This window comes from Streptomyces puniciscabiei, from assembly GCF_006715785.1.
GTDB lineage: Bacteria > Actinomycetota > Actinomycetes > Streptomycetales > Streptomycetaceae > Streptomyces > Streptomyces puniciscabiei.
Map to the genome: position 1 here is coordinate 1,595,870 of NZ_VFNX01000001.1, position 225,440 is coordinate 1,821,309.

Here is a 225,440-nt window from a genome sequence, read left to right on the forward strand (position 1 = left end):
GCACCCCGTAGGCGACCGTCGTCTCCGGATTGCGGTCGACGTCGAGCTGTACGACCTTCAGCCGGTCGCCCTCCTCGAAGGCGATGTCCTTCAGCACCGGCGCGAGCTGCCGGCACGGGCCGCACCAGTCCGCCGTGAACTGCACCAGGACCGGAAGGCCGGCGCCTATCACCTCCGCCTGGAAATCCGCGTCCGTCACCTCGTCCAGTCCGCTCACCAAGCTCATCGCGAAAGCCCTCCCAGCTCGCACACGGGCTCCGGACCTCCCGGAACCAGCGCCTCGGCGGCCAGCGCGTCCCGGGCCAGCTCGGCCCGCCGCAGCTGCCCGGCGACCGTCTCCCGCACGGACTGCAGCTGCCCGATGAGCGCGTCCAGCTCGCCCAGCTTGCGCCGGTAGACCTGGAGCGAGGCCGGGCAGGAGTCGCCCTCCGGGTGCCCGGCGCGCAGGCACTCCACGAAGGGCCGCGTCTCCTCCAGCTCGAAGCCGAAGTCCTGCAAGGTCCGGATCTGCTCCAGCAGCCGCAGATCGCCCTCGTCGTAATGGCGGTGCCCGTTGCCGTCGCGCCGCGCCGGCAGCAGCCCGCGTGCCTCGTAGTACCGCAGGGTGCGGGTGGTGGTCCCGGCCCGTGCGGCCAGCTCGCCGATTCGCATGCCCACGACCGTAGGGGTTGACGTCGGCGTCAAGGCAAGCGGTCGTCCGGCGGGTGACCGGGGGACTCCTCAGCGGCAGAGCCGGTCGAGTTCCCCGGCGAAGGAAGGGAACTCCGCCGCGGCCGCGGCGACGATCTCCGGGGCCGGGCGGCGCGGGGTGGTGGCGTGCCGGGTGGCGAGGTCCGCCAGTACGGCGTCGGGGCGGGCCGTCCACTCCTCCTCGGGCCACAGGGCCTCCCGTGGGCCGTAGCCGTCGGCCAGCACCCACAGGAAGTCGGAGAGGTTCCCGGCCACCACTCCGGCCTCCCCCTCGGAGCCCAGGAACACCACCGGCTGCTCGGGCAGGGTCCGCCCCGGCCGGACACACCACACCGCGGCGAGGCCACCGGTGCCGTGCTTGCCGAAGACCCGGTAGGCGCCGCCGTCGGCCTCCGGGTTGCCGGTCCACCGCCGGAGCCAGTCGGTGGTGTCCTCGGCGGAGTCGAAGGCGTCGTACGGCTCGAAGTCGACGCCGTCGCCGTGGTCGTACGCGAACTCCACGCGGGCCACCTCGGCCAGGGCCGGCGGGAGGCGGCGGCCGTCCTCGGTCCCGGCGGACGTCACACGGTCACCCCCGCCGACTCCTCCACCTCCATCAGGGAGGCGCTGTGGCGCTCCTCCTCGAACTTGCGGCGGCCGCCGCGCAGGCCGAACAGGCGCTTGGCCAGGGCGATGTAGAGGACGGCGAGGATGTTGAGGACCAGCGTGGCGATCTTCAGGTAGCTGACCTTCTCGGTGAGCTCGTAGATCTCCAGGGGGAGGAAGGCGGCGGTGGCGACCACCGTCAGGTACTCCGCCCAGCGCTTGGCGTACCAGAGGCCGACCGCCTCGACCAGCTCGATCAGCGCGTAGGCGAGCAGCAGGGCGGCGACCAGCAGGAGGGTGTTGTGCTTGTAGCCGAACGCCTTCTGGATGGAGCCGACGACCGGGGAGTGGTCGAGGTCGTAGTGGAAGTGGCGGAACACCGGGCGGAAGACGTCCAGGTTCTCGTTGAAGAGCTTGCGCACGGCGTCCTGGCTGTTGCTGAACTTCCACACCGCCACCGCGACCAGCACGATGAACACCCCGCGCACGGCCCGCTCGATCGCGAGGAAGCGCAGGATGAACAGGTCGCGGAGCACCTTGCCGCGCGGTACGAGCGGCGCGTCGGCGGCCGGGCCGGAGCCGTGCGGCTCACCCAGCACGAAGTCACCGCAGCGCAGGCAGCGCCACACCTCCCCGAGCGCGGTCTCGGCGTGCAGCCGGACCCGCAGCCGGGGGTCGTCCGGCGCGTACGTGATGTGGCCCTTGCGCGCGCAGGTCCGCCGGTCCCAGTCGATCTTCATCCCCCGTGCCTCCATCGCACTTACTGATTCACCTGTACGGACGCCGGGCACGAACGTGCCGTTCCGGTCGGTCCGGAGCGGCACGTTAGCGGATGGAGGCGGGAAACGGTCAGCCGACCGAGCTGTCCACCAGTTCCTTCTCCTCGGTCTTCACCTCCGGCGCGGCGGCTTCACGGCGCGGCAGCAGGACGCCCACGAGGACCGTGCCGATGCCGAGGACCACCGCGCCGACCAGGCTGGTGTGGGCGACGGCGGAGGAGAAGGAGGAGCCGACCGCGTCGGCCATCTGCCCGGCGCCCGTGGCGAGTTCGGCGGCCTGCTGCTTGAGCTGTGCGGCCTGCTGGGGGTCCTTGGCGTGGGCCGCCTGCGCGGCCAGCGCGTGCGCCTTGTCGCCGATGCCCTGGGCGACGGCGTACCCGGCGCCGACGGAGTCCCGGGCGGTGTCCAGGGCGCTCGCCGGGAGCCTGCTGCCGGCGGTGGCGTCGCTCAGGTGGTTGCCGTACGACGTGGCGAGCAGCGAGCCGAGGATCGCGATGCCCAGGGAGCCGCCGAGCTCCAGCGAGGTGTCGTTGACCGCGCCGCCGACGCCCAGCTCGGACTCCGGGAAGGCGCCCATGATGGCGTCGGTGCAGGGCGAGAGCGCGAGGCCGATGGCGAGACCGAGGATGATCAGCGGGGCCAGGAAGTCGGTGTAGGTCGAGGCCCCGTCGACCCGGGTCAGCAGCGCCAGGGCCGTCGTACCGCCGATCATGCCCGCCGTGACGGTCCACTTCATGCCCACGCGCGGGGTGAGCCAGCCGGTCAGCGCCGAGCCGACGAAGACCGCGCCGGCCAGCGGGAGCATGCGTACGCCGGTCTCCAGGGCGTCGTAGCCGAGGACGAACTGCAGGTGCTGCGTGAGGTAGTAGAAGGCGCCGAAGACGGCCAGGAAGAACAGGGCGACGGCGAGGTTGGAGCCGGCGAAGCGGCGGGTGGTGAAGCGGCGCACGTCGAGGATGGGTCGGGGGTGGCGCAGCTCCCAGGCCACGAAGGCGACCAGGCCGATGCCCGCGACCACCGCCGCCGTGACGGCCTTGACGCCCCAGCCGAAGTGCGGGCCCTCGATGATCATGTAGACCAGCGAGCCGGTCCAGATCACCGACAGCAGTCCGCCGACGTAGTCGATGCGGTCGTGGTGACCGGCCTTGGAGGGCGGGACCAGGACGAAGGCGGCGACGCTCGCGACGGCCGCGATGGGCACGTTGATCAGGAAGGTCGAGGACCAGCCGTGGTCGCGCAGCAGAGCGCCGGCGACCACCGGGCCGGCGGCGATGGCGAGGCCGGCGGTGGCGGTCCACAGCGTGATCGCCTTGGCCCGCTCGGCGCGCGGGAAGGTCGCGGCGAGCAGGGAGAGCGTGGCGGGCATGATCAGCGCCGCGCCGACGCCCATCACGGCGCGGGCCGCGATGACGGTCGCCGCGCTGTCGGCGAGGTAGCCGAAGACGGCACCGCCGCCGAAGACGAGGAGGCCGAGGACGAGGGCGCCGCGCCGGCTGTACTTGTCGCCGATGGCGCCGAGCAGCAGCATCAGGGCGGCGTAGGGGACGGTGTAACCGTCGATCACCCACTGCAGGTCGGCACTGGAGAGCCCGAGGTCCTTCGTCATGTCGGGCGCGGCGACCGTGAGAGCGGTGTTCGCCATCACGATGATCAGCAGGCTCAGGCAGAGCACGAGCAGTGCCCACCAGCGCCGGGCGTAGGGGCGCTCCATCTTCTCGACCGGTTCGGTCATGACGAGTCGCATGGCAGGGGTCGCCTTCCTCGGTGCGCGACGGGACGGACGGAGTGGATTTGCATAGCACCGTGCAATTGCACAACACTGTGCAATGTACGTCATTGCACAGTGCTGTGCAAGTCGACCGGGGAGGGCACAATGTCGGCCATGACCACGGGTAACACCAGCCGCGCCGACGCCAACCGGCGCCGCATCCTCGACGTCGCCCTCGCCGAACTGCTGCGCGACCCCGACGCCTCCATGGACCAGATCGCGCGCGCCGCGGGGGTCGTACGGCGGACGGTGTACGGCCATTTCCCCAGCCGCGAGGCGCTGATCAGCACCCTCGTCGACGAGGCGGTGCAGGCGCTGACGGACGCGGACGCGGAGGTACGCGCCGGGGTGGCGGACCCGGTGGAGGCGGTGGCCCGCTCGGTGCTCGCGATCTGGGCGACCGCCGACCGCTACCGCCTGCTGATCGCGCTCGCCCAGCGCACGGTCACCGTCCAGGGCATCCGCGAACGCCTCGCCCCGCTGCGCGCCGCCAAGGTCCGGCTGCTCCAACAGGGCCTGGACGAGGGTGTGTTCAGCTCCCCGCTGCCGGCGCCGGCGCTGGCGTACGTGCACGAGCAGCTGCTGTTCGCGGTGATGGAGGCGGTGAACGACGGCCTCGTGACAGCACAGGAGGCGGGCCGCTCGGCCACGGTCACGGTCCTGACCGCGGCGGGCGTACCCGCCTCGACGGCCACCGCGCTGGTGGCCAGGGTGAGCGAGGAGAAACGCGAGAAGCCGGGCGGCTGAGGTACGGGGGAACCTCAACCGCCCGGCGGCGGTTCCGGATGCCCGGCCCGGGTTCAGGCGGGGCCGGACATCCGGAGTATTGGGTGCGCTTTTTCAGCGAGGCGGAGGGACTGCGCCCCGTAAGGGGCGCGGGGAACTGCGCGACAAGCCACATCAGACCCGCGCCCGCGCACCGGCAGATCCCCGCAGACGCCTAGGCCTTGGCCAGCTCTCCCTCCCGCGGCTCAGGAACATCGGCAACCGAGCCCCGGCCCTCGTCCATCAGCGTGGTCTCGTCGAACGGCAGCTCACCGGCCAGCACCTGCCGCACCCGGACCTTGTCGATCTCCTTGGTCCACGTACCGATCAGCACCGTGGCGACCGCGTTCCCCGCGAAGTTCGTCAGCGCCCGCGCCTCGCTCATGAACCGGTCGATGCCGACGATCAGCCCGACCCCGTCGACCAGCGCGGGCTTGTGCGACTGCAGACCGCCGGCCAGGGTGGCGAGCCCCGCGCCGCTGACACCCGCCGCGCCCTTGGACGCCAGCAGCAGGAAGAGCAGCAGCGGGATCTGCTCGCCGATGGACATCGGCGTACCCAGCGCGTCCGCGATGTACAGCGACGCCATGGTCATGTAGATCATCGTGCCGTCGAGGTTGAAGGAGTACCCGGTCGGCACGGTGATGCCGACGACCGGCCTGCTGACGCCCAGGTGCTCCATCTTCGCGATCAGCCGCGGCAGCGCGGACTCGGAGGAGGAGGTCGACAGGATCAGCAGGAACTCCCGCCCCAGGTACTTGAAGAGGGAGAAGACGTTCAGGCCCGCGACGACCCGGAGGATCAGGCCGAGCACCACGAAGACGAACAGCACACAGGTGATGTAGAACCCGAGCATCAGCACGGCGAGGCTCTTCAGCGCGTCGATGCCGGCCGAGCCGACCACCGCCGCGATGGCGCCGAACGCGCCGATCGGCGCGGCCCACATGACCATCGACAGGATGCTGAAGACGAGCCGCTGGATGTGCTCGATGCCGCGCAGCACCGGCTGCCCGGCCGAGCCCATGGCCTGCAGCGCGAACCCGGCGAGCAGGGCGACCAGCAGCGTCTGGAGGACCTGGCCCTCGGTGAAGGCGGAGACGAACGTGGTCGGGATGATCGACAGCACGAAGTCGACCGGCGGCAGGGCGTCGCTGGACACCTGGGCGTGGCCGGTCTGCTTGATCGCGTTGGTCAGGTGCAGCCCGTCACCGGGGTGCAGCACGTTGCCGACCACCAGCCCGATGGCCAGGGCGACCAGCGACATGACCAGGAAGTAGCCGAGGGCGATACCGCCGACGGCGCCGACCTTGGCGGCCTTGCGTACGGATCCGATCCCGAGCACGATCGTGCAGAAGATGATCGGCGAGATCATCATCTTGATCAGGTTCACGAATCCGGTGCCGAGCGGCTTCAGCTGGACCGCGGCGTCGGGCCAGATGAGGCCCACGGCGATGCCGAGCGCGACCGCCACGATGACGGCGATGTACAGGTAATGGGTCCGGTCCCGCTTCACGCGGGGTGCGGCAGGTGCCGTATCGGGGGTAGTGGCGGCCACGACTGCCCTCCTTGACGTCTTCGTCGGCGAACAACCGGCGTGCGGCTCACGTCCGGGCGTTGTTTGGGGAATGCCGTGACTATCTCCCGACCTGTGAGGGCGGTCACCCTTCCGTTCATTTAGTTCACGCTTAACCGGAGAGGCACACTGCTGACATGCGCCTCCCGTCCCTCCCCCGGCCCCGCAGCCTCGCCGGCCAGCTGTTCGCCATGCAGGCGGTGCTGATAGCGGTGGTCGTGGCCGGGTACGCGCTGTTCACCTACGTCAGCGACCGGCACCAGGCCGAGGACGCGGCGGTCCGCCAGGTCACCGCGGTGGCCCGCTCGATCGCGGACGCCCCCTCGGTGCGCTCGGCGATCCACACCTCCCGCCCCACGACGGCCCTGGAGCCGTACGCCCTGCAGGTCATGCGGGACGCGGACGTCGACTTCGTGACGATCATGAATCCGGAGGGCATCCGCTGGACCCACCCGGACCGCAACCAGATCGGCAAGCGCTTCCTCGGCCGTATCGGCCCCGCCGTGCACGGCCACACCTTCACCGAGACCTACACCGGCACCCTCGGCCCCTCCGTCCGCGCGGTGACCCCGGTCGAGGAGAACGGCCGCGTCATCGGCCTCGTCAGCGCCGGGATCAAGGTCGAGGCGATCAGCGCCCGGGTGCAGGACCAGGTCACCGCCCTGCTCGGCGTCGCCGGCGCCACCCTGCTGCTCGGCGCGGTCGGCACCTACGTGATCAACGCGCGCCTGCGCCGCCACACCCACGGCATGAACGCCACCGAGCTCAGCCGGATGCACGACTACCACCAGGCGGCGCTGCACGCGGTCCGCGAGGGCCTGCTGATGCTGGACGGGCAGTACAGGGTGGCCCTCATCAACGACGGCGGGCGGGAGCTGCTGGGCCTGGGTGCTCCGGACACGGAGCTGATCGGCCGCTCGGTGGCGGACCTGGGCCTGCCCGCCCCCCTGACCGGCGCGCTGCTGTCCTCGGAACCCCGGGTGGACGAGGTGCACCTGACGGCCGCCCGGGTGCTGGTGGTGAACACCTCCCCGGTGTCGGGCGGAGAGCGCCGGGGCACGGTGGTCACGCTGCGCGACGTGACGGAACTGCAGTCCCTGATGGGCGAGTTGGACTCCGAGCGCGGCTTCACCCAGGCGCTGCGCTCGCAGGCGCACGAGGCCGCCAACCGGCTGCACACGGTGGTGTCGCTGATCGAGCTGGGCCGGGCCGAGGAGGCGGTGGAGTTCGCCACGGCGGAACTGGAGCTGGCCCAGGCGCTGACCGACCAGGTGGTCGCGGCGGTCGGCGAACCCGTGCTCGCCGCCCTGCTGCTCGGCAAGACGGCCCAGGCCAACGAGCGGGGCGTGGAGCTGGTGGTCTCCCCGGACAGCCGGCTGGACGACGGCCTGCTGCCGGACGACCTGCCCGCGCGGGACCTCGTCACCATCCTCGGCAACCTGATCGACAACGCGGTGGACGCGGCGCAGGGCAGCGTACGGGCGAGGGTGACGGTGACCGCGTACGCCTCGGACACCGAGGTGGTCCTGCGAGTGTCGGACACGGGTCCGGGGGTCGACCCGGCCCATGCCGACCTGGTATTCCAGCGGGGGTTCTCGACGAAGCCGGCCGGTCCGGGCGGTCGGGGTCTCGGGCTGGCCCTGGTCCGGCAGGCGGTGAGCCGCCACGAGGGCACGTTGACGGTGGCGGAGTCCGACGAGGATGGCGAGGGCGGAGCGGTGTTCGAGGTGCGGTTGCCGCTGCGTACACCCACGGGTGGCGGCAGATGACGAACGAGCAGCAGCCCATCCGCGTCCTGGTGGTGGAGGACGACCCGGTGGCCGCCGACGCGCATGTCATGTACGTCGGCCGGGTGCCGGGGTTCGTCGCGGTCGGCAAGGCGCACACGGGCGCGGAGGCCCGGCGCTTCCTGGACCGTACCCCCGTCGACCTCCTGCTCCTCGACCTGCACCTGCCGGATGTGCACGGGCTGCAGCTGGCCCGTTCCCTGCGCGCGGCCGGGCACCACGCGGACGTCATAGCGGTGACGTCGGCCCGGGACCTGGCGGTGGTCCGCGAGGGCGTCTCCCTGGGCGTCGTCCAGTACGTGCTGAAGCCCTTCACCTTCGCCACGCTGAGGGACCGGCTGGTCCGGTACGCCGAGTTCCGTGCGGCCGTGGGCGAGGCGAGCGGCCAGGACGAGGTCGACCGGGCACTGGCGGCCCTGCGCGCGCCGTCGCCCGCAGCGCTGCCCAAGGGGCTGAGCGGGCCGACGCTGGAGCGGGTGACGGGGGCCCTGCGGGAGGCTTCCGAGGGGCTCACCGCGGCCGCGCTGGCCGAGACGGTGGGGATCTCCCGGATCACGGCCCGACGGTATCTGGAGCACCTGGTGGCGGCGGGCCGGGCGGGCCGGAGTCCGCTGTACGGGCAGGTGGGCAGGCCGGAGCTGGTGTACCGGTGGGTGGTGCAGGGGCGGTGACGCACCAATCCCGCGCACACTCATTGACCTGACTAGACCACTCCTCTTACCTTCACACGGCAACCACCCAAGGCCACCCCCACGTGCGCCCAGGAGGTCATGCCCGTGCGCCCCACCGCCGCCCTCTCCGCGCTCCTCACCGCCGTCCTCGCCGCCACGGCTCTCACCGGCTGCGGCAGCGGTTCCGGAAGCAGTCCGAACACGGTCAAGGTGTCCTACAAGCAGTCGATGGACAACTCGGTCAAGGTGATGGACACCTATCTGGCCGGGATCAAGAAGGAGTTCGAGAAGAAGTACCCGGGGAAGAAGGTCGAGTTCGTCCCCATCAAGGCCCCGGACTCCGAGTACTACACCAAGCTGCAGCAGATGCTGCGGTCGCCGAGGACCGCCCCTGACCTCGTCTACGAGGACACCTTCCTCATCAACTCCGACATCACCAGCGGGTACTTGAGGCCTCTCGATCCCTACCTCGCCAAGTGGCCGGACTGGGGGCAGTTCATCGACACCGCCAAGGCCGCTGCCCAGGGGCAGGACGGGAAGACGTACGGCGTTCCGGACGGGACCGACACCCGGGGGTTGTGGTTCGACAAGCGGATCTTCAGGCAGGCCGGGCTGCCGCTCGACTGGCAGCCGAAGACCTGGGACGACGTCCTCGCCGCCGCGCGCACCATCAAGCAGAAGGTCCCCGGCGTCACCCCGCTCAACGTCTACACCGGCAAACCGGCGGGTGAGCGCTCCACCATGCAGACCATGGAGATGCTGCTCTACGGGACCGGGGACGGAAAGTCCGATCCCCTGTACGACGGCGGCAGCAAGAAGTGGATCACCGGGAGCCAGGGGTTCACGGACTCGCTGAAGTTCGTCGAGACCGTCTACAAGGACAGACTCGGGCCCGACGTCTCCGACGCCCTCGATCCCAACTACACCACCACCGTCATGGGCGAACTGCTCCCCCAGGGCAAGCTCGGCATCGACCTCGACGGCTCCTGGCTGCCGCAGACCTGGCTGCCGGGCAGCGGGCGTGAATGGCCGGACTGGTCCAGGCAGCTCGGCCTCGCCCCCATGCCCACGCAGCACGGTCAGGCGCCCGGCAAGGTGAGCATGTCCGGCGGCTGGACCTGGGCGATCCCGGCCAAGGCCGGCCACCCCGGCCTCGCCTTCGACTTCATCAGGACGATGCAGACCGAGGCGAACGCCAAGAAGTGGTACATCGCCAACTCGGGGATCTCCGTGCGCAAGGACGTCGCCGCGGATCCCTCGTACGCCACCGCCCAGCCCGGCATCAGGTTCTTCACCGATCTCGTGTCCGCCACGCACTACCGGCCCGCCTATCCGGCGTATCCGAAGGTGTCGACGGCGATCCAGGAGGCGATGGAGAGTGTGACCACCGGTGACGCGTCCGCGCAGCAGGCGGCGCGTACGTACGACGCGACGCTCAAGGACGTCACCGGCGGCCAAGTGGTCCAGAGGTGAGGCGGTACCGCCGGGTCACCCGGGCGCTCCCCCTCGCCCCCGCCGTCGTCCTCATCCTGCTCTTCCTGGCCGGGCCCATCGCCTACTGCGTCTACCTCGCCTTCACCGACCTGCAGTTGACGGGGCAGGCGCACGCCTCCTTCGTCGGGTTCGACAACTTTCGCCGGGCTTTCCAGGACGGCGAGTTCCTGAACGCCGTATGGCTGACCCTCGTCTTCACCGTGCTGTCCTCGCTCGTCGGGCAGAACACCCTGGGGCTGGCCCTCGCGGCGCTGATGAAGCGGGCCTCGAAGCCGGTGCGGACCCTCACCGGCGGGGTGGTCGTGACCGCCTGGGTGCTGCCGGAAGTCGTCGCCGGGTTCCTGCTGTACGCCTTCTTCCGGCGGGAGGGCACCTTGAACGCCATCCTGGACTGGCTGCATCTGCCGCGCCAGAACTGGCTGTTCACGCTGCCGATCCTCGCCGTGTCCTTCGCCAACGTCTGGCGCGGTACGGCGTTCTCGATGCTCGTCTACTCCGCCGCGCTGGACGAGATACCCGCCGAGATCACGGAGGCCGCCGAGGTCGACGGGGCCGGCGGATGGCGGCGGATCTGGCACATCACGCTGCCGATGATCCGGCGGTCCATCGCCACCAACCTCATGCTCAACACCCTCCAGACGCTGTCCGTCTTCGGGCTGATCTGGGTGATGACCCGGGGCGGGCCGGGAAACAGGAGCCAGACCCTGCCCCTGTTCATGTACGAACAGGCCTTCCAGAACAGCATGATCGGGTACGGCACCGCGGTGGCCCTGCTCCTGCTGCTGGTCGGATCCCTGTTCTCGGTCGTCTATCTGCGGCTGTTGCGGACGGAGGTGTGACACACAGGATGCCTCGCAAGCGTGTCTCCCGGCGGCTCGCCGCCGACGTCGCCCTGTTGCTGGTGGCCGTCGCCTTCGCGCTGCCCCTCGCCTGGGTCGTGCTGTCCTCCGTGGATCCGCACGCGAGTCTGCGGGTCCGGGTCCCGGACGGGCTGACGACGGCCAACTTCCGTGCCGTGCTCACCCCGGACATCACCTACACCCCGCTGCTCAACAGCCTGGTCCTGTGCGGCGGCGGTACCGCGCTGACCGTCGTCTGCGCCGCCCTCGCCGCGTATCCGCTCTCCCGGTTCCGCTCCCGGCTGGGCCGGCCGTTCCTGCTGTCGGTCCTGTTCGCGACGAGCCTGCCGATCACCGCGATCATGGTGCCGGTGTACGCGCTGTTCGTGCGGGTGAACCTGATCGACACCCTGCAGGGCACGATCCTGTTCTTCGCCGCCTCCCAACTCCCCTTCGCCGTCTGGCTCATGAAGAACTTCATGGACGGGGTGCCGAAGGAGCTGGAGGAGGCGGCGTGGACCGACGGGGCGTCCTCGCTGCAGTCCCTGGTCCGGATCGTGCTGCCGCTGATGGGACCGGGGCTCGCCGTCGTCACGGTGTTCTCGTTCGTGATGATGTGGGGGAACTTCTTCGTCCCGTTCATGCTGCTGCTCACCCCGGACCAGATGCCGGCCTCGGTCAGCATCAACGACTTCTTCGGCAACCGGGGCATGGTGGCGTACGGCCAGCTCGCCGCGTTCTCCGTCATCTACTCGACGCCGGTGATCCTCCTGTATGTCCTGGTCGCACGGCGACTGGGCGGCGGTTTCGCACTCGGCGGGGCGGTCAAGGGATGAGCCGTAAGGGTGGTCCGTCCGTTACATACCGAACGGCCGGAACTGTGCGTTCCGACAATCCGTGATCCTGTCCGAACGGACCGTAGCCATCCCGTCACCGCGCCCCTAGGTTGTGCGAGGTGCGCCAACCCTCAGCTCCCCCCTTCAACGCCCCGGCGGCCCGCCGGCTGCGTGCCGCGCTCGGCATGGGCCCCGAGCACGTCGCGTACGGCATGCGGGCCTCGTACGGGCTGCCGTACGTCACACCCGATCTGGTGATCGCCTGGGAACGCGGCTCCGCCGCCCCCAGCCACCCCGAGCTCACCGCGCTGGCCGGCGTGCTGTGGTGTTCCCCGGGCGAACTCCTCGGCCGGCCGCAGACCCTGCGCGAGCACCGCATCGCCCGTGCCGTCGCACCCGAGGACGTCGCCCGCGCCGTCGACATGGACCTGCGCACGTATCTGCGCATGGAGGACACCGGGCAGTGGCGGGGCAACGAGCGCCAGTCGGCCGCGCTCGCCCGGGTACTGGACCTCGCCCTGCCCGACTTCGTCGCCGTCACCGGCCGCGAGGCGAAGCTCGCCGACCTGCTGCACAGCGCGGTGACCACCCGCTGGCAGGCCTATGTGCGACCGGTGCGCAAGCTGGTGCCCCTGGACGCGGGCGTCCTCGAGGGCGTGCTGGAGCAGCTCTACGAGGACTACCAGGGCCACATGGCCGCCACCCTCAGCTGGGGTGGCGGCAGCAGGAGCGCCAGCGAGTCCGGGCGGGAGTTCCTCGACCGGATCGTGCAGAACTTCTGGAACGGCGTGGAGGACAGGACGGTCTAGAAGACCGACTCGGCCTCGTCCATGCGGTCCTTCGGCACCGTCTTCAGCTCGGTGACCGCCTCGGCGAGCGGGACCATCACGATGTCGGTGCCGCGCAGCGCGGTCATCCTGCCGAACTCGCCGCGGTGCGCGGCCTCGACGGCATGCCAGCCGAAGCGGGTGGCGAGGACCCGGTCGTAGGCCGTGGGCACGCCGCCGCGCTGCACATGGCCGAGGATGACCGGCTTGGCCTCCTTGCCGAGGCGCCGCTCCAGTTCGTACGCCAGCGCCGTGCCGATGCCCTGGAAGCGCTCGTGGCCGTACTGGTCGATCTCGCCCTTGCCGTAGTCCATGGTGCCCTCGGCCGGGTGGGCGCCTTCGGCGACGCAGATGACCGCGAACTTCTTGCCGCGGGAGAAGCGCTCCTCGACCATCTTGACCAGGTGGGCGGGGTCGAAGGGCCGCTCGGGCAGGCAGATGCCGTGGGCGCCGGCGGCCATGCCGGACTCCAGGGCGATCCAGCCGGCGTGCCGGCCCATGACCTCGACGACCATCACCCGCTGGTGGGACTCGGCCGTGGTCTTCAGGCGGTCCATCGCCTCGGTGGCGACGCCGACGGCGGTGTCGAAGCCGAAGGTGCGGTCGGTGGAGGAGATGTCGTTGTCGATGGTCTTGGGCACGCCGACGACCGGGAGCCCTGCGTCGGAGAGCATGCGGGCCGCGGTCAGGGTGCCCTCGCCGCCGATCGGGATCAGCGCGTCGATGCCGAACTCCTCGACCATGTCGGCGGCGCCCTCGCAGGCCTCGCGCAGCCGGTCGCGCTCGAGGCGGGAGGAGCCGAGGATGGTGCCGCCGCGGGCCAGGATGCCGCTGACCGCGTCCAGGTCGAGGGTGCGGTAGTGCCGGTCGAGCAGACCCCGGTAGCCGTCCTCGAAGCCGATGACCTCGTCGCCGTACTGCGCCACCGCCCGGTGCACGACCGACCGGATCACGGCGTTCAGGCCGGGGCAGTCGCCGCCTGCGGTGAGAACTCCGATGCGCATCGTGCTGTGTCTCCTGCTCGCTGTCGTTACCGGTGAGCCAGTCTCGATTGTTCCACGTTCGCCGGGGCACTGAGCCACTTGACGGGCGCCTTATCCGGAGCCAGGGGTATTGTCAAGAGGGTTCCGCTCACCTCGGTGGGCGATTTTTGCGACCGTAGACATGACCATCGGATGATCGAGACGAATCGGAGTGCACACGTGACGCGCAGCGTGTACGTGACCGGGATCGACCGCGGTGACGGCCGCCAGGTCGTGGAGCTCGGAGTCATGGAGCTCCTGACCAGGCAGGTCGACCGGGTGGGCGTGTTCCGTCCGCTCGTGCACGACGGCCCGGACCGGCTGTTCGAGCTGCTGCGCGCCCGGTACCGCCTCTCGCAGGATCCGGCGACGGTCTACGGCATGGACTACCACGAGGCGTCCGCGCTCCAGGCCGAGCAGGGTACCGACGAGCTGGTCTCCGCGCTGGTCGACCGCTTCCACCTGGTGGCGCGAGACTACGACGTGGTCCTCGTCCTCGGCACCGACTTCGCCGACACCCAGCTGCCCGACGAGCTGTCCCTGAACGCACGCCTCGCCAACGAGTTCGGCGCCTCCGTGATCCCGGTGGTCGGCGGCCGCAGGCAGACCACCGAGTCCGTGCTCGCCGAGACCCGCAACGCCTACCGGGCGTACGACGGCCTCGGCTGCGACGTGCTGGCCATGGTCACCAACCGGGTGGCCGCCGAGGACCGCGACGAGATCGCCGGGCGGCTCGCGGACCGGCTGCCCGTGCCCTGTTACGTCGTGCCCGACGAGCCGGCGCTGTCCGCGCCGACCGTCTCCCAGATCGCCCAGGCCCTCGACGCCAGGGTGCTGCTCGGCGACGACTCCGGACTGGCCCGGGACGCCCTCGGCTTCGTCTTCGGCGGCGCGATGCTGCCCAACCTGCTCGGCGCCCTGACCCCCGGCTGCCTGGTCGTGACCCCGGGCGACCGGGCCGACCTGGTCGTCGGCTCGCTGGCCGCGCACAGCGCCGGCACCCCGCCGATAGCCGGCGTGCTGCTCACCCTGAACGAGGTGCCGAGCGAGGAGATCCTCACCCTCGCCGCCCGCCTCGCCCCCGGCACCCCGGTGCTCTCCGTGACCGGCAACAGCTTCCCCACCGCCGAGCAGCTGTTCTCCCTGGAGGGCAAGCTGAACGCGGCCACCCCGCGCAAGGCGGAGCGGGCGCTCGGCCTGTTCGAGCGGTACGCCGACACCGCCGACCTGGCCCGCCGGGTCTCCGCGCCGAGCAGCGACCGGGTCACCCCGATGATGTTCGAGCACAAGCTGCTGGAGCAGGCCCGCTCGGACAAGCGCCGGGTCGTGCTGCCGGAGGGCACCGAGGAGCGGGTGCTGCACGCGGCCGAGGTGCTGCTGCGCCGCGGAGTGTGTGACCTGACCCTGCTCGGGCCGGAGGACCAGATCCGCAAGAAGGTCGCCGACCTCGGTATCGACCTCGGCGACACGCAGCTGATCGACCCGGCCACCTCGGAACTGCGCGACGCGTTCGCCGAGAAGTACGCCGCACTGCGCGCCCACAAGGGCGTCACGGCCGAGCTGGCCTACGACGTCGTCTCGGACGTCAACTACTTCGGCACCCTGATGGTCCAGGAGGGCCTGGCCGACGGCATGGTGTCCGGGTCCGTGCACTCCACGGCGGCCACCATCCGGCCCGCCTTCGAGATCATCAAGACCAAGCCCGAGTCGTCGATCGTCTCGTCCGTCTTCTTCATGTGCCTGGCCGACAAGGTGCTGGTCTACGGCGACTGCGCGGTCAACCCGGACCCGAACGCGCAGGCGCTCGCGGACATCGCCATCCAGTCGGCGACCACGGCCGCGCAGTTCGGCGTGGAGCCGAGGATCGCGATGCTGTCGTACTCCACCGGCACCTCCGGATCGGGCGCCGACGTGGACAAGGTGCGCGAGGCCACCGAGCTGGCCCGCTCGCGCCGGCCCGACCTGAAGATCGAGGGCCCGATCCAGTACGACGCGGCGGTGGAGCCGTCCGTCGCCGCGACCAAGCTGCCGGACTCCGATGTGGCCGGGCAGGCGACGGTTCTGATCTTCCCGGACCTCAATACGGGCAACAACACCTACAAGGCCGTACAGCGCTCGGCCGGCGCGATCGCCGTCGGACCGGTCCTGCAGGGACTGCGCAAGCCGGTCAACGACCTGTCCCGGGGCGCGCTCGTCCAGGACATCGTGAACACCGTCGCCATCACGGCGATCCAGGCCCAGACGCCCGCCAACTGACCACAGAGAGCATGACCATCACCGTGACCGCGACCCGTGTCCTCGTCCTCAACTCCGGCTCCTCGTCGGTGAAGTACCAGCTGCTCGACATGCGCGACGAAAGCCGGCTGGCCGTCGGCCTGGTGGAGCGCATCGGCGAGCAGACCTCCCGGCTCAAGCACACCTGCCTCACCTCCGGCGACACCCGGGAGTACACCGGTCCGATGGCCGACCACGACGCCGCGCTGAAGGCGGTCGCCGAGGAGCTGAGCCGGGACGGCCTGGGCCTGGACTCGCCGGAACTGGCCGCGATCGGGCACCGGGTGGTGCACGGCGGGATGTTCTTCACCGAGCCCACCGTCATCGACGACGCGGTGCTCACCGAGATCGAGCGGCTGATCCCGGTCGCCCCGCTGCACAACCCGGCCAACCTGACCGGCATCCGCACGGCCCAGGCGCTGCGCCCCGACCTGCCCCAGGTCGCCGTCTTCGACACCGCCTTCCACACGACGATGCCGGAGCCGGCGGCGCGCTACGCGATCGACCCGAAGATCGCCGACCGGCACCGCATCCGCCGCTACGGCTTCCACGGCACCTCGCACGCGTACGTCTCGCGGGAGACCGCGCGGCTGCTGGGCAGGGACCCGTCCGAGGTCAACGTGATCGTGCTGCACCTGGGCAACGGCGCGTCGGCGTCCGCGGTGGAGAAGGGCCGCTGCGTGGACACCTCCATGGGGCTCACGCCTTTGGAGGGGCTGGTGATGGGTACGCGCTCCGGTGATGTGGATCCGGCCGTCATCTTCCATTTGGCCCGGGTTGGGGATATGTCCATGGACGAGATCGACACTCTTCTCAACAAGAGGAGCGGTCTGTTCGGTCTGTGCGGGGACAACGACATGCGGGAGATCCGCCGCCGGATCGACGAGGGTGACGAAGAGGCCGCTCTCGCGTTCGACATTTACATTCACCGGCTCAAGAAGTACATCGGCGCCTATTACGCCGTGCTCGGGAAGGTCGACGCGGTCGCGTTCACGGCCGGGGTCGGCGAGAACGCGGCGCCCGTGCGGGAGGCGGCGATCGTGGGCCTGGAGAGCCTTGGCCTGGCGGTCGACCCGGAGCTGAACGCGGTGCGAGCGGACGGGGCCAGGCTGATCTCGCCGAAGGATGCGCGTGTCGCCGTCGCCGTGGTGCCGACGGATGAAGAACTGGAGATCGCGACGCAGACCTACGCACTGGTCGGAAAGAACAACTGAATAGCAGCACCTGAGCGGTGCGGCACTCATTTGTATCTTCCGCCAGACGGAATATTCCGTAGCGAAACAAACCGATAGGATCGCCCCATGCGCCGTTCGAAAATCGTCTGTACTCTCGGCCCCGCGGTCGACTCCCACGAGATGCTCGTCGCCATGATCGAGGCGGGCATGAATGTGGCCCGGTTCAACTTCAGCCACGGCTCCCACGCCGAGCACCAGGCGCGGTACGACCGCGTCCGGGCCGCGTCCAAGGAGACCGGCCGGCCCATCGGCGTCCTCGCCGACCTGCAGGGCCCGAAGATCCGCCTGGAGACCTTCGCCGAGGGCCCGGTCGAGCTCGAGCGGGGTGACGAGTTCGTCATCACCACCGAGGACGTGCCCGGCGACAAGAGCATCTGCGGTACGACGTACAAGGGGCTGCCGGGCGACGTCTCGCGCGGCGACCAGGTCCTGATCAACGACGGCAACGTCGAGCTGAAGGTCCTGGACGTCGAGGGCCCCCGCGTGAAGACGATCGTCATCGAGGGCGGTGTCGTCTCCGACCACAAGGGCATCAACCTGCCCGGCGCGGCCGTCAACGTGCCCGCGCTGAGCGAGAAGGACATCGAGGACCTCCGCTTCGCCCTCCGCATGGGCTGCGACCTGGTCGCGCTGTCCTTCGTCCGGGACGCCAAGGACATCCAGGACGTGCACCGCGTCATGGACGAGGAGGGCCGCCGGGTCCCCGTCATCGCCAAGGTGGAGAAGCCGCAGGCGGTGGAGAACATGGAGGACGTCGTGATGGCGTTCGACGGCGTCATGGTCGCCCGCGGTGACCTCGCCGTCGAGTACCCGCTCGAGAAGGTCCCCATGGTGCAGAAGCGCCTGATCGAGCTGTGCCGGCGCAACGCCAAGCCGGTGATCGTGGCGACCCAGATGATGGAGTCGATGATCACCAACTCCCGCCCGACCCGCGCCGAGGCCTCCGACGTGGCCAACGCGATCCTGGACGGCGCGGACGCGGTCATGCTGTCGGCCGAGTCCAGCGTGGGCGCGTACCCGGTCGAGACGGTCAAGACCATGTCGAAGATCGTCCAGGCGGCCGAGCAGGAGCTGCTCTCCAAGGGCCTGCAGCCGCTGGTGCCGGGCAAGAAGCCGCGCACTCAGGGCGGTTCGGTGGCCCGCGCGGCCTGCGAGATCGCCGACTTCCTCGGCGGCCGGGGCCTGATCGCCTTCACCCAGTCCGGTGACACCGCGCGCCGTCTGTCCCGCTACCGCGCGGTCCAGCCGATCATCGCCTTCACCACGGACGAGAACACCCGCAACCAGCTCACCCTCAGCTGGGGCGTGGAGCCGCACGTCGTGCCGTTCGTGAACACCACGGACGAGATGGTCGACCTGGTGGACCAGGAGGTCGCCCGGCTCGGCCGCTTCGACGCCGGCGACACGGTCATCATCACCGCCGGCTCGCCCCCCGGCGTCGCCGGCACCACCAACATGCTCCGCGTGCACCACCTGAGCACGCAGAACAACTGACAGGCCCCACAAGGGCGTTGTACGGCGCTGAGGGCGCACCCTGGAGCAGGGGGCGCCCTCAGCTGTGTGCGGCTCCCGAACGGGCTCTGCAGGACCGGTCAGTCGGTCGTGTACACGTGCATGCCGGGCACGTGCAGGTTGCCGCCGAACTGTGCCGCCTGGACCACCTTGACGTTGGTGAAGTAGATCAGCGGCAGGTTCAGCGGGGGCGGGCTGTCGGGGGTGAACGTCATTGGGATCAGGCCGAAGAGGTTGCCCGAGATGCTCTCGGTGTACATCGTGGTGGCGCCGCCCCGGATGGTGGACGTCGACCCGCCCGCCGCCTGCACGTGGTAGGTCTTGCCGGAGAGCTTGTCCTTCACCGTCTGGTGCAGGTCTCCGATGTCCGTGCCGTCGGAGATGACGTACTTCAGCACCTTCTTGGTGGTGCCGGAGGCCGTCTTCACCTCCACGATGCCCTGGTAGTCGGCGCCCTTGAGCAGCAGCGAGCTGGCGCTGAGGTACCAGGGGTCGTCCGCCACCGGCACCTTGTTGTCGACACCGCCCTGGTCGGTCGTGGCCGCCGGGCAGTTCTCCGCCGAGGTGGAGGAGCTCGCCGACGGGCTCGGCGTGGCGGACGCGGCCGCGTCCTTGACGGTCTTGGTGGCGTCCCCGGCCGTCTTGGAGACCGTGTCGGTGGTCTTCTTCACCGTGTCCCCGACCGTCTTGGTGGCCTTGGAGACGGTGTCGCCCAGGGTGTCGGTGGCCTTGGAACCGGACGACGAGGTACCCGACGGGGACGCGGAGTCCGAGGACGCGCTCGCCGACGGGGTCGCGGACGGCGTCGGGCTCGCGGACGAGCTGCCGGAGTCCGAGCTGCCGCCGCCGAGGATGCCGCCGAGCGTGTCGCCGATGGTGCCCAGCAGGCCGCCGCTGCTCTTGGACGCGGACGGGGTGGGCGTGGCCGTGTCGCCGCTGGAGGACGACGAACCCGCGGAGCCGGAGCCCGAGTCCGAGCCGGACGAGCCGGAGGTCGCGGTCGGCGTGGGCGTGGCCTTGTCGCCGGAACCTGAATCCGGCGAAGAGGTCTTGCCCGCGTCCCCGGACTGGGAGCCCTTGGAGGCGCCGGCGCTCGCCGAGGGCGACGGCGTGGCCGTGTCGGCGCTCTTCGAGGCGGACGGCGAGGGCGAGGACGAGGCGTCCTTGGAGCTGTCCAGCGCCTTGACACAGTCCTTGTACTCGTCCGCCGTCAGGCTCTTGGCCGTGGTCGACGGGGACGGGCTGCCGCCGTTGCCGGCCGCGAGGGCCAGCGAGGACGTGAAGCCCATGCCCATCAGCACCGCCGTCGGCATCGCCACGGAGGCGATCGCCTTGCCGGCCGGCATGTGGAACCTGGTGAACAGCGGCTTCCTGGGGGCCGCGTGTCGGGGCCCGGTTCTCGCGCGGGACCCGTCCACATCGGTCCCGCGGGTCACCTCGTCAGCCGGCACTGTGCCTCCCGTTCGCCCCGTTTGCCGGGCTCGTTCCTGACAGGTCGTTCTTCTCCAGCGCGTCCGGGTACTGCGCCGGCAGCTCCGCGGTCTGCGGGGCACCGCCCTCGCCCGGGGCCACCCCGGCCGGCGGCTGCGGCTGCGGCGGCGCGCCCGGCGCCCAGGCCACGGCCATGGCTCCGCCGATCAGCGAGAACAGGAAGCCGACGATGAAGCCGCCGATGTTGGACAGCGGAATGGACACCAGCGCCAGCAGAATCGCCGCGACACCCGCGAAGACCCGGATGTGCAGCTGGAACCAGAGGGTGATGCCGAGGACCATGAGCAGCGCACCGATGATCAGGGAACTGGAGCCGCCGGGCGTCCCCATCGTCATCGTGAGGTGGCCCAGCTGCAGGTGTGCGTACGGAAAGTACAGGATGAGAAATCCGCCGAGCATGGTGAACAGTCCGGCCCAGAACGGACGGGTGCCCCGCCAGGCGCGGAACTGCAGCCTCCGGCGGGTGAACTGGCCGGGCGCGGCGGCAGAGGTCTCGGCGCTCATGGAAAACAGCTCCCTGGTGCGGCGTTGCTGTGGTGGTGATGTGTGCCGCGTGTGAAAACGCGGCCGGAGTGACACGGGCGGGGGCGCCACCGGCTCCCCCGCCCGTCACCGAGTGCTCAGTAGCACTCGTGCGTACCCGTCTGCAGCGACATGTGCAGGCCGCTGAGCTTGAAGGTTCCGGCCGTGGTCGCCCAGGCCGTCTGCTTCACGTCGGTCAGCGTGGCCGAGTCGGCCTGCTGGGCGAACCCGTACGGGTTGGCCTGCTCGCCGCCGCCCTTCATGCCGGGACCCTTGCTGGCGTCCTTGCCGGCCACACCGATGTCGATGTTGTTGAAGGTGGCGTCGGCGTTGAGGTCGGCGACGTCGATGTAGAGGTTGTCAGCCTCGACCGGCTTGTCGGCGCCCGCCTTCAGGACCAGGCTCACCGAGCCGAACAGCGGGATGTTCGGCGTGACGACGGACTGGCACATGTTGCTGATCGTGGCCGACTTGAAGCCCGAGACCGCAACCGGGTGCGCCGTCTTCTGTCCGTCGAGGGTGTACCCGCTGTCGATCGCGCCGTACTGCTCGAAGCCCTGACCGACGAGCTTGTCCGCCGTCACCTTGAACGACTGGCCCGACACGCTGAACGACGCCGCGAGAGCGCCCTGCGCGAGGGCGACACCTATGCACGCCGTGGCGGCCACGCTGGGCACCATGACCACAGCGAACCGCTTCCATCTGGTCCCGCCACGCACCTGGGACTCCATATTTCCTCCTTCTCGGACGTACATCTCCTGGCCCGGACCTCGCCCCGGAACGGTGGCTCAGCCAGGCAGGGATGGGAGAAGTGCTACGTCCTCGGGAAGGAGAGCGCCCGCGCTCGGTGGCGCGAACCGCGCCCGAATCACCGGCGATCACCCCCGAGCGACAACCACTGGTCGCGCCTGACACGCATCACGCACAACCTTGCTGGACAGGCTTCGCCGGATGGACGAAGACCCCCCTGCCCTAGAGCCGGCGCCACTGCCGCCGGCTCTGCTCGGTGGGGACCCAGAGTCTCCCGTTACCCGACCGGCTGCCGGGGTACGGGAATGGACCGAGCGTCGCCGATCGTGGTGCATTCTCGGCCCGGACACAAGGGGGTTCGTTACTGGCTAGTAACGGCCGGATAACCGGAGTACGACCGGCCGGTCTCGGAGTGCGACGCTCGGTGGCAACCAAGGGCAGAGCAAAGCCGTTGATCCCTGGACGAAACCAGACAGACCAACGGCTTCGGTTTACTCCGAGTAACAGTTTGCGCGATTACCAAGATTTGGTAAAGGCGAGTCACCGTGACGACTCGTCGGCAAACCTTTCACCCCGGCATCACAAGCCGTGGCGTTTAGCAACTGGTCAGAACAGGGCGCGCGCGAGGGCCCTTCGCGCGCCCACCACGCGCGGATCCTCGGGCCCGACGACCTCGAACAGTTCGAGCAGCCTGCGCCGCACGGTGTCCCGGTCGTCACCCAGCGTGCGCTGCACGGTCTCGATCAGCCGCCCGAAGGCGTCCTCGACGTGCCCGCCGACCAGATCCAGGTCCGCGGCGGCGATCTGCGCGTCGACGTCCTTGGGCCGCTCCGCGGCCTCCTGACGGACCTTCTGCGGGTCGAAGCCCTGCACCCGCTGCAACAGCTCCGCCTGCGCCAGGCCCAGCTTGGCCTCCGGGTGGGCCGGATCCTCGGCCAGCACGTTCTTGTAGGCCTGGATGGCGCCGCCCAGGTCGCCCGCGTCCAGCGCGTCGGCGGCGGCGTTCAGCGCCGCGTCGTACGGCCCCGCCTGCTCCTGCACGGGGGCCTGGCCGGGCCGGGCGTCCGGGTCGACGGTCAGGCCGGTGATGCCGAACCGCTGCTCGGCGACCTGCACCAGCTGGTCCAGGGTCTGCCGGATCTGCTGCTCGCCGGCCGCCCCCTGGAACAGCGGCAACGCCTGTCCGGCCACAACGGCGAACACGGCCGGGATGCCCTGCACCCCGAACTGCTGCATCAGCATCTGGTTGGCGTCGACGTCGATCTTGGCGAGGAGGAAGCGCCCGTCGTACTCGACGGCCAGCCGCTCCAGGACCGGGCTCAGCTGCTTGCAGGGCTGACACCACTCGGCCCAGAAGTCGATGACGACGGGCACTTCGGCGGAGCGCTGGAGGACGTCCCTCTCGAAGCCCGCCTCATCGACGTCGATGACGAGATCGGCCGGTGCGACGGCACCCGTGCCACCCTGCCGGGCGGCCTCGGCGCGCGTCTGCTCGGCCTTGGCCTTGGCCTCCTGGGCCGCCTTCACCGCGGCGAGGTCGACGACGCCGCTCATGGACATGTTCCGTGGCTGCATGCGTCTATCCTCCCCCGTTACCGCGTCGGAATGAAAAAGTGTCGTGCGCGGGCGCCGGGTCCCCACCCCACGCCCCCGTGATCACCGCTCGCGTACGCCTCGTGTACGTCCATCACGAGCCTCGGCGAGCTTTCGCTACGAGTCGTAGCGTAATGCCATGCGGACCCCCCGCGACACCACGCGCCGGTGATCTCCCTCACGACCGCACAGATCCCGCCGGTTATGGTCAAGGGATGCAGAGCCGCACTCCCGCCAGCCGTACCGGACGCCCGCGCAGCGCCGCCGCGGACACCGCGATCCTGGCCGCGACCCGGGAGGCGCTGGTGGAACTGGGCTGGTCGAAGCTCACCCTGGGAGACGTGGCGACCCGGGCCGGAGTGGCGAAGACGACGCTGTACCGCCGCTGGGCCGGCAAGCCCGAGCTGGTGTGCGACGCGGTGGCGGAACTCTTCGACGAGCTTCGGCTCCCCGACCGCGGCAGCCTGGCCGCCGACATCGAGGGCGTGGTCCTGCAGTTCGCGGCCATCCTGGCCCGGCCGGAGGCGAAGAGTGGCCTGATGGCGGTGGTCGCCGAGTCCACCCGCGACGACGCCCTGCGCGAGCGCATCCGCGCCTCCATCGTGGAACGCCAGATGCGCCTGGTCCTCGAGGGCCGCGCCCGCGCCCAGAGCCGCGGCGAACTCCCCCCGGAACCCGACCCCGAGGAGTCAGCCCGCACGGTGGACCTGATCTTCGACATGGTCGCGGGCGCGGTGGTCCACCGGACCCTGGTCAGCGGCAAGCCGGCGGACGAGGAGTGGGTACGAAGCTTCACCCGGGTACTGCTGCTGGGGCTGACCTCGTCCGCCTGAGCCCGCTCAGAAGCCCGCGGGCTCCGTGTACACCCCCCACTCCTCCCGCAGCACCCCGCAGATCTCGCCCAGCGTCGCCTCGGCCCGCACCGCGTCCAGCATCGGCTCGATCATGTTGGAGCCGTCCCGAGCCGCACCCAGCATCGCCTCCAGCGCGGAGCGCACCGCGGTCTCGTCCCGCCCCGCCTTCCGCTCGCCGAGGACACGGACCTGCTCCCGCTCCACCTCGTGGCTGACCCGCAGGATCTCCAGATCCCCGGTGACCGACCCGGTGTGCACATTGACGCCGACGACCTTCTTGTCGCCCTTCTCCAGCGCCTGCTGGTACCGGAACGCGGACTCGGCGATCTCGCCCGTGAACCAGCCGTCCTCGATCCCGCGCAGGATCCCGGAGGTGATCGGCCCGATCGGGTGACGCCCGTCCGGGTGCGCCCGCAGCCCCCGCTCCTTGATCTGCTCGAAGATCTTCTCCGCGTCGGCCTCGATCCGGTCCGTCAGCTGCTCGACGTACCAGGAACCGCCCAGCGGATCGGCCACGTTGGCGACCCCGGTCTCCTCCATCAGCACCTGCTGGGTGCGCAGCGCGATCTCCGCGGCCTGCTCGCTGGGCAGCGCGAGGGTCTCGTCGAGCGCGTTGGTGTGCAGCGAGTTGGTTCCGCCGAGGACCGCCGCCAGCGCTTCCACGGCCGTACGGACGACGTTGTTGTACGGCTGCTGGGCCGTCAGCGACACACCGGCGGTCTGCGTGTGGAACCGCAGCCACTGCGCCTTGTCGCTCCTCGCTCCGTACACGTCCCGCATCCAGCGCGCCCAGATCCGGCGTGCCGCACGGAACTTGGCGATCTCCTCGAAGAAATCGACGTGCGCGTCGAAGAAGAAGGACAGACCGGGCGCGAACACGTCCACGTCCAGGCCGCGGCTGAGCCCCAGCTCGACGTACCCGAAGCCGTCCGCCAGCGTGTACGCCAGCTCCTGCGCGGCCGTCGCACCCGCTTCACGGATGTGGTAGCCGGACACGGAAAGCGGCTTGTAGGCGGGGATGCCGGCGGCGCAGTACTCCATGAGGTCGCCGATCAGGCGCAGATGCGGCTCGGGCTGGAAGAGCCACTCCTTCTGCGCGATGTACTCCTTGAAGATGTCGGTCTGCAGCGTGCCGTTGAGCACCGACGGGTCCACGCCCTGCCGCTCCGCGGCGACCAGGTACATGCAGAAGACGGGCACGGCCGGACCGCTGATGGTCATCGACGTCGTCACATCGCCCAGCGGGATGTCCTTGAACAGGACCTCCATGTCGGCGGCCGAGTCGATGGCGACCCCGCAGTGCCCGACCTCGCCGAGCGAGCGCGGGTCGTCGGAGTCGCGGCCCATCAGCGTCGGCATGTCGAAGGCCACGGACAGACCGCCACCGCCGGCGGCGAGGATCATCTTGTACCGCTCGTTGGTCTGCTCGGCGTTGCCGAACCCGGCGAACTGCCGGATCGTCCAGGTACGCCCGCGGTAGCCGGTCGGATGGAGCCCGCGCGTGAAGGGGTACTCCCCGGGCCAGCCGATCCGCTCGAATCCCTCGTACGTGTCGCCCGGTCGGGGCCCGTACACCGGCTCCACGGGGTCGCCGGAGAGCGTGGTGAAGTCTGCGTCGCGCTTGCGCGCGGCGTCGTAGCGGGCCTGCCAGCGGCGGCGGCCCTCCTCGATGGCGTGAGCGTCCATACCATCGAATTTACTTGGACGTCCTAGTAAATGTCGATGGCTGACCGCCGTACGGAAGTCGTACGGCGGTGAGACCTACGCCTCGGCGACGGCCGGCGCCTGGTCGGCGACCCGGGCGTCCAGCTCGCGGGTGACCTTGCGCTCCACGAAGAAGGCGGCGGTGGGAATCGTTCCGGCGAGCAGCACCCACAGCTGCTTGCCGACCGGCCACTTCGCCTTGGAGCCCAGGTCGAAGGCGAAGACCAGGTAGATGACGTACAGCCATCCGTGCGCGATACCGACGGCCGTCACGAAGCCCTCGGCCCCGTCCATCTCCAGGCCGTACTTGGCGATGCAACCGAGAGTCAGCAGCACCAGCAGCACACCGGTGACGTAGGCCATGACGCGGTAGCGGGTCAGCACGCTCTTCTTCATGCCGTCGAGCGTAACCGCCTGTTCCGGTAGATCTTGGACCGGGTCACTCCTCGTCGAAGTCGTGGGCCGCGACCCGCAGCGGACGCAGCATCGCGAAGATCTCCGCGCACTCCTCCGCGTCGTACACGCCGAGCCCGAAGTCCATCGCCATCAGGTCCCGGGTGGCCGCGTCGACCACCTCGCGGCCCTTGTCGGTGATGACCGCGAGGGTGCCGCGGCCGTCGTTGGGATTGGGCCGCTTGGCGACCAGCCCGGACTTCACCAGCCGGTCGACGGTGTTCGTCACCGAGGTGGGATGCACCATCAGCCGCTCGCCGATCTTGGACATGGGCAGCTCGCCGGCCTTGGAGAAGGTGAGCAGCACCAGCGCCTCGTACCGGGCGAACGTCAGTCCGTACGGCTTGACCACCGCGTCCACCTCGGCGAGCAGGATCTGCTGGGCCCGCATGATCGAGGTGATCGCGGCCATGGACGGCACGTTTCCCCAGCGCTGCTTCCAGAGCTCGTCCGCACGGGCGATGGGGTCGAAGGGGAGGCTGAGTGGCTTCGGCACGTCACCAGACCCTACCGGCCAGTCATATTCCGGGCAGCCCCGTCTCGGCTTTCGGTCGCCTCCCCGCCTTCCGCGCCCTCTTTCGTGGCCCGGACCGCCGCGGCCAGCCCGCAGCAGCACAGCACACCGGCCGCACCGGCCCCGACGACCGCCGTGCGCACACCCGCGGTCTGCGCCACCACTCCGGCCAGCGCCATGCCCACGCCCTGGACGGTCATCAGCCCCGCGCTCAGCACGGTCATGGCCCGTCCGCGCAGCTCCTCCGGCACGGCCCGCACGAACCACTGGTCCAGGCCCAGGGTGTACGCCGACGCGGCCCCGGACAGCAGCAGGAGCACCAGGGAGGCGGTCAGGCCGGGACGCAGGGCGTAGCCGAGGTACGGCAGCAGGGTCAGGCAGAGCAGCGGCAGGGCGACGCGCTCGCGGGCCCTCGGCCCCAGCCCGGCCCCGGCGAACAGCTCGCCGGCCACCGTGCCGACGGGCAGCGCGCACATCAGCAGGCCGAGGCCCGCGGAACCGCTGCCCAGCTCGTCGGCGTACGGCGCCGCCAGCGCCTCGGGTACGACCGAGAAGGCCGCCGGGAGCCAGGACGCGAGCAGCAGGACGCGCACCCGGCGATCGGCCACCAGCCCGCGCAGTCCCGGCGGGGTGTCCGTGTCCCGGCACGTGCGGGCGGGGCGGTGCCGGGTGCCGCAGCGCAGCAGAGCGGCGGAGGCGAGGAAGGTGCCGACGGTGATCAGCAGGGCGTGGCGCGGGCTGACGGCGGTCAGCAGCAGGCCGCCGAGGCCGTAGCCGACGAGCAGGGCGCTCTGGGCGACGATCCGCAGCAGGGAGCGGCCGAGGACGAACAGGTCGCCGTCGCCGAGGACGTCGGCCAGCGTGGCCATGCGCGTCCCGGAGAACACCGGCGAGACGACGGCGAGCGCGCAGCGCAGCGCGAGCAGCAGGCCGATGCCGGTGCCCGGGAGCGTCATCAGGGCCACACAGCCCGCGCACACCAGGTCGCAGACGACCAGCACGCGCCGGGCCGGGAAGCGGTCGGCGACGGGTGCGAGGAGGGTGCCGCCGACGGCGTACGGCAGGAAGCCCAGCGCGAAGGTGAGCGCGCTCAGCAGGGGCGAGCGGGTGAGGTCGTAGACGAGGACGGAGAGCGCGATCTCGCTGACGATCACGCCAAGCATGGACAGCACGTGCGCGGCGAAGACGGCGCGGAACTCGGGCACGGCGAGGACACGGCCGTAGCCGGCGCGCGCCGGGCCGGCCTGGGTGGGTGCGGACATGCCGGGCAGCGTGCCCGGGGAGGGGCGAGGAGCCGTAGAGTTTCGGCTCCAGCCGAATCTTTCCCGGGGGTGTGCATGGCGTCGAGGCTTCACTTCGGCGACGACGACTTCCTGCGCTGCCGGTTCGCGATCTCCCCGCTGTGGGAGACGCAGGAGGCGGTGCGCACCCTGAAGCGGCCCGACCGGCACGCCTACCAGGCGCCCTGGCTGCGGCGGATCAGGGACGCGGCGGCGGGGCTCGACCTGGCTCCGCTGTGGCTGCTGATGCCCCGCCGGGGGCACTCGCCGGACTGGCTGGGGGCGCCGCCGATCGGGCCGGCCGCCACGTTCGAGGAGGAGATCGCGGCCGTACGAGCGTCCGACCCGGAAGCGGCCCGCGAGGACACCGCCCTCTCCCTGGCCTGCACACCCGGCGCGCTGGACTCGCCGCGGGGCCGCGCCTGGCTCGCGGATCCGGCCCGGATGATCGAGGAACTGGCGGACGCCGTCGAGGAGGCCTGGAGGGTGCTGATCGCCCCGGACTGGCCCCGGCTGCGGGCCCTGCTGGAGGCGGACGTGGCCTTCCACTCCCGCCGCCTGGCCGAGGTGGGCCTCGGCACGCTGCTGCCGGAGCTGGACACCCGCCTGTCCTGGAACGGCCGCACGCTGACCCTCGCCCTGCACACCGAGCACGCCCGCGACCTGGCCGGCCAGGGCCTCGTCCTGATGCCGAGCGTGTTCTCCTGGCCGGACGTGATCACCGGCTTCGAGCCCCCGTGGCAGCCGACGGTGGTGTACCCGGCCCGGGGGATCGCGGGCTTGTGGACCGAGCCGGCCGAACGGACACCGGAGGCGCTGGTACGGCTGCTGGGGCGCAACCGGGCCGAGGTGCTGACCGCGCTGGACGAACCGGCGACCACTACGGCCCTGGCCCACCGGCTGGGCCTCGCGGCATCCTCGGTCTCGTCCCACCTGACGGTTCTGCGCGACGCCGGTCTGCTGACCTCGCGGCGGTACGGGCATCAGGTGCTGTACGAGAGGACGCCACTGGGGGTGGCGCTCACGGGCTCAGGGAAGAGCGGCCGGCCTTGAGGGGGCGCGGGGCTGTCACCCGTACGCCTCGAGCCTGCGCAGCACCCGAGGCGTGCGCGCCTGAGTGACCGGCGCCCGCAGGCACCGCCGAGCCGCCGGTGTCCCCGCGGACGGGGCCTTGAACACGGCGAGCGACCCGGCGACCACCAGCACCAGCGGGCACAGATACGCCACGGTGTCCGCGAAGGAGCCGAAGAGCCGCAGCAGGGACTCCAGCCCCAGACCGGTCAGACACACCGTGAGGACAAAGGCGCGGACCGCCAGTTCGACGAGCCAGTTGACCAGGGCCCGCTCGGGGGTGATCCCCCGCTCGATCCACAACCGGAGCCGGTCGAAGGACCACCCCGTCGCCCAGCCGGTCAGCGGCCGGAGCACCAGGCGGTCGGCGACCGCCCCGAACGCGCCCCCGCGTGCGCGGTACTCGTACCCGGTGAGCAGGCGCACGCCCTGAGCGTCGGGCACGTAACGCCAGTAGGCGCTCGCCTCGGCGATCGGGGAGAGCGGGTGCGAGGAGGAGAAACGCAGGGCGCACACGCGCGTGCCGTCGGGGCGGTCCCTCTCACCGGCGGCGACGCCGGCGCCGGGCACGGTGAAGAGCGGCAGCACGCGCCAGGCGCAGGTGAAGCGCCGCGGCTCGCCCGCCACGGGCGGCAGCGGGTCGATCGAGGCGAAGCGGAGGTCCCAGCGCAGGCGCGTGGCGGGGTCCTGGGTGCGCGCCCACAGCTCGTCGAGGTCGGCGCGTATGTGTGTCTCTCGGTAGAGACCCATGGTGTTCCCCCAGGCCAGAACGTGAAGTTGAGCGATCGCTCGGATGATTCGGATGATCCGGAGGGGAACGTACACCTCCGCCTGCGACCGCTCAAAAGGGGGCCGACTACCCCGCCAGGTGCCGTTCGACGGTCTCGACCTTGGAGGTGAGTCCGTCGGTCACGCCGGGGCGGATGTCGGCCTTGAGGACGAGCGACACGCGCGGGGCGCGCGCCTCCACGGCGGCGACGGCGCGCTTGACGACGTCCATGACCTGGTCCCACTCGCCCTCGATGGAGGTGAACATGGCGTCGGTGCGGTTGGGCAGCCCCGACTCACGGACCACGCGGACGGCGTCGGCGACGTACTCCCCCACGTCCTCGCCGACGCCGAGGGGCGTCACGGAGAAGGCGACGATCACGCGTTCACGATTCCTTCCTTGCGGGCGCGGGCCGCGATCACGGCGTCCTCGGCCTCGCGGCGCAGGGCGCGCTCGATGATGAAGCCGCCGAACGGGATGACCGAGTAGGCGAAGTAGAGGGTCGCCTTGCCCTTGTTCCACTTGGTGCGGTTCCAGGCGTCGGCCCAGAAGATCACGTAGAGGATGAACAGCACGCCGTGGATCGGGCCCAGCACCGGGGCGACGTTGACTCCGGAGTCGACCGTGTACTTGATGACCGTGCAGGTCGCGAGAACGATCCAGGAGATGCCCTCCGGCACGGAGATGAGGCGGAGGCGGCGGATGGCGGAGGCTGTCTTGAGGTCCACTGGTCACCTTCGGTGGGAGAGACGTCCACAATTTGTGAACGGAAGCACAAGCGTCCCCCATTGTGGCAAACGGCGGCCCTAGGGGTCCGTTCAGGGTCCGTGTCCACCCACGGGCTCTGTTCCGTCCACCCGCGGCGCCGCTACTTTCGCTGCGTGGCGATGTTCCGACTGCAAGGCAGCAAGGTGCTCGCCGTCGACATGACCGGGGACGCCGTGAAGGCGAAGAACGGCTCGATGGTCGCGTACGACGGGCAGATGAGCTTCAGGAAACTCACCGGCGGGGGCGAGGGGCTGCGCGGGATGGTGACCCGGCGGCTCACCGGCGAGCAGATGACGGTGATGGAGGTGAAGGGGCACGGCACGTGCTGGTTCGCGGACCGGGCCTCGGAGATCAACCTGGTCGCCCTCCAGGGCGACAAGCTGTACGTGGAGTCGAGCAACCTGCTGGCGACCGACGCGGGGCTGCGCACGGGCACGACGTTCACGGGACTGCGCGGCGCCTCACAGGGCAACGGGCTGTTCACGACGACCGTCGAGGGGCACGGCCAGGCGGCACTCCTGTCCGACGGGCCGGCGGTCGTGCTCCGGGTCAGTCCGCAGTACCCGCTGATCGTCGACCCGGGTGCCTATATCGCCCACCAGGGCAGCGTCCGGCAGTCCTTCCAGTCCGGCGTGACGTTCCGCACCTTTCTCGGGGAGGGCGGCGGCGAGGCCTTCCAGATCCGCTTCGAGGGCGACGGACTGGTGTACGTGCAGCCGAGCGAGCGGAACACGATCGCGGGGGATCTGTAGCCATGGCGTTCCGGGAGATCAACTCCAAGATGGTCGAGGCGGCGGTGCTGCCCGGGCAGCGGCTGTTCAGTCAGCGCGGGGCGATGCTCGCGTACAAGGGGGACGTGTCCTTCACCCCGAACATCCAGGGTGGCCAGGGCGGGCTCATGTCCATGATCGGGCGCCGGGTGACGGGCGAGGCGACCCCGCTGATGACGGTGGAGGGCAGCGGCACCGTCTTCTTCGGGCACGGCGGCCACCACGTCCACGTCATCCACCTCTCCGGCGACACCCTCTGCGTGGAGGCCGACCGCCTGCTCGCCTTCGAGGGCACGCTCCGGCAGGGCACGATGTTCATGGGCTCGCAAGGAGGGGTGATGGGCCTGGTCCGGGGCCAGGTCACCGGCCAGGGGCTGTTCACCACGACCCTCCAGGGTCAGGGCTCCGTCGCGGTGATGGCGCACGGCGGCGTCTTCGAGATCCCGATCACCCCCCAGCGCCCGGTCCACGTGGACCCGCAGGCCTACGTCGCCCACCACGGCGAGGTCCGCAACAAGCTGTCCGCCGCGCTCGGCTGGCGCGAGATGGTGGGCCGCGGCTCCGGCGAGGCCTTCCAGCTGGAGCTGAGCGGCAGCGGCACGGTGTACGTCCAGGCCTCGGAGGAGAAGCTGTGAGCGCGTACGGAACCCCGGGCGCCGGGCCGGTGGTGCACGACCCGATGACACTGCCCGCCGACGACAACGTGAACCCGTACACGTTCTGCGTCGAGCTCAAGAGCGGGCAGTGGTTCCTGCAGAAGGGGAAGATGATCGCCTACTACGGGGCGATCGAGTTCAACGGCATCGGGCACGGCCGACTCGACCGGCTCGTCCGTACCTCGTTCCATTCGCCACTGCACGCGAGCGACTGGGTCGTGGCAGCCGGGTCGGGCAAGATGCTGCTCGCCGACCGGGCGTTCGACGTCAACTCCTACGACCTGGACGACGGGAACTTGACCATTCGCGCGGGCAACCTGCTCGCTTTTCAGCCAAGTCTCGCGCTCAAGCAATCGATCGTGCCGGGCTTTCTGACCCTGATCGGAACCGGAAAGTTCGTGGCCGCATCTAACGGTCCGGTGGTGTTCATGGAACCTCCGATCCGGGTCGACCCGCAGGCGCTCGTCGGGTGGGCCGACTGCCCGTCGCCGTGCCATCACTACGACCACGGATATCTGACGGGTGTACTGGGCGGTCTACGTGCAATGACGGGCCTGGGCGGGGTATCCGGGGAGGAGCACCAGTTCGAGTTCGTGGGCGCCGGCACGGTCCTGCTGCAGTCGACGGAGACGCTCATGGAGGAGGCGGCGACGGGTGTGGTTCCGTCCGAACCGGGGGTGCCCGGAGGTGGCGGAGCGGCACCGGACGGACACGGTCGGCAACCGTCGGGCGCACCGCGCCTTCCCGGACAGCTGGGGGACCTCCAGCGCCGCTTCGGGCTGTGAGCGGTAGTCTGCGGAGGGTGACATCGAACGCGTGCGCACTGTCACACCACCCAAAGTAGTTCGGCATTCAACTTCCTTAGGTAGACTTCATTCATGGAGACCGAGACGGCCACGCGCTGGCTGACCGATGCGGAGCAGTGCGCCTGGCGCACCCACCTGGAGGTCAACAGGCTGTTGACGTACCAGCTCGAGAAGGACCTGCAGCCGTTCGGCCTGACTATGAACGACTACGAGATCCTTGTGAACCTTTCCGAGTCGGACGACCTGCGCATGCGGATGAGCGACCTGGCCTCCGCGACGCTGCAGTCCAAGAGCCGGCTGTCGCACCAGATCACGCGCATGGAGAACGCGAACCTGGTGCGCCGCGAGAACTGCGAGTCCGATCGGCGGGGACTGTACGCCGTGCTGACCGAACATGGCATGGACACGATGAAGAAGGTGGCGCCACATCATGTCGCCTCCGTGCGACGGCACTTCATTGATCTGCTGTCGCCGGAGGCGCTGTACGAACTGGACAAGGCGCTGAAGCCCATCGCCGAGCATCTGCGGGGGCAGCGGGGGCGTCCCTGAGCCCGGCTCAACGGCTCAGGGTGCGGTGGCCGGGCGGGGGGTGGGTGTGCTGTGCCGGCGACGGCGCCACGCCCCCACGGCGGGCAGCACGGCCGCCCCGCCCGCCAGCAGGAAGCACACCCCGAGCGGCACCCGTCCGATCAGCAGCCCCGTCACCATCGCGCCCACCGAACTCCCCGCGTTCACGCCGGTGTTGACCCAGGCGCCCGCCTGGGTACGCGCACCCTCGGGTGCCGTTTCGTCGGCCACGAGGTAGGCCGTGGTGAGCGTGGGGGCGATGAACGCTCCGGCGATCGCCATGACCCCGGCGAGGGTCCACAGGCCGGGTGCCAGCCCCGCCGCCGCGATCACCAGGCCGAGGGCCACCGCGAACCCGCACAGGCGGACCCGGGCCGGTGCCCGCCACCGGACCGCTCCGTTGAGCAGGCCGCCCACCGCGCTGCCCGCCGAGAGCGCGCCCAGGACCCAGGGCACCACGGCGGAGTCGTACGACCGCTGTGCGGCGAAGGCCATCACCAGCAGATCCACGCCGCTGAGCGCCAGCCCCGCGCCCGTGGCCACGGCGACCGGCACCGGCAGTCCCGAGGGGACGCCCCGCCTCTTCCCGGGGGCGGCGCCACGGGGACCGGGGATCACCGGGGAGGTGACGAAGACCCCGGTGCCGCCCACGATCAGCAGCGCGCTCAGCAGGATCCCGGCAGCCGGCGGGACCCAGCCGGTGAGCACGCCGACCAGGACGGGACCGGAGACGTACAGCAGTTCCTCGGCGACGCCGTCCAGGCTGTAGGCGCGGCTCAGCATCTGCGGATCCACGGCCAGTGCGGCCCACACCGCACGCATCGTCGGTCCCAGCGGCGGCGCGCACGCGCCCGCGAGGGCCGCCGCCGCGGCGATGGGCGCCGGCGCCGCCCCGGGGCGCCAGGTCAGCGCGGCCAGCACACAGAGCAGGGCGCCGTAGAGCATCGCCATGGGCGGCAGCGCGCGGTGCGCGCCGTGCCGGTCGATCAAGGCCGCCCTGAGCGGCATCAGGAAGACCGTCGTGGCGCCGAACAGGGACAGCACGGCGCCGGAGACGGCGTAGGAGCCGGTGGCCCGGGTGACGGACAGCATCACCGCCAGCGAGACCGTGCCGTAGGACAGGCGGGCGGTGAGGGCGGAGGTGAAGGTGCGGCGCGCGTGCGGGAGGCGCAGCACGGCGGCGTACGAGGGCCGCGAAGGGGCATGCGTCGACATGCGGGTTCCTCTGGTGGAGGCGGAAGAGGGGACACCGAAGGACGCGAGGGCCGGTCGTTCAGGGCCTCGCGGTCCGGGGTGCGCTCTACGCCAAGGTGAGGAACATGTCCGTCAACGTACCAGCGGCATCGTCGAGTTGGCGAGCGGGTTCAGCTCTGTGTCAGGCCGGCCACCAGCTCGTCCGCCGCGCGGTACGGGTCCAGCTCGCCCGCGACGATCCGCTCCGCGAGCGCGCTGAGGCGGCGGTCGCCGTGCAGGTCGCCGATGCGTTCGCGCAGGGCCGTCACCGCGATGGTCTCCACCTCGCGGGCCGCCCGGGCCCTGCGGCGCTCCGCGAGGACACCGCGCTCCTCCATCCACGCGCGGTGCTTCTCCAGGGCCTCCACGACCTCGTCGACGCCCTCTGCGCGGGCCGCGACCGTCTTCACGATCGGCGGGCGCCAGTCGCCGGGGCCGCGGGACTCGCCGAGGCCCAGCATGTGGTTCAGTTCGCGGGCGGTGGCGTCGGCGCCGTCCCGGTCCGCCTTGTTGACGACGTAGACGTCGCCGATCTCCAGGATGCCCGCCTTCGCCGCCTGGATGCCGTCGCCCATGCCGGGGGCCAGGAGGACGACCGAGGTGTCGGCCTGGGAGGCGATCTCCACCTCCGACTGGCCCACGCCGACCGTCTCGACCAGGATCACGTCGCAGCCGGCGGCGTCGAGGACCCGGATCGCCTGGGGGGCGGCCCAGGCCAGGCCGCCCAGGTGGCCTCGGGTGGCCATCGAGCGGATGTAGACCCCGGGGTCCGACGCGTGGTCCGACATCCGCACCCGGTCGCCGAGCAGGGCGCCGCCGGAGAACGGCGAGGACGGGTCGACGGCCAGGACGCCGACCCGCCTGCCCTGCTTGCGGTACGCCGTGACGAGCGCGGAGGTCGAGGTCGACTTGCCGACCCCCGGGGAGCCGGTCAGGCCGACCACGTACGCGTTGCCGGTCAGCGGGGCCAGCGCCGCCATGACCTCCCTGAGCTGCGGGGACGCCCCCTCCACCAGGGAGATCAGCCGGGCCACGGCCCGCGGCCGGCCTTCCCTGGCCTGGGCCACCAGAGAGGAGACGTCCTGCATCAAACAGCTCCGTTCAGTTCACAGACGTACAAACACGTACGCAGACGTACAGACGCGCACGCAGACGTACAGGTGCGCACACCGAGCTGGTGCGCACACCGAGGGTGCTCACGCCTTCGGTACCCGCACGATCAGCGCGTCACCCTGGCCGCCGCCACCGCACAGCGCGGCCGCGCCGATCCCGCCGCCGCGCCGCTTGAGCTCCAGCGCCAGGTGCAGCACGAGCCGGGCGCCGGACATGCCGATCGGGTGGCCCAGGGCGATCGCACCACCGTTCACGTTCACCTTTTCGGTGGACACGCCGAGGTCCTTCATCGACTGCACGGCGACCGCGGCGAAGGCCTCGTTGATCTCGATGAGGTCGAGGTCGGAGACCTCCAGGCCCTCCTTCTTCAGGGCGTGCAGGATGGCGTTCGACGGCTGGGACTGCAGGCTGTTGTCCGGTCCGGCCACGTTGCCGTGGGCGCCGATCTCCGCGAGCCAGTGCAGACCCAGCTCCTCGGCCTTGGCCTTGCTCATCACGACCACGGCCGCCGCACCGTCCGAGATCTGGGAGCTCGACCCCGCGGTGATCGTGCCCTCCTTGCTGAAGGCCGGGCGCAGCTTGCCCAGGGACTCGGCGGTGGTGTCGCCGCGGATGCCCTCGTCCTTGCTGAACAGGACCGGGTCGCCCTTGCGCTGCGGGATCTCCACCGGGGTGATCTCGGCCTCGAACAGGCCGTTCTTCTGCGCGGCCGCGGCCCGCTGGTGGGACAGGGCGGCGATCTCGTCCTGCTCGGCGCGGTTGATGCCGAGGCGGGTGTTGTGCTTCTCCGTGGACTCGCCCATGGCGATGCCCTCGAAGGCGTCGGTCAGGCCGTCGTACGCCATGGCGTCGAGCATCTGGACCGCGCCGTACTTGAAGCCCTCGCGGGACTTCGGCAGCAGGTGCGGGGCGTTGGTCATGGACTCCTGGCCGCCGGCCACGACGATGTCGAACTCGCCGGCGCGGATCAGCTGGTCGGCCAGCGCGATGGCGTCGAGGCCGGAGAGGCACACCTTGTTGATGGTGAGCGCCGGGACGTTCATCGGGATGCCGGCCTTGACGGCGGCCTGGCGGGCCGGGATCTGCCCGGCGCCGGCCTGGAGCACCTGGCCCATGATGACGTACTGCACCTGGTCGCCGCCGATCCCCGCACGGTCGAGGGCGGCCTTGATCGCGAAGCCGCCCAGGTCGGCGCCGGAGAAGGACTTGAGGGAGCCCAGCAGTCGTCCCATGGGCGTACGCGCGCCCGCGACGATGACCGAGCTGGTCGTTCCAGAAGGCATGAGCTGCGATCCCCTTACCGGCCTGCACAGCCGAGGAGTGAACGAGGGTTTACTTCGAATGTACTGATGGCACTCCGTGCCGTCATCGGGCTGTCAGTGTGATCGCTCGCACGTTGCGTAACCACCGCCGTAGCGCTGCACTGAATCCATGCTGACGCGAATCGACCACATCGGGATCGCCTGCCACGACCTCGACGCCACCGTCGAGTTCTACAGGGCCACCTACGGCTTCGAGGTGTTCCACACCGAAGTCAACGAGGAGCAGGGCGTGCGCGAGGCCATGCTCAAGATCAACGAGACCTCGGACGGCGGCGCCTCCTACCTCCAGCTGCTGGAGCCGACCCGCGAGGACTCCGCGGTCGGCAAGTGGCTGGCGAAGAACGGCGAGGGCGTGCACCACATCGCCTTCGGCACCGCCGACGTGGACGGGGACGCCGCGGACATCCGGGACAAGGGCGTACGCGTGCTGTACGACGAGCCACGACGCGGCTCCATGGGGTCGCGGATCACCTTCCTGCACCCCAAGGATTGCCATGGCGTGCTCACAGAACTGGTCACTTCGGCCCCGGTTGAGTCCCCTGAGCACTGACCCCCGTACATAAGGGCCGGTAGGGTTGGGGGCGGTCGTCCCTCAAACCGGGACGACCGCATGCCGGGGTCCGGGTTTCGGGGGACGAGCGTCGGGGCAGCAGCCCGTGCTCCGCCGTCTGTCTGACACCATTCCCCGGGGGCCCCGTTCGGCGGATGGACGGAGCTCGTTGGAGAAGCTGACCAGGGGACGGATGGGACCGCGCAGTGCGGGGCTACGAGAGCCAGGAGCGAGAGCCGGCGGCTGACGTCGACCACCTCTCTCGGTTCGAGGCCGAGATGAAGCGGCTGAAGACCGAGCGGGAAAAGGCGATCCAGCACGCCGAGGACCTCGGCTACCAGGTCGAGGTGCTGCGCGCCAAGCTGCACGAGGCGCGCCGCACCCTGATGACCCGGCCCGCCTTCGACGGCGGTGACATCGGCTATCAGGCCGAGCAGTTGCTCCGCAATGCCCAGATGCAGGCCGACCAGCTGCGTCAGGACGCCGAGCGGGAGCTGAGCCAGGCCCGCGCGCAGACCCAGCGCATCCTGCAGGAACACGCCGAGCAGGCCGCCCGGCTCCAGGCCGAACTGCACCAGGAGGCGATCACCCGGCGCCAGCAGCTCGACCAGGAGCTGGCCGAGCGCCGCGCCACCGTCGAGTCGCACGTCAACGAGAACGTGGCCTGGGCGGAGCAGCTGCGCGCCCGCACCGAACAGCAGGCCCGCCGGCTGCTGGAGGAGTCCCGCGCCGAGGCCGAGCAGGCGCTGGCCACCGCCCGCGCCGAGGCCGAGCGGCTGACCCGGGAGGCCCGCGAGCGGCTCCAGAGCGACGCCGAGACGGCCCGCTCGGAGGCCGAGCAGATCCTGCGCCGCGCCCGCACGGACGCAGAACGCCTGCTGAACGCCGCCTCCCAGCAGGCCCAGGAGGCCACCGACCACGCCGAGCGGCTGCGCACCGACGCGGCCGGCGAGTCGGACAGCGCCCGCCGGCAGGCCGCCGAGCTGAGCCGGGCCGCCGAGGAGCGGATGGCGGCGGCCGAGGAGGCACTGCGCAAGGCGCAGACCGAGGCCGAGAAGCTGGTCACGGAGGCGGAGCAGGCCGCCGCCAAGACCCTCTCCAGCGCCGAGGCCGCGGGCGAGGCCCGCACGCGCACCGCGAAGGAGCAGGTCGCCCGGCTGGTCGAGGAGGCCACCAAGGAGGCCGAGACCACCCGGTCCGAGGCCGAGCAGCTGGTCGCCGACGCCCGTGCCGAGGCCGAGAAGATCGTCGCCGAGGCCGCCGAGAAGGCCCGCACGATCACCGCCGAGGAGAGCGCGACCCAGCTGTCCAAGGCGGCCAAGACCGCCGAGGACGTGCTCAACAAGGCGTCCGAGGAGGCCAAGCGGACCACCAGGGCCGCCGCCGAGGAGGCCGAGCGGATCCGCACCGAGGCCGAGGCCGAGGCGGACCGGCTGCGGGCCGAGGCGCACGACATCGCCGAGCAGCTCAAGGGCGCGGCGAAGGACGACACCAAGGAGTACCGCGCCAAGACGGTCGAGCTGCAGGAGGAGGCCCGCCGGCTGCGCGGCGAGGCCGAGCAGCTGCGCGCCGACGCGGTCGCCGAGGGCGAGTCGATCCGTGCCGAGGCCCGCCGCGAGGCGGTCGCACAGATCGAGGAGGCGGCCAGGTCCGCCGAGGAGCTGCTGGCCAAGGCCAAGGCGGACGCCGACGAGCTGCGGCAGAAGGCGACCACCGACAGCGAGAAGGTCCGCACCGAGGCCATCGAGCGGGCCACCAGCCTGCGCCGGCAGGCCGAGGAGACGCTGGACCGGACCCGCAAGGAGGCCGAGCGGCTGCGCGCCGAGGCCGACGAGCAGGCCGAGTCGGTCAAGGCGGACGCCGAGCGGGCCGCGCGTGAGCTGCGCGAGGAGACCGAGCGCGCCGTCGAGGCCCGCCGTGCCGAGGCCGCCGAGGAGCTGGCGCGGCTGCAGGCCGAGGCGCAGGACCGGCTGGAGTCGGCCGAGCAGGCGCTCACGGACGCCCGCGAGGAGGCCGCCCGGATCCGCCGCGAGGCCGCCGAGGAGGCCGAGCGGCTGCGCACCGAGGCCGCGGACCGGATCCGCACGCTCCAGCAGCAGGCCGAGGCCGAGGCGGACCGGCTGCGCACCGAGGCCGCGTCCGACGCGTCCGCCTCCCGCGCCGAGGGCGAGGCCATCGCCGTACGGCTGCGCAGCGAGGCCGCCGCCGAGGCCGAGCGGCTGAAGGCGGAGGCCCAGGACACCGCCGACCGGGTGCGCGCGGAGGCGCAGGCCGCCGCCGAGCGGCTCGGCGCCGAGGCGTCCGAGACGCTGGCCGCCGCCCAGGAGGAGGCCGCCCGGCGCCGCCGCGAGGCCGAGGAGACCCTCGGTTCGGCCCGCGAGGAGGCCGACCAGGAGCGGCTGCGGGCCCGCGAGCAGAGCGAGGAGCTGCTGGCCGTAGCGCGTGCGCGCGTGGAGGAGGCGCAGGCCGAGGCGACCCGGCTGGTCGAGGAGGCCGACCGGCGCGCCACCGAGATGGTGTCCGCCGCCGAGCAGCACGCCCAGCAGGTGCGGGACTCCGTCGCCGGGCTGCACGAGCAGGCGCAGGAGGAGATCGCCGGGCTGCGGTCGGCCGCCGAGCACGCGGCGGACCGTACCCGGCGGGAGGCCGAGGAGGAGGCGGACCGGGTCCGCGCCGACGCCTACGCCGAGCGGGAGCGGGCGAGCGAGGACGCGAGCCGCGTCCGGCGCGAGGCGAACGAGGCGTCGGAGGCCGCCAAGGCGCTGGCCGAGCGTACGGTCGCGGAGGCGATGGCGGAGTCCGAGCGGCTGCGCGCGGACGCCGGCGACTACGCCCAGCGGGTGCGCACCGAGGCCTCGGACGCCCTCGCCGAGGCCGACCAGGCCGCCGCCCGGACCCGGGCGGACGCCCGCGAGGACGCCAACCGGATCCGCTCCGACGCGGCGACCCAGGCGGACACCCTCATCACCGAGGCCCGCAGCGAGGCCGAGCGGCTGCAGACCGAGACGATCGCCGAGGCGGAGCGGCTGCAGACGGAGACCGCCGCCGAGGCCGAGCGGGTGCGCACGGAGGCCCTCGCCGAGGCGGACCGGGTGCGCGCGGAGGCCCTGGCGGCCGCCGAGCAGCTCATCGGGGACGCCACCGGCGAGGCCGAGCGGCTGCGCGCGGAGGCCGCCGAGACGGTCGGCTCGGCGCAGGCGCACGCCGAGCGGCTGCGGGCGGAGGCCGAGCAGCTCAAGGCGGACGCGGAGGACACGGCCGAGCGGCTGGTCGGCTCCGCACGCGAGGAGGCCGAGCGGACCCTGGACGAGGCCCGCAAGGAGGCCAACAAGCGGCGTTCGGAGGCGGCCGAGCAGGTCGACACGCTCATCACCGAGACCACGGCCGAGGTCGACAAGCTGCTCAGCGAGGCGCAGGAGCAGGCGCTGAAGACCACCGCGGACGCCGAGTCGCAGGCCGACACGATGGTCGGCGCGGCCCGCAGCGAGGCCGAGCGGATCGTCTCCGAGGCGACGATCGACGGCAACTCGCTGGTGGAGAAGGCCCGTACGGACGCCGACGAGCTGCTGGTCGGGGCCCGCCGGGACGCGACCGCGATCCGGGAGCGCGCGGAGGAGCTTCGCGACCGCATCACCGCCGAGATCGAGGAGCTGCACGAGCGGGCCCGCCGCGAGGCCGCCGAGACGATGAAGTCCACCGGCGACCGCTGCGACGCGCTCATCAAGGCCGCCGAGGAGCAGCTGGCCAAGGCGGAGGCGAAGGCCAAGGAGCTGCTCTCGGAGGCCAACTCCGAGGCGGGCAAGGTGCGCATCGCCGCCGTCAAGAAGGCGGAGGGGCTGCTCAAGGAGGCCGAGCAGAAGAAGGCCAGCCTCGTCAAGGAGGCCGAGGAGCTCAAGGCCGAGGCGATCCGCGAGGCCCGGCGCACGGTCGAGGAGGGCAAGCGCGAGCTGGAGATCCTGGTGCGCCGGCGCGAGGACATCAACGCCGAGATCTCCCGGGTCCAGGACGTCCTGGAGGCGCTGGAGTCCTTCGAGGCGCCGCCCGGCAAGGACGGCTCGGTCAAGGCCGGCGCGACGGTGGGCGCCCCCCGATCGGGTGGCAAGTCGTCAGACGGCTAACCTGAGCGGTGCGTTCCGGTAACGTCTGGGGGCTTTGCCCGACTCGTTGGCAAGCCGTCCGGCGGTCAGCCACTCAAAAGAGGTGCCATTCTCCAGATCAAAACCGTATCCGCTCGATGACACACCGCTTCGGCCCCTAGGATTCCCCTTATCACCTCACCGGTCTCATTGACAGGAACCCCATGAGCGACACTTCCCCCTACGGCTTCGAGCTTGTGCGGCGTGGGTACGACCGCGCTCAGGTGGACGAACGTATCTCCAAGCTCGTCTCCGACCGTGACAGCGCCCTCGCCCGCATCACCGCCCTGGAGAAGCGCATCGAGGAGCTCCACCTCGAGACGCAGAACGCCCAGGCCCAGGTCACCGACGCCGAGCCGTCGTACGCGGGTCTCGGCGCGCGGGTCGAGAAGATCCTGCGGCTGGCCGAGGAAGAGGCCAAGGAGCTGCGTGAGGAGGCCCGGCGGGCGGCCGAACAGCACCGCGACCTCGCCGAGTCCGCGGCCCAGCAGGTCCGCAACGACGCCGAGTCCTACGCCGCCGAGCGCAAGGCCAAGGCCGAGGACGAGGGCGTCCGGATCGTCGAGAAGGCGAAGGGCGACGCCGCCCAGCTGCGCGCCGAGGCGCAGAAGGACGCGCAGTCCAAGCGCGAGGAGGCGGACGCCCTCTTCGAGGAGACCCGCGCCAAGGCCGCGCAGGCCGCCGCCGACTTCGAGACGAACCTGGCCAAGCGCCGCGAGCAGTCCGAGCGCGACCTGGCCTCGCGTCAGCAGAAGGCCGAGAAGCGCCTCGCCGAGATCGAGCACCGCGCCGAGCAGCTGCGGCTGGAGGCCGAGAAGCTGCGCACCGACGCCGAGCGCCGCGCCCGCCAGACGGTGGAGACCGCCCAGCGCCAGGCCGAGGACATCGTGGCCGACGCCAACGCCAAGGCCGACCGGATCCGTTCGGAATCCGAGCGCGAGCTCGCCGCGCTGACCAACCGCCGCGACTCGATCAACGCCCAGCTGACGAACGTCCGGGAGATGCTGGCGACGCTGACCGGTGCGGCGGTGGCTGCCGCCGGTACGCCGGGTGACGACGAGCCCATCTCTCGTGGGGTGCCGGCGCAGCAGTCCCGGTAACTTCGGGTTGCGGGGCATCTGCGGGTCCGTTGTGGCTGGTCGCGCCCACGCGGCGGAGCCGCATATCGACTCGGCCCCGCGCCCCTTCGGGGCGCGCCTTCGAAGCCCCCTGCCTTCAAGTGGCGGGGGGCTTTCTCCCGTTTTAGCGTGGCCGCATGATCGAGCTGGAGGGGCTGACCAAGCGGTACGGGGAGAAGGTGGCGGTCGACCATCTCACCTTCGCGGTCAGGCCCGGGGTGGTGACCGGGTTCCTCGGGCCCAACGGGGCCGGGAAGTCCACCACCATGCGGATGATCCTCGGGCTCGATCACCCCACCGCCGGTGACGTCCGGATCGACGGCAAGCACTACGAGCAGCTCAAGGACCCGCTGACGTACATCGGCGCGCTGCTGGACGCCAAGGCCGTGCACGGTGGGCGCAGCGCCTACAACCATCTTCTCTGTCTCGCGCAGAGCAACGGCATCCCGAGGCACCGCGTGGGTGAGGTGCTGGACACCGTGGGGCTCGGCGCGGTGGCGCGGAAGAAGGCCAAGGGGTTCTCGTACGGCATGGGGCAGCGGCTGGGGATCGCGGCGGCGCTGCTCGGGGAGCCGCGGATCCTGATGTTCGACGAGCCGGTCAACGGGCTGGACCCGGAGGGCATCCACTGGATCCGGAACCTGATGAAATCGCTGGCCGCACAGGGGCGAACGGTGTTCGTGTCCAGTCACCTGATGAGCGAGATGGCGCTGACCGCCGATCATCTCGTGGTCATCGGGCAGGGACGGCTGCTGGCGGACACGTCCATGGCCGACTTCGTCCGGGAGAACTCGCGCGGTTACGTCCGGATCCGCTCCCCGCAGCGCGAGCGGCTGCTCGATGTGCTGCACGAGGACGGGATCACCGTCGTGGAGGCCGGCGGGGGCGTGCTGGAGGTGGCGGGCGGCAAGGCCGAGCGGATCGGTGAGCTGGCGGCGCGGCACGGGATCGTGCTGCACGAGCTGAGCCCGCAGCAGGCCTCGCTGGAGGAGGCGTTCATGCGGCTGACGGCGCAGGCGGTGGAGTACCACGCGCAGGGCGGGCCGGGGCTCACCGGGCAGGACTGGGGCGCCGGCTGGAAGGGGGTCTGACGGCCATGGCGGCGATGCAGGTCGTGCGGTCCGAGTGGACCAAGATCCGGTCGGTGGCGTCCACGGTGTGGACGCTGTCGCTGGCCGTGCTGGTCACCATCGCCCTCGGGATGCTCATCTCCGCGCTCTCGCGCGGCGACTTCGCCTCGATGCCGGTGCAGGACCAGCTGTCGTTCGATCCGACCTACGTCAGCTTCGCGGGCATGAGCCTGGGCCAGCTCGCCCTGATCGTGTTCGGGGTGCTGGTGGTCTCGAACGAGTACAGCACCGGCATGATCCGGGTCTCGCTGGCCGCCGTACCGCAGCGTGCGGCCTTCCTGTTCGGCAAGATCGCGGTGGCCGGCGCGCTCGCGCTGGCGGTCGGCATGGCCACGAGCTTCGCCGCGTTCTTCCTCGGCCAGGCGGTGCTCGGCCCGTACCGGGCCCGGCTCGGCGATCCGGGCGTCCTGCGCGCGGTGGTCGGCGGCGGGCTCTACATGGTGCTGATCGCGACGTTCTCCATGGGCGTCGCGGCGATGCTGCGCTCGCCGATGCTCTCTCTCGGCATCCTGATGCCGTTCTTCTTCCTGATCTCGAACATTCTCGGCAACGTCGACGCCACCAAGAAGATCGGCCGGTTCCTGCCCGACCAGGCGGGCAGCCGGATCATGCAGGTCGTCCCGAGAGCCGACGACACGCCGTACGGGCCCTGGGGCGGGCTCGGGATCATGGTGCTGTGGGTGATCGCCGCGCTCGTCGGCGGTTACGCAGTGCTCAAGAACCGGGACGCATAGCTTTACTTTCTCTTGGGCGGAACCGTCAGCGCCCCGATATCCTCCTAACCCTTACGGGGGCGGGTCCCCGCTGTCCTGAACCTTTCGATGGGTGCGGAGCATGATCGAGGCTGTCGGCCTGACCAAGCGCTACGGCGACAAGACCGCCGTGTACAACCTTTCCTTCCAGGTGCGGCCGGGTGCCGTCACCGGCTTCCTCGGGCCGAACGGCTCGGGAAAGTCGACGACGATGCGGATGATCCTCGGGCTGGACAATCCCACGTCCGGGTCGGTGACGATCGGCGGCTATCCGTACCGCAAGCTGCCCAACGCCCCCCGCCAGGTCGGCGCGCTGCTCGACGCCAAGGCCGTGCACGGCGGCCGGAGTGCCCGCAACCATCTGCTGAGCCTCGCCCAGCTGTCGGGCATCCCGGCCCGGCGGGTGGACGAGGTGCTCGGCGTGGTCGGGCTGCAGGACGTGGCGCGCAAGCGGTCCAAGGGCTTCTCGCTCGGCATGGGACAGCGCCTCGGCATCGCCGCCGCGCTGCTCGGCGACCCGCAGGTGCTGCTGTTCGACGAGCCGGTCAACGGCCTCGACCCGGAGGGCATCCTCTGGGTCCGCAACCTGATGAAGGCCCTGGCCGCCGAGGGCCGCACCGTCTTCGTCTCCTCGCACCTGATGAGCGAGATGGCGCTCACCGCCGACCACCTCATCGTCATCGGACGCGGCCAGCTGCTCGCCGACATGAGCGTGAAGGACTTCATCTCGGCGAACTCCGCCGACTTCGCCCGGGTGCGCACCCCGGACACCGAGCCGCAGCTGCGCGAGAAGCTCGGCACCACGCTCGCCGAGGCGGGCGGCCATGTGCTGCCGGAGCCGGACGGCGCGCTGCGCGTGACCGGGCTGCCGCTGCCCCGGATCAGCGACCTCGCGCACGAGGCGGGCGTGCGGCTGTGGGAGCTGTCGCCGCACCAGGCCTCGCTGGAGGAGGCGTACATGCGCATGACGCAGGGCGCCGTGGACTACCGCTCGACCATCGACCAGAAGGCGGGCCTGCAGCAGCCGCTGCCGCCGGGCGCCCAGCCGCCCCTGCCGGTCCCCGGCCAGGGCCAGCCCGGCTGGTACGCCCCGCCGCCGCCCCAGCAGGGCGGCCAGCCGTTCGCGATGCCGCAGGCGCCCGCCGGGCCGTACGGCGGCCCCCAGGCGGGCGGCTACGGCGCCCCGCAGGCGGCCGGTCACGGCGCCCCCTCCGGCCCGGCCGCCGACGCCCCCAACCCGTACGCCCAGCAGGCGCAGGCACCTGCCCCGCAGACCATGGCGCTGGGCGCGGTCTCGGCCCCGCAGCCGTCGGCCGGGACTCCGGCGCAGGACGGCTCGCAGGCGCAGGGCGGGCCCTCGGCCCCCACCGCGCCGCAGGCGCAACCGGCCGCACCGGCGCCGCAGGCCCAGGCCCCGCAGACCATGGCGCTGGGCGCGGTCTCGGGGGCCACAGCCACCCCGCAGGCCCCGCAGCCGTCGGCCGGGACTCCGGCGCAGGACGGCTCGCAGGCGCAGGGCGGGCCCTCGGCCCCCACCGCGCCGCAGGCGCAACCGGCCGCACCGGCGCCGCAGGCCCAGGCCCCGCAGACCATGGCGCTGGGCGCGGTCTCGGGGGCCACAGCCACCCCGCAGGCCCCGGAGCAGGCCCCGGCGCCACAGCAGCCGCAGACGCCGGCCGCGGCCCCGCAGGCCCAGCCGGGCGCTTCGGCCCCGGCTCCGCCGCAGCAGGCGCCCGCCGCCGCTCCCCCGGCCCCGGCCGCCGCCCCCGCCCCCGCCCCCGCCGACCTGACCAAGCCCGAGGACGCCCGATGAGCACCCACCAGCCCCCGATGCCGCAGGCCCCGGCCGTCGCGCCCGACTGGCAGGCGGCGCCCGGCGGGTCGTACCCCGGTTACACCTCGCCGATCCCGGTCGTGCGCACCCACCTCGGGCACGCGCTGGCCTCCGAGTGGACCAAGATCAAGTCGGTGCGGTCGACGATCTGGACGCTCGGCGTGTTCGTGGTGCTCGTCCTCGGCATCGGCCTGATGGCCGCCTCCGTGGTCAAGTCCAACTCCGGCTCGGAGAGCCTGACGGACCAGGACCCCCTGCAGTTCGGCTTCTTCGGCCTGCTCCTCGGCAGCATGTGCATCATCACGCTCGGCGTACTGACCACGGCATCGGAGTACGGCACCGGCATGATCCGTACGACGATGACCGCGTGCCCGAGCCGGATCCGGGTGCTCGCCGCCAAGTCGATCGTGTTCTTCCTCGTCGCCTTCGTCGTCACACTGGCCACCTCCGGCTTCGTGGCCATGGTCCAGGCGTCCATGCTGGAAGGAGTCGGCGGCGCCGGCACCCCCTCCACCGGCGAATGGCTCAAGGGGACCGTCGGCATCAGCCTCTACATCGCGCTGCTCGGACTGTTCTCGCTGCTCATCGGGTCGATCATCAGGCACTCCGCGGGCGCCATCACCATCATGATCGGCGCGGTGCTGGCCCCGCTGGTGATCGCGCTGTTCATGGCCTCGCAGTCCCTGGACAAGGTGCGGCAGTGGCTGCTGGAGTACTCCATCCCGAGCCAGATGAGCTGCTTCTACGACAACACCCTGAGCCGCTCCGGCCCCAACGGCTGGGACCCGCTGTGGATCATGCTGGGCCTGTCGGCGGCCGCGTTCGCCGGCGCCGTCGCGCTGCTGCAGAAGCGGGACGTGTGAGGCCGGCCGGCTCCTAGAACCTCGGCGCGTTACGGGACCGCTGCACCCGGGTGGTGCGGCGGTCCTTCGCGTTCCAGCACGCCTTGTGCCAGTGGCGGCGGTCGTCCACGCCCGCGTACTGAGGCCAGGCCACCACGTGCGGGACCCCGGAGGGGATCAGCTGGTCACAGCCCGGGCAGCGGTAGGTCTTGCCCTCCGCGCTCGCCCCGGCGACATGGCGCACGCTCCACTCCTCGCCCTGCCAGCTCTCGGTCGACTGCCAGCCGCCGTACCGGCCGGCGTGGTCGTCCTCGGCGCTCCGGCCCGACGATCCGGCTGCCTTCGGTCGGTTGCGACGCGGGGACACGGGACACCTCTCGGGGCTATACAGGAAGCACGGCTGTCTCCAGCCTACGCGCCGCCAAGTGGGGTACGGGTACGGAACCAACCCGTACAAGTCCCCCTCCAGGGCGACCCATTCTGCAGACAATCCGCAAATCTCTCCGCCGGGCCGTGTCCTGGGCACGTGTCAGACGGTTATGCCGGGTGGGGGAGCTCCGAGCCGGAGCCAAGGAAGCAGGAAATGCGATGTACGTAGGAAGTTTTGTGCTGGGCGCCCAGTTCCCGGGCCAGGGCCCCGGGGAGGCCCTGCACCGGGCGGTCCGCTCGGCGGAGGTCACCGAGGAGGCCGGCCTGGACGCCGTGTGGCTGGCGGAGCACCACTTCGTGCCGTACGGCACGTGCCCGTCCGCCGTCACCCTGGCCGCCCTGCTGCTCGGCCGCACCCGCCGCATCCGGGTCGGCACGGCGGTCAGCGTACTGCCCACCGCCCACCCGGTCGCCCTCGGCGAGCAGGCCGCGCTGCTGCACCTGACGAGCGGCGGACGGTTCACGCTGGGCGTGGGCCGCGGCGGACCCTGGGTGGACCTGGAGGTCTTCGGCGCGGGCCTGGAGGCGTACGAACACGGATTCCCGGAGTCACTCGATCTGCTGCTGCGCTGGCTGAGCGAGCCGCGGGTCGCGGCGTCCGGCGAGCGGTTCAGCTTCCGCGAGGTGCCGGTCGTGCCCCGCCCGTCGGAGGCGCTGACGGAGATCCCGGGCCCCGAGGTCGTCGTCGCGTGCACCTCCCCGGCGAGCGTGCGGCTGGCCGCCGAGCGCGGGCTGCCGATGCTGCTCGGCATGCACGTCGGGGACGAGGAAAAGGCCGAGATGGTCGCCCTGTGGCGGCGCTGCGCCCGGGCGGCGGGCCGGGCGGCCGAGGAAATCGCGGGCGCCGGGCATGTCTCGGCCGGGGTGTGCCAGCTCGCCGACCGGCGCACGGACGCGGCGGAGACGCTCCTGAAGGCCATGCCGGGCTGGCTGAAGCAGGGCCTGGAGGCGCATGTGACGGTCGACGGCCGGGAGCGCGCGATGCGCGACCCCTACGCCTACACCGAACTGCTCTGCGGGCTGCACCCGGTGGGCACCCCGCGGCTGGCCGCCGACCGGCTCGCGGCCACCTCGGAGCGCACCGGCATCTCCCGCTTCGCCCTCCTGGTGGAGGGCTCGGGCGATCTCGCCGCGACGGAGGAGAACCTGCGGCGGCTGGGCGCCGAGGTGCTGCCCCAGCTGCGCTGAGCCGCCGGCCGACTCCCGGGCCGCCTCGGGGGCTTGCCGCCCCAGCACTGAATGCACCTCCCGCGGGTGGAGCGGCAAGCAAGCGGCTCACAGCGTCTGCCGTACCCGGGCTGCCCCGTCAGCAGTCCCGGAGTTCCGGCGACTGGTTCAGCAACTGGCTGCGTACCGAGGTGAAGCGGGCCAACGTCTCGTCCACCGAGGCGTCCAGCGGGAACACCGCCACCCGGTGGCAGTTCTGGAAGGCCAGCCGCACACCGAAGTGCCGCTGCAGGGCGCCGCGGATGGCGTCACTCGCGAGCGCACGCAGCAGCTGACCGCGTGCCTGCTCGTCCGGCGGGGGCGTCTGGTTGTCGGCGAACGGTCCGCCGTCGACCTTCAGCTGGGCCACCAGGGAGCTGATCATCTCCCACGCGTAGGGCAGGGAGGTCCGGACGCAGTCGACGAATTCTGCTTCGTCGACCTCGCCTCGCTCGGCCTGTTCGAGTAGGGCCGGTGAGACGTCGAGCGACATGGGTACTCCTCTCGCACCCCCGAAGAGCAGGGGTTGCCGGACAGAAAGGGGAGGTTCGCTATTTCGAACACGCTCAGTACACGGGTCGCGACCTCCCGTTTACTACGGTAGGCAACCGTAGGTGACCACACCAGCAGAATGCGTATATGGAACGGTCCCTTTACGGGCACAATCGGCCAGGGATGAACAAGAGTTTCCAGGGACAATTGGGGCGATCGATCGGGAGCGGGGCGGGCGAATCGCGCGCACCGAGGGGCGTCGAGTAGCGTTGCCGACCATGCGTCTCGTCATTGCCCGATGCTCGGTCGACTACGCCGGCCGGCTCACCGCCCACCTGCCCTCGGCGCCCCGCCTGATCCTGGTCAAGGCGGACGGCAGCGTCTCCATCCACGCCGACGACCGGGCCTACAAGCCCCTCAACTGGATGTCGCCGCCCTGCACGCTGAAGGAGGGCGCGGGCGAGGACGAGGGCGTGTGGACGGTCGTCAACAAAGCGGGCGAGAAACTGATCATCACGATGGAGGAGATCCTCCACGACTCCTCGCACGAACTCGGCGTGGATCCCGGTCTGATCAAGGACGGCGTGGAAGCGCACCTGCAGGAGCTGCTCGCCGACCGCATCGAGACGCTCGGCGAGGGATACACGTTGATCCGCCGCGAGTACATGACGGCCATCGGGCCGGTGGACATCCTGTGCCGGGACGCGGACGGCCGGACGGTGGCGGTGGAGATCAAGCGCCGGGGCGAGATCGACGGTGTGGAGCAACTCACCCGCTACCTCGACCTGTTGAACCGCGACCCCCATCTGGCGCCGGTCCGCGGCATCTTCGCCGCGCAGGAGATCAAGCCCCAGGCCCGCGTCCTCGCCACCGACCGCGGCATCGACTGCCAGATCCTCGACTACGACGCCCTGCGCGGCATCGAGGACGACAAGCTCCGCTTGTTCTGAGCGAGCGGTGTCGCGCCGCTGGGCTCGTCTCCCCCAGCGCCGCGGATGTCTTCCCCGCCGCTGATCTCTTCCCCGCCGCGACGGCGTTCAGCCACGACGGCGGTGACCGGCGGTGCCGAACCGGCCTGAGGCCCGTGGGGCACCGCCGAACACCGCCGTACGGGCTGGGCGCCGTCGGGGCGGAAACAGGGAAGCGGCGTGGATGGGGCGGGCAGCGGATCGCGGTCGACGACGGCCCAGGAGGCGAGGGCCACCACGCGCCCAGGATGGGTGCGCGGTGGCCGTTTCACATCACCGTGCCCGAGCCGCTCGGTGTTCCCGTGCCCGCGCTCTGGGACGCGCTCGCGGGGCTGCTGGACGCCGGGCCGCTTGCCGTGTCCGTCGTGGACGGGGTCGTACCGCCCGTCGGGGTCGGGGGTGGCGTGGTCGATGAGGAGGACGTCGGCGGGGTCGAGGGCGGTGTGCTGCCCCCGGAGGGTGTCGTCGGTGGCGGTGAACCCGGCTTGGTCGTGTGGGACTTGGACGGTGTCGGGGTCGTACCCCCGCCGCCCGTGCCCTTGGTGTGGCTCGGGTCGGCCGAGGGGGATGTGACCGGCTGGGTCGGGGTCGGGTCGTCCGTCGTGCCGTACGTGCCGTCGGGGCCCGGGTTCGTGGCGCGGGTGGCGGGCCGGGCCGAACCGGCGCCTGCCGGCGGGGTCTGGTTCGGGTCGGCGCCCAGGGTGCCGTCGGACGGGTCCTGGCTCGCCGAGGGGTTGACGTCGACCTTGCCGGCCGGGTTCTTGTCGGCGTTCTCGTTGGACGTCATGCCCAGAGTGACGACCGTACCCAGCACGGCGGCGAGCAGCGCCCCGGAGCCGACCGCGACGAGGTTGCGGCGGGCCAGCTGCCGGAAGCCCCCGCCCCGCTGCGTGCCGGCGGCCGGGAGCCGGTGGGTGACCAGGGGGTCGCCGACGGGCACGTACGGCGGCGGCGCCGACTCCTCCTGCCGTACCTCCGGCAGCTCCTCCCCCGCCGACACCGGGACACCCGGTACGTCACCCGAGCGGTCGGCGACCAGCGCGAGCGCCCGGCGCCCGGCGACCGTGCCCCGCTTGTCGGCGAGCGCCCCGCGCAGCCCGATGGACGCCTCCAACTCGGCGCGGGCCCGGTCGAGCTGGCCGGCGCAGAGCGCGAGGACACCCAACTCGTGGTGGAAATAGGCTTGATCGGATACCTCACCGGCCACCCGGGACGCCTCCGCGCCGGAGCGCAGTGCCCGTTCCCAGGCGCTGAAGTGCAGCCCGGCGGCGAACGCGGGCGCGGCCGTGCGGGCGAGCCGTACCGCGCAGCTCTCCTCGCCCTCGGCGGACGGAGCCGGGAGCGGGACGATCGCGGCGAGTGCGGCCAGGATCGCGTCCGCCTCCGCGCACACCCGCTCGGGAGTGACCGAGGGATGCCCGGCCCACCAGGCGTAGTGCTCGGCGGCGGCCAGCGCCTGGGCCGGGGCGTCGTCGGCGTACCCGGCGGCCTCCAGCTGGGTCTGCACACCGGCCGCGAGCCGGTAGCGGCCGCCGACCGGCGAGACCAGTCCGCAGGCGGCCAGCTCGCCGAGGGCGGCGTCGGCGTGGGTGTCCCCGATCAGCGCCGGCAGGTGCGCCTGGTGCGGCACCTCGCCGCCGAGGGCGACGGCGAAACGCAGTGCGGCGCGCGCGGAGGCGCTGAGCCGGGAGGCGAGCAGCGGGGCGGGCGCGGCGGCCTCGCCGAGGGAGGGCAGCGGGACCTCGTCCGCCGGCTCCAGGGACGGCTCGCCCGGCGGGCGCACGTCCTCGAAGACGCCGTACTCGTCCACGGCTCCGGTGCTGGCCCGCAGTTCCTCGCGCTGCCGGAGCAGGGCGCCGGCCTGGACGAACCTGAGCGGCAGCCCTTCGGACTCGAACCACAGGTCGCCGGCCCAGTTGGCCTCCTCCTCGGTGAGGACCCGGCCGACGGTCCGCTCCAGGATCTCCACCCCGCCGGCGCGGTCGAGGCCGGCGAGGAAGACCTCCTCGACCTCGGATCCCTCGGAGGGCGCGGGCACGTCGGGGGTGGCGCCGATCAGGAAGGCGCACTCGGGCGTGGCGTCGAGGAGTTCGTCGAGGGCGGCGCCGCCGAAGTCGATGTCGTCCAGGACGACGACCGCGCCGATCTCGCGGACGTAGGCGCGCAGTTCGTCCGGGTCGGGGCGGTGACGCGGGGCGTCGTACACGGCGTGGAAGAGGTCGTACAGGAGGTCGCCCACGGTGCGGTGGAAGCCGTTCAGGCGCACCACGCCGTCGGGGGCGAGGTCCAGGCAGTCCTCGGCGACCAGGTCCAGCAGGGCACTGCGGCCGGAGCCGCCGGGCCCGGTGAGCCGTACCGAACGGCCGCGGGCCAGCAGCCGGACCAGGCGCTCGCGCTCGTCCTGGCGCTCCAGGAGGGAGAGCGACGGCTGGGCGGGGCCCGGCGGCACGGGGGGCCGGGCGGCACGCTCGGCCTCGGCGCGCTCGGTGGCGGTGCGCTTGCGGGGCCGCTCCGGTCGCTCGATGGGCGGGCAGGGTTCTATCTCGCTGCCGTCGACGGGATTCACGGTCAGCAGCAGGTCGCCCGTCACGAGGTGCGCCGTACGGGCGAGCGCGGGCGTGCTCTGACCGAAGTCGGAGGTCAGGGATTCCCGGGGCGGCCGGCGGCTCGCGGCCTGGCCGTGCTCCTCGGATCCCCGGTGGATCGGGTCCATGGGTTCCATGGGTTCAAACCCCCCAAAAGCGTCGTGTGCCCGTGATGTCGGCCCCTCCCGGCCTTGTCGCACACCGCGCTGTCGCTTCTGGTCCGGGCCCGCTCGGTCGAGGGTTGCGAGGCGGCGGGCGACCGAACCCTAAACCTTCGCTCAGTATCTCCGACAGGGTGGGGTGCCGTGCGGTCCGAGACATCACAGTCCGGTGAGGATTGCCCGCGTCGCGCGCTTCGACGGCTGCGCCCGGGTCTCCCGCGTCGCCCGTTTCCCACCTGCTCGTGGCGTTACACCCGGGGCAGCGACTCCACCCCGATGCCGCCCTCGATGGCGAGGATGCGGTGCAGCCGGGTGGCGACCAGCAGGCGCTGCATCTGCGGCGGGACACCGCGCAGCACCAGACGGCGCCCGCAGCGGCCGGCCCGCCGATGGGCACCCATGATCACCCCGAGTCCGGTGGCGTCCCAGGAGTCCAGTTCGGACAGGTCGAGCACCAGGTCGCCGACTCCGGTGTCGACGGCCGTGTGCAGGGCCGTACGGGCGTCCGCCGCGCTGCGGACGTCGAGGCGGCCCCCGACGACCAGCTCGGCGTGGTCGCCCCTGATATGCATATGCGCTCCCCGTTGAGTGCGGTTGGCGTACTCCGTGACGTTGCAACGTCTGACTGTGTGAGTGGTGGTGCGGTTGCTGTTTGTAAGCGAACCGATACCGAATTCACCCCGGGGAGTGATACCCCCGGGGGTGAGATCCGACGAAAGTCCGTGCAGATGGTGCTCAGTACTTGTAGAAGCCCTGCCCGCTCTTGCGGCCGATGTCACCGGCATCCACCATCCGGCGCATCAGCTCCGGCGGGGCGAACTTCTCGTCCTGGGACTCGGTGTAGATGTTGCTGGTGGCGTGCAGCAGGATGTCCACGCCGGTGAGGTCGGCGGTGGCCAGCGGGCCCATGGCATGGCCGAAGCCCAGCTTGCAGGCGAGGTCGATGTCCTCGGCCGTCGCGACGCCGGACTCGTAGAGCTTGGTCGCCTCCACCACGAGGGCGGAGATGAGGCGGGTGGTCACGAAGCCGGCCACGTCCCGGTTGACGACGATGCAGGTCTTGCCGACGGACTCGGCGAACTCCCGCGCGGTCGCGAGGGCTTCGTCACTCGTCTTGTAGCCGCGGACCAGCTCGACGAGCTGCATCATCGGCACCGGTGAGAAGAAGTGGACGCCGACGACCCGCTCGGGGTGCTCGGTGGCCGCCGCGATCTTGGTGATCGGGATGGCGGAGGTATTGGAGGCGAGCACGGCGTCCTCGCGCACGAGCTTGTCGAGCGCGCGGAAGATCTCGTGCTTGACCTCCAGTTTCTCGAATACGGCCTCGACCACGATGTCGGCGTCGGCGGCGGCGTCCAGCTCGGTGGTCGGGGTGATACGGGCCAGGGCGGCCTCGGCGTCACCCGCCGCCAGTTTCCCCTTGCTCACGAACTTGTCGTACGAGGCCTTGATGCCGTCGGTGCCACGCTTCAGTGCCTCGTCGGTGACGTCCCGCAGGACGACGTCCCAGCCCGCCTGCGCGGCGACCTGAGCGATCCCGGACCCCATGAGACCGGCCCCGATGACGGCGAGCTTCCGTGCCACTCCGACTCCCTTGAACGCGCTCCAAGTCTGCTTCTCCGGCGGACCATAGCGCTCCGGAGCGACTGTGTGACCGTTAAGTAACGCGCGTCACGTCTCACTTGACGGACATCACACCGGCCGGAGTGCGACCGCCTCTGCCGGGCCCCGATCGGGTCGCGCCCGCGCGGCCCCCTCTTGGGTGTCGCTTCAGCACAGGGGGCCGCACGGTTTCCCAGTGCGGTGTCGAGTGGCGCCTTGGGGCTCCCCATGATGGCGGTGTACGCCGTGGTTCGCGGGAAGACGCGGCTTTTCCCCTCAATAGGCTGAATCACTGTCATTTACCCGGTGTGCCGAGGGTGGCGCGGGGTAGCGCGACCTGGCCCTCGGGCTCATTGTTCCGTAACTCCATGATCACGTGGCGTGGCGGACGGAAGCGGGGCCATGCTGGCTCTCCCTTCCCGATGGCGCTTCAGCACCGCCTGGCGGAGGGGCAGTTGGAGTGAGACCTGCTCACAGAAACGAAGTGTGTGATGTCGAGTAAGAAGGTGTGGACCGTCGCCGTGCTGGTGACGGTCCTCACGTGGAGCACGGTGATGACCGTGCTGGGACAGGTCGCCGCCATGGCCACTCTGCTCCCGTCCCTGGGCCTGCTCGTGCAGCAGATGGTCCAGGCCCTGACCGGACCCGAGGGACCCCGGGCGTCCGCCGACCCCACCACCGGCCCCGCGCCCGCCTCCACCGCCGCTGGGGAGGAACCGACCCGATGAGCTCACCCCTCGGCGACGACCAACCGGCTGCCGCGGAGGCCGGCGGCAGGCGCGGCCGGAAACCGGCCCCCATCTCCCCCGCGGCGGGAATGGCGCACCGGGCCTGGCTGGAGCCGGTGCGCCACCGCGTCTTCTCCAGCGGCCTGACCCTGGACGACCTCGTCCACCGCTCCGGCTACTCCAAGACACGCATCAGCGAACTGCTGCGCGGCAACGGTTACTACCCGGTCTGGGAGATGACCTTCAGCGTGATCCACGCGCTCGGTCTGCCCGTGCGGCCGATGCGCCGGCTGTGGATCGCCGCGGCCCGCGAAGCCCGCAAGGGACAGTGGTGGATCGACCAGTGCATCGACCAGGTGGCCTGCGAAGCGGAGCCGCCGCCCCTGGCCCACCAGGCCTTCACCGAGGCGATGCACGCGCCCTACACCGCCTACGCACGCGCCTTCCTGCTGGCGGAGGACCGTGTCCGCTGGGCGGTGGGCGAGACCTTCGACCTGCTGTGGCTGTCCTGGAACGCGGTCGCGAGCAGCGAGAACGTCCGCCGCCACGCCTGGCTCCTGCTGCGCTCCCGGGTACTCGCCCGTGCCGCCCACCGCGACGGCCGCCCCGACCTGCGCGCCGCGGTCTTCTCCACCGAGGAGGTCAGCGACAGCGTGCCTGGCCGTCTCGTCATGATGACCGACCTGGTGGACCTCTTCGACGCCATAGCCCGCCTTCCCCAGGACCAGATGGACGTGGTCGTGCTGGGTCATCTGTGCGGCCTGGACCTGGAGGAAACGATCCCCTACGTCACCGGCCTGAGCCCGGCCATCGCCCACGCCGTCGACCACCACGCCCGCGCGGCCCTCGAAGACCTGCTGCGCCGCGCCGGCACCCGGGAGTGACCCCTACCGCCATGACCGAGATAGACGCCCTTCTCGCCCGCGCCCGCCTGCGCCGGCACCCCGACGTCCCCGCCGACACGGTCCCCTACGAGGACAGCGACCACCCCGGATACGGGGAGGGCATCACCCGCGTCGCCGACGCCCACCCTGCCGACCCGGCCGCGATGCGCGACCTGCGCACGCTCTGCGACTCCCTGCTCGGCGCACTCGCCCCCGGCACCCTGCGCTTCCTCACCGACCAGCTCCCCGAGCCCGAGTGCGCCTGGCTGCTCGGCTGCGCGCTGCACGTGGCCGGAACCGACGAAGGAGCCCGCTTCTGGTGGCAGTACGCGGCCGGGGCCGGCCACACCCCGTCCGCGTACTGCCTCTCCCTGCACCATCGCGCGCGCGGCGAGGCCCACGCGGCCGCGTTCTGGTACGACCAGACCGGCCTGGACGCCATGACCGACCACGACACCATCCCCGTGGCCGGCACCTGTCCGCCGGTGAGCTGCACCTTCGACGCGTCCGTGCCCACGGTGCTCAGGGTGCTCAGCCGTCTCACGTCCCCGGGAGCACGCCGGCGACCCCCGCGCGCCGACGCCGTCACGACCTACGTGGCGCACGCCGTCCGGCGCGGCTACGCCGAGCACCCCGGCGTCGAGATACCCGTACCGGGGCCGCGTTTCGCGGACCGGGTGAGCTCCCTTCTCACAGAAACGGCACGGTGACCGGCGCCAGGTCGATACGCTGCGTGTTCGTGCGACTACAACAGCGGGGAGGGTGCGCATGCCCGCGCGAAAGGTGATCACGGGACGCAGCCAGGAACCCCGTAAGCGGTACGCGGAGGAGCTCCGGCGTCTGCGCACCGCCAGGGGCTTGACCCTGCGCGCACTGGCCGACGCGGTCGGCTGGGACCCCTCGCTCTTCAAGAAGCTGGAGAGCGGGGAGACGCTGGGCAGCCCCGAGGTCGCCGAGGCGCTGGACGAGTTCTACGGCACACCCGGACTGCTGCTGGCGATGTGGGAGATGGCGGTGGGGGATCCGACGCAGTTCAAGGAGCAGTACCGGCGGTACATGGTTCTGGAGTCGGAGGCGGTGAGCCTGTGGCACTACGCGGTGAGCGCACCGCCAGGCCTGCTCCAGACGGCCGGGTATGCACGCGAAGCGCTCGCGGCGGGGTGGATCAAGGAACACGAGCTGGACCAGCAGGTCGAGGCACGCCTGGGGCGGCGCCAGCTGCTGGAGCGCGACGACCCGCCGCTGTTCCGAGTCATCCTCTCCGAGGCGGTGCTGCGCACTTCGCTGCGCGACACGGGAGCCTGGCGGGAGCAGTTGGAGCACTTGGCGGAAGCCGCTGAGCGTCCGAACATCACCCTCCAGGTGCTGCCGTTCAGCGCGGGTCCCCATGGCCTGATGAACACCGCCGTGAAGTTCCTGCGACTGCCGGACGGTCGCACAGTTGCCTACACCGAGAACGACCTGCGGGGCGAACTGGTCGAAGACAACGGCTCAGTTGAGGAACTACAGCGTAGGTACGATGCGATGCGTGACCTCGGGCTGTCCCCGGCCGAGTCGCACAAGTTCATCCTGCGGATGTTGGAGGAAGTGCCGTGCGAGCCATCGACCTGAGCGGCGTGACCTGGCGCAAGAGCAGCTACAGCAACACGAGCGGCGGCGATTGCCTCGAAGTCTGCGACACCCTCCCCTCCGCCGTCCCCGTCCGCGACAGCAAGACCCCCGACGCCCCGGCCCTCCTCTTCACCACCCGCTCATGGTCGTCGTTCGTCGGGGCCCTCAAGGGTGGCCTGTTCCAGTAGCCTCCGCTTGTCCGGCTTGCCCGCGGCCGTGAGCGGGATGTCGGGCACGAGGTGCAGGGCGTCGGGGGCGTAGAGGCGTCCCTTGCGGACGGTGACGAAGTCGCGGATCTCCTCCAGTGAGGGCCACTGCCCGGCAACCGGCACCACGGCGACGTGGACGTGCTCCGCCGAGTCCTCGTCCCGGCTGCCGAAGACCACGCAGCGGGCGACGGCGGGATGGCTCAGCAGGAGTTCCTCCAGCTCGGCCGGATAGACGTGGCCACCGACGACCACGATCATCTCCTTGATCCGGTCCACGATGTAGAGACGGCCGTCCTCGTCGAGGTAGCCGACGTCACCGGTGCGCAGCCAGCCGTCGCGCAGCACCTCGGCGGTCAGCTCCGGCTGCTTCCAGTAGCCGTGCATCACATAGGGCGAGCGCACGTGGACCTCGCCCGGTTCGCCCGGCGGCAGGGTGGTGCCGTCGGCGTCCCGGACGGCGATCCGGACGTCGGGCAGGGGCCGGCCTGCCGTCAGTTGGCCGCCACGGCCGGTCAGCGCCAGCTCCTGCGGACCCGCTTCGGTGATGAGCTGGGCCTCCGCCTGCCCGTACAGGCCGTAGAGCACGGGCCCCAGCGCCTTGGCCGCCTCCCGCAGTCTGGCCGGTGAGGCCGCGGTCCCGCCGTAGCTGATCCGGGAGAGGCTGGACAGATCGGTGCCGGGCAGGTCGGGATGGTCCAGGAGCTGGTAGAGGAGCGGCGGCAGCAGCCAGGTGTGGGTGATGTGCTCGCGCTCCATCGTGGCCAGCACGTCCCCGGGCTCGAAACCGTGCCGCAGGACCACCGAGCCGCCCCGGAGCAATGCCATGTCGGCGAAGATTCCGGCGAGGTGGGCGAGCGAGGTGCAGGCCAGGTGGCGGGGCGGATCGCCGGCGGCGGTGAGAGGGCGGTCCAGGCTGCGCCGGTAGGAGCCGTGGGTCATGCGGATGCCCTTGGGGATGCCGGTGGTTCCGCCGGTGTGCCGGACGCACCAGTCGTCGTCCGGGCCCACCAGACCGCCCATCGGCTGCGCGGGGCGCCGGGCGGCCGCGGCCAGCACGTCCTCGGCGAAGCCGCTCGGTCCGAGGGAGAGCGCCGGGGGTACGCCGGGAAGGGTGAGCAACTCGACGGCGGAGGCTTCCTGTTGCCGGTCCACCAGCAACAGGAGGCAGTCCACGCTCGCCATCACACGGGCCATGACCGGCGGGCTCATGCCCTCGTAGAGCGCGACGACCCGGGCACCGGCCAGGTTGGCGGCATAGCGGGCGACGAGGGCCTCGGCGGTGTTACCGGTGAGCAGGGTGACCGTGGTGCCGAGGGCGACCCCGCGCTCGGCCAGCTCTCCGGCGAGCCGGTAGACCTGGTCCCGGAACCCGGCGGCGCTGATCACCAGCCCTTCGGCGGTGGTGACGGCCACCCTCGACGGCTCGGCGGACAGGACGTCGAGTACCGCCTCCACATAGCCTGTGAAGACGGGTTCCGCGGCGGCTCGTCGTGGGCTCATCGCCGTTCTCCCTCTGCCGGATCCGGTGGACACCCGCGACGCTAAGGCCCCGTCCCTCATGCCTTCCACGACCGCTTTCGGCATGTACTCATGACGCGTCGGGCATGAAGGACTCCACGGCCACGCGGCGGAAGTCCAGGGCGGCCGGGGAAAGATGGGCATGGGCGCGCCAGACCAAGGTCAGGGTCCGGTGGCAGTCCTCGACGTCCAGCCGCAGCAGGGCCACCCTGCCGTACTCGCCGAGGGCCCGGCGCGCCATGGCCGGCATCAGGCCGACACCCAGTCCGGCGCCGATCAGCTCGGGCGTGGCGGCGGCCTCGTCGCCCTCGCAGACCACCCGGGGCGTCAGCCCCTCACGGGCGAAGATCCGCTCCAGCAGGGCGCGTTGCCAGTGGCCCGTGCGCGTGGTGACGAAGTCCTCGTCGGCCAGCTCGGCCACCGCGACGCGCTCGCGGCCGGAGAGCGGATGCCCCAGCGGCACGGCCAGCAGCACCTCTTCCCGGACCAGTTCCACCAAGCACAGGTCGGGCCCGGCGAGTGGCTGGGAGGCGAGCGCCAGATCCACTTCGCCGGAGACCAGATGCCGTCGCATCGAGTCCACCGGGGCCTGGAACAGGCGCACGCTCGCCCCGGGACGCAGCGCACGGAAGGCGGAGAGCACCCCGGCGAGCTGCAGCAGGGTCTCCGCGGCGACGGCGACACGGCCCGGACCGGCCCCGGAGGCGTCGGCCATCTCCCGCCGGGCGTCGTCGAGTTCGGCCAGCGCCCGCTCGACCCGGTGCAGGAAGGCGGCGCCGTGCTCATTGAGCCGTATGCGGCGGCCCTGGCGGTCGAAGAGCTGGACGCCGAGTTCCGATTCGAGCCGGATGATGGTGCGGCTCACCGACGGCTGGGCCACCCGGAGTTGCTCGGCGGCCCGGCTGATGTGCTGGTGACGGGCGACGGCCTGGAAGTATCGCAGCGACAGCAGGTCCATGACGGTAGTCTGGCCGTGCCCGGGCCGACCGGATGTGACGGGGTGTCAGCCGAGGTCTCCCCGTACCGCATATCCGAGGACCCGCTCGCTCAACAGGTCCTCGATGTCGTCCAGCAGCGTCAGTACCTCTCGGGACAGCTCGCGCGGATCGCGGCCCTTGACCATCTCGCGGCCGATGACCGCGATGACCGTGCCGTGGATCCAGCTGATCTGCCCCGCCATCAGGTGGGGCAGTTCGTCGTCGGCCGGTGCGCCGGTCTCCTCACGCAGGACCTGCTCCAGGTTGACCTGGACCTCCTGGGCGAGGGCCCAGAGGCGGGAGCGCAGGGCGGGGGCCTCCTCGATGACCTTCATGAAGGCGGCGTAGCCGGGGAGCAGGCCGACCCGGGGGGAGACGGACTCGACCTCCTCGCGCAGCTCGCGCAGGACGGCGGCGGCGGCCGACTCGCCCTCGGGGCGGCCGCGGACCCAGCGGGCCAGGCGGTCGATCATGCCGGCGGAGCGGTCGAAGAAGAGGTCTTCCTTGGCGGGGAAGTAGTTGTACACGGTGTTGACGGAGACGTTCGCGGCCTCCGCGATCTCCGCGACCGTGACCGCGTCGAAGCCGCGCTCGACGAACAGACCCGTGGCGACGTCCGAGATGTACTGCCGGGTCTGCCGCTTCTTCCGCTCCCTGAGCCCCTCTGCCATGTCCGCATCCTAACTTCGCTGGAGCCCATGAAAACTTGGCTTAGATGAAAACTTGGGGTCGTTGCAAAATTTCAGGGACTCTGTTTTTCTTGTCGGCATGGCAGTAGTCATCAGCGCGGCGGGACTCGCCCGCACCTTCCAGACCAAGGCCGGCCCCGTGGAGGCCGTACGCGGCATCGATCTCGCCGTACAGGAGGGCGAGATCCTCGGCTTTCTCGGGCCCAACGGCGCAGGCAAGACGACCACCTTGCGGATGCTCACCACCCTCCTGAAGCCGACCGGCGGGGCCGCCACCGTCGCCGGGCACGACCTGGCGACCGACCCGGTGGGGGTCCGCGCGGTGAGCGGGTACGTCGCCCAGTCCGGCGGGGTCGATCCGCAGATCACCGTGCGGGAGGAGCTGGTCACCCAGGGACGGATGTACCGCCTGGCGAAGGGCGAGGCAGTCGCGCGGGCGGAGGAGTTGGCGCGGGAACTGGATCTCACGGGGTTCCTCGACCGGAAGGCCGGCGCGCTCTCCGGCGGCCAGCGGCGCCGGCTGGACATCGCGATGGCACTCACGCACCAGCCGAAGGTGCTGTTCCTGGACGAGCCGACGACCGGACTGGATCCGGGCAGCCGCGCCGACCTGTGGGACCTGGTCCGGCGGCTGCGCGACGAGCACGGTACGACCGTCTTCCTGACCACCCATTACCTGGACGAGGCCGACGCCCTCGCCGACCGCCTCGTCATCGTCGACCGGGGCACGGTCGCCGCCGAGGGCACGCCGGGCGCGCTGAAGCTGCGGTACGGCGGCTCGATCGACGCGACCCTCCAGGACACCTTCCTGGCCATCACCGGCCGCGGGCCCGCCCCGGCCGACACCACCCCTGTCGCCGTATAAGCCGTAGAGGACCCACACCGAGATGCTTCTTCACGACACGGCCCTCGTCTACGGCCGCTATCTGCGCCAGTCCCTGCGCTCCCGCTTCGCGCTGCTCTTCGGGGTGCTCACGCCCCTGCTGTATCTGCTCTTCTTCGGCCCGCTGCTCACCCGTCTCCCGCTCGGCGGCACCGGGAGCTCCTGGCAGGTGCTGGTCCCCGGGCTGCTGCTCCAACTCGGCTTGTTCGGCGCGTTGTTCGCCGGGTTCACGGTCATCGTGGAGAAGGGGCAGGGGGTGGTGGAGCGGATGCGGGTGACCCCCGTCAGCCGCCTCGCCCTCCTCCTCGGCCGGGTGCTGCGCGACGCCACGGTCTTCGTCTTCCAGGCGGTGCTGCTGGTGCTGGCCGCGCTGGGGATGGGCCTGCGCGCGCCACTCGCCGGCGTCCTGATCGGCTTCGCGTTCGTCGCCCTGCTCACGCTGTCGCTGGCCTCACTGTCGTACGCGCTCGGCATGAAGGTCCGCACCCCGCAGGAGTTCGGCCCGCTGATCAACATGGTGTCGATGCCGTCGATGCTGCTGTCCGGCCTGATGCTCCCGATGACCCTCGCGCCGGCCTGGCTGAACGTCCTGTCCCATTTCGTCCCGTTCCGCTACCTGGTGGACGCGGTGCGTGACGCGTACGTCGGGCACTACGCGAGCGCGCACATGCTCTACGGCGCCCTCGTCGCCGTCGCTTTCGCGGCGCTGGCGGTGACGGTGGGCACACGAGTGTTCCGGACGGCCGGGGCGTAACTACGCTGGCCCCATGGTCAATCTGACGCGCATCTACACCAGGACCGGCGACAAGGGCACCACCGCGCTCGGGGACATGAGCCGGGTCGCCAAGACCGACCTCCGGATCTCGGCCTACGCCGACGCCAACGAGGCCAACGCGGTGATCGGCACCGCGATCGCACTGGGCGGCCTGGACGCGGAGGTGGTCAAGGTGCTCACGCGCGTCCAGAACGACCTGTTCGACGTCGGTGCGGACCTGTCGACGCCGGTGGTCGAGAACCCCGAATTCCCGCCGCTTCGGGTCGAGCAGTTCTACATCGACAAGCTGGAGGCGGACTGCGACCGCTTCAACGAGCAGCTGGAGAAGCTCCGCTCCTTCATCCTGCCCGGCGGCACCCCGGGCGCGGCCCTGCTGCACCAGGCCTGCACGGTCGTACGCCGCGCCGAGCGCTCCACCTGGGCCGCTCTGGAGGTGCACGGCGAGACGATGAACCCGCTCACGGCGACCTACCTCAACCGGCTGTCCGACCTGCTGTTCATTCTGGCTCGCATTGCCAACAAGGAGCTCGGTGACGTGCTGTGGGTCCCCGGCGGGGAGCGCTGAGCGCCCCGCCGGGGACCCGCCGGGTCAGCGGTCGGTGCCGCTCGCCGCGTCCCGGTCGGCCGCGGCGGCCGCCGACTCGGCCGCATCCACCTTCTTCTGCATCTCCGCGTATCCGGAGGGCGTGCCGGACCCCGCCGGCGTCTTCGGGGACGCCCCGTCGTGGTGGGCGCAGCCCGCGGTGAGCGCCACGAGCAGCGCCACCGCCGGCAGCGCCGCCCGGCGTGCCCGCATCAGCTCGCCGCCTTCCCGACGCCGCCGTGGGCCTGGCACCACGTCTTCACGTCGTTCAGGTCCGTCTGGCGCTGCTTCAGGCTGGTGACCAGCGACTTGCGGAAGTCCAGCCGGTCCTGGAGGAAGGTGGCGATCTGGGTGTGGCCCGCCTTCTTCGCGTTGTCCACCCGCTGCTGCAGGCGGGCGATCGAGCCACGGGTGCCGGGCCCGGCGTCCAGCCGCTTCAGGGCCCGCTCGATCCGGCGGTCGATCCTCGGCACCCGCTTGCACAGGGCGTGCGCCCCGTCACCGGTGGGCCCGGGCGCGGGGGTGCTGGTGTCGGCCGAGGCCACCCCGGCGGTGCCCGCCAGTACGGCCGCCACGGCACACCCCGCGAGCAGGGTGCGCGTACGTCGACGTGCGTTCATCGGTGTCTCCGTTCCCTTCCCGGACGAGTTGGTCATCCGTCCGACGGAACGGAGGCTAGGAAGCGTCTTTGGGGAAACTCTGTGACCGGTTTGCCCCGGCTGTACCGATCAGCCAGTCCCGTCGGCCGGGCAGGACCGCGCCACCCGACGGCAGCCGCACCTCGAAGCGCGCCCCGGTGCCGTCCGGCCCCTCGCCCACGGTGACGCTGCCCCGGTGCAGTGCTGCCTGCTGGGCGACCAGGGTGAGGCCGAGCCCGGAGCCCGCGCTGTCCGGTCCGCGCCGGAACCGCTCGAAGATCCGGGTGCGGGCGCCCGGCGGCACGCCGGGCCCGCGGTCGTCCACGGTGACGCGGACGTGGTCGGCGCCGGCCTGCACCCCGACCCGCACCCGTGCCCGGCCCGCCGTGTCCCGGCCGTGGGCGAGGGCGTTGCCGAGCAGGTTGTCGAGCAGCAGGCGCAGGCCCGGTTCCCAGCCGTGCACAGTGAGCCCGGGTGCCGCGTCCAGGGTGATGTCGGCGTCCGGGGCACGGCGGCGGGCTTCGGCGACGGCCGCGTCGGCGACCTCGGACAGGTCGACGTCCCCGAACGCCTCCGCCTCCACCAGGTCCCCGCGCCCCAGTTCGCGCAGCGTCACCAGCAGGCCCAGCAGCCGGGCGTGCTCGTGCCGCAGATCGGCGACCACCTCGGTGCGGTCGGCCTCCGGCAGGCCGGGGTGGTCGGCGAGGATGTCCAGGTTGGTGCCCATGCTCATCAGCGGGGTGCGCAGTTCGTGCGCGGCGGCGGAGGAGAAGGAGCGGGCGGTGTCGAGGGCCTCGGCGGTGCGGGCGGCCTGCTCGTCGTAGCGGGCGAGCACGGTCCGCAGCGTGGCGGCCAGCTCGTCCACCTCCCGCACCCCGGTCCGCTCCTCGGGGAGCCGGGCCGTGCTGGTGCGCGGGTCGAGCCCGGCGGTACGGCGGGTGAGGCGGGTGAGCGGCGCGCTCGCCCCGGTGGCCAGACCCCAGGCGAGCAGCCCGGACAGGGGCGCGGCGAGCACAGCGGTGAGGACCACCCGGCGCCGGACGAGGCGGAGTTGGGTGCGGTCGGCGGTGTCGGGCGAGAGGACCCACAACGTGCCGGAGACGTCGGGGCCCTGCAGGGGCCGGGCCAGGGCCCGCCAACTGCGGGCGCCGTCGCGGACGGTGACGAAACCGGAGGAGACGTCGGGCAGGGCCACGGACGTGCCGGGCTGGGGTCCGCCGCTGAAGTCCGCGCCCGGCCCGACGACGCGTACGCCGACGTCGAGCGCGGCGCTGAACAGCTTGCGCTCCCGGGTGTCCGCCGCCTTGGGCCGGCCGTTCGCCGTGGCCCGCAGCAGTGCCCGGGCCTCGGGGGCGACGGCCAGCGCGCGCTGCCGCAGATGCTGGTCCTCGGTGCGGTGCAGATCGCGGGCGACCAGGTTCAGCAGCAGCCAGCCGCAGGCCAGCACCAGCAGCGGGACGGTGCAGCCGACGGCGAGGGCGATACGGGTGGACAGCCTCACGGCCGTTCCCTCAGGACGAAACCCACTCCGCGCACGGTGTGGATCAGCCGGGGCCGCCCCTCCGCCTCCAGTTTGCGCCGCAGATAGCTGACGAAGGTGTCGACGGCGTCGGTGCGCACGTCGAAGTCGTAGCCCCACACCCGCTCCAGGAGCTGGTCGCGGGTGAGGACCAGTCCGGCGTTGCGGGCGAGCACCTCCAGCAGCTCGAACTCGCGCCGGGTGAGGTCCAGGGGCGTGCCGTCCCGCTCGGCGGTGCGCGCGTCCGGGTCGATCACCAGGCCCGCGACCCGCACCCCGGCCTGGCCGGTGGGCGGGCGGCGGCGCAGCAGGGCGCGCAGCCGCAGCACCAGTTCCTGCAGGGCGAACGGCTTGACCAGGTAGTCGTCGCCGCCCGCCTGGAGCCCGGCTATCCGGTCCGCGGTCTCGTCCAGCGCGGACAGCATCAGGACGGGCAGGTCCCGGCCCTCGGCGCGCAGCCGGGTGCACACCTCGATGCCGCTCATGCCGGGCATCGACACGTCGAGCACCAGCACATCGGGCGGCGCGTCCGCGATCGCCGCCAGCGCCTGAGCCCCGTCACCGGCGGTCCGCACCGCGAACCCGCTCAGCCTGAGCCCACGCTCCAGCGCCCGCCGGATCGCCGCGTCGTCATCAACGACCAGCACCGCACCGGACCCCGCCGTGTCTGCCATGCGCCGCCCTCCTCGTCGCCGGTCAGCGTACGACCCGGCACCGGGCGCGCGGCAGTCCGGGCGGGGGCTGTCGCGGCCACCTCGGCGGCGCCGGCCGTCCAGGCCGGCAGCGTACGGACGCCGGCACCGGCCCGGAGGGCTCAGCGCTGGTCGGTCGGCTCGCGCTTGGGGAACACGGTGTAGCTCCCGGCGATCACCAGGTTGATGCCGATCACCCAGAGCATGCTCCGCTGCCAGGCCCGCAGGGAGCTGGTGTCGCCGTCGCCGACGTACCAGGCGGCGGCCTGGAGCAGCGCGAGGGCGACGCACGCGGCCAGGATCCAGCGGGCGGCGACCTTCCACTCGTGGACGGTGCGGGCCGTGCCGTACTTGGGGGGCCTCGGCGGGCGCGGGCCGGCGGCGAAGCGGTGGGCGACCCAGGCGTCCGCCCATCTGATCGTGGAGTGGCCGAGACCGACCGTGAAGCCGATGTAGACGGCGGCCAGGCCATGGCGCCAGTCCGGCTGCGCGCCGTTCCTCAGGTCGATCGCGGTCACGACGAACAGCACCAGCTCCAGCAGGGGCTCGCACAACAGCAACGCCACGCTCGTACGGCGCCACTTCAGCAGGTAGCGCGCGGCCAGTGCGGCCGCGAGCAGCACCCAGAACGCCACCTCGCAGGCGATGACCAACCCGACGATCACGGTTCGCTCCCCTCGCTCACCCTTCCAGGCTCCCGGCACCCGGGGCGCGGATCGTCGTCGGTGCGGGCGAGACCCGGTGTAAACGAAAGTTGCAGCCCAGGCCGTTCAGGACCCTGCCGGGGGTGCAGGCCGGGACGACCCCGGGGCGTGTTGGATGGGGGCATGGCCCTCGCACTCCCCCGCCCCCACCGAGACGATGTGCGGATCGCCGTGGGCGGGCTGCTCGGCGGGGTGTTGCTGTGGGCGCTCGGGCTCCACCCCCGCGTGCCCTCGGCCCCGGTCGTGCTGTGGGCGGCGCCCTGGGCCCCGCTGGTGCCGCTGGCGGTCACGGCCGCGTGCGAGCCGCTGCGCCGCACCCGGCCCCGGCTCGGTCTGCTCGCCGGCACCCTCGCGCTGGCCGTGGACACGGTGACGGTCGGCAACGTCGTCACCGTCGTGCTGTACACCGACCTGGTCTACGCGTCCGTCGTGTACGGCACCCCGTCCTCGGCCCGCCGCATCCCCTGGATCACCGGACTGCTGACGGTGCTCGGCGGAGTCGTACCCGCGGCACTCTGGCGGGACCCGGCCGCGCTGCTGATCGGTGTGGGCGTCGGCGTGGTGGCGCTGGCGCCCGCCGCGACCGGCTGGGTGGTGCGCGACCACCGTGACGCCGCCGAGGCCGCCCGGCTGCGCGCCGAACAGACCGCGCTGCTCGCCGAGATGGACCGTACCCAGGCGGTCGCGGCCGAACGAGCGCGTATGGCACGGGAGTTGCACGACGTGGTGGCGGGTCATCTGTCCGCGATCGCCATCCACTCCACGGCCGCGCTGTCCCTGGACGATCCGGGTACCTCCCGGGACGCCCTGACGGTGATCCGGGAGAACAGCGTGGCGGGGCTGGCCGAGATGCGCCGGCTGATCAGCATCCTGCGGGACAGCGGCGGCGATCTGGAGCCGGCCGCCACGCCGACCCTCGACGGTCTCGCCGCCCTGGTCGACGGCGCCCGCGCGGGCGGTCTGGACGTACGGCTGGACGCCGGGCACGGCCGGGTGCCGGCGCCGGTGGAGCTGGCCGCCTACCGGATCGTGCAGGAGTCGCTGACCAACGCGCTCAAGCACGCGGCCCCGGGACCCGTCCGGGTCGCCCTGCGGCAGGCCGACGACAGCCTGCACATCGAGGTCACGAGCCCCTACCGGCCCGGTGACACACCGCGCGCCCCCGGCTCGGGCTCCGGGCTCACCGGGATGCGGGAGCGGGCGGCGCTGCTCGGCGGTGGCTTCACGGCCGGCCCCGAGGCCGGACTGTGGACCGTACGCGCCCGTCTTCCGCTCACCGAAGGAGCCCCCGCATGAACCGGCCCGACCGGCCCGTCCGTGTTCTCGTCGCCGAGGACCAGTCCGCCGTACGCTCCGGACTCGTCCTGATCCTGCGCAGCGCACCGGACATCGAAGTGGCCGGGGAGGCCGCGGACGGTGAGCGGGCGGTGGAGCTGGCCCGGGAACTGCGGCCGGACATCGTGTTGATGGACGTGCAGATGCCGCGCCTGGACGGGGTGTCGGCGACCGGGCGGATCGTCACCGAAGGGCTCGCGGACGTCCTCGTGCTGACCACCTTCGACCTGGACGAGTACGTCTTCGGGGCGCTGCGAGCCGGGGCGGCGGGGTTCTTGCTGAAGAACGCCGAGGCGCGGGATCTGCTGGAGGCGGTGCGCACGGTGGCGCGCGGCGAGGGGATCGTCGCGCCGGCCGTGACCCGGCGGCTGATCGCGGAGTTCGCGGCCGGTCCGGCGCGGAAGGCGAAGGCCGATCCGGCGGTGCTGGACGGTCTGACCCGGCGCGAGCGCGAGGTGCTGTCCTGCGTGGGTCAGGGGCTGTCGAACGCGGAGATCGGCGGGCGGCTGGGGATGGCCGAGGGCACGGTGAAGACGCACGTCAGCAGGCTGCTGGCCAAGCTGGAGCTGCGCAGCCGCGTCCAAGCGGCAGTGCTGGCCCAGGAGTTGGGGATCTGAGGCGGGTCTCCCGGATCGCCGCGAAATTGGTCCAGACCTATTGACCCATGGTCCAGACCTTTCTACTCTCGCAGCACCGTGGGCGTGAAGGCTCAGTCACGCCCCTGACATCCCCACATACCCAAGGAGGCGCAGCATGCGCTTCAGACACAGAGCCGCGGCAGGCTTCGCGACCCTGCTGCTCCCCCTGGCCGGCCTCGTCGGTCTCGCGAGCCCCGCCCAGGCCGCGACCAACGCAACGGCGAGCTTCACCAAGACCAGCGACTGGGGAACCGGCTTCGGCGGTCAGTGGACCATCAAGAACACCGGCTCCACCGGCATCAGTTCCTGGACCGTCGAGTGGGACTTCCCCTCCGGCACGTCCGTCACCTCGGCCTGGGACGCGGACGTCACGTCCTCCGGCACCCACTGGACCGCCAAGAACAAGTCCTACGACGGCACCATCGCCCCCGGCGCCTCGGTCTCCTTCGGCTTCAACGGCTCGGGACCGGGATCACCGAGCAACTGCAAACTCAACGGCGACAGCTGCGACGGTACGACCGTCCCGGGCGACGCGGCCCCGAGCGCCCCCGGCACGCCGACCGCCTCGAACATCACCGACACCTCGGTCAAGCTCTCCTGGGGCGCGGCCACCGACGACAAGGGCGTGAAGAACTACGACGTCCTGCGCGACGGCAAGGTCGTCGGCACGGTGACGACGACCTCGTACACCGACAGCGGCCTGACCGCCGGCACCGACTACTCCTACACCGTGCAGGCCCGCGACACCGCCGACCAGACCGGCCCGGTCAGCGGCGCGGTCAAGGTGCACACCACCGGCGGCACCACCACTCCCCCGACCACCGGCGACAAGGTCAAGCTCGGCTACTTCACCGAGTGGGGCATCTACGGCCGCAACTACAACGTCAAGAACCTGGTGACGTCCGGCTCGGCAGCGAGGATCACGCACATCAACTACGCGTTCGGCAACGTGACGAACGGCCAGTGCGCGATCGGTGACTCCTACGCCGACTACGACAAGGCCTTCACCGCCGACCAGTCGGTCAGCGGCGTCGCCGACACCTGGGACCAGCCGCTGCGCGGCAACTTCAACCAGCTGCGCGAGCTGAAGGCCAAGTACCCGAACCTGAAGGTGCTGTGGTCCTTCGGCGGCTGGACCTGGTCCGGCGGCTTCGCCCAGGCCGCCGCCAACCCGGCCGCCTTCGCGGACTCCTGCTACAACCTGGTCAAGGACCCGCGCTGGGCGGACGTGTTCGACGGCATCGACATCGACTGGGAGTACCCGAACGCCTGCGGGCTGAGCTGTGACACCAGCGGGGCCGCGGCCTTCAAGAACGTGATGGCCGCACTGCGCGCCAAGTTCGGCTCCTCCGCCCTGGTCACGGCCGCCGTCACCGCCGACGGCTCCTCCGGCGGCAAGATCGAGGCCGCGGACTACGCCGGCGCCGCGAGTTACGTCAACTGGTACAACGTGATGTCGTACGACTTCTTCGGCGCCTGGGACGCGCAGGGCCCGACCGCCCCGCACTCCCCGCTCACCTCGTACAGCGGCATCCCGAAGGCCGGGTTCGACACGGCCGACGCCATCGCCAAGTACAAGTCCGTCGGCGTCCCCGCGTCCAAGCTGCTCATCGGCATCGGCCTCTACGGCCGCGGCTGGACCGGCGTCACCCAGGACGCCCCCGGCGGCACGGCCACGGGACCCGCGGCCGGCACCTACGAGCAGGGCATCGAGGACTACAAGGTGCTCAAGACGTCCTGCCCGGTCACCGGCACCGTCGCCGGTACCGCGTACGCCCACTGCGGCAGCAACTGGTGGTCGTACGACACCCCGTCGACCATCGCCGGGAAGATGAGCTGGGCCAAGTCCCAGGGGCTCGGCGGCGCGTTCTTCTGGGAGTTCAGCGGCGACACCAGCAACGGTGAGCTGGTGAACGCCATCAGCAGCAACCTGTAGAACCCGTAAGAGAGCTCCTAAGCGACGTTGACGCGCTGACCGGGCGGGGCTGCCTCCAGCCACGCGAGGAATCCGGTCAGCGCGTCTTCGCTCATGGCGAGTTCGAGGCGCGTGCCCCGATGGGTACAGGCGAGGACCACCGCGTCGGAGAGCAGCGCCAGCTCCTCCTCGCCCTCGGGCAGCCGGCGGCCGGCCACCTCGATGGCGGCGCGCTCCAGGGTGCGGCGCGGGCGGACGGCGTAGGAGAAGACGCGGTACCACTCGATGCGGTCGCCGTTGTAGCGGGCGACGCCGTAGGACCAGCCCTTGCCGCTGGCGTCCGGTTTCTCGGCCACGTCCCAGCGCAGGGAACAGTCGAAGGTGCCGCCGGAGCGCTGGATCAGCCTGCGCCGCAGGCCGAACAGGAACAGCCCCACCACCACGAGCGCGACCACGATCCCGCACACAGTCAGAGCGAGGACCATCGGCACCGACCTCCTCGTCTCCTAGGAACTGCTTCTGTTACTGAGTAATGAAACGGAAAAAACACCCACATCTGCCTCAGCCGCGACCGGCACCGGATTGCTCCGGGCCGGCCGCGGCTGAGTGATGTCAACGTACCGCGCGGCTGGGTCAGCGCGCCGCCGCCGCACGCAGGCGGACATCCGCGCGGCGCTCGGCGGCGGCGTCGCCCTCCGCCTTCGCGCGCTCCAGCTCCCGCTCCGTGCGCTGGACATCGATCTCGTCCGACAGCTCGGCGATCTCGGCCAGCAGGGACAGCTTGTTGTCCGCGAACGAGATGAAACCGCCGTGCACCGCGGCGACGACCGTTCCACCATCACTCGTACGGATGGTCACCGGGCCCGACTCCAGCACACCGAGCAGCGGCTGGTGACCGGGCATGACGCCGATGTCGCCGGACGTGGTGCGCGCGACGACCAGGGTGGCCTCGCCGGACCAGACCTGGCGGTCGGCGGCGACCAGCTCGACGTGCAGCTCAGCAGCCAAGGGTGGCTCCTCGGGTCACCACCCGGCGGTTCTGCCGGGTGTTGGGGTCAATTCTAGTGGGCGTGGAGAGAGGGGCTGGACACACCCCGACGGGTGCGCCCGCGCCCCTCTCACATGAACTCAGGGAGTTCAGGAGACGCCCAGCTCCTTCGCGTTCTTCTTCAGGTCCTCGAGACCACCGCACATGAAGAACGCCTGCTCCGGGAAGTGGTCGTACTCACCGTCGATGATCGCGTTGAACGCGGCGATCGACTCGTCCAGCGGCACGTCCGACCCGTCGACGCCGGTGAACTGCTTGGCGACGTGGGTGTTCTGGGACAGGAAGCGCTCCACGCGACGGGCACGGTGGACGACGAGCTTGTCCTCCTCGCCGAGCTCGTCGATACCGAGGATCGCGATGATGTCCTGGAGGTCCTTGTACTTCTGCAGGACCGTCTTCACGCGCATGGCGGCGTTGTAGTGGTCCGCGGAGATGTAACGCGGGTCCAGGATCCGGGACGTGGAGTCCAGCGGGTCCACGGCCGGGTAGATGCCCTTCTCGGAGATCGGACGGGACAGAACCGTCGTCGCGTCGAGGTGGGCGAAGGTGGTGGCCGGGGCCGGGTCGGTCAGGTCGTCCGCGGGGACGTAGATCGCCTGCATCGAGGTGATCGAGTGACCGCGCGTCGAGGTGATGCGCTCCTGCAGGAGGCCCATCTCGTCGGCCAGGTTCGGCTGGTAACCCACCGCGGACGGCATACGGCCGAGCAGCGTGGAGACCTCGGAACCGGCCTGCGTGAAGCGGAAGATGTTGTCGATGAAGAACAGCACGTCCTGCTTCTGGACGTCACGGAAGTACTCGGCCATGGTCAGGCCGGCCAGCGCGACGCGCAGACGGGTGCCCGGGGGCTCGTCCATCTGACCGAAGACCAGCGCGGTCTTGTCGATGACGCCGGAGTCCGACATCTCCTCGATCAGGTCGTTGCCCTCACGGGTGCGCTCGCCGACACCGGCGAACACGGAGACACCGTCGTGGTTGTTGGCGACACGGTAGATCATCTCCTGGATGAGCACCGTCTTGCCGACGCCGGCGCCGCCGAACAGGCCGATCTTGCCGCCCTTGACGTACGGGGTGAGCAGGTCGATGACCTTGACGCCCGTCTCGAACATCTCGGTCTTGGACTCGAGCTCGTCGAAGTTCGGGGCCTTGCGGTGGATCGGCCAGCGCTCGCCGTCGTAGGACTCGTCGACGTTCAGCACCTCACCGAGGGTGTTGAACACCTTGCCCTTGGTGAAGTCGCCGACGGGGACGGAGATGGACGCGCCCGTGTCGGTCACCGGGGCCTGGCGGACCAGACCGTCGGTGGGCTGCATGGAGATGGTGCGGACCAGGCCGTCACCCAGGTGCTGGGCGACCTCCAGGGTCAGCGTCTTCTTCTCGCCCGCGTTCGCCGGGTCGGAGACCTCGACGTGAAGGGCGTTGTAGATGTCCGGCATCGCGTCGACGGGGAACTCCACGTCGACGACCGGGCCGATGACCCGGGCGACGCGGCCCGTAGCCGTCGCGGTCTCAACAGTGGTGGTCATTTATCGGTCACTCCCCGCGGTCGCGTCGGCCAGGGCGCTCGCGCCACCGACGATCTCGCTGATTTCCTGGGTGATGTCGGCCTGACGGGCCGCGTTGGCAAGCCGGGTGAGCGTCTCGATGAGCTCACCGGCGTTGTCGGTGGCCGACTTCATCGCGCGCCGCGTGGCGGCGTGCTTCGAAGCGGCCGACTGGAGCAGCGCGTTGTAGATCCGGCTCTCCACGTAGCGCGGCAGCAGGGCGTCGAGGACGTCCTCCGCCGAGGGCTCGAAGTCGTACAGCGGGAGGATCTCCCCCTTGGGGTGAGCCTCCTCGGCGACCTCTTCGAGACGCAGCGGAAGCAGCCGGGCGTCGAGCGCCGTCTGCGTCATCATCGAGACGAACTCGGTGAAGACGATGTGGAGTTCGTCCACACCACCCTCGGCCGTCTCCTTCTCGATGGCCTCGATCAGGGGCGCCGCGACCTTCTTGGCGTCCGCGTACGTCGGCTCGTCCGTGAAGCCCGTCCACGACTCCGCGATCTTGCGCTCACGGAAGTTGTAGTGGGCGACACCGCGCCGGCCGACGATGTACGTGTCGACCTGCTTGCCCTCGCGCTCCAGGCGCTCGGTCAGCTGCTCCGCCGTCTTGATGGCGTTGGAGTTGAAGGCGCCGGCCAGACCGCGGTCGCTCGTGAGGAGCAGGACCGCGGCACGGGTCGGGGTCTCCGCCTCCGTGGTGAGCGGGTGCTTGGTGTTCGAGCCGGTGCCGACCGCCGTGACCGCACGCGTCAGCTCGTTCGCGTACGGCGTGGAGGCCGCCACCTTGCGCTGCGCCTTGACGACGCGCGAGGCGGCGATCATCTCCATCGCCTTGGTGATCTTCTTGGTCGCGCTGACGGATCGGATGCGACGCTTGTAGACCCGGAGCTGGGCTCCCATGAGTCAGGTCCCTTCCTTACGTCACTTGGCGGCAGTGGCAGGGGTGTCCTCGCCGAGCAGCTTGCCGTCGCTCGTCTCGAACTGCTTCTTGAACTCGGCCACCGCGTCGTCGATCGCCTGGATCGTGTCGTCCGACATCTTGGCGCCCTCCTTGATGGAGGTCATCAGGCCCTGGTGCTTCCGGTGCAGGAAGTCGATCAGTTCCTTCTCGAAGCGGCGGATGTCGGCGACCGGGACGTCGTCCATACGGCCGTTGGTGCCGGCCCAGACGGAGACGACCTGGTCCTCGGTGGCCATCGGCTGGTACTGGTCCTGCTTCAGCAGCTCGACCATGCGCGAACCGCGCTCCAGCTGCGCCTTGGAGGCCGCGTCCAGGTCGGAACCGAAGGCGGCGAACGCCTCCAGCTCACGGAACTGGGCGAGGTCCACCCGGAGGCGGCCGGAGACCTGACGCATCGCCTTGTGCTGGGCGGAACCACCGACTCGGGAGACGGAGATACCGACGTTCAGCGCGGGGCGCTGACCGGCGTTGAACAGGTCCGACTCCAGGAAGCACTGGCCGTCGGTGATGGAGATGACGTTGGTCGGGATGAACGCCGAGACGTCGTTGGCCTTGGTCTCGACGATCGGCAGACCGGTCATCGAACCGGCACCCATGTCGTCGGAGAGCTTGGCGCAGCGCTCCAGCAGCCGGGAGTGCAGGTAGAAGACGTCACCCGGGTAGGCCTCACGGCCCGGCGGGCGGCGCAGCAGCAGCGACACGGCGCGGTAGGCGTCGGCCTGCTTCGACAGGTCGTCGAAGATGATCAGGACGTGCTTGCCCTCGTACATCCACTGCTGACCGATGGCCGAACCGGTGTACGGCGCCAGGTACTTGAAGCCGGCCGGGTCGGACGCCGGGGCGGCGACGATGGTCGTGTACTCCAGGGCGCCGTTCTCCTCCAGCGCGCGGCGCACGCCGGCGATGGTGGAGCCCTTCTGGCCGATGGCGACGTAGATGCAGCGGACCTGCTTCTTCGGGTCGCCGGTGCGCCAGTTGTCGCGCTGGTTGATGATCGTGTCGACGGCCAGGGCGGTCTTGCCGGTCTGGCGGTCACCGATGATCAGCTGACGCTGACCACGGCCGATCGGGGTCATCGCGTCGACGGCCTTGTAGCCGGTCTCCATCGGCTCGTGCACCGACTTGCGCTGCATGACCGTGGGGGCCTGCAGCTCCAGCGCACGGCGGCCGGACGTCTCGATCTCGCCGAGGCCGTCGATCGGGTTGCCGAGCGGGTCGACGACACGGCCGAGGTAGCCCTCGCCGACCGCCACGGAGAGGACCTCACCGGTGCGGGTGACCGGCTGACCCTCCTCGATGCCGCTGAACTCACCGAGGACGATGGCACCGATCTCGCGCTCCTCGAGGTTGAGGGCGAGGCCGAGGGTGCCGTCCTCGAACTTCAGCAGTTCGTTGGCCATGGCCGAGGGAAGACCCTCGATCTTCGCGATGCCGTCGCCGGCAAGGGTGACCGTACCGACCTCCTCGCGCGAGGCCGCGTCCGGCTTGTACGACTGGACGAAGTTCTCCAGCGCGTCCCGGATCTCCTCCGGCCGGATCGTGAGCTCCGCCATCTGGGTTCCCTGCTCTCCTTGTTGGGCCCGAAGTTTCAACTTGGGGGTCTGGGGGCGACCCCCAGGAATCCTCTGCACGGCCCAACCGGGCCGTAAGTACGTACTGCTTTTCTCGAAATATCGAGTTGCTGCTAGCTCGCCATGCGGCGGGCGGCGTCGTCCAGCCGGTCCGCGAGGGAGCCGTTGATGACCTCGTCACCGACCTGCACCCGGATGCCGCCGATCACCTCGGGGTCCACGTCCAGGTTGAGGTGCATCCGGCGGCCGTAGAGCTTGGCGAGGGCGGCGCCGAGGCGCTGCTTCTGGCCGTCGCTCAGCGGCACCGCCGAGGTGACGACGGCGACCATGCGGTCCCGCCGCTCGGCGGCGAGCTTGGACAGGGACTCCAGTCCCGCTTCCAGGCTACGTCCACGCGGCGCGGTCACAAGGCGCGTCACCAGACGCTCGGTGGCCGGCTTGGCCCGTCCGCCGAGCAGCCGGTGCAGCAGCTCGGTCTTCGCCGTCGTACCGGCGGCGCGGTCGGTCAGCGCGGCGCGCAGCTCGGTGCTGGAGGAGACGATCCGGCCGAACCGGAACAGCTCGTCCTCGACGTCGTCGAGGGTGCCCGCCCGCTCCGCGGCCGTGAGGTCGGCGATGCTCGCCAGCTCCTCCAGCGCGTCCACCAGGTCGCGGGGCTGCGACCAGCGGGAGCGCGCCATCCCGGCCACCAGGTCGGCGGCGGACCCGCTGACCTGGGCACCGATCAGACGCTGGACCAGCGACGCCTTGGCCTCTGCGGGCTTCGCCGGGTCGGTGAGGACCCGGCGCAGTCCGGCCTCGCGGTCGAGCAGCGCGGTGACGGCCGCCAGCTCGTCGGCGAGCGACGCGGCGTCCACGGACGTGGAGTCCGTCAGCGCGTCGAGACGCTCGCGTGCGGCCGCCAGGGCCTCGCGGCTCGCTCCGTTCATCGCGTGGCCTCGGCCTTCTCCTCGAGCTCGTCGAGGAAGCGGTCGATCACACGGCTCTGCCGGGCGTGGTCCTCGAGGGACTCGCCGACGAGCTTGCCGGCCAGTTCGGTGGCGAGCTTGCCGACGTCCTGACGCAGCGTCTGCGCGGCGGCCTTGCGGTCGGCCTCGATCTGGGCGTGACCGGCGGCGACGATCTCCTCGCGCTGCCGCTGGCCCTCGGCCCGCATCTCGGCGATGAGCGCGGCACCCTGCTCCTGCGCCTCCTGGCGCAGGCGCGCGGCCTCGTGCCGGGCCTCGGCGAGCTGGGCCTTGTACTGCTCAAGGACGCTCTGGGCCTCGACCTTCATGGCGTCGGCCTCTTCGATGCCGCCTTCGATCGCCGCGCGACGCTCCTCCAGAACCTTGTTGATGTTCGGAAGCAGCTTCTTCCAGAAGAAGAAGAACACGATGGCGAAGGCGATGGTGCCGACGAGCAGCTCGGGCCACTCGGGAAGGAGCGGGTTCCCACCCTTCTCCGGGGCCGCCAGCTGAACCAGGTTGGCGATCACATCAGTGCCTTTCGTCGATACGTGTCGGGTACGGAGGTCTTACTTCGTACCGAACACGAACGGCATGACGATGCCGATCAGGGCGAGCGCCTCACAGAAGGCGAAACCGAGGATCTGGTTGGCGCGGATCAGACCCGCGGCCTCGGGCTGACGGGCGAGGGCCTGGGTGCCGTTACCGAAGATGATGCCGACGCCGATGCCGGGGCCGATGGCGGAGAGGCCGTAACCGACAGAACCGATGGAACCGGAGACAGCGGCGAGGGTCTCAGTGGCAGCCATGCTGAATCTTCCTTCTCTTTACGGACCGGTGGGGGTTGGCCACCGGACGACCGGGGGTGTGGTGGGGCTCAGTGGTGCTCGGCGAGAGCGCCCTGAATGTAGGAGCAGGCCAGCAGTACGAAGACGTACGCCTGGACGGCCTGGACGAAAAGCTCGAAGCAGATCATGGCCATCGTCATCACGAAGGAGACGCCGGCGGCCGGGATCATCCAGCTGTTCAGCAGGTACCAGGAGGCGACGGTGAACATCACCAGCATCAGGTGACCGGCGAACATGTTGGCGAAGAGTCGCACCGCGTGCGTGAACGGGCGGACCAGCAGGTTCGAGAAGAACTCGATGACCATGACGAGCGGGAGCACCGGACCGAGCGACTTGTCGTAGCCCGTCACGTTCTTGAAGAAGCCGACGAAGCCGTGCCGCTTGAAGGTCAGGCCGACCCAGAGGACCCAGACGATCACGGCCAGGACCATCGGGTAGGCGATGATCGAGCCCACCGGGAACTGCGCCAGCGGGACCACGGACCAGACGTTCATGATCCAGATGAAGAAGAAGAGGGAGACGATGAACGGCACCCACTTCTCGCCCTCGCGCTTGCCGAGCGTCTCGTACACGATGCCGCGGCGCACGAAGTCGTAGCCGGCCTCGCCGACCATCTGCAGCTTGCCCGGGATGACCTTGGCGTTGCCGAAGGCGGCCCAGAAGAAGCCGACGACGAGCGCGGTGGTGATGAGCGCGAGCAGCATCACCTTGTTGAAGTCGAAGCCGCCGACCGTGAAGAGCGGCTTGAACAGGAAGGAGTGCAGGCCCGGAGCCGGGAAGCCACACCCGTTGTCGGACATGATCCGACAACTCCAGTCAAAGGCGAGCTGGGTCTGGTCAGCACTCACCGCGGGCTCCTTCGGCGTGACGCATGGGTACGGCAACCTCGTTGTGTCGGCGCGGCGCAAGGCCGCGGATCGGCACCGGACTGGTGTTACGGATGTGGGGGCGGCTGGGGGGCATCGAGCCTCGCGATCGAGCAGGCGTCAGCTCAGATGCCCGCGCCCGCGATGCCGCAGTTGGCACCGGACGATAGCAGGAGATCTCACAAGCCTTTATCCCGCCCCTACCCCTCACGACGACGGCCCTGTCTTCTCGGGCTTGTCGCTCTTCGCGGAGTCGGGATCGATATAGAAGATCTTGGCCTTCATGTGCGCGCGGGCCTGCGCGGCCATCCACGCGACGGTCGTGACCACGATCCCCACGGCGAACGCCTTGCCGTTGAAGAGGGAGGTGCCTTTGAAGACGGCGACGAAGATGAAGAGGAGCAGCAGCTGGGCCATGTAGAGCATGAGGCCCATGGCCTGGAACAGCTGCGGGAGCGTTTTTGCCGTCCACTGCAGCACGTAGAGGCCGATTCCCATGAACAGGATGGCCAGCGCCGTGCCGACGGCCGCACCGAGCGCGCCCTTGCCCCCGGCGACCGCGGCGCTCACGGCGACGGCGATCGCACCCGCAGCCGCTGCGGGCACAGCGATCTGCAGTAGGTTCCGGGCGTCATTGGACGGCATGGCGGCAACTCCGCTTTCACAGGGGGCAGGGTGTCGTCATGGACGAGCGTAGTCCCGGGCTGAGTGATCGAGACCTCACACCAAGGGACCGTCGCACTGCGGTCCTTCGGCTCTATCCGGGTTCTCGTGAACCGTATCACAAACTATTTGATGAGGTCTTTACCTGGTCGGTGTGCTTGCTGTCACACATGAGAGTGACAGTGCGCGTCTGTGCATTAACCCAGCCCACTTGTCAGGTATTGGGGGCTTTTACTCCCCCACGAGTTGGCAATGCTCTAGTCAGATTCTTACCTGGCCGGGGTCAGCGCCGGTCAAGGAAACGCGAACGAGCGCCGATCGCGGTCGCTCCGTTGACGCCCGAGACCCCGGCGGTGACGGGAGCCCGCCCCGCGGCCTCCTGCGCCTCCTGCGGCTCCCTTGCCCCGTCGGCCTCCATCGCCACAGTCGCCTCGGCCGCACGCCGGCGCGGCCGGTAGCGCGGCGGCACGAAGGCCTGGGCCCACACCGGCACCCGCGGCCTGAAGCGCGGGAGCAGCAGCAGGACCAGACCGACCGCGCTGAGGAACACCACGCCGAGCACGATCCACATCGAGGCGGAGTTGACGGAGTACGCCAGCGCGCCAAAAGCGATCAGCGCCGACCAGAAGTACATGATCAGCACCGCCCGGCTGTGCGAATGGCCGATCTCCAGCAGCCGGTGGTGCAGGTGCCCGCGGTCCGCGGCGAACGGCGACTGGCCGCGCCAGGTGCGCCGGACGATCGCGAGGACCAGGTCCGCCGCCGGCACCGCGATGATCGTCAGCGGCAGCAGCAGCGGGATGTAGACCGGCACCGTCTGGTGCACCGCCGCCTTCTCGGAGCCCGCGTACAGGTTCAGCGCGTCCGGGTCGAGCTGGCCCGTGATCGAGATCGCGCCCGCCGCCAGCACCAGGCCGATCAGCATCGAGCCGGAGTCGCCCATGAAGATCCGCGCGGGATGCATGTTGTGCGGCAGGAAGCCCAGGCACATCCCCATCAGGATGGCGGCGAACAGCGTGGCGGGGGCGGCGGCCTCGATGCCGTACGACACCCAGACGCGGTAGGCGTACAGGAAGAACGCCCCGGCCGCGATGCACACCATGCCGGCCGCGAGGCCGTCCAGGCCGTCCACGAAGTTCACCGCGTTGATGGTGATGACGACGAGCGCCACGGTCAGCAGCGTGCCCTGCCACTGGGTCAGCGCCACGTTGCCGACGCCGGGGATGGGCAGCCACAGGATCGTCAGACCCTGTACGACCATGACACCCGCGGCGATCATCTGGCCGCCCAGCTTGATCAGCGCGTCGATCTCGAACTTGTCGTCCAGGACGCCGATCAGCCAGATCAGGGCCGCGCCGGAGAGCAGGGCGCGCGGCTCGTTCGACTTCGCGAAGACCTCGTTGAGGTTCGTCAGGTGGTCCGCGACCAGCAGGCCCGCGCACAGGCCGAAGAACATGGCGATACCGCCGAGGCGCGGAGTGGGTTCCCGGTGCACGTCACGTGCCCGGATCTCCGGCATCGCCCCGGCCACGATCGCGAACTTCCGTACCGGCCCTGTCAGCAGATACGTCACCGCGGCCGTGATGCAGAGCGTCAGCAGGTATTCACGCACAGGCTTCCCCACGGGTCTCGCTGGCCATCACAGCCCCACACCCTAGCGATGGACGTATATGGATGGGGACTTCCGGGTAGCCACGATGGTTGCACGCCCGGCTGTGGGCCATGACGCACATCGGGGTGTACGGGACAACGCCTACCCCCGTTCAGCCCGTATACGGCGGAAAGGCGCCGGTGAGAATCCGCACCTCGTCCCGCGTCGCCGCCGGTTCCGTCTCGCCGCGCAGCACCGCCGCCATCAGGGCGGCGATCCGCACCATCTCCGGCTCCCCCATGCCCTGCGTGGTCACCGCGGCGGTGCCCAGGCGCAGGCCCCGGCCGTCGCCGTGCGGCAGTGCGCAGCAGTCCAGGACGATCCCGGCGGCGGCGAGCCGGCCGCGTGCGGTGCGGCCGTCCACCCCGAGCGGGGCAGGGTCTGCGGTGATCAGATGGGTGTCCGTGCCGCCGGTGGTCACGGTGAGGCCCTCGGCGGCCAGGTGACCGGCGAGCACCCGTGCGTTCGCGACCACCTGATGGGCGTACACGGCGAAGGCCGGTGTTGCCGCCTCGCCGAACGCGACGGCCTTCGCGGCGATCGTGTGCATCTGCGCACCGCCCTGCGTGAAGGGGAACACCGCCCGGTCGACGCGCTCGGCCAGTTCGCTCCCGCACAGGATCATCCCGCCGCGCGGACCGCGCAGCACCTTGTGGGTGGTCGCGCACACGATGTCGGCGTACGGCACCGGGTTCGGCGCCGCGCCGCCCGCGACCAGCCCGATCGGGTGCGCGGCGTCGGCGATCAGATAGGCCCCGATCTCGTCGGCGACCTCACGGAAGAAGGCGTAGTCGATGTGCCGGGGGTAGGCGATCGAGCCGCACACGACCGCCTTCGGCCGGTGGTTCCGCGCCAGGTGACGCACCTGGTCGTGGTCGATGAGCCCGGTCTCCGCGTCCACCCCGTAGCCGACGAAGTCGAACCAGCGGCCGGAGAAGTTCGCGGGCGAGCCGTGGGTGAGATGGCCGCCGTAGTGCAGTCCGAGGGCGAGGACGGTGTCGCCGGGGCGCAGCAGGGCGGCGTAGGCGGCCAGGACGGCCGAGGAGCCGGAGTGGGACTGGACGTTGGCGTGTTCGGCGCCGAAGAGTTCCCGGGCCCGGTCGATGGCGGCGCGTTCGGCCACGTCGACGATCTCGCAGCCGCCGTGGTGGCGGGCGCCGGGATAGCCCTCGGCGTACTTGTTGGCGATAGGCGACCCGAGGGCGGCGAGCACGGCCGGCGAGCAGAAGTTCTCGGCGGCGATCAGCTGCAGGGTCGTGGACTGCCGGTCCAGCTCCGCGAGCAGGATCTCGGCCATCGCCGGGTCCTGCCGCAGCAGGGCGTCGGTCTCGAGGGTATGGGTGACCGACATGGCGGGCTCCCGGGCGGTCGACGGTGACGTATGACCAATGTAGGGCCCAGATGTCCCGGACGCCCGGTATTGCAATGCTTTATGCGGCGCTCACGTCCGCGCCGGTACCCCGGTCAGCGCCGTCACCACCGGATCCAGGGCCTGGTGTATCTCGTCCCCGATCGACCTGAAGAACGGAAGGGGCGCCCCGTACGGGTCGTGGACCTCGTCCGCCTCGGCCGTCGGCGCGAGGAGCCACCCGCGTAGCGCCGCCGCGGCGCGGACCAGGGCGCGGGCGCGTGCGACCACGCCGTCGTCCAGGGGCGGCAGGGTGGCCGGATCTATCGCCCGGACCAGCCGGGTGAACTCCTTCAGGGTGAAGGTGCGCAGACCCGCGGAATGGCCCATGGAGATGACCTGGGCGCGGTGGTCGCGGGTGGCGGTGAGCACGAGGTCGGCCCCGATGACGTGCTCGTCCAGCAGCTCCCGGCCGAAGAAGCCGGAGGCGTCCGCGCCGAAGTCGGCCAGCACGGTCTCCGCGTTGGCCTCCATCGGCGCGCCCTCGTGGCCCCAGGTGCCCGCGCTCTCCACGATCAGACCGCCGCCGAGCACACCGAGCCGCTCTGCGACGAAATGGCGGGTCAGCCGCTCGGTGATGGGCGAACGGCACACATTGCCGGTGCTGACGTGGAGGATGCGGAAGGTGTCGCGCGGAAAGCCGAAGGTGGTCGTCTCCTCCGCGACACGCTGCCCGATGCCTATGCCACGCCCCGCTTCAGGGGCCGTCAATTCGCCACCTCGAGGTCGGGTACGACCTTGCGCAGCTCCTCCGGCGAGATCGCGCCCTCGCGCAGCAGCACCGGCACCGGGCCGGTGACGTCCACGATGGAGGACGGCACGTTGGCCGGGGTGGGGCCGCCGTCGAGGTAGACGGAGACGGAGTCGCCGAGCATGTCCTGGGCGGCGTCGCAGTTCTCCGGCGCCGGGTGGCCGGTGAGGTTGGCGGAGGACACGGCCATGGGGCCGACCTCGGTGAGCAGCTCGATGGCGACCGGGTGCAGGGGCATGCGGATGGCCACCGTGCCACGGGTGTCGCCGAGGTCCCACTGCAGGGACGGCTGGTGCTTGGCGACGAGCGTCAGGGCACCCGGCCAGAACGCGTCGACCAGCTCCCAGGCCAGCTCGGAGAAGTCCGTGACGAGGCCGTGCAAGGTGTTCGGGGAGCCGATGAGGACGGGAGTGGGCATGGTGCGGCCCCGGCCCTTGGCGGCGAGCAGGTCGGCGACGGCCTCCGAGGAGAACGCGTCGGCGCCGATGCCGTACACCGTGTCGGTCGGCAGCACCACCAGCTCGCCCCGGCGGACGGCGGACGCGGCCTCGCGCAGACCCGTCGCGCGGTCGGTCGCGTCGTTGGTGTCGTATCGCCGTGCCATCGTTAGCGGGCCTCCTCGTACACGTACTTCGGGAAATGAGTCTGCGGGGTCACGGAAGCGCCTTGCGGGCGGTCGCGAACCGGGGGCGGTTGTTGAGGTCGGGGTGGTCGGCCGCGTCGGCCCAGCCCCGCTCCTCGGTGAAGATCCACGGCACCTGGCCGCCCTGGGTGTCGGCGTGCTCGATCACGACGACCCCGCCGGGGCGCAGCAGCCGGTGCGCGGTGCGCTCGATGCCCCGGATCAGGTCGAGGCCGTCCTCGCCGGAGAACAGGGCCATCTCGGGGTCGTAGTCACGGGCCTCGGGAGCCACGTACTCCCACTCCGTGAGCGGGATGTACGGCGGGTTGGAGATGACCAGGTCGACCTGGCCGTCGAGGTCGGGGAAGGCCGTCAGGGCGTCGCCCTGGCGCAGGTCGACCCTGGATCCCGCCACGTTCTTCCGCGTCCACACCAGGGCGTCCTCGGACAGCTCCACGGCGTGCACGCGCGAGCGCGGGACCTCCTGGGCGAGGGCGAGGGCGATGGCGCCGGAGCCGGTGCACAGGTCGACGATGCACGGCTCGACGACGTCCATGGCGCGCACGGCGTCTATGGCCCAGCCGACCACGGACTCGGTCTCCGGCCGGGGCACGAAGACACCCGGCCCGACCTGCAGCTCCAGATACCGGAAGTAGGCCCGCCCGGTGATGTGCTGCAGCGGCTCGCGCTGTTCGCGCCGGGCGATGACCTCCCAGTACCGGGCGTCGAAGTCGGAATCCTTCACGGAGTGCAGTTGGCTGCGCTTCACGCCGTGCACGAACGCGGCGAGCTCCTCCGCGTCGGTGCGCGGCGAGGGCACGCCGGCGTCGGCCAGCCGCTGGGTGGCCTGGGCCACCTCCGCGAGCAGCAGGTTCACGCGAGTCCTCCGTGTCGTACTCGTACTAGCGCTCGTACGTGCGTACGCGTCTTACGCGGCCGCCAGCTTCGCCGCCGAGTCGGCGTCGACGCAGGCCTGGATGACCGCGTCGAGGTCGCCGTCCAGGACCTGGTCCAGGTTGTACGCCTTGAAGCCGACGCGGTGGTCCGAGATGCGGTTCTCCGGGAAGTTGTAGGTGCGGATCTTCTCGGAGCGGTCCACGGTGCGGACCTGGCTGCGGCGGGCGTCGGCGGCCTCCCGCTCGGCCTCCTCCTGCGCCATGGCGAGCAGCCTGGAGCGCAGGATACGCAGCGCCTGCTCCTTGTTCTGCAGCTGGCTCTTCTCGTTCTGGCAGGAGGCGACGACCCCGGTCGGGATGTGCGTGATGCGCACCGCGGAGTCGGTGGTGTTGACCGACTGGCCGCCCGGGCCGGAGGACCGGTAGACGTCGATGCGGAGGTCGTTCGGGTTGATCTCCACGTCCACCTCCTCGGCCTCCGGGGTGACGAGGACACCGGCGGCGGAGGTGTGGATACGGCCCTGCGACTCGGTCGCCGGCACGCGCTGCACGCGGTGCACGCCACCCTCGTACTTCAGCCGCGCCCACACGCCCTGCCCGGGCTCGAGCTGGCCGCGGGCCTTCACCGCGACCTGGACGTCCTTGTAGCCGCCCAGCTCGGACTCGGTGGCGTCGATGATCTCGGTCTTCCAGCCGACGCGCTCGGCGTAGCGCAGGTACATGCGCAGCAGGTCGCCCGCGAACAGCGCCGACTCGTCGCCGCCCGCGCCTGCCTTGATCTCCAGAATGACGTCCTTGTCGTCACTCGGGTCGCGCGGGATCAGCAGGAAGCGGAGCTTCTCGGTGAGCTCCTCGCGCTGCTTCTCCAGGTCCTTGACCTCGGCGGCGAAGTCGGGGTCGTCGGCCGCGAGCTCGCGCGCGGTCTCGATGTCGTCGCCGGTCTGCTTCCAGGAGCGGTACGTGGCGACGATCGGGGTCAGCTCGGCATAGCGCTTGTTCAGCTTGCGCGCGTTCGCCTGGTCGGCGTGGACCGACGGGTCGGCGAGCTTCTTCTCCAGATCGGCGTGCTCGGCGACGAGTTCCTCGACGGCCTCGAACATCTTGGGCTCCTGTACTGCGGTGAAAGGGAAGGGCGGGCGACCAAAAACGCCGGTCCCGGGCACACCCCCACAAGGGCGTGACCGTGGACCGGCGAAATGGGGCTCGCTACTTCTTGGAGCCTGCGGCAGCCTTGCCGAAGCGGGCCTCGAAGCGGGCCACACGGCCACCGGTGTCGAGGATCTTCTGCTTGCCCGTGTAGAACGGGTGGCACTCGGAGCAGACCTCGGCCCGGATGGTGCCGGACTCGATGGTGCTACGGGTGGTGAACGACGCGCCACAGGTGCAGCTGACCTGCGTCTCGACGTACGCGGGGTGGATGTCGCGCTTCAAGGTGTCTCCTAGGTTTCGGGAGGGCGCCGGGTCGCCGCCGCGGGATGCGGGAGCGTGAACCGGAGCCGACGTACCAGTCTGCCAGGACTGGGGCCATCCCCCAAAACCGGGGGCCACTGTTCTTTATTCCGTGGGGGGTGCCGGGCCCCGCGCCCCCAGGGGGTTGCCCCTAGCCGGTCACCACGCCTCTGGCTTCTCCTGTGGCCGTGCCCGCCGTCGCGCTCCTCGGGATGGGCCGGTCGTTCTTCAGGGCGTCCCAGACCAGCTGGGCCTTCTGCTTCTCCATGAGGACCCGGTTGGGGTTGGACGGGTCGTACCGGACCGGCATGGTGATCATGGACATGTTCTTGGCGCCGATGCCCTTGAGGCCGTCCGCGAAGTCGATGAGGGAGTTGACCGAGCCCAGGTCGGAGTCGGTGGTGACGGTCTTGGTGGCGGTGTCGGCGAGGTCGTAGAGCTTCTTCGGGTTGCTGAAGACGCCGACGTGCTCGACCTGGCCGATGAGTGCCTTGACGAAGGCCTGCTGGAGCTGGATGCGGCCGAGGTCGGAGCCGTCGCCGACGCCGTGCCGGGTGCGGACCAGGCCGAGGGCCTGGCGGCCGTTCAGTGTGTGGGTGCCGGCCTGGAGGCTCAGGTGGCTCTGCGGGTCGTCGATGTTCTTCGTCGTGGTGACGGGGACGCCGCCGAGGTCGTCGATGAGCTTCTGGAAGCCGGCGAAGTCGACCTCCAGGTAGTGGTCCATGCGGATGCCGGTGAGGGACTCGACGGTCTTCACCGCACAGGCCGCGCCACCGGTGCCGTACGCCTCGTTGAACATCACGCCGGACGCGGCCGGGTGCGTGGTTCCCTTGGTGTCGGTGCAGGCCGGGCGGTCGATCAGGGTGTCGCGGGGGACGGAGACCACGGCGGCCCTCTTGTGGCCCTCGTAGACGTGGACGATCATGGCCGTGTCGGAGCGGGCGCTGCCGTCGTCGGTGCCGCCGCCGAGCTCCTTGTTGGCGCCGGAGCGGGTGTCCGAGCCGAGGACCAGGATGTTCTCCGAGCCGTTGTCGATCTTCGAGGGCCGGTCGTTGCCGAGAGCCTGGTCGATGTCGACGCTTCGGATGTTGCCGTTGAGCTTGAAGTAGAGGTATCCCGCGCCCGCACCGCCCAGCACGACCACACCGGCGGCCGCCCAGGCCCCGACGCGCAGGGCCTTACGGCTGCCGCTGCGGGCCTTGCGGCGGCGGCCCCTGCCACCACGACGGGGGCCGGTCTCACCCGGCGTGGTTATGCCGGGCTCCGGCGTGCTCTCGGCGGTCACATCGCTCCTAGCTCTCGTCGGTCGGTTACCCCCTGCTTTCAGGGTCAGGCGCGGTCGGTACCGCTCCATCGTCGCCCCGTAAGGGCAGACGGAGAAACTCGGGCAAGGGTTGCACAACGCACCGCACCCATCGCGTACGGCGATGGACACGGTGCGTCATCGGGTTACCGTCGGTGAGCCTCGCTCACCTCGGGTTTCAGCCCCGGATGCCGTACGCCTCGAAACCGGTGCCGACGGAGATCCTTGTGGCGAAGATCTCGCGCTCCGGCGGGCGATCAGACCGGTCCTGCCGTCGCCGGGGGCCGGTGCCGCCGATGCGCGGGAGGCGGCGCCCAGGTACGTCCGCACCTTGCTGAACACGCTGTAGGCGCCCTTGGCGACGTAGTTCTGCACGCAGGCGGCGGTGGTGCCGGTGTCGCTGCCGCAGGCGCCGGAGCAGGGGCTGTCGGACTGGATCGGCAGGGTCGCCGTCCGCAGCGTCTGCGGGATGTCGTCGCTGGTGGAGCGGGTGCGGCCCCAGCCGTAGACCTTGGCGCTCGTGCCGGCCGCGCAGGACGCCGTGCCGGTCGACGCCGTTGTCGATGGTCGTCGCGTTGTGCGACGGCGCCGTCTGCGTGCCCGTTCGAGAAGGGAGGGGCACCTGGTGCGCTGCCGTGCCTGTCAGCGCCAAAGGGCCGCCCCCCGTCACTTTCTGACGGGGGGCGGCCCTCTTGCTCACCCGGTGTCTGCCGACTAGTCGCCGTTCCCGGGCGTCGGCGTCGTCTTCTGAATCTGCATCAGGAACTCGACGTTCGACTTGGTCTGCTTCATCTTGTCGAGCAGCAGCTCGATGGCCTGCTGCTGGTCGAGCGCGTGCAGCACACGCCGCAGCTTCCAGACGATGCCCAGCTCCTCGGCCCCGAGCAGGATCTCTTCCTTACGGGTACCGGAGGCGTCCACGTCCACGGCCGGGAAGATCCGCTTGTCCGCGAGCTTGCGGTCGAGCTTCAGCTCCATGTTGCCCGTGCCCTTGAACTCCTCGAAGATCACCTCGTCCATGCGGGACCCGGTGTCCACCAGGGCGGTGGCGAGGATGGTCAGCGAACCGCCGTCCTCGATGTTGCGCGCCGCACCGAAGAACCGCTTCGGCGGGTACAGCGCGGTCGAGTCCACACCACCGGACAGGATGCGGCCGGAGGCGGGCGCGGCCAGGTTGTACGCACGGCCCAGACGCGTGATGGAGTCCAGCAGGACGACGACGTCGTGGCCCAGCTCCACCAGCCGCTTGGCGCGCTCGATGGCGAGCTCGGCGACCGTGGTGTGGTCCTCGGCGGGGCGGTCGAAGGTCGAGGAGATGACCTCGCCCTTGACCGACCGCTGCATGTCGGTGACCTCTTCCGGACGCTCGTCGACGAGGACGACCATCAGGTGGCACTCGGGGTTGTTGTGCGTGATCGCGTTGGCGATCGCCTGCATGATCATGGTCTTACCGGTCTTCGGCGGGGCCACGATCAGACCACGCTGGCCCTTACCGATCGGCGAGACCAGGTCGATGATGCGGGTGGTGAGCACGCCCGGGTCCGTCTCCAGGCGAAGGCGGTCCTGCGGGTAGAGCGGCGTCAGCTTGTTGAACTCCGGGCGGCCACGGCCGTGTTCGGGCGCCATGCCGTTGACGGAGTCGAGGCGGACCAGCGCGTTGAACTTCTCGCGGCGCTCGCCCTCCTTCGGCTGGCGGACGGCACCGGTGACGTGGTCACCCTTGCGCAGGCCGTTCTTGCGGACCTGGGCGAGGGAGACGTACACGTCGTTCGGACCCGGAAGGTAGCCGGAGGTCCGGATGAAGGCGTAGTTGTCGAGGATGTCCAGGATGCCCGCGACGGGGATCAGGACGTCGTCCTCGGCGAGCTGCGGCTCGGCGATCTCGTCGCGGCCACGACGGCCACGGCGGTCGCGGTAACGGCCGCGACGGCCCCGGCGGCCGCCCTCGAAGTCGTCGTCGTCCTGCTGACGGTCCTGGCGGCCGCCCTGCTGCTGGCCCTGCGGCTGACGCTGCTGGCCGCCCTGCTGGTCGTCGCCCTTGCCGCGGCGGTCGCCGCGGTCACGGTCGCGGTCGCGGTCACGGCCGCGCTCACGGCGGTCGCGGCGGCCACGGCCCTCGCCGTCACCGGCGTCGCCCCTGGCGGCCTCGCCCTGCGGCTGCTGGGCGGGCGTCTCGGCCTTGGGCTCCGCCTTGGCCTCGGCGGCGACGGTCTCGGCGCTGCTCTGGGCGGGGGTGCCGGCCTCGGCGGTGGCGCGGCGGCGACGGCGCTCGGTCGGCGCCTCGTCGGCGGCCGGCTGGCCGGGGATCTCGATCTGCTGCTGGGCCACGGCCTTCTCGGCGGGGGCCTCGGTCCGGGCCTCCGCCTTCTTCGCCGTGCTCTCGCCGCTCTCGGCGGACTCGCCGGTGCGGGCCTTGGAGGTGGCACGGCGCTTCGGCTTGGTCTCGGCGGTCTCGGCCTTGGGGGCGGCGCCCCCTGCGGCCTGCGCCTCCTTGATGACCTCGATCAGCTGGCTCTTGCGCATCCGCGCGGTGCCCCTGATGCCGAGGCCCGAGGCGACCTGCTGCAGCTCGGCCAGCACCATGCCCTCGAGGCCGGTACCGCGGCGCCGCCGGGAGCCGGCACCGGTGGCAGGCGCGGAGGCGTCCGTGGCGGGCGCGGCAGCGGTCTCCTCGACACGTGCGCCCATCAGATCGGTGGTGTCGCTCACGAAGGGTCCTTCCCTGGAGCGGACGTCGGCCTGTCTGGCTCGGCGACCGGTTGTGCTGTCCGGCTACGGTTCTGGCTTTTCCGTGAACCGTGCCGGGGCGGTGGTCCGCCAAAGCGGCGGAGGAAATGTGCGGTGACGGCGCTTCCGCGAGTCGTGGCACCCAGTGTCACGCGGCGTGGTAGCACCTGTTCCGGAGCGTGCCCAGTGGCCTGCTCAATGCCCGCATACGACGTACTGCCCAGGTACGGCGTACGGAACACGGAGTGGCGTGGGAGGCTCCCGGAAGAATGTCTGTCCCGGACTGGGACACGAGGCACCTCGCCATGGTGGGGTCGGGTGCAGACTTGAGGTTAACACTACCGGATCCAACAAACATTCCCCCTCTCCAAATCCGGCAACCGTGTGTCAGGTCGCAAGCGGCAGCACGCTCGCTCCCTGGACATCGAGGTCCAGCCGGTTCGCGGCCCAGCCCGCACCCGCGAGGTGGGCCACCTTGTCGGCGCTCTCGGCGTCGGCCAGGGCCATGACGGTGGGTCCGGCGCCCGAGATGACGGCCGGGATGCCGTCGGCGCGCAGCCGCTCCACCAGCGCGGCGCTCTCCGGCATCGCCGGGGCGCGGTACTCCTGGTGGAGGCGGTCCTCGGTGGCGGGCAGCAGCAGCTCGGGGCGCCGGGTGAGGGCCTCGACGAGCAGGGCGGCACGGCCCGCGTTGGCGGCGGCGTCGACGTGCGGCACGGAGCGCGGGAGCAGGCCGCGCGCGGTCTCCGTGAGGACCGGCTTTCCGGGCACGAAAACCACCGGAACGATGGAATCGCTGGGCTCCAGCCTGATCGCCCGGGCGGCGCCGGACTCCATCCAGGCGATCGTGAACCCGCCGAGCAGGCACGGGGCCACGTTGTCCGGGTGGCCCTCGATCTCGGTGGCCAGCGCCAGCAGGGCCGTGTCGTCCAGGCGGGCCTCGCCGCCTATGGTCACCGCGCGGGCGGCGACGATGCCGGCGCAGATGGCGGCGGAGGAGGAGCCGAGGCCGCGGCCGTGCGGGATGCGGTTGGCGCAGACGATCTCCAGGCCGCGGGGCTGTCCGCCCAGCAGATCGAAGGCGGTGCGCAGGGAGCGGACGAGAAGGTGAGACTCGTCACGCGGAAGGGTCTCGCTGCCCTCCCCCGCGATGTCGATGTGCAGCCCGGAGTCGGCCACCCGGACGACCACGTCGTCGTAGAGCCCCAGCGCGAGGCCGAGGGCGTCGAAGCCCGGGCCGAGATTGGCGCTGGTGGCGGGAACGCGCACCCGGACGGCGGCGGCGCGGAACGCTGGACCGGCCATCGCTCGTTGACTCTCCTTGAGCTGCGTGGACTGTCGAAGACATTCGATGACGTACGGGGAGACCCTCGGACCGCGCAGACGGCGTGGCGCTGCCCCGATGCACAGCCCTGGGACGGGCATATGCAACGGGCGGGTTCGGTACAGCCTATCGAAGGAAGGTTCTGTGGCGACATAGGGCGCACAGGAGGCGCACGATGCGTGTCGTAAGCCCCCTGTGCACCCTGTCAGGAAAAACCCGGGTTGCCGGATCCTCAGCCGAGGCCGAGTCGCTCGGCGGCGGCGGCCGCGTCGACCGGGACGGTGACCGGCTGCGGGGCGCCGGCGACGGCCCAGTCGGGGTCCTTCAGGCCGTTGCCGGTGACCGTGCACACGATCTTCTGGCCCGGGTCGACCCTGCCCTGCTCGGCGGCCTTCAGCAGACCGGCCACGGAGGCGGCGGAGGCGGGCTCCACGAAGACGCCCTCCTGCGCGGCCAACAGGCGGTAGGCGCGCAGGATTTCACGGTCCGTCACCTCGTCGATGGCGCCGCCCGACTCGTCCCGCGCCTGCAGCGCGTACTGCCAGGAGGCCGGGTTGCCGATGCGGATGGCGGTGGCGATGGTCGACGGGTCCTTGACCACCTCACCGCGCACGATCGGCGCACTGCCGGAGGCCTGGAAGCCCCACATGCGCGGGGTCTTCGTGGCGATCCCGTCGGCGGCGTACTCCTTGTAGCCCTTCCAGTAGGCGGTGATGTTGCCCGCGTTGCCGACCGGGAGGACGTGGATGTCGGGGGCGTCGCCGAGCATGTCCACGATCTCGAACGAAGCCGTCTTCTGGCCCTCGATACGCACCGGGTTGACCGAATTGACCAGTGCCACCGGGTAGTTCTCGCTCAGCGAGCGGGCGAGCGCGAGGCAGTCGTCGAAGTTGCCGTCGACCTGGAGGATCTTCGCGCCGTGCACGAGGGCCTGGCCCATCTTGCCGAGCGCGATCTTGCCCTGCGGCACGAGCACGGCCGAAACCATGCCGGCCCGCACGGCGTACGCGGCGGCCGAGGCGGAGGTGTTGCCGGTGGAGGCGCAGATGACGGCCTTCGCCCCCTCCTCCTTGGCCTTGGAGATGGCCATGGTCATGCCCCGGTCCTTGAAGGAGCCGGTGGGGTTGGCGCCCTCCACCTTCAGGTGGACCTCGCAGCCCGTGCTCTCGGAGAGCACCTGCGCGGGCACGAGGGGCGTGCCGCCCTCGCGGAGCGTCACGACCGGCGTGGTGTCGGATACCGGCAGCCGGTCCCGGTACTCCTCGATGATTCCGCGCCACTGGTGGGTCATTGCTGGTTACTCTCCTTCAACCCGCATGATGCTGGCGACACCCCGCACGGTGTCGAGCTTGCGCAGCGCCTCGACGGTCCCGTTCAGGGCGGCGTCGGACGCGCGGTGGGTGACGACGACGAGGGAGGCCTCGCCGTCCTTGCCCTGCTGGCGCACCGTATCGATCGACACCCCGTGCTCGGCGAACACGGTCGCGACCTGGGCGAGAACACCCGGTTTGTCCGCGACGTCGAGGCTGATGTGGTAGCGCGTGACGACCTCGCCCATGGGCGAGACGGGCAGGGCGGCATACGCCGACTCACCGGGCCCCGTTGCGCCGTTGAGCCGGTTGCGGCAGACGGCGACGAGGTCGCCGAGCACGGCGGAGGCGGTTGGGGAACCGCCGGCGCCGGGGCCGTAGAACATGAGCTGACCGGCCGCGTCGGACTCCACGAAGACGGCGTTGTACGCGCCGCGCACGGAGGCGAGCGGGTGGGTCAGCGGAATCATGGCGGGGTGCACGCGCGCGGTGACCGACGCACCGTCCTTCGAGCGCTCGCAGATGGCGAGCAGCTTGATGGTGCAGCCCATCTCCTTCGCCGAGCGGAAGTCGGCGGCGGTGACCTCGGTCATGCCCTCGCGGTAGACGTCGTCGAGGCGCACGCGCGTGTGGAAGGCGATCCCGGCGAGGATGGCGGCCTTGGCGGCGGCGTCGAAGCCCTCGACGTCGGCGGTCGGGTCGGCCTCCGCGTACCCGAGGGCGGTGGCCTCGTCGAGGGCCTCCTGGTAGCCCGCCCCCGTGGAGTCCATCTTGTCGAGGATGAAGTTGGTCGTGCCGTTGACGATGCCCATCACCCGGTTGATCTTGTCGCCGGCGAGGGACTCGCGCAGCGGGCGGATCAGCGGGATGGCGCCGGCCACGGCGGCCTCGTAGTAGAGGTCCCGGTCGTGCTCCTCGGCGGCGGCGTGCAGCGCGGCCCCGTCCTGGGCGAGCAGGGCCTTGTTGGCTGAGACGACGGAGGCGCCGTGCTCGAAGGCGGTGGTGATGAGGGTCCGGGCGGGCTCGATCCCCCCGATGACCTCCACCACCACATCGATGTCCCCCCGTTTGACGAGGGCGGTGGCGTCGGTGGTGACGAGGCTCGGGTCGATGCCCTCACGCACCTTGGAGGGCCGTCGTACGGCGACGCCGGCGAGCTCCACCGGGGCGCCGATCCTCTGGGCGAGGTCGTCGGCGTGCGTCGTCATGATGCGCGCCACCTCTGAGCCGACAACTCCACAGCCCAGCAGCGCCACCTTCAGCGGACGCGTACGCATCATCCGACCTCGTTTCCTCATACCGTCTACGGTTGGACCAGTCTCACTCACCGGACGGGAGTTTCTACCCTTCGTCCGGATTCTGAGACATGTATTTCATTGATACGGCCCGGGAAGACCGGAGATCTTCCCGGGCCCTTCGCCGGGACTGGCCGACGTCCCCTTCGCCGGGACTAGCCGACGTCGAGACGCAGGAGGTCCTCCTCCGTCTCGCGCCGGACGATCACGCGGGCCTCGCCGTCCTTCACCGCGACGACGGGCGGCCGCAGGACGTGGTTGTAGTTGCTGGCCATGGACCGGCAGTACGCACCGGTGGCCGGTACGGCGATGAGGTCACCCGGCGCCAGGTCGGCCGGCAGGAACGCGTCCTTGACCACGATGTCCCCGCTCTCGCAGTGCTTGCCGACCACGCGGGCGAGCATGGGCTCGGCGCTGGAGGTCCGGGACACGAGGGCGACGCTGTACTCGGCGTCGTACAGGGCGGTGCGGATGTTGTCGGACATACCGCCGTCGACGGACACGTACGTGCGCAGCCCGTCGAGGGGCTTGACGGTGCCGACCTCGTACAGGGTGAAGGCGGTCGGCCCGACGATGGCGCGCCCGGGCTCGACGGAGATCCTCGGGGTGCGCAGCTTCGCGGCCTCGCACTCGCGCGTGACGATCTCGGTGAGCGCCTTGGCGATCTCATGCGGCTCGCGGGGGTCGTCGTCGCTGGTGTAGGCGATCCCGAGCCCGCCCCCCAGGTCGATCTCGGGCAGCTCGATCCCGTGCTCGTCACGGATGTCCTTCAGCAGCCCGACCACGCGGTGGGCGGCGACCTCGAAGCCGGACATGTCGAAGATCTGCGACCCGATGTGGGAGTGGATCCCGATCAGCTCGAGCCCGTCGAGCTGCAGCGCCCGCCGCACGGCCTCCGCGGCCTGCCCCCCGGCCAGCGGAATCCCGAACTTCTGGTCCTCATGGGCGGTGGCGATGAACTCGTGCGTATGAGCCTCCACGCCGACGGTGATCCGAATCTGGACCTTCTGCCGCCTCCCCAGGGACTGCGCGATGTGGGCGACGCGCACGATCTCCTGGAAGGAGTCGAGCACGATCCGCCCGACCCCGGCCTCGATGGCGCGGCGGATCTCGTCCTGGGACTTGTTGTTGCCGTGGAAGGCGATGCGCTCGGCCGGCATGCCGGCGGACAGGGCGGTGGCCAGCTCGCCCCCGGAGCACACGTCGAGGTTGAGCCCCTCCTCATGGAGCCAGCGCACGACGGCACGGGACAGGAACGCCTTCCCGGCGTAGAACACGTCGGCGTCGGCCCCGAAGGCGGTACGCCACGCACGCGCGCGTGCCCGGAAGTCGGCCTCGTCGAGGATGTAGGCCGGAGTGCCGTGCTCCTCGGCGAGGGTCTTCACATCGACGCCGCCGACGGTGACTACCCCGTCGGCGTTGCGCCCGACGGTCTGCGCCCACACCTTGTGGTCGAGGACGTTGAGATCGGCGGGCGGCGCGTAGTAGTGGCCCTCGGGCAGGACGTCGGCGTGACGGGGCCCGGCAGGGTGGGCGGAACGGCTCATGGCGGTGACTCTCAGACTCTCTGTCTCTCTCCGGGCATCTCTCGCGAGCGGCCTCAGAGGTGTTCGGGTGCGTCGATGCCGAGCAGGGACAGGCCGCCGGCCAGCACCGTCCCGGCGGCTTCGGCGAGGGCGAGCCGGGCACGGTGGGCGGCCGAGGGTTTCTCCTCGCCGCAGGGCAGCACACAGGGCAGGAAGGGCAGCACGGCATCGGCGACGGTGACGAGATGCCGGGCAAGCCGGTCCGGGGCACGGTGGGTGGCGGCCGCGGCGAGGATACGAGGGTGGTCGGCGAGGGGGGTGAGGAGGTCGCGCAGGGCGCCGGTGGGGGTGGCGCGGTGGGGCGTGACGCCAGGGCGGGTGGGGGCGGGGGCCCCGCCGGTGGTGGCGACAGGGGTGGTGGCGAGAGGGGCGGTGCGGGGGGTGTGGGCGTGGCGGGCGTCGAGGAGGCCGGCGGGTGGGGTGATGTGCAGCGGGCCGGGGTCGAGCGGGCCGACGAGCCGGATGTCGAGCGGGCCGGGGGCGAGCGGGCCGGTGAGGGGCAGGCCGGGGTCGACCGGGCCGGCGTTCAGGGTGCCGGCGTCCAGGGGGCCGGCGTCGGCGGACGGGCCGGTTCCGGCGGGCGGGTCGGCGTCGGCGGACCGCCCGCCGTCGAGCGGGCCGGGCTCGGCGGCGAAGCCCAGGCGGGCGGCGTTGCGGCTGAGGGACCGGATGCGGGCGTGGGCGTACCGCACCCGGAACAGCGGATTGCTCTCCCGCTGGACCAGATGATCGGCGGTGATCCGGGGCCGGTCGTGCGAGGCGGGGTGGAGCAGGGCCCACTGGGAGGCGTCGTGGCCCAGCGGCGCGGGATCCTCCGGCGCGGGCACCGGCCGCAGATTGGCGGGCTCACCGTGCTCGACGGTGGCCCGCCCGCCCTGCGTGGCCACGATCCGTACGACGGCGTCCGCGACGACCTCGGCCCGCACCTCGTACGGCACCCTCAGGTCGACGACCTGCCCGGCGAGGGCGTCACCGTGCCCGTACGCGGCACCGCGGGCGCGGATCTCCCGGACGAGCCCGGTGACGAGGTCGGCCTGCGGGTCGAGGCTGATGTTGAGAAACCCGGGCCCGGTCACGACGACATCCCGGATGCCCTCGGCACCGGCGAGCCGGGGCCGCAGAATCTCGGCGACCCGCCGCGGGGGCTGCCCGGCCGGCCGGGCGAGCTGCAGCGCGACATTGGTGGCGAAGTCCCCACACCCCCCGGGCCCCGGCTCGGTCACCACGACCCGCTCGGGCACCGGCACGCTCAGCTCCCCGTCGTCGACAGCACAGCGCACCGCCTGCAGCACGGTGCGGGACAACTCGACGGGGGTCACGGGACAAGAGTAGGGGAGGAAGGGGAGGGGTAGGCGAGGCGGTTCTCACTGTGGGACGGCCCGCTGACCGACCCCGGACTCCCGCCCGGTCCCGGCGGACCGCCTAACCACCGGACGGAATCCCACCCGGCAGGCCATCGGAAACCCCGTCGGCGAGGCCCCCGTCCGCCCCACCGCCACCGTCCTCATCCTCATCCCCGTCGCCGCTCCCACCCCCGCCACGGTGTCCCCCATGGCCTCCCTGGTGCTCCCCTTGCCCGCCGGCGCCCTCGATCAGCTGCTTGACGAGCCGTACGAGTTCGGCGGGCTCGAAGGGCTTGGCGAGGAAGGCGTCGACGCCGACGTCGAGACCGGTGTCGACCTCGTACTGCGTGCAGGCGCTGACGATGGCGAGGGGCAGATGGTGCGTACGGGGGTCGGCGCGGAGCCGGGCTGCGGTGCGCAGGCCGTCCAGCCGGGGCATGACGACGTCGAGCGTCACGACATCGGGCCGCACCTGATGAACCACATCCAGACACTCGGCACCATCGGCCGCGGTCACGACCTCGAGCCCTTCCAGCTCGAGATTGACCCTGATCAACTGCCGGATGACCTTGTTGTCGTCCACAACAAGCACCCGACCCGAGGCGCCTGGCACAAGTCGAGAGTAGGTCCGGACCGGCCACCGCGTCCGGGTTTTCCCCACTTCCACCCCGTACAGGGGGCCCGTCCACCTCACCCGGTCCACCGCCGTGCCCCGTCCAGGCGAAGCCCACCCCTTCCCCACCCCCCGCCGAAGCCGGCTCCCGGCCCACCCGCACCCTCGCCCCGTTCCGCCCCGGCAAAGCCCCCCTCCGCTCGCCCCGGGGAAACAGATTCCTGATCACCCCTCCGGACCTGCTAGTGTTCTACCCGTCGCCGCGAGCGAAGAGCTCCGCAACCGACACGCCCCCGTAGCTCAGGGGATAGAGCAACGGCCTCCGGAGCCGTGTGCGCAGGTTCGAATCCTGCCGGGGGCACCTTGTATGAGGTGCCCAAAGACCCCGTCACCAGCGGAAACGCTGAGGCCGGGGTCTTCGCGTATGTGCAGGCGTATGCGGCCCGGACGGGCGTATGCTCCGACGCCACCAACCGCTCCGCTCGGCGCCAAGTGGGCGCGTGGCGCCATGTCCGGCTCCAGCGGCGCCCGATCCCGCTCAAGCGTCGCCCGCTCTTCGGAGGCCAGGCCGTGACGTATCTCATGAAACGGTCAGAGCCGAGCTATCTCATAAAACCGACACAGCGGGCATCGAACCAGTCGCGACCGCGCAGGAGACAACCCAATGCGCGAGGGTCCCGCTGCCACCTGGACTGAAGCCATGCGACAGCCAGGCCGGCATGCGCGCCCTCGATGGGTTGCCCAGGCCGCGCGGGACGTGCTCGGCATGGACATAGGTGATCGAAGCGGACGAAGTAGTGACAAGCCACACAGAGGCAATCCCTTGCCTCGCGGACGGCCTCGGGGTGGGATCGCAGACCACGGCCGAGCATGGTCTAGTCCACCACGAGGAGCATCTATGCGCAGGATTCATGCGCGACGGCGCACTGCGGCCGCCGCAGCCTGGATCACCAGCCTCACCAGTGTCGCAGCGATAACAGGGCTTTTGTCTGGTTCCGTCGCCGCCGCTGCACCCGTGCGACCGGCGCAAGAAGTCAAGCCCGTGCCGGCGGCCGGGCAGCAGTCGAAGAGCGCGCCCGGCAGTCTGATGACCACTGCGCAGTGCCGGGCGGTGTGGGGGTTCGACTGCTACAACGCGCTGCAGTACCGCCAGGCGTACAACCTGAACCCGCTGTACAAGGCAGGAGTGACCGGCAAGGGGCGCACGATCGTGATCGTGGATCCGTTCGGCTCGCCGACCATCCAGAAGGACCTGGACGTCTACAGCACCCGGTTCGGCATCAAGAGCACCCATGTGGACGTGGTCAAGTGGGGCAACGTCCCGCGCTTCGACCCCAGCGACGCCGACCAGCTCGGCTGGGCCGGGGAGACCACCCTCGACGTGGAGATGGCGCATGCCGTCGCCCCGGACGCGCACATCGTCCTGGCGGAGACCGGGGTCGGCCGGATCGGAGACGGCACCACCGGCCTGCGGGAGGTCATGGACGCCGAGAAGTCGCTCATCGACCGCGGCGTGGGCGATGTGATCAGCCAGAGCTGGGGCGTGGCGGAGAACAACTTCCCCGGCTTCGGCAAGGGTGACTACTCCAGCATCCAGAACCTGCGGTACGCCTTCAAGGACGCGGCCAAGCACGGTGTGACCGTCACCGACGCTTCCGGCGACAGCGGACCCACCGACACCACCTCGAACGGCCAGACCACCTATCCGTACCGGGTCAACGCCTGGCCGACCGACGATCCCCTGGTGGTCTCGGTCGGCGGCACCCAGCTGCACCTGGACGCCAACGGCAACCGCACCGCGCCGGACAGCGTCTACAACGACCACGGCGCCAGCGGCGGCGGCCAGTCCCACGTCTTCGCCCGTCCCTCGTATCAGAACGGGGTGGCCGGCAATCACCGCAGCACCCCGGACGTCTCCATGTCCGCCGCGCTGAAGGGCGGCGGATGGGTGTACTCCAGCTACGACCCCAAGCGGGTCGGCTGGGAGGTCTACGTCGGCACCAGCGAGGCCAGCCCGCTCTTCGCGGGAATCGTGGCCCTGGCCGACCAGGTCGCCGGGCACCGGCTGGGCGACATCCACAAGGCGCTGTACTCGCTGTACGCGAAGTCCTCGTCGAACCCGTCCACCGGGATCGTGGACGTGAAGGACGGCACGAACAACAGCTACGCGGGAGTCACCGGCTACACCGCGGTCAAGGGCTACGACATGGCGACCGGTGTCGGAACGATCGACGCGGCCCGCTTCGTCCCGGCCCTCGCCAAGGCGGGCTGACCGCAACCTGTCCCCGAGGCGCGGGCGCCCGGCGTACCACTGCCGGGCCCCGCGCCGGGACGGCGGCTCGTACACGCAGACGCACGCCGCCGGAAGTGGCCGTGCGACGGGGCCTGTGCACGAGGCGTGGACCAAATCTTGGAGCATCTTCGCGGAGTTGCTGACTGGATCTGGCCCTGGGCTTGGCTTGCCCTCACTGCAGGGCGCGTGGCGCGGCCCCAGCCGCGAAGTCCGCGGTACCCAACTGCTTAGATCGCTGACATGACGGACTGGTCCCAGCTTCACCACGCCTACGGCACGGCAGAAGACATTCCCGGCCTGCTCGACGCAGTGAGCCCGGCCCCAAAGGACTCAGGCTGGACCGAACTTTGGTCCCGGCTGTGTCATCAGGGCACCGTCTACTCAGCAAGCTACGCGGCCCTGCCTGCCCTGCGGGACATGGCACGCCGGTGGTCACCTGTGGACCGGCAGATGCCGCTCTGCCTGGCCGGCGCCATTGTGGCCAGCGTTGATCAGCCATTTGGCGATGAAGATCCCCACGTGGCCTACGCCCCAGAGATGTCCGACCTAGTGCAACTGACCGAGGAAGCTCTCCGGGAACCGGCCCTCAGCGACGACTCAGGCACTTACGTCTACTTGCTGGCCGCACTCCTCAGCTTCGAGGGGGTCGAAGTTTGGGGCGAACAGCTCGACGGACTCAACGACGACGAATACGAAGTCCCCTGCCCCTCATGCAGTACAGAGAACTTCATAGCCTTCGGCGAGTACGGCTTCTTCTCCACCACAGACGGCATGTACATGAATGAAACCGCCGCAAAGAAGATACCGCTGCAGCCTGCGGACGCCTCAGCCCTGGAGGGGCTGGCCCAAAGACTCCACAGTCGCGCACTCGCAGACGGCCAGACCGATGTCGCGCATAAGTTGACTTACGTTCTCGGCAAAGCACAGTGCCCCGAGTGCGATGAGGTCTTCAGCGTCGCGGAAGCCATCACCACCCGCTGGGACGCATGAACCACATCGTCGTCCCGGCCTCGGACCCTGCCGCGGCTGAGACGGGTGAGCATGGTCAAGGCGGCTGCCGTGCTGCATCCAGTGGCCGCCAGTGAGTAAACAATCGGACGAGTTGGGGGATCTCGTGGATGTGACCACGCTTGCCGTCGCACTCATCAGCGTCGGAGGCACGCTGGGCGGAACCTTGGGCGGGGCAGTGCTCAGCCAGCGCGCTAACCGAGAGCAAAACGAGCGTGCCGATCGTGAACGGGAGCAAGAGCGCCAGGACCAAGCGCAGCAGGCCAAGCGCGATCTCTATGCCCAACTGAACACCACGGCTCGCGCCTACCGGATCGCCGCCCGAGACGCCGTCCAGGCAACCGAGCGTGGTGAAAGCAGTGCCCCGGCAGTTCTCGACGCTGCCAAGGAAGCCTGGGCCGACCAGTACTCTCACGCGCAGATGGCGCTGACGAAGGACATCCTGGAAGTAGCCTCAAAGCTCAACAGGGCACTGGGAGTCGGGTACTCAATCGTCAAGCAGTTGCCTAGCAGCCCTGACCGCAACGAGACCTATGAGCGGGCGAAGGCATGGTTCAGCGGCCCCCCTGTCCGATGGTGTGTGCCTGCTACGGGTCACGCTGCGACATGACCTCGGCGTTGAGGTCGACCCCCACTTCGAGCAGACTCGCATGCAGATGGTCGCCGCGCTCAACAGCGCGAGGGGAAACCTTGAGCGCCTACTCGCCGCAGAGCGCACCCAGGGCGCCGGGCCACGTTGACGCGCAGTACCAACGGCGAGGCCCCTGGACGCAATGCCAGGGGCCTCGAACTCGTTCAAGCGGATTCACTCGTACTCGCGGAGCAGGTCCTCGATACGGCGATTGGCGACGTCCTGCCGACCGTCGAGGCACTTCGCGTACCGGGTCAGCAGGACCTCAACGCTGTTGCCGGTGCGCTCGGCAACTTCGGTGGGATCCACTCCGGCATTGAGCCACGTCGACAGCGCCGAGTGCCGAAGGTCGTACGGCCTACTCGCGAGCGGCGAGGCCGCGACGGCCGGCGGGGGCGCCAGGAGCCGAGCCTCCTGCCACACGCGGAAGTAGGTCGAGGACGGCGACCGAGCCCTTCTCACTGAAGAAGAGTCGCCCGTCTTCCGCCGTGCCGAACGTGGCGAGGTGATCGTGGAGCATTGCGACCAGCTGGGGCGGAATGGGCGCACGCCGAACGTCCTCAGCCGGCCGATTCTTCAGCCCGCGGTCGTCGTGGGTCTCCCCCGAGTCGGTCCACTGCTTGCCGACCGAAGGACGAGTCCGGTGGAGCAGTGCCGATCCCCATCCCTGCTCGGGCAGGACGAGGCCAGTCTCCACCAGGCCGACCGCCTCAGCGGGACGCAGGCCACCGAAGTACATCGCCGCGAACAACCCGACGAGACGCCGGCTGCGAGCACGCCGGTAGCCGCCCACGTAGGAGACAGCCGCCAGGAGATGCGAGCCTGCCCCGGGCTGGCGACAACACGAGGATCCACCTGGTTGGACACCTTCGGCTTCTGCCAGCGGACAGCCGTGATGGGGTTCTCACGCAGCTCCCCCAGGTCGACCGCGTAATTCGCGGCATTCACGAGCGTCCGGCGCTTACGCCGCACGGTCTCCGCCGACGCTGCCGACGGGCCGCTCGACGTTCTGCTCGGCGGGCGAGGCAACAGCGGTGGCAGACCAGCCAGACGGCCACCTTGCAGCCGTCCACAGCAGGGACGCCCTGGTCGCCCTGCCACGAACGGAGTTCACCGAACCGTTGGAACGTGTTTGTGTCACCTGATAGATCAACTGCCTAACGTGCGTTGGCTACTCCCGCCATGGAAGGACACCGCACATGAGACGCGTCACCAAGTTCTCCTCCGCAGCTGTCGGCCTGGCAGTCCTCGCCGTCACCGGCACCGCCATCGCCGCCGCGAACCAGAGCGACAACGACTGGCCGTACGCCCACCACGGCGCGGCCTCGTACACCCTGGCGGCCGTCGGCGACATCGCCTGCGAGCCCGACGACGCCGAGAATGCCGCCACCCCTACGTCGCTCAAGTGCGGCAGCCCCACCCTGGGCGGCATGAGCGCCGAGTTCGCCACCGCCAAGCAGGCCACGGGCATGCACCCCGATGCCGTGGCACTGCTGGGCGACGAGCAGTACCAGGTCGGCAAGCTGACCGACTTCGAGCAGTCCTTCGAGCAGGCATGGGGCGGCCTGAAGATGCTCGAACGCCCGGCGCCGGGCAACCACGAGTACTACCCGTATGCCAAGAAGGGCGACAACGAGGCCGGGCAGAACGGTGCCGGATACTTCGGCTACTTCAACGGCCACGACCAGGCCGGCACGCCGGAGACCCAGGGCCAGGCCGGCGACGACACCGCTGACAAGCAGGGGTGGTACTCCTACAACCTCGGCAACTGGCACATCATCTCGCTCAACGCCGAGTGCAACTCCGACACGTTCAACCATGACTGCTCCACGGCGGACAGCGGCCTCCTCGGCCAGGAGACCCAGTGGCTCTCGAACGACCTGGCCGCCAACAAGCGTCAGTGCACGATCGCGTACTGGCACCAGGCGACGTTCAGCGCCACGACGGCCTCGACCGCCGCGGTGCCCGCTTCCGCGCCGGGCGCCGGCGGCGTCGAGGGTGCAGCGACCGACGCGTGGTGGAAGCTCCTGTACCAGCACCACGCCACGCTCATCCTCAACGGTCACGAGCACGCGTACGCCCGGCTGCGCCCGATGAACCCCGCCGGCCAGTACGACCCGACCCACGGCATCCCGGAGTTCATCGTCGGCTCCGGCGGCGAGGCCCTCGACACTCTCGCCGGCTCGCCCGGCAACTACGACAATCCCAACGTGGTCACCGCCCAGGCCAGCGCCTTCGGCGTCATGAAGCTGACCCTCAAGTCCCACAGCTACAGCTGGGACTACAAGCCCGTCCTGCCCGGCCCCGGCTTCGACTCCACAGCGCTGCAGTACAGCGACTCCGGCAGCGGCACCTGCAACTGAGGCCCCGACTTTCCTCCATACCCGAGGCGTGGGCCACGATCGAAATCAGCTCTGCGGCAGCCGTTGAAGCCACGACGTCAAGCATCAACCGAGACAAGACACGCCCCACGCGACCGTGTCGGATCCCAGCTGATGCTTGACATTCCGGTCTCAGGTGATGGTTGACGGTGGTCCTAGGCATTGTCCCGTCTCCAGCTACCCTCCGGCCAGGGAGCAGGACTACTTGTCCGCGCCGTCTTCCCGGAGCTCGTCACAGAGCTGATCACTCTCCTGGAGAACGAACGAGAACGTGAGCTAGCCATCTGTGCGTGGGATCTTCGGCTGGTTGACGAGTGCGGCTGCGGCGATGACTTTTGCCAGAGCTTCCAGACAGCAGCTCATCCGCAGGGGCCATACGGCGTCGGCCATCGGTGCGTGCCTCTCTTGTCCTCGCAAGGGATGCTGTGCCTGGACGTCGTGGATGACCGGATCACGTACGTCGAGGTACTCGATCGGCCACCTATGCACCGCCAGAGTGAGCGGCCGTGAGGTCGGCCTCGACAACCGACAACTCCACCAGCGCCAATCCCGGCCTCCCCGCACGCACCGCAACGACGCGCACAGAAAAGCCGATCACGGCCACTGTCAACCACCAGCTGGGACCGAACCGTCAAGCATCACCCGGGATCGGACAGCCCCACGCGACCGACTGAGTTACAACTTTCTCCACGGGTTCAAGTCGGCTCGGCCCCCGGCCGGGCCTGCGCTCCTGTCTCCGCCCCGCTCCAGCCCGGCCGGCGCCCGTGCCGCGCGCACAGCAATCCGCCGCCTCGCAACCGAGCTTGCCTGAACGGCCTGGTCGCAAGAGGTCGGGCGGCGCAGCCCCTGTCCATGCGTCGGCCCAGCAGTTGGCGTATATCGAGCGGTGGCGGGCTGCACTCACTTGTCTACTGCCCAGCAGTGTCAGTGGCGCGTGCCAGGATCGCCTAACGATGTCTTCCGCTGTGTCCGCCCCTCCGCGGGGCGACCTTGGAGAGGAGCTGTATGGCCGCCCCCTCACCTGCTCCCAAGAAACGCCGCGACGTGGCTGAAACCCTCCTCGGAGTGCTCACATGCGTCCTCATAGCCTTGATCTCCGTATTGGAATCGGCGCTAGTAATCCCACGCATTGGGCGTTATGGGACTAGCAGCTTCGACAAATGGTGCTTGAACGCGCAGTACATTGCGTTGATTTTCATGTGGTTTAGCTTGCTCGGCCACGAATACGTACACCGGCATGAGCGTGCCTGGGCGAAAAAGAGCCGCAGATACGGTTACACGATACAGGGCCTAGCTCTTGCATTGTGTGCCGCCACTAACTGGGGTAAGGGGATCTGGGGAGCCGTAATTGTCGCCTTCCTCCTCCTTATGGTTTATTCGGTTTGGGATGCCTATATGAAGGCGCTCGCACTCCACCCCGAAGATCAGAAGGTCCTTGATCAAATAATTGAGCAGAAGAGGCAGCGAGCACAGGAGAGATGGGAAGAGGAGCAGCGCCACCGCCGCGCCGCTCGACTAGAAGAAGCGGCAGCCCAATATGGCCAGGATCTGGCCATCGACCCCAGCGAGACGAAGAAGCCTTCGGTGGAGTGGAAAATTCCCTCACGCAAGCATCAGCCTCTTGTCTACTTTATTCGCAACGGTAACCGAGTGAAGATTGGAACGACAACAGACCTGCGGCGGCGTGTACGCACACTAGCGCTACGCCCCGAAAATGTCGTGCTCCTCGAGGCGGGCGGCATGGATCGTGAACGTGACTTCCATAAGCGCTTCGAGAAGTATCGTGAGGGGAATACTGAGTGGTTCCGCGACCTAGGAGAACTAAGCGCATACATTACAGAACGCGTTGAGGAGATCCGTCGCCAGCAAGCAGCCACCCGTTCTGGCTCTGCTGACAGGTAGGTGGGACCGCGCGCCTTGCTGGGCCGTTCTCGTACGCATCTCGATGCAAGCATCGATCCGTTCCTCATGGCCTACTACGAGCCGTTTCTAGCAGCAATCGACATGGGCGACAGCAACAGCAGCAGCGACCACTTCGTTGCGGCACGGTTCGAACCATTCAGGGTGCGGGTGGGACTTCTCCGTCCCATCGCCGACCGCGTCCGACAAGCAAGGGCGGGTCAGGTGAGTGGACTGTACGGATCGGTGAAGGAGATCCTTCTCAACACCCAGGAACGTAACCTCGGACGGCTCGAAGGTCACACCGCTACCGACGGCACGCTTGTGGAGACTGATTGGGGAGCACAGCTCGCCCTGAACGATCGCTAAGGAGCCGTGGTACCAGACAACCTCGGGCGTCCAACGCAGGGGCTGTGCTGCGTAGAGCTAAATCCGCTGGCCGCAGGCAAGCATCCACGCTCCGGGGGAACGCGCCTTTGTCCGCCTGCCAGGGTGAGAAACGTTCAGTGGCGGGGTGGCTTCATCGCTGGTGCAGTTCGTTGAGCATGAGCCTGGCGGTATGGACGTGGCGGTGTCCGGGCTCGAGAACGCGCTGCGCGTGGGAGAGGATCCGGGTGAGTTCCTCGGCCGCCTCTCCGGTACGGCTGTCGGCGATCAGCGCCTGGCACCTTTGGAGGCGGGAGTGCACCACGTGTGGGTGGTCGGTGCCGAGGACACTGCTGCGGTCGATCACCAGCCGGGTGAACGCCGCCACTGCCTCGCCCGTTCGGCCTGCCCGGGCTGCGAAGGCCGCCGCAGTGCTCACCATGGCGAGTGTGTGCGGGTTGCCCGGTCCGAGGCATCGCCGCGCATGGCGTAAGAGCTCCTGCAACTCCTCTTCCGCCAGAGCCGGATCCTCGTCAAGACCGCGGAACCAGATGAGGCTGCGCCGGGTGGCGAGGACCTGGGGGTGGTCCGGTCCCTCCAGCTGTAATCGGTCCTCCAGGAGAGCCCGTAGCAGCCGGACGGCCGTCCGGGTGTTCCCCGCCTCCCCGGTGAAGTAGGCCTGCTGATGGCGGGCGGCCAGCGTGTCGGTGTGCGTCGGCCCGAGGGTTGCCGTCGTGTCGACCACCAATGCACGGAACGCGGCTTCGGCCGCGTGCGTGTCGCCGGCCTCCCCGGTGAAGAACGCCAACTGATGCCGGGCGGAGAGCGTGTCGGGATGGCACGGACCGAGTTCGGCGTACCTGCGCCGTACGACGTCCTCGAGGCTTCTCACCGCCTGGCGGGGCCAGCCGCGGTCTCCGACAGCTATGGCCAGCAGGAAGTCGGCCCCGGCCGCTCCCCCGGCCCGGGCCAGTTCGAGAGCCGCCACTGCGCGCGACAACTGGTTCGCCTGATGGGCGACCAGCCCCATGTCGTAGGCATCGGCAGGCCCGACCCGGGTCAGCAGCGCCTCCCACAGGTGATCCGGCACCGGAGGCAGTCCTGGCGCGTTCAGCAAGTAGTCGAACGCCACATAACCCTGGCTGTAGTTCCCGACCAGGAGCCCGCTCGTCGCGTAGGCGGCTTTGCAGGCCCATCGCATCGCGTCCTCAAAAGGCTCGGGCTGCAGATCCGGTCCACCGCGCTCTACGAGGTACGGCGGGTGGAGCTCCTGGAGCCATTGTCTGCTCACCGGTCGCCGCAGTCCTGAGCGGCGGCAGTCGACCGCCGCGGCCACGACGGCCGCTCCGCGCGGGTTGGCCCCGGGCGCCCAGGCGTGATCCCACGCAGCAAGGAGTTCGGGACCGGCTGCCATCACCTCTGCGAGTCCGAACCGGTTGCAGGACTCCAGAGCGAGCCTGATCCTCGCATCGGCCTGTTCCGCCGCGGCTCGTTCCCGTTCGGCCGGCGACCAGTGGCGAGCAAGGCTGATCATCCTCGCCTGGCTCAGCACCTCCCGCTGGGAGCGCCAGGCGTCGCGGTCGGACCCGGTGAGCCTGCTCTCCTCCCGGGCGTCATAACGGCGATACTCCTCGGACCGCATCGTCGCCAGTACCACGGCACGGCCGGGCCTCCCCTGGAGCAGCCCGGCCAGCATGGAGGTGGTCACTCCGTCGGCGCCCAGGTAGTTCTCGAGATCGTCCAGCCACAGGACAGCACGCCTGCGCCGCCGGGCCACCTCGATGGCAGCGCTGAGGGCGGTCCTGGTCAGGGGGCGTACGAAGGAGTGCTGGGGGAAGAGCGACCGTGTGACCTCGTAGGCCAGACGCGTCTTGCCGGCGGTCGACTCGCCCACGATGAGAACGAAGCCGCCATGCCTCAGGGCTTCTCTCAGCAGCGGCTCGGCGTCGCGCTCCACGTAAGGGGGCACCGACTGCGTATGCCGGCCGTCCGCGGGGTGGACACCGGCCAGTTCGGGGCGGTCCAGCTGGCTGCATCTGGGGATGCGCCCGGCCGGGGTCCGCAGCAGGGCTGCGGCGGGCGAACTGGTCCGCTGCGGACGCATGAGGTCCGCCACGAGGCCGTACACGGCCGTGACGGCCGCACCGATTCCGGTGGCGAGCGGACCGGTCGTCCAGGTGGTGGCGAGTGCCAACGCACAGGCTCCGGTCGCGACAGCTGTCAGGTACCTCAGCCAGCCGCGGCCCGGGCTGCTTTCTCGGCGAAGATACGGCAACACGCCTGCCCCCATTGCGTGATGTGGCTGCCCATTGTTTCTTCACCACATCGGCCGTGTCGACAGGTTCGTCCGCGCCCGGCAGTCGTCCCTCGGTCGACCCTCGGTCGACCCCGCGATCGCCACCCCGGCGACGCCGCGTACGCGCCCTCAAGCCGTCCGCTTGCGCGACGCCGTCTTCTTCGCCGCCGTTTTCTTCGCCGCCGTCGTCCCGGCCGTCGTCTTGGCCGTCGTCTTGGCCGTCGTGCTCTTCTTCGCCCCCTGGGCCGCCTTGGATCCCGTCCCGGACGTCGACTTCCGGGCCGGTTCCGGCTTCTTCTCCGCGGCCGTCTTCTTCGCCGTCGACGTCGACTTCTTGCCGCCCGCCGCCTTGGGTGCGGCTTTCCCCGGCAGGGGTCTGACCTCGGCCGGGCCGCCGGAGGGTGCCGGTTCGCCGCGGGATTCGCGGGCCGCGCGGACACTGTTCTCCAGGGCGGCCATCAGGTCGAGCACCTTGCCCGCGGCGGCCGGGGCCGGGGCCTCGGGGGGTGCCTCGCCGGAGGCCTTCGCGGCGATGACCTCCTCCAGGGCCTCCCGGTACTCGTCGTGGAGGTCTTCCAGGTCGACCTCGCCGAGGGTGTCCATCAGGGCGTCCGCTAGGTCGAGTTCCTTGTCGCGGATGGTGACATGGGTGTCGGGGGCGACGCCCTCGGGGGCGCGGACCTCGTCCGGCCAGAGCAGGCCGTGCATGGCGATGGCGTCGCCGACCACCCGGAGCATGCCGAGGCGTTCACGGCCGCGCAGGGCGTACTTGGCGATGGCGACCTTGTTGCTGCGTTTCAGGGCCTCGCGCAGCAGGGTGTACGGCTTGGCCGCCGGGGCGCCGGAGGCGGCCAGGTAGTACGCCGCGTCCATCTGGAGCGGGTCGATCCGGTCGGCCGGCACGAAGGCCACGATCTCGATCGTTCGGGCCGTGGGGATGGGGAGGTGGGAGAGGTCGTCGTCGGTGATCGGGATGATCGTGCCGTCGGCGTCCTCGTAGCCCTTGCCGATCTCCGACTGGGTGACCTCGCGTTCCTCCAGTTCGCACACCTTGCGGTAGCGGATGCGGCCGTTGTCCTCGGTGTGGATCTGGCGAAAGGAGATCGCGTGGCTCTCCGTGGCGTTCACCAGCTTGATCGGGATGCTGACGAGCCCGAAGGAGATGGCGCCGTTCCATATGGATCGCACGTGCCGCACCCTTCCTTCACCAGTTTGTCTGGGATTGTCATCGTATGACGCCTATCACAGAGGTGGAGGGGCGGCGGGTCGCGCTCAGCAACCTGGAGAAGGTGCTGTATCCGGAGACCGGCTTCACCAAGGCGGAGCTGGTGCACTACTACGCGACCAGCGCCGATGTGCTGTTGCCGCACCTGCGCGAGCGGGCCGTGTCCTTCCTGCGCTATCCGGACGGGCCTGAGGGGCAGCTGTTCTTCACCAAGAACGTTCCGCCCGGTACGCCCGAGTGGGTCACCACCGCCGAGGTGCCGCGGTCGTCGGCGGACAGTCCGGCCCGGATGGTGGTGGTGCAGGATCTGGCCAGCCTGGTCTGGGCGGCGAATCTCGTCACCGAGTTCCATACGCACCAGTGGCTGGTGCAGCACCCGGACGAGGCCGACCGGCTGGTCTTCGACCTCGACCCGGGCGCGCCCGCGACCGTCGTCCACTGCTGCGAGGTGGCCCTGTGGCTGCGCGAGCGGCTCGCGGCGGACGGCATCGAGGCGCACCCGAAGACGGCCGGGTCGAAGGGGCTGCATCTGCTGGCCGCCGTGCGGGGCTCGTCGTCCGAGGAGACCAGCGAGTACGCGAAGGCGCTCGCCGTGGAGGCCGAGCGGGCGATGCCGCGGCTGGTGGTGCACCGGATGACGAAGAGCCTCCGGCCGGGGAAGGTGTTCGTCGACTGGAGTCAGAACGCGGCCCGCAAGACCACGGCCACGCCGTACACGCTGCGCGCCCGCCGGGCCCCGCTGGTGTCCGCGCCGGTGACCTGGGAGGAGGTCGCCGACTGCCGCAGCCCCGCTCAGCTGGAGTTCCAGGCGGGGGACATCGCGCCGCGGCTGCAGGACCTCGGTGATCCGATGGCCGGCCTGCTGGATCCGGACGCGGCCGCGCCCCTGCCCTGACCCGCGCCCTCCCCCGACCCACGCCCCTGCCCTGACCCGCGCCCTCCCCCGACCCACGCCCCTGCCCTGACCCGCGCCCTCCCCCGACCCACACCCGCGCCCTCCCCCGACCCACACCCGCGCCCTCCCCCGGCCTACACCCTCCCCCACGTGTTCCGGTCCCGTGCCATCCCGTGCAGTGCCTCCACGTCCGCCGGCTTCAGTACGCCGCCGAACCGGGCCAGGCCCGCCAGCTCGGTGTCCTGCAGGATGCGCACCGAGCGCGGCGCGGCGCTCACCGTCACCTCGGCGGGGCCCGCCAGGGCCAGTACGGGGCGCACCTCGGCGGTCAGGGCGTAGGAGGCCCGGTCGGCGGCGGCGCGCAGCCGGCGCAGCAGCGGCTCTCCCTCGCGGCGGCCGACGGTGACCATCGGGTCGGCGACCAGGACCCGGGCCTTGCGGGCGTACAGGGCGTGTACGGCGAACAGGCCGCCGGGGCCGAGCAGCAGATGGTGGATGCGGTCGCCGCCGGGCAGGGTTATGGAGTGCAGGGTGTGCCAGCCGGCGCCCTCCAGGCCGTCCAGGACCCCGCCTATGGTCTCCTCGGCCAGCAGGGCGCGGCGGCGCGGGTCCGGGCGCAGCCGGTGGGCGGGGCCGGGATCGCGGTCGAGGGCGACGAGCAGGGCCTCGCCGGGGCGGTTGGGCGCGAGGTCGTCGTCGGGGTGCAGGGTGAGCCGGGCGAGCTCCGCGGGGGTCGGCACCGGCGGCGGGCCCACGGTCACCGGGCCGGTCAGGAACGGCTTCAGGGCTTCCAGTACGTCGTCCCTGGACTCCTGGCCGAGCAGGTTGACCCGGCCCGTCTCGCGGTCGTACCAGGCGACATTGCTTCCGTCCGGGCGGCAGACGTACAGCCGCTCCCGGCCGTGCCGATAGGCCGGCACCACGCGCAGTGCGCTCATGCGCCATCACCCCTCGACCATGGGAACAGCCGGGGTGCTCCTGGGGCAAGACCGGTTACCGTGGAGGACGGCCCCGCGAGGGGGAGTTGGGGAGGCGCCGTTGCGGATCCGCGGAGAGCAGCCCGACGTACCGGCTCCGAAGAGCCCGTGGAACGAGATCGTGCCCGGCCTGTGGATGGGCGGGCACGAGTTCCGGGGCCGCTCGGGACGGCTGGAGCTCGCCGTCGTACGCGACGAGTTCGACGTGGTGCAGACGCTGCTGCGGCTGCCGGGGTACGGCCCCGATCCGGGGGTCGAGCACCATGTGTGGCCGATACCGGACGGCCCGCTGGACGGGACGCAGCTCGCCGGGGTGATCCGGCTGGCGCGGGCGGCGAACGACGCGCTGGACGCCGGGCGCCGGGTGCTCGTGCGCTGCTACCACGGGTACAACCGCTCGGGCCTGGTCGTCGCGCACGCGCTGCTCCAGCGGGGGCACGCCCCGCCGGACGAGGTGGTCCAGCTGATCCGGGCCCGGCGCTCGGCGTGGGCGCTGCACAACGAGCTGTTCGTGGAGTACCTGCGCACCGGCCTGTCGACGGTGCGGCTGCTGGAGGAGCTGGCCGAGTAGCGCCTCCCAGCGGCCGAGCGGCGAGCCTCGGCGACCGAGCGGCGAGCCTCGGCGACCACGCAGCATCTCCTCGCCGGCCGCGCAGCGTCTCCTCCCCGGCCGACCAGCGGCTCTTCACCGGCGAAGCAGCAAGCCCTCACCGGCCAGTAGCGTCTTTTCGCACGCCGAGTAGCCTCTCTTGAGCGTCACCCTCACGGGCGCAAAAAGTACTTACATCGGAATTTACTCGTCTACGCATAAGGTGTACGGGGCCCGAGCGACCCCAGTGACCCCGACACCCCAGGAGCACCGTGCCAGCCCGCCGTCCCGCGCGCATCGCCGTCACCGCGGCCGCCGTCGCCCTGCTGTCGGCGACGGCAGCGGCCTGCGGGGACGCCGGCGGGCTGCGGGGCGCCGGCGCCACCCCGGCGGCCGTGAGCCCCGCCAAGCTCTGGCCGGACCTGCGTCCGGCGTCCAGCCCGGCCTACCCCTACGACGTGGCGACCAGGGAGGTCGTCAAGGGCATCACGGTCCCCGGCGACGACATCCGTAAGGTGGACCCGGCGGACGTGGTGGAGGCCGAGGTCAGGGCGCATCCGGACGACTACGGGTCGAAGGGGGCCTACCACGCGACCGTGGCCCGGCTGAAGGACTGCCGGCCGGGCGGCGACCGGGCCCGCTGCCCGCTGCTGACGCCGTACTACCGGGACCTCACCGGCGACGGCCGGGACGACATGACGCTGGGTTTCCGGCTCTACCCGACCAACCAGACCGGCGTGCGGGTCTACACCGTCGAGAAGCACCGGCTGGTGCAGGTGCTGGCCGACAACGACGCGATCATCGGCGTGGAGCTGGCCGGCCGGGCGCTGATCGAGCGCTCGCCGGCCGACATCTCCGGCTACGAGTACCGCACGACCTGGGCGTGGGACCCGGGGCAGCGGGCGATGGTGTTCTCGCGCGACGAGTACCTGCACACCGGTAACGGCCGCCACGCCAAGAAGCCCTCGCCGTCGGCCTCCCCCTCGCCGTCCACCTCCCCGTCCGCCTCCTCTCCCTCCCTCCCCACCTCCTCCCTCTCCTCCTCGGCGAGCGCCCGATGAGGCTCGCACTGCCCCAGTGGGCCGGGGCGCTCGCCGTGAAGGCGGCCGCGTTCATCACGGTGATGTGCTGTGCCCTGGCCGCGCTGCTCGGCGTCCTGGTGCACGTCTCCGTGACCAACCAGACCGTCGGCCAGGCCCGCAGCACGGCCCTGTCCCGCCTCGCGGACGCCACCGAGGCGTACGAGGCCGGGGACACGCTGATGCCGAACGCCGGGGTGGACCCCGAGGGACTGCCCGCGCCGCTGCGCGCCATGGCGGCGGCCGGTGACCGCGGCACCATGGTGTCCCGGCACGACGGGCGGCCGACCATGTGGGCGGCGGGCCCGGTGGCCGGGCACCGGGCCCTCGCCGTGGCGGTCGACTACTCCCAGCAGTCCCGCACCATCGCCGCGCTCGACAATTCGATCCTGTGGTCGTCGGTGCTCGCGATCGGGGCGACGGTGCTCGTCGGCGTGTTCGCGGTGACCCGGGTGACCCGGCGGCTGCACGGCACGGCCCGGGTGGCCCGGCGGATCAGCGCGGGCGACCTGGACGCGCGCGTCGACGACCCCCGTACGAAGGATCCGTCCCGGCCCCAGGACGAGGTGGCCGCGGTGGCGGCGGCGCTGGACTCCATGGCGTCGAGCCTGCAGAGCAAGCTGCTGAGCGAGCAGCGGTTCACCGCGGACGTGGCGCACGAGCTGCGCACCCCGCTGACCGGGCTGCACGCTGCGGCGGAGCTGTTGCCCCCGGGGCGGCCGACGGAGCTGGTGCGGGACCGGGTGGCGGCGCTGCGGACCCTCACCGAGGACCTGCTGGAGATCTCCCGGCTGGACACCGGGCGGGAGAAGCTCGAGGTGGACACGGAGGAGCTGGGTGCGCTGGCCCGGCGGGTGGTACGGGCCTCGGGCACCGACACGGAGGTGCGCGTCCTGACCGACGCGCGGGTGGAGACCGACCGGCGGCGGCTGGAGCGGGTGCTGGGGAACCTGGTGGCCAACGCCCACAAGCACGGCGCACCGCCGGTGGTGCTGACGGTGAACGGGGCCGTGGTGACCGTGCGTGATCATGGCGCCGGGTATCCGGAGTATCTGGTGGCCCACGGGCCGCAGCGGTTCCGTACCGAGGGCGGGGCCACCGGGCACGGGCTGGGGCTGACCATCGCCGTGGGGCAGGCGGAGGTTCTGGGGGCGCGGTTGTTCTTCGCCAACGCGGTGGACGGCGGGGCCGTTGCCACGCTCGTCCTGCCGGTGGGTGACGGGCGGTAGAGAGCCCGGGCACCCCGGTGGTCCGGGGCGCGCCCCGCCACACAAGTCGCCCTATTTGGGTAGGTTCCCGGCATGACCAAGGCCGGAACCACCGTGGCGGCGGCGCAGGCTCCCGGAGCCGTCGTACGCCTCCCCCGGCGCCGTGGCATCGAACTCGCCCTGATCGTGCTGGCCGTACTGCTGTCGGTGTACGGCTACTGCGCGGTCGGTCTGGCACGGACCCACACCGTTCCGCCCGGGGCCGTCGGTTACGGCGCCGGGCTCGGGGTGCTCGCACTGTCCGCGCACCTCGCGGTGCGCATCCGGGCGCCGTACGCCGACCCGCTGTTCCTGCCGATCGGGGTGCTGCTCAACGGGCTCGGGCTGGTCCTGATCTACCGGCTGGACCTGGAGACCCCGCACGACCGGGCGGCGCCGGCCCAGCTCGTGTGGTCCACGCTCGGCATCGGGCTGTTCATCGGCGTCGTGCTGGTGCTGCGCGACCACCGGGTGCTGCAGCGGTACGCGTACGTGTGCGTGGCCGCCGCGCTCGGGCTGCTCGCGCTGCCGATCCTGTTCCCGGCGGTCAACGGCGCGCGGATCTGGATCCGGCTCGCCGGATTCTCCATCCAGCCGGGTGAGTTCGCGAAGGTGCTGCTCGCGGTGTTCTTCGCCGCCTATCTGGCCGCCAACCGCAACGCGCTCGCGTACACGGGCCGCAAGCTGTGGCTGCTGCAGTTCCCGACCGGGCGGGTGCTCGGGCCGATCGTGACGATCTGGCTGCTGAGCGTCGGGGTGCTGGTCCTGGAGCGGGACCTGGGCACCTCGCTGCTGTTCTTCGGGCTGTTCGTGGTGCTGCTGTACGTCGCCACGGGCCGGACGGGCTGGATCGCGGTCGGCCTGCTGCTCGCCGTCCTCGGTGCGGTGGCCGTCGGGCGGACGGAGCCGCATGTGAACCAGCGGATCGAGGACTGGCTGCATCCCTTCCGCACCATCGAGGCCGGGCAGGGACCGAACCAGCTCTCCCAGTCGCTGTTCGCGTTCGCCGCCGGCGGTGTGCTCGGCACCGGGCTGGGGCTCGGGCACTCCGTCCTCATCGGCTTCGCCGTCAAGTCGGACTTCATTCTGGCCACGGCGGGCGAGGAGCTGGGGCTCGCCGGGCTCGCGGCCGTCATCCTGCTGTACGCGCTGCTGGTGGAGCGCGGCTACCGGGCGGGCCTCGCCCTGCGCGAGCCCTTCGGCCGGCTGCTCGCGGTCGGGCTGGCCTCGATCCTGGCGCTGCAGGTCTTCGTGATCGCGGGCGGGGTCACCGGGCTGATCCCGCTGACCGGCATGGCGATGCCGTTCCTCGCCCAGGGCGGCTCCTCGGTGGTCACCAACTGGGCGATCGTGGCGCTGCTGATCCGGGTGAGCGACTCGGCCCGCAACCAGTACGACGGTCGGGAGGCACCGTGAGCGAGTACGGCGGCTTCCACGAGGGCGGGCGGCCGATGGCGCGCTACATCCGGCACGCCTGCGCGTTCTGCACGCTGCTGCTGGCGGCGCTGCTGGTCAACGCGGCCCGCGTGCAGGTGGTGCAGTCCCGGGTCTACACCGACAACCCCGCCAACCGGCGCGCCGAGATCGCCCGTTACAGCCATCCGCGCGGCGACATCCTGGTCGGCGACCAGCCGATCACCGGCTCGGTGGACACCGGCGAGCAGCTGCGCTACGAACGCACCTACAAGTACGGCCCGTTGTACGCGCCGGTCACCGGCTTCGCCTCGCAGTCGTACGGCACCACGTTCCTGGAGCACGCCGGGGACGGGGTGCTCTCCGGCACGGATCCGATGCTCTCGCCGCTGCCGCTGTGGAACGACATGACGCGCGGGCCCGGTCCGGCCGGAAACGTCGTCACCACGCTGAACCACCGTGCGCAGGAAGCGGCGTACCGGGGGCTGGCCGGGCGCAAGGGCGCGGTGGCCGCGATCGATCCGGCCACGGGCCGCATCCTGGCGCTGGTGTCGAGTCCGTCGTACGACCCCGGGGTGCTGTCGGGCAACGGCGAGGCGGTGGCCTCGGCGTGGGCACGGCTCAACCACGACCCGGAGAAGCCGATGCTCAACCGGGCGGTACGGCAGACCTATCCGCCGGGGTCGACGTTCAAGGTGGTCACCGCGGCGGCGGCGCTGGACGCGGGCCTGGTCACCGACCTGGACGCGCGCACCGACTCACCCGACCCCTACCGGCTGCCCGGCACCACGACCCGGCTGACCAACGAGGCCGACGGCTGCCGGGACGCCTCGCTGCGGTCGGCCTTCGAGTGGTCCTGCAACACGGTGTTCGCCAAGCTGGGCGTGGACGTCGGGGTGAAGGACATGGTGGCCACGGCGCAGGCGTTCGGGTTCAACGACACCCGGCTGCGGATCCCCTTCTCCGTGGCGCCCAGCACCTTCGACCCGCACGTGGACCGGGCGCAGCTGGCGCTGTCCTCGATCGGGCAGTACAACACGCGGGCCACCCCGCTGCAGATGGCGATGGTCGCGGCGGCCGTCGCGGACCGCGGGCAGCTGCGGTCGCCGTACCTGGTGGAGCGGACGACTAGGCGCAGCGGTGAGACGGTGGCCGGGAGCGGGGTGCAACCGGTGCGGCAGGTGCTGAACCCCTCGACGGCCGAGCGGCTGAAGGAGCTGATGACCGACGTGGTCCGGGAGGGCACCGGCCGCCGGGCGGCCATCCCCCGTGCCCAGGTCGGCGGCAAGACCGGCACCGCGCAGCACGGGGTCGGCAACACGGGCGTGCCGTACGCCTGGTTCGTCTCCTGGGCGCAGGCCGACGACTCCCTGGAGCCGCAGGTGGCGGTCGCGGTGGTGGTCGAGGACGCCTCGGCGGACCGGGGCGAGATCAGCGGCGGCGGCGACGCGGCGCCGATCGCGCGGGACGTGATGCGGGCGGTCCTCGGCCGGTGAGCACCGGCCGAGGGGCCGGCGGTCAGATCGGCTCGACCGCCTCGGAGCGGATCTGGACGGTCTGCCTGGCGAGCGCCGCCAGATCGACGTCCGACGGGCTCTGCGAGGCGAGCGGCGTGTCCACGAAGGCCACCGTGGCGCTGGTGTTGCCGTCGGCCCAGACGCACGCGGGTATGGTGATCTTCGTGCCCGCCTGCTCCTGGGTCGCGACTTCGCAGCTGATCGTCGTCTGCAGGTGGAACTCCTTGGGGGCGACCGCCAGTTCGGGGTTGCTGCCGCCCTCGGCGAAGCCCTTCATCGCCTCCCGGCGGACCAGGTCGGCGTTCTTGAACCTGCCGTACATGCCCGACACCACCACGGTGCCCTTGGCGGCGTCACCGCCCAGGGTGTAGGTGCCGACGACTCCATGGGTGTCCTTGGCGTCCCAGGCGCCGTCGGCCTCGTCCTCGATCTTCTTGCCCTCGGTGGCGGAGAGGTCCTTGGCGAGCCGGTACTTGCCGTCGATCAGGGTCTGGGGCAGCGTCAGCTTGTTCTTCGCCTCGGGGAAGCCGCTCTCGACCGCCATCCCGATCACGACGAGCACCACGACGACCGTTGCGACGACACCGGCCACGATCCCCAGGATCAGCCCGACCCGCCGCTTCTTCGGCAGCGGGGCCATGGGCGGCGCGCCCCAGCCCGGGTACGGCTGCTGGGGGTATCCGGGCTGGGGCGGGTACGGCGCCTGCGGCGGGTAGCCGTACGGGCCGGGGGCGGCCTGCGGGGGCTGCGGGCCGTACGGACCCGGGGCCGCCTGCGGGGGCGGGCCGTAGGGGTTCGGCGGCTGCTGGGGGCCGTTGGGGTACGGCTGCTGCGGTGACGGAGGCATGGACACGCCCGCACGCTACTGCACCGGGGTGAACGACCCGTTACTGCACCCGGACGAGCGGCCCGGCACCCGCCCTCGGCCCAGCGCCGCCTCAGCCCTCCGCCGCCCCCGACTCGATGGCCTCCTGCACCTCGGCCACCCGCTCCCGCTCCTCGGTCGCGAACCGCTCGGCGTCCAGCCGCTCGGCCAGTTCCTCGTCCTGGGCCATGAGCAGGTCCAGGTTGGAGTCGCCCATCTCGAAGACGCCCATGTCGACATAGGCCTCCTGCAGCCGCTTGCCCCACAGGCCGATGTCCTTGACGCAGGGCACGATCCGGCTGAACAGCAGCCTGCGGAACAGCTGGAGGAACTCGGAGCGCTCGCTCAGCGCCTCCGCCTCGGCCTTGGGGATGCCGAAGTTCTCCAGGACCTCCACGCCCCTGAGCCGGTCCCGCATCAGATAGCAGCCCTCGATGACGAACTCCTCGCGCTCGCGCAGTTCGGCGTCGGTGAGCTGCTTGTAGTAGTCCCGCAGGGCCAGCCGGCCGAAGGCCACGTGCCGGGCCTCGTCCTGCATGACGTAGGTGAGGATCTGCTTGGGCAGCGGCTTGTCGGTGGTGTCCCGGATCATCCCGAACGCGGCCAGCGCCAGCCCCTCGATGAGGACCTGCATGCCCAGGTACGGCATGTCCCAGCGGCTGTCCCGGAGCGTGTCGCCGAGCAGGGACTGGAGGTTGTCGTTGATCGGATAGACCAGCCCGATCTTCTCGTGCAGGAACCGGCCGTAGATCTCGGCGTGCCGGGCCTCGTCCATGGTCTGGGTCGCGGAGTAGAACTTGGCGTCCAGGTCGGGCACCGACTCCACGATCCGGGCCGCGCAGATCATCGCGCCCTGCTCGCCGTGCAGGAACTGGCTGAACTGCCAGGAGGCGTAGTGCCGCCGCAGCTCACCCTTGTCCTTCTCGGTCATCTTGTCCCAGTACCTGGTGCCGTACAGGGACATGGACTCATCGGGGGTGCCGAGGGCGTCGTACGGGTCGACCTCCAGGTCCCAGTCGATGCGGGTCTGCCCGTCCCACTGCTTGTCCTTGCCCTTCTGGTACAGGGCGAGCAGGCGTTCGCGGCCGTCGTCGTACTCCCAGGTGAACCGGGCGGCGCCGCTCGCGGGCACCTGCCAGGGGGAGTCACCGGGCTCGTTGGCGTACAGGTCATGGGTCGGCATACCCCGCAGGCTCACACGTAGACGCGAAGTCAACAAGTCATGCGCAAGGGATTGACGGGCTTGCTGACAAGCAGTCTCATAAGTGCCAGGACGACTACCCCCGGGTAACGAGGTGAGGGAGCCATGACGACCCTGACGGAAGCGGACGCGCTGGACGGCCTGCGCGATGCGCTCGGCCTGCTCAAGGACCGGGAGCAGGTGGCCGAACGGCTGCTCGCCTCCTCCGCCAAGCACTCCTTCGACCCGGACGAGGAGCTGGACTGGGACGCGCCCTTCGAGGAGGGCAAGTGGTTCTGGCCGCCGGAGCTGGTCTCGCTCTACGACACGCCGTTGTGGAAGCGGATGGGCGAGGAGCAGCGGATCCTGCTCTCCCAGCACGAGGCGGCGGCGCTGGCCTCGCTCGGCATCTGGTTCGAGATCATCCTGATGCAGCTGCTGGTCCGGCACATCTACGACAAGGCGGCGACGAGCGCACACGTCCGCTACGCGCTGACCGAGATCGAGGACGAGTGCCGGCACTCCAAGATGTTCGCGCGCCTCATCGCGCACGGCGGCACGCCCTGGTACCCGGTCGCCAAGGCCCACCAGAATCTCGGCCGCCTCTTCAAGACCATCTCCACCACCCCCGGCTCCTTCACCGCCACCCTCCTCGGCGAGGAGGTGCTGGACTGGATGCAGCGGCTGACCTTCCCGGACGAGCGGATCCAGCCGCTGATCCGTGGCGTCACCCGCATCCACGTGGTCGAGGAGGCCCGGCACGTCCGGTACGCCCGCGAGGAACTCCGGCGCCAGATGGTGACGGCACCGAAGTGGTCCCAGGAGTTCACCCGGATCACCTCCGGCGAGTTCGCCCGGGTGTTCTCCGTCGCGTTCGTCAACCCCGAGGTCTACACGAATGTGGGGCTGGACAAGCGGGAGGCGATGGCCCAGGTGAAGGCGAGCGGGCATCGCCGGGAGGTCATGCAGACGGGGGCGAAGCGGCTGACGGACTTCCTGGACGACATCGGGGTGCTGCGGGGGGTCGGACGGCGGCTGTGGAGGTCGTCGGGGCTGCTGGCGTAGGAGCGCGGGGCAACGCCCCGTAGGGGCGCGGGACGGGTGTCGATATGCGGCTCCGCCGCGCGGGCGCGACCAGCCACAGCGGACCGGCAGACGAAGGACGGGCTGCTGAGCGGAGCGATTAGGCTTCCCGGCATGACCCCGCCCGCCGCCACCCCCGCCTACCGCCGCCTCAGCGTCGAGGAGCGGCGAAGCCAGCTCCTCGCCGCCGCCCTGAACCTCTTCGCCCACCGCGCCCCCGAGGACGTGTCGCTGGACGACGTGGCGGAGGCCGCCGGAGTGTCGCGCCCCCTGGTGTACCGGTACTTCCCGGGCGGCAAGCAGCAGCTGTACGAGGCCGCGCTGCGCTCGGCCGCCGAAGAGCTGCAGCTGTGCTTCGACGAGCCCCGCGAGGGCCCCCTGCTGCCCCGCCTGTCCCGCGCCCTGGACCGGTATCTGAGCTTCGTCGACGAGCACGACACCGGCTTCAGCGCGCTGCTCCAGGGCGGCAGCGTGGTGGAGACGTCCCGGACGACCGCCATCGTGGACGGGGTGCGGCGGGCCGCCGCCGAGCACATCTACCGCCACCTCGGTGTCGCCGAGCCCGGCCCCCGCCTGCGCATGACCGTCCGGACCTGGATCACGGCCGTGGAGGCGGCCTCCCTGATCTGGCTGGACGAGGACAAGCAGCCCCCGGTGGAGGAGCTGCGCGCCTGGCTGGTGGAGCAGTTCGTGGCCGTACTCACCGTGACCGCGGCCCGGGACCCGCAGACGGCCGCCGTCGTCGGCGCGCTCGGCGAGGATGGCCGAGAGTCAACGACCCGGGAGTAGAGTCCCAGGCTTGCCCAACGGGTGCCACTGGCTGTGGCGCTGCGTTCGCGTCCAGCCCCATCCCGCTGACGCGGTGATGGGCAGGGGCCGTTGACTGGGCCCCGCGTCGCCACAACTCCAACGCTCTGGCGCGGATGTTGCGGGAGCCGTTCCGGTCTGCGTGACCAACGAATCCGCAGTTCCGGCATGCGAACCAGGCCTGGAAGACCCGGTTCGCTTTGTCGTTGTACCCGCACTCGGCGCAGGTGCGCGACGTGTACGCCGGGTCGACATACACCACCGGCACCCCCGCCCTGCGGGCCTTGTACGCGATGAACGCCCCCAGCCGGGCGAACGACCAGCTGTGGAGGGTGGCCCGTTGGGGCTTGCGAAGCCGTACCCGCTCGCGGATGCCCGTCAGGCCTTCCAGGGCGATCCCGCGACCGGTGCGTTCTGCCTCGGCCACTACATGTTTCGCGATCTTGTGGTTGATGTCCTTCGCCCGCCGCGCCTCCTTGCGCCGCCGCTTCTTCAGACGCCGTTTGGCGGAGGGCGTGTTCTTCTTCTGCAGCTTGGCGCGCAGCGTCCGTTCCCGGACCCGGATGCGGTAGAGCTCGCGCCCGGCCGTGATCTCGCCGTCGGAAGTGGTGGCGATGTTGACGACGCCCAGGTCGATCCCGAGGAAGTCCACCGGGCTGGTGTTCGCGGGTGCTTCGGGAACCTCGCAGGTGGCGTACAGGAACCACATGCCGTCCCGGCAAACCAGGTCAGACTCGCCCCTTCGGTACAGAACCAGGGCGGCGAGCTGCTCACAGGAGCCCGTGAACGCCACGTCCTTCACCCGCCCGTGCACAGTCCAGATGGAGCTCCTCCGCTCGGCGATCTGCCAGGACAGCATCCGGTCGTCGTACGGCTGGGCGGACTCCGCCCGGAAGGCGACTGGCTTCGCCAAGGCCTGCTCGTACCGCTTCGAGCCGGGCTTGCCCAAGTTTCCGGCCTTCAGGTTGGCCCTCAACGTGGTGTACGCGTCACACACCTTCTTGGTCACATGCTGGGTGGCCTGCGCCCCCAGCCCCCAGCGGTTCTTGATCTGACAGTAGGTGTGCTCACGCAGCGCGAAGTTCCTCTTCACGTCCTTCTCGAACGCCACGCCACTGGCCCAGGTCGCCGCTTCGTTGCAAGCGCGCAGGGTCGCCTCCAGTGCCGCCGCCTGCACCGGCGTCGGCAACAGCCTGACCTGCATCACCAGCTTGAGGATCACGAAACCTACACACACATACGACTGCCCACCGCACGTTCCCCAATCATCACCCGATCGAGCGAAACCGCCGGCGTGCGGGCGCAGCGCCCACCCCGCCGCACACGGCGATTCCTCCCAGGGCTGAAGTCCTGGGGTCCTCACAAGAATCTGCTGAAGCGAGACTGAAGCCGTGAAGAGTCAGGACACCCCCTTCGAGGGCGGCCCGATGGACGGGCGCGTGCTCCCGGTCATGGTCGGGCCCACCGGGCACCCGCCGAAGACCTACCGCATCCCCGTCCCGGATCCGGACGGCGGCCCGCCCACGGTGCTCGTCTACCACCGGGTGCCCAGGGGGCACAGCAGGCGGCTGGGGCTGATCCAGGGGTGGAAGTACCAGTACGACCCGGACGACACCTCCGGCGGCAGGCTCAGGTGGCCCTGGTCGAAGCCGGCCGCCGCGCCGCCCGCCGCCCCGGACGCCACGAACGAGTGACTGCTTGCGCCGAACCGCGCACGCCGGGAGCGCGCCCCGCACGGACACATCTGATTATCGCGGTGCGATAGGAGGCGAACAGCCCGCCCGCCGGGAATCCCTCCCCGCACCCGAGGTGATCCTGTGTCAGGAATGCTCGCACGCCTGGCCTGTACGACCGTGCTGGCGGCGCAGGCCGTCCTCGTGCCCGCGCCCGCCGCGGCCGCACCGGCTCCCCAGCGGTCCGTGTCCCAGCTGCTGACGGAGCTTCAGCAGCTGTACCGGCAGGCCGAACAGGCCACCGAGACCTACAACGCCACCGCCGAGAAGCTGCGGCGCCGGCGCGCGGAGGTTGCCCGCCTGGACGGCGAGCTGGCCCGCGCCCGCCTCGCACTGCAGGACAGCCGCACCGACGCCGGCCGGCTGGCCCGCCGGCAGTACCAGGGCACCGACGGCCTGGGCCCGTACGTCCGCGTCCTCCTCGCCCCCGATCCGCAGGCCGCGCTGGACGAGAGCCATGTGATCGGCGAACTGGCCCGGGTGCAGGCCCGTACGGTGCAGCGGCTGGCCACCGCCGAGCGGCGGCGGGACACCCTGGCCCGGGCGGCCCGCAAGGCCCTGGACGACCAGCTCACCCTCGCCGACCAGCAGAAGAAGCAGCGCGACGCCGTGCGGCGGAGGCTGGCCGGCGTGGAGCGCCTGCTGGCCTCCCTCACCCCGGCCCAGCTGGCCGCGGTCGTCGCGCTGGAACAGCGGGGCGTGACCGCCGCCCAGCAGAAGCTCGCCGCCTCCGGCTCCCTCCCCGCGGACCGCCCCGCCTCCCCCGAGGGCGCCCGCGCGGTCCGCTACGCCCTGTACCAGCTCGGCAAGCCGTACGTGTGGGGCGCGACGGGCCCCGGCGCCTACGACTGCTCGGGCCTCACCTCCCAGGCCTGGGAGCACGCGGGCAGATCCATCCCCCGCACCAGCCAGGAGCAGTGGCAGCGCCTGAAGCGGATCCCGCTCGGCGACCTCCGCCCCGGCGACCTGGTGGTGTACTTCCCGGACGCGACCCACGTGGCGATGTACGTGGGCGACGGCAAGGTCGTACAGGCACCGAGACCCGGAGCGAACGTCCAGCTGTCACCGCTGGCGTCCAATCCGGTACTCGGTGCCGTACGACCGGATGCTCAGGCGCCCGCGACCGAGGACAGGTAGGCGGCCGTCTTCTCCGGGTCGTAGAAGAAGTTCTCGAAGTCGGCCGGGTCGTTGAACGCGTTGGCGAAGCGGTCGGCCACCGGCTGGAGCTGGCCGGCCGCGCCGATGAGGTTCAGGATGTGCTCCGGCGGCGGCATGAGCATCGCGTTCGTCCACTTGGTGACGTGCTGCGCGGTGTCCCAGTACCGGTCGAAGGTGGCCTGCATCCACTCCTCGTCGAACGGCTTGTCGCCGTGCTCCAGGATGGAGGCGAGGTACGACGCCGCGCACTTGGAGGCGGAGTTGGAGCCCTGGCCGGTGATCGGGTCGTTGGCCACGACGACGTCCGCGACGCCCAGGACCAGGCCGCCGCCGGGGAGGCGGCCGATGGGGTTGCGGACCGTCGGGGCGTAGCGGCCGGCCAGGGTGCCGCCCGCGTCGGTCAGTTCGACCTTCGTGGCCCGCGCGTACTCCCAGGGCGTGAACTTCTCCATGAGTTCCAGGGTCAGGGAGAGGTGCTCGGCCGGGTCCTTGACGCCGTTGAAGACGTCGAGCGGGCCGCCGGGTATGCCCTCCCAGAACAGGATGTCGGCCGGGCCGGAGGTGGTCAGGGTCGGCATGACGAACAGTTCGCCGACGCCGGGGACGAGGTTGCAGCGGACGGCCAGGAAGTCCGGGTGCTCCGGGCGGGGGCCGAGACCGTGGACGTACGACACCGCCAGCGCGCGCTGCGGCTCGCTGTACGGGGAGCGGGAGGCGTCGCGGCCGAACATCTGGACCAGCTCGCCCTTGCCCGCCGAGACCAGGACGAGGTCGTACGTACGGGAGAAGTAGTCGAGGTCGCCGACCGCCGCGCCGTGGATGACCAGCTGGCCGCCGCGCTGCGCGAAGGTCTCCATCCAGCCGGCCATCTTCACCCGCTGGTCGACCGACTGCGCGTACCCGTCCAGCTTGCCCACCCAGTCGATGGCCCGCTGCGTGGGACCGGGGTCGTGCGAGCCGGGGGCCGCGACCGAGACGCCGAGTCCTTCGATCTTCGGGGCCTGGGACTCCCAGAAGTTCAGCTTCAGATCGCGCTCGTGCTGCAGCGCCGTGTGGAACATGCACTGCGTCGACATGACCCGGCCGGTGCGGATCTCGTCCGCGGTCCGGTTCGACATCAGGGTGACCTCGTAGCCGTGCGACTGCAGGCCGAGGGCGAGCTGGAGACCGGACTGGCCGGCTCCGACGACGAGTATCTTCCGCATGCGGGTGGGGACTCCTAACGGGTACTGCTCGGGGACTACTCGGGGGTTTCGTCCAGCGCGTGGCCGACCAGGGACAGCAGGGTCTCGATGACCGAGATCCGGCGCCGCGCATCCATGATCATGACAGGGACGTGCGCGGGGATCGTCAGCGCCTCCCGTACGTCCTCCGGCTCGAACAGCTCGGTGCCGTCGAAGTGGTTGACCGCGACCACGTACGGCAGTCCACAGCTCTCGAAGTAGTCCAGCGCCGGGAAGCAGTCCTTCAGCCGGCGCGTGTCGGCCATGACGACCGCGCCGATCGCGCCACGCACCAGGTCGTCCCACATGAACCAGAACCGCTGCTGGCCCGGCGTGCCGAACAGGTAGAGCACCAGGTCGTCGTCGAGCGTGATGCGGCCGAAGTCCATGGCCACCGTGGTGGTGAGCTTGCCCGGGGTGGCGGTGAGGTCGTCGGTCTCCTCGCTCGCCTCGGTCATCAGCGCCTCGGTCTGCAGAGGCGTGATCTCCGAGACGGAGGTGACCAGGGTGGTCTTGCCGACCCCGAAGCCTCCCGCCACGACTATCTTCGTGGCGATGGGGGCGCGGGTGCGGTCCGTCTGCCAGGACCTCAGGTCCTCGTCGGTGTCCTCAAAGACGACGGAGTCCACTCAGCACCCTTTCCAGCAGAGCGCGGTCCGGGCGGCCGGTGCCGTGACCGGTTCCCGTTCCGTAGACGCGGATCTTTCCCTGGTCCGCCAGGTCGCTGAGCAACACGCGGACCACGCCGAGCGGCATCTTCAGCAGCGCGGCGATCTCGGCCACCGTGCGCATACGGCGGCACAGTTCGACGATGGCCCGCATCTCCGGCATGACGCGGCCCTGTGAACCCGTGAGGGAACCATTCGTCAGTTCCTTGCGCTCGTCCGGGGCCTCCAGCGCCGCGACGAACGTCTCCACGAGGAGGACGTGGCCGAAGCGGGTACGGCCGCCGGTGAGCGAGTAGGGGCGGACCCGGGCGGGTTTGCGGTCGCCGCCGCGCACGGGGAGGTTCTTCGGCGTGCCGCTCATCGGGCACTCCCCGCCGACTCGGTCTCCAGGGACTTGCGCAGCTCGCTGCGGAGTTCCGGGGTCAGGACGTGGCCGGCGCGGCCGACGAACAGCGCCATGTGGTACGCCACCACGCTCATGTCGCACTCGGCGCTGCCGTGCACGCCGAGCAGCGAGCCGTCGCTGATCGACATCACGAACAGGCTGCCCTCCTCCATCGCGATCATCGTGTGCTTGACGCCGCCGAAGTCCATCAGCTTCGCGGCGCCGACGGTGAGGCTGCCGATGCCGGAGACGATGGTGGCCAGGTCGGCGGAGGAGCCGCGGGGGCCGCTGCGCCTTTCTCCGCGGGCCTGCCGGGCCTCCTCCGTGCGACCCGGGTCGGAGGAGAGCAGGAGCAGGCCGTCCGAGGAGACCACGGCGACCGACTGGATGCCGGGGACTTCCTCGACCAGGTTGGTCAGCAGCCAGTGCAGGTTGCGGGCTTCACTGCTCAGTCCGTAGGTACTGGGCGCGGTCAACTGCTTGCCTCCTCGGCTGTGCCCCCCGTGGCGTTTTCGGTACGTGCTGCGATCTCTGCCTCTACGTCGCGGTAGCCGGCCTGGGCGCCGTGGCGGAATCCGCCGAGTCTCCTGCGGAGGGCTTCGGCGTCCACCGAGCGGGGCCGCTGGCGCGGGGCCGCCTGGGTCGGGACCGTGATCCTGGGTGTGCGCTTGGGGAGGCCCTTGCTGGTGAGCCGTTCCTCCTCCGCCTCGGCCTCGCCTTCGCCTTCGGCAGGGATTTCGTTCCCACCCGCACCACCTGTGCGGCTCTCGTCGTCGGGTGCGGGTGGCCCCTGCGGGGCGCGTCCACCGTCGGCGGCTGCCGGGCCCGTGGGTTCCGCCGTGAGGTCCGGGAGCAGCAGCTCCATGGTCGACTCGGCGAACGTCTCCGCCGGGGCCTTCGGTCGGGTCTCCGTGTTCTGGGCGGCGGGGGCGGCCTGTTCGTGGACTGCCCGCTCCAGCTGGTCCCCGGCACCGGCCCCGAAGGCGTCCCGCACGGCGTCCTGGGCCGATCCGGCGAAGGCGCTCCCCGGCTCACTGTCCCGTTCGGCGGATGTGGGCTCCTCCGCGAGGGTGCCGAAGGTCGTCGCGGTGTCGCCCGCGGGGGTCCCCGGAGTCGCCGGAAGTGCCGGCTCCTCCGGAGTGTCGGTCTCGTCGGCCGGAGTGCCGGCGGCACCTTCCGCGGCCGGCACTGCGGAGGCGCTCTCCTCGGTCGTACCGCCGGAGGCAGCCGCCCCGCGGACCGCCTGTTCCGCCAGGGCGACCAGGGGGTCGGTGCCCTGGGTGCGGCCGTGCAGGACGTTGGAGTTGACCTCGGCGTCGGCGCCGGGGAGGGAGAAGGTGCCCGTGCTGCTCATGGCCGAGGTCCGCGGGGGCAGGGCGGTGGCCGGGGCCTCGCTGAGGAGGGTGGCCGGCAGGACGACCACCGCGGCGACGCCGCCCTGCTTCTGCTCGCGCAGCTGCACCCGGACGCCGTGGCGGTGGGCCAGGCGGGCGACGACGTACAGACCGAGGCCGAGGCCGGCCTCGCCCTCGCTGTCGTAGGAGGACTCCGGGTCGAAGTCGGCCAGGCGGGCGTTGAGGCGGCCCAGGCGGTCGGGCGCCATGCCGATGCCCTCGTCCTGGACCGAGAGCATGACCTCACCGGATTCCAGGAGCCAGCCGGAGACCTCCACCGGGAGGTCCGGCGGGGAGAACGACGTGGCGTTCTCCATCAGCTCGGCCAGGAGGTGCGAGAGGTCGTCCGCCGCGAAGCCCGCGACGTGGGCGTGCGGGGGGAGGGCCGCGATGCGGACCCGCTCGTAGCGCTCGATCTCACTGACGCCCGCACGGACCACGTCGACCAGCGGCACCGGGCCGTGGTGCTGCTGGACGTGCTCGGCGCCTGCCAGGACCAGGAGGTTCTCGCTGTGGCGGCGCATGACCGTGGCGAAGTGGTCGAGCTTGAAGAGGGTGGCGAGGCGGTCCGGGTCCTGCTCGCGGTCCTCCAGGCCCTCGATGACCGCGAGCTGGCGTTCGACCAGCCCGAGGGTGCGCAGGGCCAGGTTGACGAACGTGCCGCCGATGCTGGTGCGCAGCCGCTCCATCTGCTCGGCGGCCTGGCTCAGCTCGGCCTGGAGGGCCTCGCGGGCGTCGGCCATCTTCTGCCGCTGCCCGACCAGGTGCTTGCGGTCCGTCTCCAGCGTGGCCACCCGCTCGCCCGCGGCGACGGCCTGCTCGCGCAGGGCGACCGCGTGCGCGTGCAGGGCGTTGACCGAGCGGACGACCTGGGCGAACTCGTCGTTGCGGCCGGTGAAGGCGATCGGTTCCTGCGTGGTGGGATCGCCGGACTCCGCCAGCCGGGCCGAGCCGCGGCGCAGCACCGACAGCGGGCGGGTCAGGGTGCGGGCCATGGCCGTGGCGAGGCCCACGGCCACCAGCATCAGGGCGCCGAGGACCGCGATGCGGATCTCCAGCGCCGTGACGTCGTCGTCGCGGAGTTTCGCCAGGTCCTTGGTGCGGTGGTCGTAGAGGGCCGATTCCGCGCCGCGCATCAGGTCGACGCGGGCGGACAGGGCGGCGTCCAGCTTCTTGGTGCTGGTGGTCAGCTCGCTGTCGGCCAGTGTCGGCTGGGCGGTGAGCCGGGCGAGGTACTTCTCGGCCGAGTTGACGTCGGAACCGGTGACCGTGGAGTCGTAGGAGTCGACGGCCGTCTTGGGGGCGGTGGCGCGGAAGTCGGCGAGGGCGGCGTCGGCGCGCAGCCGGGACTGCTGGGCGGCGGCGGTCAGCTCGTCGCGCTGCTTCCGGTCGGCCTCGGAGGTGCTGGAGGCCGTGGTGGGCAGGCCGGTGACGGGGTTGATCACGGTGCGGGTGCTGGACGGCACGTTCAGCGCGGCGAGCAGCAGGCCGCGGGCCGCGGCGGACTGCTGGACGGCGGTGTCCAGTTCGGCGAGCGCGTGGGCGCCGGAGCCGGCCCGCGGGGGCGTCTCGTCGGCCAGCTGCTCGGCGAGCCGGTGCAGTTCGGTGATCGTGGCCGAGTAGGCCTGGTGGGTCTGGAGCGCGCTGGTCTTCCCGGTGAGGGCGGCCCGCCGGGTGACGGAGATGCCGTAGAGGTCGGTGCGCAGCGTGGCCGGCAGGTCCGGGTCGGCGCGCAGGTCCTCGACCTGCCGGTCGACGCGGGTGCTGCGGTCCTCGGAGGGCGCCTTCGACTCGGGGCGCCCGGCCGCGATGTAGGAGGTGACCTCGTCACGCTCGTCGGCGAGGGAGTTCGCGAGGGCCAGGGCGTCCTGGGTGCGGGCGGCCAGCGTCACCAGGTCCTGGGAGTCGCTGACGTCCTGGGAGGCGGTGAGCAGGGAGGGCGCGCCGGCTCCCGCGACGGCGGCGGCCACCACGGCGACGGCGATGATGAGCCGGGTGCGCACATGGGTGGGGCGGCCGGTGCCCACGGGTGTCTGCCGGGCGGTCCCCGTGGGGTCCGTCTGCCTGCCTGTGCGCCGAGGCCGCTTCATCTGCACCGGTGCTCGCATTCCTGAACTCGTCTACCCATGGGTCCGGGTGGCGCCCCGTCATGTCGGGCCAAGTGCTGCGTACACCCGGTTCGTACGGTCCCCGACCCTCCCAGCGCCGGTGGGCGGTGGTCGCGCATCACCTGACCCGCCACCCGAAGGAGTGAACATCGGAGGGGAGTTGGCGGGCAAGTTCCTCTGCCGCGTGTGACGCCGCTTCGCGGCCTGCCGGTTGGACGCGCGGGGCAGGCTTTGGCAATATTCGCCACCACGCCTTCCCGGAGCGGATCATTCCACCCCAAAACAGGCGCCTGACCAGTGAGGTCGTGCCAATTCGGCGACGATTGCCAGCCTTTGGCGGATCCTGTGAAGGCCTCGTGCAGACTGGCTGGATGCGAACTGATCTCGTTTCGGAACCCGGTGCCGCGAACCGACCCAACGAGGACTTCGCCGCCGTCGGACTACCCGGCTCCGGACAGGGAGGTTGTGTGATCGTCCTGGACGGGGTGACTCCGCCGCGCGGTGCGACGGGGTGTCTGCATTCCGTCCCCTGGTTCACCGCGCGGCTCGGCGGCGCGCTGACCGAACTGACCGTTTCGCACGGAGATCTGACGCTGGCGGAGATTCTCTCGCGGGCGATCGGCCGCACCGCGGAGGCCCACGCGCAAACCTGTGAGCTTTCTCACCCGCGAACCCCGCAGGCGACCGTGGCCCTGGCCCGCTGGTCCGCGGACACCGTCGAGTACCTGGTGCTGTCCGACTCCGCGCTGCTGCTGCAGGGCGCCGACGGGACGGTCACCCCGGTCCTGGACGACCGGCTGGCCCGGCTCCCGCGCTCCGCGCTCGCCACCGACGCACTGGTGGACGCCACCCTGCGCAACAAGGAGGGCGGCTTCTTCACGGCCGCCGCCGACCCCTCGGTGGCCGCCCGCGCGGTCGCCGGCACGGTGCCCCGGCGCGAGGTCCGTGCCCTGGCCGCGCTGACGGACGGCGCGACCCGCTGGACGGAGAAGTTCCACGAGGGCGACTGGCAGGCCCTGTTCGCGACGGTCGCGAAGCAGGGCGCCCGGTCCCTGGTGGACCGGGTGCGGGAGCTGGAGACGGCGGACCGCGAGGAGCGGGCGTTCCTGGGGCGGAGCAAGACGCACGACGACGCGACGGTGGTCTACGCCGAGCTGTGAGCGGCCGCCGGCCCGGGCTCTCCCGCGCGCGGCCGCTGCGGGGGCCTACTTCTCCATGACGCCGTTCAACTGGTGCAGGAGGCGGGCGAGTTCGGCGACCTCGCGGCGGTCCCAGTGGGCGAGCTGCCGGACGTAGCGGGCGCGGCGGGCCTCGCGGACCTTGCCGACCCGGCCGCGCCCCTCGTCGGTGAGGGTGACCAGCCAGGCGCGGCCGTCGGCGGGGTCGGGTTCGCGGGCGATCAGGCCCAGCTCCTCCAGCGCGCGCAGCTGGCGGGACATGGTGGCCTTGCCGACGCCGATGTAGCCGGCGAGCTCCGTGGCCCGCTGGCCGCCGCACTCGTCCAGGCGGATGAGCAGGCCGTACGCGGAGGACTCCAGGTCGGGATGGACCTCGCGGGCCATCTCGCCCTGGTTGGCCCGGGCCCGCCTCAGCAGCACGGTCAACTCCCGTTCCAGCGCCAGGAACTCCTGGTCTGCACCAGTGGGCGTCATCTGGTGGGCGCCGCGATGTGCGTCGCCGTTTCCGTCCTCGTGCACGTCAGCACCCCTGCTCGGTTTCGCGATCCTGAAAGTTTCTGTCAAACGTCGTCATTGCCGCAGCTCTGTAAGTATTTCGCAGGGCTAGACCAACGGCGGCGTCCGGACCCCCTTCCCACGCCGTCATCTACGTGCGTAGCTTCTTTATCAGCCAATCAATGGCATGCCCACGCCAGTGCGGCATCCGGTACACGGTCACAGCCACGTTCCCCCCACCCCATTCCCCGGAGGCACGTCATGCCCGTGCACAGACCCGGCTCCGACCGCTCCGACCGCTCCTTCGGCCCGCGCCCCCTCGCCGTCCTGGTCACGGCCCTGCTCGCGGCGCTCTCCCTCACCCTCCCGCTCACCTCCGCCCACGCCGCGACCACGCCCAGCCGCGGCTCCGCCCACATGGGCATGGGCGTCCTCGCGCACGACGGCCGGGCCGGCACCCCCGCCTCCGGTGACGTCACCCAGACCGAGGGCGTGGACGTCTCCGGCTACCAGGGCAACGTCGCCTGGTCGACCCTGTGGAACAGCGGGGTGCGCTGGGCGTACACGAAGGCGACGGAAGGCACGTACTACACGAACCCGTACTTCGCCCAGCAGTACAACGGCTCGTACAACGTGGGCATGATCCGCGGCGCCTACCACTTCGCCACCCCGGACACCACCAGCGGCGCCACCCAGGCGAGCTACTTCGTCGGCCACGGCGGCGGCTGGTCCCGGGACGGCAAGACCCTGCCCGGCGCGCTCGACATCGAGTGGAACCCGTACGGCGCCGCCTGCTACGGCAAGACCGCGAGCCAGATGGTCAGCTGGATCGCCGACTTCCTCACCACCTACAAGTCGCTGACCGGCCGGGACGCGGTGATCTACACGGCGACCAGCTGGTGGACCCAGTGCACCGGCAACTACGGCGGCTTCGCCGCGAACAACCCGCTGTGGATCGCCCGCTACGCCTCGGACCCGGGGACCCTGCCGGCCGGCTGGTCGTACTACACGATGTGGCAGTACACCTCCTCCGGCCCGACCGTCGGCGACCACGACAAGTTCAACGGAGCGCTGGACCGGGTGCAGGCCCTGGCCAACGGTTAGTGCCCGCCGCGCGGCGGGAGGTCGTCGGCCGGTCGCACCCGGTCGGGGACCTCCCGCCAACCCTGCGTTGGTGCTCACAGCCGCCCGGGATCATGCTGGTCAGGAGAGGCTGCCGAGCAAGGGCGAGATGAGCGGCGATGGAGCGACAGTCGACGTACACGGCCACGGCCACCATCGATGAGCAGGGCATCCTCACCGGTTGGAGCGAAGGCGCACAGCGGCTGCTCGGCTACGACTCACCGGCCGTCGTCGGACGGCCCGCCACCGCGCTCCTCGCCACCGACGGCTCGGCGGCCCGGCGGATCGTCGCCGGCCGGGACCGCTGGAACGGCACCGTCCCACTGCGGCACCGCGACGGCCGGCTGCTCGAACTGGGCGTGCTCGCGCACCGCCGGACCTCGGACACCGGCGTCACCGACTGGCTCGTGGTGAGCGCCGTGACGGCCCGTGCGCAGCCGCCCCGGGGCGAGCCGCTGGAGGAGTGGACGTTCCTGCAGTCCCCCTTCCCGCTGGCGATCTTCGACGCCGATCTGCGGCTGGTGCGGGCCAACCGCCGGATGGAACACGCCCTCGCCCTGCCCGAGGCCGCGATGCGCGGGCTGCGGCTGCCGCACATCGCGCCGGGGGCCGCGAGCGAGGAGGCCGACCGGTCGATGCGGCTCGCGCTGGAGAGCGGCCGGCCGCAGGAGGCCCGGGCCCGGCTCGGCGCGGAACTGAGCCGTGGTCTCGTGCTCACCCCGCTGAAGGACGCCGACGGCCGGGTACGCGCGGTCTGCCTGTCCACGCAAGCGCCCGCGCAGGACTCCGCCGCCCGGCAGCGCCCGCCGGCCGAGAGCGGCGCGCAGGTCGGCATGGCCGCCGACCAGGCCCGCGCCGCGCAGGAGCTCGGCGAGGTCACCGTCCCCCGGCTCGCCGACGTCATCGCGGTCGACCTGCTCGACACCCCCCGCGACGCGCGCGAGGAACCCGCCCCGCGGCCCGGCCCGGTCGTCCTGCGCCGCGCCGCGCTGCGCGCCGTACCCGACGATGTCGGACCGGCCTACGGCAGCGGCGTCGGCGAGGCGGTCGTCTGCCCGCCGGACTCACCTCCGGCCCGGTGTCTGACGACGGGGCCGCCCCTGCTGTACGACACCACCGACCCGCCCGTCGCCGAGTGGGCGGCGGTGGACCCGGGCGCGGCCTGGCTGCGCGCGTCTGGGGCACGCTCACTGCTGGCGGTGCCGCTGCTCGCCGAGGGCAGCACGCTCGGGGTGGCGCTGTTCGGCCGGCGCCCCGGCCGGGAGCCGTTCGGCCCCGAGGACCTGCGGCTGGCCCAGGAGTTCACGGCCAAGGCGGCCGACGGCATCCGGCAGGCCCGCGCCTACGGCCGGACCCGCACCACCACCATGGCCCTGCAGCAGAGCCTGCTCCCGCACACGCTGCCCGACCAGGCGGCCCTGGAGATCGCCACCCGCTATCTGCCCGCCGCGACCCGGGCCGGGGTGGGCGGCGACTGGTTCGACGTGATCCCGCTGTCCGGGGCGCGGGTGGCGCTCGTCGTGGGCGACGTGGTGGGCCACGGGATCCGCGCCTCGGCCACCATGGGCCGGCTGCGCACCGCCGTGCGCACCCTGGCCGACGTCGACCTGCCCGCCGACGAACTCCTCACCCACCTCGACGACCTGGTGCTGCGGCTCGCCGCCGACGAGGGCAGCACGGACCCGACCGCCGAGACCGCCGGCGGCATCGGCACCACCTGTCTGTACGCGGTCTACGACCCGGTGTCCCGCCGGTGCACCCTGGCCCGGGCCGGCCATCCGCCGCCCGCCGTGGTCATGCCGGACGGTGCCGTGCGCTTCCTGGACGTGCCCGCGGGCCCGCCGCTCGGTCTCGGCGGGCTGCCGTTCGAGGCCACCGAGACCGAGCTGCCCGAGGGCAGCCTGCTCGCCCTGTACACCGACGGGCTGTTCGAGGCCCGCGAACACGACATCGACGAGGCGCTGGACAAGATGTTCGCGGCGCTCGGCCGGCCCGCGCGGTCGCTGGACGCGGTCTGCGACCACGTGCTCACCGAGCTGCTGACCCATCGCCCCGACGACGACATCGCCCTGCTCGTCGCCCGTACCCGGGTCCTGCACGAGGACCGGGTCGCCGCCTGGCAGCTGGAGAGCGACCCGGAGGACGTCGCCCGTGCCCGCCACCTCGCCTGCGGCCAGCTGACCGCCTGGGGCCTGGACGCGGCCGCCTTCACCACCGAGCTGATGGTCAGCGAGCTGGTCACCAACGCCATCCGCTACGGCCGCCCGCCCATCCGGCTCCGGCTGATCCACCAGGACTCGACGCTGATCTGCGAGGTGTACGACTCCAGCGGCACCACCCCGCACATGCGGCGCGCCCGCATCTTCGACGAGGGCGGCCGGGGTCTGCTGCTCGTCGCCCAGCTCGCCGAGCGCTGGGGCACCCGGCACGACCGGGTCGGCAAGACGGTGTGGGCGGAGCAGTCGCTCGCCGCGGCCGCCGGCTGACTCAGCCGTTGCCACCGTTGCCCCCACGGCCGCCGTTGCCGCTGGTCTCGCAGCCGACGCCGAGGCAGATCCCGCCGTTCCCGCCCCGCCCGCCGGCTCCGCCGTCGCCCCCGCCCACCGCGTCGCCGCCGTTGCCGCCGGTGCCGCCGTTGACGCTGCCCGAGCAGACGCCGACACAGATGCCGCCGTTGCCGCCCTTGCCGCCGCCGCGACCCGGTGCGCCGGTGGTGCCGGCGCCGCCGTTGGCGCTGCCGTTGCACAGCCCGGCGCAGATGCCGCCGTTGCCGCCCTGGGTGCCGTTGACGGTGCCGTTGCAGTTGCCGGCGCAGATCGAGTCGCCGATGCGGACACTGCCGTTGCCCACGTGGATGGTGCCGCCGCCCGGGTGGACGCTGCTGACACCGGCAGAGCCGCTGCCCGATCCGCCGCCGGCGGGGCCGGTGTCGGCCATCGCGGCCGGGGTCATCGCGCCCCCGGTGATCACCACGGTCGAGACCGCGAGGCCGATACCGAATTTCCAGGAATTCCTGCGCATGCGATTTCCGTTTCTCACGTGGCGTCGCCGAGAAGGCCGAGCCAGTCGCCGTCCAGGACCTGGCGCTCCCATTTCTCGACCTCCTTTTCGTGGATCTTGTACTTCTTGGCCATCTCGGCCTTCGTCGCCCGGCCGGTCAGCACGGTCAGCGCGATCCGTGCACGGTCCGTCAGGGAGAGTTCTGAATTCGGCTTGTCGGGCAGGTCGTGGAGCGAGAGGCAGCCGGGCTTGCCGGGCTTGCCGGGCTGACCCGGTTGTCCGGGCGCGCCGCCCTTGCCGCCTTCGCCCCCCTCTCCGCAGTGCCCGGACTGGTGGGCCAGGGCCGTATGGCCGGTGGGAGCGGCCGGGGCCGTGTGGGTGGCTGCCTGGGCGCCGCACGCGGTGACGGTGACGAGAGCCACGGAGGCCGCCGCGAGGAGGAGGGGGCGCCGGAAGGGGCTGGTGAACATCGGGGACTCCGTTTCGGATCACGGGTGTGGGACGAGAGGACTCGGGTGCGGGCGCCATGGCCCGGGGCGGGGTGGAGGCCCGGGCGGCCTCCACCCCGTCGACCGTCACAGGAGACGGTCGGAGGAGCGACGGTCAGAAGAGGCTGGCACCACCGGCCCCGCCGGACCCGCCGGCGCCACCGAAGAGGCCACCGAAGCCGCCCTTGCCGCCCTTGCCGCCGTTGCCGCCCTGGAAGACGCTGTTGCCGCCCTTCCCTCCGTTGCCGCCCTTGCCGCCGACGAGGACGCCGTCGCCCCCGCCACCGCCGCTGCCGGCGTTCCCGCCGGAGAGGATGCCGAAGCCGCCGTTGCCGCCGTCGCCGCCCTTGCCGCCGACGACGCCTCCGCCGCCGCCACCGCCGCCACCGCCGCCACCACCGGCCAGGACGCCGTTGCCGCCGTTGCCGCCCTTGCCGCCGTCGCCGCCGGTGCCGAGGACGCTGCCGCCACCGGATCCACCGGCGCCACCGCCGCCACCGACCAGGCCGCCACCGCCGTCCCCACCGGCACCTCCGGCGCCGCCGCCGTGCACGAAGGCCACGGTGGAGGTCGGCATCGGGGCCGCCATCGCGCTGGAGACGGGCAGCAGGACGCCACCGGTGACCAGTGCGGCGGAGGCGGCCAGGGTCGCGAAACGGAGACCTCGGCGCTTCGGACGGGCGTCGGCGTTGGTGTGAACGTTACGAGTCATGAGCTTTCTCCCATTGCTGTGAGGATGTCCCGAGCGAATTACCCGGAGGATTTACCGGAGGGGATTACCGGAAGGATTTCCGCCCCTCGGACCGCCTCATTTCCTTTCCGGTGAGGCCGTGCTTCAAGTAAGCCCGAACGGGAAATCGGGGTCACGTTCCGAGGACTCGGGACTTGACGCACTCACAGGCGTCGGGTAATGCCCACGCAAGCGGCGCAGGTCAGGTGAGGAACGGCCGGGCCCAGGCGGGCGGATCCGGTGGCGGGACCCGGTCCACCAGGGTCGGCGTACGGCGGCGGGCACCACGGCCGGCGACGGCGGCCCGCAGTGCCGCGACGAACTCCAGGCAGGTGCCGTGACGGTCGTCCGGGGCCTTCGCCAGGGCCTTCGCCAGCACCTCGTCGGCGGCGGCCGGGACGTCGGGCCGCTCCGTGCTGAGCGCGGGCGGCGGGTCGTACTGGTGGGCCCACAGCAGTTCCAGGTGGTCCTCCCGCCGGAAGGGCGGGACACCCGCGAGCATCTCGTGCACCACGCAGGCCAGGCTGTACAGGTCGGCCCGGCCGTCCACCGGGCGCCCGGCGATCCGCTCGGGCGCCACATAGTCCAGGGTGCCGACGAACTCGCCCGCGGTGGTGAACCCGGTGAGCGACAGCGACTTCTTCGCCAGCCCGAAGTCGGTGAGATAGACGTGCTCGGGGTGGTCGCTGTCGACGCCCTTGGCGACCAGGACGTTGCCGGGTTTGACATCCCGGTGCACCAGCTCGCGCGCGTGGGCCGCGTCCAGGGCGGAGGCCAGCTGGGCCCCGATGCGCAGCGCGACCGGCACCGGCAGCGGGCCCTCCCGGTCGATCAGGGCGCGCAGGTCCTGGCCGGAGACGAAGCACATGGCGATGTAGAGGAGCCCGTCGTACTCGCCGGCCTCGAAGACGGGGACGATGTTGGGATGGTCGATGGCGGCGGCCACCCGGGACTCCTGGGCGAACCGGCGGCGGAAGGCGTCGTTCCTGGTGTACTCGGGGGCGAGCAGCTTGAGGGCGACCGTCCGGCCGAGGCGCAGGTCCCTGGCGCGGTAGACGACCGCCATGCCACCACGACCGAGTTCGCGCTCCACCTTGTAGCCCGCGATCTCGGCCCCGATCAGACCGGAGGGGGTCTTGGGGGGCCAACCCACGCCTGAATTCTATCGAGTGATCCCTTCATGGGCACATGGCGAAGGCCCGGGCCTCCCTCACGGGACCCGGGCCTTCACTCATCCGGTCCCCGCGGGCGGAGCCCGCTGGAGGACACAGTCGTCACGCCGCGACCGGGACCTCCGGCGTCGCGCCGCTCGTCGCGGGTGCGAGCGCCAGCTCCAGGACCTGGCGGACGTCGGTCACGGTGTGGACGTCCAGCTTGTCCAGCACCTCGGCCGGGACGTCGTCCAGGTCGGGCTCGTTGCGCTTGGGGATGATCACGGTGGTGACCCCGGCGCGGTGGGCGGCGAGCAGCTTCTGCTTGACGCCGCCGATGGGCAGCACCCGGCCGGTCAGCGAGACCTCGCCGGTCATGGCGACGTCCGTGCGGACCAGGCGGCCGGAGAGGAGGGAGGCGAGGGCGGTGGTCATGGTGATACCGGCGCTCGGGCCGTCCTTCGGGACCGCGCCCGCCGGGAAGTGGATGTGCACCCCGCGGTCCTTCAAGTCGGCCACCGGCAGCTCCAGTTCGGCGCCGTGGCTGCGCAGGAAGCTCAGCGCGATCTGCGCCGACTCCTTCATCACGTCACCGAGCTGACCGGTCAGGGTCAGGCCCGCCGCGCCCGTCTCCGGGTCGGCCAGGGAGGCCTCGACGAAGAGCACGTCGCCGCCCGCGCCGGTGACCGCCAGGCCGGTCGCCACGCCGGGCACGGACGTGCGGCGCTCGGCCGGGTCCTGAGCGGACTCGGGCACGTGATGCGGGCGCCCGATCAGACCGCGCAGGTCCTCCTCGCGGACGGTGAACGGCAGCTCGCGCTCGCCGAGTTCGTGCTGCGCTGCGATCTTGCGGAGCAGCCGTGCGATCGAACGCTCCAGGGTGCGCACGCCCGCCTCGCGGGTGTACTCACCGGCCAGCTTGCGCAGGGCACTCTCGTCCAGGGCGACCTCGTCCGCGCCCAGTCCGGCCCGCTCCAGCTGACGCGGGAGCAGGTGGTCGCGGGCGATGACGATCTTCTCGTCCTCGGTGTAGCCGTCCAGGCGGACGATCTCCATCCGGTCGGCGAGCGCCTCCGGGATGGCCTCCAGGACGTTGGCGGTGGCCAGGAACACCACGTCCGACAGGTCGAGTTCGACCTCCAGGTAGTGGTCACGGAAGGTGTGGTTCTGCGCCGGGTCCAGGACCTCGAGCAGGGCCGCGGCCGGGTCGCCGCGGAAGTCGGAGCCCACCTTGTCGATCTCGTCGAGCAGGACCACCGGGTTCATCGACCCGGCCTCCTTGACGGCCCGCACGATCCGGCCGGGCAGCGCGCCGACGTAGGTACGGCGGTGGCCGCGGATCTCGGCCTCGTCGCGGACGCCGCCGAGGGCGACGCGGACGAACTTGCGGCCCATCGCGTGCGCGACGGACTCGCCGAGGCTGGTCTTGCCGACGCCGGGCGGGCCCACCAGGGCCAGTACGGCACCGCCGCGACGGCCGCCGATGACGCCCAGCCCGCGCTCGCTGCGCCGCTTGCGGACGGCCAGGTACTCGGTGATGCGCTCCTTCACGTCCTCCAGACCGGCGTGCTCGGCGTCCAGGATCGCCTTGGCGCCCTGGATGTCGTAGGCGTCCTCGGTCCGCTCGTTCCAGGGCATCTCCAGGACGGTGTCCAGCCAGGTGCGGATCCAGGAGCCCTCCGGGGACTGGTCGCTGGACCGCTCCAGCTTGTCGACCTCCTTGAGCGCGGCCTCGCGGACCTTCTCCGGCAGGTCGGCGGCCTCGACACGGGCCCGGTAGTCGTCGGACTCCTCGCCGGCCTGTTCGCCGTTCAGTTCGCGCAGTTCCTTGCGGACGGCTTCCAGCTGGCGGCGCAGCAGGAACTCGCGCTGCTGCTTGTCGACGCCCTCCTGGACGTCCTTGGCGATGGTCTCGGCCACCTCCTGCTCGGCGAGGTGGTCGCGGAGCGTCTGCGTGGCGAGCTTCAGCCGGGCCACCGGGTCGGCGGTCTCCAGCAGTTCGACCTTCTGCTCGGTGGTGAGGAACGGCGAGTAGCCGGAGTTGTCGGCGAGCGCGGAGACGTCGTCGATGGCCTGGACGCGGTCCACCACCTGCCAGGCGCCGCGCTTCTTCAGCCAGGTGGTGGCGAGCGCCTTGTACTCCTTGACGAGCTCGGTGACATGGCCCGGCAGCGGGTCCGGGACGCTCTCGTCGATGCGGGCGCCCTCGACCCACAGGGCCGCGCCCGGACCGGTGGTGCCGGCGCCGATGCGCACACGGCTCCGGCCGCGGATCAGAGCCCCCGGGTCGCCGTCGGCCAGCCGGCCGACCTGCTCGACCGTGCCCAGTACACCGGTCTTCGCGTACGTGCCGTCGATGCGTGGCACCAGGAGCACCCTGGGCTTTCCGGGTTCCGAGCGGGCGGCGGCCTGCGCGGCCTCCACCGCGGCCCGTACCTCGGCGTCGCTCAGGTCCAGCGGAACCACCATGCCGGGCAGCACGACCTCGTCGTCGAGCGGCAGCACGGGCAGGGTGAGCGTGAACGCCGGTGACTCAGTAGCCATGATCTCCCCTTCGGCAGTCAAGTTGAGCTATGCCGACTCAACCGTTGGGGGGTGGGCTGGTGTTCCCCTTGTTTGTTCGCTGTGAGCGATCACGTTCGCCTGAAGGGGCGCCTAAAGGGGCGCCTTCTGCCACCGGCGTACGAACGGCCAGCTCGCCACGCCTATCGTCAGCGCGATCAGGTGGCCCCAGTTGGTCATCGGGTCCTCGAAGGCCACCAGGTCGGTCAGGAGTTCACCGGCCGTCAGGGTGAGCAGGGGCCAGCGGAACCAGGGGTTGAGGAGCCCGGAGAGTGCGCCGATGCTGGCTGCCACGCCGAAGCTGATGCCGTAGTCGAGGCGGTGCAGCGAGGTGGGCGGGAGGTGGCCGGCCAGGACGGCCAGGCCCACGGGGATCTCGGTGGCGAGCGTGGCCAGGACGTGCCCGGCGAGGAAGACGCAGGCCGCGCGCCCCCCGCCTATGCGCCGCTCCAGCGCGGTGAGCACCAGCACGAACGCCAGCGCGTACGGCGAGAGGACCCCGCCCGCGATCCACAGCGCACTGGCCAGCAGCACCACCGCGGGCGTGCGCACCAGATGGGCCACGTCCGTACTGGAGGCCTGGTAGAGGGCGTTCACCAGGGCGGGGTCGGCCAGGGCGGCGAACACCGAGGTGACGGCCAGGACGGCGGTGTAGGCGAAGGTGAACGGGGTGCCGAGGGGAGTGGGCAGCAGGCGCCACACCCGCGGCAGCGGAAGCAGGGGGGCAAGCGGGTGCGGTGCGGCCGGGCGCGGGACGGCGACGGCGGGTCCCGGAGCGGGGGGCGCGGCGTGCCGCTGGCGGGGCATGCCGTCCAGCAGGTCCGCGATCGCGGGGACCGGGACGGCGGCGGTGCCGTCCGGGAGGGGCGTGCCCGCAAGGGGCGGGGACGCGGCCGTCACAGGGCCCGTCGCGGTCCGTTCCACGCTGTGGCGCTCCTTCCGTTCCGCCCCACACTTGGGGTTCCGAGGGCCCCTGTCTATGACCGACGCCACGCGAGAGCCGATTCACAGCAACCTCCTACGTTGCCACTGCGTCCGCGTCTCCCACCGCAAGGGTGCACATCAGTGCGACATGCCTAATTCCTGTGAAGGTCAAGGTGTGTTCAAGGAGGATGGGGGCATGACTGCCGCGTATGACTCCCCCGTGGTCCTCGACCGGCGCGACGGCCCGTACGGCGAGGTGGTGCTGCGCCGGCACGGGGCGCTGTTGCAGATCATCGCCAACGGCTGCTTTCTGATGGACACCTCCGACGGGCGCTCGGAGCGGCTGCTGGTCGACGCCGCGCGCCAGGCGCTGGACGGGCGGCCGGAGCCAAAGGTGCTGATCGGCGGGCTGGGAGTGGGATTCTCACTCGCACATGCCGCGGCGGACCCGGCCTGGGGGCGGATCACCGTCGTCGAGCGGGAGCCCGCCGTCATCGACTGGCACCGGGACGGGCCGCTGGCACAGGTCTCCGCCGGAGCGCTCGGCGATCCGCGCACCGAGATCGTGCGGGACGATCTCGTGTCGTTCGTCAATGAGACTTCCGACACGTTCGACGCGCTCTGCCTGGACATCGACAACGGTCCCGGCTGGACCGTCACGGAGGACAACCACACCCTGTACTCGGCGGCCGGACTCGCCGCCTGTGCAAGGGTGTTGAATCCCGGCGGGGTGCTGGCGGTGTGGTCCGCCCAGCCGTCTCCGGAATTTGAAGGTACCTTGCGGAATGCCGGGTTCCAGCAGGTGCGTACCGAAGAGGTGCCGGTTGCCCGGGGCGTTCCGGACGCGGTACACCTCGCCGTCCGACCTGGATAGCGGCGGCGCGGTGGATCCCCGTAATGTGCTGCCCTGACGCGGATCATTCAACGGATCAACCAAGCGTCACTCGCAGACATGGGATCACCCCACTGGTTCCGGAAAGCAACAAGCAGGGGCGGGCGATGGAGCAGACACACACCTCCCAGAGCGGCGCGGCGACGACCACCCCGGGCGCACAGCGCCGGGTGCTGGTCGTCGAGGACGACCCCACGATCGTCGACGCCATCGCGGCCCGGCTGCGCGCCGAGGGATTTCTCGTACAGACCGCGTCGGACGGCCCGGCCGCCGTCGACACGGCCGAGGCCTGGCAGCCCGACCTGCTGATCCTCGACATCATGCTGCCGGGCTTCGACGGCCTGGAGGTCTGCCGGCGGGTGCAGGCGCAGCGCCCGGTGCCGGTGCTGATGCTGACCGCGCGCGACGACGAGACCGACATGCTGGTCGGTCTCGGGGTCGGCGCGGACGACTACATGACCAAGCCGTTCTCCATGCGGGAGCTCGCCGCGCGCGTGCACGTGCTGCTGCGCCGGGTGGAGCGGGCGGCGCTGGCAGCGGCCACCCCGCGCTCCGGCATCCTGCGGCTCGGCGAGCTGGAGATCGACCACGCCCAGCGCCGGGTGCGGGTGAAGTCCGAGGACGTCCACCTCACGCCCACCGAGTTCGACCTGCTGGTGTGCCTGGCGAACACCCCGCGCGCGGTGCTCTCCCGGGAGCAGCTGCTGGCCGAGGTGTGGGACTGGGCGGACGCCTCCGGCACCCGTACGGTCGACAGCCACATCAAGGCGCTGCGCCGGAAGATCGGCGCCGAGCGGATCCGTACCGTGCACGGCGTCGGGTACGCGCTGGAGACGCCCACCCCATGAGCGACGGCGGGCGGCAGGCCGCGCGGAGGAGCCCCGGGGGTGATCCCTGGGGCGGCGTACGCCCGTTCTCGATCAAGACCAAGCTCGGCGCGCTCGTCGTCATCTCGGTGCTGATCACCACCGGTCTGTCGATGATCGCGGTGCACACCAAGACCGAACTGCGCTTCATCACGGTCTTCTCCATGATCGCCACCCTGCTGATCACGCAGTTCGTGGCGCATTCCCTCACCATGCCGCTGGACGAGATGAACGCGGTGGCGCGGTCGATCTCCGAGGGCGACTACACCCGCCGGGTGAGCGAGGGCCGCCGGGACGAGCTGGGCGACCTGGCCCGGACGATCAACGTCATGGCGGACGAGCTGGAGGCCCAGGACAGCCAGCGCAAGGAGCTGGTCGCGAACGTCTCGCACGAGCTGCGCACCCCGATCGCCGGGCTGCGCGCGGTGCTGGAGAACATCGTCGACGGGGTCACCGAGGCCGACCCCGAGACCATGCGGACGGCCCTGAAGCAGACCGAGCGGCTCGGCCGGCTGGTGGAGACCCTGCTGGACCTGTCCCGGCTCGACAACGGCGTCGTACCGCTGAAGATGCGGCGCTTCGAGGTGTGGCCGTATCTCTCGGGCGTGCTGAAGGAGGCCAACATGGTGGCCTCGGCGCGCGCGGGCATCGCCTCCGGCTCCGGCAGCCACACCCGTACCGACGTCCATCTGCACCTGGACGTCTCCCCGCCGGAGCTGACCGCGCACGCGGATCCCGAGCGCATCCACCAGGTCGTCGCCAACCTGATCGACAACGCCGTCAAGCACAGCCCGCCGCACGGCCGGGTGACGGTGCGGGCGCGGCGCGGGCCACGGCCGGAGTCGCTGGAGCTGGAGGTCCTGGACGAGGGTCCCGGCATCCCCCGGTCGGAGTGGCACCGGGTGTTCGAGCGGTTCAACCGGGGTGCGGTGACGCGGCCGCACGGGCCGGGCAGCGACGGCGGCACCGGGCTCGGCCTGGCGATCGCCCGCTGGGCGGTGGATCTGCACGGTGGCCGGATCGGTGTGGCCGAATCCGAGCGGGGCTGCCGGATCATCGTCACCCTTCCGGGACTGTCTTCCGTCTCAGGTTGACGTAAAGTTCGAACCGGAAGCACAAGATCCACGAGCGTCCGCGCGCCTGCCGTGCAGCTGGACACGTGTGATCGGGAGCAGGCCCGCGCGATCGGTCGAACGCACACGCGCCGGGCCGGGGCCGGTGCACCCTCCCCTCTGCGGAACCACGCTTGTTTCCCGCCATATCAAGCCCTGAAACAAGATTTCCGATGTGACTTACGCGACGATGACCTTGCTCGACCTGACCTTCCCGGCCAGGGAGGCGTAGCCTTTATTTCCGCTGTCCATCACCTTGTGAAGCGGAAGAGGGCGGTTGCCGCCGTGTCGCCACAGTCCCCCAGTAACCCGAGCGTCTCCACCGACGACCAAGCCGGGAAGAACCCCGCTGCCGCGTTCGGTCCGAACGAGTGGCTCGTCGACGAGATCTATCAGCAGTACCTCCAGGACCCGAATTCGGTCGACCGCGCCTGGTGGGACTTCTTCGCCGATTACAAGCCGGGGGCTCCTGCCACCCCGGCTGCGGCGGGTACTGCGGCCGCGGGGGCCGCAGAGACCACCTCCCCCACGGCCGCTCCGGCCCAGCCCGCGGTTCCCCCGGCCCAGCCGGCCGCTCCGGCCCCGCAGGCCGCCGCTCCGGCCGCTCCGAAGCCCGCCGCGGCTCCGGCCCCCGCCCCGGCCAAGCCGGCGACGCCCGCACAGGCGCCGGCTCAGCCGAAGCAGGCCGCCCCCGCCGCGAAGGCTCCCGAGGCCCCCGAGGGCCCGGAGCTGATCACGCTGCGCGGTCCGGCCGCCGCGGTCGCGAAGAACATGAACGCCTCGCTGGAGCTGCCGACCGCCACCTCGGTCCGCGCGGTCCCGGTGAAGCTGCTGTTCGACAACCGCATCGTCATCAACAACCACCTCAAGCGCGCCCGCGGCGGGAAGATCTCCTTCACGCACCTCATCGGGTACGCGATGGTGCAGGCCATCAAGGCCATGCCGTCGATGAACTGGTCGTTCGGCGAGAAGGACGGCAAGCCGACCCTCGTCAAGCCGCCGCACGTCAACCTCGGCCTGGCCATCGACCTGGTGAAGCCCAACGGCGACCGCCAGCTCGTCGTGGCCGCCATCAAGAAGGCCGAGACGCTGAACTTCTTCGAGTTCTGGCAGGCCTACGAGGACATCGTCCGCCGCGCCCGTGACGGCAAGCTGACGATGGACGACTTCACCGGCGTGACGGTCTCCCTGACCAACCCCGGCGGCCTCGGCACCGTCCACTCGGTCCCGCGCCTGATGCCCGGCCAGTCCGTGATCATGGGCGTCGGCTCCATGGACTACCCCGCGGAGTTCCAGGGCACCAGCCAGGACACCCTGAACAAGCTCGGCATCTCGAAGGTCATGACGCTCACGTCGACCTACGACCACCGGGTGATCCAGGGCGCCGCCTCCGGCGAGTTCCTGCGCCAGGTCGCGAACCTGCTGCTCGGCGAGAACGGCTTCTACGACGACATCTTCGAGGCGCTGCGCATCCCCTACGAGCCAGTCCGCTGGCTCAAGGACATCGACGCCAGCCACGACGACGACGTCACCAAGGCCGCCCGCGTCTTCGAGCTGATCCACTCCTACCGGGTCCGCGGCCACGTCATGGCCGACACCGACCCGCTGGAGTACCGCCAGCGCAAGCACCCCGACCTGGACATCGTCGAGCACGGCCTCACCCTGTGGGACCTGGAGCGCGAGTTCGCCGTCGGCGGCTTCGCCGGCAAGTCGATGATGAAGCTGCGCGACATCCTCGGCGTGCTGCGCGACTCGTACTGCCGCACCACCGGCATCGAGTTCATGCACATCCAGGACCCCAAGCAGCGCAAGTGGATCCAGGACCGCGTCGAGCGCGGCCACTCCAAGCCGGAGCGCGAGGAGCAGCTGCGCATCCTGCGCCGGCTGAACGCGGCGGAGGCCTTCGAGACCTTCCTGCAGACCAAGTACGTCGGCCAGAAGCGGTTCTCGCTGGAGGGCGGCGAGTCCGTCATCCCGCTGCTCGACGCGGTCATCGACTCCGCGGCCGAGTCCCGCCTGGACGAGGTCGTCATCGGCATGGCCCACCGCGGCCGCCTGAACGTGCTGGCCAACATCGTCGGCAAGTCGTACGCGCAGATCTTCCGCGAGTTCGAGGGCAACCTCGACCCGAAGTCGATGCACGGCTCCGGCGACGTGAAGTACCACCTGGGCGCCGAGGGCACCTTCACCGGCCTCGACGGCGAGCAGATCAAGGTCTCCCTGGTCGCCAACCCCTCGCACCTGGAGGCGGTCGACCCGGTCCTGGAGGGCGTCGCCCGCGCCAAGCAGGACATCATCAACAAGGGCGGCACCGACTTCACGGTCCTGCCGGTGGCGATCCACGGCGACGCGGCCTTCGCGGGCCAGGGCGTGGTGGCCGAGACCCTGAACATGTCGCAGCTGCGCGGCTACCGCACCGGCGGCACCGTCCACATCGTCATCAACAACCAGGTCGGCTTCACCGCGGCACCCGAGTCCTCGCGTTCCTCCATGTACGCGACGGACGTGGCCCGCATGATCGAGGCCCCGATCTTCCACGTGAACGGCGACGACCCGGAGGCCGTGGTCCGCGTCGCGCGGCTCGCCTTCGAGTTCCGCCAGGCGTTCAACAAGGACGTGGTGATCGACCTCATCTGCTACCGCCGCCGCGGTCACAACGAGTCGGACAACCCGGCCTTCACCCAGCCGCTGATGTACGACCTGATCGACAAGAAGCGCTCGGTGCGCAAGCTCTACACCGAGTCCCTGATCGGTCGCGGCGACATCACCCTGGAAGAGGCCGAGCAGGCCCTGCAGGACTACCAGGGCCAGCTGGAGAAGGTCTTCACCGAGGTCCGCGAGGCCACCTCGCAGCCGGCCGCCGTCGACGCCCAGGCGCCGCAGGACGGCTTCCCGGTCGCGGTCCCGACCGCGGTCTCCGCCGAGGTCGTCAAGCGGATCGCCGAGTCCCAGGTCAACATCCCGGAGAACATCACCGTCCACCCGCGTCTGCAGCCGCAGCTGCAGCGCCGTGCGGCGATGGTCGAGGACGGCACGATCGACTGGGGCATGGGCGAGACCCTCGCCATCGGCTCGCTGCTCCTGGAGGGCACCCCGGTCCGCCTCGCGGGCCAGGACTCCCAGCGCGGCACCTTCGGCCAGCGGCACGCGGTGCTGATCGACCGGGAGACCGGCGAGGAGTACACCCCGCTGCAGTACCTCTCCGAGGACCAGGCCCGGCTCAACGTCTACAACTCCCTGCTCTCCGAGTACGCGGCGATGGGCTTCGAGTACGGCTACTCGCTGGCCCGCCCCGAGTCGCTCGTGATGTGGGAGGCGCAGTTCGGTGACTTCACCAACGGCGCGCAGACGGTCGTCGACGAGTTCATCTCCTCGGCCGAGCAGAAGTGGGGCCAGACGTCCGGCGTCGTCCTGCTCCTGCCGCACGGCTACGAGGGCCAGGGCCCGGACCACTCGTCCGCCCGCCCGGAGCGGTTCCTGCAGCTCTGCGCCCAGAACAACATGACGGTCGCCATGCCGACGCTGCCGTCGAACTACTTCCACCTCCTGCGGTGGCAGGTGCACAACCCGCACCACAAGCCGCTGATCGTCTTCACCCCGAAGTCGATGCTGCGTCTGAAGGCCGCGGCCTCGAAGGCGGAGGAGTTCACCAGCGGCGAGTTCCGCCCGGTCATCGGCGACAGCTCGGTCGACCCGGCCGCCGTCCGCAAGGTCGTCTTCTGCGCGGGCAAGGTCTACTACGACCTGGAGGCCGAGCGGCAGAAGCGGGGCGCGACGGACACCGCGATCATCCGTATCGAGCGGCTGTACCCGCTGCCGGGTGCCGAGCTCCAGGCGGAGATCAAGAAGTACCCGAACGCCGAGAAGTACCTGTGGGCGCAGGAGGAGCCGGCGAACCAGGGTGCGTGGCCGTTCATCGCCCTCAACCTGATCGACCACCTGGACCTGGCGGTCGGCGCGGACGTCCCGCACGGCGAGCGGCTGCGGCGCATCTCGCGTCCGCACTCCTCGTCCCCGGCCGTCGGCTCCGCCAAGCGGCACCAGGCCGAGCAGGAGCAGCTGGTGCGTGAGGTGTTCGAGGCCTAGGCCTCCGGCGGCCCAGCCGCCCCTCAGGGCCCGGTACCGAGCTTCGGCTCGCTACCGGGCCCTTCGCCTGTCCGTGCCGGGGCAGGGACACGGCCGGTTAACCTTGACGAGTACGTTCCTTTCCCCCAGTGGAGCATCCCTTGTACTTCACCGACCGAGGCATCGAAGAACTGGAGAAGCGGCGCGGCGAAGAGGAGGTCACCTTCGAGTGGCTGGCCGAGCAGCTGCGGACGTTCGTCGATCTGAACCCGGACTTCGAGGTGCCGGTGGAGCGGCTGGCGACGTGGCTGGCTCGGCTGGACGACGAGGACGACGAGTAGTCGGGACGGCTCGGGTCCGCTAGTCGGGACCACTCGGGTCCGCAGGGTGGGGCGCCTTCATGGCGCCCCTTTCGCGTGTACGGCCGCGTGTACGGCGCCCCTTTCCGGCCGCCGTCCCCCGAAAGGGTGTCTTGACTTCCAGCGGCCGCGATATATCGTGTTTCTCGGTAGACGCGATATGGCGTGTCGCGTTCCGTGATCCTGCCCGGCCGAGGAGGTCCCCCATGCCCGAGTGGTCCGTCAACGAGCCCCGGAAGCTGACGTTCGACACCCGCGTGAGCGACCTCCAGGTCCGCATCGTCAACGGAACGGTGAACGTGGTGGGCACGGACGAGGGTTCCGCCCGCCTCGAGATCTCGGACATCGAAGGGCCACCCCTGGTGGTCACCCAGCAGGGCGACACCCTCACGGTGGCCTACGACGACCTGCCCTGGAAGGGCTTCCTCAAGTGGCTCGACCGCAAGGGATGGCGGCGCAGCGCGGTCGTCTCCCTGGCCGTCCCCGCCGACACGCGCGTGGAGGTGGGTGTGGTCGGCGCCGGCGCGGTCGTCTCCGGCATCCGCGGCCCGGCGGTGGTCAAGGGAGTGACCGGTGACACGACCCTGGTCGGCGTCTCGGGCCCGGTCCGCGCGGACACCGTGTCGGGGAACGTGGAAGCCCAGGCGGTCACCGGCGACCTGCGGTTCAACTCGGTCTCGGGAGACCTGACGGTGGTCGAGGGCTCCGGCCGGTCCGTGCGCGCCGACTCCGTCAGCGGCTCCATGATCGTGGACCTGGACCCGGACGGCCCGACGGAGGTCAGCCTCACCAGCGTCTCCGGCGAGATCGCCATCCGCCTGCCGCACCCGGCGGACGCCGAGGTGGAGGCGAACACCGCGAGCGGCACGATCTCCAACGCCTTCGACGGACTGCGGGTGCACGGCCAGTGGGGCGCCCACAAGATCACCGGCCGCCTCGGCGCGGGCACGGGCAGGCTCCGGGCGACCACCGTCTCCGGCTCGATCGCCCTGCTGCGCCGCCCGCCGCGCGAGGACGAGGCGGACGCCCCGTGGGAGTCCGGGCCCGCTGAGCCCTCCGCGCCCCCGCGGAACCCCGGCACCGCCCCCGCCGCGGACAGCCCGGCCGCCGCGGGGGAGAATTACTTCTCCGGCCTGGGCGCCGACGCCTCCGACGGCACCGGCGCCCAGGCCGACGGCACGACCGACAAGAAGGTGCTCTGACATGCCCCCCGTCTTCGCCCATGGGCGCCTCCGCCTGTACCTGCTCAAGCTGCTCGACGAGGCCCCGCGCCACGGCTACGAGGTGATCAGGCTCCTCGAGGAACGCTTCCAGGGCCTGTACGCCCCTTCGGCGGGTACGGTCTACCCGCGGCTGGCCAAGCTGGAGGCCGAGGGCCTGGTCAGGCACACCACCGAGGGCGGCCGCAAGGTCTACGCCATCACGGACGCGGGCCGCGCCGAACTGGCCGAGCGCAGCGGCGAGTTGGACGATCTGGAGCTGGAGATCCGCGAGTCGGTCGCGGAACTGGCCGCCGAGATAAGGGCCGACGTACGCGGCGCGGCCGGCGACCTGCGCCGTGAGATGCGTGCCGCCGCCTCCGAGGCCCGCCGGAGCCCGAAACCGGGGGCCGGCGCGGCGGGACCCTTCGCGGAGTACGGCGACGTGACCGACAAGGAGGCCTGGCGGGCCGCGAAGGAGGAGATGCGCCGGGTCAAGCAGGAGTGGAAGGAGCAGACCCGCCGCGCCAAGGACGAGAGCCGCCGGGCCCGTGAGGAGGCCCAGCGGGCCCGCCGCCAGGCCCAGGAGGCGCAGGCGCGGGCGCGGGCCCAGGCGCAGGAGGAGATGCAGCGCATCGCCCGCCAGGTCCAGGACCGCGTCCAGGACCACTTCGCCCAGGGCGACTGGCCGACGGGCGTGCGCGAGGGCCTGTCCGAACTGGCCAGGGAGCTCGGCGACTTCGGCAAGTACTGGGGCTCCCCCCGCACCTCCGCGGAACCGGCCCCGAAGCCCGCCGCGGCACCGCCGGACGCGCACTACGTCCCCGCGGACGAGGCCTTCCCGGCCGAGTACGAACCCACCTGGGCCCACGAGGAGTCCACCGGCGACCCGGCCCGCGACCTGGACCGCCTCCTGGACCGCTTCCGCGACGACATCCGCGACGCGGCCCGCGACCACGGAGTCACCCCCACCCAGCTCCGGGACGCCCGCCGCCACCTGTCCACGGCGGCGGCCCACATCGGCGCGATACTCCGCCGCCCGAAGGTCTGAGCCCGAGGCCAGGAGGCAGCGCCCGGCACCCCGCCGGGCGCTGCCACAAGACCCGGCAGGAGTCGCCGGACCGTGCCTCCTGGGGCCAGGTCAGCCGTTGGTGAGCACGATCTTGCCGAACTGCTCACCGGATGCGAGCCGCTCGAAGCCCTCGCGGGCGCGGTCCAGCGGCAGTTCCTCGTCGATGACGGGCCGCACCCCGGTGGCGGCGCAGAAGGAGAGCAGGTCCTCCAGCTCCTCCTTGGTGCCCATGGTGGAGCCGACGACCTTCAGCTCGAGGAAGAAGATCCGGGTCAGCTCGGCATGCGAGGGCCGGTCGCCGCTGGTGGCACCGGAGATGACGATCGTGCCGCCGGGCCGCAGTGACTTCACCGAGTGGGACCAGGTCGCGGCGCCGACGGTCTCGATGACGGCGTCCACCCGCTGCGGCAGCCGCGCCCCCGGCTCCACCGCCTCCACGGCGCCCAGCTCCACGGCCCGCTTCCGCTTGGCCTCGTCCCGGCTGGTCGCGAAGACGCGCAGCCCCGCCGCCCTGCCGAGCACGATCGCGGCCGTGGCGACACCGCCGCCCGCGCCCTGCACGAGGACCGAGTCACCGGGCCGTACCCCGGCGTTGGTGAACAGCATCCGGTAGGCCGTCAGCCAGGCCGTCGGCAGGCAGGCCGCCTCGGCGAAGGACAGTTCCCTGGGCTTGGGCAGTACGTTCCAGGTCGGCACGGCGACCTGCTCGGCGAAGGTGCCCTGGTAGCGCTCGGTGAGGATGGAGCGCGGCTCGTTCGGGCCGACGCCGTGGCCGGTCTGGCCGATGACGGAGTGCAGGACGACCTCGTTGCCGTCCTCATCGACGCCGGCGGCGTCGCAGCCGAGGATCATCGGCAGCCGGTCCTCCGGGAGGCCGACGCCCCTGAGGGACCAGAGGTCGTGGTGGTTGAGGGAGGCGGCGCGCACCGTGATGGTGCTCCAGCCGGGCCGGGCCTCGGGAGCCGGGCGCTCCCCCAACTCCAGGCCGGTGAGCGGCTGGTCGCGGTCGATTCGGGCGGCGTAGACAGCGAACATGCAGCCGACGATAGGGGCGCTGATCAGCCGACGGAACCAGACGGCCCTGTGACACATGCCCTCTTGCGCAACGGCACCCACACAGCGCAGCGGGTCACCGCCCCTCGCTGGGCGGGCGGGAAAGAAGAATGGCCCCGCCCGAACGGACGGGGCCATTCAACGCAACGTCAGCGACGAGCAACGCCCTCGGCCCGCGCCGCAGCCGCAACCGCCGCCGTCACCGCGGGAGCGACCCGCTCGTCGAACGGCGAGGGAATCACATAGTCGGCGGCGAGATCGTCGCCCACCACCGCGGCCAGGGCCTCGGCCGCCGCGATCTTCATTCCCTCGGTGATCCGGGTGGCCCGCACCTGCAGCGCGCCCGCGAAGATGCCCGGGAACGCCAGCACGTTGTTGATCTGGTTCGGGAAGTCCGAACGCCCGGTGGCGACGACCGCCGCGTACTTGTGCGCGACGTCCGGGTGGACCTCGGGGTTCGGGTTGGCCATCGCGAACACGAAGGCGCCCTCGGCCATGGAGGCGACGGCCTCCTCGGGGACCGTACCGCCGGAGACACCGATGAAGACGTCCGCGCCCGCGAGCGCGTCCTCCAGCGAGCCGGTGATGCCGGCCTTGTTGGTGAAGCCCGCGAGCTCCCGCTTGACCGGGGTCAGGTCCTCCCGGTCGGCCGACACGACGCCCTTGCGGTCCGCCACGGCCACGTCCCCGATGCCGGCCTCGACGAGCATCTTGGCGATGGCCACGCCGGCCGCGCCGGCGCCCGAGATGACGGCCCGGAGCTGCCCGATCTCACGGCCGCTGAGCCGCGCCGCGTTCCGCAGCGCCGCGAGCGTCACGACGGCCGTACCGTGCTGGTCGTCGTGGAAGACCGGGATGTCCAGGCGCTCCTGGAGCCGGCGCTCGATCTCGAAGCACCGGGGTGCCGAGATGTCCTCGAGGTTCACTCCGCCGAAGGACGGGGCGAGCCGGACCACGGTCTCGACGATGTCGTCCACGTCGGTGCAGTCGAGCGCGATCGGGACCGCGTCGACGCCGCCGAACTGCTTGAACAGGATCGCCTTGCCCTCCATCACGGGGAGGGAGGCCTGGGGACCGATGTCCCCGAGTCCGAGCACGGCCGTACCGTCGGTCACGACGGCGACCACGGAGGACTTCCATGTGTAGTCGTTGACCAGCTCCGGCTGTTCCGCGATCGCGGTGCACACGCGCGCGACGCCGGGCGTGTACGCGAGGGAAAGGTCGTCCTTGTCGCGGACCGGCACGGTGGCCTGCACGGCCATCTTGCCGCCGCGGTGCAGCGCGAACGCGGGATCGAAGGAATCGAGGGGCTCGGCCCCGCCGTCCTGATCCGTTTTGTTGTCGCTGCGAGGATTGACGATCTCCGCTGCCACTTTGTTTTACCCCTTAGGTATGCATGGTTTGAGGGTCGACCACTCCTGGTGAGGGGTGGGCGGGCACCGCGTACCGCCCGATTGCTGATACGTACGGGCCATACGCGACGGGCGCGCCGCACACGCGCCCTGAGCCCCGGATGAGGGGTGTAAAGAACCTTCATACCGGACGGACGGCACCCACGACGAGTCCATTAGGTGCAAGGTCACACCGGGGAACCGGAGAGCCACTGCAAGATGACTCGTGGCTGACAACCGCGCCGAGCACACGGAGACGCTGGTAGGCGGACGACCGCGCTGACCACATCGTGAGATGCGCCGAAGATTTTCCGGCCGGAAGGCTGGATTCCCGCAGATGGTTCGGTGGTGAACGACCAAGGATGTACCGACCTGATGCGGTTCGGGGGTGACCCGTTATCCGATTTTGACATGAGCGGGCCCCTGAACGGCGTAGTCCGAATGGCAAGATGCGGTAAACCCGCGAGGTCGCGACACCCGAAGGTGTGTGTTCTCGCCGACCCATCGCACCTCTTCCCATCAGCCGGAGGAACCACGATGACCGCAAGCTCCACCCGTCGTACGACCGCCGCACGCTCCCGTCTGGCAGCGGCAGGTGCGATCGCGGTCGCGGGCGCCCTGCTGCTCACCGGCTGCGGTGACCAGACCAAGGACAAGAGCAAGGACTCCGGCGCCTCCGTCAGCAGCGCCCCCCTCGCCGGCAAGCTCCCCAAGGAGATCCGGGACAAGGGCAGGATCGAGGTCGGCTCGGACATCGCGTACGCCCCGGTGGAGTTCAAGGACTCCTCCGGCAAGGCCGTCGGCCTGGACCCGGACCTCGCCGCGGCGATGGGCAAGCAGCTCGGCGTGACGCTGGAGTTCCAGAACGGCACCTTCGACGCCCTGCTCACCGGTCTGCGCTCGGGCCGCTACGACATAGCCATGTCGGCCATGACCGACAACAAGAACCGCCAGAACGGCGTCGACCCGGACACGGGCAAGAAGGTCGGCGAGGGCGTCGACTTCGTCGACTACCTGACCGCCGGTGTCTCCATCTACACCCGCAAGGGCGACACCCAGGGCATCAACGGCTGGTCGGACCTGTGCGGCAAGAAGATCGCCGTGGAGCGCGGCACCGTCTCGGAGGACCTGGCCAAGCAGGAGGCCAAGAAGTGTCCGAGCGGCAAGAAGCTCACCATCGAGCCCTTCGACGACGACCAGCAGTCGCAGACCCGGCTGCGCTCCGGCGGTGTGGACGCGGCCTCCTCCGACTTCCCGGTCGCCGCGTACGCGGTGAAGACCTCCGGCGGCGGCAAGGACTTCCAGATCGTCGGCCAGCAGGTCGAGGCGGCCCCGTACGGCATCGCCGTGGCCAAGAAGGACACTCAGCTGCGCGACGCGCTGCAGGCCGCGATGAACGCGATCATCCAGAACGGCGAGTACGCGAAGATCCTCCAGAAGTGGGGCGCCCAGGACGGCGCCGTCAAGGAGTCCGTCGTCAACGGCGGCAAGTGACCCGCGAAGCGGCAGAAGCGGCCACTGAGAGGCAACACGCGTGACTGACATCGAGAAGACGGCCGGGGAAGGCGCCGGGGAGGACGCCGGGGCGAACCCCGCTCCCCCGGCCGCCCGTCCCGAGACCATCCGGGCCATCCCGGTCCGGCACTACGGCCGATACGTTTCGGCCCTCATCGCCATCGCGCTCCTCGTCGCGATCGTCTACGCCTTCAGCCAGGGCAGGATCAACTGGCATGCGGTACCGGAGTACTTCTTCGACCACCGGATCATGACCGGCGTCGGCAAGACGCTCCTGCTGACGGTCCTGTCGATGCTGATCGGCATCGTGCTCGGCATCGTCCTCGCGGTGATGCGGCTGTCGAAGAACCCGGTGACCTCGTCGATCGCCTGGTTCTACATCTGGTTCTTCCGCGGCACCCCGGTCCTGGTCCAGCTGTTCCTGTGGTTCAACCTGGGCCTGGTCTTCGAGTACATCAACCTGATGCCGTTCTACAAGGACTACTGGTCGAACTTCATGACGCCGCTGCTGACGGCGCTGCTCGGCCTGGGTCTGAACGAGGCCGCGTACATGGCCGAGATCTGCCGTGCGGGCCTGCTCGCGGTGGACGAGGGCCAGACCGAGGCGGCCCACGCGCTGGGCATGAGCCACGGCCGGACGCTGCGCCGGGTGATCATCCCGCAGGCGATGCGGGTGATTGTGCCGCCGACCGGCAACGAGGTCATCAACATGCTGAAGACGACCTCGCTCGTGGCGGCCGTCCAGTATCCCGAGCTGTTCCGCTACGCCCAGGACATCGGCCAGAACTCCGGCGCCCCGGTGGAGATGTACTTCCTCGCCGCGGCCTGGTACCTGATCATGACCTCGGTGCTGAGCGTCGGCCAGTACTACATCGAGCGCTACTACGCCCGCGGCTCCAGCCGCCAGCTGCCGCCGACCCCGTGGCAGAAGGTGAGGGCGAACATGTTCTCCCTGGGCCGTCCGAAGGGAGCGGTGAGCGCATGACCGACAAGCTGAGCAAGACGCAGGACACGCCGCCGCAGGACACCCCGCCGGCGGGCAGGGCCCCGATGGTCAGGGCGCAGGGCGTGCACAAGTCCTTCGGCCATGTCGAGGTGCTCAAGGGCATAGACCTGGAGGTGAAGCCGGGCGAGGTGTTCTGCCTGATCGGCCCCTCCGGCTCCGGCAAGTCGACCTTCCTGCGCTGCATCAACCACCTGGAGAAGATCAACGCCGGCCGGCTGTACGTCGACGGCGAGCTGGTCGGCTACCGCCAGAAGGGCGACAAGCTGTACGAGCTGAAGGACAGCGAGGTCGCGCGCAAGCGCCGGGACATCGGCATGGTCTTCCAGCGCTTCAACCTGTTCCCGCACATGACGGCCGTGGAGAACGTCATGGAGGCGCCGGTGCAGGTCAAGGGCGTGAGCAAGGCGCAGGCCCGGGAGCGGGCCATGCAGCTGCTGGAGCGTGTGGGCCTGGCCGACCGGGCCGGGCACTACCCCTCGCAGCTCTCCGGCGGTCAGCAGCAGCGGGTGGCGATCGCCCGGGCCCTCGCGATGGACCCGAAGCTGATGCTGTTCGACGAGCCGACCTCGGCCCTGGACCCGGAGCTGGTCGGTGACGTCCTGGACGTCATGCGGGACCTGGCCGAGTCCGGCATGACCATGGTCGTCGTCACGCACGAGATGGGCTTCGCCCGTGAGGTGGGCGACAGCCTGGTCTTCATGGACGAGGGCGTGGTGGTCGAATCGGGCCATCCGCGCGATGTCCTGACGAACCCTCGGCACGAGCGGACGCAGTCGTTCCTGTCGAAGGTTCTCTGACCGGGTGTCAGTGAGGGGCGGTACGGTTTTTCCGTACCGCCCTTTTCGCCCGCCTCAGCCACCCCCTTGCCTCACCTGCCTCACCTACTTCAGCTACTTCACGGCGAGCAGCAGCGTGTCCGACGGCGAGCACCACACCGGCCGGGCCTCGCCGAAGCCCCGCGCCAGCAGAGTGCGCGCGTGCCACGCCGCCGACGGCACGTCCCCGTCGGCGTGCTCGCCGTAGATCTCGAAGCGACGCGCCGTCTGCTCGGCGAGGACCGGGTCCGCCGCCGCGAGCCGCCACCATTCGGACCAGTCCAGGACACCGTCCCGCTTGGCCTGATCCATGCGGGCGTGCCGCTGGGCGCGCTCGGCCGCGTTGATCCGGGGCGTGCTGTCGTCGATCATGTGGTCCGCGTTCATGAAGACACCGCCGTCGCGGACCAGCTCCGCGACCTGACCGTAGAGGGCCGCGAGGGGTTCGCTGTGCAGCCAGTGCAGGGCCGTGGCGGTCAGGACGGCGTCGTAGGAGTCGTACGGCAGCCTCGCCGGCCACTCGGGGTCCTTGAGGTCGGCCTCGACAAGAGTGACCCGCTCATCGCCGTCGAAGGTGCCGCGGGCGATGGCGAGCAGGGCCGGGTCGAGGTCGACGCCGGTGCTGGTGGCCGCCGGGAAGCGCGTCAGCAGCCGGGCGGTGATGCTGCCGGTGCCGCAGGCGAGGTCGAGCACCCGTGGAGCCGTGCCCACGAGCGCCTCGGCCATGTCGAGCATGATCCGGAAGCGTTCCTCCCGGTCCGGCATGTACCACTCCTGCTGCCGGTCCCAGCTCTCCTGCCACGCGGCCCAGTCGGTGCCCGTGCTCGTCGTCATGAAGTCTGTCCCCCTCGTCTGCGTAATACCCTGGAAGCACGACCGGCTGTTACCCGACCGCAGACACGACCATAAAGCGCCCCCGTAAGGACTACAAGTGGAACTGGCCTATTACTCGGATTACGCCGTCCGTCTCGTCAACAGCGAGGAACCGGCCCGGGGCAAGGACTCGCTGACCTCGGTCGAGGCCGTCCGCGACCTGTTCGGCGCCAACGCCTCGGCGGCCCGCCGCGCCACGGACGCCGATGTCACGCGCTTCCGCTCGGTGCGGGCACGGCTGCGCGCGGTCTTCGAGGCGGCCGACAAGGGCGACGAGACGCTGGCCGTGGACCTGCTGAACTCCCTGCTGCTCGAGTTCCCGGTGTCGCCGCAGATCTCCGGCCACGACTTCCGGGACGAGGACGGCCGCCCGCTGTGGCACATGCACCTGGCCGACCACCCGTCGAACGCCACGGCGGGCTACGCGGCGATCGCCGCGATGGGCCTGGCCTTCCACCTCACCGAGTACGGCGTCGACCGCCTCGGCCTGTGCGAGGCCGCCCCCTGCCGCAACGCCTACCTCGACACCTCCACCAACCGCTCCCGGCGCTACTGCTCCGACCGCTGCGCGACCCGCGCGAACGTGGCCGCCTACCGCGCCCGCAAGCGCCTGGAGGCCGACCGGTCGGGCAGCAGCGGCCTGGCCGCCGAGAGCGCCCAGCGCGCCAGTGCCAGCGGCGAGCGCTGACCGGCGGGCAGCGGCCGGTACCGGAAGCGGGCGCGCCCGAGAATGAGCTCGTCCGGCACGACCCCGTAATCGGTGCTGTCCCCGCCCGCGTACGGGTTGTCCCCGAGCACCCACCAGCCGCCGTCGCGCCGCTCCACGGCCCGCTTGACGACGAGCAGGTCCTGCTGGAACGGATGACGCAGGACGACGACGTCCCCCGCCCTGACCGACGCGCCGTACCGCACCAGCAGCAGGTCACCGTGACGCAGCGTGGGCACCATGGACGGCCCGGTCACTTCCGCCACCCCGAAGGGCGCCCCGGCCCTCCCCCGCTCGGTCTCCTGCGACAGCTCCGGCATCCCCGGCACCTCCCCGGTCCGTTCCTCCACCAGTCTCAGTCTGACCCTGGACTTTTGTCCTAAGCCCTAGGGGGCACCCGAGAAATCGCCTTGCTCAGGGAGTAATGTCGCACCTGAGAAGACGATCACGAGGAAGGAATGCTCCATGCTTTCCCGCCTGTTTGCCCCCAAGGTCAAGGTCAGCGCCCACTGCGACCTGCCCTGCGGCGTCTATGACCCGGCCCAGGCCCGCATCGAGGCGGAGTCGGTGAAGGCCGTCCAGGAGAAGATGGCCGGTAACGACGACCCCCACTTCCAGGCACGCGCCACCGTCATCAAGGAGCAGCGCGCGGAGCTCGCGAAGCACCACGTCTCCGTGCTCTGGAGCGACTACTTCAAGGCCCCGCACTTCGAGAAGTACCCGGAGCTGCACCAGCTGGTCAACGACACCCTGAAGGCCCTCTCGGCCGCCAAGGCGTCCACCGACCCGGCGACGGGCCAGAAGGCGCTGGACTACATCGCCCAGATCGACAAGATCTTCTGGGAGACCAAGAAGGCCTGAGGCCTTCTGCCCTGCTTGCACAGGGGCCTGGCCGGTCACTCCGGCCGGGCCTCTTTGCTGCCTGCACGCGGACAGCTCCAGCCTGCCCGCAGGTGTGCTCGTCCCTCAGCGACGGCAGACGAGGATGCCGCCCAGGCACGTGACCTCGAAGACGCGACACCGGCGAGGATGCCAGGAGCGATGTCCAGGCGCAGCAGAGTCAGGTCGGGCCGGTCCTGGCGGAGCCGCTGGATGAACTTGCCGTTGCCGCAGCCGACATCGACCACGCACCCGTTCACGCCCCTCAGCTGCTCGGCGACGATGCCCGGCAGGTCGTAACGGGGGGTCTGCCATTGACGGAGCAACTGGCGGGTCGCCAGGTCCCGGTCACCGCTGTAGGGCACTTCCGGCGAGACGGTCCCGGTCGGTGACGGCGGCGTCGTGTGCGGCGGACAGTTCGGTCCCGTCGGCAACTCCAGAGGGCGGGCGGCGGGTGCCGCCGCGAGGACGGCCGTGTGCTGGAGTCGTTCGCGCAGGTGTACGGCCTGCGCGGCTCCACCGTACTGCGGCCCGCTCAGCTCCTGCCCCAGAGCGGTGAGCCGACGCACGACGCTGGCCGACATGCGCTCTGGCAGGGAGCCGAGGACGAAACCGAGCATCGCCTCGGTATGAGACCTGCGAGGTGAGGATCAAGCGGGTCACCGAGCACTCCGACTTCGAAGCCCTGCTCGACGGCGAGGGACGCGCCCGGCTCCGGCGGAACCGCTGGCCGCCCTTCCGCAGTCCGGAGTGACGAGCGAGATCCGCCCGCAGCGTTCCACTCGGATGGTCAGACCATGCCTGACTCGTAGGCGGCGATGACGAGTTGGACTCGATCGCGGGCGTCGAGCTTGGTCAGCAGACGCGCCACGTGACTCTTGGTGGTGGCCATGCTGATGTACAGGTGGGCGGCGATCTCGGCGTTGGACATGCCGCGTCCGATCAGGGCCAGCACTTCGCGTTCGCGGCCGGTGATCCCCTTGATCTCACGTCGGCGTCGGGCGGGGACGGCACCCCGGCCGGTGAACTCTTGGATCAGGCGGCGAGTGACCCCGGGGGCGATCAGGGCGTCACCGGCGGCGACGACGCGGACCGCCGCCACGATGTCGTCCAGCATCATGTCCTTGATCAGGAAGCCGCTCGCGCCGGCGTGCAGCGAGGCGTAGACGTTCTCGTCGTCGTCGAAGGTGGTGAGGACGACCACGCTCGCCGAGGTTCCTGCCTTGATGAGCCGGGTGGCCTCGATGCCGTCCATGACGGGCATCCGGATGTCCATCACGACGACGTCGGGATGGAGATCGGTGGCCAACTGGACCGCCGCGGCGCCGGTCCCGGCTTCGCCGACGATCTCGATGTCCGGGATGTCGTTGATCAGCATGCGCAGTCCGGCGCGGACTACCGGCTGGTCGTCGGCGAGCAGCACACGGATCGTCATATGGGCAGCCTAGCCACGACCCGGAAGCCGCCTTCGGTCCGCGGTCCGGAGCTGAAGTGGCCGCGAAGCAGGGCGATGCGCTCGCGCATTCCGGTGACTCCGTAGCCGCTACGCGGGTTCGTGGTCGCCCTTGCGAGTCCGTCGTCGGTGATCTCGACGGACAGCTCCTCCTCCTCGTACTCGACGCGGACGAGGCAGTGGGCGGCTTCGGCGTGACGTACGACGTTGGTCACCGACTCCTGGATGACGCGGTAGGCGGCGAGCTCGATCTCGGGGGTGAGCGGGCGTCGTCGGCCATGCCACTGCACCTCGACCCGCACCCCGGCGTCCGCCGCCGTCGCCGCCAGCCGGTCGACGTCCTCCAAGCCCGGCGCCGGGGTGGATGACGCTGGTTCCGATTCGGCCTCGCGCAGGACGCCGAGCATGCGCCGCAGCCCGGTCAGCGTCTCCCGACTGGTCTGCTCGATGATGCCCAGCGCCTCGCGCACACCGTCCGGCTGGCTGTCGACGGCTCGCTTCGCCGCACCGGCTTGGATCGCGATGGCACCGATGCTGTGGGCCACCATGTCGTGCATCTCCCGGGCGATCCGCAGCCGCTCGGCCTGGACCGCCTGCGTCGCGGCCTGTGCTCGCAGGGCCTCGGCGTGGTCCTGCCGCAGTCGGATCCAACTGCCGAGGATCCAGGCGCCGGCAGTGGCCACGACGAGGACCGACCACGGACCGGTGAGGACCTCGAAGGCCCCAGCTCCCGGGGCGAAGGCCGTCGCGGCCAGCACCCACACGGCCAGCACGCCGGCCACCGCGCCGGCGGCGGCCCGGCGCGAACGGGTGACGGCTATATAGAAGACCAGGACGTCTGCTGCGAGGAACAGTGGCCACGTCGTATCCCCGCACATCCGGGCCACGACCGCTTCGGTCAGCAGCACCGCAAGGACTGGCAACGGTCGGCGACTCGCCCAGCCGGCCGGCCATGCCATCAGCAGAGCCATCCCCGCCAAGGCCCACCGCCCGATGTGAACGAAGTGACCGGACGGCAGGAAGACCGGGTGCGCGGGCTGAGGCATCGCGGTGTACAGAACCAGCGCGAACACAGGGACGGCGCACCAGCCGAGTGCCGTCAGCGGGTCCGGCGGCAACCGGCGCAGCAAGGCCGCGGGCGTAAGGAGGCGTGGTCGCACCCGGCGATGCTATCCACCGCGGTCGACGGTGGTATCGGACCGTGGTCTGCATCCCGTGGGCTGACAAGGCGGGAGCCCGCGGACCGATGTGACACGACCCGGTCGCCGACAGCCTGGGAGGCGTGATCGAAATCAACCAGCTGACCAAGCGCTACGGCAGCGTACTGGCCGTCGACAGTCTGACCTTCTGTGTCCGACCCGGGCAGGTGACCGGGTTCCTTGGTCCCAATGGCGCCGGCAAGACCACCACGATGCGCATGCTTCTCGGCCTGAACGCCCCCACCAGTGGCACCGCGACCATCAACGGCCGTCGCTTCCAGGACTTCGGTACCGGCCTGTGCCACGTCGGGGCCCTGCTGGACGCGGGCGACGTCCACCGGGGACGCACCGCGAAGGCACACCTGGCGGCACTGGCCCGCAGCAACGGCCTGCCACGCCGCCGGGTCCACGAGGTGCTTGAGATGGTAGGTCTGGGCGAGGCAGGCCGTCGGCGGGTCGGCGGGTTCTCGCTCGGCATGCGCCAACGTCTGGGGATCGCCACCGCCCTGCTCGGTGATCCCCCGGTCCTGCTCTTCGACGAACCCATCAACGGCCTTGACCCCGAGGGCATCCGGTGGGCTCGCGAGCTGTTCCGTCGCCTGGCCGGCGAGGGACGTACCGTCTTTGTCTCCAGCCACCTGATGAGCGAGATGGAGCACACCGCCGACCATCTCGTCGTCGTCGGCGGGGGCAGGCTGCTCGCCGACGAGTCCCTCGCCGACTTCGCCGCCCGCGCCACCACCGCGGGCGTCACCGTGCGAACGCCCGATCCGGCTGTGCTGGGCGAGGTGCTGCGCACCGCGGGAGCCTCGGTGCTGTCGCAGGGCCGCGACGGCCTCACCGTGACCGGCCTCACCGCGGCTCGCATCAACGAACTCGCCTTCACCCACCGTGTCCTGGTCCACGAGGTCGCCGCGCACGACGGAACGCTGGAGGACGCCTTCATGGAACTGACAGCCGCCAGCGTCCAGTACCGCGCCTCAGCCACGCCCGAGAGGAGCACGGACCGATGACCGCCCTGTCAACGCCCCCCACAGCTGCCACCCGACGCGGCGCTGCCGGACCTGCCCGCTGGCGCGATCTGCTCGGCGCCGAGTGGCTCAAACTCTGGTCGCTGCGCTCGACCCCCATCGTGCTGGGCGTCCTCCTCGTCTTCTACCTCTACCTGGCCTACCGCGCCGCTCAGCTCGCCCACGACTCCTATCCGACGTGGCCCGCCTTCGCCAAGCTCGACCCCGACCCCGCGCACGATGCCTTCGACTTCCCGAAGTTCCTCCTGCTCATGGCAACCGCCGGCACGATCGGCGCGATGAACGTCGCCGGTGAACACGCGAGCGGACTGATCCGCACCACCCTCATCGCTGTGCCGGCCCGAGGCCGCGTGATGCTCGCCAAGGTCACGGTGGTGAGCGCCGTGCTGGCCGTCCTCGGCCTGCTCATCGGCATCGGGTGCTGGGGCATCACCCTGGCCGTCATCTCGGACCGGATCACCGGCTTCTCCTTCGTCACCCCCGGCATCTGGCGTCTCATCGCAGGCACCACGGTCATGGTCCCGGCCTGCGGCCTGATCGGCATGGCCGCCGCCACACTCATCCGCAACACGGCCGGCACCGTCTTCGCCGTCCTCGTCTTCTTCCTCGTCGGTCCACTGGCCGTCAAGGCACCCCTCCCCCTGCTGTCCGCCGATCAGCGGGCAGATCTGGGCAACGCCCTTCCCGCATACGCCTGGGGCCGCCTGACCATCATGAGCCACGGTCGCCTCGTCGAACACGTCTCCTCCATCCCGGCGGCCTGGATCTCGCTCACCGTCTGGGCCGTCGTCTCGGTCGCCATCACAGTGACGGTCCTGCGCCACCGCGACGTGTGACGGCGCCACCGACGCCGGACACCCGACGAAGCACGCCCCCTCCGGGACTGACATATGCGACAAGGGACTCCGATGGCCACAACCACCAAACCGACAACAGTCGCAGCTGGCGACAGACCCCGCGGCCAGTTCCGCGACCTGCTCGCAGCCGAACGGATCAAGCTGTTCTCGCAGCGCTCGACCTGCGTCCTGCTGGCACTCGCTCCGCTGATCACCGTCTGTGGCGAGTGGTTCACCTGCTCTGGCGTCCACCTTGTCGGCGCGTCCGCGCATGCCGCTTACGATCCACTGAGAGGCTCTTTCAACTCCGGCACGTGGGGCATCCTCATGGTCGGCGCCAGCACGTTCGGTGTCCTGACAATGAGCAGCGAGTACTCCAGCGGACTGATCCGCACGACCTTCCTCGCCGTCCCGAACCGCCTGCGTGTCGTACTCGCCAAGGCGGTCGTCGTCGCGAGCGTCGCGTGCGTCGTCGGCCTCATCACCGCGATCGCTTCGTTCATCACCGCCCAGACGATCCTGTCCGGCGACCAACTAGGCATCTCGATCCGTCAGCCCGGTGTCCTGCAAGGCTTCGTGGCATCCACCGCAATCCTGCCGGTATGCGCGGTCATCGGCATGGCCATCGGCACACTCATCCGAACCTCCGTGGCCGCCCTGTTCACAGCCGTCCTGGCCCCGGCCCTGCTAGGCGCCGTACCTTCCGGCAGCAACCAGTTGACGGCCGCCTTGAGCAACTCGGCACCCCAGAACGCGTGGAACACCCTGACCAGCCTCGGCACCGAGTGGGACAGCGTCGGTCCCTTCCCTCCCACGGCACTCCAGTCCTGGACCGCGCTCGCCTTCTGGCCGCTCCTCACCCTTCTCGCCGCACTCGTCCTCGTGCGCCGCCGCGACGTCTGACCGGTCCACGCGGCTGGTCTTCACCTCCCCGCAGGTCACCGACCCGGCCCATCGCCAGGAGACCAAGAAGGCCTGAGGCCTTCCGTCCCTGAAAGAGGCCCGGTCGGTTCGCCGACCGGGCCTCTTCGGCTCCCCCGCTCGTCACTCCGTGCGCAGCACCCGGGCGATGGTCTGCCGGGCCGCCGTACGCGCCGGAATCACCGCGCCGAGCCCGGCGATCGCCACCCCGGCCAGCACCGGCACGGCCAGGGTCGTGGGGTGCCAGACGTCCAGCATCCGGGCCGGGAAGGTGAGATGGGCGCTGTGCTCGGTCATCGGGATCACCAGGCGGTAGGCCGCGACGCCCACCGGCAGCCCCAGGACTCCGCCGGCCAGCCCGAGTCCGGCCATGGACACCACGAGCATCACCGTCACCTGACGTGGCGTCATGCCGATCGACTTCAGCATCCCCAGGTCGCGCTGCCGTTCCCGGGCACTCAGCACGACCGTGTTGAACACGCCCATCGCGGCGACGACCGTGAGCATCAGGGTCAGCACGGACGCTGAGCCGATCACGGTCACCGCTCCGGCGTTGACCGACGGCTGCTCACTCGGGTAGAGCCCGGGATCGGCTGTCCGGACGGCCTTCATATAAGCGCCGGCATCGGCTCCGGGGGTGAGCCGCACCCAGTACTGGTTGGCCTGCGCGTGCGGTGCCAGGGCGGTCATCGTCGACCAGTCCGCGCGCAGCCAGTCCGCCGGCCCGGCCATGACCTCCCCGACCAGGGTCACGCGCTCCCGCCGGCCCTCCGCCGCGCCCAGCGTGAACGAGTCACCGACGCGAAGACCATGCTTGAACAGGAACCTGCCCGAGGCCACCACCTCGCCGGGTCCGCGCGCCCACCGGCCCCTGGCCAGGTCGTCCTGGAGCGCGGACCGCCCGCCGCGCGCGCCCTGGATCGTCACGCCCTGACTCTGCCCGGGCATCCGCACCCCGGCGAAGCCCACGCCGGACACGTCCGCCGCATGCGGCAGCGAGCGCAACAGGGCCTGCGTCGCGGCGTCGCCCTGGTGCGGAACGGTCTCCCCGAACCTGGCCTGTCCGGCCCAGACGACCACCTGCGTCCTGTCGGCGCCCTCGACGGCTTCGCCGTAGGAGACCATGGTGGCCGCCAGGCCGGTGGCGAAGGTCACCGTCGCCACCCCGAGCAGGACGGCGGAGACGGTGAGCAGTGCCCGTCCGGGCCGGGCGAAGGGCAGGCCGAGGCCCAGCGTCACCGAGCGGGGCAGCCGCACCCCGCACAGCCGGCGCTGCACCGCCGGCCGGCGTCCGCCACCGGGCGCACTGCCCGCGCTGATCGCCCGCGCCGCGGAGAGCCGGTGCGCGCGCAGCGCCGGAATCAGCGCGGCCAGCAGCACGACCGCGGGCATGCCCAGCGCCGTCGTCACGTACACCCAGGAGCTGATCGTCGGTCTGAGCGTCACCGTGCCGACCTCGGCGCCGTAGAAAACCTGGTGCAGCAGCGGCCGGGCCACCACCGCACCCAGCGCCGTGCCGGTCGCCGCGCCCGCCGTCGCCGGGACACAGACCATCACCAGGTAGACCGCGACCACCTGGATCGGCGTGAATCCCACGGACTTGAGCACCCCGATGTGCCGGAAGCCGGACACGACGGCACCGCTCACCACATTGCCCACGATCAGGACGGCCACCAGCAGACCGAGGACGCCGAAGACCATGAGGAACGGCACGAAGGCGTCGGGCTCGGTCGCGACCTGCGCCTTCAGGGTCAGGTACGACTGGTGGGCGACGAGCGAGCCGGACGGCAGGCCGGCGCTCACCGTCGCGGTGTCCGCCGTGATCTGCCGGGCTGTCGCGGCCCGGTCGAAGCGGTACAGCATCTGGTACGTCGTGGGGTGCAGGGCCGTGATCTGCCCCGGGGAGACCCATGCCTGCGCGGTGCCGCTCACGCTGGACGCGAGTCCGACGACGGTCAGCGGCGCCAGCCCGGGCAACCGGATCCGCTTGCCGATCGGGGAGTGCGGGCCGTCGCCCATCCCGGGCGCGTGCGGAAGCGCCAGGACGAGCCGGCCGGGGCCGGTGGCCCAGTGCCCGGCGAACAGGTCCAGCCGGTCGACAGGGCCGCCGGGGTCCGCCCGGCCCACGACGGTCAGCGGGCCGGGCCCCAGCCCGGGCAGCTCGGCGACCGCGCTCTGCGGCAGGTCGACCACCGCTTCCGGGAACGGCCCGGCCGAGGCCCGCACGCCCGGCCGGTGCGCGGTCCGTGCCAGCCGGGTGGCGGTGACCTTCGTCGCGTCGAACGTGGCGACGACGTGGGCGCCGTGCGCCTGGCCGAAGATCCGGTCGAACGGCCCGGACGCCACGTCCAGCAGGCCGAGGGCGACCACCAGCGCCACGGAGGAGACGAGGACCACCGCTCCGATCACGGCGGTCTGCAGCCGGCGGCGCACGGCCGCGCGGGAGGCCCTCCACACTGCGCTCATGCCGTCCGCTCCAGGGTCCGGTCGCCGGTGATCCGGCCGTCCGCCATGGTCACGAGCCGGCCGGCGCAGCGCGTGGCCAGCGTCGGGTCGTGCGTCACCAGCAGCAGGGTCTGGCCCAGTTCGTTGAGGTCGATGAGCAGGTCCATCACCTGCTCGCCCGCATGGCTGTCCAGCGCGCCGGTGGGCTCGTCCGCCAGCAGCAGCGCGGGCCGGTTCATCAGCGCGCGGGCCACCGCCACCCGCTGGCGCTCGCCGCCGCTGAGCGCGGCGGGGTAGACGTTCCTGCGGTCGGCGATGCCGAGTTCGTCCAGCAGCTCCAGCGCCCGGCGCCGGGCCTGGCGGGCCGGACTGCCGGTGAGCTGGGCGGCCAGGGCGACGTTGTCGATCGCGGGCAGGTCGTCGATGAGGTTGAAGAACTGGAAGATCATGCCGATCCGGCGCCGCCGGAAGAGCGCCAGCCCGGTCTCGTCGATCGCGCCCAGGTCCTCGCCGTGCACGCGCACCTGCCCGGCGCTCGGCCGGTCCAGTCCGGCGATCATGTTCAGCAGGGTCGATTTGCCGCAGCCGGACGGCCCCATCACCGCCACCGCCTCCCCGGCGGCGATCTCCAGCGACACGCCGTCCAGGGCGACGGTGTCGCCGTACTCCTTGCGCAGGCCGCTCAGCCGGACGACTTCCTGGACGACTTCCTCGCCGGGTACGGCGGCAGGGCCGGTCGCCGGGTTCGGGTCGCCGATGTCTTCGGTGGTCATGGCAGGGACGGTAGGCGGCCGGGTCCGTCCCGGCGTCAGCCCCCGGAGGTATCCCACGGCGGTGGTCATCCCGGCGATGTACGGGGTGAACCCGGAGGAGGACGCCCGTCCGTCCGCCGGCTGGCACGATGGACGGCGTGTGGAGATCGGAGACGGGCGCGCTGCTCATCGCCCTGGCAGCGGTGGGCCTGGCGTCGGCCGGCGGCGCCGTCGTGCTGCTGGCGCGGGCTCGCCGCCGGTACCGCAAGGTCCTGGAGGACCGGCGCTGGCTGCTGGAGCGCGAGCGCGAGGCCGCCGCCCGTACGGCGGTGGCGGCCGAACGGGCCCGCATCGCCCGCGAGTTGCACGACATCGTCAGCCACAAGGTCGGCCTCATGGTGGTGCAGGCGACGGCCGCCCGGGAGGTGCTCGCCACCCTGCCGGACGCGGCGGAGACCGCGCTGGCGGCCGTCGAGGGCGCCGGTCGCGACGCGATGACCGAACTGCGCCATCTGCTGGGCCTGTTGGCGCCGTCGCCGGACGGGGACGACCCCGCCGAGCCGGGCACGCAGGGAGGCCTCTCCGGACTCGCGCCGCAGCCGAGCCTGCGCCAGCTGGGCACGCTCGTCGACCGGATCGCCTTCGCCGGACTGCCGGTCGAGGTGCGGATCTCCGGGGAACCGCGCCCGCTGCCTCCCGGCATCGACGTCACCGCCTACCGGATCATCCAGGAGGCGCTGACCAATTCGCTCAAGTACGGCGACGGCGACCGTGACGGTGCGCTATGCCGACCACAGCCTGCGGGTCGAGGTGCTGGACAGCGGACCGAGCGTGCTGTCCGCCGGCCGCGCGAGCAGCGGTCCGGCACCGGGTCCCGGCAAGCGCCGGGGCGAGGGGGCGGGGCGCGGCCTGATCGGCCTGCGTGAGCGTGTGGCCGTCTACGGCGGCCACTTCGACGCCCGGCGCCGCATCGGCGGTGGGTACCGTGTCCGTGCCCGCATCCCGCTGGAGCGCCCGTGACCGAGCCCGCCGCAGACCCCCGCCCCGGCCCCGCGCCGGGCCGCGTCCCGGACTCCCCTGTCCCGGCCCGGGAAGCCGGCGCCCCGCGCGTCCTCATCGCGGACGACGAGGAGCTCATCCGCACCGGCTTCCGGCTGATCCTCACCTCGCGCGGCATCGAGGTCGTCGGTGAGGCGGCGGACGGGCTGCGGGCCGTGGCGGAGGCGGAACGGCTGCGCCCGGACGTCGTCCTGATGGACATCCGGATGCCCGACCTGGACGGCCTGGAAGCCGCCAAGCGCGTCCTGCGGCTGGTCCCGCGCTGCCGGGTCCTCATGCTCACCACGTTCGACCTCGACCGCTACGTCTACGCGGCGCTCGCCGCCGGGGCGAGCGGTTTCCTGCTCAAGGACGTCACCGCCGCCCATCTCGCCGCGGCGGTACGGCTGGTGAACACGGGCGACGCGCTGCTCGCCCCCTCGATCACCCGCCGTCTGGTCGAGCGGTACGCGGCCGGCCACGAGGACGCTCCGGCCCAGCCGGCGCACCGCCCCGCCACCGCGGCGACCACGGTGCCCCCACCCGCGCTCCACCGTGACCTGGCCGCGCTGACCCCCCGCGAACGCGAGGTGCTGGCCCTGATGGGCCGGGGCCTGTCGAACACCGAACTCGCCGCGTCCCTCACCCTCAGCGAGGCCACCGTGAAGACCCACGTCGCCCGGATCTTCGCCAAGCTCGCCCTGCGCGACCGCGCCCAGGCCGTCGTCCTCGCCTACGAGACGGGTCTGGTCACGCCCGGCGGAGCGGCCACCGGCCGGCCGTGACCGGTGGCCGCCAGCCGCTGCTCGCGGGAGAGGGCCGCTACACCGCCAGCCAGGCCGCCCGGTCCGGGCCCAGCCGGCCGTCCTCGAGGGGTCCGCTGGTCAGCAGGACCGCGGTGTGGTCCGGCAGCGGGTACGGCTCGGCGGAGAGGTTGACCACGCACACGAAGCCGGGGTCGCGGCGGAAGGCGAGGACTCCTGCCGGGGCGTCCAGCCAGGTGAGGGTGCCGTCGCCGAGGGCGGGGTGCGCGCGGCGCCGGCGCAGGGCGGTGCGGTAGAGCTCCAGCATGGACGTCTGGTCGCCGGTCTGCGCCGCGACGGTGCGCGGGGCCCAGTCGGCGGGCTGCGGCAGCCAGGGCGCGGCGGCGGCGTCCTCGGGGCTGAAGCCGTACGGCGCCTTCTGCCCGGACCAGGGGATCGGCACCCGGCAGCCGTCGCGGCCGCGGTCGGTGTGGCCGGAGCGTTCCCAGACGGGGTCCTGGAGGACGGACTCGGGCAGGTCCTCGACCTCGGGCAGGCCGAGTTCCTCGCCCTGGTAGATGTAGGCGCCGCCGGGCAGGGCGAGCATCAGCAGGGCGGCCGCGCGGGCGCGCCGGGTGCCCAGTTCGAGGTCGAGGGGGCCTTCGGGCTCGTAGCGCTCGTTGGCCACCCAGCGCTTCGCCGCCCTGCGGCCGTACCGGCTGGCGTGGCGCATGACGTCGTGGTTGGAGAGCACCCAGGTGGCGGGGGCGCCGACCGCGCCGAGCATGGCGAGGGAGTCGTCGATGACCGTACGCAGGTCCTTGGGATCCCAACTGGCCATGAGGAAGTCGAAGTTGAACGCGGTGTGCAGGCCGTCCGCGCGGACGTAGGCGGCCAGGCGCTCGGGGGTGTCCGCCCAGGCCTCGGCGACGAAGCAGCGGTCGCCGGGGAACTCGTCGGCCACCTTCCGCCAGGCGCGGTAGATGTCGTGGACCTCGTCGCGGTCCCAGTGGGGGTGGTCGAGGTGCTGCCCGCGCCCGCCGGAGGCGGCCCCGTCCGGACGCGGCGGCAGGTCGGGCAGCTCCGGGTGCTTGATCAGGCCGTGGGCCACGTCGATGCGGAAGCCGTCCACGCCCCGGGCGAACCAGAACCGCAGGATCGACTCGAACTCGGCGCGCACCTCGGGGTGCTGCCAGTTCAGGTCGGGCTGCTGGGGGGCGAAGAGGTGCAGGTACCACTCCCCGTCCGGCAGCCGGGTCCAGGCCGGGCCGCCGAAGGAGGAGACCCAGTCGTTGGGCGGCAGGGCGCCGTCGGGGCCCCGGCCGGGGCGGAAGACGTAGCGCTCGCGCTCCGGGCTGCCCGGTCCGGCCGCCAGGGCCGCCTGGAACCAGGCGTGCCGGTCGGAGGTGTGGTTGGGCACCATGTCGGGGATGATGCGGATCCCGTGCCGGTGGGCCTCCTCGATGAGTTGCTCGGCCTCGGCCACGGTGCCGAACAGCGGGTCGATCGCGCGGTAGTCGGCCACGTCGTAACCATGGTCGGCCTGCGGCGACTTGTACCAGGGGTTGATCCACAGGGCGTCCACGCCGAGCGACTTGAGGTACGGCAGGCGGGAGCGGATGCCGGCGATGTCGCCGATCCCGTCGCCGTTGCCGTCGGCGAAACTGCGGATGTAGACCTGGTAGATGACGGCGCTGCGCCACCAGGGTGCGGTACCGGGCATGCTGTTCCTTAACAGTGGGAGAGGGTCTACTTCGCGGCACCGGCCGTCAGGCCGGCGACGATGCGGCGCTGGAAGAGCAGCACCATGACCACCAGCGGGATCGTGACGAGGACGCCCGCGGCCATCTGGCTGCCGAACGGGGTCTCGTACGTCGTGGCGCCAGTGAACTTGGAGATGGCGACCGGTGCGGTCTGCATCTCCGGCCGGTTGGTCATCGACAGCGCGATGAGGAACTCGTTCCAGGCGGCGATGAACGTGATGATCGCGGTGGTGAAGATGCCCGGCGCGGCCAGCGGGATGATGACCTTGCGGAAGGCCTGTCCGCGGGTGCAGCCGTCGACCATGGCGGCGTGCTCCAGCTCGTCCGGCATCTGCCGGAAGAACGTGGTCAGGTTCCACACCGCTAGCGGCAGCGCGAAGGACATGCTCGGCACGATCATGGACTGGTAGGTGTTGATCCAGCCGATGTCCGTGAACAGCTTCAGCAGCGGGACCACGATCGACACCACCGGGAACATCGAGGTGGCGATGATGAGGGTCAGGATCAGCCGCTTGAAACGGAACTCCAGCCTCGCCATCGCGTAGGCGGTGAACGTGGCCAGCAGCAGCGCCAGCACGGTCGTGACCCCGGCCACGACGAGGCTGTTGAGCAGCGCCCGGGTGAACCCCTGGGAGGCACCGAACAGCGAGCGGTAGTTCTCGAACGACACCGGGGACGGGACGAGCGAGGTGTCGAAGATGTCGGAGGTGCGGCGCAGGCTGGAGACCAGCATCCAGTAGAACGGGGCCAGGCAGTAGGCCACCACCGCGGCGACCCCCAGGTACGGCAGCCGGCCTCGCCACTTCGCGGCGGTCGCCCCGGTCGTCCTGGTCGCCCTGGCTGTCAGGGTCGCCGTGGTCGTCGTGGTCGTCATGCCGTCACCTCCGCGCGGCGCGCGAACACGAACCTGCGCCCGCTCCTGCGACCGCCTCCCGTGCCGGTGCCGGTACCGCCGACGAGATCGGCGCCCAACAGCCGTACGAAGGCGAGCGCGATGAGGAAGACGTAGAGGAAGAGCAGGACCGCGTAGGCGGAGGCCGGGCCGAAGCGGACGTTGGACGCCTCGTTCTGCGCCAGCATGGACAGCGTTTCCACCGAGTTCTTCTGCGCGCCGATCAGGATGTACGGCAGGTCGAACATCCGCAGCGCGTCCATGCAGCGGAACAGCATCGCCACCAGCAGCGCGGGCTTCACCAGCGGCAGCGTGATGTGCCAGAACCGGCGCGGCGCGCTCGCGCCGTCGAGGCGGGCCGCCTCGTAGACCTCGTTCGGGATCACCTGCAGTCCGGCCAGGACCAGCAGCCCGATGAACGGGGCGGTCTTCCACACCTCGGCGACGATGACCGCGACCTTGGCGTGGAAGCCCTCGGTGGTCCACAGGATCTGGTGGCCGAGCAGGGCGTTGGCGATGCCGTCGCTGTTGAAGATCCACCGCCACAGCAGGCCGGAGATGGCCGTGGGCACCGCCCAGGGGACGAGGATGCTCGCCCGGACCAGGGCGCGGCCGCTGAACGCCCGGTGCATGATCAGGGCCATGGCCACGCCGATCACCGTCTCCAGAGCGACGGTGACGACGGTGAAGAAGGTGGTGTTCCAGAAGGCGTTCCAGAACCGGTCCCCGGCGGCGCCGAGGATGTCGGCGTAGTTCCTGAGCCCGACGAACGGCTCGGTGCTGCGGATGAAGCCGGTCTTCGGGTCGAGGCCCTTCGGCCCGTACAGCGACTCCCGCAGCGCCATGACCGTCGGGTAGAGCACGACGATCGTCAGCACCAGGAGCGTCGGGGAGACCAGCAGGGCCGCCAGCCGCCCGGTGCCGGCCGTGGCGCGGGTGCGGGACCGCCGGCCCTTCACCGGTGTGCGGGGCGGCCGGCGGGACCCGGGGGTGGCGGGCCCGGGCGGGATCCGGGTGTCGGTCATGGCCGCGCCCCTCACTGCGCCGTGGCCTTCTGCAGCTCCCGCTGCAGGTCCTTCAGCGCCTGTGCGCTGCTCTTGGTGCCGGTCAGGGCGGCGTACGCCTCCTGCTGGACCGCCGAGGTCACATCGCCGTAGCTCACCACCCGCGGGCGCGGTACGGCGCGCAGGATCGACTGCTTGAGGACCGGAAGGTACGGGTACTGCCCGGCCAGTGCCGCGTCGTCGTACAGGTCGGCGTAGGGCGGGGCGAGGGAGGCCTTCTCCAGGAAGGTCTTCGCGGTCGTCTCGCTGCTGTAGAACTTCATGAAGTCCAGCGCCGTCGCCTTGTTCTTCGCGAAGGAGGACAGGGCCAGGTTGTGGCCGCCCAGGCTGGAGGAGCCGGGCCCGTTCAGGCCGGGCAGCGGCGCGACGGCGTACTTGCCGGCCACCTTGCTCTTGCCGGCGAGCGCGTACATGTACGGCCAGTTGCGCAGGAAGACCAGCTTGCCGGCCTGGAACGCCTGCCGGCCGTCCTCCTCCTGGTAGGTAATGGCCTCCTTGGGGATCGTTCCGTCCTTGAACGAGCCGGCGAGGAAGTCCAGTCCCTTCCGCGCCGCCGGGGTGTCCACGTTCGGCTTGCCGTTCGCGTCCGTCACGACACCGCCCGCGGAGTTCACGGCCTCGGAGAAGTTCACCGTCAGGCCCTCGTACTTCTGGAACTGGCCGGCGTAGCATGACATGCCCTTGGCCGCGGGCAGCTTCTCGATCTTGGCGCAGTCGGCCTTCAACTCGGCCCAGGTCGCCGGGGGTTTGCCGACCCCGGCCTGCTTCAGCAGGTCGGTGCGGTAGTACAGCAGGCCGCCGTCGGAGCTGGCCGGGGCCGCGTACAGACCGCCGCGGTACCTCGCCGTCTCCACCACCGGCTTGAGCATCCTGTCCAGCGGGAAGCTCTGCTCGGGCAGCCTGTCGATCCACTGGTGGGCGGCGAACTCCGAGGTCCACACGACGTCCAGGGACAGCACCGTGTAGGCGTCGGACTTCGTCTCCGCGTTCTGGATCATCTGCTGGCGCTGCGCGTCCGCGTCCGTGGGCAGCTGGATGAAGGTGACCTTCTCCTTGGGGTGCAGCTTGTTCCACTGGTCGAGGACCGGCTGCACGGCGCCGGTGGTGTCCTTTCCGGCCACGTAGGTGATGGGGCCGCGGCCGGTGAACGACGTGGTCCCGGCCTGTCCTGCGGAGCCGCCGTCGTCGGACGAGCCGCAGGCGGCGAGGAGGAGTCCGGCGGCGGCGAGCGCGGCCGAGCACCGAAGGGCTCTGACTGTTCTGGTCTTCACTGTCTCTCCTGGTCGTGCGGAACCGAAGGCGACTCTCTTGCGAGACTGCGTTGTCACGGCAACTTCTTGATCAAACACACAGGTCAAAGCAGGTGAAGTGGACCCAGAGGGAGTGGCTTTGACCCCGTCGAGACAACGCTTGCACGCTAGGAGCGGGGTAACCGGAAGTCAATGCGTTACTTCTGGGTAATGAGAGGGGAGCGGGGCACGGGAACCGTGAAAGCGCTGTCACGTGGGGCCTCGACGCAGGGCCCTTCTGTGCTACCGTCCGGCACATGCCACCAGCTCAGCGACACCCCACGATGGCTGACGTCGCCGAACGGGCCGGGGTATCCGCCTCCACCGTCTCGCGAACCCTGCGCGGACTGACCACCGTCTCGCCGGAGGTGCGCGCCCGGGTCGAACAGGCCGCCCGCGAACTGGACTTCGCCGTCTCACGGCAGGCCGCGAGCCTGGTCACGGGCAGGACAGGGACCGTGGCCGTGCTCGTCCCCACGCTCAACGCGTGGTTCATGGGCTCGGCCCTCTCCAGCCTGGGCCCGCTGCTGCGGGCGGCGGGCATGGAGCTGACCGTCTATGTGATCCCCGATCTCGCCGAGCGCACCTCGTTCTTCGACCGGCTGCCCGCCCGCCGGAACGCCGACGCGCTGCTGGTCTTCTCCTTCGACCTCACCGAGGAGGAGACCGACCGGCTGGACAGCCTCGGCATGCCGGTCATCTATGTCAGCCAGCACGTCGACGGCCGCCCCAGCGTCTACGTCGACGACGTGGCCGGCGCCCTGCACGGCACCCGGCACCTGCTCAACCTCGGCCACCGCCGGATCGCCTTCATCAAGACGGTGGGCGCGAGCGGCTTCTCGTTCAGCTCCAACGAGCGGCTGCTCGGCTACCAGCAGGCGCTCGCCGAAGCGGGCGTCCCGCTCGACGACGAGCTGGTGGCCGCCCTGCCGGTCGGCGACAAACGCGCCACCGTCGAAGCGCTCGGCAGGCTGCTGAGCCTGCGCGAGCCGCCCACCGCCGTCTTCGCCGAACAGGACGAGGTCGCCGTCGCCGTCATCCGGGCCCTGCGCCGGACGCGGATCGAGGTGCCCGAGCAGATGTCCGTCCTGGGCTTCGACGACCAGCCGGTGGCCGACCTGTTCGACCTGTCCACCATCGCCCAGTCACCCTCGGACATCGGCCGCGAGGCCGGCCGGCTGGCCCTGAAGCTCATCGACGACTCCGAGTCGGACCACAGGCAGCACATCGTGCTGCCCACGCATCTGATCCCGCGGGCCACCACCGCGCCCCTTCCCGCAGGGGAGCGGGAGACGGACAGCGGATCCACGCGCGCCTGAGGTTCCCGTGCCACGCGGCAGGGGCCCGGTCGGTTTCCCCTCGACCGGGCCCCTGCCGTCGGCGCATCCGCCGTCAGTGGAACTGCGGCACGATCAGATGGATCCCGTACGCGACCACCGCCGCGCAGGCGAGAAAGCACAGGCCGGCCGCGGCGCGGCCCGCGGTGGCGGACCCGGTACGGCCGGACTCCGCCCGGGACAGGCCCAGGACGCCGAAGCTGAAGACGACGACCACGGCGACCGTGACACCGAGGCTGACCGCGGCGACCTTGCCGAGGGCGGACCAGTCGACATGCATGGGGGCTCCCGGAGGTTCAGGCGGCCGTACCGACGCGCGGCCGGGCCGCGGTGCGGAGGGTGACCTCGTGGTGGTCGTTGACGTTGTCGGCGCGCACCGGGTTACGGCGCGACGCGGCGACGATGGCGGTGGCGAGGGCCAGGGCGACCAGGGCGATGACCGCCGTACCGAGGTTGCCGCCGTGCTTGACCACGCTGGCCGCGAGGCCGCCGACCAGGGCGGCGGCGGGCAGGGTGATCAGCCAGGCCAGCACCATGCGGCCGGCCACGCCCCAGCGGACCTCCGCGAGCCGGCGGCCGAGACCGGCGCCCAGGATGCTGCCCGAGGCGACCTGGGTCGTGGACAGGGCGAAGCCGAGGTGGGCGGAGGTGAGGATCACGGTCGTGGAGGCCGTCTCGGCGGCGAAGCCCTGCGGCGACTGGATCTCCGCCAGCCCCTTGCCCATGGTGCGGATGATCCGCCAGCCGCCCAGATAGGTGCCGAGGCCGATGGCCAGACCGGCCGCGGCGATCACCCACACCGGCGGGCCGGCGTCGCGTCCGAGCGCGCCCGCCGAGATCAGGGTCAGGGTGATGACGCCCATGGTCTTCTGGGCGTCATTGGTGCCGTGCGCGAGGGAGACCAGGGAGGCGGAGGCGATCTGGCCGAGGCGGAAGCCCTTGGTCACCGAGTCCTGGCGGGCGCGGGCGGAGAGCCGGTAGGCGAGGTAGGTGGCGACCAGGGCGGCCAGGCCGGCCACCACCGGCGAGGCCACGGCCGGGATCAGCACCTTGTCGGCGACCTTGTCGAAGTGCACGCCGTGGGAGCCCGCACCCACCCAGACCGCGCCGATCAGGCCGCCGAAGAGGGCGTGGGAGGAGCTGGAGGGCAGTCCGGCGAGCCAGGTCACCAGGTTCCACAGGATCGCGCCGACCAGCCCCGCGAAGATCATCGCCGGGCTGACCAGCGTGTCGTCGACGATCCCGCCGGAGATCGTCCTGGCGACCTCGGTGGACAGAAAGGCGCCGACGATGTTCAGGATCCCGCTGACCAGCACCGCGGTGCGCGGCCCCAGAGCGCCGGTGGCGATGGAGGTCGCCATCGCGTTGGCGGTGTCGTGGAACCCGTTCGTGAAGTCGAACGCCAGTGCCGTGACGATGACGACCGCCACGAGGAACGTGATGTGGTCCATCCCCTCAGGCAAGCAAGGGCGGGCCAATGAGCGGAGAACTGGAGGCGAACGGCGTGCCGAAAATGGGGGAGTCTGTTGTGCAGCCCTGTGCGGATCCGTTCGGTCTCTCCGGGTGTCAGTGCCCTGTGCCAAGCTGTGGACGTGACCCTGGAGGACCTCAGACGGCTGCGCCGGGTGCGCGACCGCATGGACCGTGAGTACGCCGAGCCGCTCGACATGTCCGAGCTGGCCCGGGGTGCCCATATGTCGCCGGGCCACTTCCAGCGCAGCTTCCGCAAGGCCTTCGGCGAGACGCCGTACAGCTATCTGATGACCCGCAGGATCGAGCGGGCCAAGGCGCTGCTGCGCCGGGGCGACCTCACCGTGACCGAGGTGTGCCTCGCCGTGGGCTGTACGTCCCTCGGCTCCTTCAGCTCCCGCTTCACCGAGCTGGTCGGGGAGACACCGAGCGCCTACCGCTCCCGCTCGCACGAGGAGAGCGCGGTGATCCCGTCCTGCGTGGCCCGCACCTTCACCCGCCCCCACCGCCGCCCGTACGCACCGTGACCGGCCCGTCCGCCCGGTCGGCTCGCGCGCGTCCAGGGCCGGATGGGCCTAGCGTGAGCGCATGGACGTGAAACTCAAGCAGTGCTTCATCGCCGTGGACGACCATGACAAGGCGCTCGCCTTCTACCGGGACGTGCTCGGGCTGGAGGTCCGCAACGACGTGGGCTTCGAGGGCATGCGCTGGGTGACGCTCGGCTCGCCGCTGCAGCCGGACGTCGAGATCGTGCTGGAGCCGCCGGGCGCGAACCCGGACGCCTCCCCCGCCGACCGGCAGGCGCTCGCGGAGCTGCTCGCCAAGGGCATGCTGCGGGGTGTCATCTTCACGACCGAGGACTGCGACGCGCTGTACGAGCGGGTGCGGGCGGCCGGCGCCGATGTGCTCCAGGAGCCGACGGACCAGCCCTACGGGGTGCGCGACTGCGCCTTCCGGGACCCGGCGGGCAACCAGCTGCGCTTCCTCCAGCGGCCCGCGGAATGAACGGCCCGCGTGAATTCCCCCGCCTGGAGGCGGAGTTCACACCTACACTCCCCACGTGATCATTCGCTGGACCTACGCCTTCGTCGACCGGCCCGCCGGCCGGCTGCCCGAGGCCCGCGCCTTCTGGACCGCCGTCACCGGCACCCGGGCGTCCCTGCCGCGTGGTGAGCGGGACGAGTTCATGACCCTGCTGCCCGAGGGGGCGGCCGGGACGGACGCGTGCGTGAAGCTCCAGGGCGTCACCGAGGGCGACGGCGGCGCCCACCTCGACCTCTGCGCCGGGGACGTCCGGGAGCTGATCAAAGCGGCCCTCGAAGTCGGTGCGAGGCTGGTCGCGGACCACGGCGAGTGGGCCGTACTGCGCTCCCCGGCCGGGCAGTTGTTCTGTGCCGTGCCCTGGCACGGGGAGTCGGTACGGCCGCCGGTGGTGGCCGGCAGCCGGCTGGACCAGGTGTGCCTGGACCTCCCGCCGTCGGTGTACGCCGCCGAGTCGGACTTCTGGGCCGGCCTCACCGGCTGGGAGCGGCTGAAGGGCTCCCGGCCGGAGTTCGAGGTGCTCAAGCCGCCGGCGGGGCTGCCCGTCCGGATCCTGCTCCAGCGGCTCGACGACGAGCGCCCCGCCTCCGCCCACCTCGACCTGGCCTGCGCGGACATCGCCGCCGTCCGCGCCCGGCACGAGGAACACGGCGCCGCCCGGGTGAGCGAGGGCCCGCACTGGACCGTGATGCGCGATCCGGCGGGCGGCGTCTACTGCCTCACCGGCCGCGACCCGGAGACCGGCGGCCTGCCGGAGGCCGGACGGTGAGCCGCGCGACGGATGCCGGTCAGCGATCCGCCGCCGCGTAGAGGCAGACGACCCCGATGCGCGGGGAGGCCTCGGCCGGATCCGCCGGCGGACTCGGCGGGCAGCCGGCGGTCGTCGCCCGCCGGCTGCGGCCGCGGGCGCCGCGCACCCGGTGACGGACCGGCCCCGTGCCCGTCGTCCCGGACCTACGGCCCCGGGGGCCGGTCGCCCCCCCCCCGGAGTCCGAGGGTGAGTCCCGCCCCCACGGCCACGGTGACCGCCCAGACCGTCACCGCCCACCGCCACCACCGGCGGCGAGGTGTTCCCCCTGCCCGGTCACTCCCAGGGCTCGACATCCACCACCGCGTCGGCCGGCACCGGCCCGTACACATGCGGGAACTCCTCCCCGCCGGGCTCCATGGCCTCGTACTTCACCGGCGCGCCGACCAGGGCCGGGTCCACGACCAGCACGACCAGTTCGTCCGGGCCGTCGTAGTCGCCGTAGAGGAACTCGGCGATGCGCGGGAGCTGTTCGCGGGTGGAGAAGTGGATGAAGCCCTCCTCCTGCAGGGTGCGGCCACGGGTCGACACCTCATAGGTGCCGCGCTCGCGCGCCGCCTCCCACAGGGAGCGCTCGGTGATGTGGACGATGTGCGGAGGTTTCGGCATGCGGCCACGCTACGGTCTCGGCCGGGCCGCGCGCGTCTGCTTATCCGGCGCCGATGTCGTCGGCGGCGTCCATGACGGGCCGGATCACCACGGGGTAGTCGGTCAGGCCCTCGGGACCGGGGCAGCGGGTGACGCGTTCGGCGATCTCGGTGACCCGGGCCAGGCTCGCGCACTCCAGCAGCCAGTAGCCGACGATCACCTCCTGGGTCTCGCCGTACGGGCCGTCGGTGATCACCGTTCCGCCGTCCTCGCCGCGGGCGACCAGCCGGGTCCGGGCGGGCTCCGCCAGGCCCTCGGCGTCGATGAGTTCGCCCGATTCGGTGAGGTCGTCGTTGAGCCAGCTCATGTAGGCGTACATGGCCTTCAGCTGTACCTGGGTCCAGGCAGGGGCGTGCGGGGTGGCCCTGCCGCTCATCGCGTCGTAGTCCGCCTGCGTACCCTGCACCATCACCAGGTACTTCATGGTCCGCTCCTTCGGCTCGAGACTCCCGGCCCGGCTCAGGATTTCTCGGCCGCGGATTCACCGGGGCGCGGATGCTCGGTCACGTCGGGCGGAGCCGCGGGCTCGACGGGCTGCCCGTAGGCCGCGCAGCCCGGGTTGCGGCAGGGGCCGGGACCCCACACCGGTACCCAGGCGCCGAGCGTCTTGCGCCGTCCGACGACCGTGTCGACGGGCTGTCCGCAGACGGGACAGACGTGGCCCTCGCTGTCCATGTCCTCAGGGTAGGGCGGGCGGGGGACCGGCGCTTCCCGCGGCACGTCGGCATGCACCCAGGAAACGAGCCCCGCGCATCGTGGGGTTGCGCGGGGCTCGGCGGGCCGGAGCCCCGGAGTCCGTGCGGGGTCAGGGAGCCGCACGGGCCCGGGACTCCGGGGTCTTCCCGGCTGCCGGGGCTGCGGCGCTCAGCTGCTGCGCCGGGTCACGAACTCGGCGAGCGCCAGCAGACCGCCCGCCGCCTCCGGGACGGGGACCGCGCGGGACAGCTCCTGCACGGCGCGGGCCATCCGGTCGGCCGCCTCGGCCTGCGCCCAGTCCCGGCCGCCGGCCCGCTCCACGGCCTGGGCCGTCAGCGCGATGCCCTCGACGTCACCGGTGACGTACGGCTTCCCGTACAGCCCGGCGAGTTCGGCCGCGGCCTCGGTGCCGGAGGACAGGGCCGCCACCACGGGCAGGGACTTCTTGCGGGCGGCGAGATCGGCACCGGCCGGCTTTCCGGTGTGGCGGGGGTCGCCCCATATCCCGATGACGTCGTCGATCAGCTGGAAGGCGAGCCCCGCCTGACGGCCGAAGCCGTCGAGTGCCGCCACGTCGTCCGGGCCGGCGCCCGCGTACAGCGCCCCGAGGGCGCAGGCGCAGCCGAGCAGGGCGCCGGTCTTCGCCTCGGCCATGGCGAGCACCTCGTCGAGGGTGACCTCGTCCGGGCCTCGGTGCTCCATGTCCGTGTCGGTGTGCTGGCCTGCGCACAGCTCCACGACACAGTCCGCGAGCCGGGCCGCCGCCGGGCGGGCGGCCGGGTGCGGGTCCTCGGCGAGCAGCCGCAGGGCCAGCGCCTGCAGGGCGTCACCGGCGAGGATCGCGTCGGCGTCGCCGAACACGGTCCAGGCGGTGGGACGGTGCCGGCGGGAGGTGTCCCGGTCCATCACGTCGTCGTGCAACAGCGTGAAGTTGTGGATCAGTTCGACCGCCACGGCCGCCCGGACCGCCGCCGTACGGGCCGCGGGTCCGCCGAGGGCCGAGGCCGCGGCCAGGACGAGCGCGGGCCGTATCGCCTTGCCCGCCCTGCCGGTCGCCGGGGTGCCGTCCGCGTGCTGCCAGCCGAAGTGGTAGAGCGCGATCCGGCGCATGGGGGCGGGCAGCGACTCCAGGGCCGCCCGCAGCTCCGGGTCGACGACGGCCCGGGTGCGCTCCAGCAGCGCCGCTGCCTCCTGTCCTTCGACCTGCCCGTCGAGCGGGCCGGCACCGGCGGTCCTCCCCCGGCGTTCCCCCGCCGTGCCGTGGTGCGGCACGGCGGGGGAACGCTGTTCGGTCTCCGTCATGAACTCGGCCATGTCTCCCCCTCGCCAGGTCCGCGGACACCGGCGTCGCCGGCCCGGCCGGACGCATATTCCGAGGGTCTACCCTGCCCGGCGGGCGGGGACACGGCCGCGAAGTGCGGAAACGTCACCTCCACCGGCCGATCTCGACGTTCTCCAGCACGCCGAGCGCGTCGGGTACCAGCACGGCGGCCGAGTAGTAGGCCGTCACCAGGTACTTGATGATGGCCTGTTCGTTGATGCCCATGAAGCGGACGGACAGGCTCGGCTCGATCTCGTCCGGGATGCCCGACTGCCTGAGGCCGATGACACCCTGGTCCTGCTCACCCGTACGCATCGCGATGATCGAGGTCGTGCGCTCGGGGGTGACCGGGATCTTGCCGCACGGGTAGATCGGCACGCCGCGCCAGGTCGGGATGCGGTTGCCGCCGATCTCGACGGTCTCCGGGACCAGTCCCCGCTTGTTCAGCTCGCGCCCGAACGCGGCGATCGCGCGCGGGTGGGCCAGGAACAGCTTGGTGCTGCGCCGGCGGCTGAGCAGCTCGTCCATGTCGTCCGGGCTGGGCACGCCGTCGTGCGGCTGGATCCGCTGGTCGTACTCGCAGTTGTGGAGCAGGCCGAAGTCGCGGTTGTTGATCAGCTCGTGCTCCTGGCGCTCCTTGAGCGCCTCGACGGTGAGCCTGAGCTGCTGCTCGGTCTGGTTCATCGGCTGGTTGTAGAGATCGGCCACGCGCGTGTGGATGCGCAGCACGGTCTGGGCGATGCTCAGCTCGTACTCACGGGGCCGCGCCTCGTAGTCCACGAAGGTGTGCGGGATGTCGGGCTCGCCGGAGTGGCCGGCCGCCAGCTCGACCGCCTTCTCGCCGTACTTGTTGGTCCGCTGCTCCGGCACCGAGCGCAGCCGCTCGAGGTGGTCGCGCAGGGTGTCCGCGCGCTCGGCGACCTGCTGGAAGTCCTGGCGGCCGAGGACCAGCACGGTGGTCGCGGTGGCCGCTCGGACGGTGTACTCCCAGATGGCCTCCGGGTCGAGCAGCGCCTGGTCGCCGAAGTAGGCGCCGTCGGCGAGGACTCCGAGGACCGCGTCGTCGCCGTAGGGGCCGGTGCCGATCTTCTCGACCCTGCCGTGGGCCAGCAGGTACACCTCGCCCGTCTGGTTGCCGAAGTCGGCGATCACCTCGCCGGGCGCGAAGTCGCGCTGACGGCAGCGCCGGGCGAGCTCCGTCAGCACCTCCTCGTCCTCGTAACCGCGCAGGGCCGGCAGCTCGCCGAGTTCGGCCGGGATGACCTCGACCTGGTCCCCGGTCTTGACGAAGGTGATGCGGCCGTCGCCGACGGAGTACGTCAGCCGCCGGTTCACCCGGTACGTGCCGCCCTGTACGTCCACCCACGGGAGTGTGCGCAGCAGCCAGCGGGAGCTGATCTCCTGCATCTGTGGAACAGACTTGGTGGTGGTGGCCAGGTTCCGCGCGGCCGCGGTCCCGAGGGACTGCTGTGGCCTGCCCTGTTCCGTGCGGACCTCTTCGCCTACCGACATAGAGAATTGCCTCCCAGGTATGCCCGGCGCCGAATCGCAGGGGGCACCGGTCTCGGCACCGAGCCTTCCATCACGCACCGTGGCCGCACCATTACCCGAAAGAGCGGGAATGGATCATCGGATGAGTGGGCAGGAAGAGGGACCTCGACCCCTCATCCATCCCCCACCCAGGTGACAATGAAGCCGTGACCAGCAGCGACCCGCTCACCCCCCGCCTGCCCTCCCCTCTCCAGGAGGTACGGGACGAACGGTTCGAGCGGCGCGGTCTCCGGCTCCTGCTCAAGCGGGACGACCTGATCCACCCCGACCTCGTCGGCAACAAATGGCGCAAGCTCGTGCCGAACATCGACGCGGCGCAGGGCCGCCCCCTGGTGACCTTCGGCGGGGCCTACTCCAACCACCTGCGGGCCACCGCAGCCGCGGGCCGCATCCTCGGGCTGCCGACCACCGGCGTGGTCCGCGGCGACGAGCTGGCCGACCGCCCGCTGAACCCCTCGCTGGCCCGGTGCGCGGCGGACGGCATGCGGCTGCACTTCGTCGACAGGTCGACGTACCGGCAGAAGAACGAGCCGGAGACGCTGGCCGCGATCCTGCGCTCGGCCGGCGCCGAGGAGGCGTACGTGGTGCCCGAAGGCGGCAGCAACAGCGCGGCCGTCCACGGCTGCCGGACCCTGGGCGAGGAACTGCGCGGACACGCCGACGTCGTCGCGGTCGCCTGCGGTACCGGCGGCACGCTCGCGGGCCTGGCCGCGGGGCTGGGCCCCGGGCAGCGCGCGCTCGGCGTGCCGGTGCTCAAGGGCGGCTTCCTGGAAGGCGGGACCGAGGCCTTGCAGGAGAGCGCCTTCGGCGCCCGTACCGGCTCCTGGTCCCTCGACGAGCGCTTCCACTTCGGCGGTTACGGCCGCACGCCCCCCGAACTGCACGCGTTCGCCGAGGACTTCGAGGACCGCCACGGGCTGCCCGTCGAACGTCTCTATGTCGCCAAGGTGCTCTACGGACTTGTCGCCCTGGCGGAGGAGGGTGCCTTCGCACGCGGCACGACGGTCGCCGCCGTCGTCACCGGCCGGCCGTTCCCCCAGGCCCTTGGGCCCGGGCGCTACTCCGCTTCCCGGTAGGCCGCCGCCTCCTCCAGGTCCAGGCGTCTGAGCAGGGCGCGCAGCATCTCGTCGTCGATGTAGCGGTGGTCGCGGAGCTTGACGAAGACCTCGCGTTCGGCGCCGATCATCTCGCGGGAGAGCCGGCGGTAGGTGTCGTCCACCGACTCGCCGGTGACGGGGTTGGTCTGGCCGAGGCGCTCCCAGACAGCGTTGCGGCGGCGCTCCAGGACCGTGCGCAGGCGGTCGGCGAGCGGTGGGGGCAGGGCGTTGCGCTCGTCGGCGAGGAGGTCGTCGAGGCGGCTCTCGGCGACGCGGGAGGCCTGGGCCTGGGCGTTGGCCTCGGCGAGGGTCTCGGCCTGCGGGTCGCGGCCGGGGAACCTCAGCAGGCGGATCAGCGGCGCGAGCGTGAGGCCCTGCACCACGAGGGTGCCGATGACCGTGGTGAAGGTCAGGAACAGGATCAGGTTCCGCTGCGGGAAGGAGGCGCCGCCGTGCACCGTGAGCGGGATGGAGAACGCGATGGCCAGGGACACCACACCGCGCATGGCGGCCCACGACGTCACGATCGGCGCCCGCCAGGTGGGGTTGTCCTCGCGTTCCCGGATGTGCCGGAAGAGCAGGCGGGGCAGGAAGGCCGCGGGGTACACCCAGATGAAGCGGGCCGCGACGACCACGAGGAAGACCGCGATCGCGTACCAGGCGGCGTCGGCCCCGTGGTACGCGGTCAACCCCTTGAGGACCGTGGGCAGTTGCAGGCCGATCAGCGCGAAGACCGCCGATTCCAGCAGGAAGGCGACCATCCGCCACACCGCGTCCTCCTGGAGCCGGGTGGCGAAGTCGACCTCCCACGCGTGGTGCCCGAGGTAGACCGCGACCACGACGACCGCGAGGACCCCGGAGCCGTGGAACTGCTCGGCGACGCCGTAGGCGGTGAACGGGATCAGCAGGGAGAGGGTGTTCTGGAGGAGGGCCTCCGTCAGGTGCGTGCGCAGCCAGTGGATCGGCACCATGAGCACCAGGCCGACGACGATCCCGCCGAGCGCCGCCCGCAGGAACTCGCCGATCCCGCCGGCCCAGGTGGCGCCCTCGCCGACGGCCGCGGCGAGGGCCACCTTGTAGGCGGTGATCGCGGTGGCGTCGTTGAGCAGGGACTCGCCCTGGAGGATGGTGGTGATCCTGGAGGGCAGGCCGACCCGGCGCGCGATCGCCGCGGCCGCGACCGCGTCCGTGGGCGCGACGACCGCGCCCAGCACCAGCGCGGCGGGCAGCGGCAGCCCTGGTACGACGAGGTAGGCGACCCAGCCGACGGCGAAGGTCGCGAAGAGCACGTACCCGATCGACAGCAGGCCCACGGGCCGCATCTGGGCGCGCAGATCGAGGTACGAGCTCTCGGTGCCCTCCTTGTACAGCAGCGGGGGCAGCACCAGGGGCAGGACGACCTGCGGATCCAGGGTGTAGTGCGGGATCCCGGGGATGTACGAGACCGCCAGGCCCACGGCGACCAGCAGCAGCGGCGCCGGCACCGGAGTGCGCCGGGCGGCCCCCGCGATCGCCGCACTGCCCGCCACCAGCAACAGCAGCGGCATCACGTCCATGATCCTCGCCCACCCTCGTTTTCCGCGCGGTCAGCCGCACGCCCGTCGTAATCTGGCAATCATGAAACAGTGCACGCACGCCGACGCGCTGCCGCACCCGGAACCGGAACCGCTCGATGCGACCTGCCCGGAGTGCCTGCGCGACGGCACGCACCCCGTGCAGCTGCGGCTGTGCCTCACCTGCGGCCATGTCGGCTGCTGCGACTCCTCGCCCGGACGGCACGCGACCCAGCACCACGAGACGTCCGGCCATCCGGTGATGAGGACCTTCGAACCCGGCGAGGACTGGCGGTGGTGCTTCGTCGACCACGTGCTCGTCTGAGCGGCTTTCCGTGTGATCGCATTCCCGCTCGACCCCGTTCTCGTGTGACACTGCATGCGGCGGCGGCCGCACGACGGTTCGAGCGTTTGACGTCTGGGTACGTCAACCCGGCGCGCGCTGTTCCCTTTTGGGCCCGCAAACCCTCTAGACACGGAGCGTATACACAGCTTTACTGTGAGTGACGCCAGGGGGGTTGGGGTCCCGGGACAGGAACGTTCGGAGCGCGATAGCGTCACCGCGGAACCGCGTCCGCGTTACCCCGGGGGGCGACCCTCGGCCCCGTAAAGCTTGTACCACCATGGAGGTGAGGGTGTCCCAGATCGCAGGCGAGCCCGCGGCGAACCAGGACTTCGTGGAAGTCCGGCTGCCGGCCGCGGGTGCCTACCTGTCGGTGCTGCGGACGGCCACGGCCGGACTCGCGGCCCGCTTGGACTTCACCCTGGACGAGATCGAGGACCTGCGCATCGCCGTGGACGAGGCCTGCGCGATCCTGCTCCAGCAGGCCGTGCCGGGCTCCGTGCTCGGCTGTGTCTTCCGGCTCGTCGACGACTCGCTGGAGGTCACGGTCTCGGCGCCGACCACGGACGGTCACGCCCCCTCGCGGGACACCTTCGCCTGGACCGTGCTCTCGGCCCTCGCGGGCAAGGTCTCGTCCGCCGTCGACGAGGACAAGACCGTGTCGATCAGCCTCTACAAACAGCGCGGCGCGGGCCCCGGCCCGGCGTGAGGAACGGGGACGGTCCGGTGCGGGACGAAGAGCGCGGCACACGGGAGCTGCCGGCCGGGGACGGGGGTGCCCCCTGGCCGAGCACGGGCGACCTCTCCGGGGAGGCTCCCCGGGACGGTTCCCGGCGCATGGCGGACGGCATCGACGGCATCCCCGAGCAGGCCAGACCGCATCCGGAGGACGACTCCGCGCACACCGCGGGCGACGGTGGCGCGCAGGCCGTACCGCCGGAGGACTCCGGCGGCACCGGAGCCGCCGGCCGCGCGGGGGCCAGGGCTCGGGGAAGGGCTACGGGCGGGACGATGAGCGAGCACGAGCGGTACGCCGAGGACGACGCGCCGAGCGCGAAGCCCGTGCAGGCCGCACAGCACGACCCGGCGGACCGCAGCGGGGCGCGGGCGATGTTCGTGGAGCTGCGCGCGCTGAAGGAGGGCAGCCCGGAGTACGCGGAGCTGCGCAATCAGCTGGTCCGTATGCACCTGCCGCTCGTGGAGCACCTGGCGCGCCGCTTCCGCAACCGCGGCGAGCCGCTGGACGACCTCACCCAGGTCGCCACGATCGGTCTGATCAAGTCCGTCGACCGGTTCGACCCGGAGCGCGGCGTGGAGTTCTCCACGTACGCCACGCCGACCGTGGTCGGCGAGATCAAGCGGCACTTCCGGGACAAGGGCTGGGCGGTCCGCGTGCCGCGCCGGCTGCAGGAGCTGCGGCTCGCGCTGACCACGGCGACGGCCGAGCTGTCCCAGCTGCACGGCCGCTCCCCCACGGTCCACGAGCTGGCCGAGAAGCTGGCCATCTCGGAGGAGGAGGTCCTGGAGGGCCTGGAGTCCGCCAACGCGTACTCCACGCTGTCCCTGGACGTCCCCGACACCGACGACGAGTCCCCGGCGGTCGCCGACACCCTCGGCGCGGAGGACGAGGCGCTGGAGGGCGTGGAGTACCGGGAGTCGCTCAAGCCCCTGCTGGAGGACCTCCCGCCGCGGGAGAAGCGGATCCTGCTCCTGCGCTTCTTCGGGAACATGACCCAGTCGCAGATCGCGCAGGAGGTCGGCATCTCCCAGATGCACGTCTCCCGGCTGCTGGCCCGCACCCTGGCCCAGCTGCGGGAGAAGCTGCTGGTGGAGGAGTAAGGGCCTTACTCGGCGCGGCCCGGTCCCTTGATGCCGAGGGCCCGGGTCGTCTCGCCGCTGACCAGGAGGATTAGCGCCGCCACGGCGACGACCGCGATGGCGATACCGGCCGGGATGGCCATGCTGTCGGCCTTGAGCAGGTTGTAGGCGATCGGCAGCGCCATGACCTGCGTGATCACCGCGGGACCGCGGCTCCAGCTGCGCCGCAGCAGCAGCCCGCGCGCGGCGAGCAGCGGCAGCAGCGCGAGCACGACGAGGGTGACCCCGAGGGTCACGGCCTGCTGCCGGTCGTCCGGGGACCCGGCGAGCCCGAGCACGAGCACCCACAGCCCACCGACCCCGAGGGCGACACCCTCCAGCCCGGCCAGCACAGCGGCATAGGTCAGCCGACGGGGACGGGGTTCCTGGGCGGGGTTCTGCTCACTGCTCACCCCAGCAGGGTAGCGGGGGTGGTGTCAGCGCCCCCGAAGGGGCGGCCCGCACACCGGCGGAGTGTCCAGGCTCACGCCCGTCCCTCTTACCCGATCCCTACCTCACTGTGGGCCCGGTACCCCCCAGTAGGTACGCTGCCATCCATGCGTGCACTTCTCGTGGTCAACCCGGCGGCAACCACCACAAGCGCACGCAGGCGTGACGTGCTGATCCACGCGCTGGCGAGCGAGATGAAGCTGGAGGCGGTCACCACCGAGTACCGCGGGCACGCCCGCGACCTCGGCCGGCAGGCGGCGGACAGCGACGACATCGACCTGGTCGTGGCCCTCGGCGGCGACGGCACGGTCAACGAGGTCGTCAACGGCCTGCTGCACGCCGGCCCCGACCCGGAGCGCCTGCCCGGCCTCGCCGTCGTACCCGGCGGCTCCACGAACGTCTTCGCCCGCGCCCTGGGCCTGCCCAACGACCCGGTCGAGGCCACCGGCGCCCTGCTGGACGCGCTGCGGGAGGGCCGGGAGCGGGTCGTCGGGCTCGGGCTGACCTCGGGCACGCCCGGCACCGAGGACGAGGCGGTCCCGGACCGCTGGTTCACCTTCAACGCGGGGCTGGGATTCGACGCGGGTGTCGTCGGCCGGGTGGAGCAGCAGCGCGAGCGCGGGAAGAAGTCGACGCACGCCTTGTACGTACGTCAGGTGATCCGGCAGTTCCTCGGTGAGCCGAACCGCCGGCACGGCTCGATCACGCTGTCGCGGCCCGGCGTGGACCCGATCGCCGATCTGGTGGTGGCCATAGTCTCGAACACGTCCCCTTGGACGTATCTCGGCAATCGCCCCATGTACACATCACCTAAGGCCTCGTTCGATACCGGCGTCGATGTGCTCGGTCTCAGCCGCCTGTCGACGGCCGCGGTTGCCCGGTATGGCACCCAGTTGCTCACTTCGTCCCCCGAGCGAGGCCCCCATGGTCGACATGTCGTCTCGCTGCATGATCTGGATCAGTTCACCTTGCATTCGAAGGCGCCCCTGCCCCTCCAGATGGACGGTGACCACCTGGGGCTGCGTACGAGCGTGACGTTCACAGGTGTACGCCGCGCACTGCGTGTGATTGTGTGAGCGGAACGGGCAAAAGTCCTTTCACTCGAACGTTTAGGCCAGGATCCACCCCATGGAAGTACGGCTGTGACCCAGTCGACACCGAGGAATCAAAAAAAACTTTCCGGAAGGGGTTGTATCCGTCGCTGAGGTTTGCGAGTCTCTACGTGGCGATCGGGACGGCCCGCAACACCGGCCTCCACTGATCACCGGAACCCCTCTTCAAACCAAGGACCACGCCGGGGAAGACTCGGCGGTCGGCCCTTCACTTGTTGAGGGATTCGTGAAAGCGTTCACATTCACAAGCAACCTGTACGTCATACGTTCAGAGAACCTAGGAGAGGTAGCAGCCATGGACTGGCGTCACAACGCCGTTTGCCGCGAGGAAGACCCCGAGCTCTTCTTCCCCATCGGCAACACCGGTCCTGCGCTGCTGCAGATCGAGGAAGCCAAGGCCGTCTGCCGTCGCTGCCCGGTGATCGAGCAGTGTCTGCAGTGGGCGCTCGAGTCCGGCCAGGACTCCGGCGTCTGGGGTGGTCTCAGCGAGGACGAGCGCCGCGCCATGAAGCGCCGCGCCGCCCGCAACCGGGCCCGTCAGGCCTCCGCCTGACATACCCACCCCTGCTGACAGCCTGAGCTTGGCGGCGCGTGCAGCACGCACGCATCTCCCGCCCCCGAGCCGCAGCGCGCAGTATCCCCCGATGCGCTTAGCGATATAAGCAGAGCAGCAACGAGCACGAGCCTCGGACCAACGGCGGTCCGGGGCTTTTTGCTGTGCCCGCCGGCTTTTGCCGTGCCCGCTCTCGGTATGACGAACGGCCGCCGCCGTACGGCAGTTGGCCTACTTCTGCGCCCGCACCGGAATGTCGAGGATCACCCTGGTCCCCCGCCCCGGCGCCGGGACCATGTCGAAGGAGCCGCCCAGCTCGCCCTCCACCAGGGTGCGGACGATCTGCAGGCCGAGGTTGCCCGAGCGGTGCGGGTCGAAGTCCTCGGGCAGGCCGACCCCGTCGTCCTGGACGGTGACCAGCAGCCGGGCCTCCTTCGTCGTACCGCCCCGGACCGCGGAGACCTCGACCGTGCCGGTGTCGCCCTCCCGGAAGCCGTGCTCCAGGGCGTTCTGCAGGACCTCGGTGAGGACCATCGACAGCGGCGTGGCCACCTCGGCGTCGAGGATCCCGAACCGACCGCTGCGCCGGCCGGTCACCTTGCCCGGCGAGATCTCGGCGACCATGGCCAGCACCCGGTCGGCGATGTCGTCGAACTCCACGCGCTCGTCCAGGTTCTGAGACAGCGTCTCATGCACGATCGCGATCGAGCCGACCCGGCGGACGGCCTCCTCCAGGGCCTCCCGGCCGCGCTCGGAGTCGATGCGCCGGGCCTGGAGGCGCAGCAGCGCGGCGACCGTCTGGAGGTTGTTCTTCACCCGGTGGTGGATCTCCCGGATGGTCGCGTCCTTGGTGATCAACTCCCGCTCGCGGCGCCGCAGTTCGGTGACGTCCCGGCACAGCACCAGCGAACCGATCCGGGTGCCCTTGGGCTTGAGCGGGATCGCCCGGAACTGGATCACCCCGTCGTTGGCCTCGATCTCGAACTCGCGCGGCGCCCAGCCGCTGGCCACCTTGGCGAGCGCCTCGTCGACCGGTCCCCGGGTCGGGGCGAGTTCGGCGGTGGTCTGGCCGAGGTGCTGCCCGACCAGGTCGGCGGCGAGGCCGAGGCGGTGGTAGGCGGACAGCGCGTTCGGCGAGGCGTACTGGACGAGGCCGTCCGCGTCGAGCCGGATCAGACCGTCGCCGACGCGCGGCGCGGCATCCATGTCGACCTGCTGGTCCGGGAACGGGAAGGAGCCGGCCGCGATCATCTGCGCGAGGTCCGAGGCGCTCTGCAGGTAGGTGAGCTCCAGGCGGCTCGGGGTGCGGACCGTGAGCAGGTTGGTGTTGCGGGCGATCACGCCGAGGACGCGGCTCTCACGCCGTACGGGGATGGACTCGACCCGTACGGGGACCTCTTCACGCCACTCCGGGTCGCCCTCGCGCACGATCCGGCCCTCGTCCAGCGCCGCGTCCAGCATGGGCCGCCGGCCGCGCGGGACCAGGTGGCCGACCATGTCGTCCTGGTAGGAGGTCGGGCCGGTGTTGGGGCGCATCTGGGCGACCGAGACGTACCGGGTGCCGTCCCGGGTGGGGACCCACAGGACCAGGTCGGCGAAGGAGAGGTCGGAGAGCAGCTGCCACTCCGAGACCAGCAGGTGGAGCCACTCGAGATCGGAGTCGTCGAGGGCGGTGTGCTGGCGGACCAGTTCGTTCATGGAGGGCACGTCTGCGAGCGTACCCGGACGTTCGAACATGGCCGAAAACCAGCCGCGAGCGGCCCCTGAAACACCCGCGGGCCGCGGCGCCTGGAAGGGACCCTCAACCCTCCCGGCACCGCAGCCCGGAGCATCATCGGCCGTGGGGTGTGCGGTCCCGGTCGGCCGAAGGTCGAGGAGCCGGGGCAGTCAGGGCAGAGAGCTCCGGATCCTCGATCCGCCTTCCTGTGCGGGGAAGACGGAGGCTCGTTCATGGAGAAACATCGTCGTCGATTGTGGACTAGACCACAACCATGTGTCCATGGCCTTGTCGGCATGCACGACTGATGGCACCCGATGCCACGCAGCCTAGCCCGCCGCGGTCAGCCATGGGGCCAGATGGACAGGGCAATTTCCGCGAGTGCTTCCAGATCCGCACGGCTCGCGCCGTCGCGGGCCTGCTGGGACATGCCCTGGATCATCGCGCCGGTGTGCCGGGCGAGGGCGGCGGCGTCGGTGCCGGCGGGGAGGCGGCCCGCCGCGATGTCCGCCCGGATCCGGGACTCGAAGGCGGCGATGTTCGCGTTGCGCCGCTCGCGCAGCAGCTGCCCCACCTCGGGGCTGGTGCAGTTGGTGGCGGCGTGCACGACCAGGCAGCCGTGAGGATGGGCGGCGTCGGTGTACTCGGCGGCGGCCTCGCGCAGCAGGCGCTCCACGGCGGCGCGGGCGGTGGGCTCCTCGGCGAGGGCGCGATCGCCGAAGGCGCCGTAGGTGTCGGTATAGAGGCGCACGACCTCCTCGAACAGCGTCCGCTTGTCACCGAAGGCCGCGTACAGGCTCGGGGCGCCGATGCCCATGATCCTGGTGAGGTCGGCGACGGAGGTGGCCTCGTAGCCGTGCTCCCAGAAGGCCATGAGCGCCTTCTCCAGGGCGGTGGCACGATCGAAGGAGCGCGGGCGGCCACGCGATCCGGAGGTCACCATGGGGGCCATTTTATAGCGGACCTTAGAGAAATGGACCAGTGCGTCCGGGGGTCCGGCTCTGTTAGATTGGTCTAAACCACATAGAGACGCCCAGAGCCCACTTCAGAACGGCAGGCCCAGCGTGGAAGTTGTCATCGTTCCGGACGCCGCGGCGGGCGGCGAGCTCATCGCCGAGGCCATGGCACAGCTGCTGCGACGCAAGCCCGACGCCCTGCTCGGCGTGGCCACCGGCTCCACCCCGCTGCCCATCTACCAGGCGCTGACCGCCAAGGTGCGTTCCGGCGCCGTGGACGCCTCGCGGGCGCGCATAGCCCAGCTCGACGAATACGTGGGACTGCCCGCCGACCACCCCGAGTCCTACCGCTCGGTGCTGCGCCGGGAGGTGCTGGAGCCGCTCGGCGTCGGCATGGACAAGTTCCTCGGGCCCGACGGCACCGCCGACGACATCCAGGCCGCCTGCGCGGCGTACGACCGCGCGCTCGCCGAGGCCGGCGGGGTGGACCTGCAGCTGCTGGGCATCGGCACCGACGGGCACATCGGCTTCAACGAGCCCTGCTCGTCCCTGGCCTCACGCACCCGGATCAAGACGCTGACCGAGCAGACCCGGATCGACAACGCCCGCTTCTTCGACGGCGACATCGAGCAGGTGCCGCACCACGTCGTCACCCAGGGCATCGGCACCATCCTGGAGGCGCGCCACCTGGTGCTGCTGGCGACCGGCGAGGGCAAGGCGGACGCGGTCGCCGCGACCGTCGAGGGACCGGTCGCGGCCGTCTGCCCGGCCTCCGCGCTCCAGCTGCACCCGCACGCCACCGTGGTCGTCGACGAGCCGGCCGCGGCCAAGCTGAAGCTGGCCGACTACTTCCGGCACACCTACGCGGGCAAGCCGGACTGGCAGGGGATCTGACGCCCGCCCGCCACTATGGACTAGACCAACCTCGGTCACCGCTGTATATAGAGGAGATCACGGAGCGTGCGGGTGGAGTCCTGACAGAAGAACCCGTGCCACGATGTGAGCCGTGGCCGATGTCAGTCGGTCGCTTTCGGCAGCCGGAGCCGGGAAGGCAGAGCATGACCACCGACGTCAGCAGTGCGGAGAACGAGGCCGGGACGACCGTCCGTACGGCGCGCGTGCCCAAGTACTACCGCCTGAAGAAGCACCTGCTCGACATGACGGAGACCCAGGCGCCGGGCACGCCGGTCCCGCCCGAGCGCACGCTGGCGGCCGAGTTCGACACCTCCCGCACCACCGTCCGCCAGGCCCTGCAGGAACTGGTGGTCGAGGGCCGGCTGGAGCGCATCCAGGGCAAGGGCACCTTCGTCGCCAAGCCCAAGGTCTCCCAGGCGCTCCAGCTCACCTCCTACACCGAGGACATGCGCGCCCAGGGTCTGGAGCCCACCTCGCAGCTGCTGGACGTCGGCTACATCACCGCCGACGACCGGCTCGCCGGGCTGCTCGACATCGCCGCCGGCGGGCGCGTGCTGCGCATCGAGCGGCTGCGCATGGCCAACGGCGAGCCGATGGCCATCGAGACCACCCACCTGAGCGCCAAGCGCTTCCCGGCGCTGCGCCGCTCCCTGGTGAAGTACACGTCCCTCTACACCGCCCTCGCCGAGGTCTACGACGTCCACCTCGCCGAGGCGGAGGAGACCATCGAGACCTCGCTGGCCACCCCGCGCGAGGCGGGTCTGCTCGGTACCGACGTGGGCCTGCCGATGCTGATGCTCTCCCGGCACTCACTGGACCGCGAGGGCAAGCCGGTGGAGTGGGTGCGGTCGGTGTACCGGGGCGATCGGTACAAGTTCGTGGCGCGGCTCAAGCGCCCTGCCGAGTAAGGCGCGTGGACGTTCGCTGAATCGATATACCGATATGTGAACGAGGTCTTCCGCTCACGTGACACCGTCACCTAGATTGCCTGCGCATTACACAGGTGATCAGCGAGGGGACGGAGAGCCGTGGCATGTCCAGTACTCCTGAAGTGAGACCACCGGTCGTGACGCCGGTCCGGGTGATCATCGGCCTCTGCCTCGTCGCGCCCTTCGTGGCGACGCTGTGGGTCGGCTCGTACGCGAAGGCGGACCCCGCCTTCATCGGGATCCCGTTCTTCTACTGGTACCAGATGGCCTGGGTGCTGATCTCCACCGCGCTCACCATGACCGCGTACAAGCTGTGGCAGCGCGACCAGCGCGCCCGCGCCTCCCAGGCTTCCCCCGCTTCGCCCAAGGGCGGTGAGGCGGAGTGAAGAACGGCGTCAACGGCGTCGCGCTCGGCGTCTTCATCTTCTTCTTCCTGGCCGTCACGGTCATGGGCTTCCTCGCCGCCCGCTGGCGCAGGGCCGAGAACGAGCACTCCCTGGACGAATGGGGCCTGGGCGGAAGGTCGTTCGGCACCTGGATCACCTGGTTCCTGCTCGGCGGCGACCTGTACACGGCGTACACCTTCGTCGCCGTACCGGCCGCGATCTACGCGGCGGGCGCATCCGGCTTCTTCGCGGTGCCGTACACGATCCTGGTCTACCCGCTGATCTTCACCTTCCTGCCGCGCCTGTGGTCGGTCAGCCACCGCCACGGCTACGTCACCACGTCCGACTTCGTCCGGGGCCGCTTCGGCTCCAAGGGCCTGTCGCTGGCCGTGGCACTGACCGGCATCCTGGCGACGATGCCGTACATCGCGCTCCAGCTCGTCGGCATCCAGGCGGTGCTGGACGTGATGGGCGTCGGCGGGGACAGCAGCACCAACTGGTTCGTACGGGACCTGCCGCTGCTGATCGCCTTCGGTGTGCTCGCGGCGTACACCTACTCGTCCGGGCTGCGCGCCCCCGCCCTGATCGCCTTCGTCAAGGACGCGCTGATCTACATCGTCATCGCGGTGGCGATCATCTACATCCCGATCAAGCTGGGCGGCTTCGACGACGTCTTCGCCAAGGCGGCCCACGCCTTCAGCCAGGTCAACCCGGCCACGGGCAAGCCGCGCGGCGCGCTGGTGCCCCCGGAGGCCGGCCAGTGGACGTACGCCACCCTGGCCCTGGGCTCCGCCCTCGCGCTGTTCATGTACCCGCACTCGATCACCGCGACCCTGTCCTCCAAGAGCCGTGAGGTGATCCGCCGCAACACCACGATCCTGCCGCTGTACTCCCTGATGCTGGGCCTGCTCGCCCTGCTGGGCTTCATGGCGATCGCGGCCGGGGTCAAGGTCACCAACGGCCAGCTGGCCATCCCGCAGCTCTTCGAGGACATGTTCCCGAGCTGGTTCGCGGGCGTGGCCTTCGCGGCGATCGGCATCGGTGCGCTGGTCCCGGCGGCGATCATGTCGATCGCGGCGGCGAACCTCTTCACCCGCAACATCTACAAGGACTTCATCAAGCCGGACGCGACGCCGAAGCAGGAGGCCCAGGTCTCCAAGGTCGTCTCGCTGCTGGTGAAGGTCGGCGCCCTGGTGTTCGTCCTCACGATGGACAAGACGGTCGCGATCAACTTCCAGCTGCTGGGCGGCATCTGGATCCTGCAGACCTTCCCGGCCCTGGTCGGCGGCCTGTTCACCCGCTGGTTCCACCGCTGGGCCCTGCTCGCGGGCTGGGCGGTCGGCATGGTGTACGGCACGGTCGCCGCGTACGGCGTCGCCTCCCCGACCCAGAAGCACTTCGGCGGCTCGGCGAAGGAGATCCCCGGCATCGGCGAGATCGGCTACATCGGCCTCACGGCGTTCGTCCTCAACGTCGTGGTCACCGTGGTCCTCACCTTCGCCCTGAGGGCCCTGAAGGCCCCCGAGGGCACCGACGAGACCAAGCCGGAGGACTACACGGCGGACGCGGGAGACCCGGGGGTGCAGGTGGAGCTGCCGCCGGCCACCGCGGGCGCCGGTCACTGAGCGGCTGTCGTACGACGGGCCGCCGGAGGAGAATCCGGCGGCCCGTTGTCGTACCCCTCCGGCACACTCGGTGTCGTGGACATCGTGATCCGGCAGGCCATCCCCGACGAGTACGACGCCCTGGGCGAGATCACCGCCCAGGCCTACCTCCAGGACGGTCTCCTCGACTTCGGGGAGAGCGACGGGTACCTGGGCGAACTGAGAGACGTGGCCAAGCGGGCGGCCGCGGCGGAGGTCCTCGCGGCCGTCCGCGACGACACCCTCCTGGGCGGAGTCACCTTCGTGCCGTCCCCCGGCCCCATGGCCGACATCGCCCGCCCCTCGGAGGCCGAGATCCGCATGCTGGCCGTCTCCAGAGCCGCTCGCGGCCAGGGCGCCGGTGAGGCCCTCGTCCGGGCCTGCATCGACCGCGCACGGGCCGTGGAGGGCTGCCGGGCCGTCGTCCTGTCCACCCAGCACACCATGCACGCCGCCCACCGCATCTACGAACGCCTCGGATTCGTTCGCACACCCGAGCGGGACTGGAATCCGCTGCCGGAGCAGCTCGACATCACTCTGCTCACTTACGAGTTGACGCTCCGACACCGCCGCGACACAACATCTGGGGGTGACACGACAGCCCGCCACTAGATGTATGCTCGTGCTCGCTGTCGCCGCAGGGGAATCCGGTGCGAATCCGGAACTGTCCCGCAACGGTGTACTCGCGTGTGTTCGCACGCCCGTGTCAGTCCGAGGACCTGCCGGCAGCGCGCGCCCGGCCGTCCGGCCCGGGTGCCTTCCGACGTCCGGGCCTCGCGGAATGGGCCGGTGGACGCGACGCCGTGTGCGCTCGTGGCTGCCCCTGCCCGCCCGCAAGGCCCCCGTGCCGAGCGAGGGAGAGCCCCACGTGACCATCGCGCCAGCAGATCCGGCTTCAGCCAGCGGCCTGGAGACCGACGGTCCCGGTACCGCGCTGCTGCGGACCCTGACCGAGCTGACCGCCGACCTCCCCGACGCCGACCCCGGCCGGGTCGCCGCCGCCGCGCTGCGCGGCCGGTCGGCGAAGGCCGACGAGTCGGAGCTGCGCGAGCTGGCCACGGAGGCCGCCGCCGGGCTCATCTCGGAGGACCCCGCCTACTCCCGGCTCGCCGCCCGGCTGCTGACCGTCTCCATCCGCGCCGAGGCCGCCTCGCAGGGCGTGACGTCCTTCACCGAGTCCGTGGCCGTGGGACACCGCGAGGGGCTCATCGCCGACCGGACCGCCGAGTTCGCGCGACTGCACGCGGAGCGGCTCGACGCGCTGATCGACCGGCAGGCGGACGACCGCTTCGGCTACTTCGGCCTGCGCACCCTCCACAGCCGCTATCTCCTGCGGCACCCGATCACCCGCAAGGTCATCGAGACGCCCCAGCACTTCATGCTGCGGGTGGCGAGCGGCCTCGCCGAGGACGACACGACCCGTTCCGTGGACGAAGTCGCCGCGCTCTACGCGCTCATGAGCCGGCTCGACTACCTCCCGTCCTCCCCCACGCTCTTCAACTCCGGCACCCGGCATCCGCAGATGTCGTCCTGCTACCTCCTCGACTCCCCGCTGGACGAGCTGGACTCCATCTACGACCGCTACCACCAGGTGGCCCGGCTCTCCAAGCACGCCGGCGGCATCGGGCTGTCGTACTCCCGGATCCGCAGCCGGGGTTCGCTGATCCGCGGGACCAACGGGCACTCCAACGGCATCGTGCCGTTCCTGAAGACCCTGGACGCCTCGGTGGCCGCCGTGAATCAGGGCGGCCGGCGCAAGGGCGCCGCCGCCGTGTACCTGGAGACCTGGCACTCCGACATCGAGGAGTTCCTGGAGCTGCGGGACAACACCGGTGAGGACGCCCGCCGTACGCACAACCTGAACCTCGCGCACTGGGTCCCGGACGAGTTCATGCGCCGGGTCAACGCCGACGAGCAGTGGTCGCTGTTCTCCCCGGCGGACGTGCCCGAGCTGGTGGACCTGTGGGGCGAGGAGTTCGACGCCGCCTACCGCAAGGCAGAGCAGGCGGGCCTGGCGAAGAAGACCATCCCGGCCCGTGAGCTCTACGGCCGGATGATGCGCACCCTCGCGCAGACCGGCAACGGCTGGATGACCTTCAAGGACGCCGCCAACCGCACCGCCAACCAGACGGCCCTGCCGGGACACGTGGTCCACTCCTCCAACCTCTGCACGGAGATCCTGGAGGTCACGGACGACGGGGAGACGGCGGTGTGCAACCTGGGCTCCGTCAACCTCGGTGCCTTCGTCGACACGGCGACCGGGGACATCGACTGGGAGCGGCTGGACGAGACCGTCCGTACCGCCGTCACCTTCCTCGACCGCGTCGTGGACATCAACTTCTATCCGACCGAGCAGGCGGGACGGTCGAACGCCAAGTGGCGCCCCGTAGGCCTCGGCGCCATGGGCCTGCAGGACGTCTTCTTCAAGCTGCGCCTGCCCTTCGACTCCCCGGAGGCCAGGGCCCTGTCCACGCGGATCGCCGAGCGGATCATGCTCGCCGCGTACGAGGCCTCCGCCGACCTCGCCGAGCGCAGCGGCCCCCTGCCGGCCTGGGGGAAGACCCGTACGGCCCAGGGCGTGCTGCACCCCGACCACTACGGCGTCGAGCTGACCTGGCCGGAGCGCTGGGCGGCGCTGCGCAGCCGTATCGCCGAGGTCGGCATGCGCAACTCCCTGCTGCTGGCCATCGCGCCCACCGCCACCATCGCCTCCATCGCGGGCGTGTACGAGTGCATCGAGCCGCAGGTGTCGAACCTGTTCAAGCGCGAGACGCTGTCCGGCGAGTTCCTCCAGGTCAACTCCTACCTGGTGCAGGACCTGAAGGAGCTGGGCGTCTGGGACGCCCGCACCCGGGAGGCGCTGCGCGACTCGAACGGCTCGGTGCAGGGCTTCGCCTGGATCCCCGAGGAGGTGCGGGCCCTGTACCGCACGGCGTGGGAGATCCCGCAGCGCGGGCTGATCGACATGGCGGCGGCCCGTACCCCGTTCCTGGACCAGTCCCAGTCCCTGAACCTCTTCATGGAGACGCCGACCATCGGCAAGCTCTCCTCGATGTACGCGTACGCCTGGAAGTCGGGCCTGAAGACGACGTACTACCTGCGCTCCCGCCCGGCGACCCGCATCGCCCGCGCGGCCCAGGCGCAGACCCCCGCCGCCATCCCCGTCCAGCAGGTCGCCGACCCCGACGCCGTCGCCTGCTCCCTTGAGAACCCCGAGTCCTGCGAGGCCTGCCAGTAATGACCCGTAACACCAATCTTCTCGACCCGGGCTTCGAACTGACCCTGCGTCCCATGCGCTACCCGGACTTCTACGAGCGCTACCGGGACGCCATCAAGAACACCTGGACCGTGGAGGAGGTCGACCTCCACTCGGACGTCGCCGACCTCGCGAAGCTGACGGCCGAGGAGCAGCACCTCATCGGCCGCCTGGTCGCCTTCTTCGCGACCGGTGACTCGATCGTGGCCAACAACCTGGTGCTGACGCTGTACAAGCACATCAACTCCCCCGAGGCGCGGCTCTATCTGAGCCGTCAGCTCTTCGAGGAGGCCGTGCACGTCCAGTTCTATCTGACGCTGCTGGACACCTACCTCCCCGACCCGGACGACCGGGCGGCGGCCTTCGCGGCCGTGGAGAACATCCCCTCCATCCGCGAGAAGGCGCAGTTCTGCTTCAAGTGGATCAACGAGGTGGAGAAGCTGGAGCGGCTGGAGACGAAGGCCGACCGGCGTCGCTTCCTGCTCAACCTCATCTGCTTCGCCGCGTGCATCGAGGGCCTGTTCTTCTACGGCGCCTTCGCGTACGTCTACTGGTTCCGCAGCCGGGGCCTGCTGCACGGTCTCGCCACCGGCACCAACTGGGTGTTCCGTGACGAGACGATGCACATGTCCTTCGCCTTCGACGTGGTCGACACCGTCCGCAAGGAGGAGCCGGAGCTGTTCGACGACGAGCTGGGGCAGCAGGTCACCGACATGCTGAGGGAGGCCGTCGAGGCCGAGCTGCAGTTCGCGCGGGACCTGTGCGGCGACGGCCTGCCGGGCATGAACACCGAGTCGATGCGGCAGTACCTGGAGTGCGTCGCCGACCAGCGCCTCACCCGCCTCGGCTTCGCCCCGGTGTACGGCTCGGAGAACCCGTTCTCCTTCATGGAGCTGCAGGGCGTCCAGGAGCTGACGAACTTCTTCGAGCGCCGCCCGTCGGCGTACCAGGTCGCGGTGGAGGGTACCGTCGACCTGGACGAGGACTTCTGAGCCAGGGAGCGGCACGTCCGCCGGCGCGCGTCCCGGGGCCGTGAGGCCGCCGGAGCGCGCGCCGGTACCCGGCGTCCTACCAAGGCATCGGCCTCAGCAGCAGGTTGTGCGGACGGAGCGTGATGCCCACCCGGGTGCTGTCGTCCGACCCCGCCACCTGCTCGAAGCGGTACTTCGCGCAGACCGCCGCCGTGATCAGGCTCAGCTGGGTCATGGAGAAGTGGTCGCTGGGGCACTTGCGGTTGCCGACGCTGAAGGGGCTCATGGCGTACTTCGGCACCTGCGTGGCCCGCTCCGGCAGCCACCGGTCGGGGTCGAAGTCGAGGTGGCGGTCGTAGGAGCGGGCGTCGCGCTGGATCGCGTAGGGGCTGTAGACGATGTCCGCCCCGGCCGGAATGCGATAGTCACCGAGCGCCGTGTCGGTCACCGCGCGCCGCGTCAGAATCCATACGGCCGGCCTGAGCCGCATGGCCTCGACGACGACATTGTTGGTGTGCGTGAGTGAGCGGACGTGTTGGAATCCGACGGGCCGGCCACCGGTCACGGATTCGACCTCGGTCCGTACCTTCTCGGCGTGTTCCGGATGTTCCGCGAGGACCTGGAGCAGCCACATGATCGTGGACGCCACTGTTTCGCTGCCGGGGGTGAGTATCGCCACGACCTGGTCGTGGATCTCCTGTTCCCCGATGGGGTCGCCATTGTCGTCCTTTGCCTCCAGCAATGCCGTCAGCAAATCGTCCGGCTTTTGACCAGATGCCCTCCGCTCGGCGACGATCTCGTCCACCAGCAGATGCAAATCGGCCAGTGCCCGGTTGAATTCGCGGTTGGCCGGGAACGGCAGCCGGTACAGCGGCCCGAGCGGGATGACCATCCGCCGGTACATGCCGCGGAAGACGGTGGCGAGGTCGACGCTGAGCCGCTCGGCGCGCTCGTCCATGTACTCGCCGCGCAGCAGGCAGCGGGCGGCGATGCGGACGGCCACCCGGAAGGACTCCGAGGTGCAGTCGACGGTCTCGCCGGGCCGCCAGCGCTCGGTCAGCGCGTGCGCCTCCTCCTCCATGACCGGCCCGTAGTTCGGGATCGCGTCCAGCCGGAACGCGGGCTGGATGGTGCGGCGCTGGCGCCGGTGCCGGGGGCCGTTGGCGGTGGCCACGCCCTCCTTGCCGAGCAGCCCCTCGAGGGACTCCCACAGAGGTCCGTCGATCTTGAAGTCGGGGTTGAGCGCGAGCGCGCCGGTGAGCTCCGGGGTGGTGACGGCGTACACCGTCTTGGGGCCGAGCTTGAGGCGTACGACGTCGCCGTGGTCGCGGAGCCGGGACATGAAGGCGAGCGGGTCGCGGACCAGTTTGAGGCCGTGCCCGAGGCCCGGCACGGCGCCTCCGGCCAGGGGCGGTTCACGCAGTTCGGTCGTGGTCTCGGGGGTCAGGGGCCTTACCGACTCGACGGTCATTACTCACCTGCCGCTTCGTTCGTGACGTACGGGGGCGTGGACCGGTCGTCCCAGGTGTCGACCATGTACCGGCCGGACTCGTGGTGGAACCAGTAGACGGCGCTGAACCAGTTCCGCATATTGCCGACGCAGGCGTGCACCGCGGCGCTCAGTTCCTTTCCGTGGAGGGTGCCGTCGGCGAGACTGTCGGCGAACCGCAGGGCGTCCTGCTCGGCCTGGAGGAATTCACTGATGCATTCCTCGACGCGCCGCCTCACTTCGTCCACCGATTCCTCGAGAGTCAGCCCCTCATGGGTGATGAGACTGATGCCGAGATTGTGGACCTCGTCGCCCGCTATTTCCTTGGGCAGCGAGCACAGGTCGTTGTACCAGGCGGCGAATTCCTGACTGAGCAGCGCGGCCCGGCGATAGGCCGGGTTTTTCCTGACATATTCCGGGAGTTCATACCCGGCGCTCGGCTCCAGCAGGTCCGTCCATATCCAGTGCGCGAAGGTGTGCCGGCGCAGGGCGAGGTATTCCTCGACACCGGGTATGTATCCCAGGGTGCGGTTGCGGAACTCGCGGTCGTAGGCCTCGATCACCGCGTGGAAGTGCCGGGCGAACCGCTGGTTCCAGGTGCGCGGCAGGAAGCCGTACAGCCGCAGCACGCTGTCCGCGAAGGCGGCGAGCAGCGGGTCCGGGTGGTGCAGATGGTGCCGGGGTGCGTCGAGGGCCGCGTGCAGGCGGTGCCTGAGGCGCCGCCAGTCACCGGCCCGGCCGTGGACGACGTACCGGTCGTGGCGGTCGTCCCAGACGAAGAACCACGCGCTGTAGTCGGCGATGGCCTGCAGGACCTCGTCGGGGGCGCCGAGGTAGTAGCCCGCCATGAGGTCGGTGTAGCACAGTCCGTCGGCATATTCCTGCACCTTGTCCGCCGGCATGAGGCGTTTTTCCAGCAGCCAGACCCGTGTCTTCTCCTGGAGCCGCGGCCAATACGGGTGCAGTCGCCGAGGAAAGGCGGACTCGATCACCGGGAGTGCCAGTGACGGTGGTACTACGACCGCCGTCCGTGTCGCTGTGGTGCTGTGTGGGAAAGCATGCACGTACAAACCCCTCTCAGCCGCCAGGAACGCACACCCTCCCGGTCGTGCCGGGCGTGCGCCGTTGCGTATCCCCGCACTTACATTCAGCACCACAACTGACCGCGTTGGGAACGGATTTGCTTCACTCACCACCCCAAGATGCCGAGAATCCCCCCTTGCGTGACCGATTAAGGATCACTAGGAGGCCAGAAGGGATCGGTTGTACGACGCACGAACGAGCGAGGCCGGGTCATGCGAAGGGCGCCCGGCCGGGAGTGGTCCCGGCCGGGCGCCCCAAGGTCCCGGAGCCGCCTAGTCGTTGGCGACCACGGGATAACGTGGCTCGTTCTCGGCCATCTGCCGCAGCGCGTCCTTGCGGTCCCGCTTGGACAGCCGGTCGATGTACAGGTAGCCGTAGAGGTGGTCGGTCTCGTGCTGCAAACACCGTGCGAAGTAGCCGGTGCCCCGCACCTTGATCGGGTTGCCCCGCTCGTCCTGGCCGGTCACCTCGGCGTAGTCGGGCCGGGCGAGCGGCGCGTACGCCGTCGGCACGGACAGGCAGCCCTCGTTGCTGTCGTCCAGCCGGCGCCTGTCGGCGGGCAGGTCGACCAGCTTCGGGTTGCACACCACGCCGGTGTGCCGGACGCCCTCGTCGTCGGGGCAGTCGTAGACGAAGACCTTCAGGTCGACACCGATCTGGTTGGCGGCCAGGCCCACGCCCTCGGCGGTGCGCTGGCTGGCGAACATGTCGGCGACGAGCTGCTGCAGCTCCTCACCGAACTCGGTGACGTCCTTGCACTCCTTGTGCAGCACCGGATTGCCGACGACCGTGATCGGCCGCGAGGTCCCGCGCTCCCGCCAGGCCTTCTCGCGCTCCTCGCAGTCCTCCGTGTCGACGACGTACCCCTCGTCGTCGACAGGGAGCACGCCCGCGTGCTGCTGATCGGTGTCCTGCTGCGCCATGACCGACGTACGCCTTCCTGCAAACCTGGGAAAAGTCTCGGGTACAGCCTAAAGGCGACGGCTGGTCACCGGCGGCTCAGCAAACCTCTTCGAGATCCCGCCAGTCCCTGGAGTCCGGGCTGTCCGCGACCCACCCGTCCAGCAACCCCCGCACCAGCGAAGCCGGCGCAGCCACCCCGCACTCCCGCTCCGGCACCCACAGCTGCCCGTCCGTCCGGTGGCCCAGCGGCCCGGGGTGCCCCGGTTCGCTGTGGTCGTGCGGGTCCAGATGCTCCCCTTCGCCCTCGTCGGACGGCATCCGGGACTCGGAACACATCCGGCACAGCAGCCGCACCGAGGAGGACCAGTCCTCCGCGGCGAATCCCGCGTCCGCGGCCAGCTGCTCCAGCGCGTCCCGGTCCGCCTCGGTGGCCGCCTCCAGCAGGACCACCCAGGTCGGCACGGGCGAGGGCGCCCACAGCTCGATCTCGTCGAAGACCGGGTAGGCGTGCCCGGTGGACGTCGTGCGCTCGCCGTGCGGGACGCCGTCGTGCAGCACGACCTCGCCCCAGCGTCGCCCGGACGAGGGAAGCGGGATGGACAGCACCTCGATCCGCGCCGGGTCCAGCCTGCGGCCCCACACGACCTCGGCCTCGCCCTCCGGGGAGAGCCGTACGGCCGCGCTGCCCAGCTCCATGCCGGCCGGTTCCCCGGCCACGGTGGCGCCGCCGGGCACCTTCAGCCCGTACGCCTGCCAGGCGCGGCGGGCCAGCGGCCAGTCCTGCAGGGCGGTGGCCGCGATGCCGACGTTCCACCAGTCGGGCGCCCCGGCCTCCCGGTCCAGCAGGGCGACCGCGCGCAGACCGGCGGCCCGCGCCTGCTCCCAGTCGTGCCGGAACTTGTGCAGCAGGGCGAGGTTGAACCAGGACTCCGACAGCCAGGGCTCCAGATCGGCGGCCCGTGTCAGCAGCTCGCCCGCGTCCTCGTACCGGCCGTCGCCGATGAGCGTGAACGCCCGGTCGGTGGCCTGCCGCCAGGAGGCGGAGGGCCGGTGCCGTCCCTTGCCGAAGATCCTCACGATTCCCGCCTGCCAGTTCCAGTTCCACACCATGGGCTGGCTTGTGCCCCCGGACACCCTCTCCCTCGCATCCAACCACGTGCGACGGGAAAGGCGCTCATTACCCATGGGTTACCCAGCCCGGAGCGGGGTCAGACAGTGCCGTGCGTCTCCCGTCGCCCGCCACCGGCGCGCTCTCCCGCCAGGTCCGTGGCCTCGCCAGCACCCGGGCGAGGGACTCCACCACCTCCGGAGCGTAGTCACCGGCGGTGCCGAGGCGCAGTTCCTCCAGCGCCCGCAGGAGCCCCTCGGGGCCCGCGTCCCGGGTCTTCTCCTCGAAGGCGTTCACGGCCCGGATGATGCGGGCCTGGACGGGCTGTTCGCGGTAGGGGTCCGCCTGCCGTTCCACCATCACGGCGACGGCCGCCGACACCCCGGTCTGCCGTACGACCGCCCCGCCGAGCAACGCGATCCGCCGCTGCTCCGCGACGGGCAGACCGGCGGTGGCGCCGCCCGGGACCGGGTCGACCAGGCTGAGCTGGCCGATGTCGTGCATGAGGGCCGCGTACTCCAGAACGGTCAGTTCACCCCCGGTCAGGCCGAGGTCCCGGCCGACGGCGAGGCTGAGCGCGGCCACGCGGCGGGCGTGCCCGGCGGGGGTGCAGCCGGCTATCTCGGTGGCGCGGGCGAGGGAGGCGATGGTCTGCCGGTAGGTGGCGCGGACGGCGGCGTACCGGCGCAGGGACAGCTGGGTGAGCAGCAGGGGCAGGCAGAACACGGGCAGCGCCCACAGCCCGGCGACGGCGACCCCGAGCGCCATCACCGCGCCGGTCGCACAGACGGCGGAGCCGATGCCGAGCAGCCCGCGCAGCTCCTCGCGCAGCAGCGGGCCGAACGGCCAGCGGGTGCGGGAGTGGGCGAGGGCGGCGGCCAGGACGGCGTCGCACAGAGCGGTGAGGCAGAGCAGCGCGACCAGGAGGAGGGCGTGGGCGTGGCCGCTCCAGGAGTCGAACACGCCTCTGTGGCAGAGGGGTTGGAAGCAGACGGCGGCGAAGCCGACGGTGAGCACGCGGCGGGCCAGATGGTCGAGGGTGGGGGTGCGTCCGTGCCAGATGTGCGGGACGGCGCCGAGCAGGGCGGCGGCGAGGACCACGGTGACGACCTGCGCCGCGTCGTGGTGTGTGGGCCGCCCGGCCTCCGCGCCGAGCAGGGCGTACGACAGCGAGCCGGCGGTGGCGAGGGGCGCGGCCTGCCGTACCGGGGCGCCGCTCCACCGGGTCAGCTCGCCGACGGCTGTGAGCACCCCGAAGGCGAGCGCGACGTCCCGTTCGTGCAGCCCCGTCCACAGGGTGACGGCGAGGCAGCCGGCCGCGACGAGGGCGGCGGCGCCGTGAACGGCCCGCAGGGCGGTCACCGGGGTGCCCCGGTGACCGGTTCCCGAGCCCGGCCGTCGTACGCGGACTCGTCGGCGGTGACCGTGGGGTGCCAGCCCCACCGGCCCAGCGCCCGGACGAGCGCCCCGACCATGCGCGGGTCGAACTGCGCGCCGGCGCAGCGCTCCAGCTCGGCCACGGCCGCCTCGACCGGGCGGGCCCGGCGGTAGGAACGGGTGGAGGTCATCGCGTCGAAGGCGTCGGCGACGGCGACGATCCGGGCGCACTCGGGGATCCGGTCGCCGACGAGGCCGTACGGGTAGCCGCTGCCGTCGAGGCGTTCGTGGTGGTGCAGGATCGCCGCGCGGGCCTCGCCGAGGAAGGAGATCCCGCGGACCATCTCGTGGCCGTACTCGGGGTGCAGTTCGATGATCCGGCGTTCCTCGGGGGTCAGCGGGCCGTCCTTGCGCAGCAGCCTGGTGGGGACGCCGAGCTTGCCGACGTCGTGCAGGATGCCGGCGAACCGCAGCACCTCGACGCGGTCGTCGTCCATGCCGAGTTCGCGGGCGATCATCACGGAGGCCTGGCCGACGCGTTCGCTGTGGCCGCGGGTGTAGCCGTCCTTGATGTCCACGGCCTGGACCAGAGCGCGGATGGTGGCCTGGTGGGCGGCGCGTTCGCGGTGGTACTGGGCGAAGATCCACCAGGAGACGCACATCGGCAGCAGCACGAGCAGGGCCGCGACCGGGCCGTACGGGCTGCGCCACAGCACGGCCATCATCAGCCCGGCGAGCCCGTGCACCGCCACCGGCGCGAGGGAGCGCGACAGCAGCCCGCGCCAGGCCCGGCGCAGCGGGACGCCGAGGGCGACCGCGCGGATGCCGCCGTCGAGGGCGGTGAGGATCAGGCAGAAGGCGAGGACGGCCGCGCCGGCGGGCAGCAGCGCGTACGGGAAGTCGGAGGCGACGACCGCGTCCCGGCCGCCGAGCGCCCAGTGCACCCAGGCGGCTCCCCACACGGCGAGCGCGGGCCGCGCGGCCCGCCAGACCCGACGCGGCCACGCGGGCCCGTGGTCGCCCGGCCAGAACAGGGCCGCGGGCAGCGGGACCAGCGCGGCGGCCGGCGGCGGCAGCAGGAACGCCCCGGCGAGCAGCACGGGGTAGAAGGTGCCGCCGAAGCGCCGGCGGACGACGTGCTCGCAGGCGGCGTAGAGCGCGGCGAGCAGGCCGAGCGCCCACCAGGGGGCGCGCACCGTCGCCAGCGGCGGCAGACAGAGCAGCGCCAGCAGGGCGACGGCGGTCACACAGCCGCGTGCCCTCGCCGGTACCGCCTCCATCGCGCGCCCTCCCCGACCATGCCTGTCCAGGCTCGGAGCGTAGGGCGGCGATCGGGGGTGCGGGGCCTATGACCTGAGGATTAGCACGTTCGGGTGATGGCCCGGCGGTCAGTTCTCCTGCGGGGCGGCGGTCACGTCGTGCTCCGGCACGGTCCCGCCGGAGCGGATCAGGTCGATCCGGCCCATGACCTTGGCTCGCAGGTCCGCGGGCACGTCGTCATGGCCGCAGCACCGCTTGACCAGCTTCTTCACGGCCTGCTCCAGGCCGTACTTCTCCAGGCACGGAGAGCATTCCTCGAAGTGGTGCTGGAACTTGTCGCGATCGACTTCCGGCATCTCGCTGTCGAGGAACTCGTACAGATGGTCGAGGACCTCACTGCAGTCCGTCTCGTGCGGCTCTCCGCAGCTCATGAGCCCGAGCCTTTCGCTTCGTTCGACTCTCCGGCGCCCGCCGGGACCAGCCCGCGCTCACGGGCGTAGTCCTCCAGCATGCCGCGCAGTTGACGGCGGCCCCGGTGCAGCCGGGACATCACCGTACCGATGGGTGTCCCCATGATGTCCGCGATCTCCTTGTACGCAAAGCCCTCGACGTCCGCGAGATAGACGGCGATGCGGAACTCCTCGGGGATCGCCTGCAGCGCTTCCTTCACGTCCGAGTCGGGCAGGTGGTCGAGCGCCTGCGACTCGGCGGAGCGCAGGCCCGTCGACATGTGCGACTCGGCGCGGGCGAGCTGCCAGTCCTCGATCTCCTCCGCGGCGGAGCGCTGCGGCTCACGCTGCTTCTTGCGGTAGGAGTTGATGAACGTGTTGGTGAGGATCCGGTACAGCCACGCCTTGAGGTTGGTGCCCTCACGGAACTGGTGGAAGGACGCGTACGCCTTCGCATAGGTCTCCTGCACCAGGTCCTCGGCGTCGGCGGGGTTGCGCGTCATGCGCAGCGCGGCCGAGTACATCTGGTCGAGGAACTCCAGCGCGTCCCGCTCGAAGCGCGCACTGCGCTCCGCGGTCGACTCGCCGGCCGCCTCCGCGCTCACGCCCTGGCCCTCGGGCTGCTCCGCCTGGCCGTTGTCGGTCCCTGCGTCGGTACCGGTGACCGGACCCACCTCCTCAAGATCCCGGGCAGGACCGAGACCGGTCCCACTCGATTCGGAGGATAGAACACGACCCGTGCCTGCCGCCCCTCGAATAGGAGCGGTCTTGGCCGCGTGCAGCACCGTCCAGTCCAGGTCGGCGCCACGCGTACGGCTCGGGCAGATGGTCGAACCCATGCGGCGGACTTCCTCTCCTACGACGTCGGTGCCGAGGCCTCAGCACTTCTGTCCGCCTCAACAGAGGGTCAGCGCGCAACATTCCCGGGGGTCACCCGAGTGACGCGGTCCACTGCACGACACCCTCGGTGATGATCTCCAGGGCCCGCTCCTGGGTGAGCTCCGCGCGCTTGGGGACCGCGAACCCGTGATCGCCGTACGGCACCTCGATCAGCTCGTGGTCGCCCTCGGGGAACTCCTCCGGCCTCCCGAACGGGTCGTTGCCGCCCTGGACGACCAGCGTCGGCACCCCGGCGCCCAGCAGCTCCTCGGCGCGGGACTTCTCCGGCCTGCCCGGCGGGTGCAGCGGGAAGCTGAGCGCGAGCACGGCGTGCGCGCCCAGCTCGGTCGCGGTACGGCAGGCGACCCGGGCCCCGGCGCTGCGGCCGCCGGAGATCACCGGCAACGCCATCCCGGACAGCGCCGGCCAGATGCCGCGCCAGCCGGTGTCCAGGGTCTTCGGCGCCGGGGCGACCTTCTTCCCGGCGACGCGCCAGGGCTGCTCCACGAGGGCGACGGTCACCCCGTGCGGGGGGAGGGCCCGCGCGAGCGCCTGGAGGTCGCGCGCCTCGATGCCGCCGCCGGCGCCGTGGCCGACGGCGAGGACGAGTCGGGGTTTCTTCGCCTTGTGCCAGGTGATGCGGGCGGTACCGGCGTCGGTCTCGACAATCTCGATCACGCTAGAAGAGTGTGCCCTCTTCCGGCGCCTCGAGCTCCTTGAGCAGCTCCGGGCCGTTGTTGCGGACGTTGCTGACGGCCGTGGAGACCGGGTAGGCGCGCATCAGGCCGGGCGGGGGCGGGGCCAGCAGGTCGCGCAGCCGGTCCGGTTCGGTGCGGGCGGGGTCGAGCCAGGCGTCCCAGCGGTCCGGGGTGAGCATCAGCGGCATCCGGGGGTGGATGTCGACCAGGGCGTGCGGGCCGTCGGCCGGGGCCACGGCCAGCGGGGTCGTCTCCGCCTCGGTGGTGATCACCGTGCAGGTGGCCCACCAGGCCTGCGGGTGGTCGTCGGGCAGGGTCCGGTCGCGCCAGAACTCGTACAGCCCGGCCATCGCGAACACCGAGCCGTCGGCCGGCAGCACGAAGTACGGCTGCTTGCGCGGCCGCTTCTTCTTTCCTTCGACCTCCAGCTCGCGCTCCTGCGTGCCGGTGACCCACTCGTAATAGCCGTCGGCCGGGATGATGCAGCGGCGGGCGGCGAAGGCCCGGCGGTAGGCGGGCTTCTCGTGCACGGTCTCGGCCCGTGCGTTGATCATCCGGGCGCCGCCCTCGGGCGTCTTGGCCCAGGAGGGCACCAGTCCCCACTTCAGCCTGCGCAGCTGGCGAACCGGGCGCGGGGAGTCCGCGTCTTTCAGGGGACGGTCGAGGACGGCGTAGACCTCCTTGGTCGGGGCCACGTTGTAGTCCGGCTCCAGGGTCTCCTCGGGCTCCCTCCCCCAGAGGCTCGACTCCGCTCGCCCTGGGGGGACCCCCATCTCGATCTCAAAGATTCCTGCGAGATCCTCGGGCCTACGACTCGATGCATACCGTCCGCACATACGTGCCACACTGCCAGACTCCGCACAAGGAGAGGGAGCCACTCGGACATATGGACAGCCTCGCCGCCCTCGCGCTGCCCGACCTCTGGGACCGGCTCACCGGCACCCAGCCCGACCCCGCCCTGTGGGTGGTGCTCACCATGGCGGCCGCCGCGCTCGCCGTCGTCGTCCCGCACACCCTGTGGCGGATATCCCGCAACGCGATCACCATCGCGCACGAGGGCGGCCACGGACTGATCGCGCTGCTCACCGGCCGGCAGCTCACCGGCATCCGGCTGCACTCCGACACCAGCGGCCTCACGGTCAGCCGGGGCAAGCCGTACGGGCTCGGCATGATCCTGACGGCGGCGGCCGGGTACACGGCGCCTTCCCTGCTGGGACTGGGCGGGGCCGCGTTGCTGGCCGCGGGCCGGATCACGCTCCTGCTCTGGGTCGCGACGGCACTGCTGGTGGCGATGCTGGTGATGATCCGCAACGCGTACGGCGTCCTGACCGTGCTGCTGGCGGGGGGTGCCTTCCTGCTGGTGTCCTGGCTGACGGGGCCCCAGGTGCAGGCCGCGTTCGCGTACGCCGTGGTGTGGTTCCTGCTGTTCGGCGGGGTACGGCCGCCGTTCGAGCTGCAGCTGAAGCGGTCCCGGGGTGGCGCCGGGGACTCCGATGCCGACCAGCTGTCCCGCCTGACGCACGTGCCGGCGGGGCTGTGGCTGTTCCTGTTCCACGCGGTGTCGCTGAGCTCGCTGATCGGCGGGGGCCGCTGGCTGCTGATGCTGTGAACACCGGGACCGGGCGCATCCGTACCTGACAGGTCCTGCCGCGTTTCGGTGGGGTTTCGGCACTTTTGATCGAGTTCTGCGACCGTCCCCAGCCACTAAAGTGGGGCGCATGACCGTGAACCCCGCACACACCGCCCTCTGGCCCGCCCCGCACGCGAGCGGAGCCGTCGACGCGACGGTCCACGTGCCCGGGTCCAAGTCGGTCACCAACCGCGCGCTGGTGCTGGCCGCCCTCGCCTCCGAGCCCGGCTGGCTGCGCCGCCCGCTGCGCTCCCGCGACACCCTGCTGATGGCCGGGGCGCTGCGCGCGATGGGCGTGGAGATCGAGGAAGGAGTGGGCCCGGACGGCACCGGCGAGGCCTGGCGGGTCCTGCCGACCGGCCTGCACGGCCCGGCCACGGTCGACGTCGGCAACGCCGGCACGGTGATGCGCTTCCTGCCGCCGTTGGCCGCGCTGGCCGACGGTCCCGTCCGGTTCGACGGCGACCCGCGGTCGTACGAGCGTCCCCTGCACGGCGTGATCGACGCCCTGCGGGTGCTCGGCGCCCGGATCGACGACGACGGCCGGGGCGCACTGCCGCTGACCGTGCACGGCGGCGGGGCCCTGGACGGCGGCCCGGTGTCGATCGACGCCTCCTCGTCCTCCCAGTTCGTCTCCGCCCTGCTCCTGTCCGGCCCGCGCTTCAACCAGGGCGTCGAGGTCCGCCACACCGGCGGCACCCTGCCGTCCATGCCGCACATCCGGATGACCGTCGACATGCTGCGCGCGGTCGGCGCCCAGGTGGACACCCCGGAGTCGGGCGGCGAGCCGAACGTGTGGCGGGTGACGCCGGGCGCGCTGCTCGGCCGGGACCTGACGATCGAGCCGGACCTGTCCAACGCCCAGCCGTTCCTGGCGGCGGCCCTGGTCACCGGCGGCAAGGTGCTGATCCCGGACTGGCCGGAGCGCACCACCCAGCCCGGCGACCGGCTGCGGGAGATCTTCACCGAGATGGGCGGCTCCTGCGAACTCACCGAGTTCGGGCTGGTGTTCACCGGTTCCGGTGCCGTCCACGGCATCGACGTGGACCTGGGTGACGTGGGCGAGCTGACCCCGGGCATCGCGGCGGTCGCCGCCCTCGCCGACTCCCCCTCGACCCTGCGGGGCGTGGCCCATCTGCGGCTGCACGAGACGGACCGGCTGGCCGCGCTCACCAAGGAGATCAACGAACTCGGCGGCGACGTCACCGAGACCGCCGACGGCCTGCACATCCGCCCGCGCCCGCTGCACGGCGGCGTCTTCCACACCTACGAGGACCACCGCATGGCGACGGCCGGCGCGATCATCGGTCTCGCCGTCGAGGGCGTGCGGATCGAGAACGTGGCGACGACGGCGAAGACCCTGCCGGACTTCCCCGAGCTGTGGACCGGGATGCTCGGGCAGTAGGGACGTACACCATGCGCCGCTACGGCAAGCACACCGACGAGGACGACATCCGCTCCCGCCCCAACCGCAAGGGCAACCGGCCACGGACGAACATCCGGCCCAAGCACGAGGACGCCGCCGAGGGCCTGGTCCTCACGGTCGACCGCGGCCGGCTGACCTGCCTGGTCGAGGACCGGACCGTGATGGCGATGAAGGCCCGCGAGCTGGGCCGCAAGGCGGCGGTGGTCGGGGACCGGGTGGCCCTGGTCGGCGACCTGTCCGGCGCGAAGGACACGCTCGCCCGGATCGTGCGCATCGAGGAGCGTACGTCGGTGCTGCGGCGCACGGCCGATGACGACGACCCCTACGAGCGCGTGGTCGTCGCCAACGCCGACCAGCTGGCGATCGTCACGGCCCTGGCCGACCCGGAACCGCGCCCGCGTCTGATCGACCGCTGCCTGGTGGCGGCCTTCGACGGCGGCCTCGAGCCGCTGCTGGTGATGACCAAGTCGGACCTGGCCCCGCCGGACAAGCTGCTGGAGCTGTACGGCGCCCTGGACATCCCGTACGTCGTCACCAGCCGGGAGGAGCTGGAGACCGGGGACGCCGCGGACCGGGTGCGGGAGCATCTGCACGGCAAGGTCACCGCGTTCGTGGGCCACTCCGGTGTCGGCAAGACGACGCTGGTGAACGCACTGGTCCCGCTGGAACGCCGGCGTACGACGGGCCATGTGAACGCGGTGACCGGCCGCGGCCGCCACACCACGACGTCCGCACTCGCCCTGCCGCTGTCCGATGCGGACGGCTGGGTCGTCGACACCCCCGGGGTCCGCTCCTTCGGCCTGGCGCACATCGACCCGTCCCGGGTGATCCACGCCTTCCCGGATCTGGAACCCGGCACCGAGGGCTGCCCGCGCGCGTGCAGCCACGACGAGCCGCACTGCGCGCTGGACGCGTGGGTCGAGGAGGGCCACGCCGACCCGGCGCGCCTGTACTCGCTGCGCCGGCTGCTGGCCACGCGGGAACGCAAGGAGGGCGACTGAGGCGGCCTGCGTTGTTTGCCGGGGGCCGGGTCCGGTAAGTGCATACTCGCACCGAGCCGGAGATCCGGATCAACGGGAGGACAGCGCATGGCGTGGCTGCTGGTCATCGTGGCCGGGATTCTGGAGACCGGTTTCGCCGTGTGCCTGAAGCTCTCGCACGGTTTCACCCGCCTCTGGCCGACCGTCGCCTTCGCCTCCTTCGCCCTCGGCAGCTTCGGCCTGCTGACCCTGTCCCTGAAGAAGCTCGACGTGGGCCCCGCCTACGCGGTGTGGACCGGTATCGGCGCGGCGGGCACCGCGATCTACGGCATGGTGTTCCTGGGCGACCTGGTGTCCACCCTGAAGATCGTCTCGATCAGCCTGGTCATCGTCGGGGTGATCGGGCTGCAGTTGTCGGGGTCGGCGCACTAGGGGCGCGGGCATGGACTTCGAGCAGGGCACCGGCCCGGTCCGGCACCTTGACCAAGGGGAATGGCTGGCCCGGTTCGCCGACCGCATCCTGGTGGTGTGTCCCGGTTGCGGCGGCCGGGCGGACGTCGCCGAGCGCCCCGGTCTTCCGGCCCTCAGGTACTACTCCGAGCTGTTGTTCCGGCCCCGTCGGCTCACGTGTGCGGCATGCGGCGCGAACGCGGAGTGGAAGGCCGCCGTGCGGGGTGGCGGGCTGGTCGCGGCGCAACTCGGCGGGACCGAGGACCCGTTCTTCCTGCGCCCCCTGTGGCTGCAGACGCGCTGCGCAAGCCGCGTCCTGTGGGCCTACAACGTGGCGCACGTCGACGCGCTGGCCGGCTACATCCGTGCCACGCTGCGCGAGGGCGGGACCGGGGCCACGCGGGCCATGTTCCCGCGACTGCCCCGGTGGATGAAGGAGTCCCGCCACCGCGCCGAGGTGCTGGCCGGCCTGGAGCGGCTGCGCACGCTGGCGGAACGCCCGGCGCCCGCGCACCGATCCGACGCCGCCCACGAGCGCGGCGACCACGCCCGGCCGTACGGGGCTCGGTACTTCCGCGGCGGACCGTACTGAGACCGGAGCAACAGAGACCCGGGAATCACACCGCCTGGCGCGGGACGACCGCTCGGATCAGCTCGGCCATGCCGCCCTCCTCCGGTGGCGCCGCGACGCAGGACAGGGCGAGGCGTACGGCCAGTTCGCAGGGGCGGGCCAGCTCGGCGGCGTCGGCGGGGGTGGCCGTGGGGCCCGCGAGGGCGGCGACCGCGCGGTCCCGCACGATCCGTACGAAGTCGCGGGGCGTGGGCAGCGGGCCGTCGGCGCGGCGCTGCGCCGGCACCGAGGAGGAGGACGGGACGGCGGCGAGCGGCGGGGTGGGCAGCCGTTCGCTCCAGCAGCCGGTGAGCATGGCCCGTACCAGCGCGTTGCCCCGCGCGGCGGAGCTCGTCCACTCGGCGACGGCGGTGAGCCGTTCCCCCGGCTCGCCCGGCCCGGCGAGGGCCCGCTCCACTCCGGCGAGGTATCCGTCGGCCTCCCGCCGCACCAGCGCCCGCGCCAGTCCGTCCTTGCTGCCGAACTCGTTGTACAGGGTCTGCCGGGACACCCCCGCCGTCGCGGCCACGTCGACCATCCGCACCGCGGACCACGGCCGGCGCGCGAGGGCCGTACAGGCGGCGTCCAGGAGGGACTCCCGGGCAGCAGGCATCATCGCCTCCCTGGGGGCGGAGCGGCTCTGCGCCCAGATTTGACGCGCTTGTATGCACTGTCAAGGGTTCGCGGGGGTTCGGGCGCCGGGTTCGCGCCGGTGGGCGGCGGGGGTGCCCCCGCTGGAGCGAAGCCGAGAGCGGAGAGGCACCCGGCGAGCGACCCGACCCCCCGGCCGGCCGCAGCGCCCGCCCCGTCAGGGAGCCAGCTGCAGCAATCGCAGCCACCCGCCCGCAGCACAGGCCCCGACACCGCCCGCCCCTGCTAGCCCCCACCACCCCCGGCGGATACCGTTCCTTTCATGCCGGACTACCTAGACGACCTGCGCCTGGCCCACGTCCTCGCCGACGCCGCCGACGCCGCCACCATGGACCGCTTCAAGGCCCTCGACCTGAAGGTGGAGACGAAGCCGGACATGACCCCGGTGAGCGAGGCGGACAAGGCGGCGGAGGAATTGATCCGCGGCCAGCTCCAGCGCGCCCGCCCCAGGGACGCGGTGCTCGGGGAGGAGTACGGCATCGAGGGCTCCGGCCCCCGCCGCTGGGTGATCGACCCCATCGACGGCACCAAGAACTACGTCCGCGGCGTCCCCGTGTGGGCGACCCTCATCGCGCTGATGGAAGCGGGCGAGGGCGGCTTCGAGCCCGTCGTCGGCCTCGTCTCCGCCCCCGCCATCGGCCGCCGCTGGTGGGCCGCGAAGGGCCACGGCGCCTTCACCGGCCGCAGCCTGACCTCCGCGAGCCGCATTCACGTCTCCGGCGTCGGCAAGCTCGAGGACGCGTCCTTCGCGTACTCCTCCCTCTCCGGCTGGGAGGAGCAGGGCCGCCTCGACGGCTTCCTCGACCTCACCCGCCAGGTGTGGCGCACGCGCGCGTACGGCGACTTCTGGCCGTACATGATGGTCGCCGAGGGATCCGTGGACATCTGCGCGGAGCCGGAGCTGTCGCTGTGGGACATGGCCGCCAACGCGATCGTCGTCACGGAGGCCGGCGGCGTCTTCACCGGCCTCGACGGCCGTCCGGGCCCGCACAGCGGCAACGCGGTCGCGTCCAACGGCCTGCTGCACGACGAGTTGCTGGGGTATCTCAACCCGCGCCAGTGAGGCACGGGAGTACTCCCGGTACGCCCTCAACTGGCGCCACGCGCCCCCTTGTTGACCCGTCCTTTACCTGGCACTCTGGGTACACCCCCACTTGTGAACTTGTGAATTCGGGAACTAGCGCACCGGATTCCTAGGAGGTGGCCCCACCCATGCTCGTCCGAGACGCCATGAGCACGGTGATCCTCACCGTCGGCCCTGCCCACACCCTCCGCCAGGCAGCCGCCCTGATGTCCGCCCGCCGCGTCGGCGCCGCCGTCGTGCTCGACCCGGACGCCGGCGGCATCGGCATCCTCACCGAACGCGACATCCTGAACTCGGTCGGCCTCGGCCAGAACCCCGACACGGAACGCACCCACGCCCACACCACCACCGATGTCGTCTTCGCGGCGCCCACCTGGACCCTGGAAGAGGCCGCCCGCGCCATGGCCCACGGCGGCTTCCGGCACCTCGTCGTCCTCGACCGCGGCGAGGTGGCCGGCATCGTCTCGGTCCGCGACATCATCCGCTGCTGGACCCCGGCCCGCGAGCCCGCACCGGCGCTCTGACGCCCCGGACGCCCTGAACACGCGGAACGGGCCGGACCCCGAGCACCGTGGGGTCCGGCCCGTCCAGCGACACCCGATGTGCCGCCGGCTCAGCCGCGCAGCGCCTGCACCGCCGCCTCCAGCCGCTTGCCGAAGTCGGCGTCGGCCTGGCGGAAGTTGCCGATCGCGCGCTCGACGATGTCCTCGCGGGAGACCGGCGCGAGCGCACCCGCCAGGTTCTCGACCAGACGCTCCTTCTCGTCCTCCGACATCAGCCGGTAGAGGTTGCCCGCCTGCACGAAGTCGTCGTCCTCGGCGTGCACCGGCGTCGGGTGGCCACCGGTGGAGCCGTCGACGGAGACGGGCTGCCACAGCGGACGGCCGGTCTGCTGCGGCCCGCCGAAGCTGTTCGGCTCGTAGTTCTTCGCGCCGCCGTGCCGGCCGTCGTACAGGAAGCCGTCACGGGAGTTGGTGCGCGCCTCGGTGGCGTGCGGGCGGTTCACCGGCAGGTGGTCGGCGTTGATGCCGACACGGTAGCGGTGCGCGTCGCCGTACGCGAAGAGGCGGCCCTGGAGCATCTTGTCGGGCGAGGGGCCGATTCCCGGCACGAAGTGCGCGGGGCTGAAGACCGACTGCTCGACCTCGGCGAAGATGTTCCGCGGGTTGCGGTTCAGCTCCAGCCTGCCGATCTCGATGACCGGGTAGTCCGCGTGCGGCCAGACCTTGGTCAGGTCGAACGGGTTGAAGCGGTACGTCGCCGCGTCCGCCGCCGGCATGATCTGCACACCGACGGTCCAGCTCGGGAACTCCCCGCGCTCGATCGCCTCACGCAGGTCGCGCTGGTGCGAGTCGGGGTCCTTGCCCGCGAGCGCCTCGGCCTGCGCCGCCGTGAGGTTCTTGATCCCCTGGTCGGTCTTGAAGTGGTACTTGACCCAGAAGACCTCGCCGGCCGCGTTGTTCCACTGGAAGGTGTGCGAGCCGAAGCCGTCCATGTGGCGGTACGACGCCGGGATGCCGCGGTCGCCGAACAGCCAGGTCACCTGGTGGGTCGACTCCGGCGACAGCGACCAGAAGTCCCACACGTTGTCGGCCTCGGTACTGCCGGTGTACGGGTCGCGCTTCTGGGTGTGGATGAAGTCCGGGAACTTGATCGCGTCCCGGATGAAGAACACCGGGGTGTTGTTGCCGACGAGGTCGTAGTTGCCCTCCTCGGTGTAGAACTTCAGCGCGAAGCCCCGCGGGTCACGGACCGCGTCCGCCGCGCCGAGGTTGCCCGCGACGGTCGAGAAGCGCAGGAAGACCTCGGTCTCCTTGCCGGCCTCGGAGAGGAAGGCGGCGCGGGTGTACGGCGTGACGTCGGCGGTGACGGTGAAGGTGCCGCAGGCGCCCGCACCCCGCGCGTGCACGACCCGCTCCGGAATGCGCTCCCGGTTGAAGTGGGCGAGCTTCTCCAGCAGGAGCTGGTCCTGGACGAGGACCGGTCCGCCGACGCCCGCCGTCTCGCTGTTCTGGTTGTCGGCGACCGGAGCACCGGCCTCCGTGGTGAGCGGTCCCTGCGTCACGCGCGCCTCCTGCGTCATTCCTGACCGGTCCTGTCCCAGTCCTGTCCTGTGGCCAAAGCCGTTCTGGATCCTACATTGGACTCAGTCCAAGTCAAATATCAATCCAAACTCACACCTATTCCCGTCCTGGTCCCCCTTGCTGTTAGGCTGTTGTCCATGAGTGACCTTCTGGAACGGCTGCGTGGACGCGGATGGCGGATGACCGCGCAGCGGCGCGTCGTCGCCGAGGTCCTCGACGGCGACCATGTGCACCTGACGGCCGACGAGGTCCACGCCCGGGCTGTCGCGAAGCTGCCCGAGATCTCCCGGGCGACCGTCTACAACACGCTGGGTGAGCTGGTCTCGCTCGGCGAGGTGCTGGAAGTCACGACGGACAAACGCGCCAAGCGCTACGACCCGAACGCACACCGGCCGCACCACCACCTGGTCTGCGCCCAGTGCGGAGCGATCCGTGACGTCCACCCCCTGGGCAACCCGCTCGCCGACCTCCCCGACACCGAGCGCTTCGGCTTCACGGTGTCGGACGTCGAGGTGACGTACCGCGGGCTGTGCCCGGACTGCGCGAAGGCGTAACCCACCGCTTCTTCGGAGCCCCGGCGGCCGCCGGGGCTCTTTGCGCACCCCGGGCTCTTCGCGCACCCCGGGCTCTTCGCGCACCCCGGGCTCTTCGCGCACCCCGGGCTCTTCGCGCACCCCGGGCTCTTCGCGCACCCCGGCGCCTTTGCGTACACCCGGCGCTCTTTGCGTATGTGCGACGAGCAAAAACCGAGGGCCGGAACCCATCTCTGGATTCCGGCCCTCGGCCTTCAGTAGCGGGGACAGGATTTGAACCTGCGACCTCTGGGTTATGAGCCCAGCGAGCTACCGAGCTGCTCCACCCCGCGTCGGTGAACACGACATTACGTGAGGGAGGTCGACGGAAGCAAATCGGTTCCCCGGGACGTGGCCGGGCTCACCTGGTCACGCTGAAAGTTCCTCCCGCAGCGCATCCCGCAGCCGCCCCGCCCGCTCCGACACCTCCGCCGGGCCCAGCTCGACCGCGCGGTCGGCCCAGCGCTGCCCCTCCGCCAGCTCACCCCGACGCGCGTAGACAAGGGCCAGCCGCAGCGCCGCCCGGCCGTGCCCGGCATCCGCCGCCCGCGTCCACCACACCGCGGCCTCCGGCTCGCTCCCCTCCCGCGCCAGCAGCAGCCCGAGGTTGAAGGCGCCGTTGCGCGACCCGGCCTCCGCCGCCGCCCGGTACCAGCGCGCCGCCTCGACCACGTCGCCCCGCGCCGCCGCGAGCATCCCGACCCGCACCTGGGCCCGCCGGTGCCCCTGGGCCGCCGCCCGCTCGTACCACTCCTCGCACTCGGTCCTCTCGTGCACGATCTCGCCGAGCTCGTGCGCCGGCTCCGGCGGCCGCCGCGCGTCGAGCAGCGCCGCCAGCCGGTACGCCGCCTCCGCGCTGCCCCCGCCCGCCGCGCACCGCAGATGCCGCTCGGCCTCCTGCTCCTCGCCCGCACGCAGCCGGGCGATCCCGACCTGGAGCGCGGCCTCGGTGTGCCCGGCGGCGGCCGCCCGCTCGTACCAGCGCAGCGCCGTGGTCTCCTCGCCGCGTCCGGCGTAGAGGATGCCGAGGTTGAACGCGGCGTCCACGCTGCCGGCCTCGGCGGCCTTGGAGAACCACGGCTCGGCGCCGGTGGTGTCACCGCCCTGGAGCAGCAGGATGGCGAGCGCGTTGGCGGCCTCCCGGTGCCCGGCGTAGGCGGCCCGCCGGTACCACTGCTCGGCCTGCGCGGTGCGGCCCTGCTCGGCGCAGAGCAGCCCGAGGTTGTAGGCGCCGTTGTCGTCACCGGCGTCCAGCGCCGCCCGGTACCAGCGCTCGGCGGTCTGCGTCTCGCCGCGCTCGGCGTGCAGCGCACCCAGCGCGTTGGCCGCGTTGCCGTCGCCCTCCTGGGCAGCGCGCAGCCACCACACGGCCGCGCTCTCGGTGTCCCCGGCGTCGCGCAGCAGGAAGCCGAGCGCGCAGGCGGCCCGCGGCTCGCCGTCCTTGGCGGAGGTCAGGTACCAGCGCCCGGCCTCCTTCAGTTCCCCGCGCTTCTCCAGGATCGCCCCGAGGTGCAGCGCGGCCCGCCGGTGACCGCGCGCGGCGGCCTGCCGGTACCACTGTTCCGCCTCGGCGACAGCGTTGTCGGCCTCGTCCTCGCGCCCTGCGGTGTCGAGCGCGCGCGCCAGCCGGTAGGCGGCCTCCCGGTGCCCCCGCTCGGCGGCGGCCCGCATCCAGTGCTCGGCGCCGACGTCCCCGCGGTGCTCCAGCAGGTCGGCGAGCGCGTAGGCGCCGAGGACATGGCCCTGCTCGGCGGACTGGCGCAGCCAGTACTCGGCGGCGGGTTCGTCCCCGCGCTCACGGTGGTAGCGGCCCAGGGCGTGCGCGGCGGCGGCGGAACCGGCGACGGCGGCGATGCGCCACCAGCCGGCGGCCTCCTCGGGGTAGCCGCGCTGGTGCAGCAGCACGCCCAGGTTGTTGGCGGCGGCCCGGTCGCCGGCCGCGGTGGCGGCCCGCAGCTGGGGTTCGGCTCCGTCGAGGTCGCCGCGGCGCAGCAGCATGGCTCCGAGGACGCTCGCCGCCTCGGCGTCGCCGTTCTGCGCGGCGAGTCCGAGGCGTACCTCCTCGGCGGCTTCCCCCATGTCGGTCATTTCGTCACGGGACGGTTCCTCACCGGAAGCCTGCGCAAATCGCCCTGACTCGAACAGAGTTGCCTTGTCCCCCATAACGTCCATCGTCGCACCACCTGCAACCTGGGTACACCCGGTATACCGCAGCCCGTGAGGTCACTTCAGCGTTTTGTCGACATGCCCACAGGACGACAAGTCAAACACACACCCCCGAACTCCCCACGGCGGCGCGGCCGTCCCTCCCCTCAGCACATGAGTTCGCACACCACGAAGGCCCGGATCCCTTGGGATCCGGGCCTTCGACTGCAGTAGCGGGGACAGGATTTGAACCTGCGACCTCTGGGTTATGAGCCCAGCGAGCTACCGAGCTGCTCCACCCCGCGCCGTTGCGTGTCAACCGTACCACGACGCGGGCTGCGCTTGATCAACTCTTGCTGCCGGTGCTGCCGGTGCTGCCGTTCTTGCCGGCCTTGGCCTGCGCTTCCTCGGCCCGCTTCAGGGCGGCCTTCAGGTCCTTCTGCGCCTTGTCGTACGCGGTCCAGTCCGGGCCGTTCGGCGCCTTGAGGGCCTGCTGGCCCGCGTCGAACGCCTTCTGGGCGTCGGTCAGGGCCTGTTGGACGGTCGGATTGGCGGAGGACGGCGGGTTGGTGGTGCCGGTGTCCGGTGGTGTGGTGGTCGAACCGTCCACGCCGAACACCTTGTTGAGCGCCTGGTCGAGGGTGTCCTCGAACGCCGTCTTGCCGTTGTAGGTGACCAGTACCTTGCCCAGCAACGGGTACTTCAGCTTACCGCCGAGGACGTAGACCGGCTCCGCGTACAGCAGCCCGCCGTCGAGCGGCACGGTCAGCAGATTGCCGTACTCGACCTTGGAGTGCCCGCGGGTGAGCAGGCTGATCGTCTCCGCGATGTCCGGCCGGGAGTTGAACTGGCTCTGCACCTGTTTGGGACCGTCGGCCGTCGTACTCGTCGGCAGTTTCAGGATTCTGATCTTGCCGTAGTCACTGGTGCCCGGATCGGAGTCGACCGCCATGAACGCGCTGAGGTTGTCCCGTCCGTTCGGCGTGAACGTCGTCGTCAGCGAGAACGACTGCCGGCTCTGGTCCGGCATCTTCATGCTCAGGTAGTACGGCGGCACCGCGCTGCCCGAGTCGTTGGTCGGGTCGTCGGGCACCTGCCAGACCTCGCTGCCGGTGAGGAACGTCTGCGCGTCCGTCACGTGGTAGCGGGTGAGCAGCTCGCGCTGGACCTTGAACAGGTCCTGCGGATAGCGCAGATGGGACAGCAGGTCCTGCGAGATGGCCTTCTTCGGCTGCACGGTGCCCGGGAAGGCCTTCATCCAGGTCTTCAGCACGGGGTCCTGGGTGTCCCACTGGTACAGCTTGACCTCGCCGGTGTACGCGTCGACGGTCGCCTTCACCGAGTTGCGGATGTAGTTGACCTGGTTCTGCTGGGCCACCACCGCGCGGTTGTTGTTGGTGGCGGTCAGCGAGTCGGCCGTCGTGTCGCCGAGGGTCGTACGCGAGGAGTACGGGTAGCCGTTCGACGTCGTGTACGCGTCGACGATCCACTGGATATGGCCGTCCACGACCGCGGGGTAGGTGTCGCCGTCGATGGTCAGCCAGGGGGCGACCGCCTCGACGCGCTCCTTGGGCGTGCGGTTGTACAGGATCCGCGAGCCCTTGCCGATCGCGCCGGAGTAGAGGATCTGCGGCTCGTTGAACGCCACCGCGTACGCTGCCCGGTTGAGGGGGTTGTCGAGGTTGACGCCGCTCTTGCCGGTGTACCTGGTGGTCTTCTCGGTGCCGTCGTCCCTCGAGTAGTCGACCTCCTTCTGCGGTCCGCCGACGATGGAGTACGTGGTGGTCTTCTCGCCGTAGTAGATACCCTGCTGGTACGGGCCGAGGTCACCCCTGGACGGCAGGCCGGACTCGGTGAAGACCGGCTGGCGCTGGTCGTCGGCCTCGGTGCCCTTGGCGGCGACCACGCCGTAGCCGTGCGTGTAACGGAAGTGGTCGTTGATCCAGTTGTTGCTCGGGACGCCGTCCAGGTTCAGCTCGCGCAGGCCGAGGACCGTGTCCTGTTTCCCGTCCTTGCCGTCCTTCGAGGGGTACCGGTCGACGTCCAGGTTGGTCGGGAAGGCGTAGTACTTCTTCATCTGCTGCGCCTGCTGGAACGTCGGCGAGACGATGTTCGGGTCCATGATCCGGATGCTCGCCGCGTCGTCCGCGTCACTGCGCAGACCGGTCTTGTCCGAGGCCGTGGACTTGCCGGCGTACTCGGTGACCTTGGTGTCGTCGATGCCGTACGCCTCGCGGGTCGCCTTGAGGTTCTTCTGGACGTACGGGGCTTCCTTGGCCTGTTCGTTGGGCTGGACCTGGAACTTCTGCACGATCGCCGGGTACAGACCGCCGATCAGGATCGCCGAGAGGACCATCAGGCCGAAGCCGATGACCGGCAGCTGCCAGGTGCGCCGCCACAGCGTGGCGAAGAACAGCAGCGCGCAGATGACGGCGATGCAGAACAGGATCGTCTTCGCCGGCAGATAGGCGTTGGCGTCGACGTAACGCAGGCCGGTCCAGTTGCCGGTCGCCTTGAAGTCGCTGGACTTGACCGCCAGGCCGTACCGGTCGAGCCAGTAGGCGACCGCCTTGAGGGCGACGAAGACGCCGAGCAGCACCGACAGATGACCGGTCGCGGCGGCGGTGGCCCGCGCGCCGGGGCTGGTGACGCGCAGCCCGCCGTACAGATAGTGCGTGAGCGCGGCGGCGATCAGACAGAGGATGGCGGCGGCGAAGCCGAAGCCGAGCAGGAAGCGGTACCAGGGCAGGTCGAAGGCGTAGAAGGAGACGTCGAGGTGGAACTGGGGGTCCTTCTGGTGGAAGGGCACGCCGTTGACCCACATCAGCCAGGTCCGCCACTGGCCGGCCGCCGAGGCGCCGGCGATCAGCCCGACGAGCGCGGTGACGGCGAGCAGCAGCCATGTCTTGTACGGCGCGATGCCCATCCGGT

211 protein-coding genes, 3 tRNA genes, 4 pseudogenes and 1 riboswitch (2 of these 219 running past the window's edge) are annotated in these 225,440 nt (G+C 71.0%); of the genes and pseudogenes, 99 read left to right on the forward strand and 119 right to left on the reverse strand.

Annotated elements, in window-relative coordinates; genetic code table 11:
- The 5 genes from trxA to FB563_RS07080 form a co-directional block, all read right to left on the reverse strand.
- Positions 1 to 226, reverse strand: the 5' portion of a protein-coding gene (trxA, locus tag FB563_RS07060) for a thioredoxin (RefSeq protein ID WP_055704800.1). It extends 107 nt beyond the left edge of the window; the window shows 226 of its 333 coding nt (coding positions 1-226); its start codon is at positions 224 to 226; its stop codon lies beyond the left edge, outside the window.
- Positions 223 to 651, reverse strand: a complete 429-nt coding sequence (locus FB563_RS07065; protein ID WP_055704801.1) for a MerR family transcriptional regulator — start codon at positions 649 to 651, stop codon at positions 223 to 225. Before FB563_RS07065 ends, trxA begins: the two co-directional genes overlap by 4 nt.
- Before the next feature lie 69 nt (positions 652 to 720).
- On the reverse strand, positions 721 to 1,254 hold the full coding sequence (locus tag FB563_RS07070; RefSeq protein WP_055704802.1) for a hypothetical protein: 534 nt from the start codon (positions 1,252 to 1,254) through the stop codon (positions 721 to 723).
- Positions 1,251 to 2,015, reverse strand: coding sequence for a DUF2127 domain-containing protein (locus FB563_RS07075; protein ID WP_055704803.1), 765 nt, complete (start codon positions 2,013 to 2,015; stop codon positions 1,251 to 1,253). Before FB563_RS07075 ends, FB563_RS07070 begins: the two co-directional genes overlap by 4 nt.
- 109 nt (positions 2,016 to 2,124) lie before the next feature.
- Positions 2,125 to 3,798 carry an MFS transporter gene (locus FB563_RS07080; protein WP_055704804.1) on the reverse strand — a complete coding sequence of 558 codons (1,674 nt, stop codon included), beginning with the start codon at positions 3,796 to 3,798 and terminating at the stop codon, positions 2,125 to 2,127.
- A gap of 129 nt (positions 3,799 to 3,927) precedes the next feature.
- On the opposite strand from FB563_RS07080, the gene FB563_RS07085 reads away from it, so the two are divergent.
- The gene (locus FB563_RS07085; protein ID WP_055704805.1) at positions 3,928 to 4,569 is read left to right on the forward strand and encodes a TetR/AcrR family transcriptional regulator; all 642 of its coding nucleotides are present in this window, start codon (positions 3,928 to 3,930) and stop codon (positions 4,567 to 4,569) included.
- A 193-nt stretch (positions 4,570 to 4,762) separates the two neighbouring features.
- Here the strand turns inward: FB563_RS07085 and FB563_RS07090 are convergent, their stop codons facing one another.
- Positions 4,763 to 6,142, reverse strand: a complete 1,380-nt coding sequence (locus FB563_RS07090) for a cation:dicarboxylate symporter family transporter (protein ID WP_055704806.1) — start codon at positions 6,140 to 6,142, stop codon at positions 4,763 to 4,765.
- A 155-nt stretch (positions 6,143 to 6,297) separates the two neighbouring features.
- Between FB563_RS07090 and FB563_RS07095 the strand changes: the two genes are divergently transcribed.
- From FB563_RS07095 to FB563_RS07120, 6 genes are all read left to right on the forward strand, one after another.
- Positions 6,298 to 7,929 (forward strand): ATP-binding protein, encoded by a 1,632-nt coding sequence (locus tag FB563_RS07095; protein ID WP_055704807.1) that lies wholly within the window; start codon positions 6,298 to 6,300, stop codon positions 7,927 to 7,929.
- Positions 7,926 to 8,618 (forward strand): response regulator, encoded by a 693-nt coding sequence (locus FB563_RS07100; protein WP_055704808.1) that lies wholly within the window; start codon positions 7,926 to 7,928, stop codon positions 8,616 to 8,618. The genes FB563_RS07095 and FB563_RS07100 overlap by 4 nt, the downstream gene beginning before the upstream one ends.
- 99 nt (positions 8,619 to 8,717) lie before the next feature.
- Complete coding sequence (locus tag FB563_RS07105; RefSeq protein ID WP_107100539.1) at positions 8,718 to 10,091, forward strand: extracellular solute-binding protein; 1,374 nt, start codon at positions 8,718 to 8,720, stop codon at positions 10,089 to 10,091.
- Positions 10,088 to 10,951 (forward strand): carbohydrate ABC transporter permease, encoded by an 864-nt coding sequence (locus FB563_RS07110; RefSeq protein WP_055704809.1) that lies wholly within the window; start codon positions 10,088 to 10,090, stop codon positions 10,949 to 10,951. The genes FB563_RS07105 and FB563_RS07110 overlap by 4 nt, the downstream gene beginning before the upstream one ends.
- A gap of 8 nt (positions 10,952 to 10,959) precedes the next feature.
- Positions 10,960 to 11,787: a carbohydrate ABC transporter permease gene (locus FB563_RS07115; RefSeq protein WP_055704810.1), complete on the forward strand. Its 828-nt coding sequence runs from the start codon at positions 10,960 to 10,962 to the stop codon at positions 11,785 to 11,787.
- A 119-nt stretch (positions 11,788 to 11,906) separates the two neighbouring features.
- The gene (locus tag FB563_RS07120; RefSeq protein WP_055704811.1) at positions 11,907 to 12,596 is read left to right on the forward strand and encodes a transcriptional regulator; all 690 of its coding nucleotides are present in this window, start codon (positions 11,907 to 11,909) and stop codon (positions 12,594 to 12,596) included.
- Here the strand turns inward: FB563_RS07120 and FB563_RS07125 are convergent.
- Positions 12,593 to 13,618, reverse strand: coding sequence for an ATP-dependent 6-phosphofructokinase (locus FB563_RS07125; protein ID WP_055704812.1), 1,026 nt, complete (start codon positions 13,616 to 13,618; stop codon positions 12,593 to 12,595). The genes FB563_RS07120 and FB563_RS07125 overlap by 4 nt on opposite strands.
- A gap of 198 nt (positions 13,619 to 13,816) precedes the next feature.
- On the opposite strand from FB563_RS07125, the gene pta reads away from it, so the two are divergent.
- From pta to pyk, 3 genes are all read left to right on the forward strand, one after another.
- Positions 13,817 to 15,892, forward strand: a complete 2,076-nt coding sequence (gene pta / locus FB563_RS07130; protein ID WP_055704840.1) for a phosphate acetyltransferase — start codon at positions 13,817 to 13,819, stop codon at positions 15,890 to 15,892.
- A 23-nt stretch (positions 15,893 to 15,915) separates the two neighbouring features.
- The gene (locus tag FB563_RS07135; RefSeq protein ID WP_055704841.1) at positions 15,916 to 17,124 is read left to right on the forward strand and encodes an acetate kinase; all 1,209 of its coding nucleotides are present in this window, start codon (positions 15,916 to 15,918) and stop codon (positions 17,122 to 17,124) included.
- An 87-nt stretch (positions 17,125 to 17,211) separates the two neighbouring features.
- Positions 17,212 to 18,639 (forward strand): pyruvate kinase, encoded by a 1,428-nt coding sequence (gene pyk, locus FB563_RS07140; protein WP_055704813.1) that lies wholly within the window; start codon positions 17,212 to 17,214, stop codon positions 18,637 to 18,639.
- Between the two features lie 98 nt (positions 18,640 to 18,737).
- Here pyk and FB563_RS07145 read toward each other — a convergent pair whose 3' ends face one another.
- The 4 genes from FB563_RS07145 to FB563_RS07160 form a co-directional block, all read right to left on the reverse strand.
- Positions 18,738 to 20,108 (reverse strand): hypothetical protein, encoded by a 1,371-nt coding sequence (locus FB563_RS07145; RefSeq protein WP_199832743.1) that lies wholly within the window; start codon positions 20,106 to 20,108, stop codon positions 18,738 to 18,740.
- Positions 20,098 to 20,652 carry a DUF6114 domain-containing protein gene (locus tag FB563_RS07150; RefSeq protein ID WP_055704814.1) on the reverse strand — a complete coding sequence of 185 codons (555 nt, stop codon included), beginning with the start codon at positions 20,650 to 20,652 and terminating at the stop codon, positions 20,098 to 20,100. The genes FB563_RS07145 and FB563_RS07150 overlap by 11 nt, the downstream gene beginning before the upstream one ends.
- A gap of 116 nt (positions 20,653 to 20,768) precedes the next feature.
- Complete coding sequence (locus tag FB563_RS07155; protein ID WP_055704815.1) at positions 20,769 to 21,401, reverse strand: DUF6230 family protein; 633 nt, start codon at positions 21,399 to 21,401, stop codon at positions 20,769 to 20,771.
- Positions 21,402 to 22,026: 625 nt separating this feature from the next.
- Entirely contained in the window at positions 22,027 to 22,995 is a 969-nt protein-coding gene (locus tag FB563_RS07160; RefSeq protein WP_055704816.1) for a tetratricopeptide repeat protein, read from the reverse strand.
- Positions 22,996 to 23,228: 233 nt separating this feature from the next.
- Between FB563_RS07160 and FB563_RS07165 the strand changes: the two genes are divergently transcribed.
- Positions 23,229 to 23,846 (forward strand): TetR/AcrR family transcriptional regulator, encoded by a 618-nt coding sequence (locus FB563_RS07165; RefSeq protein WP_055704817.1) that lies wholly within the window; start codon positions 23,229 to 23,231, stop codon positions 23,844 to 23,846.
- A 6-nt stretch (positions 23,847 to 23,852) separates the two neighbouring features.
- On the opposite strand, the gene icmA is transcribed toward FB563_RS07165, so the two are convergent.
- The 4 genes from icmA to FB563_RS07185 form a co-directional block, all read right to left on the reverse strand.
- Entirely contained in the window at positions 23,853 to 25,553 is a 1,701-nt protein-coding gene (icmA, locus tag FB563_RS07170; protein WP_055704818.1) for a coenzyme B12-dependent isobutyryl-CoA mutase large subunit, read from the reverse strand.
- A gap of 75 nt (positions 25,554 to 25,628) precedes the next feature.
- Complete coding sequence (locus FB563_RS07175) at positions 25,629 to 25,967, reverse strand: DUF3817 domain-containing protein (protein WP_055704819.1); 339 nt, start codon at positions 25,965 to 25,967, stop codon at positions 25,629 to 25,631.
- Positions 25,968 to 26,010: 43 nt separating this feature from the next.
- On the reverse strand, positions 26,011 to 26,520 hold the full coding sequence (locus FB563_RS07180) for a MarR family winged helix-turn-helix transcriptional regulator (RefSeq protein WP_031171837.1): 510 nt from the start codon (positions 26,518 to 26,520) through the stop codon (positions 26,011 to 26,013).
- A gap of 11 nt (positions 26,521 to 26,531) precedes the next feature.
- Entirely contained in the window at positions 26,532 to 27,800 is a 1,269-nt protein-coding gene (locus FB563_RS07185; protein WP_055704820.1) for an MFS transporter, read from the reverse strand.
- Positions 27,801 to 27,875: 75 nt separating this feature from the next.
- Here FB563_RS07185 and FB563_RS07190 point away from each other — a divergent pair, with 75 nt between their 5' ends.
- Positions 27,876 to 28,871, forward strand: a complete 996-nt coding sequence (locus tag FB563_RS07190; RefSeq protein ID WP_055704821.1) for an ArsR/SmtB family transcription factor — start codon at positions 27,876 to 27,878, stop codon at positions 28,869 to 28,871.
- Between the two features lie 15 nt (positions 28,872 to 28,886).
- Here the strand turns inward: FB563_RS07190 and FB563_RS07195 are convergent, their stop codons facing one another.
- The 3 genes from FB563_RS07195 to FB563_RS07205 form a co-directional block, all read right to left on the reverse strand.
- Complete coding sequence (locus FB563_RS07195; RefSeq protein ID WP_055704822.1) at positions 28,887 to 29,639, reverse strand: hypothetical protein; 753 nt, start codon at positions 29,637 to 29,639, stop codon at positions 28,887 to 28,889.
- Positions 29,640 to 29,745: 106 nt separating this feature from the next.
- Positions 29,746 to 30,039, reverse strand: coding sequence for an MTH1187 family thiamine-binding protein (locus FB563_RS07200; RefSeq protein WP_055704823.1), 294 nt, complete (start codon positions 30,037 to 30,039; stop codon positions 29,746 to 29,748).
- On the reverse strand, positions 30,036 to 30,386 hold the full coding sequence (locus FB563_RS07205) for a DUF3817 domain-containing protein (RefSeq protein ID WP_055704824.1): 351 nt from the start codon (positions 30,384 to 30,386) through the stop codon (positions 30,036 to 30,038). The genes FB563_RS07200 and FB563_RS07205 overlap by 4 nt, the downstream gene beginning before the upstream one ends.
- Positions 30,387 to 30,545: 159 nt before the next feature.
- Here FB563_RS07205 and FB563_RS07210 point away from each other — a divergent pair, with 159 nt between their 5' ends.
- From FB563_RS07210 to FB563_RS07225, 4 genes are all read left to right on the forward strand, one after another.
- A complete protein-coding gene (locus FB563_RS07210) occupies positions 30,546 to 31,178 on the forward strand; it encodes an AIM24 family protein (RefSeq protein WP_055704825.1) in 633 nt (210 codons plus the stop codon).
- 2 nt (positions 31,179 to 31,180) lie between these two features.
- Positions 31,181 to 31,831, forward strand: a complete 651-nt coding sequence (locus FB563_RS07215; RefSeq protein WP_055704826.1) for an AIM24 family protein — start codon at positions 31,181 to 31,183, stop codon at positions 31,829 to 31,831.
- Positions 31,828 to 32,637: an AIM24 family protein gene (locus tag FB563_RS07220; RefSeq protein WP_055704827.1), complete on the forward strand. Its 810-nt coding sequence runs from the start codon at positions 31,828 to 31,830 to the stop codon at positions 32,635 to 32,637. Before FB563_RS07215 ends, FB563_RS07220 begins: the two co-directional genes overlap by 4 nt.
- Positions 32,638 to 32,730: 93 nt before the next feature.
- Positions 32,731 to 33,207 (forward strand): MarR family winged helix-turn-helix transcriptional regulator, encoded by a 477-nt coding sequence (locus FB563_RS07225; RefSeq protein ID WP_055704828.1) that lies wholly within the window; start codon positions 32,731 to 32,733, stop codon positions 33,205 to 33,207.
- Positions 33,208 to 33,222: 15 nt separating this feature from the next.
- On the opposite strand, the gene FB563_RS07230 is transcribed toward FB563_RS07225, so the two are convergent.
- The 3 genes from FB563_RS07230 to FB563_RS07240 all read right to left on the reverse strand — a co-directional run bounded on the left by FB563_RS07230 (position 33,223) and on the right by FB563_RS07240 (position 36,854).
- The gene (locus FB563_RS07230) at positions 33,223 to 34,440 is read right to left on the reverse strand and encodes an MFS transporter (protein ID WP_055704829.1); all 1,218 of its coding nucleotides are present in this window, start codon (positions 34,438 to 34,440) and stop codon (positions 33,223 to 33,225) included.
- 149 nt (positions 34,441 to 34,589) lie between these two features.
- Entirely contained in the window at positions 34,590 to 35,546 is a 957-nt protein-coding gene (gene meaB, locus FB563_RS07235) for a methylmalonyl Co-A mutase-associated GTPase MeaB (protein WP_055704830.1), read from the reverse strand.
- 108 nt (positions 35,547 to 35,654) lie between these two features.
- Positions 35,655 to 36,854 carry an acetyl-CoA C-acetyltransferase gene (locus FB563_RS07240; RefSeq protein WP_079048609.1) on the reverse strand — a complete coding sequence of 400 codons (1,200 nt, stop codon included), beginning with the start codon at positions 36,852 to 36,854 and terminating at the stop codon, positions 35,655 to 35,657.
- Between the two features lie 148 nt (positions 36,855 to 37,002).
- Between FB563_RS07240 and mce the strand changes: the two genes are divergently transcribed.
- The 7 genes and pseudogenes from mce to FB563_RS07280 all read left to right on the forward strand — a co-directional run bounded on the left by mce (position 37,003) and on the right by FB563_RS07280 (position 47,276).
- Positions 37,003 to 37,443, forward strand: a complete 441-nt coding sequence (gene mce, locus FB563_RS07245) for a methylmalonyl-CoA epimerase (protein ID WP_055704832.1) — start codon at positions 37,003 to 37,005, stop codon at positions 37,441 to 37,443.
- Between the two features lie 206 nt (positions 37,444 to 37,649).
- Positions 37,650 to 41,561, forward strand: a complete 3,912-nt coding sequence (scy, locus tag FB563_RS07250; RefSeq protein ID WP_055704833.1) for a polarized growth protein Scy — start codon at positions 37,650 to 37,652, stop codon at positions 41,559 to 41,561.
- A 182-nt stretch (positions 41,562 to 41,743) separates the two neighbouring features.
- On the forward strand, positions 41,744 to 42,679 hold the full coding sequence (locus tag FB563_RS07255) for a coiled-coil domain-containing protein (RefSeq protein ID WP_055704834.1): 936 nt from the start codon (positions 41,744 to 41,746) through the stop codon (positions 42,677 to 42,679).
- Between the two features lie 155 nt (positions 42,680 to 42,834).
- Positions 42,835 to 43,788, forward strand: a complete 954-nt coding sequence (locus FB563_RS07260; protein ID WP_055704835.1) for an ATP-binding cassette domain-containing protein — start codon at positions 42,835 to 42,837, stop codon at positions 43,786 to 43,788.
- A gap of 5 nt (positions 43,789 to 43,793) precedes the next feature.
- The gene (locus FB563_RS07265; RefSeq protein WP_055704836.1) at positions 43,794 to 44,561 is read left to right on the forward strand and encodes an ABC transporter permease; all 768 of its coding nucleotides are present in this window, start codon (positions 43,794 to 43,796) and stop codon (positions 44,559 to 44,561) included.
- A 100-nt stretch (positions 44,562 to 44,661) separates the two neighbouring features.
- Positions 44,662 to 45,906 (forward strand): annotated as a pseudogene (locus FB563_RS07270) (ABC transporter ATP-binding protein); the annotation flags it as partial.
- Between the two features lie 482 nt (positions 45,907 to 46,388).
- Positions 46,389 to 47,276 carry an ABC transporter permease gene (locus FB563_RS07280; protein ID WP_142218542.1) on the forward strand — a complete coding sequence of 296 codons (888 nt, stop codon included), beginning with the start codon at positions 46,389 to 46,391 and terminating at the stop codon, positions 47,274 to 47,276.
- Between the two features lie 13 nt (positions 47,277 to 47,289).
- Here the strand turns inward: FB563_RS07280 and FB563_RS07285 are convergent, their stop codons facing one another.
- Positions 47,290 to 47,622 (reverse strand): hypothetical protein, encoded by a 333-nt coding sequence (locus FB563_RS07285; protein ID WP_055704179.1) that lies wholly within the window; start codon positions 47,620 to 47,622, stop codon positions 47,290 to 47,292.
- 221 nt (positions 47,623 to 47,843) lie between these two features.
- Here FB563_RS07285 and FB563_RS07290 point away from each other — a divergent pair, with 221 nt between their 5' ends.
- On the forward strand, positions 47,844 to 48,872 hold the full coding sequence (locus FB563_RS07290; protein WP_055704180.1) for an LLM class flavin-dependent oxidoreductase: 1,029 nt from the start codon (positions 47,844 to 47,846) through the stop codon (positions 48,870 to 48,872).
- Between the two features lie 118 nt (positions 48,873 to 48,990).
- On the opposite strand, the gene FB563_RS07295 is transcribed toward FB563_RS07290, so the two are convergent.
- On the reverse strand, positions 48,991 to 49,383 hold the full coding sequence (locus FB563_RS07295) for an SCO5389 family protein (protein WP_055704181.1): 393 nt from the start codon (positions 49,381 to 49,383) through the stop codon (positions 48,991 to 48,993).
- 277 nt (positions 49,384 to 49,660) lie between these two features.
- On the opposite strand from FB563_RS07295, the gene nucS reads away from it, so the two are divergent.
- A complete protein-coding gene (gene nucS / locus FB563_RS07300) occupies positions 49,661 to 50,332 on the forward strand; it encodes an endonuclease NucS (RefSeq protein WP_055704182.1) in 672 nt (223 codons plus the stop codon).
- Between the two features lie 286 nt (positions 50,333 to 50,618).
- Here the strand turns inward: nucS and FB563_RS07305 are convergent, their stop codons facing one another.
- From FB563_RS07305 to FB563_RS07315, 3 genes are all read right to left on the reverse strand, one after another.
- Positions 50,619 to 53,063 (reverse strand): ATP-binding protein, encoded by a 2,445-nt coding sequence (locus tag FB563_RS07305; RefSeq protein WP_055704183.1) that lies wholly within the window; start codon positions 53,061 to 53,063, stop codon positions 50,619 to 50,621.
- A 281-nt stretch (positions 53,064 to 53,344) separates the two neighbouring features.
- Positions 53,345 to 53,668, reverse strand: coding sequence for an STAS domain-containing protein (locus FB563_RS07310; RefSeq protein ID WP_055704184.1), 324 nt, complete (start codon positions 53,666 to 53,668; stop codon positions 53,345 to 53,347).
- Positions 53,669 to 53,831: 163 nt separating this feature from the next.
- Complete coding sequence (locus FB563_RS07315) at positions 53,832 to 54,680, reverse strand: 3-hydroxyacyl-CoA dehydrogenase family protein (RefSeq protein WP_055704185.1); 849 nt, start codon at positions 54,678 to 54,680, stop codon at positions 53,832 to 53,834.
- A 509-nt stretch (positions 54,681 to 55,189) separates the two neighbouring features.
- Between FB563_RS07315 and FB563_RS07320 the strand changes: the two genes are divergently transcribed.
- The 5 genes from FB563_RS07320 to FB563_RS07340 are packed head-to-tail and all read left to right on the forward strand — an operon-like array spanning position 55,190 to position 58,109.
- A complete protein-coding gene (locus FB563_RS07320) occupies positions 55,190 to 55,426 on the forward strand; it encodes a hypothetical protein (RefSeq protein WP_055704186.1) in 237 nt (78 codons plus the stop codon).
- Positions 55,423 to 56,310, forward strand: coding sequence for a SigE family RNA polymerase sigma factor (locus tag FB563_RS07325; protein ID WP_055704187.1), 888 nt, complete (start codon positions 55,423 to 55,425; stop codon positions 56,308 to 56,310). Before FB563_RS07320 ends, FB563_RS07325 begins: the two co-directional genes overlap by 4 nt.
- 11 nt (positions 56,311 to 56,321) lie before the next feature.
- Positions 56,322 to 57,020 (forward strand): hypothetical protein, encoded by a 699-nt coding sequence (locus FB563_RS07330; RefSeq protein ID WP_055704188.1) that lies wholly within the window; start codon positions 56,322 to 56,324, stop codon positions 57,018 to 57,020.
- 58 nt (positions 57,021 to 57,078) lie between these two features.
- Complete coding sequence (locus FB563_RS07335) at positions 57,079 to 57,921, forward strand: helix-turn-helix domain-containing protein (RefSeq protein WP_055704189.1); 843 nt, start codon at positions 57,079 to 57,081, stop codon at positions 57,919 to 57,921.
- Positions 57,903 to 58,109, forward strand: coding sequence for a DUF397 domain-containing protein (locus tag FB563_RS07340; RefSeq protein WP_055704190.1), 207 nt, complete (start codon positions 57,903 to 57,905; stop codon positions 58,107 to 58,109). The genes FB563_RS07335 and FB563_RS07340 overlap by 19 nt, the downstream gene beginning before the upstream one ends.
- On the opposite strand, the gene FB563_RS07345 is transcribed toward FB563_RS07340, so the two are convergent.
- The 3 genes from FB563_RS07345 to FB563_RS07355 form a co-directional block, all read right to left on the reverse strand.
- Positions 58,062 to 59,630, reverse strand: coding sequence for an AMP-binding protein (locus FB563_RS07345; protein WP_055704191.1), 1,569 nt, complete (start codon positions 59,628 to 59,630; stop codon positions 58,062 to 58,064). The two genes, FB563_RS07340 and FB563_RS07345, sit on opposite strands and share 48 nt — an antisense overlap.
- 88 nt (positions 59,631 to 59,718) lie before the next feature.
- Positions 59,719 to 60,606, reverse strand: a complete 888-nt coding sequence (locus FB563_RS07350) for a LysR family transcriptional regulator (RefSeq protein WP_055704192.1) — start codon at positions 60,604 to 60,606, stop codon at positions 59,719 to 59,721.
- Positions 60,607 to 60,651: 45 nt separating this feature from the next.
- Positions 60,652 to 61,296, reverse strand: coding sequence for a TetR/AcrR family transcriptional regulator (locus tag FB563_RS07355; RefSeq protein WP_055704193.1), 645 nt, complete (start codon positions 61,294 to 61,296; stop codon positions 60,652 to 60,654).
- 97 nt (positions 61,297 to 61,393) lie between these two features.
- Between FB563_RS07355 and FB563_RS07360 the strand changes: the two genes are divergently transcribed.
- From FB563_RS07360 to FB563_RS07370, 3 genes are read left to right on the forward strand one after another with little or no spacing between them, the layout of a single operon-like run.
- Positions 61,394 to 62,179: an ABC transporter ATP-binding protein gene (locus FB563_RS07360; protein ID WP_055704194.1), complete on the forward strand. Its 786-nt coding sequence runs from the start codon at positions 61,394 to 61,396 to the stop codon at positions 62,177 to 62,179.
- A 22-nt stretch (positions 62,180 to 62,201) separates the two neighbouring features.
- Positions 62,202 to 62,951, forward strand: a complete 750-nt coding sequence (locus FB563_RS07365; RefSeq protein ID WP_055704195.1) for an ABC transporter permease — start codon at positions 62,202 to 62,204, stop codon at positions 62,949 to 62,951.
- A 13-nt stretch (positions 62,952 to 62,964) separates the two neighbouring features.
- Positions 62,965 to 63,537, forward strand: a complete 573-nt coding sequence (locus FB563_RS07370; RefSeq protein WP_055704196.1) for a cob(I)yrinic acid a,c-diamide adenosyltransferase — start codon at positions 62,965 to 62,967, stop codon at positions 63,535 to 63,537.
- Positions 63,538 to 63,561: 24 nt separating this feature from the next.
- Here the strand turns inward: FB563_RS07370 and FB563_RS07375 are convergent, their stop codons facing one another.
- The 5 genes from FB563_RS07375 to FB563_RS07395 form a co-directional block, all read right to left on the reverse strand.
- Positions 63,562 to 63,768 (reverse strand): hypothetical protein, encoded by a 207-nt coding sequence (locus FB563_RS07375; RefSeq protein ID WP_055704197.1) that lies wholly within the window; start codon positions 63,766 to 63,768, stop codon positions 63,562 to 63,564.
- Positions 63,768 to 64,175, reverse strand: coding sequence for a hypothetical protein (locus FB563_RS07380; RefSeq protein WP_055704198.1), 408 nt, complete (start codon positions 64,173 to 64,175; stop codon positions 63,768 to 63,770). Before FB563_RS07380 ends, FB563_RS07375 begins: the two co-directional genes overlap by 1 nt.
- Before the next feature lie 55 nt (positions 64,176 to 64,230).
- Positions 64,231 to 65,694 (reverse strand): sensor histidine kinase, encoded by a 1,464-nt coding sequence (locus FB563_RS07385; protein WP_142218543.1) that lies wholly within the window; start codon positions 65,692 to 65,694, stop codon positions 64,231 to 64,233.
- Entirely contained in the window at positions 65,691 to 66,386 is a 696-nt protein-coding gene (locus tag FB563_RS07390; RefSeq protein ID WP_055704200.1) for a response regulator transcription factor, read from the reverse strand. The genes FB563_RS07385 and FB563_RS07390 overlap by 4 nt, the downstream gene beginning before the upstream one ends.
- A gap of 140 nt (positions 66,387 to 66,526) precedes the next feature.
- Positions 66,527 to 67,069, reverse strand: coding sequence for a hypothetical protein (locus FB563_RS07395; RefSeq protein ID WP_055704201.1), 543 nt, complete (start codon positions 67,067 to 67,069; stop codon positions 66,527 to 66,529).
- A gap of 162 nt (positions 67,070 to 67,231) precedes the next feature.
- On the opposite strand from FB563_RS07395, the gene FB563_RS07400 reads away from it, so the two are divergent.
- From FB563_RS07400 to FB563_RS07410, 3 genes are all read left to right on the forward strand, one after another.
- Positions 67,232 to 68,404 carry a sensor histidine kinase gene (locus FB563_RS07400; protein ID WP_055704202.1) on the forward strand — a complete coding sequence of 391 codons (1,173 nt, stop codon included), beginning with the start codon at positions 67,232 to 67,234 and terminating at the stop codon, positions 68,402 to 68,404.
- Positions 68,401 to 69,060: a response regulator gene (locus FB563_RS07405; protein WP_055704203.1), complete on the forward strand. Its 660-nt coding sequence runs from the start codon at positions 68,401 to 68,403 to the stop codon at positions 69,058 to 69,060. The genes FB563_RS07400 and FB563_RS07405 overlap by 4 nt, the downstream gene beginning before the upstream one ends.
- Positions 69,061 to 69,196: 136 nt before the next feature.
- Entirely contained in the window at positions 69,197 to 71,017 is a 1,821-nt protein-coding gene (locus FB563_RS07410) for a glycoside hydrolase family 18 chitinase (protein WP_055704204.1), read from the forward strand.
- A gap of 17 nt (positions 71,018 to 71,034) precedes the next feature.
- On the opposite strand, the gene FB563_RS07415 is transcribed toward FB563_RS07410, so the two are convergent.
- From FB563_RS07415 to FB563_RS07540, 26 genes and pseudogenes are all read right to left on the reverse strand, one after another.
- Positions 71,035 to 71,481, reverse strand: a complete 447-nt coding sequence (locus FB563_RS07415) for a DUF2550 domain-containing protein (protein WP_055704205.1) — start codon at positions 71,479 to 71,481, stop codon at positions 71,035 to 71,037.
- Positions 71,482 to 71,629: 148 nt separating this feature from the next.
- Entirely contained in the window at positions 71,630 to 72,004 is a 375-nt protein-coding gene (locus tag FB563_RS07420; protein WP_031171909.1) for a F0F1 ATP synthase subunit epsilon, read from the reverse strand.
- A gap of 129 nt (positions 72,005 to 72,133) precedes the next feature.
- Positions 72,134 to 73,570: a F0F1 ATP synthase subunit beta gene (gene atpD, locus FB563_RS07425; protein ID WP_055704206.1), complete on the reverse strand. Its 1,437-nt coding sequence runs from the start codon at positions 73,568 to 73,570 to the stop codon at positions 72,134 to 72,136.
- Positions 73,571 to 74,488, reverse strand: coding sequence for a F0F1 ATP synthase subunit gamma (locus FB563_RS07430; RefSeq protein WP_055704207.1), 918 nt, complete (start codon positions 74,486 to 74,488; stop codon positions 73,571 to 73,573).
- 21 nt (positions 74,489 to 74,509) lie between these two features.
- Positions 74,510 to 76,102: a F0F1 ATP synthase subunit alpha gene (atpA, locus tag FB563_RS07435; RefSeq protein WP_055704208.1), complete on the reverse strand. Its 1,593-nt coding sequence runs from the start codon at positions 76,100 to 76,102 to the stop codon at positions 74,510 to 74,512.
- A 131-nt stretch (positions 76,103 to 76,233) separates the two neighbouring features.
- Entirely contained in the window at positions 76,234 to 77,049 is an 816-nt protein-coding gene (locus FB563_RS07440) for a F0F1 ATP synthase subunit delta (protein ID WP_055704209.1), read from the reverse strand.
- Positions 77,046 to 77,597: a F0F1 ATP synthase subunit B gene (locus FB563_RS07445; protein ID WP_055704210.1), complete on the reverse strand. Its 552-nt coding sequence runs from the start codon at positions 77,595 to 77,597 to the stop codon at positions 77,046 to 77,048. Before FB563_RS07445 ends, FB563_RS07440 begins: the two co-directional genes overlap by 4 nt.
- Before the next feature lie 39 nt (positions 77,598 to 77,636).
- Entirely contained in the window at positions 77,637 to 77,876 is a 240-nt protein-coding gene (locus FB563_RS07450) for an ATP synthase subunit c family protein (RefSeq protein WP_053670587.1), read from the reverse strand.
- Between the two features lie 68 nt (positions 77,877 to 77,944).
- A complete protein-coding gene (atpB, locus tag FB563_RS07455; protein ID WP_483030217.1) occupies positions 77,945 to 78,763 on the reverse strand; it encodes a FoF1 ATP synthase subunit A in 819 nt (272 codons plus the stop codon).
- Between the two features lie 225 nt (positions 78,764 to 78,988).
- Entirely contained in the window at positions 78,989 to 79,426 is a 438-nt protein-coding gene (locus tag FB563_RS07460; protein WP_055704212.1) for a Cg1360 family ATP-synthase-associated protein, read from the reverse strand.
- A gap of 301 nt (positions 79,427 to 79,727) precedes the next feature.
- Positions 79,728 to 81,056 (reverse strand): MraY family glycosyltransferase, encoded by a 1,329-nt coding sequence (locus FB563_RS07465; protein ID WP_055704213.1) that lies wholly within the window; start codon positions 81,054 to 81,056, stop codon positions 79,728 to 79,730.
- A gap of 151 nt (positions 81,057 to 81,207) precedes the next feature.
- Complete coding sequence (locus tag FB563_RS07470) at positions 81,208 to 82,446, reverse strand: serine hydroxymethyltransferase (RefSeq protein ID WP_055704214.1); 1,239 nt, start codon at positions 82,444 to 82,446, stop codon at positions 81,208 to 81,210.
- 90 nt (positions 82,447 to 82,536) lie between these two features.
- Positions 82,537 to 83,214, reverse strand: a complete 678-nt coding sequence (locus tag FB563_RS07475) for an arsenate reductase/protein-tyrosine-phosphatase family protein (protein WP_055704215.1) — start codon at positions 83,212 to 83,214, stop codon at positions 82,537 to 82,539.
- Positions 83,211 to 83,858, reverse strand: a complete 648-nt coding sequence (locus FB563_RS07480; RefSeq protein ID WP_055704216.1) for an L-threonylcarbamoyladenylate synthase — start codon at positions 83,856 to 83,858, stop codon at positions 83,211 to 83,213. Before FB563_RS07480 ends, FB563_RS07475 begins: the two co-directional genes overlap by 4 nt.
- A gap of 49 nt (positions 83,859 to 83,907) precedes the next feature.
- On the reverse strand, positions 83,908 to 84,753 hold the full coding sequence (gene prmC, locus FB563_RS07485; RefSeq protein WP_055704217.1) for a peptide chain release factor N(5)-glutamine methyltransferase: 846 nt from the start codon (positions 84,751 to 84,753) through the stop codon (positions 83,908 to 83,910).
- A 51-nt stretch (positions 84,754 to 84,804) separates the two neighbouring features.
- A complete protein-coding gene (gene prfA, locus FB563_RS07490) occupies positions 84,805 to 85,872 on the reverse strand; it encodes a peptide chain release factor 1 (protein ID WP_055704218.1) in 1,068 nt (355 codons plus the stop codon).
- Between the two features lie 106 nt (positions 85,873 to 85,978).
- Complete coding sequence (gene rpmE / locus FB563_RS07495) at positions 85,979 to 86,203, reverse strand: 50S ribosomal protein L31 (RefSeq protein WP_014675000.1); 225 nt, start codon at positions 86,201 to 86,203, stop codon at positions 85,979 to 85,981.
- 169 nt (positions 86,204 to 86,372) lie between these two features.
- Positions 86,373 to 87,506: an LCP family protein gene (locus FB563_RS07500; protein WP_055704219.1), complete on the reverse strand. Its 1,134-nt coding sequence runs from the start codon at positions 87,504 to 87,506 to the stop codon at positions 86,373 to 86,375.
- 156 nt (positions 87,507 to 87,662) lie between these two features.
- Positions 87,663 to 88,040 (reverse strand): annotated as a pseudogene (locus FB563_RS45435) (hypothetical protein); the annotation flags it as partial.
- Between the two features lie 198 nt (positions 88,041 to 88,238).
- A complete protein-coding gene (rho, locus tag FB563_RS07510) occupies positions 88,239 to 90,233 on the reverse strand; it encodes a transcription termination factor Rho (protein WP_055704220.1) in 1,995 nt (664 codons plus the stop codon).
- A 405-nt stretch (positions 90,234 to 90,638) separates the two neighbouring features.
- Positions 90,639 to 91,556 carry a homoserine kinase gene (gene thrB / locus FB563_RS07515; RefSeq protein WP_055704221.1) on the reverse strand — a complete coding sequence of 306 codons (918 nt, stop codon included), beginning with the start codon at positions 91,554 to 91,556 and terminating at the stop codon, positions 90,639 to 90,641.
- 251 nt (positions 91,557 to 91,807) lie between these two features.
- Positions 91,808 to 92,866 (reverse strand): threonine synthase, encoded by a 1,059-nt coding sequence (thrC, locus tag FB563_RS07520; protein ID WP_055704222.1) that lies wholly within the window; start codon positions 92,864 to 92,866, stop codon positions 91,808 to 91,810.
- Positions 92,867 to 92,872: 6 nt separating this feature from the next.
- Positions 92,873 to 94,162 carry a homoserine dehydrogenase gene (locus tag FB563_RS07525; protein WP_055704224.1) on the reverse strand — a complete coding sequence of 430 codons (1,290 nt, stop codon included), beginning with the start codon at positions 94,160 to 94,162 and terminating at the stop codon, positions 92,873 to 92,875.
- Positions 94,163 to 94,335: 173 nt separating this feature from the next.
- Positions 94,336 to 95,727, reverse strand: coding sequence for a diaminopimelate decarboxylase (gene lysA, locus FB563_RS07530; protein ID WP_142218544.1), 1,392 nt, complete (start codon positions 95,725 to 95,727; stop codon positions 94,336 to 94,338).
- A 53-nt stretch (positions 95,728 to 95,780) separates the two neighbouring features.
- Positions 95,781 to 97,085 carry an ArgS-related anticodon-binding protein NrtL gene (gene nrtL, locus FB563_RS07535; protein WP_142218545.1) on the reverse strand — a complete coding sequence of 435 codons (1,305 nt, stop codon included), beginning with the start codon at positions 97,083 to 97,085 and terminating at the stop codon, positions 95,781 to 95,783.
- A 103-nt stretch (positions 97,086 to 97,188) separates the two neighbouring features.
- Entirely contained in the window at positions 97,189 to 97,770 is a 582-nt protein-coding gene (locus tag FB563_RS07540) for a response regulator (protein WP_244329043.1), read from the reverse strand.
- Between the two features lie 241 nt (positions 97,771 to 98,011).
- Here FB563_RS07540 and FB563_RS07545 point away from each other — a divergent pair.
- The 4 genes from FB563_RS07545 (at position 98,012) to FB563_RS07560 (ending at position 101,633) form a co-directional block, all read left to right on the forward strand.
- Positions 98,012 to 98,083: transfer RNA gene (locus FB563_RS07545), tRNA-Arg, on the forward strand.
- A gap of 681 nt (positions 98,084 to 98,764) precedes the next feature.
- Positions 98,765 to 99,994: a S53 family peptidase gene (locus FB563_RS07550; protein ID WP_107100748.1), complete on the forward strand. Its 1,230-nt coding sequence runs from the start codon at positions 98,765 to 98,767 to the stop codon at positions 99,992 to 99,994.
- 261 nt (positions 99,995 to 100,255) lie between these two features.
- Positions 100,256 to 101,005: a hypothetical protein gene (locus FB563_RS07555; RefSeq protein ID WP_055708840.1), complete on the forward strand. Its 750-nt coding sequence runs from the start codon at positions 100,256 to 100,258 to the stop codon at positions 101,003 to 101,005.
- A gap of 112 nt (positions 101,006 to 101,117) precedes the next feature.
- Positions 101,118 to 101,633 (forward strand): hypothetical protein, encoded by a 516-nt coding sequence (locus FB563_RS07560; RefSeq protein ID WP_244329010.1) that lies wholly within the window; start codon positions 101,118 to 101,120, stop codon positions 101,631 to 101,633.
- Positions 101,634 to 101,828: 195 nt separating this feature from the next.
- Here FB563_RS07560 and FB563_RS07565 read toward each other — a convergent pair.
- Positions 101,829 to 102,647: pseudogene (locus FB563_RS07565) on the reverse strand (tyrosine-type recombinase/integrase); the annotation flags it as partial.
- Between the two features lie 206 nt (positions 102,648 to 102,853).
- Here FB563_RS07565 and FB563_RS07570 point away from each other — a divergent pair.
- The 3 genes from FB563_RS07570 to FB563_RS07585 all read left to right on the forward strand — a co-directional run bounded on the left by FB563_RS07570 (position 102,854) and on the right by FB563_RS07585 (position 106,303).
- Positions 102,854 to 104,017, forward strand: a complete 1,164-nt coding sequence (locus FB563_RS07570) for a metallophosphoesterase family protein (protein ID WP_055708841.1) — start codon at positions 102,854 to 102,856, stop codon at positions 104,015 to 104,017.
- A gap of 1,062 nt (positions 104,018 to 105,079) precedes the next feature.
- Complete coding sequence (locus FB563_RS07580; RefSeq protein WP_159045586.1) at positions 105,080 to 105,937, forward strand: GIY-YIG nuclease family protein; 858 nt, start codon at positions 105,080 to 105,082, stop codon at positions 105,935 to 105,937.
- A gap of 66 nt (positions 105,938 to 106,003) precedes the next feature.
- The gene (locus FB563_RS07585; protein WP_142218546.1) at positions 106,004 to 106,303 is read left to right on the forward strand and encodes a hypothetical protein; all 300 of its coding nucleotides are present in this window, start codon (positions 106,004 to 106,006) and stop codon (positions 106,301 to 106,303) included.
- 151 nt (positions 106,304 to 106,454) lie between these two features.
- Here the strand turns inward: FB563_RS07585 and FB563_RS07590 are convergent, their stop codons facing one another.
- Together FB563_RS07590 and ku are read right to left on the reverse strand one after the other, a co-directional pair.
- Positions 106,455 to 108,494: a hypothetical protein gene (locus tag FB563_RS07590; protein ID WP_055708842.1), complete on the reverse strand. Its 2,040-nt coding sequence runs from the start codon at positions 108,492 to 108,494 to the stop codon at positions 106,455 to 106,457.
- Positions 108,495 to 108,725: 231 nt separating this feature from the next.
- The gene (gene ku / locus FB563_RS07595) at positions 108,726 to 109,784 is read right to left on the reverse strand and encodes a non-homologous end joining protein Ku (protein WP_055708844.1); all 1,059 of its coding nucleotides are present in this window, start codon (positions 109,782 to 109,784) and stop codon (positions 108,726 to 108,728) included.
- A 44-nt stretch (positions 109,785 to 109,828) separates the two neighbouring features.
- Between ku and ligD the strand changes: the two genes are divergently transcribed.
- The gene (ligD, locus tag FB563_RS07600) at positions 109,829 to 110,716 is read left to right on the forward strand and encodes a non-homologous end-joining DNA ligase (protein ID WP_055708843.1); all 888 of its coding nucleotides are present in this window, start codon (positions 109,829 to 109,831) and stop codon (positions 110,714 to 110,716) included.
- A gap of 134 nt (positions 110,717 to 110,850) precedes the next feature.
- On the opposite strand, the gene FB563_RS07605 is transcribed toward ligD, so the two are convergent.
- Positions 110,851 to 111,654 (reverse strand): NERD domain-containing protein, encoded by an 804-nt coding sequence (locus FB563_RS07605; protein ID WP_055710568.1) that lies wholly within the window; start codon positions 111,652 to 111,654, stop codon positions 110,851 to 110,853.
- Between the two features lie 100 nt (positions 111,655 to 111,754).
- On the opposite strand from FB563_RS07605, the gene FB563_RS07610 reads away from it, so the two are divergent.
- From FB563_RS07610 to FB563_RS07630, 5 genes are all read left to right on the forward strand, one after another.
- Positions 111,755 to 112,264, forward strand: coding sequence for a protein-tyrosine phosphatase family protein (locus FB563_RS07610; RefSeq protein WP_199833063.1), 510 nt, complete (start codon positions 111,755 to 111,757; stop codon positions 112,262 to 112,264).
- Between the two features lie 290 nt (positions 112,265 to 112,554).
- The gene (locus FB563_RS07615; RefSeq protein WP_142218547.1) at positions 112,555 to 113,343 is read left to right on the forward strand and encodes a hypothetical protein; all 789 of its coding nucleotides are present in this window, start codon (positions 112,555 to 112,557) and stop codon (positions 113,341 to 113,343) included.
- Positions 113,340 to 114,590: a sensor histidine kinase gene (locus tag FB563_RS07620; protein WP_055708539.1), complete on the forward strand. Its 1,251-nt coding sequence runs from the start codon at positions 113,340 to 113,342 to the stop codon at positions 114,588 to 114,590. The genes FB563_RS07615 and FB563_RS07620 overlap by 4 nt, the downstream gene beginning before the upstream one ends.
- Positions 114,591 to 114,662: 72 nt before the next feature.
- Positions 114,663 to 116,024, forward strand: coding sequence for an FtsW/RodA/SpoVE family cell cycle protein (locus FB563_RS07625; RefSeq protein ID WP_055708538.1), 1,362 nt, complete (start codon positions 114,663 to 114,665; stop codon positions 116,022 to 116,024).
- A gap of 35 nt (positions 116,025 to 116,059) precedes the next feature.
- Positions 116,060 to 117,517 (forward strand): penicillin-binding transpeptidase domain-containing protein, encoded by a 1,458-nt coding sequence (locus FB563_RS07630; protein ID WP_208766319.1) that lies wholly within the window; start codon positions 116,060 to 116,062, stop codon positions 117,515 to 117,517.
- Between the two features lie 22 nt (positions 117,518 to 117,539).
- Here FB563_RS07630 and FB563_RS07635 read toward each other — a convergent pair whose 3' ends face one another.
- Positions 117,540 to 118,385 carry a hypothetical protein gene (locus FB563_RS07635; RefSeq protein WP_142219046.1) on the reverse strand — a complete coding sequence of 282 codons (846 nt, stop codon included), beginning with the start codon at positions 118,383 to 118,385 and terminating at the stop codon, positions 117,540 to 117,542.
- A gap of 91 nt (positions 118,386 to 118,476) precedes the next feature.
- Entirely contained in the window at positions 118,477 to 119,586 is a 1,110-nt protein-coding gene (locus FB563_RS07640) for a ferritin-like domain-containing protein (RefSeq protein ID WP_055710020.1), read from the reverse strand.
- 123 nt (positions 119,587 to 119,709) lie between these two features.
- On the opposite strand from FB563_RS07640, the gene FB563_RS07645 reads away from it, so the two are divergent.
- Both FB563_RS07645 and FB563_RS07650 read left to right on the forward strand, forming a co-directional pair.
- A complete protein-coding gene (locus FB563_RS07645; protein ID WP_055710021.1) occupies positions 119,710 to 120,648 on the forward strand; it encodes an AurF N-oxygenase family protein in 939 nt (312 codons plus the stop codon).
- Positions 120,649 to 120,780: 132 nt separating this feature from the next.
- Entirely contained in the window at positions 120,781 to 121,455 is a 675-nt protein-coding gene (locus tag FB563_RS07650) for a TetR/AcrR family transcriptional regulator (protein ID WP_142218549.1), read from the forward strand.
- Here the strand turns inward: FB563_RS07650 and FB563_RS07655 are convergent.
- Complete coding sequence (locus tag FB563_RS07655) at positions 121,367 to 122,695, reverse strand: RNA-guided endonuclease InsQ/TnpB family protein (protein ID WP_244329012.1); 1,329 nt, start codon at positions 122,693 to 122,695, stop codon at positions 121,367 to 121,369. The two genes, FB563_RS07650 and FB563_RS07655, sit on opposite strands and share 89 nt — an antisense overlap.
- Before the next feature lie 169 nt (positions 122,696 to 122,864).
- On the opposite strand from FB563_RS07655, the gene FB563_RS07660 reads away from it, so the two are divergent.
- Together FB563_RS07660 and FB563_RS07665 are read left to right on the forward strand one after the other, a co-directional pair.
- Positions 122,865 to 123,167: a hypothetical protein gene (locus tag FB563_RS07660; protein ID WP_142218550.1), complete on the forward strand. Its 303-nt coding sequence runs from the start codon at positions 122,865 to 122,867 to the stop codon at positions 123,165 to 123,167.
- A gap of 123 nt (positions 123,168 to 123,290) precedes the next feature.
- Positions 123,291 to 124,343: a C40 family peptidase gene (locus FB563_RS07665; RefSeq protein WP_142218551.1), complete on the forward strand. Its 1,053-nt coding sequence runs from the start codon at positions 123,291 to 123,293 to the stop codon at positions 124,341 to 124,343.
- Here FB563_RS07665 and FB563_RS07670 read toward each other — a convergent pair.
- The 5 genes from FB563_RS07670 to FB563_RS07690 are packed head-to-tail and all read right to left on the reverse strand — an operon-like array spanning position 124,316 to position 130,142.
- The gene (locus tag FB563_RS07670) at positions 124,316 to 125,569 is read right to left on the reverse strand and encodes a styrene monooxygenase/indole monooxygenase family protein (protein WP_142218552.1); all 1,254 of its coding nucleotides are present in this window, start codon (positions 125,567 to 125,569) and stop codon (positions 124,316 to 124,318) included. The genes FB563_RS07665 and FB563_RS07670 overlap by 28 nt on opposite strands.
- Positions 125,570 to 125,604: 35 nt before the next feature.
- Complete coding sequence (locus FB563_RS07675; protein WP_167528471.1) at positions 125,605 to 126,216, reverse strand: GTP-binding protein; 612 nt, start codon at positions 126,214 to 126,216, stop codon at positions 125,605 to 125,607.
- A complete protein-coding gene (locus tag FB563_RS07680) occupies positions 126,197 to 126,616 on the reverse strand; it encodes a DUF742 domain-containing protein (RefSeq protein WP_055708804.1) in 420 nt (139 codons plus the stop codon). The genes FB563_RS07675 and FB563_RS07680 overlap by 20 nt, the downstream gene beginning before the upstream one ends.
- Entirely contained in the window at positions 126,613 to 127,116 is a 504-nt protein-coding gene (locus tag FB563_RS07685; RefSeq protein WP_055708805.1) for a roadblock/LC7 domain-containing protein, read from the reverse strand. The genes FB563_RS07680 and FB563_RS07685 overlap by 4 nt, the downstream gene beginning before the upstream one ends.
- Positions 127,113 to 130,142 carry a sensor histidine kinase gene (locus FB563_RS07690; protein WP_199832952.1) on the reverse strand — a complete coding sequence of 1,010 codons (3,030 nt, stop codon included), beginning with the start codon at positions 130,140 to 130,142 and terminating at the stop codon, positions 127,113 to 127,115. Before FB563_RS07690 ends, FB563_RS07685 begins: the two co-directional genes overlap by 4 nt.
- Before the next feature lie 371 nt (positions 130,143 to 130,513).
- Here FB563_RS07690 and FB563_RS07695 point away from each other — a divergent pair, with 371 nt between their 5' ends.
- A complete protein-coding gene (locus FB563_RS07695; RefSeq protein ID WP_055708807.1) occupies positions 130,514 to 131,302 on the forward strand; it encodes a protein phosphatase 2C domain-containing protein in 789 nt (262 codons plus the stop codon).
- Between the two features lie 45 nt (positions 131,303 to 131,347).
- Here the strand turns inward: FB563_RS07695 and FB563_RS07700 are convergent, their stop codons facing one another.
- The gene (locus tag FB563_RS07700) at positions 131,348 to 131,839 is read right to left on the reverse strand and encodes a MarR family winged helix-turn-helix transcriptional regulator (RefSeq protein WP_055708808.1); all 492 of its coding nucleotides are present in this window, start codon (positions 131,837 to 131,839) and stop codon (positions 131,348 to 131,350) included.
- 237 nt (positions 131,840 to 132,076) lie between these two features.
- On the opposite strand from FB563_RS07700, the gene FB563_RS07705 reads away from it, so the two are divergent.
- A complete protein-coding gene (locus FB563_RS07705) occupies positions 132,077 to 132,919 on the forward strand; it encodes a lysozyme (RefSeq protein WP_055708809.1) in 843 nt (280 codons plus the stop codon).
- Between the two features lie 137 nt (positions 132,920 to 133,056).
- Positions 133,057 to 135,423 carry a SpoIIE family protein phosphatase gene (locus FB563_RS07710; protein ID WP_142218553.1) on the forward strand — a complete coding sequence of 789 codons (2,367 nt, stop codon included), beginning with the start codon at positions 133,057 to 133,059 and terminating at the stop codon, positions 135,421 to 135,423.
- A 1-nt stretch (position 135,424) separates the two neighbouring features.
- Here FB563_RS07710 and FB563_RS07715 read toward each other — a convergent pair whose 3' ends face one another.
- The 6 genes from FB563_RS07715 to FB563_RS07740 all read right to left on the reverse strand — a co-directional run bounded on the left by FB563_RS07715 (position 135,425) and on the right by FB563_RS07740 (position 141,792).
- The gene (locus FB563_RS07715; protein WP_142218554.1) at positions 135,425 to 135,958 is read right to left on the reverse strand and encodes a hypothetical protein; all 534 of its coding nucleotides are present in this window, start codon (positions 135,956 to 135,958) and stop codon (positions 135,425 to 135,427) included.
- Between the two features lie 14 nt (positions 135,959 to 135,972).
- Positions 135,973 to 136,407 carry a hypothetical protein gene (locus FB563_RS07720; protein WP_055710423.1) on the reverse strand — a complete coding sequence of 145 codons (435 nt, stop codon included), beginning with the start codon at positions 136,405 to 136,407 and terminating at the stop codon, positions 135,973 to 135,975.
- 133 nt (positions 136,408 to 136,540) lie between these two features.
- A complete protein-coding gene (locus tag FB563_RS42805) occupies positions 136,541 to 137,137 on the reverse strand; it encodes a hypothetical protein (protein ID WP_167528472.1) in 597 nt (198 codons plus the stop codon).
- A gap of 220 nt (positions 137,138 to 137,357) precedes the next feature.
- Positions 137,358 to 138,308 (reverse strand): serine/threonine-protein kinase, encoded by a 951-nt coding sequence (locus tag FB563_RS07730; RefSeq protein WP_055705284.1) that lies wholly within the window; start codon positions 138,306 to 138,308, stop codon positions 137,358 to 137,360.
- Positions 138,309 to 138,429: 121 nt separating this feature from the next.
- The gene (gene lon / locus FB563_RS07735) at positions 138,430 to 140,850 is read right to left on the reverse strand and encodes an endopeptidase La (protein WP_055705283.1); all 2,421 of its coding nucleotides are present in this window, start codon (positions 140,848 to 140,850) and stop codon (positions 138,430 to 138,432) included.
- Between the two features lie 111 nt (positions 140,851 to 140,961).
- On the reverse strand, positions 140,962 to 141,792 hold the full coding sequence (locus FB563_RS07740; RefSeq protein ID WP_055705282.1) for a rhomboid-like protein: 831 nt from the start codon (positions 141,790 to 141,792) through the stop codon (positions 140,962 to 140,964).
- Between the two features lie 196 nt (positions 141,793 to 141,988).
- Between FB563_RS07740 and FB563_RS07745 the strand changes: the two genes are divergently transcribed.
- From FB563_RS07745 to FB563_RS07775, 7 genes are all read left to right on the forward strand, one after another.
- Positions 141,989 to 142,666, forward strand: coding sequence for a spermine/spermidine synthase domain-containing protein (locus FB563_RS07745; RefSeq protein ID WP_055705281.1), 678 nt, complete (start codon positions 141,989 to 141,991; stop codon positions 142,664 to 142,666).
- Between the two features lie 125 nt (positions 142,667 to 142,791).
- Positions 142,792 to 143,532, forward strand: coding sequence for a response regulator transcription factor (locus FB563_RS07750; protein ID WP_031163266.1), 741 nt, complete (start codon positions 142,792 to 142,794; stop codon positions 143,530 to 143,532).
- Entirely contained in the window at positions 143,529 to 144,644 is a 1,116-nt protein-coding gene (locus FB563_RS07755) for a sensor histidine kinase (RefSeq protein ID WP_055705280.1), read from the forward strand. Before FB563_RS07750 ends, FB563_RS07755 begins: the two co-directional genes overlap by 4 nt.
- Before the next feature lie 303 nt (positions 144,645 to 144,947).
- Positions 144,948 to 148,748 carry a multifunctional oxoglutarate decarboxylase/oxoglutarate dehydrogenase thiamine pyrophosphate-binding subunit/dihydrolipoyllysine-residue succinyltransferase subunit gene (locus FB563_RS07760; protein WP_142218555.1) on the forward strand — a complete coding sequence of 1,267 codons (3,801 nt, stop codon included), beginning with the start codon at positions 144,948 to 144,950 and terminating at the stop codon, positions 148,746 to 148,748.
- Positions 148,749 to 148,888: 140 nt separating this feature from the next.
- Entirely contained in the window at positions 148,889 to 149,068 is a 180-nt protein-coding gene (locus FB563_RS07765; RefSeq protein ID WP_003992906.1) for a DUF6104 family protein, read from the forward strand.
- A gap of 224 nt (positions 149,069 to 149,292) precedes the next feature.
- Complete coding sequence (locus FB563_RS07770; protein WP_055708515.1) at positions 149,293 to 150,288, forward strand: DUF4097 family beta strand repeat-containing protein; 996 nt, start codon at positions 149,293 to 149,295, stop codon at positions 150,286 to 150,288.
- A gap of 1 nt (position 150,289) precedes the next feature.
- On the forward strand, positions 150,290 to 151,336 hold the full coding sequence (locus FB563_RS07775) for a PadR family transcriptional regulator (protein ID WP_055708516.1): 1,047 nt from the start codon (positions 150,290 to 150,292) through the stop codon (positions 151,334 to 151,336).
- 90 nt (positions 151,337 to 151,426) lie between these two features.
- On the opposite strand, the gene FB563_RS07780 is transcribed toward FB563_RS07775, so the two are convergent.
- Complete coding sequence (locus FB563_RS07780; RefSeq protein WP_055708517.1) at positions 151,427 to 152,392, reverse strand: zinc-binding dehydrogenase; 966 nt, start codon at positions 152,390 to 152,392, stop codon at positions 151,427 to 151,429.
- A 167-nt stretch (positions 152,393 to 152,559) separates the two neighbouring features.
- Positions 152,560 to 153,783 carry an NAD(P)-dependent malic enzyme gene (locus tag FB563_RS07785; protein ID WP_055708518.1) on the reverse strand — a complete coding sequence of 408 codons (1,224 nt, stop codon included), beginning with the start codon at positions 153,781 to 153,783 and terminating at the stop codon, positions 152,560 to 152,562.
- 555 nt (positions 153,784 to 154,338) lie between these two features.
- Between FB563_RS07785 and FB563_RS07795 the strand changes: the two genes are divergently transcribed.
- The 3 genes from FB563_RS07795 (at position 154,339) to FB563_RS07805 (ending at position 157,119) form a co-directional block, all read left to right on the forward strand.
- Positions 154,339 to 155,295 (forward strand): ABC transporter substrate-binding protein, encoded by a 957-nt coding sequence (locus FB563_RS07795; protein ID WP_055708519.1) that lies wholly within the window; start codon positions 154,339 to 154,341, stop codon positions 155,293 to 155,295.
- A 40-nt stretch (positions 155,296 to 155,335) separates the two neighbouring features.
- On the forward strand, positions 155,336 to 156,301 hold the full coding sequence (locus FB563_RS07800) for an amino acid ABC transporter permease (RefSeq protein WP_055708520.1): 966 nt from the start codon (positions 155,336 to 155,338) through the stop codon (positions 156,299 to 156,301).
- Between the two features lie 65 nt (positions 156,302 to 156,366).
- The gene (locus FB563_RS07805) at positions 156,367 to 157,119 is read left to right on the forward strand and encodes an amino acid ABC transporter ATP-binding protein (protein WP_055708531.1); all 753 of its coding nucleotides are present in this window, start codon (positions 156,367 to 156,369) and stop codon (positions 157,117 to 157,119) included.
- Positions 157,120 to 157,212: 93 nt separating this feature from the next.
- Here the strand turns inward: FB563_RS07805 and FB563_RS07810 are convergent, their stop codons facing one another.
- A complete protein-coding gene (locus FB563_RS07810) occupies positions 157,213 to 157,971 on the reverse strand; it encodes a class I SAM-dependent methyltransferase (protein WP_055708521.1) in 759 nt (252 codons plus the stop codon).
- Positions 157,972 to 158,068: 97 nt separating this feature from the next.
- Here FB563_RS07810 and FB563_RS07815 point away from each other — a divergent pair, with 97 nt between their 5' ends.
- A complete protein-coding gene (locus tag FB563_RS07815) occupies positions 158,069 to 158,698 on the forward strand; it encodes a CGNR zinc finger domain-containing protein (RefSeq protein WP_055708522.1) in 630 nt (209 codons plus the stop codon).
- On the opposite strand, the gene sodX is transcribed toward FB563_RS07815, so the two are convergent.
- Complete coding sequence (gene sodX / locus FB563_RS07820; RefSeq protein WP_055708532.1) at positions 158,602 to 159,036, reverse strand: nickel-type superoxide dismutase maturation protease; 435 nt, start codon at positions 159,034 to 159,036, stop codon at positions 158,602 to 158,604. The two genes, FB563_RS07815 and sodX, sit on opposite strands and share 97 nt — an antisense overlap.
- A gap of 145 nt (positions 159,037 to 159,181) precedes the next feature.
- On the opposite strand from sodX, the gene sodN reads away from it, so the two are divergent.
- Positions 159,182 to 159,577 (forward strand): superoxide dismutase, Ni, encoded by a 396-nt coding sequence (sodN, locus tag FB563_RS07825; protein ID WP_014674929.1) that lies wholly within the window; start codon positions 159,182 to 159,184, stop codon positions 159,575 to 159,577.
- Between the two features lie 35 nt (positions 159,578 to 159,612).
- Here sodN and FB563_RS43940 read toward each other — a convergent pair whose 3' ends face one another.
- From FB563_RS43940 to FB563_RS07850, 3 genes are all read right to left on the reverse strand, one after another.
- Positions 159,613 to 160,215: a class I SAM-dependent methyltransferase gene (locus FB563_RS43940; RefSeq protein ID WP_234357889.1), complete on the reverse strand. Its 603-nt coding sequence runs from the start codon at positions 160,213 to 160,215 to the stop codon at positions 159,613 to 159,615.
- 170 nt (positions 160,216 to 160,385) lie between these two features.
- Entirely contained in the window at positions 160,386 to 161,030 is a 645-nt protein-coding gene (locus FB563_RS07845; RefSeq protein WP_055708523.1) for a response regulator, read from the reverse strand.
- Positions 161,027 to 162,208, reverse strand: coding sequence for a sensor histidine kinase (locus tag FB563_RS07850; RefSeq protein ID WP_055708524.1), 1,182 nt, complete (start codon positions 162,206 to 162,208; stop codon positions 161,027 to 161,029). Before FB563_RS07850 ends, FB563_RS07845 begins: the two co-directional genes overlap by 4 nt.
- 122 nt (positions 162,209 to 162,330) lie before the next feature.
- Between FB563_RS07850 and FB563_RS07855 the strand changes: the two genes are divergently transcribed.
- The 3 genes from FB563_RS07855 (at position 162,331) to FB563_RS07865 (ending at position 165,017) form a co-directional block, all read left to right on the forward strand.
- A complete protein-coding gene (locus FB563_RS07855; protein WP_199832930.1) occupies positions 162,331 to 163,260 on the forward strand; it encodes an ABC transporter ATP-binding protein in 930 nt (309 codons plus the stop codon).
- Complete coding sequence (locus FB563_RS07860) at positions 163,257 to 164,114, forward strand: ABC transporter permease (protein ID WP_055708526.1); 858 nt, start codon at positions 163,257 to 163,259, stop codon at positions 164,112 to 164,114. The genes FB563_RS07855 and FB563_RS07860 overlap by 4 nt, the downstream gene beginning before the upstream one ends.
- A gap of 72 nt (positions 164,115 to 164,186) precedes the next feature.
- On the forward strand, positions 164,187 to 165,017 hold the full coding sequence (locus FB563_RS07865) for an ABC transporter permease (protein WP_055708527.1): 831 nt from the start codon (positions 164,187 to 164,189) through the stop codon (positions 165,015 to 165,017).
- 141 nt (positions 165,018 to 165,158) lie between these two features.
- Here the strand turns inward: FB563_RS07865 and FB563_RS07870 are convergent, their stop codons facing one another.
- On the reverse strand, positions 165,159 to 167,501 hold the full coding sequence (locus FB563_RS07870; protein WP_055708528.1) for an ABC transporter permease: 2,343 nt from the start codon (positions 167,499 to 167,501) through the stop codon (positions 165,159 to 165,161).
- Positions 167,498 to 168,253 (reverse strand): ABC transporter ATP-binding protein, encoded by a 756-nt coding sequence (locus tag FB563_RS07875; protein WP_079048964.1) that lies wholly within the window; start codon positions 168,251 to 168,253, stop codon positions 167,498 to 167,500. The genes FB563_RS07870 and FB563_RS07875 overlap by 4 nt, the downstream gene beginning before the upstream one ends.
- A gap of 374 nt (positions 168,254 to 168,627) precedes the next feature.
- Between FB563_RS07875 and FB563_RS45170 the strand changes: the two are divergent.
- The 3 genes and pseudogenes from FB563_RS45170 to FB563_RS07885 form a co-directional block, all read left to right on the forward strand.
- Positions 168,628 to 168,708: pseudogene (locus FB563_RS45170) on the forward strand (sensor histidine kinase); the annotation flags it as partial.
- Between the two features lie 334 nt (positions 168,709 to 169,042).
- Positions 169,043 to 169,252, forward strand: a complete 210-nt coding sequence (locus tag FB563_RS45175) for a hypothetical protein (protein WP_324615861.1) — start codon at positions 169,043 to 169,045, stop codon at positions 169,250 to 169,252.
- A gap of 95 nt (positions 169,253 to 169,347) precedes the next feature.
- Positions 169,348 to 170,055 carry a response regulator transcription factor gene (locus FB563_RS07885; protein WP_055708534.1) on the forward strand — a complete coding sequence of 236 codons (708 nt, stop codon included), beginning with the start codon at positions 169,348 to 169,350 and terminating at the stop codon, positions 170,053 to 170,055.
- A 37-nt stretch (positions 170,056 to 170,092) separates the two neighbouring features.
- On the opposite strand, the gene FB563_RS07890 is transcribed toward FB563_RS07885, so the two are convergent.
- From FB563_RS07890 to FB563_RS07905, 4 genes are read right to left on the reverse strand one after another with little or no spacing between them, the layout of a single operon-like run.
- Positions 170,093 to 171,736 carry a glycoside hydrolase family 13 protein gene (locus tag FB563_RS07890; protein ID WP_055708529.1) on the reverse strand — a complete coding sequence of 548 codons (1,644 nt, stop codon included), beginning with the start codon at positions 171,734 to 171,736 and terminating at the stop codon, positions 170,093 to 170,095.
- A 26-nt stretch (positions 171,737 to 171,762) separates the two neighbouring features.
- Positions 171,763 to 172,650 carry a carbohydrate ABC transporter permease gene (locus FB563_RS07895; RefSeq protein WP_079048966.1) on the reverse strand — a complete coding sequence of 296 codons (888 nt, stop codon included), beginning with the start codon at positions 172,648 to 172,650 and terminating at the stop codon, positions 171,763 to 171,765.
- The gene (locus FB563_RS07900) at positions 172,647 to 173,693 is read right to left on the reverse strand and encodes a carbohydrate ABC transporter permease (RefSeq protein WP_142218556.1); all 1,047 of its coding nucleotides are present in this window, start codon (positions 173,691 to 173,693) and stop codon (positions 172,647 to 172,649) included. Before FB563_RS07900 ends, FB563_RS07895 begins: the two co-directional genes overlap by 4 nt.
- An 11-nt stretch (positions 173,694 to 173,704) precedes the next feature.
- Complete coding sequence (locus FB563_RS07905) at positions 173,705 to 175,003, reverse strand: ABC transporter substrate-binding protein (RefSeq protein ID WP_055710119.1); 1,299 nt, start codon at positions 175,001 to 175,003, stop codon at positions 173,705 to 173,707.
- A gap of 302 nt (positions 175,004 to 175,305) precedes the next feature.
- On the opposite strand from FB563_RS07905, the gene FB563_RS07910 reads away from it, so the two are divergent.
- A complete protein-coding gene (locus FB563_RS07910; RefSeq protein ID WP_055710120.1) occupies positions 175,306 to 176,340 on the forward strand; it encodes a LacI family DNA-binding transcriptional regulator in 1,035 nt (344 codons plus the stop codon).
- A 73-nt stretch (positions 176,341 to 176,413) separates the two neighbouring features.
- Here FB563_RS07910 and FB563_RS07915 read toward each other — a convergent pair whose 3' ends face one another.
- Positions 176,414 to 176,638, reverse strand: coding sequence for a hypothetical protein (locus FB563_RS07915; protein ID WP_055710121.1), 225 nt, complete (start codon positions 176,636 to 176,638; stop codon positions 176,414 to 176,416).
- 16 nt (positions 176,639 to 176,654) lie between these two features.
- A complete protein-coding gene (locus FB563_RS07920; RefSeq protein WP_055710122.1) occupies positions 176,655 to 177,809 on the reverse strand; it encodes an inorganic phosphate transporter in 1,155 nt (384 codons plus the stop codon).
- Positions 177,810 to 177,950: 141 nt separating this feature from the next.
- Between FB563_RS07920 and FB563_RS07925 the strand changes: the two genes are divergently transcribed.
- The 3 genes from FB563_RS07925 (at position 177,951) to FB563_RS07935 (ending at position 179,638) form a co-directional block, all read left to right on the forward strand.
- Positions 177,951 to 178,355, forward strand: a complete 405-nt coding sequence (locus tag FB563_RS07925; protein WP_107100787.1) for a helix-turn-helix transcriptional regulator — start codon at positions 177,951 to 177,953, stop codon at positions 178,353 to 178,355.
- 61 nt (positions 178,356 to 178,416) lie between these two features.
- Positions 178,417 to 178,833 (forward strand): VOC family protein, encoded by a 417-nt coding sequence (locus tag FB563_RS07930; protein WP_055710123.1) that lies wholly within the window; start codon positions 178,417 to 178,419, stop codon positions 178,831 to 178,833.
- 55 nt (positions 178,834 to 178,888) lie between these two features.
- Positions 178,889 to 179,638: a VOC family protein gene (locus tag FB563_RS07935; RefSeq protein WP_142218557.1), complete on the forward strand. Its 750-nt coding sequence runs from the start codon at positions 178,889 to 178,891 to the stop codon at positions 179,636 to 179,638.
- Positions 179,639 to 179,953: 315 nt separating this feature from the next.
- Here FB563_RS07935 and FB563_RS07940 read toward each other — a convergent pair whose 3' ends face one another.
- The 5 genes from FB563_RS07940 to FB563_RS07960 form a co-directional block, all read right to left on the reverse strand.
- Positions 179,954 to 180,286, reverse strand: a complete 333-nt coding sequence (locus FB563_RS07940) for a DUF952 domain-containing protein (RefSeq protein WP_055710674.1) — start codon at positions 180,284 to 180,286, stop codon at positions 179,954 to 179,956.
- Between the two features lie 40 nt (positions 180,287 to 180,326).
- Positions 180,327 to 180,749 (reverse strand): YciI family protein, encoded by a 423-nt coding sequence (locus FB563_RS07945; protein ID WP_055710673.1) that lies wholly within the window; start codon positions 180,747 to 180,749, stop codon positions 180,327 to 180,329.
- A gap of 35 nt (positions 180,750 to 180,784) precedes the next feature.
- Positions 180,785 to 181,000: a hypothetical protein gene (locus FB563_RS07950; protein WP_055710675.1), complete on the reverse strand. Its 216-nt coding sequence runs from the start codon at positions 180,998 to 181,000 to the stop codon at positions 180,785 to 180,787.
- Between the two features lie 189 nt (positions 181,001 to 181,189).
- Positions 181,190 to 182,335, reverse strand: a complete 1,146-nt coding sequence (locus FB563_RS07955) for a family 2 encapsulin nanocompartment cargo protein polyprenyl transferase (RefSeq protein WP_142218558.1) — start codon at positions 182,333 to 182,335, stop codon at positions 181,190 to 181,192.
- Positions 182,336 to 182,447: 112 nt separating this feature from the next.
- The gene (locus FB563_RS07960; protein ID WP_055706003.1) at positions 182,448 to 183,854 is read right to left on the reverse strand and encodes a family 2B encapsulin nanocompartment shell protein; all 1,407 of its coding nucleotides are present in this window, start codon (positions 183,852 to 183,854) and stop codon (positions 182,448 to 182,450) included.
- A 185-nt stretch (positions 183,855 to 184,039) separates the two neighbouring features.
- Between FB563_RS07960 and FB563_RS07965 the strand changes: the two genes are divergently transcribed.
- Positions 184,040 to 184,969, forward strand: a complete 930-nt coding sequence (locus FB563_RS07965; RefSeq protein WP_055706002.1) for a 1-aminocyclopropane-1-carboxylate deaminase/D-cysteine desulfhydrase — start codon at positions 184,040 to 184,042, stop codon at positions 184,967 to 184,969.
- On the opposite strand, the gene FB563_RS07970 is transcribed toward FB563_RS07965, so the two are convergent.
- A complete protein-coding gene (locus FB563_RS07970) occupies positions 184,951 to 186,546 on the reverse strand; it encodes a Na+/H+ antiporter (RefSeq protein ID WP_055706001.1) in 1,596 nt (531 codons plus the stop codon). The two genes, FB563_RS07965 and FB563_RS07970, sit on opposite strands and share 19 nt — an antisense overlap.
- 61 nt (positions 186,547 to 186,607) lie before the next feature.
- Between FB563_RS07970 and FB563_RS07975 the strand changes: the two genes are divergently transcribed.
- The 3 genes from FB563_RS07975 to FB563_RS07985 all read left to right on the forward strand — a co-directional run bounded on the left by FB563_RS07975 (position 186,608) and on the right by FB563_RS07985 (position 188,725).
- Positions 186,608 to 186,868 carry a UBP-type zinc finger domain-containing protein gene (locus tag FB563_RS07975; protein WP_055706000.1) on the forward strand — a complete coding sequence of 87 codons (261 nt, stop codon included), beginning with the start codon at positions 186,608 to 186,610 and terminating at the stop codon, positions 186,866 to 186,868.
- Positions 186,869 to 187,178: 310 nt separating this feature from the next.
- On the forward strand, positions 187,179 to 187,595 hold the full coding sequence (locus FB563_RS07980) for an ATP-binding protein (RefSeq protein WP_055705999.1): 417 nt from the start codon (positions 187,179 to 187,181) through the stop codon (positions 187,593 to 187,595).
- A 17-nt stretch (positions 187,596 to 187,612) separates the two neighbouring features.
- The gene (locus FB563_RS07985) at positions 187,613 to 188,725 is read left to right on the forward strand and encodes an RNA polymerase sigma factor SigF (protein ID WP_199832798.1); all 1,113 of its coding nucleotides are present in this window, start codon (positions 187,613 to 187,615) and stop codon (positions 188,723 to 188,725) included.
- A 5-nt stretch (positions 188,726 to 188,730) separates the two neighbouring features.
- Here the strand turns inward: FB563_RS07985 and FB563_RS07990 are convergent, their stop codons facing one another.
- Positions 188,731 to 189,156 (reverse strand): hypothetical protein, encoded by a 426-nt coding sequence (locus FB563_RS07990; RefSeq protein ID WP_055705998.1) that lies wholly within the window; start codon positions 189,154 to 189,156, stop codon positions 188,731 to 188,733.
- Between the two features lie 144 nt (positions 189,157 to 189,300).
- Between FB563_RS07990 and FB563_RS07995 the strand changes: the two genes are divergently transcribed.
- Together FB563_RS07995 and FB563_RS08000 are read left to right on the forward strand one after the other, a co-directional pair.
- Complete coding sequence (locus FB563_RS07995; RefSeq protein ID WP_055705997.1) at positions 189,301 to 190,269, forward strand: diacylglycerol/lipid kinase family protein; 969 nt, start codon at positions 189,301 to 189,303, stop codon at positions 190,267 to 190,269.
- Positions 190,270 to 190,600: 331 nt separating this feature from the next.
- Positions 190,601 to 190,858 carry a WhiB family transcriptional regulator gene (locus FB563_RS08000; RefSeq protein ID WP_003992873.1) on the forward strand — a complete coding sequence of 86 codons (258 nt, stop codon included), beginning with the start codon at positions 190,601 to 190,603 and terminating at the stop codon, positions 190,856 to 190,858.
- A 231-nt stretch (positions 190,859 to 191,089) separates the two neighbouring features.
- On the opposite strand, the gene FB563_RS08005 is transcribed toward FB563_RS08000, so the two are convergent.
- Both FB563_RS08005 and FB563_RS08010 read right to left on the reverse strand, forming a co-directional pair.
- Complete coding sequence (locus FB563_RS08005; protein WP_055706007.1) at positions 191,090 to 192,565, reverse strand: sensor histidine kinase; 1,476 nt, start codon at positions 192,563 to 192,565, stop codon at positions 191,090 to 191,092.
- A gap of 353 nt (positions 192,566 to 192,918) precedes the next feature.
- Positions 192,919 to 193,518, reverse strand: a complete 600-nt coding sequence (locus tag FB563_RS08010) for a TetR/AcrR family transcriptional regulator (RefSeq protein WP_234357727.1) — start codon at positions 193,516 to 193,518, stop codon at positions 192,919 to 192,921.
- 121 nt (positions 193,519 to 193,639) lie between these two features.
- Between FB563_RS08010 and nagB the strand changes: the two genes are divergently transcribed.
- The 7 genes from nagB (at position 193,640) to FB563_RS08045 (ending at position 201,652) form a co-directional block, all read left to right on the forward strand.
- Entirely contained in the window at positions 193,640 to 194,425 is a 786-nt protein-coding gene (gene nagB, locus FB563_RS08015; RefSeq protein ID WP_055705995.1) for a glucosamine-6-phosphate deaminase, read from the forward strand.
- A 164-nt stretch (positions 194,426 to 194,589) separates the two neighbouring features.
- Entirely contained in the window at positions 194,590 to 195,354 is a 765-nt protein-coding gene (locus FB563_RS08020; protein WP_055705994.1) for a GntR family transcriptional regulator, read from the forward strand.
- Positions 195,355 to 195,479: 125 nt separating this feature from the next.
- On the forward strand, positions 195,480 to 195,761 hold the full coding sequence (locus tag FB563_RS08025; RefSeq protein ID WP_055705993.1) for a DUF3311 domain-containing protein: 282 nt from the start codon (positions 195,480 to 195,482) through the stop codon (positions 195,759 to 195,761).
- A complete protein-coding gene (gene mctP, locus FB563_RS08030) occupies positions 195,758 to 197,386 on the forward strand; it encodes a monocarboxylate uptake permease MctP (RefSeq protein WP_055705992.1) in 1,629 nt (542 codons plus the stop codon). The genes FB563_RS08025 and mctP overlap by 4 nt, the downstream gene beginning before the upstream one ends.
- Positions 197,387 to 197,461: 75 nt before the next feature.
- Complete coding sequence (locus tag FB563_RS08035; protein ID WP_055706006.1) at positions 197,462 to 198,016, forward strand: GNAT family N-acetyltransferase; 555 nt, start codon at positions 197,462 to 197,464, stop codon at positions 198,014 to 198,016.
- A gap of 4 nt (positions 198,017 to 198,020) precedes the next feature.
- Positions 198,021 to 198,145: riboswitch (cobalamin riboswitch) on the forward strand.
- Positions 198,146 to 198,272: 127 nt separating this feature from the next.
- The gene (locus FB563_RS08040) at positions 198,273 to 200,642 is read left to right on the forward strand and encodes a ribonucleoside-diphosphate reductase subunit alpha (RefSeq protein ID WP_055706005.1); all 2,370 of its coding nucleotides are present in this window, start codon (positions 198,273 to 198,275) and stop codon (positions 200,640 to 200,642) included.
- Positions 200,642 to 201,652 carry a ribonucleotide-diphosphate reductase subunit beta gene (locus FB563_RS08045; RefSeq protein WP_055705991.1) on the forward strand — a complete coding sequence of 337 codons (1,011 nt, stop codon included), beginning with the start codon at positions 200,642 to 200,644 and terminating at the stop codon, positions 201,650 to 201,652. The genes FB563_RS08040 and FB563_RS08045 overlap by 1 nt, the downstream gene beginning before the upstream one ends.
- Before the next feature lie 76 nt (positions 201,653 to 201,728).
- Here FB563_RS08045 and FB563_RS08050 read toward each other — a convergent pair whose 3' ends face one another.
- The 10 genes from FB563_RS08050 to FB563_RS08095 all read right to left on the reverse strand — a co-directional run bounded on the left by FB563_RS08050 (position 201,729) and on the right by FB563_RS08095 (position 211,713).
- The gene (locus tag FB563_RS08050) at positions 201,729 to 203,102 is read right to left on the reverse strand and encodes a bifunctional albaflavenone monooxygenase/terpene synthase (protein WP_055705990.1); all 1,374 of its coding nucleotides are present in this window, start codon (positions 203,100 to 203,102) and stop codon (positions 201,729 to 201,731) included.
- Complete coding sequence (gene cyc1, locus FB563_RS08055) at positions 203,102 to 204,184, reverse strand: epi-isozizaene synthase (protein ID WP_107100606.1); 1,083 nt, start codon at positions 204,182 to 204,184, stop codon at positions 203,102 to 203,104. The genes FB563_RS08050 and cyc1 overlap by 1 nt, the downstream gene beginning before the upstream one ends.
- Positions 204,185 to 204,475: 291 nt before the next feature.
- Positions 204,476 to 205,126, reverse strand: coding sequence for a peptide deformylase (gene def, locus FB563_RS08060; protein WP_055705988.1), 651 nt, complete (start codon positions 205,124 to 205,126; stop codon positions 204,476 to 204,478).
- 76 nt (positions 205,127 to 205,202) lie between these two features.
- Complete coding sequence (locus tag FB563_RS08065) at positions 205,203 to 206,183, reverse strand: hypothetical protein (protein ID WP_055706004.1); 981 nt, start codon at positions 206,181 to 206,183, stop codon at positions 205,203 to 205,205.
- A 100-nt stretch (positions 206,184 to 206,283) separates the two neighbouring features.
- Positions 206,284 to 207,576: an HD-GYP domain-containing protein gene (locus FB563_RS08070; protein ID WP_055705987.1), complete on the reverse strand. Its 1,293-nt coding sequence runs from the start codon at positions 207,574 to 207,576 to the stop codon at positions 206,284 to 206,286.
- Positions 207,573 to 208,871 (reverse strand): HD-GYP domain-containing protein, encoded by a 1,299-nt coding sequence (locus FB563_RS08075; protein WP_142218559.1) that lies wholly within the window; start codon positions 208,869 to 208,871, stop codon positions 207,573 to 207,575. The genes FB563_RS08070 and FB563_RS08075 overlap by 4 nt, the downstream gene beginning before the upstream one ends.
- 108 nt (positions 208,872 to 208,979) lie before the next feature.
- On the reverse strand, positions 208,980 to 209,282 hold the full coding sequence (gene rsrA / locus FB563_RS08080) for a mycothiol system anti-sigma-R factor (RefSeq protein WP_055710514.1): 303 nt from the start codon (positions 209,280 to 209,282) through the stop codon (positions 208,980 to 208,982).
- Positions 209,279 to 209,974: an RNA polymerase sigma factor SigR gene (sigR, locus tag FB563_RS08085; RefSeq protein ID WP_055710515.1), complete on the reverse strand. Its 696-nt coding sequence runs from the start codon at positions 209,972 to 209,974 to the stop codon at positions 209,279 to 209,281. The genes rsrA and sigR overlap by 4 nt, the downstream gene beginning before the upstream one ends.
- A 256-nt stretch (positions 209,975 to 210,230) precedes the next feature.
- A complete protein-coding gene (locus FB563_RS08090; RefSeq protein WP_055710516.1) occupies positions 210,231 to 210,857 on the reverse strand; it encodes an alpha/beta hydrolase family protein in 627 nt (208 codons plus the stop codon).
- Between the two features lies 1 nt (position 210,858).
- Positions 210,859 to 211,713 (reverse strand): SOS response-associated peptidase, encoded by an 855-nt coding sequence (locus FB563_RS08095; protein ID WP_055710517.1) that lies wholly within the window; start codon positions 211,711 to 211,713, stop codon positions 210,859 to 210,861.
- A 50-nt stretch (positions 211,714 to 211,763) separates the two neighbouring features.
- Between FB563_RS08095 and FB563_RS08100 the strand changes: the two genes are divergently transcribed.
- The 5 genes from FB563_RS08100 (at position 211,764) to FB563_RS08120 (ending at position 215,955) form a co-directional block, all read left to right on the forward strand.
- Positions 211,764 to 212,486 carry a M50 family metallopeptidase gene (locus FB563_RS08100; protein WP_055710518.1) on the forward strand — a complete coding sequence of 241 codons (723 nt, stop codon included), beginning with the start codon at positions 211,764 to 211,766 and terminating at the stop codon, positions 212,484 to 212,486.
- 109 nt (positions 212,487 to 212,595) lie between these two features.
- A complete protein-coding gene (gene aroA / locus FB563_RS08105; RefSeq protein WP_055710519.1) occupies positions 212,596 to 213,912 on the forward strand; it encodes a 3-phosphoshikimate 1-carboxyvinyltransferase in 1,317 nt (438 codons plus the stop codon).
- An 11-nt stretch (positions 213,913 to 213,923) separates the two neighbouring features.
- Entirely contained in the window at positions 213,924 to 214,934 is a 1,011-nt protein-coding gene (rsgA, locus tag FB563_RS08110) for a ribosome small subunit-dependent GTPase A (protein WP_055710520.1), read from the forward strand.
- 87 nt (positions 214,935 to 215,021) lie between these two features.
- Positions 215,022 to 215,345, forward strand: a complete 324-nt coding sequence (locus tag FB563_RS08115; protein ID WP_055710521.1) for a DMT family transporter — start codon at positions 215,022 to 215,024, stop codon at positions 215,343 to 215,345.
- Positions 215,346 to 215,355: 10 nt separating this feature from the next.
- A complete protein-coding gene (locus FB563_RS08120; RefSeq protein WP_055710522.1) occupies positions 215,356 to 215,955 on the forward strand; it encodes a hypothetical protein in 600 nt (199 codons plus the stop codon).
- Between the two features lie 25 nt (positions 215,956 to 215,980).
- On the opposite strand, the gene FB563_RS08125 is transcribed toward FB563_RS08120, so the two are convergent.
- Complete coding sequence (locus FB563_RS08125; protein WP_244329013.1) at positions 215,981 to 216,589, reverse strand: TetR/AcrR family transcriptional regulator; 609 nt, start codon at positions 216,587 to 216,589, stop codon at positions 215,981 to 215,983.
- A gap of 297 nt (positions 216,590 to 216,886) precedes the next feature.
- Here FB563_RS08125 and hisN point away from each other — a divergent pair, with 297 nt between their 5' ends.
- Positions 216,887 to 217,687, forward strand: coding sequence for a histidinol-phosphatase (hisN, locus tag FB563_RS08130; protein WP_055707547.1), 801 nt, complete (start codon positions 216,887 to 216,889; stop codon positions 217,685 to 217,687).
- 149 nt (positions 217,688 to 217,836) lie between these two features.
- Entirely contained in the window at positions 217,837 to 218,232 is a 396-nt protein-coding gene (locus FB563_RS08135; protein ID WP_055707546.1) for a CBS domain-containing protein, read from the forward strand.
- Between the two features lie 89 nt (positions 218,233 to 218,321).
- Here the strand turns inward: FB563_RS08135 and FB563_RS08140 are convergent, their stop codons facing one another.
- Positions 218,322 to 219,773 carry a catalase gene (locus FB563_RS08140; RefSeq protein ID WP_208766286.1) on the reverse strand — a complete coding sequence of 484 codons (1,452 nt, stop codon included), beginning with the start codon at positions 219,771 to 219,773 and terminating at the stop codon, positions 218,322 to 218,324.
- Positions 219,774 to 219,929: 156 nt separating this feature from the next.
- On the opposite strand from FB563_RS08140, the gene FB563_RS08145 reads away from it, so the two are divergent.
- Positions 219,930 to 220,346, forward strand: a complete 417-nt coding sequence (locus FB563_RS08145) for a Fur family transcriptional regulator (RefSeq protein ID WP_079048896.1) — start codon at positions 219,930 to 219,932, stop codon at positions 220,344 to 220,346.
- Between the two features lie 237 nt (positions 220,347 to 220,583).
- Here the strand turns inward: FB563_RS08145 and FB563_RS08150 are convergent.
- The 4 genes from FB563_RS08150 to FB563_RS08165 all read right to left on the reverse strand — a co-directional run.
- A tRNA-Met gene (locus tag FB563_RS08150) sits at positions 220,584 to 220,657 on the reverse strand.
- A gap of 76 nt (positions 220,658 to 220,733) precedes the next feature.
- Positions 220,734 to 222,536, reverse strand: a complete 1,803-nt coding sequence (locus FB563_RS08155; RefSeq protein WP_208766287.1) for a tetratricopeptide repeat protein — start codon at positions 222,534 to 222,536, stop codon at positions 220,734 to 220,736.
- Between the two features lie 204 nt (positions 222,537 to 222,740).
- Positions 222,741 to 222,814: transfer RNA gene (locus FB563_RS08160), tRNA-Met, on the reverse strand.
- 41 nt (positions 222,815 to 222,855) lie between these two features.
- Positions 222,856 to 225,440, reverse strand: partial view of a UPF0182 family membrane protein gene (locus tag FB563_RS08165; RefSeq protein WP_107100762.1) — the 3' portion only. 328 nt of this gene lie beyond the right edge of the window; the window shows 2,585 of its 2,913 coding nt (coding positions 329-2,913); the start codon falls outside the window, past its right edge — the gene reads right to left on this strand; it ends in the stop codon at positions 222,856 to 222,858.

Excerpts from the sequence above, each read along its gene's own strand:
- FB563_RS07065 (WP_055704801.1), bottom strand. The coding sequence starts at position 651 with ATGCGAATCGGCGAGCTGGCCGCACGGGCCGGGACCACCACCCGCACC.
- FB563_RS07075 (WP_055704803.1), bottom strand. The coding sequence starts at position 2,015 with ATGAAGATCGACTGGGACCGGCGGACCTGCGCGCGCAAGGGCCACATC.
- FB563_RS07080 (WP_055704804.1), bottom strand. The coding sequence starts at position 3,798 with ATGCGACTCGTCATGACCGAACCGGTCGAGAAGATGGAGCGCCCCTAC.
- FB563_RS07085 (WP_055704805.1), top strand. The coding sequence starts at position 3,928 with ATGTCGGCCATGACCACGGGTAACACCAGCCGCGCCGACGCCAACCGG.
- FB563_RS07095 (WP_055704807.1), top strand. The coding sequence starts at position 6,298 with ATGCGCCTCCCGTCCCTCCCCCGGCCCCGCAGCCTCGCCGGCCAGCTG.
- FB563_RS07100 (WP_055704808.1), top strand. The coding sequence starts at position 7,926 with ATGACGAACGAGCAGCAGCCCATCCGCGTCCTGGTGGTGGAGGACGAC.
- FB563_RS07105 (WP_107100539.1), top strand. The coding sequence starts at position 8,718 with ATGCCCGTGCGCCCCACCGCCGCCCTCTCCGCGCTCCTCACCGCCGTC.
- FB563_RS07115 (WP_055704810.1), top strand. The coding sequence starts at position 10,960 with ATGCCTCGCAAGCGTGTCTCCCGGCGGCTCGCCGCCGACGTCGCCCTG.
- FB563_RS07125 (WP_055704812.1), bottom strand. The coding sequence starts at position 13,618 with ATGCGCATCGGAGTTCTCACCGCAGGCGGCGACTGCCCCGGCCTGAAC.
- pyk (WP_055704813.1), top strand. The coding sequence starts at position 17,212 with ATGCGCCGTTCGAAAATCGTCTGTACTCTCGGCCCCGCGGTCGACTCC.
- FB563_RS07150 (WP_055704814.1), bottom strand. The coding sequence starts at position 20,652 with ATGAGCGCCGAGACCTCTGCCGCCGCGCCCGGCCAGTTCACCCGCCGG.
- FB563_RS07155 (WP_055704815.1), bottom strand. The coding sequence starts at position 21,401 with ATGGAGTCCCAGGTGCGTGGCGGGACCAGATGGAAGCGGTTCGCTGTG.
- FB563_RS07160 (WP_055704816.1), bottom strand. The coding sequence starts at position 22,995 with ATGCAGCCACGGAACATGTCCATGAGCGGCGTCGTCGACCTCGCCGCG.
- FB563_RS07165 (WP_055704817.1), top strand. The coding sequence starts at position 23,229 with ATGCAGAGCCGCACTCCCGCCAGCCGTACCGGACGCCCGCGCAGCGCC.
- icmA (WP_055704818.1), bottom strand. The coding sequence starts at position 25,553 with ATGGACGCTCACGCCATCGAGGAGGGCCGCCGCCGCTGGCAGGCCCGC.
- FB563_RS07175 (WP_055704819.1), bottom strand. The coding sequence starts at position 25,967 with ATGAAGAAGAGCGTGCTGACCCGCTACCGCGTCATGGCCTACGTCACC.
- FB563_RS07185 (WP_055704820.1), bottom strand. The coding sequence starts at position 27,800 with ATGTCCGCACCCACCCAGGCCGGCCCGGCGCGCGCCGGCTACGGCCGT.
- FB563_RS07190 (WP_055704821.1), top strand. The coding sequence starts at position 27,876 with ATGGCGTCGAGGCTTCACTTCGGCGACGACGACTTCCTGCGCTGCCGG.
- FB563_RS07195 (WP_055704822.1), bottom strand. The coding sequence starts at position 29,639 with ATGGGTCTCTACCGAGAGACACACATACGCGCCGACCTCGACGAGCTG.
- FB563_RS07210 (WP_055704825.1), top strand. The coding sequence starts at position 30,546 with ATGTTCCGACTGCAAGGCAGCAAGGTGCTCGCCGTCGACATGACCGGG.
- FB563_RS07215 (WP_055704826.1), top strand. The coding sequence starts at position 31,181 with ATGGCGTTCCGGGAGATCAACTCCAAGATGGTCGAGGCGGCGGTGCTG.
- FB563_RS07225 (WP_055704828.1), top strand. The coding sequence starts at position 32,731 with ATGGAGACCGAGACGGCCACGCGCTGGCTGACCGATGCGGAGCAGTGC.
- FB563_RS07230 (WP_055704829.1), bottom strand. The coding sequence starts at position 34,440 with ATGTCGACGCATGCCCCTTCGCGGCCCTCGTACGCCGCCGTGCTGCGC.
- meaB (WP_055704830.1), bottom strand. The coding sequence starts at position 35,546 with ATGCAGGACGTCTCCTCTCTGGTGGCCCAGGCCAGGGAAGGCCGGCCG.
- FB563_RS07240 (WP_079048609.1), bottom strand. The coding sequence starts at position 36,854 with ATGCCTTCTGGAACGACCAGCTCGGTCATCGTCGCGGGCGCGCGTACG.
- mce (WP_055704832.1), top strand. The coding sequence starts at position 37,003 with ATGCTGACGCGAATCGACCACATCGGGATCGCCTGCCACGACCTCGAC.
- FB563_RS07255 (WP_055704834.1), top strand. The coding sequence starts at position 41,744 with ATGAGCGACACTTCCCCCTACGGCTTCGAGCTTGTGCGGCGTGGGTAC.
- FB563_RS07260 (WP_055704835.1), top strand. The coding sequence starts at position 42,835 with ATGATCGAGCTGGAGGGGCTGACCAAGCGGTACGGGGAGAAGGTGGCG.
- FB563_RS07265 (WP_055704836.1), top strand. The coding sequence starts at position 43,794 with ATGGCGGCGATGCAGGTCGTGCGGTCCGAGTGGACCAAGATCCGGTCG.
- FB563_RS07280 (WP_142218542.1), top strand. The coding sequence starts at position 46,389 with ATGAGCACCCACCAGCCCCCGATGCCGCAGGCCCCGGCCGTCGCGCCC.
- FB563_RS07290 (WP_055704180.1), top strand. The coding sequence starts at position 47,844 with ATGTACGTAGGAAGTTTTGTGCTGGGCGCCCAGTTCCCGGGCCAGGGC.
- FB563_RS07295 (WP_055704181.1), bottom strand. The coding sequence starts at position 49,383 with ATGTCGCTCGACGTCTCACCGGCCCTACTCGAACAGGCCGAGCGAGGC.
- nucS (WP_055704182.1), top strand. The coding sequence starts at position 49,661 with ATGCGTCTCGTCATTGCCCGATGCTCGGTCGACTACGCCGGCCGGCTC.
- FB563_RS07305 (WP_055704183.1), bottom strand. The coding sequence starts at position 53,063 with ATGGACCCGATCCACCGGGGATCCGAGGAGCACGGCCAGGCCGCGAGC.
- FB563_RS07310 (WP_055704184.1), bottom strand. The coding sequence starts at position 53,668 with ATGCATATCAGGGGCGACCACGCCGAGCTGGTCGTCGGGGGCCGCCTC.
- FB563_RS07320 (WP_055704186.1), top strand. The coding sequence starts at position 55,190 with ATGTCGAGTAAGAAGGTGTGGACCGTCGCCGTGCTGGTGACGGTCCTC.
- FB563_RS07325 (WP_055704187.1), top strand. The coding sequence starts at position 55,423 with ATGAGCTCACCCCTCGGCGACGACCAACCGGCTGCCGCGGAGGCCGGC.
- FB563_RS07330 (WP_055704188.1), top strand. The coding sequence starts at position 56,322 with ATGACCGAGATAGACGCCCTTCTCGCCCGCGCCCGCCTGCGCCGGCAC.
- FB563_RS07335 (WP_055704189.1), top strand. The coding sequence starts at position 57,079 with ATGCCCGCGCGAAAGGTGATCACGGGACGCAGCCAGGAACCCCGTAAG.
- FB563_RS07345 (WP_055704191.1), bottom strand. The coding sequence starts at position 59,630 with ATGAGCCCACGACGAGCCGCCGCGGAACCCGTCTTCACAGGCTATGTG.
- FB563_RS07350 (WP_055704192.1), bottom strand. The coding sequence starts at position 60,606 with ATGGACCTGCTGTCGCTGCGATACTTCCAGGCCGTCGCCCGTCACCAG.
- FB563_RS07355 (WP_055704193.1), bottom strand. The coding sequence starts at position 61,296 with ATGGCAGAGGGGCTCAGGGAGCGGAAGAAGCGGCAGACCCGGCAGTAC.
- FB563_RS07360 (WP_055704194.1), top strand. The coding sequence starts at position 61,394 with ATGGCAGTAGTCATCAGCGCGGCGGGACTCGCCCGCACCTTCCAGACC.
- FB563_RS07365 (WP_055704195.1), top strand. The coding sequence starts at position 62,202 with ATGCTTCTTCACGACACGGCCCTCGTCTACGGCCGCTATCTGCGCCAG.
- FB563_RS07370 (WP_055704196.1), top strand. The coding sequence starts at position 62,965 with ATGGTCAATCTGACGCGCATCTACACCAGGACCGGCGACAAGGGCACC.
- FB563_RS07375 (WP_055704197.1), bottom strand. The coding sequence starts at position 63,768 with ATGCGGGCACGCCGGGCGGCGCTGCCGGCGGTGGCGCTGCTCGTGGCG.
- FB563_RS07380 (WP_055704198.1), bottom strand. The coding sequence starts at position 64,175 with ATGAACGCACGTCGACGTACGCGCACCCTGCTCGCGGGGTGTGCCGTG.
- FB563_RS07390 (WP_055704200.1), bottom strand. The coding sequence starts at position 66,386 with ATGGCAGACACGGCGGGGTCCGGTGCGGTGCTGGTCGTTGATGACGAC.
- FB563_RS07400 (WP_055704202.1), top strand. The coding sequence starts at position 67,232 with ATGGCCCTCGCACTCCCCCGCCCCCACCGAGACGATGTGCGGATCGCC.
- FB563_RS07405 (WP_055704203.1), top strand. The coding sequence starts at position 68,401 with ATGAACCGGCCCGACCGGCCCGTCCGTGTTCTCGTCGCCGAGGACCAG.
- FB563_RS07410 (WP_055704204.1), top strand. The coding sequence starts at position 69,197 with ATGCGCTTCAGACACAGAGCCGCGGCAGGCTTCGCGACCCTGCTGCTC.
- FB563_RS07415 (WP_055704205.1), bottom strand. The coding sequence starts at position 71,481 with ATGGTCCTCGCTCTGACTGTGTGCGGGATCGTGGTCGCGCTCGTGGTG.
- atpD (WP_055704206.1), bottom strand. The coding sequence starts at position 73,570 with ATGACCACCACTGTTGAGACCGCGACGGCTACGGGCCGCGTCGCCCGG.
- FB563_RS07430 (WP_055704207.1), bottom strand. The coding sequence starts at position 74,488 with ATGGGAGCCCAGCTCCGGGTCTACAAGCGTCGCATCCGATCCGTCAGC.
- atpA (WP_055704208.1), bottom strand. The coding sequence starts at position 76,102 with ATGGCGGAGCTCACGATCCGGCCGGAGGAGATCCGGGACGCGCTGGAG.
- FB563_RS07440 (WP_055704209.1), bottom strand. The coding sequence starts at position 77,049 with ATGAACGGAGCGAGCCGCGAGGCCCTGGCGGCCGCACGCGAGCGTCTC.
- FB563_RS07450 (WP_053670587.1), bottom strand. The coding sequence starts at position 77,876 with ATGGCTGCCACTGAGACCCTCGCCGCTGTCTCCGGTTCCATCGGTTCT.
- FB563_RS07460 (WP_055704212.1), bottom strand. The coding sequence starts at position 79,426 with ATGCCGTCCAATGACGCCCGGAACCTACTGCAGATCGCTGTGCCCGCA.
- FB563_RS07470 (WP_055704214.1), bottom strand. The coding sequence starts at position 82,446 with ATGTCGGTCACCCATACCCTCGAGACCGACGCCCTGCTGCGGCAGGAC.
- FB563_RS07480 (WP_055704216.1), bottom strand. The coding sequence starts at position 83,858 with ATGGCACGGCGATACGACACCAACGACGCGACCGACCGCGCGACGGGT.
- prfA (WP_055704218.1), bottom strand. The coding sequence starts at position 85,872 with ATGTTCGAGGCCGTCGAGGAACTCGTCGCCGAGCACGCCGATCTGGAG.
- thrB (WP_055704221.1), bottom strand. The coding sequence starts at position 91,556 with ATGGCCGGTCCAGCGTTCCGCGCCGCCGCCGTCCGGGTGCGCGTTCCC.
- thrC (WP_055704222.1), bottom strand. The coding sequence starts at position 92,866 with ATGACCCACCAGTGGCGCGGAATCATCGAGGAGTACCGGGACCGGCTG.
- FB563_RS07525 (WP_055704224.1), bottom strand. The coding sequence starts at position 94,162 with ATGCGTACGCGTCCGCTGAAGGTGGCGCTGCTGGGCTGTGGAGTTGTC.
- lysA (WP_142218544.1), bottom strand. The coding sequence starts at position 95,727 with ATGAGCCGTTCCGCCCACCCTGCCGGGCCCCGTCACGCCGACGTCCTG.
- FB563_RS07555 (WP_055708840.1), top strand. The coding sequence starts at position 100,256 with ATGACGGACTGGTCCCAGCTTCACCACGCCTACGGCACGGCAGAAGAC.
- FB563_RS07570 (WP_055708841.1), top strand. The coding sequence starts at position 102,854 with ATGAGACGCGTCACCAAGTTCTCCTCCGCAGCTGTCGGCCTGGCAGTC.
- FB563_RS07585 (WP_142218546.1), top strand. The coding sequence starts at position 106,004 with ATGGCCTACTACGAGCCGTTTCTAGCAGCAATCGACATGGGCGACAGC.
- ligD (WP_055708843.1), top strand. The coding sequence starts at position 109,829 with ATGACGCCTATCACAGAGGTGGAGGGGCGGCGGGTCGCGCTCAGCAAC.
- FB563_RS07605 (WP_055710568.1), bottom strand. The coding sequence starts at position 111,654 with ATGAGCGCACTGCGCGTGGTGCCGGCCTATCGGCACGGCCGGGAGCGG.
- FB563_RS07620 (WP_055708539.1), top strand. The coding sequence starts at position 113,340 with ATGAGGCTCGCACTGCCCCAGTGGGCCGGGGCGCTCGCCGTGAAGGCG.
- FB563_RS07625 (WP_055708538.1), top strand. The coding sequence starts at position 114,663 with ATGACCAAGGCCGGAACCACCGTGGCGGCGGCGCAGGCTCCCGGAGCC.
- FB563_RS07630 (WP_208766319.1), top strand. The coding sequence starts at position 116,060 with ATGGCGCGCTACATCCGGCACGCCTGCGCGTTCTGCACGCTGCTGCTG.
- FB563_RS07635 (WP_142219046.1), bottom strand. The coding sequence starts at position 118,385 with ATGCCTCCGTCACCGCAGCAGCCGTACCCCAACGGCCCCCAGCAGCCG.
- FB563_RS07640 (WP_055710020.1), bottom strand. The coding sequence starts at position 119,586 with ATGCCGACCCATGACCTGTACGCCAACGAGCCCGGTGACTCCCCCTGG.
- FB563_RS07645 (WP_055710021.1), top strand. The coding sequence starts at position 119,710 with ATGACGACCCTGACGGAAGCGGACGCGCTGGACGGCCTGCGCGATGCG.
- FB563_RS07650 (WP_142218549.1), top strand. The coding sequence starts at position 120,781 with ATGACCCCGCCCGCCGCCACCCCCGCCTACCGCCGCCTCAGCGTCGAG.
- FB563_RS07670 (WP_142218552.1), bottom strand. The coding sequence starts at position 125,569 with ATGCGGAAGATACTCGTCGTCGGAGCCGGCCAGTCCGGTCTCCAGCTC.
- FB563_RS07680 (WP_055708804.1), bottom strand. The coding sequence starts at position 126,616 with ATGAGCGGCACGCCGAAGAACCTCCCCGTGCGCGGCGGCGACCGCAAA.
- FB563_RS07690 (WP_199832952.1), bottom strand. The coding sequence starts at position 130,142 with ATGCGAGCACCGGTGCAGATGAAGCGGCCTCGGCGCACAGGCAGGCAG.
- FB563_RS07695 (WP_055708807.1), top strand. The coding sequence starts at position 130,514 with ATGCGAACTGATCTCGTTTCGGAACCCGGTGCCGCGAACCGACCCAAC.
- FB563_RS07705 (WP_055708809.1), top strand. The coding sequence starts at position 132,077 with ATGCCCGTGCACAGACCCGGCTCCGACCGCTCCGACCGCTCCTTCGGC.
- FB563_RS07710 (WP_142218553.1), top strand. The coding sequence starts at position 133,057 with ATGGAGCGACAGTCGACGTACACGGCCACGGCCACCATCGATGAGCAG.
- FB563_RS07715 (WP_142218554.1), bottom strand. The coding sequence starts at position 135,958 with ATGCGCAGGAATTCCTGGAAATTCGGTATCGGCCTCGCGGTCTCGACC.
- FB563_RS07720 (WP_055710423.1), bottom strand. The coding sequence starts at position 136,407 with ATGTTCACCAGCCCCTTCCGGCGCCCCCTCCTCCTCGCGGCGGCCTCC.
- FB563_RS42805 (WP_167528472.1), bottom strand. The coding sequence starts at position 137,137 with ATGACTCGTAACGTTCACACCAACGCCGACGCCCGTCCGAAGCGCCGA.
- lon (WP_055705283.1), bottom strand. The coding sequence starts at position 140,850 with ATGGCTACTGAGTCACCGGCGTTCACGCTCACCCTGCCCGTGCTGCCG.
- FB563_RS07745 (WP_055705281.1), top strand. The coding sequence starts at position 141,989 with ATGACTGCCGCGTATGACTCCCCCGTGGTCCTCGACCGGCGCGACGGC.
- FB563_RS07750 (WP_031163266.1), top strand. The coding sequence starts at position 142,792 with ATGGAGCAGACACACACCTCCCAGAGCGGCGCGGCGACGACCACCCCG.
- FB563_RS07755 (WP_055705280.1), top strand. The coding sequence starts at position 143,529 with ATGAGCGACGGCGGGCGGCAGGCCGCGCGGAGGAGCCCCGGGGGTGAT.
- FB563_RS07770 (WP_055708515.1), top strand. The coding sequence starts at position 149,293 with ATGCCCGAGTGGTCCGTCAACGAGCCCCGGAAGCTGACGTTCGACACC.
- FB563_RS07775 (WP_055708516.1), top strand. The coding sequence starts at position 150,290 with ATGCCCCCCGTCTTCGCCCATGGGCGCCTCCGCCTGTACCTGCTCAAG.
- FB563_RS07780 (WP_055708517.1), bottom strand. The coding sequence starts at position 152,392 with ATGTTCGCTGTCTACGCCGCCCGAATCGACCGCGACCAGCCGCTCACC.
- FB563_RS07795 (WP_055708519.1), top strand. The coding sequence starts at position 154,339 with ATGACCGCAAGCTCCACCCGTCGTACGACCGCCGCACGCTCCCGTCTG.
- FB563_RS07805 (WP_055708531.1), top strand. The coding sequence starts at position 156,367 with ATGGTCAGGGCGCAGGGCGTGCACAAGTCCTTCGGCCATGTCGAGGTG.
- FB563_RS07810 (WP_055708521.1), bottom strand. The coding sequence starts at position 157,971 with ATGACGACGAGCACGGGCACCGACTGGGCCGCGTGGCAGGAGAGCTGG.
- sodX (WP_055708532.1), bottom strand. The coding sequence starts at position 159,036 with ATGCCGGAGCTGTCGCAGGAGACCGAGCGGGGGAGGGCCGGGGCGCCC.
- sodN (WP_014674929.1), top strand. The coding sequence starts at position 159,182 with ATGCTTTCCCGCCTGTTTGCCCCCAAGGTCAAGGTCAGCGCCCACTGC.
- FB563_RS43940 (WP_234357889.1), bottom strand. The coding sequence starts at position 160,215 with ATGCTCGGTTTCGTCCTCGGCTCCCTGCCAGAGCGCATGTCGGCCAGC.
- FB563_RS07845 (WP_055708523.1), bottom strand. The coding sequence starts at position 161,030 with ATGACGATCCGTGTGCTGCTCGCCGACGACCAGCCGGTAGTCCGCGCC.
- FB563_RS07860 (WP_055708526.1), top strand. The coding sequence starts at position 163,257 with ATGACCGCCCTGTCAACGCCCCCCACAGCTGCCACCCGACGCGGCGCT.
- FB563_RS07865 (WP_055708527.1), top strand. The coding sequence starts at position 164,187 with ATGGCCACAACCACCAAACCGACAACAGTCGCAGCTGGCGACAGACCC.
- FB563_RS07870 (WP_055708528.1), bottom strand. The coding sequence starts at position 167,501 with ATGAGCGCAGTGTGGAGGGCCTCCCGCGCGGCCGTGCGCCGCCGGCTG.
- FB563_RS07875 (WP_079048964.1), bottom strand. The coding sequence starts at position 168,253 with ATGACCACCGAAGACATCGGCGACCCGAACCCGGCGACCGGCCCTGCC.
- FB563_RS07890 (WP_055708529.1), bottom strand. The coding sequence starts at position 171,736 with ATGCCCGGTACCGCACCCTGGTGGCGCAGCGCCGTCATCTACCAGGTC.
- FB563_RS07895 (WP_079048966.1), bottom strand. The coding sequence starts at position 172,650 with ATGACGACCACGACGACCACGGCGACCCTGACAGCCAGGGCGACCAGG.
- FB563_RS07900 (WP_142218556.1), bottom strand. The coding sequence starts at position 173,693 with ATGACCGACACCCGGATCCCGCCCGGGCCCGCCACCCCCGGGTCCCGC.
- FB563_RS07910 (WP_055710120.1), top strand. The coding sequence starts at position 175,306 with ATGGCTGACGTCGCCGAACGGGCCGGGGTATCCGCCTCCACCGTCTCG.
- FB563_RS07915 (WP_055710121.1), bottom strand. The coding sequence starts at position 176,638 with ATGCATGTCGACTGGTCCGCCCTCGGCAAGGTCGCCGCGGTCAGCCTC.
- FB563_RS07920 (WP_055710122.1), bottom strand. The coding sequence starts at position 177,809 with ATGGACCACATCACGTTCCTCGTGGCGGTCGTCATCGTCACGGCACTG.
- FB563_RS07930 (WP_055710123.1), top strand. The coding sequence starts at position 178,417 with ATGGACGTGAAACTCAAGCAGTGCTTCATCGCCGTGGACGACCATGAC.
- FB563_RS07940 (WP_055710674.1), bottom strand. The coding sequence starts at position 180,286 with ATGCCGAAACCTCCGCACATCGTCCACATCACCGAGCGCTCCCTGTGG.
- FB563_RS07945 (WP_055710673.1), bottom strand. The coding sequence starts at position 180,749 with ATGAAGTACCTGGTGATGGTGCAGGGTACGCAGGCGGACTACGACGCG.
- FB563_RS07950 (WP_055710675.1), bottom strand. The coding sequence starts at position 181,000 with ATGGACAGCGAGGGCCACGTCTGTCCCGTCTGCGGACAGCCCGTCGAC.
- FB563_RS07955 (WP_142218558.1), bottom strand. The coding sequence starts at position 182,335 with ATGGCCGAGTTCATGACGGAGACCGAACAGCGTTCCCCCGCCGTGCCG.
- FB563_RS07960 (WP_055706003.1), bottom strand. The coding sequence starts at position 183,854 with ATGTCGGTAGGCGAAGAGGTCCGCACGGAACAGGGCAGGCCACAGCAG.
- FB563_RS07970 (WP_055706001.1), bottom strand. The coding sequence starts at position 186,546 with ATGGACGTGATGCCGCTGCTGTTGCTGGTGGCGGGCAGTGCGGCGATC.
- FB563_RS07975 (WP_055706000.1), top strand. The coding sequence starts at position 186,608 with ATGAAACAGTGCACGCACGCCGACGCGCTGCCGCACCCGGAACCGGAA.
- FB563_RS07995 (WP_055705997.1), top strand. The coding sequence starts at position 189,301 with ATGCGTGCACTTCTCGTGGTCAACCCGGCGGCAACCACCACAAGCGCA.
- FB563_RS08000 (WP_003992873.1), top strand. The coding sequence starts at position 190,601 with ATGGACTGGCGTCACAACGCCGTTTGCCGCGAGGAAGACCCCGAGCTC.
- FB563_RS08010 (WP_234357727.1), bottom strand. The coding sequence starts at position 193,518 with ATGGTGACCTCCGGATCGCGTGGCCGCCCGCGCTCCTTCGATCGTGCC.
- FB563_RS08020 (WP_055705994.1), top strand. The coding sequence starts at position 194,590 with ATGACCACCGACGTCAGCAGTGCGGAGAACGAGGCCGGGACGACCGTC.
- FB563_RS08025 (WP_055705993.1), top strand. The coding sequence starts at position 195,480 with ATGTCCAGTACTCCTGAAGTGAGACCACCGGTCGTGACGCCGGTCCGG.
- FB563_RS08045 (WP_055705991.1), top strand. The coding sequence starts at position 200,642 with ATGACCCGTAACACCAATCTTCTCGACCCGGGCTTCGAACTGACCCTG.
- FB563_RS08050 (WP_055705990.1), bottom strand. The coding sequence starts at position 203,102 with ATGACCGTCGAGTCGGTAAGGCCCCTGACCCCCGAGACCACGACCGAA.
- def (WP_055705988.1), bottom strand. The coding sequence starts at position 205,126 with ATGGCGCAGCAGGACACCGATCAGCAGCACGCGGGCGTGCTCCCTGTC.
- FB563_RS08075 (WP_142218559.1), bottom strand. The coding sequence starts at position 208,871 with ATGGAGGCGGTACCGGCGAGGGCACGCGGCTGTGTGACCGCCGTCGCC.
- rsrA (WP_055710514.1), bottom strand. The coding sequence starts at position 209,282 with ATGAGCTGCGGAGAGCCGCACGAGACGGACTGCAGTGAGGTCCTCGAC.
- FB563_RS08095 (WP_055710517.1), bottom strand. The coding sequence starts at position 211,713 with ATGTGCGGACGGTATGCATCGAGTCGTAGGCCCGAGGATCTCGCAGGA.
- FB563_RS08100 (WP_055710518.1), top strand. The coding sequence starts at position 211,764 with ATGGACAGCCTCGCCGCCCTCGCGCTGCCCGACCTCTGGGACCGGCTC.
- aroA (WP_055710519.1), top strand. The coding sequence starts at position 212,596 with ATGACCGTGAACCCCGCACACACCGCCCTCTGGCCCGCCCCGCACGCG.
- rsgA (WP_055710520.1), top strand. The coding sequence starts at position 213,924 with ATGCGCCGCTACGGCAAGCACACCGACGAGGACGACATCCGCTCCCGC.
- FB563_RS08115 (WP_055710521.1), top strand. The coding sequence starts at position 215,022 with ATGGCGTGGCTGCTGGTCATCGTGGCCGGGATTCTGGAGACCGGTTTC.
- FB563_RS08120 (WP_055710522.1), top strand. The coding sequence starts at position 215,356 with ATGGACTTCGAGCAGGGCACCGGCCCGGTCCGGCACCTTGACCAAGGG.
- FB563_RS08125 (WP_244329013.1), bottom strand. The coding sequence starts at position 216,589 with ATGATGCCTGCTGCCCGGGAGTCCCTCCTGGACGCCGCCTGTACGGCC.
- hisN (WP_055707547.1), top strand. The coding sequence starts at position 216,887 with ATGCCGGACTACCTAGACGACCTGCGCCTGGCCCACGTCCTCGCCGAC.
- FB563_RS08135 (WP_055707546.1), top strand. The coding sequence starts at position 217,837 with ATGCTCGTCCGAGACGCCATGAGCACGGTGATCCTCACCGTCGGCCCT.
- FB563_RS08145 (WP_079048896.1), top strand. The coding sequence starts at position 219,930 with ATGAGTGACCTTCTGGAACGGCTGCGTGGACGCGGATGGCGGATGACC.
- FB563_RS08155 (WP_208766287.1), bottom strand. The coding sequence starts at position 222,536 with ATGGACGTTATGGGGGACAAGGCAACTCTGTTCGAGTCAGGGCGATTT.